Below are 190,024 nucleotides of genomic sequence, written 5' to 3'. Positions count from 1 at the left end.
AAGACGCCTACCAGTCACTCCCCCGCCCGACGCCGAACCGCGCTGCCACGAGCAACGCCTCGCCTACCACTCCCGGTTCGTCACCGTGCGCACCCTGATGACCCCGGGCCACCACCAGGAGACCACCGCGCTGTTGCAGGTGAGTCGAGCATGCCACCTCGCCGAGGCCGCCCTGCGCGGCGGAACAGGAGCGGAGGGGTGAGTACCGGCGGCATACATCCCGCTCCCACCCGGAGCCGGCGCGAAGGAACTCGGAATCAGAAAGGATGGCATCGAGACGAATTATCCTCCGTCTAAGGGTTGTCCCGTAATTGATTTTCGGGCGTAACGGAGTGCGCCGCGGGTCGGGGCGGCTGCCGCCTACGCGGCTTGGAGGAGGTTGTGCAGGCGAGCGACGCCGAGCATGGCGTGGTGGACGCCGTCGCCCTTGAGGCGGCAGTCACGCAAGATCTTCCAGTTCTTCATTCTGGCGAAGACATGCTCGACGCGGGCACGGACCTGCTTGTGGGAGCGGTTGTGCTCCTTCTTCCAGTCGCATAGCTCTCCGCCGGCGGGGCGCCGGTGCGGGATCAGCAGGCCGGTGCCCGGGTAGCCGCCGTCGGCGATCGTGGTGGTCCTGCCGACGGCGGCCTTTGCCCCGGACTCGGCCCATGCCTTGCAGTCGTTGCGGTTGCCTGGCACGGGCCGCCCGACCGCGACGACCAGGCGCGTGTCGGCGTCGACGACGACCTGGTGGTTGGTGGAGTACCGGTGGTTCTTCGACTGCTGGGCGATGCCGTGGTCGCGGGTGGGCACCAGGGTGCCATCCACGATAAGCACGGAGTCTTTGCGGAACCGCTGCCGCTGCTTGAGTGCAAGCAGCGGGCCCGCGTGGTCGATGATTCGGTCGGCGGCGGACTTCGAAACCCCGAACAACGGGGCCAGTTGCCGCAGTGTCAGGTTGGTCCGCCAGTACGCGGCAACCAACAGAACCCTGTCCTCCAGTGGTAGCGACCATGGCCGCCCCGGACGCGGCGCGTCCACCCCCTCCCGACGCAGCGTCGTGATCAGCTTGCCGAACGAACGTGCGCTCAACCCCGTGAACGGACCCATCCAGGACGGCTCCGACGCTGTGATCACATGAGGCACCGAAAGATCATCGCACCTGGGATCGGCAGCTCCGCGATGCCACTGGCCTCAGAACTCCCACCAGAGGTCGATACTCCGGTGGACCCGCTCCCGCAGACAGCTTGAGTGCGCGTAGGCCTTCTGTCTCACGCCACCGCCTCGGGCCGGGTCCACTGCACCGAGCCTGAGTTCGGTCGCTGCCGCGTCCCGATCGAGATCGACGACCTGACAGCAGAAGCAACAGGTGGGGTGCTGGTCCAACGGGGCCCTCCCTCGCGTGCGAGACGGCGATAACCGCGCCGTCTCACAGACCCTACGTCGAACGCTGCCCGGTTACGGGACAACCCTAAGGTTCTCTGATATTTCCGCCCGCATCTCTTCATTCTTTTCAATGGCAAGAACCTCGGCGAGGACCTCATGAACTCGATCAACAGGATTCAGACCAACGAACAGCATGAGAGCATTATGACGGAGGTCGAATGGCTGAGTCGTGTCACGAAAGTCTTGCTCCACGATGTCCGGCAGCATCTCCCTCATGAGCTCTACACACGCCTGCCACAGGCTGGTAAATCCCATCGCGCGAAGATATGGCGGGGCACTGCCCGGAACATCGAACCCGAAGTAGAACTGCGCCATGATCTCATACAGCCATGGTCTTGAAATCAGACTGCGATCACCGAGCCGGGGACACAGGAGCTTCACAACCTCATAGGAAGAATCGAACAACGTACCTTGCCGAATGACATGGTTGTCGATCTTCCAATAAGCGATCTGCGCCTCGGCACCATCGCGGGCAAATATCAGACTTTCAAGGGCGGCCGGAATATCATCGGCGTTTCGAGTCGCAGTTCCGAGCTGCCGCCAGTCAACCATGCCCATCTCCAGAAAGAATATCTCCATCGAATCGGCCGCGCACCGCCTGGGTCGACGTATACGCCCGGCGGAAACTGATCAATATGGCAAGTCTCCTGGCAGTGAAAACAAATGGGCATCTGGGCATGCGACTCCGGACGACGAGCTTCCGCGAAGTGCATAAATCCGGGATCTGCACCGAGGTTCCGGCAGATCACTCATCGAGACCGTGACGGGGACCGCCGCCGGGCTCGAGGACGGCGCGAGCGTGGGCGACATCGTCGTCGGGGTCAAGGTGCGGCTCGGCAAACGGATCAACAACCAGCGGTGAGGCGAGGTAGCGGACGGGAGTGTTCGTATTCGGTGGATGCGAGGTTCGCGGGGAGATCGACCCGGTGGGCGTCACCAGGCGGTGATTTGGAGGATGTAGACGCGTTCGTGGCGAGGGACGACCTGGTAGACGAACATGCCGTTCGCGACCAGGGCCGTGCCGCCCTGGGGTGACATTCCCTCGTAGGTCTCGCCGTGGAGGTGGAGCGCCTGGGCGGCGCGGACGAGTTCGGCGGCCTTGTCCTCGATCTGGACGATCAGCGCCGGTGGAGCGTCGGCGGTCACGTACGGTTCGTCGGGTTCGTACTCCCACGCCCAGGTCACGCGGTTGCCTCGCGCGCCTCGGCGAGGACGGCGAGGAGTTCCGCCCGGGCGGCCTGCCAGGCGGGGTCGTGACGTTCGAGGGTTTGCAGGGTCTGTTCGGCCGCGTGGCGGCGGGAGAGGAGGTCGGGGCGGCGTTCGACCTCGACCTCGCCCGCCCACACCGTCAGCCAGCCCTGGATCGGGCCCAGGTGCGCGGTCTGGGCGGCGAGTTGGAAGGCCTCGTTCTTCTGGCGTTCCATCTCGGGAAGGCGGTGCGGGGCGACGCGGGCGAGGGCCACGCGCAGGGCGTCGGGAGTGCGCTCGGGGCGGGGCAGGCGTGCGCCGTTCGGCAGGGGTGCGGTCGGCTCGGTCATGCCGCGTCGTCCTCTCGCTGGGTGCGGGGTACGTGGCCGGTCGCGGTCAACGTGGTGGTCAAGTGTCCGTCGACGTAGCCGCCGAGGAGCAGTTCGCACAGGACGGGCATGGACTTCACACCCGCCGCCGCGCGACGGTGGTCGGCGCGTGACCACACCCGGTGGGACAGCGGGCCCGTGCGGCACCCCGTGCGAGGGGTGCCGTCGCGGGTGGGCCCGAGGGAGCGGCCCGCGGGCGGGGTCACCGTCACCCGGCCGTCGGCGTAGGCGTCCAGGAGGGCCTCGAGCACCGGCGTCAGATCCAGCGCGTCGTCGGCCGCGCGGGCGCGGGCCCGACGCCACACACCGGTATCCATCCACACCAGACGCTCACGCGCACCGTACTGTCGAGCGTCCACGGCCTCGCGGGGCACATGGGCGTGGCGGTCGGTGGTGTCCGGCATGGCGTCCTCTCCGATCTCATGCAGGCTCTTTCACCCGAGCATAATCCTAGATGTGCTGCATCGAGCCCGGCAAACGCCCGCGCGTCGGGACCGGAGGCGGCGGTGTGGACGGCTTCGGGTCTGACCGGCACAGACATGGTTCGAACCTTTGGACGGACGGGGTACGGGCAACCCGCCCGGGTGTTCCCAACGAAACCACGACGTCTTCGGCTAGAGGACGTCGGCGAGGACCACCGAGGTCGTGTGATCGTCGGCCTCCGTCAGGAGGGTGCCGCCCGGGGCCCACAGTGCGGCGCCACCGCAGCCCGTCCACGGGCCCGAGGGGCCCACGTGGTTGGCGAGGACGACGTACATGTTCGAGTCCTTGGCGATGCCCGGGTAAATCGTCGCCCGCTCGTGGACACCGTTGCCCGTGCCGTACAGCGAACTGGCCAGGTGTACCCGGCAGCCGTCCGCGGCCCCGCGCGCGGTGAGGTCCGGAAAGTGGTTGTCGAAACAGGTGCCGAGGGCGAAGCGGAGACCGCCGAGTTCGAAGCGACCGTCCCGATCACCCGCGACGAACACGCTCTGCTCGTTCTCGTAGAGGTGCTGCTTCAGGTATGTGGTGATCAACTCGCCGTCGGCGCGATGGACGAAGGTTCCGATGGCGGGCCGCGGTCCGCCGGTCGGGACGGCACCGTTGACGACGCAGGCAATCCCGACGGCCCGCAGCGGATCGAGACGGGCGTCGTCCGCCGTCACCCACAGGTGAGGGGCGTCGACCATCATGTCGAGCTCGTACCCGGTCAATGCGAACTCCGGGAACACGATCAACTCGGCACCCTGCTCGCGCGCTTGCACGGCGAGCGCGGCGAGTTGACGGATATTCACGGGTACATCCCCGGGAACGCAGGTCAGTTGGGCCGCGGCGATCTTCATGAGATCGAGCATGGCGCGGTGTCATCGTCCGGAGGAAGTCGTCCCGGGAATCCTCGGGTTCGGTCGGGCCGGCGTCGCTCTCGAAAGCACAGCCCCGTCCGGCTCACGCGGCAACGACGGTCGCGGTGGGCCGATCGATCGATCGGTCGGTCGGTCGATCGGCCGGGGAGCGGTGCTCCTCGACATTCGATACCCGGACCCTCGTCGGTTTGTCGCGTCGTGTGGGTCAGCCGTCCTGGCCGGCGTTGTCGACGGGGCGACGTCGATTGGCGAGCCTGTGCCGTCGACAACCGGCATGGTGTGGGTGCCGGGCCGGCTCGAAGGACGCCGGCTGTCGCTCCTGAGGACGAGTGCGGTCGTGGCCGATCGGCCCGAACGGGTGGCGGCGATCCGGTGGCGGCCGCACGTTCGGCGCTCCCCGCTCGGGCACCCGCCGGTGCCCGACATCGACGCGTGGGGAGCGCCGACGACGCCGCTCAATCGTCGTCTCGGCCGCCGACGGCCGGATTCGGTTTCGGGCCGGACGCGGCGAGAAGGCGTTCGACCTCCTCGTCGTCGACTCCTTCGACGTCGACGATGCCGTCCACGATCAGGTCCAGATGCGCGAACCGGCCGACGAGTTCGGCCAGTGCGGTCGACGGATCACCGTCGATGTCCTCCCGTTCGATCGTCAGCTCGCCGATGGTGAGCGACCGCAGTCGTGGGACCACCGAGGACTCGGCGAGGGTCGCGAGCACCTCGTACGGGGAGGCGTCGAACTCCGCCTCGCTCAGGTCGAGATGTTCGAGTGCGGGGTAGTCCGCGGCCCGCAGCTCGTCGAGTTGGTCGACCGGGCAAAGACATCCGAAGACGTCGGTTCCGATCTCGACCTCCAGCGACGTGACGCCGGGGGTATCGCCCAGTTCGAACAGCGCGCCGTCGGAGACGACCGGGCCCCGTACCCGCAACCGTCGCACCCCGTCGTGGCACACGGAGCCGAAGAGGAAGGCTCCCTCGAGTTCGAGGGTGCGCAGGGTGGGCAGCGCCCGCCACACGTCGGTCCGTACCAGCCCTGTGTGGTGGTGGTCCAGGGGATCGATCCGACCGCCGGTCGACGTCTTGCCGGGCGCGTACAGCAGCTCGAAGTCGTAGCCGAAGTGGAGGCGTTCCAATCGGGGGCGTATTCGGTTCGCGAGTGCGGCCGCGGCGTGTTCGGCGGAGTGGTGCCAGTCGGTGAGGTGCAGTTCGAGGTCGCGCAGACGGTGCGCGACCGGATGCGACAGCAGAGCGTCGATCAACACCCCCTCCCACCGCTCCGGGTCGGTCGGGTCGACGGTCGCGGTGTGCGGAAGGTCGACCGTGAGCCGGTCCACCAGGTCGCGGCGTTGTGAACGGGTGTCCTCGGCGAGGCGGAAGCACGCCTCGTCGACGAAACCGCGCGACCACGTGAACCGCCACGAACCGTCCGCCCGCAGACCGTCCAGGCCCAACTGCCGTTCCACGTCCGCGTAGGCCGCGGCCGGCAGGGCGGGGTCCGTGCCCTCCGTCGCGCAGCGGTGCTCCAGCCGGATCGCCTCGCCGCGTGGATCCCCCGCGTCGGTCAGCACGTCGGCGTAGGCGAGCCACGCCGCCCAGTGCCATGTCTGGGGAACGTCCGGGGCATCGAAAAGTCGCACTTCATTTCTCCCGATCGTGGCGGCGCCGTCCGAACGGACGCGGACGCGGGCGTCGGCGTCGACGGCGCTCCAGGGGTCGTCCGACACACGGCGTCGGGCTTCTCGGTGACCGGCGCATTCGCGGGGCCTCGCGAGCGTGGCCGAGTACGAACTCCTGCGCCGCGCCTTACGATCGCACGCACGGGACACCGAGAAATCCGACGCCATGTGTCGGACAGACTCTAAACGCGGCCGCCGACACGATGCCCGACCCCCGGTGCACGAGACCAACCTCCTCTTGACCAAGACAGCTTGACACCGACCCACAGATCACGGGATCGACGAATCAGGCGACGTATCAGGCACCCATATCGGGTCCTGATCGAACGGAAGAAATGCGGTGAAGCCGCCTCCGGGCCTCTCGGACAAGGCGCCTGACCGCCGCACCACGTGGGGCCGGGCCATCACCCGGGGTGCCGCGCAACACCGGCGCCACGCGCCGGCAACCGGCGATCGATCAGCCGATCCGCGCAGCCGGTCGGCCGACTTCGTGCCGACATCCCGCGAATCCGGTACCGGAGCTCGCGTCTTGATCGGTCGGTCGGCGCGTGGGTCGTAGTCGCGCGTCGAGACCTTCTCCGGCGTCTCCTCGTTACCGCCGGCAGTCGTCGCGCCGAGCCCTCCGACGGGCGCCGCGCCCCGGTGCGGTGCGGGTCGTGTCGTGTCGTGTCGGTCCACCGACGCCGACGGTCCGTGGCGCCCCCACCGATGCCGGGACGACTGGGGGCGCCCGGGCGACCTCCGCAGCGCCATACCTTCACGGGCCGCACCCCGACCGCCGCATCGGAGGGGTGTAACCGAACCGGCGGTTCGATACGTCAAGACTCTGCGAGGTCGCCGACGGAGCGGGGAGAAGGATGGGTTGGTTCCACAGGGAGCGCATCGGATTCGCCGAGTTCGCCGAGGCGAACCAGAGCGTGCTGCGCCGCACCGCCTACCTGCTCTGCGGCGATTGGCATCTGGCCGAGGACCTCGCGCAGACCGCGCTGGAGAAGGTCTACGTCGCTTGGCCGAAGCTCGAACGGCAGGAGTATCCGGAGGCCTACGCCAAGCGCGTCCTGGTCAACGCGTTCCTGGACGGGCGCCGCCGCCGAAGCAGCGGCGAGATGACGGGCATGGATGCCGACGCGCTGGCCCGCACTCCCGCCCCCGCCCATGGCGACCCCGAACTGCGGCTCACCCTCGTCGACGCGCTGCACACCCTCGAACCACGCGACCGCGCCCTGCTGGTGCTGCGGTACTGGGAGGACCTCAGCGTCGAGGAGACCGCGCGGCGGCTGGGCATGGGCGTGTCCGCGGTAAAGACCGGCGCGATGCGCGCGCTCGCCAGGCTGCGCGAGCGCGTGCCGGAGTTGACCCGCAAGGCCGCTGCCGAGGGGCGGCCGTGAGGAAACGGCCGCACGGCGAAACGGCCGGCGGCGGACACAACGACACACATGGGGGAATCGACGTCGTGGAAGGGCACGTAGTGGAGACCGAAGACCTGTTCCGCAGCGAACTGCGCGCCGAACTGCACGAATTGGCGATGCCTCCGGGCGCGGGGCTGGCTGCCCGGGCGGCCGAGGGCGGCCGCCGCCGGGCCCGGCGACGCGCCTTGGGGCAGACCGTCGGCGCGGCCCTGGCGGTGGGGGTGATCGCGGCGGGCGTGGTGGGCGCGGCACAGCTGGGGACGAGTCCCGCGGCCAAGACGGGGCCCGCGGCGGAACCGTCGCCACACCGGGCCGACGGACGGATCGGTGAAGTGAACCCCGAACTGCCGGCGCAACCGGTGGCACCGAATCCCCTCGCCGAGCAGCTCGGTCCGATCATCACGAGCCTGCTGCCCGAAGGGACGAAGCAGGTCACGACCAACACCGCCATCGACGGCGGTCTCTACGCGAAGGTGGTCTGGGACACCGGTCAGGGCGCGGTCGAGGTGACCTTCCACATGGTGGGCAAACGGTTCTTCGGATGCACCACGACCGACGGCAGACCCAAGCCCAAGGAGAACAACTTCGGCGGCTGCCGCAACGCACCGGACGGAACACTGCTCGGCACCTTCGAGAAGCCCTTTCCGGACAAGGGCATCGCGTGGAAGGGCGTCAACTACGTCACCGGGGAGACCATGGTCGAACTGAGCTACGGAAACGGCGAACTGTCGGACAACGGCAAGCCCACCCGCAGCACCTTGCCGCTGACCGACGAGCAGGCCCTGTCCATCCTGAGGAACCCGGCGTGGGCGCCGATCCTCGCCGCCTACGTGCCGCCGCCGCCCGCCGACCCCGCCACCCTGCCCACCCCGGGCCCGACGCGGCTCCCGATCGCCTCGTCCGGCCCGGCAGGGCGGCCCTGACCCGACCCGCACGCACCGCGGGGCGCCCCGCCGGTCCCGGCCGGGGCGCCCCGTGAACCGCCGCAGGCGACCTGCGAGCTCCGCACGTGCGTGCTTTGCCGCGCGTCACCGGGCGTGGGCCCGGTTCGCGACACGCTGCCGCCCGGTGGCGGCCGAGACACGTCCGATCCGGCCGTGTATCCGCTCAGGAGTGACACGCCTGGGACGTCGACATCCTGCCGGTTCCGACGTCGCGCAGGGAGTAGTCGGGCGCGGAGACGTAGACCCGTTGGTATGAGACGTCTTCCGCGCCGACCCGGTTGAGTGCGGTGACGCGAAACGGACGGCCGGCGTCGTCGATGACGGCCTGTTTGCGGACCCGGCCCAGCATGTAGGTGACGCGCAGGCGGAAGGCGACCTGATTGCGCGTGGTGGACGCCCTTGCGATGACGACCTGTTGCTCGTGCTTGTTCAGGGTGATGGTCTTCTCGTTGAAGAACGGCCGCCCCGGTTTCCCCACATCGGGCATCAATGTCTCGATCGTCCGGGCAATCGGGCGCGGGCTGTCCAGGTCGAAGCCCATCTGCATGGTCGGGGTGCCCGCCTCGGGCGGAATGCAGAAGAAGGTTCCCGACCACGGTGCCGTGCGTTCGACGATGTCGGGTTGTAGGTCGATGATGTTGACGTCGTGGCTGCCGTCGCCGGTCAGGGTGATGCCGATCGTGACGGAGTCCAGGGTGATCGCTCCCGCCTCGTCCATCACCCGCGCGACTTCCGGGTGGCCGAGGGAGAAGGGCTTTGTGATGGTCTCCCGCTACGCGGCCGTCGGACGGAATTCGTCGCGGCTCACGGCGCTCAGACCCTTGTCGTCCTGCGGCATGAACCGCGTGGAGACCGTGAAGTCCGGATCGGCCGCCGGCGAGGCGCCACCCCCGCCGGCCTTGCCCCCCGGCGAGGACCGGTTCCCGAGCCGATCGTGAATGCCGATACCGGCCGGCACCACGGCCAGGGCCAGGGCCACCCCGGCCGCGGCGAGGATCGGGCCGCGGCGCCGGCCCGTTCCGCCCGGTCGTGCGGGCGGGTGACGTGGCCGCGGTGGAGGTGACGGGGCCGAAGTGGGCTCGGGCACCGCCGGGTTCCCCGCTTCCGGCGCTGCGCTCCGCGTGTCGCTCGGGGCCGATGCCTCGGGAGCGTCGCCGGTCCTGCGGGCCCGCGCGGCGATCCAGCGTTCGTGGCATGCGCGAAGCAGCGCGGAGTCCCCGTTCATCGCCCGCACGATCGCCATGGCGTTGTCGTACGTGGGCAGGTTCGTACCGTTCAGCGCGGCCGAGATCGTCGAACGCGGAACCCGCGTACCGGACGCGGACTTGGTCGTGGCCTGTTCGATGGCGCGTACCGAGATGCCTTTGCCGTGTTCTCGATGGACTCTGCGCAGCCATGCGGCGAATTCCTTGGTCGCCCGGTCTGCGTCGTCGTTCACGATCGCGTCCCCCAGGGTGTCCGGATGTGTCCGGAGCCTAACGGCGCAAGGTTCGCGGTTGTCCGGGGTTTGCCGAAACCGTCCGGCCGACTCGATGTGGGCGGGCCCGGACGCGCTCACTGGAGGCATCCCACCCTTCCCCGGCGTCGCGTCGTACGCCGATGCCGCCGGGTCGACGGAAGGACCTCCATGACCCGACGAGTCCGCACGGCACCACCGCCTCCGGGGTATCCGTGTTCGGCGGCCGACCTGATCCGCTTCCTCGAGGGCCGCGGCTTCCGTCTGGTGCACGTGGCCACGCACTGCAAGCTCCGCGACGGCATCGGCCGGACGGTCGTTGTCCCCAACCACGCGCATCTGGCCAAAGGCACGTACTACCGCATAGTGAGCCAGGTCTCGCAATCGTCCTGACCCGCTCGCACGCGGGATCGCGGGCGGGTGCGCCGTTCGTGGTGTCCGGAGCGGGAGGCGTCGAGCCATCGGCACATGTCGGCGATGCGAAAGGGGTCTTCTCCGCGTCGACGAGTTCGGAGCGGTCGGCCGGCGATGCCACCGAAGAGACACGCTCCGTGAGGATCGCGCGAGCGGGGCAAATATGACCGTCGGTCTAAATCTGCCGCGCCAAATTCGGCCGAAGCGCCAAAGATGCCCGGGGCATCGGCTGGTCTACTGATCGGAATACAAAACGCACATGCCGCGAGGGCGCACCTTCGAGGACGTGGACACGCCGGTCGCCGGCGTGAGGGAGGCCCAGTATGTCGTGGAGAACCGCATCAGGTTGTCGTAGGTTTCACCCCCGAGTCTCTTTCTCCCGAGTCGCCACCGCGTCTCTGGCAGCGATAGCTCTTGCAGCATTCCTTACCAGCATGTTTACCACCTCCACCGCAGTTTCCGGTCATCGGTCCGGGACCGATGCGGTTGCGTCGGGACCCGGCGGCGCGGATACGCCGGGCGCGGGCGGAAAGCTCACCGTGGGGGCGGTGGGCGAGGTCGACACGCTCAATCCCTTGACATACATCCTGGCCAACTCGTACGCCCTCATACCGTACCTGTTCGAGGCGCTGACCTCGCCCTCTCACGATTCCCTCGCCGAACAGGGACCGGGGCTCGCCGAATCGTGGGATGTCGCGGCCGACGGCCTCACCGTCACCTACCACATGCGGCCCGGCCTCAAATGGAGCGACGGGAAACCGCTCACCTCGGCCGACGCGGCATATACGCTCGGCCGCGTGCTCGAGGGTGGCCCGGGGAACAGCACCTGGGGAAATTATCTCGACAACGTGAAATCCGTGGAAGCCCCGGATGACAGCACCGTCGAGCTGAGCCTCGGCGCGCCGAGCGCGACGCTGCCCAAAATGCCGATCCCCATACTCCCGAAGCACATCTTCGAGCATTATCCCGACGACAGGCTCGACCAGTATCCGCTCGGCCCGAAAAGCTTGGTGACATCCGGGCCCTACCGACTTCTCGAGGGAGGGTCGGGCAGTTCGCTGTACCGCTTCGAAGCGTGGCCCGGCAACTGGCGTGGGCTCAGTCCGGTCACCTACGTCGACTGGCGGTTCTTCAAGGCACAGGACACGATCATGCAGGCGATTCGAAAGGGGGAGATCGACTATACATCGAGCGTGAACGCACTGCAGGTTCGAAAGCTCAAGAGTCGGCAGCACATGGTCGCCAATCAGTTCCCACTCCTCGGCAACTTCGTCGAAGTGGGTTTCAATTCGGGCTCTGCCGACCCCAAGACAGGCGATCCGCTCGGTGATCCGAACCCTGCGGTTCTCGATCCGAAGTTCCGTTTCGCGTTGTCCACCGCCTTCGATCCGGCGGAGCTTTCCCACAAGGCGTTCAAAGGAGGGCTGTCACCGCTGCGGACGATCGTCCCCGACGGCTTCCCGGACTTCCAGTGGAAGCCGCCGGCAGACGGCACGACGTACGATCCGAAACTCGCCGCCAAGAGGCTCGACGAGGCCGGCTACAAGCTGAACGCCGACGGAAGGCGCACCCTTCCGAACGGCCGCTCGGTACCGCGGCTCCGGATCGCGGTCGACGCGTCGGACCAGTCGTCCCTTCTCGCCACTCGACTCGTCCGCGAGTGGATGCAGAACCTCGGATTCGACATCAAGATCGACGCGATGACGGCCGACAAGCTGACCGACGAAATCCTGAGCGGGAATTATGACATGTTCTGGTGGGGCTGGGGATTCAGTGACGACCCCGACGCGATGCTCGTCTACCTGACCTGCGACCAACGCTCGCTTCAGAGTGACAGCTGGTACTGCTCCAAGGAATACGACGATCTGTACACCGAACAGAAAAACGAACTGGACCACGACAAACGCGTCGAGATCGTCAAGAAGATGCAGCAGGTTCTGTACCGGGACGCTCCCTACATCGTGATGGGACAGCCGATGGCGCAGCAGGCGTATCGCAGCGATCGGTGGACGGGATGGACTTCCGCGTTTCAGCCCGGTGGTGACGTCATGGCCGACGTCACCAGTCTCTACAGCCTGAGGCCCACCGATGGTGCCGCTCAGGACGTGGGTGCGGACCGAACGGCGCGAACGGCCACAGTCGTCTACCGCAGCCTCGCAACGCTGATCGTGGTCTGGCTACTCGGGCGATTCGCGGTAGCGCGATGGCGCCGAGCGACAGCGGAGGAGCGGGAATGACGTCGCAAACGATCTCCACCACCACGCCCGTCGACGGGCCGGTCGGACCAGGCATTCCTCATCGACGTGCACGGCTCGCCGGCCGCTTCAGCCGCAGGTTCGTGCTCACGCAGTTCGCCGGTTCGGCTTTCGCGCTGATGTTCGTCATCGTCGTGAACTTCTTCCTGTTCCGGGTGATCAATCCCCATCCCGAACGGACCCTGGGACGAGGAAAGGCTCGTACCGCGGAGGACCTGGAGGAGATCCGGCACCGGCTGGGACTCGACGAATCGATGTGGGTGCAGTTCGGCAAATACCTGAAACAGGTCTTCACGGGAGACTTCGGCGTTTCCTTCCAGTACTCCAAACCGGTCCCCGAGCTCATCGGGGAGCGCGTCTGGCCGACCCTCCTCCTCGTCCTGCCGGCGACGGTTTTGTCGATCTGGCTCGGCAGCCGACTGGGCAGCCGTCAGGCGTGGAAGCACGGCGGGCGGTTCGACCGCTCGACATCGGTCTTCGCGACCGTCATGTACTCCATGCCGGAGTGGTGGCTCGGTCTGTTGCTGTTCATGGTGTTCGCCGCCAACCCCGTCTTCGGCGTCTTCCCCATCGGCGGGCTCCATTCGCCCGGAGTCGCGCCGATGAGCGTCGAGGGCGTCGCGGACACCATCTGGCACCTCGTCCTGCCGACGACGACACTGACGGTCACGTATCTCGCCGAGTACTCGATGATCATGCGGTCGTCGATGCTCGACGTGATGGGCGAGGACTACCTGCTCACCGGGCGCGCCAAGGGGCTCTCCGACCGGCAGGTCCTGCGCCGGCACGCCCTCCCGAACGCCCGGTTGCCCCTGACCACGCTCATCGCACTCAACCTGGCGTTCACCGTGGGTGGTGCGATCACCATCGAGACCGTCTTCTCCATCCCGGGGCTCGGACTGCTCACGAGCGAAGCCATGAGGATTCCCGATCTGCCGCTTCTGCAGGCGCTGTTCCTCGTTTTCTCCGCCGCGGTCGTGGTCGCCAACATGGTGGCGAACTTCATCTACGCACTCCAAGATCCGAGGGTGAAAGCATGACCACAGCACCCGCTCTCCCACGACGGTCGAGCGCGACAGCGCTCCGTTGGAAGCTCCGTCGCGAAGCCTGGGGTCGTACGTGGGCGAAGTTCCGCGCGAACCGGGCGGGCATGGTCGGACTCGCCGTGCTCCTGGTCTTCGCGGTCGTCGCGGTCTTCGCGCCGCTGCTGGCCGACTCCCATGCGTTGCGCGTGAGCTCCGCGTCGGGTCCGATCCTGGCACCGCCGAGCCGGGAGTATCCGCTCGGTACCGATGACAACGGACGTTCGGTGCTCACCCTTCTCATATTCGGGGCCCGCGTTCCGCTTCTGGTCGGCCTGATGGCCACGGTCATCTCGATGGTGATCGGCACCATCGTCGGCATGGCCTCGGGGATGTCGGACGGCTGGGCGGGCACCATCCTCTTCCGGTTCACCGAATGGTTCATCGTGATTCCGTTCCTGCCCCTCGCCCTCGTCCTGGCGACCCTGCTGGGCGGCTCCTTGCTCTCGATCATCGTGGTGATCGGCATCACCGGCTGGCCCGCGACGGCGCTGGTGATCCGGGCGCAGACGTTCTCGGTGCGCGAACGGCCGTTCATGGAACGAGCACGGGTGCTCGGCGCGGGGCCCTGGCACCTCATGTCGAAACATGTGTTCCCCAACGTGCTGCCGCTCGTGTTCGCGAACACGACACTCACGGTCGCCGGGTCGGTTCTTGCCGAGACCACGCTGTCCTTCCTCGGCTTCGGCGACCCGACAGCGGTTTCCTGGGGCACGATGCTCAACGCGGCGTTCGGCACCGGCGCCGTGTCGCTGGGGGCGTGGTGGGCGCTGCTCCCGCCCGGTATCTGCGTCATCGCGGTGGTACTCGCGTTCACGATGGCCGGCCAAGCGCTCGAGGACATCGTCAATCCGCGCCTCGAGGAGGGCCGATGACCCCACTGCTGAGGATCGAGGATCTTCGGGTCACGTACCGATCCAGCCGAGGAGACATCGACGCCGTGCGCGGCGTTTCCCTCTCCCTCGACCAAGGCCGCTCGCTTGGCATCGCCGGCGAATCGGGCTCGGGAAAGTCCACGGTCGCGAGCGCCGTGCTGCGGCTCCACCCCCGCAAGGCGGGCGTGGAGGGGCGGGTCGAGGTCTGCGGCAAGGACGTCAACTCGCTCACCTGGGGCGCGCTGCGCCGCATGCGCTGGTCGGATGCCGCGATCGTCTTTCAGGGAGCGATGAACTCGCTCAACCCCGTGCGGACGGTGGGCGAGCAGATCGCCGAACCCATTCTCGTCCACCGACCCGAGACGACGCGGCGCGCGTGCGATCTCCGCGTGGCCGAACTGCTCGACATGGTGGGCCTCGCGGCGGAGCACGCCCACAGCTACCCCCATCAGCTTTCGGGCGGACAGAAGCAACGCGTCATGATCGCCATGGCGCTCGCCTGCGACCCCAAGCTGCTGATCGCCGATGAGGCGACCACCGCGCTCGACGTGAAGGTGCAGGCCCAGATCCTGCGCCTGCTTCGAAACCTGGCGGTCGAGCTCGAACTCGGCCTGATGATGATCAGCCACGACCTCGCGGTCCTGTCGAGCGTGTGCGACGAGGTGGTCGTCATGCACGGCGGCCGCATCATCGAGCAGGCTCCCGGTCCGAGGGTGTTCGAGCAGGCGAGGCATCCCTATACGCGGGCTCTCGCAGGCGCGTTCCCCACGATCGGCGACCCGGCGTCGAGGTATCGGCCCCAGGGGCTCGCGGACGATCCGGTCACCGTCGTCGACGACGCGGCAGAGCGGGAATTCGCCGCGCAGTGCGCGTCCGTCGACGGCGAATGCCTCGTCCACAAGCCGGAGTTCGCCAGGTACGCGCACGGCCGGAAAACCGGCTGCCTGCGCGCCGAGGATCTGGGCATCGCCCGTACGGAATCGACGGTGGCCCGATGAACCGCATCGTGTTGAGCGCGACCGATCTCCATGTCACGTTCCCCTCGCTCCGCGGTCGCAGCGAGGTCCGTGCCGTCGACGGCGTGGACCTCGAGGTCCGGGACGGCGAGATCCTGGCGTTGGTCGGCGCGTCGGGCTCCGGAAAAACGACGCTGAGCAGAGCGCTGCTCGGCCTCGAACGTCCCACGAGCGGAGAGGTGACCGCTCTCGGCAAGCGGCTTCCCACCGGTGGCGCCGAACTTCGCCGCTACCGCCGCCGGGTCCAACTCGTCATGCAGGACCCGGCGGGTGCGCTCAACCCGAAGCACTCGGTCTACGAGTCGGTGGCCGAGGGCATTCGGCTGCACCGGCTCGTCGCCGAGCACAACGCCCGCGGCGAGGACGTCACCGAGGTCGATCTCGTCGCACGAGCACTCTCGAATGCCGGCCTGCGCCCGCCGGAGCAGTTCTTCCTGAGCTACCCTCACGAGCTTTCCGGCGGTCAGCGTCAACGCGTCCTCATCGCCGGTGCGCTCGCCGTCGAACCCGAGACCATCATCGCCGACGAGCCCGTCGCAAGCCTCGACGCGTCCCTCCGCGGCGAGATCCTCGGCCTCTTCCTCCGGTTGCGCGAACAGATGCGCCTGAGCGTCATGGTCGTCACGCACGATCTCGGCCTGGCCTGGAACATCGCCGATCGTGTCGCGGTGATGCAGTCCGGACGGCTGGTCGAGGTCGGCACGACCGAGGAAGTACTGCTGAACCCGCAACACCCCTACACGCGTGAGCTGCTGGCCGCGCTGCCGAGCGGACAGCACCGGACGGGCCACGAGCCGGCCATGAAGGAAAGTGAAGGATGAACCCGACCATCCACCACGACGGACCTCCTCGGGCCGGTGCGGACGACGAAGCACCGTACGCCGACGCGTTGCTTCGTCACGCCTCCCGAGGGCCGGTGTCGTTCATGGTGCCCGGCCACGGTGCCACCGGCGACGGTTTCGCCGCGGGGCAGGCGGAGTTCGCCGGGGAACGGGCGCTGGCCGTCGACGTCACACAGTTGCTCGACGGCATCGACCTCGGAAGAGACTCCCCGCGCGAGCGTGCCCATCGGATGGCCGCCGAGGCATGGGGCGCCCGGCGGACCTGGTTCCTCACGAACGGGTCCTCGCAGGGCAACCGGCTCGCGGCGCTCGCGGTGAGTCAGCTGGGTGACGGGATCGTCATCCAGCGCAGCGCGCACTCGAGTGTCGTGGACGGTGTCATCCTCGCCGGGTTGCGTCCGGCCTACGCCCTGCCCGGCGTGGACATACGCAACGGCATCGCCCACGGTGTCACTCCGGCGTCCGTCGCGAAGGCGATCGCCGACCATCCCGGGCCGGTGACAGCGGTCTACATCGTGAGCCCGAGCTATTTCGGGGCGGTCGCCGACGTACCGGCCATCGCCCGGTTGGCGCACGACGCGGGCGCCGCGCTCATCGTCGACTGCGCCTGGGGAGCCCACTTCGGGTTCCACCCGGACCTGCCCCTCTCCCCCGTGCGGCAGGGCGCCGACATCGTCGTCATGAGTACGCACAAGATGACGTCGTCCCTGCACCAGAGCGCGGTGCTGCACCTCGGCGACACCGATCTCGCCGACACGCTGGAGCCCGCTCTCGAACGGGCCTATCGCATGACGGCCTCCACGAGTGAGAGTTCACTGCTGATCGGATCGATCGACGTCGCCCGTCGCGACCTTCAACGGGGCGGACCGCAGGTCGACGACGCGCTGCGTGCCCTGGCGGCGGCACGTGAGCGCGTTCGGGCGGAGCAGGGAATCTCGTTGATCGAGGACACCTTCTTCTCCCACCCGGACATCGTCGACCATGATCCTTTGCGCATGCCGATCGACGTCAGCGGGATCTGCGCGGACGCGCACGCCCTTCGGCTCACGTTGGCGCGCGACTTCGGCATCTGGGTGGAGATGGCGACGCGCACGACCCTCGTCCCGCTCGTGGGGATCGGCAAACGAACCTCGTTCGACCGACTCGTCGACGCCGTCCTCCAAACCCGAGAAGACGCGGCGCCGCATGAGATCGGCGACCCGGCGGACCTGCCGTCGCCCGGGGCGGCACGGGTCTCTCCGCGCGACGCGTTCTACGCGCCGTCCGAGGTCGTCCCGCACACCGAGGCGGTGGGCCGGACCAGCGCCGACGCCCTTTCCGCGTATCCTCCGGGCATCCCCAATATCCTGCCCGGCGAGGAAATCACCCGGCCCGCCGTCGACTTCCTGATGCAGGTCGCCCGTTCACCGGGCGGGTACGTTCGAGGCGCCGTGCTTCCCGACGTGAGCCGCTTTCGCGTGATCGGGAAGCCGTAGCGACATCGGCTCTCGGAAATCGCACCGCGGCGCCTCTTCGGTCACCCCGCGTCAGGAGGCCCGGACTCCTGAATGCGTGCGCAGCTGCAACCAGACGCCCAGGCACGAATCGGCGTCCTCCAGGTCCACTCCCGTCAGTTCGGAGAAGCGGCGAAGCCGATACCGCAGCGTGTTGGGGTGGACCTGGAGCGCCTGCGCCGCCCGGCTCACCTCGAACCGTGCCTCGAACCACGCCGCCACACTGCCGGCGATCTCCCGGTTGCGGGCCGACGCGGTGAAGATCCGGGCGATCTCCGCATCACGCAGCCAGGGAGTCCGCGTCAGTTCGGCCGCGACGTGTCGCAGAATCACGTCCACCCGGACGTCGCGCAGGGTTGCGGTGGGCCGGTCCGAGCGGACGACGAGCGCCTCCAGCACGTCGTCCGCCTCGGCGCGCAGGTCCGTGAGCGGTCGCGTCGCGTCGTGGTCGACGGCCACCGCTCCGAACAGCCGCCGCACTCGGCCTCCCGGGATGCCGGTGATCGACTCGGCCAGGGAGGACGCGACAGAGCCGACGTTCTCGTCGGCGAGGAGGACGTAGACAACCCCTCCGGACACCGTGATCGAGGCGCCGGGGCGCAGCGCGGTGATCTGGCGTGCGACATTTTGTGCGGCGCGGGCCGTCGCCGAGGATTCGGACTGGTCCGCCGCCGCGCCCCCGAAGCCGAACGCGAGCAGCGCGCGGGGCACATCGTCCCGCAAACGCAGCCGCGTACGCGCGACATCCGCGTTGCCCGTTCCGTCGATGAGCGACCGCAGAGCGTCGCCGCGGAGTTCGTGATGGAGTTCGAGGGTGCCGCGCGCACGCAGCATGTGCAATGCCGCCAGCTGAGCGCCCTGCCGCAGAGCGGCCTCGTCACGAGCGCTGACGCCGTGCTCGCCCTCGATCGCCCAGATCGTGCCGAGCGGAAGGTCGCCGGCCCTGACGGCCATCGCCGCGCGCGCGAGTTCGTCGCCGTTGCGCTCGAACCTGACCACGCCGTCGGACCGCAGGATGCGCCCGTACCGTTCCCGATCTCCCGGATCGTGCGGGGCGCTGCGGTCGAGGATGCCTTCGCTGCGTACCGCGTCGATGCGCTGGCCCGGAACGCTCGAGTAGGCGACGACGCGCTGAGAGAGATCCTCGATCGACACCGAGCCGCCGATCGTCGCCGCGACCGCGTCGGCGATCACGTACAGCTCCTCGACACCGACAGCGGGTCCTCCATCGGACGGTGCCCAGTGCGATTCGATCACCGTGTCGAGCAGAGCGGCCAGCTCACGCCAGTTCAGCTCGCTCTCGAAGGACATCAGCGCGACCCCGGCCTCGGCCGCCGTGCGCAGGAGTGTCGGCGTCGCCGACGCACCCGCTCGCAGGAACACCGCACCGAACCCACGCTCGGCGGCTTCCCGCACCGACGCCTCGATCTGCGGCACGTCGCCGTGCCCCGCCAGGAGGAGGATGCCACCCGACACATCGGGTAGCGCCTCCCCCGGCCCCGCGATGACGGTACTGCGCACGAAAAGCGCGCCCGCGTCGGTCGACTCGACGAGAACGGTGACCTGCAGCGGCAGAACGCGCTGCAGGAGCTCCTCGAGGGAGCAGCCAGCTACTGGCCGATCGGACAAACTCATACGCGAATACTAGTCACATCGGCTACAGATTCGCCCCGGATCGAGTCCCTAGCCTGATCGTAAATCAGAAGGCGGGAACTCATATGACGACGTCGACCCTCGACGCATCAGACACAAATCCGAACGACGACGCGCGCGCATTGATTGAATTGTTCCCCGAGGGAACATATGTTGATGCCGAGGACGAACTGGTCGTGGGAGGTGTTCGGCTGACGGATATCGCGCAGCGGTTCGGCACCCCTGCCTACGTGCTCGACGAGACCGCGCTGATCCGCCAGGCGACATTGTTCCGCGAGGCACTGGCCGCCAGATGGCCGAACTCGCGCGTTGTCTTCGCATCGAAAGCATTTCCGGCGACAGCCGTCTATCGGACGCTCGCGGAAGCGGGACTCGGAGCGGATGTCGCGGGCGACGGCGAGCTTGTTCTCGCACTCGGCGCGGGGGTTGAACCCGACAGCATCGTGATGCACGGCAACGCGAAGTCGGTGGACGAACTCCGGGCCGCGGTCGACGCGGGAGTGGGGCTCATCGTCATCGATAACTTCGATGACATCGCAAAGCTGGAAGAGATCGTCACCGGCCGCCAGGACGTGCTGATCCGGGTGCTCCCCGATGTCGCCGCCGAAACACATGAGGCGCTGGCGACAGGAAAGCAGGGATCGAAGTTCGGTTTGCAGCGGGCGGACGCCCAACGGGCGATCACTCGCCTCCGTTCCAGTGAGCACCTGAATCTTCGCGGTCTGCACATGCACATCGGAAGCCAGATATGCGAAGTCGAACCCTATGTCGCGGCGGTGCGAGCGCTCGCCTCCTACGGCGAGTTCGACATCTACGATCTGGGCGGCGGTCTGGGTGTCCGCTATACATATGACGACGCCCCGCCGAGCGTCGAAGCATGGCTCGACGGCCTCATCGGCGCCGCCACGAAGTATCTGCCGCTCCACGCGCAGTTGCTGATCGAGCCGGGCCGCAGCGTCGTGGCGCGAAGCGGGCTGACGCTGTACCGGGTCGTCTCGGTGAAGGAGGGACGGCCGACGTTCGTCGCGGTCGACGGGGGTATGGGCGACAACCTCGAAGTCTCCCTGTACGGGCAGAGGTTCGAGGCGACCGTCGTGAACCGCGTCGGCGGCGGAGAGGCCGTGAACCTCGTCGGCAAGCACTGCGAATCCGGTGACCGGATCAGCACGGGCGTGGCGCTGCGCGAACCCCGGGTCGGCGACGTCGTGGCCGTGCCCGTGACGGGGGCGTACTGCCACACCATGTCGAACAACTACAACGGTGCCCGTCGGCCACCGGTGATCTTCGTCGGCGAGGGGCGGTCGCGTGCGGTGGTCCGCCGCGAGACCTACGAGGATCTGCGCCGCCGCGACCTCCTCGACCCCGAGGAAGGGGTGTGACGTGCCCGAGGTGACGAACGACCTCATCATCCGCGGCGGTACCGTCGTCGACGGTACCGGAGCGCCGCGCAGGACCGCCGACATCGCCGTTTCGCACGGTCGCGTCGTTCACGTCGGGGACATCGAGCCGGACGGGCGACGCGAGCTCGACGCGACCGGGCTCGTGGTCGCTCCGGGGTTCATCAACATCCTGAGCCACGCGTACGAGTCCCTGCAGCAGGATGCACGTGGCCTGTCGGACCTGTATCAGGGCGTCACCACGGAAGTCTTCGGAGAGGGATACTCGCTCGGCCCGATCATCGACCGCGCCGTCGAAATCGTCGATCCCACGCCCCGGGAGGACGGAGTCCGCACCGCCTTCCCGCGGTTGAACGACTTCCTGGAGAGCCTCGAGGCCGACGGCGTCGGACCGAACGTCGCGAGTTTCGTCGGCGCCCACAATCTCCGTGCGATCCGCGCCGGCGCGGACGAACGGCAACTCACCGACGACGAACTCCGATCGGTCTGCGGCATCCTCGACGAGGAACTCGCCGCCGGCGCACTCGGCGTCGGCTCGTCCCTCCTGTACGCCCCCGGCGTCTACGCCTCCACCGAGGAGCTGGCCGCGTACGCGACAGTGGCGAGCGCACACGACGCTCTCTACATCTCACACATCAGGGACGAGGCCGCGCATCTGGAGAAGTCCGTCCGCGAGGTGATCGACATCGCCCGGATGTCCGCCGGCCGGGCACACGTGTGGCACCTCAAGGCCTCCGGCCGTGACAACTGGCACCGGATGGCCGAAGCGATCCGCCTGATCGCGGACGCGCGCGAGGAAGGGATGCAGATCGGCGCCGATCTCTATCCCTACGAGGCAGGCGGTACGAGCCTGGCCGCGTCCATTCCTCCGTGGTACTTCGACGGCGGAGAGGAAGCCCTGGTGAAACGTATCGCCGACCCGGTTGTCAGGGCGCGGATCATCGCGGACATCCGGATGCCGGGCGACACGTGGGAGAACATCTATCTCGACGCGGGCGGCGCCGAGGGAGTCCTGCTCCAAGGCGGACGCGGCTCGAACGCCGAGGCTGCCGGAAAGACGCTGGCGCGGTTCAGTGCCCTCCGCGGCTACGACGATCCCCTCGAAGCGCTCCTGGACCTCGTGGCCGAGGACCCGCACAGGGAGGCCCTCTACTTCTGCATGTCGGAGGAGAACATCCGCCTCGGTCTGGAACAGCCGTGGGTGGGGGTGTGCTCCGACGCCGAAGCGGCCTCGACGGAGCCGCCGTTCTCGGACTCCCCGACACACCCGCGCGCCTACGGCTCCTTCGCGCGCGTCCTCGGTCCGTACGTGCGTGACGGCCTGCTGACGCTGGAGGAGGCCGTGCGTCGCATGACGAGCCTGCCGGCGGACACGCTGAGACTCGTCGGACGGGGCAGGGTCGAGGCCGGCGAATGGGCCGACCTCGCGATCTTCGATCCGGACGCGGTCCAGGATCACGCGACGTACTCCGAACCCCACCGCTACGCCACGGGAATGCGCCACGTGCTCGTCAACGGCCGCTTCGCACTGCGTGACGGGAACCCCACGGGCGCACTCGCGGGTCGGGCACTGCGGCGCGGCGTGCGCTGACGTACCCGAGGACGCCCCCGCACCATTCATCATCACTTCACGGAGAAGAACACCATGGCGATCACCGAGATCACCCTTGCTCCCGACTTCACCAAGGCCGTTCGCGGGGTGCTGGAGGACACCTCGTGGGCGGCCGGCCTCTCCCTGGCGATCACGGACCGGAACGGGGTTCTCGCCCGGACGTCCATCGGATTCGCCGACCTCGCCGCGGGGAGCCCCGTGCGGGACGACACGCTCTTCGAGATCGGTTCGATCTCCAAGGGTTTCACGGCGGCACTGATCCTTCAGGCACGTGACAGCGGGCTGCTCGACCTGGACGCGCCGGTGACCCGCTACCTGCCCTGGTTCGCGGTGAAGTCGAGGTTCGCGCCGATCACCGTCCGGCATCTGCTGAACCACACGGCGGGCATCGTCGGCGGCGCGGAGTACACGGGCGAGTCCGCGTTCGAGGTCTGGGCGCTCCGCGACACGGAGGCGACGACCCCACCGGGCACCTGGCACTACTACTCCAACACGGGGTACAAGGCGCTCGGCCTCGTTCTGCAGGCGGTCCACGGCCGGCCCTACGAGCAAGTACTCGCCGAGCACCTGCTCGCTCCGCTCGGCATGACCGGATCGCACGCGGCGATCACGCACGACACACGCCGCCGTCTCGCCGTCGGCTACGGTCCCTTCTACGACGACCGGGCGCCTCGGCGCGCCGATGGACTGGCACCGGCGCACTGGCTCGAGACGGCCACCGCCGACGGCAGCATCGCCTCCACGCCCTCGGAGATGACCGCGTGGATACGACTCCTGCTGGGGAACGGCAGCGGCCCGGGCGACGCCTCCGTCCTGCGGACCGAAAGCCTGCACGAGATGACCACGGACTGCGTCGAGGCCGAGGAACCGCCCTACACCTACGGGCTCGGCATGTACGTGTACCGGCGTGCGGGCCGCGAGTACGTCGCGCACACCGGAGGAATGGTCGGCTACAACGCCGCTCTCGTCTGCGACCGCGAACGGGGTCTCGGCGCCGTCGTCCTCGCGAACGGCAGCGGAGCCTGGTCGGACGTCGCCCACTTCGCGATCGATTGGGTCGACGCCGCGCTGTCCGGTCGGCCGTCGCCGGCGCTCGTGCTGCCCGAGTCCGCGATCGAGGAAGCGCCGCGGGAGCCGAGCGTCATCGAGGAGCCGCCCGCGAAATGGCAGTCCGTCGTCGGCCACTACCGCGGCTACAACCCGTGGCTTTCCAACATCCGGGTGCAGTGCAGCGGAGGCCGTCTCTGGGTCTGGCAGGGCGACTTCGCGAGCGACCTCGGCGAGCCGCTGGTTCCGCTGCCCGACGGCGGCTTCCGCATCGGTGAGGACGAGCGTTCACCGGAGCGGCTGGTTTTCGACGTCGTCCTCGACGGCAAGGCGACCCGGGCGACGCTGTCGGGGTACCCGCTGTACCGGACGTTCACCCCGTGACGTCCGTTCCGCGACACCGCCGGGGCGAGCGGTTCGTCGTCGGCCCATGTCCTCGGTGCTCCGCCCTCCGCGCTCGCCAAGCACCGGGACGACGTCGGAACCAGAGAAAGGTATGTCTCGGATGATTCCGGTCATCGACGGGCACAACGACCTCGCGTGGGCGCGTCGCGAACACCACGGATACGCCTCGGCGGGACTTGACCGGCACGTGCCGGAGCTGCACACCGATCTCCCACGGCTGACGGCCGGCGGCGTCGGCGGACAGTTCTGGTCGGTATGGGTCGATCCGGAACTCGTGGGCGCGGATCAGGTGACGGCGACGCTCGAGCAGATCGACTTCGTCCACCGTCTCGTCGACTCCTACCCCACTCGGCTGCGGTTCGCCCGGACGGCGGCGGATGTACGCGCCGCCTTCGACGAGGGGCGAATCGCCTCCCTGATCGGGGTCGAGGGCGGGGCGCAACTGGGTGGCTCGCTCGCCGTGCTGCGTCAGTACGCCCGGCTCGGGGCGCGCTATCTCACCCTCACCTGGTCACGGACCACGCACTGGGCGGACTCGGCGACGGACGACGCACGGCACGGAGGCCTCACCGACTTCGGGCGGGATGTCGTCAGGGAGATGAACCGGATCGGCGTCCTGGTCGATCTCGCCCACGTCTCCCCGGCGACGATGCGTGACGCGCTCGCCGTGAGCACGCGGCCCGTGATCGTGAGCCACTCGGGCGCCCGCCGGATCTGCGACCACCCCCGCAACGTCCCCGACGATGTTCTGGCCGATATCGGGGCCGCCGAGGGCGTCGTCATGGTCGCCTTCGTCCCGTCGTTCCTCACAGCCGACTGCCACGCGTGGGAACGGGCCGGTGAGCAGGGGGAGATGCCCCCGGTGGGCGTCGCCGACGCAGCCGATCACATCGAGCACGTGCGCGAGGTCGCGGGCGTGCACGCGGTGGGCATCGGTGCCGACTACGACGGAACCGACCGGATGCCGGAAGGTCTCGAAGACGTCTCGTGCTACCAGGAGCTTCTGCACGAGCTTCGCCGCCGCGGCTGGAGCGAACCCGACCTCGAGCGCCTCGCCCACGGCAACATCCTGCGCGTGCTGGAGGCCTCGGACGCGGATCACCTCTCCTTCCTCCACGGCGCCTCCGACGGCGGCGGGACGTGGACCGCGTGAACGACATGCACAGCACGTTGGCGCGGCCGGCCGTCTCCGAAAGGGACGCGGAGACCATCGCGCGGGACTGCTACGGCATCGAGGCGGTGGCGCGCGAGCTGGGCAGCAACCAGGACCGCAATTTCCTCCTGCGCGAACCCGACGGAACGCGCAGCGTGCTGCGGATCGACAACCCGGCCTTCGGGGACGACGCCCGCGATGCCCAGCACGCCGCGCTGGACGCCTATCGCGCCGCGGGTGTCCCCGTTCCGTTCGTCCTGGCCGGTTCGAACGGGGAGCTGACCCAGCGCGGTGGCGGCGGATACGCCGTCCGGCGCAGCGAGTTCGTGGACGGCGCACCGATGCTCGACGCGGGTTACCTCGCCCCCGTGGTGCTGCGGGAGTTCGGCGCTCTCGCGGCCTCGTCGGTGAACGCGCTCGCGAATCTCGCGCATCCGGGACTCGACCGCGAGCACATGTGGGTGATGGCGGTCGCGCATCGGGAAGTCGAGAGGTGTGCGCCCGCGATCCGCGATCGCGCGCTCCGTCGTCGCGTGACCGCCGCTGCCGACGAGGCCCGATCCGTCCTCGACGAAGTCGCGAGCGACCTGCCGGTCCAAGCGATCCACGGTGATCTCACCGACGACAACGTCATGGGGATACGCGGGGAGGACGGCCGTCTGCACCCGCGCGTCGTGCTCGATCTCGGTGATCTCGCCCATGGCTGGCGGGTCGCGGAGCTCGCGGTCACGGCGTCGTCGCTGCTGCATCACGAACCGGCGCGTCCGCTGCGCGTGCTCGACGCGGTCGAGGCGTTCCATTCCCGTGCGCCGCTGTCGCACGCCGAGGCACGAGCCCTGTGGCCGCTCGTCGTCCTGCGCGGCGCCATCCTCGTCGCCGGCGGATGGCGGCAACTGGAGATCGACGGCGACAACGCGTACGCACGCGACCGAATCCGCGTCGAGCAGGCGATCTTCGACGCGGCGACGTCCCTGCCGCTCGCCGAGGCCGTCGAGCACGTCACCGGGCGTCTTCGCCCCGCCGACCCGCTCGCGGTGCCGGATCGCCTCGGCGCGGACGCCCCCGAGCCCGACGCGAAACGCGCCCGGTCCTCGCCCGTGCGCTCCCTGCTGCCGGAGATCGACGGCGACGTTGTCGTGGTGGACGCCGGGGTGGAGAGCCGGTTGCTGGATGCCGGGCGGTGGCTCGACGCCGACGCGGAGGATCGCCTCGTGGCGCGAGCCCTCGCCGGTGGCTCCGCGGTCGCGGTGCTTCCGTTCGGCGTCTACCGCCTCACCCGCACGACGATCGACTCCCCAAACGCCGCGGCGACCTGGCCCATCGGCACGGAACTGCATGTCGCCCCAGGGCCCCGGCTCGCGGTGACGACTCCCGTCGAGGCCACCGTGTCCGCCGCGGGCGAGCACGGCGTCAGGCTCCGCCTCGGCGACGGTCGGTATCTCGACATCGACGGTTTTTCCGTCGATGTCGAAGTGAACAGCGTCCTTGCGCCGGGAACGCGCGTGGGCGTGCTCCCCTCCGCGTCGGAATCCCGCCGCCTCTGCGTCACCCTCGTTCGCGCCGACGCGGTCGAAGGCGCGTCGCCGCCCGTCGACGCGGTCAAGGAACCGGACACCGGGCGTTCGGGACTGGTCACGCCGGAGCGGGTACCGGCATGGTCGGCCCTCGCCCACGACCCGGCCGGTCTGCTCGGCCTCCCTTCGCGGGCCGAGCGGGACACGTCGGCCGACGAACAGCGACGCCGCGAGCAGATCCTCGCCGGCGCCCAGGAGCGCTACTACGAGCATCCGATGCAGATCCAACGCGGTTGGCGTCACCACCTCGTCGACACCACCGGCCGCGCCTACGTCGATCTCGTCAACAACGTGGCCGGCCTCGGGCACGGGCACCCGGGTGTCGCCGACGCCGTCGACCGGCAGATTCGCATCCTCAACACGAACTCGCGCTTTCTCTACCACGAGTTGGCCGAATACAGTGAGCGGCTTCTCGCGCTGCTTCCGCCGGATTCGCCGCTCGACACCGTCATGCTCGTGAACTCCGGATCCGAGGCCGTCGATCTCGCCCTGCGGCTCGTGCAAGCGGCGACCGGCCGCAAGACCGTCGTCGCACTCCGGGAGGCCTATCACGGCTGGACGACGGCCGGTGACGCGGTCACCACCAGCGCGTACGACAACCCGTACGCTCTCGATACACGCCCCGAGTGGGTTCACGTCGCGGACGTTCCCAACCGCTTCCGCGGTACCTACCGGGGCGCGGCGGAGGACCGGTCGGTCGGCGCTCGCTACGCCGCGGATCTCGGAGCCGATCTCGACCGGCTCGCCCGCCGTGGCCGCCCGGCGGCCGGATTCATCTGCGAATCGGTGCTCGGCAACGCCGGCGGAGTCCTGCTGCCGGAGGGATACCTCGCCGATGCCTACGCGCGGGTACGCGCGGCGGGCGGCCTGTGCATCGCCGATGAGGTCCAGGTCGGCTTCGGGCGCACGGGGTCGGGCTTCTGGGGATTCGAGCGGTCCGCGGTCATCCCGGACCTCATCGCCATCGCGAAGCCGATGGGCAACGGTTTCCCCATCGGCGGAGTCATCACCTCGCGGGCCGTGGCCGATGCCCTCACCTCCCAGGGGCAGTTCTTCTCCTCGACCGGTGGAAACCCGCTCTCGTGCCGCGTCGGGCTCGCGGTGCTCGACGCCATGGAGGCCGAGGGCACGCAACGGAACGCGCGGGAGATCGGTCGTCGCCTCGCGGCCGGTTTCCGGGCGCTCGCGGAACGGCACGGGATCATCGGGCCGATCCACGGCGAAGGTCTTTATCTCGGCGTGGAACTGGTCCGCGACCGGGACACCCTCGAACCGGCGGCGCAGGAAGCCGCGGCGATCTGCGAACGGCTGAGGGAACTCGGCGTGATCGTCCTGACCACGTCGGAACGATCGAACGTTCTGAAGGTCAAACCGCCCCTGTGCATCACGGCCGAGAGCGCCGACTACGCGGTCGCCGCTCTCGATCGTGTCCTCACCGAGGGATGGTGACGACACGTGCGATACACGACCACCTCACGCGGATCGCTCACCACGCGACCACTTCGGAGAACACGATGACATGGCGCATGCCGTCCGAGACCGCCCCCCATGCGCGCACATGGATGGCCTTCCCCCGTGAAGGCCGCAACCTGGGGGAAGGCGACACGTTCAAGCAGACGGGTTACGACTCCTGGACCACCGTCGCGCACACGATCGCCGACTTCGAACCGGTGACCATGGTCGTCGATCCGACCGAGCGGGAGCGCGCGAGGCGCATGCTGGGCGGACACATCGAGATCGTCGAGGCTCCTCTCGACGAGTTCTGGATGCGGGACTTCGGCCCGACGTTCGTCGTCGACGACGAACGTCCGGGCGTGCTCGGCGCCGTCGACTGGATCTTCAACGGCTGGGGCGACCCGGAGTGGTCCGAGTGGCGCCTGTCCGCCGACATCGCCCGCCGGGTGACCGATCTGGTCGGCGCCGAAGCCGTGCGATCCCTGCTGGTGAACGAGGGCGGCGGCATCCACGTCGACGGCGAGGGCACGGTGCTGGCGACGAAGACGGTCCAGCTCGATCCCCGACGCAACCCGTTCGCACACCGGGAGCACGTCGAGGCGGAGTTCATGCGCACGCTCGGGGCGACCAAGGTCATCTGGCTGGCCCGGGGGTTGACGCGCGACTACGAGCTGTTCGGAACGAAGGGCCACGTCGACATGGTCGCGACGATCCCCTCCCCCGGTGTGCTGCTGCTGCACACGCAGACCGATCCCGAACACCCCGACTTCGCCGTGACCCGCGACCTGCGCGCTCGGCTCTCGGAAGAGACGGACGCCGCCGGCCGCCGGTTCCGGATCATCGAACTCCCGGCGCCCGCGGCCATCCGCGACGAGGACGGTTTCGTGGACTACTCCTACGTCAACCACCTCGTGGTCAACGGAGGAATCGTTGCGTGCGGATTCGGCGACGACCGAGCGGACCGCGCCGCTCGTGAAATCCTCGAATCGGCCTATCCCGGACGGCGTGCCGTCACCGTCGATTCTCGGGCGATCTTCGCCCGCGGCGGGGGTATTCACTGCATCACCCAGCAGCAGCCCGCTCTCACCCCAGAGGAGGTCGCCCGATGACATTCGAGGTCTACGAGGCATCCATCGCAGAGCTGCGCCACGCCCTCGAATCCGGTACCGCGCGGTCCGTGGACCTCGTGAACGCGTACCTCGCACGCATCGCGGCGTACGACCGGCCGGAGAGCGCAACGGCTCTCAACGCCATGGTCGTCATCAATCCCGAAGCCCTCGACGAGGCCCGTGCGTCCGACGAGCGCCGGGCGCGACGTGAAGTCCGGGGGCCGCTGGACGGAATCCCCTACACGGCGAAGGACAGCTTCCTCGTCCGCGGTCTGACCGCGGCGTGCGGCAGCCCGGCCTTCGCCGACCTCGTCGCGCAGCGTGACGCGTACACGATCGAACGGCTGCGAGCCGGCGGAGCGATCTGTCTCGGCCTGACGAACATGCCGCCGATGGCCAACGGCGGCATGCAGCGAGGCGTGTACGGCCGCGCGGAAAGTCCCTACAGCGCCGACTGGTTGACGAGCGGATTCGGCTCGGGGTCGTCCAACGGGTCGGGAACCGCCACGGCCGCCTCGTTCGCGGCGTTCGGCCTGGCCGAAGAGACATGGTCGTCGGGCCGGACTCCCGCCTCGAACAACGCGTTGTGCGCGTACACGCCCTCTCGCGGTGTGATCTCGGTACGCGGCAACTGGCCGCTCGTGCCCACGATGGATGTCGTGGTCCCGCACACGCGCACCATGGCCGACATGCTCGAAGTGCTGGATGTGGTCGTCGGCGACGACCAGGACAGTCGCGGCGACTTCTGGCGAGCCCAGCCCTGGATCTCGCTTCCCGCCGCTTCCGATGTGCGCCCGAAGGCGTATCCGTCTCTCGCGCCCGCGGACGCGGTGGCCGCGAACCGCACGCTTTCCGGACTCCGCCTCGGCGTCCCGGCGATGTACATCAACGCCGACCCCGGCGCCGGCACGAACCCCGACGGAGGAATCGGCGGTCCCACGGGGCAGCGCATCGATACCCGCGCGTCGGTGGTCGAGTTGTGGAACGCGGCTCGCCGCGATCTCGAAGCGGCCGGAGCAGACGTGGTCGAGGTCGATTTCCCGGTCGTCTCGAACTACGAAGGCGACCGGCCCGGCGCTCCCTCGGTGAAGACCCGAGGACTCGTCGATCCCGCGTTCCTCATCCGGGAGATCGTCGATCTCTCGGCGTGGGCATGGGAAGACTTCCTCCGAGCCAATGGCGATCCCGCGCTGTCGACCCTCGCGGGCGTCGACGGCGCGACGATCTTTCCCCACCCGGTCGGCGCCCTGCCGGACCGCTACACCGGCTTCGACGACGACATCGCCGAGTATCCCCGACGGGTGCGCGAGCACGCGTACGCGGCGTTCACGGACATTCCCGAACTGGAAGCGGGTCTGCGGGGGTTGGAGGAGACCAGGCTCATCGACCTCGAAGCGTGGATGGACGAGTGGGAACTCGACGGGGTCGTCTTCCCGGCTGTCGCGGATGTCGGCCGCGCGAACATGGACGTCGACCCGGCATCGGCCGATCCGGGCTGGCGGAACGGGGTATGGGTGGCCAACGGCAACCTCGTCCCACGCCACCTCGGCATCCCCACGATCACCGTGCCCATGGGGACGATGCACGACATCGGAATGCCGGTCGGGCTCACATTCGCCGGACGCGCCTACGACGACACCATGCTCCTCGCGATCGCCGCCGCGTTCGAGGCGACGGGGGAAAGGCGTACGTCGCCGCCGCGCACGCCTCCGCTCGACCGAGGCTGAGCCCGCATCCCGACCGGGCCGGGAACGGGGACCTCGATGGTCCTCGTTCCCGCCGGTCGGGGGCCGTTTCCGCTTTCCCGACCATCCGTCGGACGGTCCGCTCGGGTGACGCCGCGAAGGCTGCCGGGCGGAATCGATCACGTGAAGGTGATGAGGTGAACGACCCTGTCCGCACCCCGGGTCCCGTTCCTTACCGTGCGGGCGACCTCATCCGTGACCCGGCTCCGTGCGGTTCCGCCGGTGAAAGCCCGAGGCTAGCGGCCGCGGGCCTGGCGGAAGGCGTTCCTGAGTTCGCCGACCAGCAGTTCGGGGTTCTCCCAGCCGGGGTAGTGTCCGCCGTGCTGCGGCTCGTTCCAGCTGATGAGGTTCCGGTAGCGGCGTTCCGCCCAGCGCCGTGCGACGGGGAACGGCTCGGCCGGGAACAGTGTGCAGGCCGTGGGTACGGTCACCGGCTGCGCGTTCTCCGCCTCCGCGCCGCGCGGGGTCCACCGGATCGCCTCCCAGTACCAGCGGGCGGTGGAGGCACCGGTGCCGGTGAACCAGTACAGGGCGATGTCGTCCACCTGCTGTGCCACACTGACGCCGCCACCCGCCTCGGGCCGCGTGTCCGCGAAGGCGACCAGCGCCTCGCCCAGCCACGCGGCGAGCCCGGCGGGAGAGTCGAGCAGGGAGTAGCCCAGGGTCTGGGGGAGCACACTCTGGACGAGCACATGGGCGGGGCCGGTCCGCAGGAACCGCTCACGTTTGGCGATCATGAGCTTCTCCGCCTCGTCGGCCGTTGCCGGGTCCTCGGGCAGCGGCGACGCGATCGGCATGGTCAGATGCAGGGCGGCGACCCGCTCGGGCGCCAGCCGAGCCAGCTCGGTGCTCACGAACGCGCCCCAGTCGCCGCCGTGCGCCCCGAAGCGCTCGTATCCGAGCCTGGTCATCAGCTCCGCCCAGGCACGTGCGGTACGGCCCGGGTTCCAGCCGGACTCCCCGGGCCGCTCGCTGAAACCGAAACCGGGCAGAGCCGGTACGACCACGTCGAAGGCGTCCGCGGCGGAACCGCCGTGCGCGACGGGGTCGGTCAGCGGCCCGATGATGCTCTCGAACTCCAGCACCGAGCCGGGCCAGCCGTGTGTCAGCACCAGCGGAAAGGCGTCGGGCTCGGGAGAACGCACGTGCCAGAACGCGATGTTCAGGCCGTCCAGCCGGGTGCGGAAGTGCGGTATCGCGTTCCAGCGCTCTTCCAGGGCTCGCCAGTCGTGCTTTCGCCAGGCGTCCAGCAGGCTCCCCAGGCGTTCCAGGCCGATGCCCTGCGTACCGTCCCGAACCGTCTCCGGTTCCGGAAGCCGCGCGCGGTCGAGGCGCTCCCGCAGGTCCTCCAGTTCGTGTTCGGAGACGTGAATCGGGAAGGGTTCGATCTCAGACATGATCCCGACGCTAAACCAAGGTCCGCCACACACACAACGCGACTGCGGTGACGGGGACTTCGTCGCGAGACCACGTCGATGCGCGGGTCGATGCGCGGACGCACGGCGAGCTTGCCGAAGCGCGTGGCGATCGCCCGGAACTGCTTCGGGCAGGTGAATGCGTCACGTGGTGGTCGTGCCCATCCCCCGCTCCCGGCGCGAGCCCGGGGACGGGACCGGGACATCAGTGGGTGAGCACGATCTTCCCCCGGGCATGGCCGGTCTCGCTCAATCGGTGGGCTTCGGCGGCGTTCTCCAGGGTGAAGGCGGCCGCGATCGGCACGGTGAAGCGGCCCTGGCGGGCGAGTGTCACGGCCGTGACGAGTCCTTCCAGCGCCTGCGGGTCCGCGGCGGGGCCCGCCGAGCGGGTCAGATGCACCCCGTACTCGGCGGCGTTCATGTCGGCGATGGTCACCACCCGGTCCGGGCCGCCGGCGAGATCCACCAGGTCGGGCAGCGAACCGGACCCGACGCAGTCCAAGGCGAGGTCCACTCCCTGGGCCGTCATGGCGCGGACCCGCTCGCCCAATCCGGGACCGTAGGTCGTCGGTTCCGCTCCCAGTCCGACGAGGAACTCGTGGTTGTGGGCACTGGCGGTACCGATGACGGTCGCGCCGCGGGCCACCGCGAGTTGGACGGCGACCGTGCCGACCCCGCCGGCCGCGCCCTCGATCAACAGGGTCGTGCCGGTGTCGACCTTCAACCGATCGAGCGCACGCGTGGCCGTCTCGACGTTCGCGGCGGCGCCGCCGGCCTGCTCCCAGCTCAGCGCGTCCGGCTTCGGTGCCCAAGCGGACAACACGGCGTACTCGGCGCCGGCTCCGCCGAGTTGCCCGGGGTCGGCGAGGTCGACGATGCCGAAGACCGCGTCGCCCGGCCGGACGTCGGTGACCCCGGCACCGACCTCGTCGACCACGCCCGCGGCGTCCACACCGGGCACGTGGGGCAGCCGTATCGGCATCACGTCGCGGAATAGCCCCGCGCGCAGTGCGCAGTCGTGGGGCGCGACACCGGACGCCCGTACGGCCACCCGGATCTGCCCCGGTCCCGCATGCGGTTCCGGCACGTCGGCGACCTCGAGGACGCTCGCGGGACCGTACTCGGCGAACATCAGTGCCCTCATGGGGCCGATGCTAGCCGGGCGTTCCGCTTCCCGTTCGACATCGCGCCCTCGCGCCCCGCGTCTTCGACATCGCGTCCTCGCGCCCCGCACCCCGCGTCTCGGACGACCGGCACTGCCCGGTCGTCAGGTCCCCGTCGGTGGGGCGCTCATCGCTGCCGTCAGGAACGTGATCGCCCAGTGCCGGGCCGCCTCCCCCGCCGCCGGGGACAGGCAGGCCGGGGAGCGCTGCTGGTGGACCTCGACGCGGTCCACGGCCGTCACGGCGAGGATCCCCCGCATCCGGAACCGCAGTTCCTCCGGGGAAAGGCCGGGCAGTGCGCGCCCGAAGGCCGCCAGGTAGCGCTCACGGACGGTGTCCTCGGCCGGTCCGGTCCAACTGCGCACCTCCTCGGCCGGGTCGCTGAGGATCGTCACGATCAGTCGGGATGTCCGGGCACTGCCCTCGTCACCGGCCGGCATCCCGTCGAACAGCGGCCCCGCGAATGCCTCCACCAGTTCGATGACCGCGGGGTCCGGAGTCCTGGCGAGCAGTCGGTCGAGCCCGGCGCACTGTGCCGCGTTGATGGGCTCGACCACGCGGCGGACGACCGCGCCCAGGAGTTCCGCCTTCGAGCCGAAGTGATACCCGACGGCGGCCAGGTTCGCGCCGGCGAGGTCGGTGATCGCGCGGACCGAGGTGCCGCGGTAACCGCGCTCGGCGAAGAGGTGTTCGGCCGCGTCGAGGATCTGCGTGCGGGTGTCACGTGGCGCCATGCCTGCGTACACTACAGACGCGTGATTCAAACGAACGTATGATTGAAACGAGCGTACGAAAAAGGTTGCCATGAAACTGCTCGTGTACGGCGCCGGAGTTCTCGGCAGCCTGTTCGCCGCCCGCCTGCACGAGGCCGGGCACGACGTCGCGCTCCTCGCCCGGGGCAAGCGCCTGGCCGCCCTGCGCCGACACGGCGTTCGGCTCGCCGAGGCGGACAGCCCGGTCGTCAGGCGGGTACCGGTGCCGGTGGTCGAGCACCCGGCCGGCGGGTACGACCTGATCGCGGTCTTCGTCCGCACCCATCAGGTGGACGCGGTGCTGGAGTCACTCGCCGGTCTCGAGGGCGACGTGCTGTTCCTGCACAACTGGGCGGCCGGCCCGGAGCCGCTGGGCGCGGTGATCGGCCACGACCGGGTGCTGCTCGGCTTCGGCACGGCAGGCGGCACGATGGACGGCGACGTGGTCCGCCATCGCGCGACCGACTTCATCACCCGCCGGGCCGCGATGCCGATCGGCGAACCCGACGGCCGGACCACCCCGCGACTCGAACGGCTCGTGCGGACGTTCCGCGGCACCGGGATCAACGCCAGGACCGAACCGAGGATGGATGCCTGGCTCAAGACGCACGCCGCGTTCGCGCTGCCTCTCGGGCAGGCGGCGTACACGGCGGGCGGCCCGGTGGCGCTGGCCGACGATCCGGACGCGGTCCGCGGCATGCTCCGCCTCATGCGGCACAACCTGGCCGCCATGCCGGCACCGCCGACCCCTCGCGGGTTCGCCGCGTTGCGGACCCTGCCGGAAGGACTGCTCGTACCCGCGCTGCGACGCTTCCTCCGAAGCCCGACAGCCGTACACAGCGGACTCGGCGACACCTCCCCCGCCACCGCGGCCGAACTCACCCGACTGGCCGAACAACTCCGCACCTACACCAAAACCCGGTAGCCCCCAAACAACCACACCTCCACGGCCGAATCACACGCGAGTGCTGCTTTACGCCGAGACCGAGCCGCCCGAAGCGGCCGCGACTCCACGACGCAGAACGGATCCTCACGGTTCCCGGGCGGGGAGCTTTTCAGTGGTGAAGTGCCGGCCAACGGAAGCATCCTGTATTCGCGAGAGCTCCGCGCACCACTACGACCGTATGCACGTATCCCATATTCCGGGTCGATGAGTGGAACGCTGAACTTCGAAGCGTGGCAGCCTCTTCCCATCTCGAGGCAACGCTTCCCGAAGGAGGCGAGGCATGCGCAAGAAGATGATCGGCATCGTCGTCGGGGCAGTCGTGGTGGCGGGTGGTACCGCGAACGCGGTTCCGACGACACCGTCCTTCACCACCGTGGCCAACGCATCCGGCAGCATCGACTGCCCGGACATTCACCGTGGCAGTCGGGGGGACTGTGTTCGGGAACTTCAACGAGAGCTCAACGCAACGGGTGCCGCTCTCGCCGTGGATGGCATCGCGGGTCCGCAGACCGTTCAGGCGGTCATCGATTTCCAGAAGCGGCATGCGCTCACGCCCGACGGCATCGTGGGACCGGCCACCAGGAAGGCGCTGATCGACGCTCTCTCGGTGGCGACACCGCGACTTCGGCAAGCCCACTACCCGCAGACGTTCAAACCGACCGCCGCCGCCGAGTGGGCCAGGGCGCACTCCCAAGACTTCACGGGTCTGGCCGCACCCTGCACCGAGTTCGTCTCACGGGCGATGCTCGCTGCCGGTATGCCTCCCGACGCGAAGTGGTACCCGCCGTCCGACGGAGTGGGTAGGTACGTCAGCGGATATTCGCGCAGTTGGGATCTCGCGGTCGACCTCAGGGAGTACCTGCTGTCCAACGGCTGGGTCGACAGCGTGGCGCTCGACGCCCGCAATCCTCGGCTCAACGCAAGTGTCGGCAGGCCCGGAGACATCGTCTTCTACTGGTGGAACGGTCGAGGCAACGATCAACACGTGCATGTCGCGATGGTCGTGGGAGTGGACAACGCCGGACTGCACGTCGCCGATCAAGGAGGAACCCACCTGGGAAACTCCGATCGGCTCTGGAACATCTCCTACGTTCATCAAGGCAATCCGCTCCTCGCATCCCACCCCGGAATGCAAGCGGTCTTGCTGCACTGGAAGTAGACGTCGTGCGTACGGCGCGACAGACCGCTTGACCCGACACGTCACCATCGCCCGATACCAGATCCGGCATCGACTGTGTCCCGGCGGGCTCTCGTCAACCCGCCGGGATACGAAACCGGCAAGACGCCACGCCCCTGGTTACCCCACACGGACGTCCTTGTCGTGTGCCGACCCGCCTACACCCATCGTTCAACCGTCGTCGGAGCGGGACGACCCGGGCTGTCAGGGGCGACGGGCTGACATACCCGCTCAACCTGTACCTGTTGGGGCTTGGGGGACCATCGCAGAGTTGTCCGTGAAAAGTACTACGACGGCTGTGTTCTGTGTATCGACCCACTCGGTCGGCACGCATAGGTTCGGACCGATCGCGGGCGGTGACCTCGTCCGGTGTCGGTGTGAGTCGACGCCGTCGAACCGACGCGCCCGTGCCCGCCGCCGACGAGGAAGGTCGACGTGGACATCGACGACACGGACATCGACGAGTCGTACAGCGAAGGACCGGAGGAAGCCGCATCGCGCGGCATCACTCGGAAGAACCTGTTGAAGGCCGCGCTCGTGGCGGCGCCGCTGCCGTTTCTGATCGGCGGCGTGCCCGCGCTGGCCCGCGCGGCCCGCGACTCGGGTGCCGACCTGGCGCCGACGCCGTTCTGCCACGACGGCGACCCGCCCACCATCGAGCAGACCGAGGGGCCGTACTTCAAGCCCAACTCGCCGCTGCGCACGGTGCTCGCGACGTCGAGCACCCCGGGTATCCCCCTCACCGTGACCGGCTTCGTCTTCGGCCGGCAGTGTCAGCCGCTCGCCAACGTGCTGTTGGACTTCTGGCAGGCGGACACCAACGGGGCCTACGACAACTCCGGATTCGCCTTCCGCGGTCACCAGTTCACCAACGCGCAGGGTGCGTACACGCTCACCACGATCGTGCCCGGTCTGTACCCGGGTCGCACCCGGCACCTGCACGTGAAGGTCCAGGCGCCGAACAAGCCGGTCCTCACCACCCAGACGTACTTCCCGAACGAGCCGCGCAACAACACCGACACGATCTTCGACCCCCGGCTGCTGATGACGGTTCGTCAGGTGGGCTCGGGGCGCGAGGCGTCCTTCGACTTCGTGCTGAACATCAACGGAACACCGCCCACGACCCCGCCCACCGGTCGCCCCTGGAAGGCCGGTACGAACTACGCCGTGGGCGACCAGGTCACCTACGGCGGCGCGACCTATCGCTGCCTCGTGGCCCACCTGTCCCGACCCGGCTGGGAGCCGCCGAACTACACGTTCCTGTGGCGGCGCGTCTGATCCCCGTCGGACCCGAACCCGGCCGGCCCCGGCCCATTTTCCGGGGTCGGCCGGTTCATCGCGGTCGCGCACCCGGGTCCTCCAGGGACCCGGTCGGGGGTCGGCGAAATGTGGTGGACCGGTGGGCGGTTGTCACCGATGATCCGCTGGTGACCAACTCCGATGACGCCGCCCTGCCCGTGTCCGCCACCACCGAGCGGCGGGTCCGCTGGGTCTCGTTGGCGGGCCGACCGCTGGCTTCCCTGGTGGCCGGAGACCTGGTCGAGGCGCGTGCTCGGTCGGGCTTGGACCTGCCCGGGTTCTTCGTGTCCGAACAAGCGCGTCGCCTGTGGCGGGACCGCTTCGACCAGGTGACCGCCGACCCCGCGAGCGCCCCGTGGGTGGCCCGGGCCGCGGTCTCCGAACCGGACGGCGCGGTGGTCGGCTACGCCGGCTACCACGGCCCGCCGAACGAGGACGGCATGGTCGAGATCGGCTACACGGTGGTGCCGGAGGCACGCCGTCGCGGCTACGCCAGGGCGATGCTGCGCTCCCTCCTCGTTCGCGCGGCCGAGGAGCCCGACGTGCACGTCGTCCGGGTCACCATCTCTCCCGACAACGCCGCGTCGCTCGCGACCATCCGGGGCTTCGGCTTCGTCGAGATGGGCGAGCACGTCGACGAGGAACTCGGCCTGGGGATCATCCACGAGGTGCCGGCCGGCCGCGTTCTCGGAATCTGACCGATCCACGTTTCGGGCACCCGCGCGACGCCGGGTCCTCGGCCCGCGCGCACCCCGCGGGTAGGTGCGGGGCCGATGTGCCCGCCCCGCATCGACGTAGCGGGCGATCCGGGGCGGTCCTCGTCTCGGGTGGTGGGGAGTTCGGGCGCCGTGTCAGGCGTGTAGTGCGGCGCCGAAGCGTTCGCGGAGTGCCCGGGTGGCACGGGCTCCGAAGCGGTTGTGTCGGAGTGCGAGTCCTTCGAGTCCGCTCAGGTGCGGTGATCGGGCCAGGGCGAGGGCGCCCTCGTCGCCGATCTCGTTGTCGTCGAGTACCAGCCGGCGCAGGGTGGCCGGCATCGGAGCGTGGGCCAGGGCAACCGCTCCGCGGTCGCCGATGCCGCAGTTGCCGAGTTCGAGGCGGCGCAGTCGCCGGAACGACGCCACCAGACCGGCCGTGCCGTCGGGGCCGAGGCGACCCCGGTCCAGCCGCAGTGTTTCCAGCGATGCGACGAACACCGACTCCGCGAGGGCGGGGCCGATTTCGGGTGGCAGTCTGTCGACATGGCCTCCGGACAGGTGGAGCGTCCGCAGAGCGCCCAGTCGCCGACCGCGCACCAGTGTGAGCATGGCGGCCCCGGTACTGTCGCCGTGGATCGCCATGGCGAGGCTCCGGAGGCCCGCTGCCGCAGGGGAGTTGACCAGCGCGTCGACGCCTTCCCGGGTGAAGGCGCCGCTCGTGAGGTCGAGCGCGGTGAAGCGGTTGGGCAACTCGCTCAGGCGGGTCAGCACTTCGTCGCCGAGCAGGTGGTTGTCGAGGGTGAGGCCGGTCAGGCGCGGCAGTGCCGGTAGGACCGTCACCAGGGCGCTGTCGAGGTCGTCGAACGTGCCGTGCCCGAGGTCGAGGCGCTCCAGATGTGGCGCGAAGACGGCGTCGGCCAGCCGCAGGAAGCCGGCGGAGGTGAATTCCTGCTCGTCGTGGCGCGAGGCGGACACGTCCAGTTCACGCAGGTGCGGGTAGCCGTGGCTGGTGAGCAGGGCGGTCAGACCGTCGTCGTCCAGGTTGGAATCCGGCAGCGCGAGACTTTCCAGCTGCCGCAGATACGGCGACCGGGCCAGCCGGGCCGCGGCGTCGCCGTCCAGGTAGGTGTCATAGGTGCGTATGCCGCGGTAGCGGCCGAGGGCGGGAAGCAGCGAGATCTCGGCGAGATGGTCGCTCGCGAACTGCAGCTCGAGGCGGTCGTCTTCGGGCGCGGCGCGGAAGAGGGCGTCATGGTGACGCAGGAACGTCTCCGCTTCCATGTCGGTGACCGAGCGCACGAATCCGCGTTCCGGGCCGCCGATGAGGACGTCCCGCACCTTCTCGGGCAGCGCGGCCGGGTACGCGGCCACGGCGGCGTCCTCGCCGTCCGCGTTGCCGCCGCACTGGGCGTGGATCAGCCGGGCGTGCTCGGGGTGGGAGACGGCCACCAGTTTCGCGTAGGCCAGCCGGAGGCCGTTGTCGGCGGGGCGTTCACGGATGGCGAGCAGCAGACGGGCGGCGGCCGGGTCGACGTGGTCCCGGTCCGGGGCGACGGCGTCGGCCTCGCTGTCGCGGCCGAGGGCCCTGAGCAGGACCGCTCGTGTGCGGTGCAGATCGGCGTCGTCGTCGAGGAGCAGGGCCGCGTCGATGACGTCCAGGGCGGCGTGCGGGTGCCCGAGGTGGAAGAGGTCGTGGGCGAGCCGGGCCAGGATCGGGCCCGCGGGCTCTCCCCACCGCAGCGCATGGATCACCTCGGTGAGTGACGATCGCGGAGTCAGCGGCGAGACGGGTACGCCCTCGTGCCAGTAGGGACCGTCGACCATCACGGCGGGCCAGGGCCGCTCGTCGCCGACGACCGTCGTCAGTGCCGCGGCGCCCTCCCGCGCGGCGAGCCGGATCCGGGCCAGCTGCGCGGGGCCGCCGTCCGGATCGTCGGCGTCGGCTTCGCCGAGCACGGTGCGCAACTCCACTGTGCTGTACGGCAGTTCGGCGGCGGCCGGAGTGGCCAGCAGATCGGCGTCGCCCCACAGGCGCCCGAGCCGGACCTCCCGTACGGGTGTGCCGTCGGCGGCGCGGACGTGCCACAGGCCCACCTCGACGGCGTCCTCGACCGGGCCGGAGCGGGTGACGCCGCGGCCGTCCGCCTCATCGGCCGTGCGGTGCCAGGTTCGGCGCCGCTCGATTTCGCGTCCGGACCCGGTGTCGTGGTCGGACTCGCGGCGCAGCAGTCCGTCTACGTCGTGGTAGCGCCAAGTGCCGTGCGGGGGGCGGTTGTCCGCACGGGGCGCCCGACGGTTCTCCCGCCACAGGACGCCACTGCGGTAGTAGCGCCGGTCGGTGCCGTCGAGGGTCCATTCGCTCTGGAGGGTGCCGTCGACCCACCAGTGCCGGGTTTCGAGCGTCTCCTCGCCCTTCTCGCCACGCCGCCGCATGAACAGCCAGGCGATGTCCCCCGAGCCCGGCAGTCGGCTCGCCGTGGGCGCCACTCCTTCGGGGCGCGGCGGCACGGGTTTGCCCGAACCGGGTCGGACCTCGACGCCGGCTCCGTCGAGATGGCGGGTGCCGATCAGGTCGCCGTCGACGTACACGCATTCGTAGACCCGTACCGACTCCACCGCGTCCAGCCACGGGCCGCCCGAGCCGTATCCCGACTCCGGCGACCGCGGCCCCGGGGTGCTCGGCCGGTGGAAACGCCGTACGCCGTCGACGCGGCCGTCCGTGTGCCGGCCCTCCTGCGACAGTTCGCCGCCGGGGTGGTCGTAGCGCCGGTACATGCCGTGCGGCCGGCCGGCCACGTGCGCGCACTCGCAGACGAAGCGGCCGGCCGCGTCCCAGTAGCGGACCGGGCCGGTGAGACGTCCGTGTTCGTCCTTGTCGCCGAGGATCCACTCCTGGTCCTCCTCCGACCACCACGCCTCGGGCGGCCTGGGATCGGTGCGCCTCGCGGTCATGCCTCGCCTCCCTCGGTTGGCGGCTTCGCGCCGTACTCCCCGGCAGGTTGCCCTCGTCGTCGGGGAGCCCGGGCCACCGGATGCCGTCCGGCGCCGGGGCCTCGCCCCCGGCGGCATCGTCGGCGTGCTGGATCTCCCGCGTGGCGAGCCCGCGCATCCGCCTTTCGAGCCAGGGGCGTTGCCCCTTTGGGGGCAAGAATTATCACCGACGGCCACGACACACGCCTCCGCCTCCACGGCGACGGAATCCGGGAAACGGCGGCGGCTGGGCCCACTGGAGCGTCCTCGGCAGCACCAGCCAACACCCCCCGCCACCGTCTACGAGTCCGGTACCGGCAGCGCCGAGGTCTTCGCCATCGCCGCCGACGGCACCATGGCCCACACCTACTCCATCGGCGGCGGCCCCTGGAGCGCCTGGTCCTCGCTCGGCGCCTGGAAGTTCAAGACCGCATAGCGCGGGCCGGCATCGCACGGTGCCCGCTTCGCCGGCTCGGTCCGTGCCTGGAACGGATACCGATCCCCGTCCGGGCAGGGACCGCGGCGCGCATCCCCCGGCTGCCGAGGCGGTGGACAACGACCCGCCCGGTGCGGGCCCTCCTCCTCCGTGCTCCGGCGGGCGTAGCGGTCGGTGCGATCACCGTCGCCCCGGGCGCGCAGCGGCTCCGGCGTGCCCGTGCCCTTCCTGGGGCGCCACCGCCCGCTTCGCCACCCTCCGCGCGCCCGCCGGCTCGGGCTCGGAAGCCTCAGGGGGCTCCGTGCTCCCGGGCCGACGCGATACCCGCCCGGACCGCTTCCAGGAGGGTTTCCAGGCCCTGTGCCTGCTGCCACTCCTCGGCCGAGAGGTGCCACGTGTGCTGCGACGCCGGGGCTTCGGGTGAGCCGACGACGATCTCTATGGTCCGCCTCCCCTTCCGGTCGGGGGGCGTGACGTGCAGGGCCATGTTCCGGATGTGGAAGCGCTTCGGATGGCTGCCGAAGATTTCCAGGACGCGGCCGTCGAACGTGTGGAACTCTCTGCCTGCCCTGGCCGTGATCTCGTCGGTCATGGGGTGACGCTACAGGTGGGGACGCACGGCCGTCAGGGGCCGGACGCGTCGTTGGAGGGGCCTGCCGGCCGTGGGGCGGCTCGGGGTTGGGAACGAAGGCCGCCACTCGGTGCCCGTCGGATCGCGCGATCGCGTCCCGGACGACGAGGAGCACCCGTATCCGCTCGGTTCGCGGGGGTGGGGGTAGCCCCCCGGTGGATACGGTCACGAGCCCCATCGTCGGTTGGTGCGTTGCCCGACAAGCTTGTTGCCGACGGGGAGCGGCCCCGAGGTCTACGACGCGGAGAAAATCGGGGGCTGGGATGAGGCGTGTACATCGGGTGTTGGTGACCGCGGCGACGGCTTTGGCGGTGGTCGCGGTGCCGTCCGCGGCGCAGGCCTCGCCCGCGAAGGCGGATCGCGGCGGGCTGCAGAAGGGGCTGGACGACATCGTCGCGAACGGCGCCGTGGGTGCGGTGATGGAGGTGGGCGGCAACGGCGGCGGCGTGTGGCGGGGCACCAGTGGTGTGGCCGAGCTGGGTACGTCGCGGGAGATGCCGGCGCACGGCCGGTTCCGGGCGGGCAGCATCACGAAGACGTTCGTCGCCACCGTCGTGCTGCAGCTTGTGGACAAGGGCCCGTTGCGCCTGGACGACACGGTCGAGAAGTGGCTGCCCGGCGTCGTCCCCGGAGGTGATCGGATCACCGTGCGGCAGCTCCTCAACCACACGAGCGGGGTACCCGACTACCGTGGGACGCTGCCGATGCCTCCGACGCCGGAGTTCGAGGCCGACCGGTTCCGGACCTGGTCCGCGACCGAGCTGATCCGGCGGGCGGTGGCCCAGCCGCCGACACCCGACGCGCCGGGAACCAAGTACGCGTACTCCAACACGGGTTACCTCCTGCTCGGCGAAATCATCCGGAAGGTGACCGGCCGGTCGTATGCCGTGGAGATCGAGCGCCGAATCATCGAACCGCTGCGGCTGCACGGCACTTCGCTGCCGGGGACGTCGTCGCGTATTCGTGGGCCGCACCCGCACGGGTACATACCGGTTCGGCAGGGCGACGAGACGCGACTCGTCGACTTCACGGAGATGAATCCGTCGCTGATGGGCGCGGGTGGCGAGATGATCTCCACGACGGGGGATCTCAACCGGTTCATGGCCGAACTGGTCGGTGGGCGCCTGCTGCCGCGTCACCTGCTCGACGAGATGAAGACGCCGGGTGTCGAGGGGAAGAGGTACGGGCTCGGGCTGCGCCGGCAGGACACCCCGTGCGGGGTCCGCGTGTACGGCAACGACGGCGATGCCCTGGCGTACCAGGCGTGGTCGTTCGCCACGGAGGACCGGCGCCGCCAGGTGACGATCGCGCTCACGCCCGACTTCCGTGGCGACCCCGACGATGCCGTGGAAGCCCTTTTGGACAAGGCGATCTGCGGCTGACCGTCACGACCGCTTCGGCGTCGGCTCCGGGCCACGGTCCTCCGGAAAATCGGGTGCGGAGCAGGCGCGGGGTTGCCACGATGCCGATCGGGTCGTGTGACGGGAGGGGTTTGCGATGTCGGACGGTTCGGAGCCGAAGTCGACGGGGTGCCTGGTCGTCTCGGGCATGCCGGGGGCCGGCAAGTCGACGGTCGCGCCGTTGGTGGCCGCCCGGTATCCGCGTGCCGCGCACATCAGCGGGGACGTGCTGTCGTACATGGTCGTCCAGGGGCGGGTCGGCTTCGCCGGGGAGCCGGCCGAGGAGTCCCGGCGCCAGTTGCGCCTGTGCGTGCGCAACATGTGCGCGCTTGCCGACAACTTCGCCGCCGACGACATCCTTCCGATCGTCGAATACCCGATCGACAGCCCGGAGTTGCTGGAGTTCATGGTCGGCCTGCTCCGGACCGCGCCGGTCATGTTCGTCGTCCTGGCCCCGCCCCTGGAGGTTTGCCGAGAGCGGAACGCGGCCCGTCCGGTGCGCGAGCGGGTCGACTTCGACTACGGCCCGCAGTACCGGGCGATGCGGGAGCGGTTGGGCGGCGTGGGTTGGTGGTTGGACAACTCGGACCGGACTCCGGTGGAGACCGCCGACCTGATCGCCGCCCACGCCCGCGATCGGGCTCGGGTAACGTCTCGAGCAGATCATCGAGTTCCGCGAACGGCAGGTGGCGTTTGATGCACACACCGGAGTCGACAGAAGCCCACATCGTGGATGCGAACAACGTCCTGGTTGCGCCTTCGGTGTTGCATGACAAGGACCCGATCAGGGATTTCTTCGGGCGCACGATCACCCCGGAGGAGCTTGCCTCCGGTTCACCCGACCTGGCGCGGAAGACCGTCTATCTGTGTGGCGACATATCCGGGATCAGCGGCCGTCGACTGCGCGCGGCTGCCCGGGTATTCGTGGTCCGGGAGCTGTCACACGGTTACCACGAGGGCGTCGACGAACCATGGACGCTCGTCGACGTCGGCCGGGTTCCCATCCGTGTGCACGGCGTCGGCGTGTACTACCGCCGCTTTTTCGAACCCGCCGCCGATCACTTCGGGCGGATCAGTGCGGAGCACCAGTTCCAGTCGCTGACGGAGTCCACCAAGCCCGGAACGGCCCACCGCAGCGGCATCTATCTCACGCCGGTCACTCGAAACGGCGACGAACTACACTTCCGCCTGCTCCGGTGCTCCACGAATCTCTCGGGGCCGACGGAGAGCTTTCGCTCGACCGACACGCGCATCGTCGAGGCTCTGAACCGCGAGGCCGACACCGTTTTTCGGAACCGGGCGCCGCTGAATCACGTTCTCGCTCAGATCTACCACAACACGCTTGCCACGGCCGAGCGCAAGCAGTCCAAGGCCAAGATCTCGGCTCACGCCGACAAGACCAAGGACATGCCCGTCAATGGCATCATGGCCTTCTGCACCTTCTATGACGGGCTCGACAGGCTGCGACCCCTGACCGAAGACGCCTTCGACCATGGTGTGAAGGGTGTCAGCGGGCTGACCAGGCTTCGCTTTCACCTCAAGGAGCCGATCGAAGCACGCAACGGGGTCGCACTGCCCTCGCAGTTCACCCTGACCCTCCATCCCGGCTCCGTGTTCTTCATGCCGCTGTCGACCAACCGCCTGTATACGCACGAGATCCGGCCCTCGACGTTGGACGCCGAGCTGCTCCCGACCCGCCTGGGATACGTGGTGCGGTGTTCGAGCGCCGAAGCCGTGCACAAGGATGGCCACACGTTCCTCAAGGTGGCCGAAGATTTGGTGCAGCTGGGGCCACCCACCCCGGACGGCATGAGCGAGCTGCGCAGGCTGTACGCCGAGGAGAACAGGACCTCGTCCTTCATCGATTACGGCGACGAGTTTGTTTTCAGTATGAACACGGGAGACTACGTTGCCCCTCGGGTCTAGAATCCCGGACGGGATCCTCTCGTGCGCTGTGCCAACCGAGGAGAATCTCTTTGCGGAGCTGTCCGCGTCGACTCGTTGGGAAGACGTGGGAAAAGGCAGGCAGGGTGCCGTGCTCACCAGGATCGACGAGGCGGGTGATGTCCCTCTCGTACGTACCACCACTCGGTACGGCAACCCGGCGCAGCGTTTTCGGGTGGTGCACGAACGACTGGCGCGGCAGGTTCGAGAACGTGCGGCGCTTTCGGCTGGTTTCAACAATGCTCTCATCGAGATCTATACGAACTCCTATACGACCATGGGCAGTCATTCCGATCAGGCCCTCGATCTGGCCGACGAGTCGTTCATCGCCGTCTTCTCCTGCTATCGATATCCCGAGGCGAGCCCGCCGAGGAAGTTGATTTTCGAATCAAAGGGGTCCGGCGGGGAGAAGTTCGAGATTCCTCTCGCCCACAACGGTATCGTCGCGTTTTCCGTGGACACGAATCGGCGATTCAAGCACAAAATTGTCTTGGACACGCCCGCCCGGGCGGCGGACAACCAATGGCTGGGTGTGACCTTTCGAACGTCGAAGAGCCTCGTTCGGTTTCGCGGCGGACACGCATACCTCCCGCACGGCGCGCGCCTCGTGTCGGCCGACGATGAGCAGAGGCACGAGTTCTACCGACTGCGGCGCCGCGAGAACAACGAGACGGACTTCACCTACCCCCTGCTGACGTACACCCTCAGCGAGAGCGATCTGATGCCGCCCGTCTGACCCTGAGGGCTGTCGTGGCGTGGAACCTTGCCGAAGGCGAGTTGACCTTCGAGTTGGATGAACGTCGACAATCGGGTCCATGGACGGCAGCACGGAACTACTCGGCATCAGCGCCTTCGCACGGCGGGTCGGTCTCACTCCGAGCGCCCTGCGTTTCTACGACGACTGCCGCGTTCTGCGGCCGGCGTGGGTCGACGGGGCGACGGGATACCGCTTCTACAGTCCTGCTCAGGAGGCCCGTGCCGGTCTCCTGCGCGGTCTGCGAGAAGCGGGACTGCCGCTGGCCGAGGTCACCGTGGTGCTTGACGGGCCCGAGCACGAGGGCCGAGAAGTGCTGGAGCGGCACTTGGAGAGGGTGCGCGACCGGACGCAGGCGGCCGAGGCCGCCATCGCCGTGGTTCTGCGTTCCCTCTCGAGCACCGACAGCACGACGGAGGCGCGAATCGGCGGCTTGGAGTTGGCCGGCGCCATACGCCAGGTGGTGCCGGCCGCGGCTTCCGACGTGGAACTCCCCGCGCTGGGTTGCGTCCTCATCGAGATCGATGACGGCGAGATACGTCTGGTGGCTACCGATCGCTATCGCCTGTCGATGCGCGTACTGAGGCCGACCGCGCTCGTCGGAGGGCCATGCCGCCTGCTGGTGCACGCGGCCGACCTGATCGAGTTCGGGCATTGGGCGATGCGAGTGCACGAGGTCACCATCCAGGTCGGACCGGACGGCGCCCGCGCGCGCGGTACGTCGGACTCCCGTGTCCTGGCGACGACCGATGACCTGTTCCCCGCCTACCGCGAGATGCTCTCGGCTCTCGCCCCGCCCGAATACCGCGTAATCGTGGATCGCCTGGCCCTGCGTGAGGTGGTCGACAGCCACGCGGACGCTGCACGCATCGCTCTGAGCCTCGCCGACGACGAGTTGATCGTCTCTCGCGCCGATCACTCCGGCTCCGTCTCCCTGCCCGCGATCTGCCGTGAAGACCTGCCCCGGCGAATCGGTTTCGACCCCGCCGTCCTGGGCCCCGCGCTGGAGGCCGGTGTCGGGCCCGACGTTCTGTTGGAAATCTCCGCCGTGGATCGGCCTGTCGTGGTGCGTTCCGCGGACCAGGGCAGCTTCACCACGCTGGTCATGCCCGTCGCGCTCGACACCTCCGGCTGATTTCCCCGGTACCGCATCCTCATCACCCCAGGAGAACCGTGAACGACCCCGAGAACATCGTCGTGCAACTGTGCGCGCAGGGTATGCAGGCCGAGACCGAAGGACGCGATGTCCGAGCACGGGACCTGTTCCTTCAAGCCTGGGAAGCGGCCGAGGACGACTACGAAGCCTGCATCGCCGCGCACTACCTCGCCCGGCACCAGCCGAACCCGGAGGAGACTCTGCGTTGGAACCAGGAGTGCCTGACCCGGGCCGACAGGGTCGGCGACGACCGTGTCCGCGGCTTCTACGCCTCACTTCACGGCAACATGGCCCGGGCCCACCGGGACCTCGGCCGAATCGAGCAGGCCCGCGAGCACTTCGAGTCCGCCGCCAGGCACATCGACGACGTGCCGGCCGGCCCCCATCGACAGTGGCTCCGCCACCGCATCGCCGCAGGACTGCGTGCCACCGCCCGGCCCGCACCACAGCAGCACGAAGACCCGGTCGGCGAACTCCTCACCACGCTCTGCGCACGCATGGACCTCGAAGCCCTGAGTCTGCTGCTGCCCCCGTACATGGGCAGCCTCGGCACACCCGACGACGAGGAACGCATCACCACCGCCCTGCGCATGCTCCACGCCGAGCGTCGCCTTCCCGACGAAGAGCAGGCCGCCCTCGGTCACGCGATCAGGATCCGGACGGCCGCGTGAGCGCCCCCGATCCTCGGTGACCCGCGCGACACGCACGCAGACCAGCGGCCGCCTTCCCGGGCGCCGACGAACCTTCGACGATCACGATGGGCCGCCGACCACGATGCCTTGATCGGTGTGGTCGGGCCGGGCGGCCTGCTCGATCTTCGCGCAGTGGGCCGCGCGGGCCTCCTCGTCGATCCGCTGCTCGTATTCGGGGCGCAACCCGGTCCGGCCGTCGAGGCCCTCGCGCAGGATATCGGCGTGCCCGGCATGCCGGATGGACTCGCCGAGGACATGAACCATGATGGCGAACAGGTTCGTGTGGGCATGGGCCTCCGGCCACCACGGCACGTGGCAGGAGGTGTCGAGGGCAAGCTCGTTGATCGTCGCGTCCGAGTGTTCCCACGTGCGCCGGTAGAACCCGACGATGTAATCGCGGGTCTCGCCCTCGGTCGCCCACAGATCGCTGCCGTCGGAGTCCTGCCACCGGGGCAGCGGTTCCGGGGAAGGACGGCCGAAGACCTCGCCGAAATATCTGGCTTCGACGGTGGCCACATGTTTGATCAGGCCGAGGAGGTTGGTCCCGGTTGCCGTCAAGGGTCGGCGGGCGTCGTATTCGGACAAGCCGTCGAGTTTCCAGAGCAGCGCCCGGCGGTCCCGCCGCAGTCTCCCGTGCAGGATGTCCTTCGCGAATTCATCGATCATGCGGCCTGAGCCTGTCATGGGCCGCTCGTGTCCGGTACCGCGATGTGGAAAACCCCGAACCCACCCTCGCCGCCTCGGATCTGCACGTGGTGATGTGCTGTGCGATGTGCACCGTTACCTGTACGCGGTGCTGAGCTGCGCCGTCAATGGGGGAGTCGAACCCCCGCGTTGCTCTTCACGCGCCAGGAGTGGGCCGGAAAACCGCCGTCCCTCGGTGTGTGCACGCCTCCGAAGCAACTACCTGCTCCACATCGTCCCGGGTCGCCGACCCGGTCAGTCCAGCAGATCGACTTCCCAGTTCGTACGCTGGATCCGCACATCGACCTCACGGATCTCCCGGGCCAACGCATCGGCCCGACCCCGCAGTTCCGCGACCGGAAGCGCGGAGAGCATCATCAACTCGGACCGAAGCTGCCGGCCGTACCCCCGCTCCCCTGTGCCCGCCGCCGCGTCCGCGGCCGCGGTGAGCACGGAGTGGCGCAGGCGCAGGACGTCCCGGCGCGCGAGGGCGTCCGTAAGGGTGCCGTCCGGGTCGATCTCCACGGTGGCATTGGTTCGGTTGATCCGACGGATCAACGTTTCGAGGGCGTCCAGGACCTCGTCGGCCTCGACCAACAGCCCGGCGGCGTCCTCGGCGGGCGTCTCCCCTTCCTGGTGCCGCGCACTTCCGACCACGCGCGCTCGCAGCTGCTCCACACGACGCTGCGCGTCCGCACGTTCTGCCAGTGCCTCGGCGAGTTTCACCGCCGCCACCTCCACTCCTCGGTGAGCTCGCACGAGTATAGGTGGAGGCCCGCTCATCCACGCCCGGCATTCGGTTCGAACTGCCGACGGTGATGTACGTGATGCGGGGAGGACCTGTTCCGCCGCCACGACTCATCGGTCACCGGGGGAGCGAATCTCCTCGCGCGAGAGTCGGCCTCGGTGTAGCTCGGTTGTTGTTCTGGTGGCCCTGTCCAGTGCTGCCGGGATGGGTGTGACGCCGAGGCCGGGGGCCGTGGGGACCGTCAGGTGGCCGTCCTGCAGGGTGAAGGGCTCTGTGATGTCGGTGGCGAAGTAGCGGTTCGAGGCCGAGACGTCTCCGGGGAGGGTGAAGTTCGGTAGTGCGGCCAGTGCCGCGTTGCCGGCTCGGCCCAGGCCGGTTTCGAGCATTCCGCCGCACCACACCGGGATGCCGGCGGCGGCGCAGAGGTCGTGGATGCGGCGGGCCTCCAGGTAGCCGCCGACGCGGCCGGGTTTGATGTTGACGATGTGGCAGGCGCCCAGCGCGATGGCGTCGGCGGCGGAGCGGGCCGAGACCACGGATTCGTCGAGGCAGATCGGGGTGCGCAGACCGCGTGCGAGGGCGGCGTGTCCGAGCAGGTCCTCCTCGTCGAGCGGTTGTTCGATCAGGAGGAGGTCGAAGGCGTCGAGGCGGGCGAGGTGTCGGGTGTCGGCACGGGTGTAGGCGGCGTTCGCGTCCACCTGTAGGAGGGTGTCGTCGCCGAAGCGTTCGCGGACGGCGCGGACCGGCACGATGTCCCAGCCGGGTTCGATCTTCAGTTTGATGCGTTGGTAGCCCTGCGCCAGGTAGGCCGCCACCGCGTCGATCAGTTCCGGTACGGAGTCCATGATGCCGACCGATACCCCGCTGGGGACGCGGTCCGCGACGGCGCCCAAGCCGGCCGCGAACGACAGGCCCTGGGACCGCAGTTCGGCGTCCAGGACCGCCATTTCGAGTGCGGCCTTCGCCATGCGATGCCCTTTGACCGCCGCGAGCAGCGGCCCCACCGTGTGGGCGGTCACGGTCTCGGCCGACAGCAGTCGGGGCACCAGGTGGCGCAGGAGGACGTCTTCGGCGCCCTCGACGTACTCCGAGGAATAGTCGGGGTCGGCCCCGGCGACGCACTCCCCCCATCCCTCGGCGTCCGGTGTGGACACCTGCACCACCAGCGCCGAGCGTTCGTATTCGGTGCCCAGGGACGTACGGAAGGGACTGACCAGCGGCAGCGAGATGCGTCGCAGGCGAACGCGCTCGATCCTCATCGTCCCTCGCCTCGGGTGAGTACGTAACCGCACGCCGCGCGGTCGAAGTCGACCAGCCGGGCGCCGTCGGCCAGCAGGGTGCCCAGGGATTCCCGCAGGGCCAGGCGCCAGTCACGGGCGACGGACGGCCGCCGAGTCCGGAGCAGGTCGATGTCGGGCGGTACGGCGACCAGGACCGTCTCCTCCCCCGCCCGCCGGGTCACCGGCCGGTCGCCGTCGATGTCGAGCACCGTTCGACGGGTCGACCCGACGGAAGCGGGAGCGGGCGCCGGTCCGCTGTCCTCGTCGCAGGCCGCCACGACCCTCTCGTCGCATAGGTCCCAGCGCAACATCAGCCGATCCGACTCGTCGGCGGCGTTGAGCCCGTCCGACAGGGGTCCGTAGTAGTCGGGCAGGTACGTGTCCGCCGTGCCGCCGAGTTTGTGGAGGTTGAAGTGGGCGTTGCGGGCGACGAGCGGGTCGAAGGTCCAGGTGATGTGATCGACGCCGTGTTCCAGGGCGTGCGCCCGCTGGTCCAGTTTGAGCGCGTAGCCGACGTCGCGTCCGCGGGCGGCGGCGTGGACGCCCGCGATGTGGCTGTGCATTCCGGGTCGGCCGGGCGGGCCCCACAGGCCGACGCACGCTCCGAGCAGCCGGTCGTCGCCGTCCGCCTCGTCGAACGCGCCCGCCACGTAACTCCCCGCGTCCGCCATCGCCTTGACGACGTCGCCGGCCAGCGGCGGGTGGTCCGGGTCGGTCCGCCACACCTCGCCGAGGAATCGGGCGCAGGCGTCACTGTCCGCCGTCGAATCCAACATCCGGATCCGCACGCCGGATTTCCTGCCGGCGCGCTGTGCGCTCGCTCGTGCCGTGGTTGCCGCAACACCGATGTCCATGACTCGCCATTATGCGCAACTAGCTTGCGTAGTAGGGGAATCGTGATCATCGTTAAGATCATCGTCGGGTGGATGCCAACTTCCGGTCACACCAATGATCCCTAACGCGACCTACGTTGGGGCCATGAACCTCGGTTGGCGGGGCCATCGGCATCCCGTCCTTCTCAGGCCCGATACTTCATTGGCGGACGCCGCCGTTCGCACGCTGACGGAAGTCGCCCGACGGCTGGGACGGGAACTGGCCCTCACCGCGACCACGATCGACCCGACCGCCGTCGCCATTCACACGCACGACGCGTCCGACGATACGGCCGGGCCGACCGTGCGGGTACGGATCGACCCGGCCGGTCGGCCGGCTGTGGAACTCCGATGTCCTCCCGGCGACGTGTGGGAGCGGGCCGCGGCGGCGGTCACCGAGATGCACGCCGAACTGCTGGGTACGGTGTTGGCCGATCCGGACCCGGGCCCGGACCTGCGTGAGGTCGCCGCGCTGTCCCCGGACACCGAGTCGGCGGTGCTCGGCCCGCTCGCGGGGGTACGGGTGGACCACGGCCCCTACCGCAGTGTCCCGGAACGGATTCTGGCCATCGGTCGGTCACTTCCCGATGCCGTGGCGGTGTACGCCGCCGACGGGACGCTGACCTACCGGCAGTTCGTCGCGCGGGCCGACGCGCTGGCCGCCCGGATCCGCGCCGCCGCACCGGGAACCGACGCATTGGTGCCCATCCTCGTCGCGGACGGCCTCGCCCTGCCCGTGTCGTGGGCCGCCGCGATGACGGCCGGGATCGGCTACGTACCGATCGACCCCCGTTGGCCCGCCGTGCGCATCGCGCACACCCTCGATCTGCTCGACGCGCCCGTGGTGTTGTGCACCGACCCGACCGCTGTGCCGGCCGCCCATCGAGACCGCGCGATCCGCGTCGAACTCGCGGATACCGAACCGCAGTTCACTCCCCCAGGCACGCCCGGACCGGCACCGCACGACGTCGTCTACGGGGTCTACACCTCCGGCACGACCGGAACACCCCAGTGCGCGGTCAACCTCCACGGCGGCCTCGCGAACCGACTCGCCTTCATGGACCGCTGGTTCGGTCCCCCGCCGGACCGCGAAGTGGTGCTGCAGAACACCCGGCACACCTTCGATTCGGCTTTCTGGCAGCTGTTCTGGCCGCTGACCACCGGCGGCGCGACCGTGGTTCCCACCGCCGGCGAACATCTCGACCTGCAGCACACCATCGAGCTCATCGACACCCACGCCGTGACCGTCACCGACTTCGTGCCGGCGGTGCTGGGCGCGCTGCTGACCCTGTTGGAGCGGCGTCCGGCGACGGTCGAACGGCTGCGCTCGTTGCGACACCTCGTGGTCGGTGGCGAGCAGATCAACCCGCAGGACGTGCAGGCTCTGCGGAAGATGTTGCCGGGGCTGCGCGTCAGCAACGCGTACGGGCCCTCGGAGGCGTCCATCGGGATGATCTTCCACGAGGTGACGACCGAGGACGGCGACGACATCCCGCTGGGACGGCCGATCGACAACTGCGTCGCCGTCGTCGTCGATGTCGACGGGCGGCCCCTGCCGCCCGGAGCGACCGGGGAGATCGTCATCGGCGGTGCCTGTGTGGGCGCCGGCTACCACGGCGAGCCGCATCGCACCGCGCAACGCTTCTTCGATTCCCTGACGTTCGGCCGGATGTACCGCACCGGTGACCTCGGGCACCTCGACGCCGATGGTCGTTTCCACTTCGCCGGACGCGTCGATCACCAGATCAAGGTCGGCGGGGTACGCGTCGAACCGGGCGAGATCGAGAACGTGGCCCTGGCCTGCAAGGGAGTTCGGCAGGCCGTCGCGCTGGTCACCGGGTCCGCCGAGAGCCGAGAGCGTGAGTTGTTGCTCGTCGTCACCGGAACGGCGGGCGAGGAGGCGGTGCTTGCCCATCTTCGGGCCAGGCTGCCGCGCGCCGGGATCCCACAACGCGTCGTGACCGTGGCGGAGATGCCCCTGACCGAGGCCGGGAAGATCGACCGGCGGCGCCTGGCCGTCCGGGTCGAACGGCCCGACTCGCCGCCCTCCGCCGTCGACGCCGATCCCGTGCTGACCATTCTCCGAACGGCCCTGCGACGACCGGACTTCACGGCCGACGACGACTTCTTCGCCGCGGGCGGAAACTCGCTGCGGGCGGTCGCCGTCGTGGTCGAGCTGAGCGACCGGTTCGGCACCGACATCGGCGTCCGGGACATGGTCGAGCATCCGACGGCGAGCGGCCTGCGTCGGCTGATCGCACGACGCGGGCACGAGCGTATACCGACCTCGGCCGACCTCGTCGCCGCCGACCTCGCCGACCTCGCCGACCTCGCGACGATCCCGGCACCTCGTCCCGCGCGACGAAGCCGGGCGGCGCGCACGGTGTTGCTCACCGGCGCGACGGGGTTCGTCGGTACCCGCCTACTGCACGAACTCCTCGAACACACCGACCTGACGGTGCTCTGCCTGACCCGCGGCGAAGACGATTCCCACGCGCGGCAGCGTCTCCTGGACGCCCTGTCCGCACAGGACCTGAGCCACGCCGGATACACCGGACGGATCACCGCGGTCGCCGGAGACCTGGCCCTCCCCGGCTTCGGGCTGACGAACACCCGCCTGCGCCGGCTCGCCGACGAGTGCGACCTGATCGTGCACGGCGGCGCCCTGGTCAACCTTCTGTACGACTACCGCATGCACCGCGAGCCGAACGTGCTGGGCACGGCGGAGCTGATCCGCCTCGCCCGGGACGCCGGCGGCATCCCCCTGCACTACATCTCGACGCTCGGCGTCCTGCACGACCACGCGCTGGCCGTCGGCCACCCGGTGCCCGAGGACGTGGACATCACCGCCGTGACCCCGCCGTCGAGCGGCTACAGCCTGTCGAAATGGGTGGCCGAGCGGCTCGTACACGCCGCCGACGACCTGCCCGTGACGGTGCTGCGCCTGGGCGAGGTGATGCCCGCCGTCGACGCCGCCGCCGTACCCAACCCGACCGCGCTCACCCATCTGCTGCTCACCGCCTTCGAGCGGCTGGGCGCGGTACCCCGCGCGACGATCCGGTCGGACTACAGCCCGCTGGACACGATCGCACGGGCCATCGTCGAAACGATCCTGGATCCGGCGATGCACGGGCGTGCCGCGCACCTGTTCAGCCCGGGCAGCGTGCACTTCGACGAACTGGCCGGCGCCCGCGCGGAGCGGGTTTCCTGCGCGCTCTTCCTGTCTCGGCTGCGCACCGCCGCGGCGGCCGGGGATCCCGAACTGGGCGCGCTGCTGGCCGTCTTCGAGCACCGCGCCGCCGGCCGCGGCGACGACGAGGCGGACCTCCGCGCAGTGCTCGAAGACCTTCTGCAGGACAACCCCGCCCTGTTCACCACATCGCACACCCGCCCGAAGGAGCCAGTCGGTGCATGACGAGGAGCGACCGATGGTCGTCAACGAGCAACAGACGCCGATGCGCCGGCGCACCATGGGACGGCTCGGCTGGAGGGTCGGCGAGGTCGGCTACGGCATGTGGGGAATCGGCGGCGGTCCGGGCGGATTCACCGGCTGGGACTACGACATCGCCCCGGACGCCCTCGATCTGGCCGTGGACATGGGCTGTACCTTCTTCGACACGGCCTGGGCCTACGGACGCGGCAAGTCCGAGGAACTGCTCGGCGAACTGCGCGAGCGCCGCCCCGACTCCGGGATCCGACTGGCCACCAAGGTTCCCCCGCTCAACCGCGAATGGCCCCCGCGCCCGCAGGACACCCTCGAGGACGTCTTCCCCCTCGATCACATCCTCGACTACACGCGACGCAGCCTGGACAACCTCGGCGTCGACAGGATCGACCTTCTCCAGCTCCACGTCTGGGAGGACCGCTGGGCCGCGGATCCCGCCTGGCAGAAGGCCGTCACGCTGCTCAAGGACCAGGATCTGATCGACGGGTTCGGCATCAGCGTCAACCGCTGGGAGCCGACGAACTGCTTCGCCGCGCTCGACACCGGGCTGGTCGACGCGATCCAGGTCATCTACAACGTCTTCGACCAGGCCCCCGAGGACGAGTTGTTCTCCCGCGCGATCGAGGAGGACATCGCGATCATCGCCCGGGTGCCCTTCGACGAGGGTTCGCTGACCGGGAACCTGAGCGCCGACACCGTGTTCCCGCCCGAGGACTGGCGGGCCGTCTACTTCGGACCGGAGAACCTGCCGCCCACCGTCGAACGTGTCGACGCGCTGCGCGGCCTCGTCCCCGCCGGCGAAACCCTGCCGGAACTGGCGCTGCGCTTCGCGCTGCACCACCCCGCCGTCTCCGTGGTCATCCCGGGCATGCGCCGCCCCGAGCACGTGCGCTCGAACCTGCGCGTGTCCGGATCGGCGCCGCTGCCGGCGGAGTTGCTGGAAGCCCTGCGCGCCCACCGCTGGGACCGGCAACCGACGCACTGGTCGATGTGAGCACCGAGGAGATCCGGGTGATCCGCACCCACGACATGTCGCCCGCCGGCGTCGACGGCGACGTCTGGTCGTCCCTGGCCGCGCAGGCCGCCCGGACGCCGCACGCGCCGGCACTGGCCGACGCGCACGGCGAACTGGACTACGCGACCCTGTTCGACCTGGTCGCCGAACTGGCGGACCGCCTGGCGGACGCGGGCGTACGACCGGGCGACCTCGTCGGGATCCGGCTGCCGCGCGGCCGGGACGCCATCGTGGCGATCCTGGCGGTGCTGCGCGCCGGGGCCGGGTACGTACCCCTCGACCCGGTCTATCCGGCGGCCCGCCTGGACCTGATGATCGAGGAGACCCGGCCGCGCGCGCTGATCACCACCGACGGTGTGCTGACGCTGGACGAGAGCGTGCGCCGACGGGATCCCGCGTACGTCATCTTCACCTCCGGTTCGACGGGTCGACCCAAGGGTGTCCTGGTCGGGCGTCGGCAACTCCGGGACTTCACGGCCGTGTTCGCCGATCGGTTCGGCTTCGCGGCGGGCGACCGGATTCTGCAGTTCGCGTCGTTGAGCTTCGATACCAGTGTCGAGGAGATCTTCTGCCCGCTGCTCCGGGGCGCCACCCTGGTCCTGCGCGACGACGACATGATCAGCGGGCCGGACCTGTTCTTCGAGCGTTGTGACGCGCTCGGGATCACCGTCCTGGACCTGCCGACCGCGTACTGGCACCAATTGGTCGAGGCACTGGATCGGGGCGAAACCAAGGTCCCGGCCGCCGTGCGGTGCGTGATCATCGGTGGCGAGACCGCGCGACCCGACGCGGTACGCCACTGGCAGGCCGCGGTGGGCGGCGCCGCGCGGCTGTTCAACACGTACGGCCCCACCGAGACCACCGTGGGCGCCACGGCCGCGGACGTGAGCGAGTGGTCGGGGGACGTGGTCCCGATCGGCCTCCCGCACCCGGGCGTGAACTGCCGGATCGGCGCCGACGACGAGCTGCTGATCGGCGGCATCGGCGTGGTCGACGGCTACCTGAACCGCCCCGAGTTGACCGCCGAGCGGTTCGTCACGACGCCGGGCCACGGCCGCGAATACCGCACCGGCGATCGTGTGCGTCGCTCCGCCGACGGGCAGTTGGAGTTCCTGGGGCGGCTCGACGACCAGGTGAAGATCCGGGGACACCGGGTGGAGCCGGCGGAGGTCGAGGCGACGCTGCGCACGCTCGACGACGTCACCGACGCGGTGGTCCTGGTCGACGAGCACACCGGCCGCGCCAAGCTGATCGGGCATGTCGTCACCGAGGCCACGACCGATCTGACGGCGGTACGGGCCGCGCTCGCCGCGTTGGTACCCGCCCATCTCGTCCCCGCCGCGCTGATCGGGCATCGCCGGTTTCCGCTGAATCCGCAGGGGAAGATCGACAAGGCGGCCCTCGCGGCGACGGTGCCCTCGCCGCGACAGGACGCTCCGGACGTCGCCGGCACGGCGGCCGAGCGGAGCGCGGGCGCGCTGATGGGCGAGATTCTCGGCGTCCCCGTGACGGGTGCGGCCGATGATTTCCTTGCCCTTGGTGGAGACTCCCTGGACGCCGTGCGGCTGATCGCGGCCCTGCGGTTGCGGCATGGGGCGGAGTTGACGCTCACCCGGTGGTACGCGGATCCGACCGTCGGCGCGCTCGCGGGGCTGATCGACGGTGCGAAGGGCGCGGCAGCCGAGCCTCCCGTCGCGACACTGGCCGAGGGGGTCGCGCACCGGCTGAGTCCGATGCAGCGCGACTACTGGATCGCCGAGCAGCTGTGTGCCGATCTGCCCGTGTACACGCTGGGAATTCGCTACCGCTGGGCAGAGCCGGTGGATGTCCCGGCATTGACCACCGCGCTCGCGGAACTGGCCCGCAGGCACCCGTTGTTGCGGGCACGCTTTCCCGACGACGGCACCGAGCCGAGCCTGGTCGTCACCCCCGCGGCGGAGATCCCGTTGACGCTGGGCGAGCCGGATCGGGCGGGCATCGACTTCCGGCACGGCCCGGTCGCACACGCCTTCCTGAACGGCGACATGCTCGTGGTGATCGTGCATCACCTCGCCTTCGACGGTTGGTCGGCGGGTGTGCTGGGGCAGGAACTCGCGGCCCTGTACCGGGCCGTGCGCGAAGGTGCGGATCCGATCACCGGCGCCGGGCTGCCGCCGGCCGCGCCCGCGCCCGATCTCGCCGCACGTGCCGCCGACGCGAAGGGCGACGCGGCACTCGTCTCGTACTGGCGGCAGCGGTTCGACGGCGCCGACCTCGACGCGGAACTGCCCACCGACCGCCCGCGCCCGGCCGCGCCCTCGTACGCCGCCGCCCGCATCAGCCGTCCCCTCGATCCCGACCTGCTGGACCGGCTGCGTACCTACGCCGGCGAACAGCGGGCGAGCCTGTTCATGGTGGTTTTGGCCGGGCTCCAGGTCGTGCTGCACCGGTACACCGGGCGCACCGACGTCACCGTGCTCGCACCGGTCGCCGGGCGGTCGACCGCCGAGTCGGCCTCGTTGATCGGGCCCGCGTTGAACGTGCTGCCGCTGCGCGGCGATGTGTCCGGCGATCCGTCGTTCGCCGAACTCGTCGCACGGGTACGGGACGCGGTTTTGCGCGACCTCGACCACGGGCGGCTCGCGCTGCCGGATCTGGTGGACGCGTTGGCGCGGCCCGGCGCGGCCAAGCGACTGAGCCCGGTGCTGCTGACCGTGCACAACACGCCGCCAACGAATGACGAACTCCTGTGTTACGCAGGCGAGTTGGCTCCGGCCGCGACCATGGTCGACCTCGCGATCGGGATCGACTTTCCCGCCGACGGCGCGGTGCTGAACGCGGACTATGCCGCCGAACTCTTCGACGGCGCACGCGTCGAGGCCGTCGTGGACCACTTGCTGACGCTGCTCGACGCGGCGATCGGTGAGACCGGGGGCGGCGCGGTGGGCGACGGGGCGCGCACGCCGGTCACCCGGCTGCCGATGCTCACCGACGACGAGCAGCGCCGCATCGTGGACGACTGGAACGACATCGTCGCCCCGATACCGGATGCCACCGCCGTACACCAGCTGTTCGAACGCCACGCCGCGGCCACGCCCGACGCGCCCGCGCTCACGGTCGGCGGCGACACCCTGGGCTACGGGGACCTGAACCGTCGGGCGAATCGGCTCGCTCGGAGACTGCGTCGGGAGGGGGTTCGGCCGGGCGACCGGGTGGCGATCAACCTGGATCGCGGCGTCGAACTCTTCACCGCGATGTGGGCGGTGCTCAAGTCGGGCGGCGCCTACGTGCCGTTGGATCCGGCGTACCCGAGCGACCGGCTGGAGTACATGCTGGCCGACAGCGGGGCGACGGTCGTGGTCGATCGGGACTACCTCGCCGAAGGGCTGCCCGAGGCGCTTCTCGAGGGGCTACCCGAGGACGACGGCGATCCACCCCTGTGCAACTCGGCCGACGATCCCGCCTATGTCATCTACACCTCGGGATCCACCGGCCGGCCCAAGGGAGTCGTGGTCACCCACGGCAACCTCGTGCACGCCGCCGGCATGTGGCGGCAGGCGTACCGGCTGCGGCCGGAGTGGACCTACCTGCAGGCGGCCAGCTTCTCCTTCGACATGTTCGTGGGCGAGACGCTCCGGGCCCATCTCAGCGGCGGTCGACTGGTGGTCGCCCCGCGCGAGACCCTGCTCGACCCGGCCGATCTCCACGCGCTGATGAAGTCCGAGCACGTCGCCTGCACCGAACTCGTACCCGCGGTGCTGCGCGCGCTCCTCGACCACACCGAACGCGGCGGGACGGACCTGTCGTTCGTCCGCCTGCTGATCGGCGGTGGCGAGAAGTGGCACGTCAAGGAGTACGCGCTGGCGAGACGCCTCGTCGGGCCGGGCAACCGCGTCGTCAATTCGTACGGCGTCACCGAGGCCACCGTCGACAACGTGCTCTTCGAGGGTTCGGTCGAACACCTCGCCGACGACGCGCCGTTGCCGATCGGACGGCCCTTCCCGAACAACCGGGTCTACGTCCTCGACGCGCACCGCCGCCCGGTTCCCGCGGGCGTGGTCGGCGAGTTGTATCTGGGTGGGCTCGGCGTCGTACCCGGCTACCACGACCGGCCCGAACTGACCGCCGAGCGATTCGTGTCGGATCCGTTCGTCGCCGCGCCCGGCGCCCGGATGTACCGCACCGGCGACTCGGCCCGGTTCCACCTCGACGGCACGGTCGACTTCCTCGGCAGGCTCGACGACCAGGTCAAGATCAACGGGTACCGGATCGAGCTCGGCGAGATCGAGGCCCGGCTCGGCACGCTGGAGCAGGTGGCGGCCTGCGCCGTGGCCGTGCACGCGTCGCCCGGCGGCATCGGTCGGCTCGTCGGCTACGTGGTGACCCGCGACGGGGTGGACGCCGACGAGGCCGCCTACCGCGAGACACTCGCCGCGGGTCTGCCCGCGCACATGGTTCCCACCCGGATCGTCACGCTGCCCGCGCTTCCGTCGACGCCGAACGGGAAACTGGACCGGCGCGCACTGCCCGCCCCGACCGGCGCCGGGCCCGAGTCCGCCGTGACGCTCGCGCGGACCGATACCGAGAAGCGGATCGCGGCGATCTGGGCGGAGGTTCTCGGGATTCCCGAACCCGGTATCGACGACGGCTTCTTCGACCTCGGCGGCGATTCCTTCTCGGCCCTGCGGGTCGTCCGGCGCGTCGAACCGGCGCCCAGTCTGGTCGAGTTCTACCGCTACGCCACCATCCGCCGCCTGGCCGCGCATCTCGACGCGCGGTCGGAGGCGGACCCGGCCGAACAGCGGCTGCTGCAACGGCTCACCGCCACGGACGCCGAACCGGCGACCGGCGGGCACACCGTCGTCGCGGTGCCCTACTCCGGGGGCAGCGCCGTCGCCTATCAGCCGCTCGCCGACGCGCTTCCGGCGAACTGGGCGCTGATGGCGGTGGAGTTGCCGGGCCACGACCGGTCCAGGCCGGACGAGGAGCTGGAGCCGATCGCCGTCGTCTCCGATCGCATCGTCGACGAAATGCGGGAGATCGAGGGCCCGGTCCTGCTGTACGGACACTGCCTCGGCGTCGCACTCACGGTGGAGGTGGCACGGCGCGCCGAGGCGGCGGGCGTAGTGCTGGCCGGGGTCGCGCTCGGGGCGGGATTCCCGACCGCCCGGCTGCCGGGACGGTTCTTCGACTGGATCTACCGGCACGTGCCGGTGGATCGTTTCACGTCCGATCGTGAATACCTGGCCTACCTCCGCGCGCGCGGCGGTTTCACCGACCTCGACGACGACGAGCAGGAGGCCTTCGTACTCCGCAACGTCCGGCACGACGCGCGCGACGCCGAGGAGTACTTCACGGCCGCGTACCGGCGGACGTACCGTCCGCTGCGGGCTCCGGTGATCACGGTCGTCGGCGCCCGGGACCGGGTCACCGAGCACTATCAGGAACGCCACCGGGAATGGCGGCACTTCACCGAGGGCGACCTGGGTCTGGTGGTGCTGCCGCGTGCGGGGCACTTCTTCCTCAAGAGCCATGCGGTACCGCTCGCGGAGGCTTTGGTGGCCGGGGTCGACTCCGGCGCGCGGCGGTCGACGGACTCGCCGAACACCGAGTCGACCGTGCGGCCGTCCACATCGCCGACCGTGCGGTTCCCCGCCGAGGTATCCGGCCCGACCGCGGGGACCGCGCCCGATCTGCGGAAGTTCGCGCTGGTCGCGCTGGGCCAACTCCTGTCGATGATGGGCAGCGGGCTGAGCACACTGGTGCTGAGCATCTGGGTGCTCGACCGCACCGGCTCGCTCACCTCCTTCGCGGTGGTGAGCGCGATCGGGCTGCTCCCCGGCATCCTCGTGGGGCCGGTCGCCGGGGCCGTCGCCGACCGGTGGGATCGCCGCAAGGTGATGCTGGCGAGCGACACCACCGCCGGGCTCTCGATGGCGGCCCTGGTCGTCCTGATGCACGGCGACGGCCTGTACCTGTGGCACGTCTACCTGGTGGTGTCGGTGACGTCGGTGGCCGGGGCGTTCCAACGACCGGCCTACCTCGCGGCGGTCGCGCAGCTCGTGCCCAAGCGCTACCTCGGCCACGCCGCCGGGATCGGGCAACTCGGCGTCGGCGTCGGGCTGGTGTTCTCACCCATGCTCGGTGCCGCGCTGATCGACCCGATCGGCATCGACGGCGTGCTCCTCGTCGACACGGGCACCTTCGCGATCGGGGCGCTCACACTGCTTCTCGTGCGCTTCCCGAACCTCATGTTCCGGGTACGCGAGGAGACCTTCGGCGCGGAGATCCGCAACGGCTGGCGCTACATCACCCGTCGGCCCGGCCTGCGCGCGGCACTTCGGTTCTTCGTCGTCGACCACGTCTTCTACACCCTGGGTTTCGCCGTCATCACGCCGATGTTGCTGGCCGAGCAGTCGGATTCGGTGTTGGGTCTGGCGCTGGGCGCCGGCGGTGTCGGCGGGATCGTCGGCAGCGTCCTGATGGGCCTGTGGGGCGGTACCGCCCGGCGCAGTCACGGCATGCTCATCGCGATGGGCATCGGCAGTTTCGCGATGATCCTGGTCGGGATCTCCACCGTCCCGGCCCTGATCGTCGCCGGGATGTTCCTCGTGGGGTTCGGCGAATCCCTCGCCGAAGGCCATTGGATCGCGATCGTGCAGAGCAAGGTCGGGTTCGAACTGCAGGGCCGTGTCCTTTCCCTGTTCATCACCCTGATGATGCTGACGATGCCGCTGGGCTACCTCGTGGTCGGGCCCCTGGCCGAACGGTTCGTCCAACCACTGCTCGAATCCGAGGGCCCGGGACGGGGCCTGGCCCTGCTGATCGTCCTGAGCGGTGTCCTGCAACTGGCCTGGGCCGTGCGCGGGTGGTTCGACGACCGGCTGCGGCTGATCGAGGACGAACTGCCCGACGCCATACCGCCCGCCGAGATCGGCACGCGCGACGACCTGCAGCGCGAAGCCGACGAACTGCTCTCCGCCCGCACCCGGTGAAGGAACACCCCCTTGTTGCCTCCGATTTCCGTCGCGCCGCCCACCGATCCGTACCTGACCCCCCTGATCGTCGCCGACGGCGTGCTGCCGGGCGTCCGCGTCCTCCTCAAGGACGAGTCCCGTTACGCCTCCGGCAGTCACAAGGAACCCGCCGCCCGCGCGGTCGTGGCGCGGGCCGTCGCCGAGGGACACGACCGGATCGTCGTGGGCTCGTGCGGCAGTTACGGGCGGGCGATGGCGACGGCGTGCGCGGCGGCGGGCCTGCGGTCGACCGTGGTGCTGCCCGCGGGATGGGGCGACGGGGGCGCCGCCGTCGCCAACGCCGGGGCGGACATCCGTTTCGTCCGCGGCGGTTACGAGGACGCCGTCGACGAATCCCATCGGCTGGCCGTCGAGTCGGGGGCACTGGACGGCAACGTCGACGGCCCCTGCACGGACGCGATCCTGGCGGGGCACGGACATGTCGTCCGGGTTCTGCACCGTGAACTGGGCGGCGCTCCGGCCGCTCTGTGGATCCCGGTCGGCAACGGTACGACGATCGTCGCCGCCCACCGCCAAGCCCGCCTCCTGGCCTGGCCGGTGGCCCTCCACGCCGTCGGCTCCCCCGGCAACAACCCGATCGTGACGAGTTGGCCGGGCCCGTACCGCACGCTGTCGAGCGACGAGGTGGTCACGACGGAACACAACGAGCCGCTGGTCAACCGGCACGCCCTGCACGGTCCCGAGGCCCTGACCGCGATAGCCGCCTCGGGCGGCGCGGCCCACGCCGCGAGCGACGACGCCCTGCTCGCCGCCCGGGCCGTACTGGCCCGCCACGGGGTACACCCCACCGCGGCGGGCGCGGCCGGCCTCGCCGGCCTGCTGGCCCACGCCGAGACCACCGAGGTCGCCGGAGACCAGATCGTCCTGGTAACCGGCCGCTGAGATCGCGCTGCGACCCGGGTGTCCCGTCCCTTCCGCCCCCGCCCCCGCCCCCGTGCAGTGGGGGCGGGGGCGGAACGGACGATGAGCGGTCAGGCGGCGACCAAGCCCGTCTTGTGGGCGTCGGTGTTGGGGAACTTGAAGTAGAAGTAGGCCCCGTTCTCGAAGTCCGTGCCCAGCACGGTCCACTTGCCGGTCTTGACCGTGACCTCGCCCTTGCAGACCTCCTTGCCCGGGTCCCGGTTCTTCAGGTAGCAGAGCCGAATCACGGTGTTCTGGTCCGGCTTGACCTGGATATCCGCGCAGCGGTTGGTCGTCACGTAGTAGCCGGACCCCGTGGGGGCGTACCCCCAGCCGGACGGCTTGTCGTACTTCCACGCACCACCGATACACGAGGTGGCGGCGGCGGAGGCACCCCCCGCCGACTCGGCCGACGCGGCGGACGCCGAGGAGGCCATGACGAGGGGCGTGCCGAGAAGGGTGACGGCGGCGGCCGTGGTGAACAACTTCCTGCGAACGGACATGACGTTCTCCCTTGTCGAGTCGATGATGTGACGCGTCCTCGGGACGCGGCGGGTCGGGCATGCCGTCCGTGTGAATTCGAGGTACCGGTTCCGGTGGCCACCGGACCGACATCCCCACGGTCGGCCGTGTGACGTCACGCAACCGATCCTAGAAATCCGCCCACCCGGGCACGTCAACCCGACGTTCGAACCCGTCCTCGAACCAACGCGGCAGCCACCCTCACCCCCACCGCACACCAGAGGTCGACCCACCTCGAACCAACGCGGTAGCCCCACTCGATCCGAGTACCCGGGCACGGGGTTTCGGCGGGTGGGCCGGCGGAGGGCAATCGGTGCCCTCTACGCGGTGAACGGCGCCGGCCCCGCCGCGGTCGCCGGGTCGAAGGCGTCCGCATGGGAACCGGACGTCTCGTACGGCGGATGTGGCGGGGCCGGGCTCAGGCGGGTCCGACAGCGGATCGCGCCTGATCGAAACCATGCTCCGTTACGACAGGTTGTGAAACGGAGCCGAACTTTCTACAGGCCCTGGGCTCAGAAGCTACCGGCGGGCACGGTCCAGACCATGTTGCCCGTGCGAGCGCAGGGTTCGATGTCGAGTCGGGTGCCGTTGGTCGCGTTGCCGTTGGGAACGTTGATGCAGAGGCTGGACGCGGGGTTGTACAGGCGATCGAAGTTGAGGCGACGCCACTCCTGGTTGGCACCGCCGGTGCAGTCCCGGATGGTCAGTTCGGTCCTGACGCCCAGGTCGCCGCCGTCGAGACATTTGGCCTTGGCCACGATGGTGCCGTTGGTGATGGTCCACTGTTGGGCCGCGGAGCCGGGGCTGCAGTCGTTGAGCCGTACAGGGGTGCCGTCGGTGGCTCCGGCGACGTCCATGCACTTGCCGCTGACCCAGTGCACGATCGGACCGGTGCCGGCGAGCGAGCCGGTCCCGCCCGTCGGAGTCGATCCGACCGCGGAGGCCGTTGCGCCGGAAAGTACCAGGGCCGCGAGGGAAGTCGCGCAAACCGCTGCCGTGGTGACGAACTTGCTGGCTTTGCTCATTTCCGCCTCTTGATGGTGGTTCGGTTCTCGGTACGGGCCGTCGTGGCGACCGAGGGCACACCGTGGGCGTTGTTCGAGTACGCGATGTGGTCCTGCCCGTCCGGCGCGAACCGGGCCCGACCAAGCCGCATTTCCCTCACCCACCGGCGGATGCCGGACACACGGAGCTTGCCTCCCACGGGTTCGTCGACGGCCTCTGGCACCGTAAGCGGATCCGAATCACCGTCACCAGAAGAGTTCAGGACAATCCCCACGCCACGGGAACCTCCCATATCACCGGAACATCGACACGATTCCTGCCCGTGCCCCTGCGGTGCGTGCGGTGGGCAGGTGTACTCGGGCTTCCCCCCGGGTCCACCGCACCCATGACGATCCCGCCAGCCGTCCGCTGCCTCGGCCCCGACGACGACCCGAGATCTCCTCCCTCCCGGTCGACGTCGCCCCCGCTCAGGCTTGGGTGACCCCCGCGTCGGCGGCGACCACGAGCCGGGCGTCGTGCTCGTCGCGGCAGTTCGTCCCGCGACCGGTCGTTCGCGGTGTCACGGTCAGGCGCGAGTCGCGGGTGGCGTCGGGTGACACCGTGCTCACCCGCACGGTGGCCTCCATCGGCTCCGCCGTCAGGTCCACGTCGAGGATCCTCCCGACCCGGGCGGAGCCGTCCCGGGCGGGCGGCAGGGTCACCCGGGGCTCCTGGCAGGATCCGGCCCGACACAACCGGATCCGGATGTCGGTGACCCGATCGGCCAGTTCGGGCGCGATGTCGATGGTCACGGGCACCCGCCAGTCGGCGGTACACACGGATTCGGAGGCGGACGTGCAGCCCCCGAGGACGATCGCCATGCCGAAGGCGACCACGGCTCGTAACGACGTGGAGTGCACCATTCCTACCTCTCATGTGACCTGGGCCGCACCGCGGCATCGTCGGGCCCGTTGATCCTGGCAGCGCGCGTCCGAGGTCGTCGCGCCGGGGCGGGTCGTCGGGGACGGTGGGTCGTCGGGGACGGTGGGTCGCGGGCTTCGAAAAAAGTTCGGTGGGAGTGGGAACCCCGCGGGGCCTCGGGCGTCTGGATGGCTGTCGCCGGATGGTGGCGGCCTCGGCTCCGAGTGTTCATGGCACGGGGATCCGGGTGGTTGATGGCCCTTGAGGAGAATGGTGACTATTCGTTCGCCGCGTGTTTCGGGTTCCGTGATCGGCTCCCCGCCGGGTGGTCGTCGGGGTCGGGTTCGGGTCGGTCCGGTGTTCGGGGCCGGGTTGCTGGCGGCGGCCATCGCTGTGGTGTCGGCGCAGGGGGTGGCCGTGGCCGACCAGGGCGCGGCGCGTGGGTCGGACGGGCGGGTTCCGCCGGCCGCCGCCCCGCCCACCGTCGCGCCGCCGGTGACCAGGGCGCCCGGCGCCGTGCCGCCCGGCTCTCCGCCCGGGGACGAGCGGTCGACCGTCGCCCCGACGCCGTCGAGGGCACCCTCGGGTGGGCGCACAGGTGTGCCGAGCGCCCCGTCGGCCGCCCCGGCGACGGTGCCGCCTCGGCTCGCGGAAACCGGGGGTGACGACAAGACCGCCTGGTACATCGGCGGGGCCGGCGGCCTGCTGCTGCTCGGTGGTGGGGCCGTGGTGGCCGGCAGGCGGCGCGGGCGGACCGTGGCCTGATCGGCGCGGGAACCGGTCGGTGCGCCGGGGATGTCGTTGTCCCCGGTACACCGGCCGGGCACCCGCCGCGGTGCCGAAAACGGCGCCGGTGGTTCATCGCTTCGCGTCCGAGGAGTTCACGGCCATCCAGGAATCCCACATCAGGGTCCGATACGACCCGACCCCGCCCCCTCGGGTGCCGCCCGCCGAGGCCACGTCGCCGCGGCGGCGGGCGTTCGGGCTGTTCCGGCGCCGGGCCCGGGAGGCGGGCGAGCCGCCGCCAACCATGACGCAGCTCTATCACGCGCATCGGATCCGGTTGGTTCGCCTGGCCACGTTGTTGGTGGACGACCAGGAGACGGCGGAGGACGTCGTCCAGGAGGCGTTCACCGCCGCGTTTCGACGGTACGGCGCGCGGCTGGGCGAGTTGGACGACCCGCCCGCGTATCTGCGGCGTTGTGTGGTCAACGGCGCGCGATCGGTGTTGCGCCGGCGGCGTACGGCCCGGGCCTGGGTGCCGCCGGTGCTGCCGCCGGCGGCCTCGCCCGAGGACGACGCGCTGCGCGCGGAGCGGGATCGGCGACTGCGGCAGGCGCTGAGGCAACTCACCCGGCGCCAGCGCGAGGTGCTGGTGTTGCGCTACTGGGAGAACCTGAGCGAGAGCGAGATCGCCGGCACGCTGGGCATACCGTCCGGCACCGTGAAATCCACCGCGAGTCGCGGGCTGACCGCGCTGCATCGGCTGCTGAGGGAGGAGGACACGTGAACCGACGCCGTGACCGTGGCGAACCCCTGCGCTCGGGGACGCCGGAGCACGCGGCTCTGGAGACGGAGTTGCGGGACTGGATGGGTCGACGGGCCGACGCGGTGACACCGGCGACGCTCCGTGCGCGCGAGGTACCGCTGCCGGCCGCGCCGGTGCGTCGGCTGCGTGTTCCGCTGCGGCCGGCGGCGCTGGTGGGGGCGATCGTGGTGGCCGCGGCGGGTTGGATGGTGTTCGGGTCGACCTCGACGCCGGACGGGCCGCGCCCGGTGACCGTACCGCCGGCCGTACCCGCGCCGCCCACCGGTGCGCCGGTCGAGAGTGCGCCGAGCACCGGCGCGCCGACCCCGTCCACGGCCGGCACGGCGCCGCCGAGAGCGACCGGGTCGGACTCCCCGACGGCCCCGGAGACGATCCCCGGGCCCGACTCGGGCGGACGCCGCACCGCTCCCCCGGAGAACCAACCCCCACGCACCGCACCGCCCTCCGTCCCCGCGGGCGGTCGGCGTACCGGCTGAACCGTGCGATCGGTGAACATGACGAGGTCGCCGGCTCCCGGACGGCGACCTCGCCCGTTCCGCGCGGTGCCGCCCGGCCGGGCGGCACCGCGCCGTCCGTCAGGCGAAGGCCGTCGTCCAGTCGACCGTGACACCGTGTACGTACGCCTCGGCCAGCGCGGCCAGGAACCGGCCCATCCCGCCGTCCTCGTTGCGGAGCGTGGCCAGCAACACGGCCGGGCGGCCCAGCGCTTCGGCGGTGTCCTGGATCCCGACCGAGAGCACCGGTTGCGCGCTGCACTCGACGAAGAGCGTGTGGCCGTCGGCGACCAACGTGCGGACCGCGTCGTCGAAGCGCACCGTTTGGCGCAGGTTGCGGTACCAGTACTCGGCGGTCAACTCGTCGGTCTCCACGCGCCGTCCGGTCACCGTCGAGTAGAACGGCACGTCGCCGCGGGCCGGTTCGATCCCGGCCGCCAGAGCGAGCAGCGTCTCGCGCAGATCCTCCACGTGCGGGGAGTGTGCCGCGAAGTCCACGCCGGGAACTCGCCAGCGCATCATCCGGGCCGCGGACAGCGCGGCGCCGAACTCCTTCATCGCCGCCACGTCGCCCGAGACCGTCATGGTCGCCGGGCCGTTCACCGCGGCGACCGCCAACACGCCGTCCCAGTCGGCCAGCATCGTCCGCACACGGTCGTTGGGGGCGAGTACGGTCAACATCTCGCCGCGGCCCCGAATCGCGGTCAGGGCCCGGCTGCGCAACGCCACGATCCGCGCCGCGTCCGCCAGGGACAACGCGCCGGCGATGTGCGCGGACACGATCTCGCCCTGGGAGTGGCCGACCGTCGCGGCCGGTCGCACCCCGAAGCGGCGCCACAGGCGGGCCAGCGACACCATCATCGAGAACAGCACGGGTTGTACGACGTCCACCCGGTCCAGCGGCGGGGTGTCCGGGGCGCCGCGCAGTACGTCCTCCAGAGACCAGTCCACGTGCGGCGCCAGTGCCTCGGCGCAGGCTCGGATCCCGCGGGCGAACTCGGGGCAGGTGTCCAGGAGTTCCACCGCCATGCCGACCCACTGGGTGCCCTGGCCGGGGAAGACGAACACCGGCCGGGAATCCGCCTGGGCCTGCCGGGTCGCCTGCCCGGTGAACACGTTCGCCGCGGCCCGTTCGTCGACGAGCGCCCGTATCCCGGCGACCAGTTCGCTGCGGTCGTCGCCCAGCACGACGGCCCGGTGCTCGTGGGTCGCGCCGGCCGCCACCAGGGATCGACCGACCTCGGCGACATCGGTGACGACGTCGCGTGCCGCGTCGGATTCCAGTCTGGACAGCAGGCGGGCGGCCTGGCCGCGCAGGCCCGCCGCGCTGCGCCCGGACAACACCCACGGCACGGTGCCGGCCGCGGCACCGATACGAACGTCTTGAATGGCCGGCTTGCTCACGAGCACTCCTCGTCGGTGCCGAACGGTGGACCGTGCGTGCTTCGCAAGATATCCGCGACGCCGCGTCTTCGGCCCATCGTGCGGTAATCGGGCCGTCCCGGCGCGATTACCGACGGATTACCGAACGTGCCCGAAATCGTGGAAGGCTGCCGAGCCCCAGCCGCGCCGGCTTTCCAGTACGGAGGCTATCCGTGTCGGGCAATCCGATATCGCAGGCGACTAATCCTGCGCAGACATCCGCGTACACATCCGCGCTCTCACTCGTGCACACATCCGCACGCTCCCTCGTGCACTCACCTGCGCACTCCCTCGCGCACACACCGAAGCACACTCCGAAGCCCATCGCGAAGCGCACCGCGACGCACGCGTCGGAGCAGACACCGGTGTGCCCGCCGACCGCATCCGCCCATTCCCGGTCCGGTCCCCCGCACTTCGGGAAAACGATTGTGTATCGACCGGTCGTCCGACTTCGACCCGCGACACCGACATGGTGACCCGGGAGACCGGCTCGAACACCGCCGGCCGGACGAACGAGTTCACGGATCCCGAACCCTCCCGACTGCCGTCGTTGACGGGACTGCGTTTCGTGGCGGCCCTGCTGGTCTTCACCACGCATGTCCTCTGGTACACACCCCAGTTGGTCCCGGGCGAGACCGGGAACCACCTCCGCGAGACGTTCGCCCTGGCGGGCTCGTACGGCGTCGGCTTCTTCTTCATCCTCAGCGGCTTCGTACTGACCTGGACCGCGAGTGCGGGCGACACGACCCGGTCGTTCTGGCGCCGCCGCATGGTCAAGATCGGCCCGATGCACCTGGTCACCTTCGGGCTGGCCGCCCTGCTCGTGCTGCACACGGATCGGCCGACCCGCATGGTCGACTGGTTCGGCGCCCTGAGCATGCAGCAGGCGTGGATTCCGGACATCCGGTCCGTATCGGCGGTCAACGGGGTCACCTGGTCGCTGTGTTGCGAGTTCTTCTTCTACCTCGCCTTCCCGCTCCTGTATCCCCTCCTGCGCCGCATCCGCGAGGCGTGGTTGTGGCCGGCGCTGGCCACCGTACTCGCGCTGATCGTGGGGGCGTTCCTGGTCGCCACCTTCGTGGTGAACGACCAACCGCGCCTCGCGGCCTTCGCCGTCTCCGGTGAAGTGTCGTTCGACCAGGTGTGGTTCGTGTACTTCTTCCCGCCCGTGCGCGCGCTCGAATTCGTCCTGGGCATCCTGCTGGCCCGGATCGTGGCCGCGGGGCGGTGGCCGAATATCGGCCTCGTGCCGGCGTTCGCGATCGCCGTCGCCGGCTATGTGCTCGTCCGCTACGAACCGTACCTGGCGGGCACCGCAGGGGTCGCGACGGTGTGGACCGCGCCCCTGATCGCCTCCGCCGCGGTCGCCGACCGCCGGCGCACCGCCTCGGTGTTCCGCAGGCCGACGATGATCCTCCTGGGCGAACTCTCCTTCGCCTTCTACATGGTCCACTGGATCGTCATCGGCGCGGCCGCCGACTGGATCGGGCCCACCCGTACGTTCTCCTCGACCACCGGCGCGCTGCTGATCGTCCCCCTGTTCCTGGCGGCGCTCGCGTGTTCCTTCGTCCTCTATCGCTTCGTGGAGATGCCGCTCGTGCGGCGCTTCGGGCGGCACCGGGCGAATTCCGTCAAGGCCGCCGGATTCTCCTCCCGAGTGACAACACCCCTGAGTACGGACGGCCTCGGCGTGACGAAATAGCAAACGCCCCGCCTTCCTTTCGATCCGAACAACCGTTGTTTCCCGGGTTCCGCGCGGTGCGGGACGGGTGGCGCCGGTAAGCACCGAGCACGCGAGATGCGAGGCCTGGCGGAGGCGGTGGCCTACCGTCTCCGCCCGTTCCCGGGCGGCGAATCACACGACAGCACGCAAGTCGACCGCTTGCGCCCACCGGTCGGTAATCTTGTCCCGAGCGTGCGGTTACCGGATGATTACCCCGTGCGAGTGAAACCGTGCCAGGCTGCCGACACCCAGTCGCGTCCGCTTTCCGGTACGGAGGCAACTCGTTGTCGGGCTATTCGATATCGCAGGCCACCATTCCTGCGCCACGGCAGATAACGTCCACCTATTCCCTGCTGCACCTACTTCAACCCGTCGACGATTCCGTACTCCACTTACCGGCGACGAACCCGCAGCTGATCGAGGAGGTCGTCGCCCGCGTCGGCTCGGGGGCGACCGGTTGGGCCATCGAGAACAGCCGGCTCTTACTGGCCGAGTTGGCCGAGGAACCCTTCGCCCGCTTCGATCGCAAGTCGTGCAGCGAAACCCGGTTGGTCGAGGCGATCGCACTGTGGGTCGTCCTGCGACTCAGCGGCGTCCGGGCCATAACCGGCCTGCTTTCCGCCGAACTCACCAACGCCATCCGGGAACGGATCGCGGACAACACGACCGTCGACCTCCTGCTCCGCTACGTCCGGGCCACCCACGCGAGCTTCACCCGTGAGTTGTTCGAGTTCCGCGAGACGATGATTCCCGCCGAGGACCAGCCGGCCATGATGCGCTCCATCTCGGCCGACCTGTTCGAGGGCATGGAGACGCTGTCGGCCTCGGTGACCGAGAAGTTCGCCGCCGAACGCAACCGCTGGTTCGCCGGATCCGTGGGCGAGCGCTTCGAATCGGTGTCCGCGATCCTCAAGGGCAAGCCGACCGACACCCGAAAGGCGCTGCACCAGCTGCGCTACGACCTGACCCTGCATCACGTCGCGCTGATCCTGTGGCAGGACGAGATCACCCCGGACAGCAGACGGGACCTGGAGACCACCGCGCTGCGCCTGCTCGACCAGGTGGGCTGTTCCTCGATGTTGCTGCTTCCGGCGGGCCCGGGACGCCTGTGGGCATGGGGTGGGCGCGCCACCGACCATCCGGGTGAACTGCGGCGCTCCGCCAAGCCGATGGACCTGCCCGCGCACGTGCACGTCGCCTCGGGGCTGCCCGGGGACGGCATCGCGGGCTTCCGGCGTTCGCACCAGCAGGCGATCACCGCCGAGCGGGTCGGCCGCATCACCGAACCCGGCCCGTCGAGGTTGTGCGACTACGGCGACCTCGAACTGGTCATCCTGCTCGGCAACGACGCCGAGGCCACCGCCGACTTCGTACGCCGCGAACTCGGACCGCTCGCCGCCGACAACCGCACCATGGCCGCGTTGCGCGAGACCGTGCGGTGCCTGCTGGACAACGAGCGTGGCGTGGCGACCACGGCCAAACACCTGCACATCGCGAAGAACACCGTGGTGTATCGGGTCAAGAAGGCGGAGCAGTTGCTCGGGCGGTCGTTGCGCGAGGACCACCTGCGCCTGCACTTCGCGCTGTATCTGGCGGAACGGCTCGGCTCGTCCGTACTGGCCAAACAGGGCCCCGCGGCGGGACTGGAGCACTCGATTCGGGCGGTGTCCTCATGAGCGGTGGTGGGCGCGAGATGAACGGCGGTCCGGAGATGAACGGCGGTCGCGGCATGAGCAAGGACGAGAAGCTGCTCGACTATCTCAAGTGGGTCACCACCGACCTGCACAAGGCCCGAAACCGGGTCGAGGAGTTGGAGTCGAGCCGGGCCGAACCCATCGCCGTCGTGGGCATGGGCTGCCGCTACCCCGGGGGCGTGTCCACGCCCGAGGAGTTGTGGCGCCTGGCCGCCGACGGCGTCGACGCGATCACGGGCTTCCCCACCGACCGGGACTGGGACGTCGAGGGCGGATACGACCCCGACCCCGACGCCATGGGCAAGTTCTACGCGCGGGAGGGCGGATTCCTCGACGACGTGAAGGGATTCGACGCGGCCTTCTTCGGCATCTCGCCGCGCGAGGCACTGGCGATGGACCCGCAGCAGCGACTGCTCCTGGAGACCGCCTGGGAGGCCGTGGAACGGGCCCGGATGGACCCGCGGTCGCTGCGCGGCAGCGACACCGGGGTGTTCGTCGGCGTGATGTACACCGGCTACGCCTCGACGGTCAGCGCGTCGGCGACCGGCATCGAGGGCTACGCGATGACCGGGATGTTGACCAGCGTCGCGTCCGGCCGGCTCTCCTACGTCCTGGGCCTGGAGGGGCCGACGGTCAGCATGGACACGGCCTGCTCGTCGTCCCTGGTGTCCATCCATCACGCCGTCGCCGCGCTGCGCAACGGCGAGTGCTCGCTGGCGCTCACCGGCGGCGCGATGGTGATCCCGGTGCCGGACGGCTTCGTGGAGTTCTCCCGGCAGCGCGGGCTGGCGCCGGACGGCCGCTGCAAGGCGTTCGCGGCGGCGGCGGACGGCACCGGGTTCTCCGAGGGCGTCGGGATGCTGGTGTTGGCCCGGTTGTCCGACGCGCGGCGGCGCGGGTTGCCGGTATTGGCGGTGATCCGGGGCAGTGCGGTGAACTCCGACGGCGCGTCCAACGGCCTGACCGCGCCGAGCGGTCCCGCGCAGCAGCGGGTGATCCGTCGGGCGCTGGCGAACGCCGGCCTCTCCCCCGCCGAGGTCGACGTCATCGACGCGCACGGCACGGGGACGATGCTCGGCGATCCGATCGAGGCCCAGGCGCTGCTGGCGACGTACGGGCAGTCGCGACCGGCCGGCGAGCCGCTGCTGTTGGGCTCGTTGAAGTCGAACATCGGACACACCCAGGCCGCCGCGGGGGTGGCCGGGGTGATCAAGATGGTCATGGCCATGCGCCACGGGGTGGTGCCCAAGACGCTGCACGTGGACGAGCCGACACCCGCGGTGGACTGGTCGTCCGGGGCGATCGAGCTGGTCACGGAGCAGCGCGCGTGGCCGTCGACCGGGCGGCCGAGGCGGGCCGCGGTCTCGTCGTTCGGGGTCAGCGGGACGAACGCGCATCTTGTCGTCGAGCAGGCGCCGGTCGACGACCCGGAGCCGGCGATGCCGGCCGGATCGGTGTTGCCGGTGGTTCCGGTGGTGGTGTCGGCGCGGTCGGCCGGGGCGTTGCGGGCGCAGGCGCGGCGGTTGGTGTCCGTGGTGGACGGCGCCGGCGGTGCGTCGTTGCCGGATGTGGGCTTGTCGGCGGCGGTGACGCGGTCGATGTTCGAGCACCGCGCGGTGGTGGTGGCCGGGGACCGGGACGAACTCGTCTCGGGGTTGCGGGCGTTGGCCGCGGGCGAGTCGGCGGCGGGGGTGGTGTCCGGGGCGGCGGGCGAGGGGCGTCTGGCGTTCCTGTTCACCGGTCAGGGTGCGCAACGTGTGGGCATGGGCCGGGAGTTGTATGACGGCTTTCCGGTGTTCGCGGCGGCGTTCGACGAGGTCTGTGGCCACTTCGACGCCGTGTTGCCCGGGATGCTGAAGGATGTCGTCTTCGGCGACAGTGAAGGGCTGGATCGGACCGGGTGGACGCAGCCGGCGTTGTTCGCGGTCGAGGTGGCGATGTTCCGGCTGCTGGAATCGTGGGGTGTACGGCCGGACTTCGTGACGGGGCACTCGATCGGGGAGTTGGCCGCCGCGCATGTCGCGGGTGTGCTGACCCTGGCCGACGCGTGCCGGGTCGTCGCCGCTCGCGGGCGGTTGATGCAGGCGTTGCCGGCCGGCGGGGCGATGGTCGCGGTGCGGGCCGCCGAGGCGGAGGTGCGCGAACTCCTGCGCGGGTACGAGGACCGGGCCGGGATCGCGGCGGTCAACGGGCCGACGTCGGTGGTGGTCTCCGGCGCCGAGGACGTCGTCCTCGCGGTCGCGGACGCCCTGCGGGAGCGCGGCCACACGACGAACCGGCTCACCGTCAGCCACGCCTTCCACTCCCCGGCGATGGTCCCGGTTCTCGACGAGTTCGCCGGTGTTCTGGACACGGTCGAACTGGGCGAGCCCGGCATTCCGATGGCGGCCGACGCGGCCGATGTGCGTTCGGCGCGGTACTGGGTCGACCACGTCCGCGAGCCGGTGCGCTTCGCGGAGCATGTCGCCCGCCTGCGGGAGCGGGGCGTCACGCGGTTCCTGGAGATCGGCCCGGACGCGGTCCTCACCGCCCTGGGCCCGGAGACCGCACCGGACGGGTTGTTCGTCGCCCTCCAACACCGCGACCGCCCCCAGGCCCGTACCGCGCTCACCGCGCTCGCCCGGCTGCACACCCACGGCCACACCGTCGACTGGCAACACCTGTTCGCGGGCACGACCGCCTCGCTCGTCGATCTTCCGACCTACCCCTTCGAGCACCGGCCGTACTGGCTGGACGGCACCTCCCCCGGCGGGCGCAGGACCACCGGACTGGGGCTGATCACGCCGGAGCACCCACTGCTGACGACCGCCATCGAACTCACGGGCGGTGCCGGGCTCGTGCTCACCGGTCGGCTCTCCCCGCACACCCATCCCTGGCTCGCCGACCACCGCGTGGACGACACCGTGACGCTGCCTCCGGCGGCCCTGGTCGAGTTGGCGGTCCGGGCCGGCGACGAGGTCGGCTGCCCCGGCATCGTCGACCTGACGATGCACGCTCCCCTGGCCGTCCCGGACAGCGGCGGGGTGCAGGTCCAGGTGACCCTGGGTCCGCCCGACGAGGACGGTTGTCGACCGATCACGATCGGCTCCCGGCCGGATCGGGGCGAGCCGGGCGCGGCGTGGCTCGTGCACGCCCGGGGGCTGCTCACCGAGCCGGCGCCGGCGCCGCTGATCTCCCTGGCCGCCTGGCCGCCGCCCGACGCGGTCCCGGTCGATCTCGACGACCTCTACCCGCGGCTCGACGGGAAGGGCCGCGCGTACGGGCCGGTGTTCCGGGGGCTGCGGGCCCTGTGGCGGCAGGGTGCGGATCTGTTCGCCGAGGTGCGGCTTCCCGACGACACGGACCCGGACACGTTCGGGATCCATCCGGCGCTGCTGGACGCGGCGCTGCACGCGTTGCTCGCCGTGGGGCAGGACACCGCCGAGCTGTCGTGGCGCGGGTTCGACCTGTACGCCGCCGGTCCGCGTGCGCTCAGGGTTCGGATCAGGCCCGGGGAGCGGGACGGGTTCCGGGTGTGGCTGGCCGACGAGGAGGGGGAACCGGTCGCCGAGGTGCGCGCGTTGCGGCGTCGGCGGGCTCCCGTCATCCGCCGGCACGACCGGGTGATGGCGAACTCCCTGTTCCACACCGCCTGGTCGCCGATCACCCTCCCCGACCCGGACGACCTCGACCCCACCGGCTGGGCGGTGCTCGGGGACTCCCCGCCCGTCCGGCGCGCGAGACACGTCGGGCGGGTCGCGGAGGCCGCCGGGGGCGTCCTCGTCGCGATGATCGACGAGCCGGCCGGGGCCGATCTCGCGGACGCGGCCCACCGGGCCACGTCGCGCGCGTTGGAACTGGTCCAGGAGAGCCTGGCGTTCGGCACCTCCCGTCTCGTGGTGGTCACGCGCAACGCGGTCGCCACGCACGAGTACGCGGACGTCGAACTCGGCTCGGCCCCGGTCTGGGGGCTGGTCAGGTCGGCCCAGGTCGAGAACCCGGGGCGGATCACGCTGATCGACGTCGACGACAGCCCGGCCAGCGCCGCGCGGCTGGGCGCCGCGATCGTGTCCGGGCACGAGCAGGTGGCCATCCGGGGCGGGCACGCGAGTACTCCCCGGCTGGCCAGGGTGTGCCCGGAGGCCGTGGCCGGGCCGGAGTTGAAGCCCGACGGCACCGTCCTCGTCACCGGCGGAACGGGCGCGCTGGGTGCGCTGTTCGCCCGCCATCTGGTCACCGAGTACGGCGTACGGAACCTGGTCCTGACCAGTCGACGCGGGCAGGACGCGCCCGGTGCGCGGGAGTTGCGGGACGAACTCGCCGCGCTCGGCGCCCGGGTCACCGTCGTCGCGGCCGACGTCACCGACCGGGACGCCGTGGACCGGGTGCTCGCCGCGATCCCCTCGGAGCACGCGCTGACCGGCATCGTGCACACCGCCGGTGTCATCGACGACGGCATCGTCACGGCGCTCACCCGCGAACGTGTCGCCCGCGTACTGCGGCCCAAGGTCGACGCCGCGCTGCATCTGCACGAGGCGACCCTCGACGACGACCTGGCCATGTTCGTGCTGTTCTCCTCCGTCGCCGGTGTGGTCGGGTCGCCGGGGCAGGCGAACTACTCGGCCGCCAACCAGTTCCTGGACGCGCTCGCGCAGCACCGTCGGGCCAACGGGCTGCCGGCCCATTCGCTCGCCTGGGCGGCATGGGCGCAGGAGCACGGCATGGCGTCGAGGCTGTCCGAGGTGGACCGGAGTCGGGCGACGCAGGCCGGGTTGCGGCCGATCGAACCGGCCGAGGGCCCCGACCTGTTCGACGCGGCGCTGGTGGCCGTGCACCCGACGACGGTGCCGATGCATCTCGACATCGCCCGGATCGAGCGGCAACCCGGCCCGGTCATGCCCGTGTTGCGCGGCCTGGTGCGCAAGTCGGCGCGGCGGGTGATCACCGCGGCGGCCCGGGACACCGGGCATCTCGCGGAACGTCTGGCCCCGCTGGACGACCCCGGTCGGCACGAACTCCTGCTCGATCTGGTCCGCGTCGCCGTGGCCGCGATCCTGGGCCATCGCGGCACCGACCACATCACCCCCGGTGTCGTCTTCACCGAGCTGGGCTTCGATTCGCTGACCGCGGTCGAGTTGCGCAACCGGCTGGAGGGCGAGACGGGGCTGCGCCTGCCGCCGACCCTGCTGTTCGACCACAACACCCCGGCGGCGCTGATCGATTACCTGCTCGCCGAACTCTCCAGCCGTGCCGACTCGCCGGCGCGCTCCGCCGTGGACTTCGCGGCGGAGGTGCGGCTGGCCGAGGACGTGGTCCCGGCCGCGGAGGTCGTGGACGTGGTCGCCGATCCCGGGCGGGTGTTCCTCACCGGGGCGACCGGGTTCGTCGGCGCCTTCCTGCTCCGGGACCTGATGCGCGAGACCGGGGCCACCGTGCACTGCCTGGTCCGGGGTGCCGACGAGGCGACCGCGCTGGAGCGGCTGCGGGCGAATCTGAGCTGGTACGGCATCTGGGACGAGATCGACCCGGACCGGCTGTCGGTGGTCACCGGCGACCTCGCCGAACCGCGCTTCGGGCTGGACGCCGAGCGGTACGAGCGGCTGGCCCGCGAGGTCGACGTGGTGTACCACGCGGGCGCGACGGTGAACTGGCTGCACCCGTACACGTCGTTGAAGGCCGCCAACGTGACCGGTACGGAGGAGGCGCTGCGGCTCGCGGCGCTGTACCGCACGGTGCCGCTGCACTACGTGTCCAGCACGGGCGTCTTCGCTCGGCCGGCACCCGGCGGCGCCGGTCTGACCCCGCAGGATCCCACCGGGCCGCCGGAGGAGTTGACCAACGGGTACCGGCAGAGCAAGTACGTCGCCGAGAAGGTGATCGCACTGGCCCGGGAACGCGGCCTGCCCGTGTCGATCTACCGCGCCGACGTGGTCTCGGGTGCGCGGACCAACGGCGCCTGCCAGACCCGCGACTTCGTCTGGTTGAGCCTGAAGGGCAGCCTCCAGGCCCGGGCGGTGCCGGTGGGGGCGAACGCGCTGTTCCCGATGGTGCCGGTGGACTACGTCGCGTCGGCTGTGCTGGCCCTGTCCCGCACGACCGGCGGGCGCACGTTCCACCTGTTCAATCCGGTGGCGATCGGCTTCGCCGACATGGTGGGGCGGTTGCGGGAGGCCGGGCATGTCCTGGACGAGGTGTCCTGGGACGAGTTCGTCGCCACTGTGCGTGCCGATCGGGACAACGCGCTGTTCCCGACGATCGACATCTTCCGGAGCTACATGACGGCGGGCGAGGAGCTGTACATGCGGATGGACGTGGAGGCGACGGAGGCCGCGTTGGCCGGTACCGGCATCGTCTGCCCGGAGATCGACGCGGAACTGTTCGGCAGGTACGCGGAGTTCTTCGCCGGGGTCGGGTACTTCCCGGTGCCGGCCCGGGTCGGGTAGGGCGTTCGGGCCGCCGGTCGCGGCACACGGCGAAGGGTCCGCCGGGGCATCGAAGCCCCGGCGGACCCTTGGTCGTTCGGTGCTACCGGCCGTCGAGGAACTGGAAGAGTTCCTCGTCCGTCGCGGCGGTGACGTCCAGCTTGGCGTCGGGGCGGTCCGCGGAGTCGCGGAGCGCGCGCAGTTTCAGGAGCAGGCCCTCGATACGATCGGCGATCTCGTCGCCGTCCGGGCCGGTCGCCGAGTCCATGGTGAGCGCCGATTCGACCCGGTCCAGCTCGGCCAGTACCGACCCCGTCGGCGCCTGGCCCCGGACCGCCGGCGTGCGGACCAGCTCGCGGGCCACCGCGGCGGCCGTGGGGTGGTCGAACACCAGCGTCTGGGCCAGCCGCAGGCCGGTCTCGGCGCCGAGCCGGTTGCGGAACTCGACGGCGGACACCGAGTCGACGCCGAGGTCGGAGAAGGCCCGGTCGGGGTCGACCTTGCGGCCCGCCGCGTACTGCAACACCTCGGCCATCCGGATGCACACCAGGTCGAGCAGCACCTCGTACCGGCCGTCCTCCGACAGGCCGGCCAGGCGCTCCGACATCGGAACCGGTCCCGTGCCGGCCGGTGCCCGGCGCGGCGTTCGGGCCACGGCCTCGCGCCCGGCCAGGCGGCGCAGCAGCGGCGGTACGTCCGCCTGGGCGCGTACCCGGGTCAGGTCGAGGGCGACCGGGACCAGCGTCGGCTCGTCCAGGCCCAGCGCGGCGTCCAGCAGCGCGACGCCCTCCGCCGAGGAGGACAGGGTCACCCCGAGCCGGGCCAGCCGGGCCAGGTCGACGTCGGTCAGCCGCTCGGTCATCGTGCTGCGCTCGGCCCACATGCCCCACGCCAGGGACATCGCGGGCAGCCCCCGGGCCCGGCGGTGTTGCGCGAGGGCGTCCAGGTAGGTGTTGCCCGCCGCGTAGTTCGCCTGGCCCGCCGGGCCGATCAGGCCGGACATCGAGGAGAACAGCACGAACGCGGACAGGTCGAGGTCGCGGGTCGCCTCGTGCAGGTTCCGGGCGGCGACGACCTTGGGGTCCAGTGCCGCGTCCAGGCGCCGCGGGGTGAGTTCGGTGAGGACGCCGTCGTCCAGGACGCCGGCCGCGTGCACGACCGCGGTCAGCGGGGCCTCGGCCGGGATGTCGGCCAGGACCCGGGACAGCGCGGCGCGGTCGGTCGTGTCGCAGGCGGCCACCACGACCTCGGCGCCCGCCCCGGTCAGTTCGGCCGCGAGTTCCGCGCTGCTCGGGGAGTCCGCGCCGGCGCGGCTGACCAGCAACAACCGCCGCACCCCGTGTGTGGCGACCAGATGTCGGGCGACGATCGTGCCGAGCGTGCCGGTGCCGCCGGTGACGAGCACCGTCCCGGACCCGAACGCGGGCACGGGCGCGGGCGCGGAGCCGGAGCCGGGGCCGATCTCGACCCGGACGAGTCTGGGGACCAGTACCCGGCCGGATCGCACGGCCAGTTGCGGCTCCTGCGGGATCAGCGCGGCCAGGGTGTCCCACGGCGCCGACTCGGGGCTCGTGTGCGTGTCCGCGTCGACGTCGACCAGGCCGAATCGGCCCGGGTTCTCGGTTTGCGCGGACCGTACGAGACCCCATACGCCCGCCTGGGCGAGCCCGTCGACCGGATCCTTCGCATCGGTGCCGACCGCTCCCTCCGTCACCGGGACGAGCGTCCCGGAGGCGTACCGCTCGTCGGCCAGCCACTCCTGCATGACCGCCAGCATCGTGCCGGTGACCTCACGGGCGTCCGGTCCGACCGGGCAGCGCAGGAACACCACGCCCGGGTCGGCGGGCACCTCCGCCAGCGCGGAGACGAGCGTCCACCGGTCGGGCCGGGTCGACTGTGCCGGCCGCGCCGGCGACCAGTCCACCCGGAACATCGACTCCGCGGGCGTGCCCCGGCCGGTGGTCGGCATCCGCCGAAAGCGCAGGGCCTCGACCGACGCCACCGGCGCGCCGGTCGGGTCGGCGAGCACGATCGAGACCGTGTCCGGGCCGGCCGGCGACATCCGCAGGCGCAGCGCGGACGCGCCGACCGCCGACAGGGACACGCCGGACCAGGCGAAGGGAAGTACGGCGCCGTCCACGTCGGCCAGGAAGGACCCGTACCAGACCGCGTGCAGCGCCGCGTCGAGCAGCGCCGGATGCAATCCGAATCGCGCCGCGTCCGCCGTCGACTCCGGCGGCGGGGCGATCTCGGCGAACACCTCGTCCTCGCGCCGCCACACCGCCGCGAGTCCCCGAAATGCCGGACCGTAGTCGTAGCCGCGTGCGGCGAGGTCCGCGTACACGTCGCCGATCGCGACCTCCTCCGCTCCCTCCGGCGGCCACTCGGCGGCCTCGAACACCGCCGGTTCGGCCCGTTCGACCAGCGAACCGGCGGCGTGCCGGACCCACTCGCCGCCGTCCTCGTGCCGGGCGTACACCGACACCGCACGCCGGCCCGCCTCGTCGGCGGCCTCGACCACGACCTGGACCCGGACCCCGCCCCGCTCGGCCAGGACCAGCGGGGTGTGCAGGGTCAGTTCGTCGAGCAGGTCGCAGTCGACCTCGCGGGCGGCGCGCAGTGCCATCTCCACGAACGCCGCGCCGGGTACGATCACCCGGCCGAGGACCGCGTGGTCGGCCAGCCAGGGGTGGGTCTGCGGGGACAGTCGGCCGGTCAGCACCGCCCCGCCGGTCTCCGGGCGGGCCAACACCGCGCCGAGCAGCGGGTGTTCGCCGTCGGACAGGCCGACCGCCCGCAGGTCGCCCGACGACGCGGAGGCGTGCATCCAGTAGCGGTCGTGCCGGAAGGCGTAGGTCGGCAGGGTCACGGTGCTCGCGCCGGTTCCGGCGAACACCCGGTGCCAGTCGACCTCCACGCCGTGCACGTGTGCCGTGGCCAGCGCGGTCAGCGCGGTGTGCGGTTCCGGGCGGTCCGCGCGCAGCACCGGCACCGCGAAAGGCGGCGCCTCGCGATCGGGGGATGTGGTGAGGCAGCCCTCGGCCATCGTGGTCACCGCGGCGTCCGGGCCGATGCCGAGGAAGCGGGTGACGCCGTCGTCCTGCAACCGGCGGATCGCGGCGGCGAACCGCACCGGCTCGCGGACCTGGCGCACCCAGTACTCCGGCGCGCACACCGTCTCCGCCGCCAACGGCTCGCCGGTGACGGTCGACACGATCGGCAACAGCGGTTCGTGGTAGACGACTTCCGCGAGCACCTTGCGATAGGACGCCAGCATCGGGTCCATCAGGGGCGAGTGGAACGCGTGACTGACCCGCAGGCGCCTGGTGCGGCGGCCGAGGGAGGTGAAGTGTTCGGCGAGGCGCAGTACGGCGTCCCACTCGCCGGAGACGACCACCGACTCGGGCCCGTTCACGGCGGCGATACCGGCCGGGCCGTCGGCCGATGCCGCCGCGACCTCGTCCTCCGTGGCCTGGATCGACACCATCGCGCCGCCCTCGGGCAGCCGTTCCATCAGCAGTCCGCGAGCCGCCACGACTCGGCAGGCGTGCTCCAGCGTCCACAGACCCGCGACGAAGGCCGCGGACAGTTCGCCGACGGAGTGCCCGGCCAGGACCTCCGGACGCACACCCCACGAGCCGAGCAGCCGGGTCAGCGCGACCTCGACCGCGAACAGCGCGGGTTGTGCCCAGCCGGTCCGGTCCAGCAACTCGGCCGCGTCCGCGCGCCCTTCGACGAGGAGTTCGCGCAGCGGACGGTCCAGCAGGCCGTCGAAACCGGCACACACCTCGTCCAGGGCCGTCGCGAAGGCCGGGAAGGCCGCGTACAACTCGCGGCCCATGCCAAGCCGTTGGGTGCCCTGACCGGCGAAGACGAACGCGGTGCGGCCGGGATGGGCGACGCCCCGCAGGACGCCGGGACCGGATCCGCCGACGGCGATCTCCCGCAGGCCGGCCCGCATGTCGTCGTGGTCCTCGGCCACGAGCGCGGCCCGATACTCGAACGCGGTCCGGGTGGTGGCCAGCGAGAAGCCGGCGTCGAGCGGATCGACGGCGTCGGCCGTGGACAGCAGTCGCGCGGCCTGGCGGGCGGGCGCGTCGGGGGTGGGGCCGGAGAGGATCAGCGGTATGAGCGGCAACCCGGTGCGGGCCGGGGGCGGCGCGGCCGGCTCGGGTTCCGGGGCCTGTTCCAGGATCAGGTGCGCGTTGGTGCCGCTGATCCCGAACGAGGACACCGCGGCCCGTCTGGGCGCGCCCGTCGCCGGCCACTCCCGACGCTCCGTCAGCAGCCGTACCGCGCCCGACGACCAGTCCACGTGTGAGGACGGGGTGTCCACGTGCAGCGTCCTCGGGAGCACGCCGTGGCGCAGGGCGAGCACCATCTTGATCACCCCGCCGATCCCGGCGGCGGCCTGGGTGTGGCCGATGTTGGACTTCAACGAGCCCAGCCACAGGGGGCGTTCGCGGTCGAGGCCGTAGGTGTCCAGGACGGCCTGGGCCTCGATCGGGTCGCCGAGGCCGGTGCCGGTGCCGTGTGCCTCGACCGCGTCCACGTCGCACGGCGCCAGGTCGGCGTCGTCGAGCGCCTGGCGGATCACCCGTTGCTGGGCCGGTCCGTTCGGGGCGGTCAGTCCGTTCGAGGCGCCGTCCTGGTTGACCGCGCTGCCGCGGAGCACGGCCAACACCGGGTGTCCGAGCCGCCGGGCGTCGGAGAGGCGTTCCACCAGAAGCATCCCGACGCCCTCGGCCCAGCCGGTGCCGTCGGCCGTGTCGGCGAACGACTTGCAGCGCCCGTCGGCGGCCAGTCCGCGGTGTCGGCTGAACGCGACGAGCATGCCCGGCGTGGACATCACGGTGGCACCGCCGGCCAGGGCCAGGGTGCACTCGCCGCGGCGCAACGAGCGCATCGCCAGGTGCAGGGCGACCAGGGACGACGAGCACGCGGTGTCGACGGTGACGGCGGGGCCCTCCAGGCCCAGGGTGTAGGCGATCCGTCCGGACGCGGCGCTGTTGGCGGTGCCGGTGAGCAGGTGTGCCTCCGCGCCGCCGACGGCCTGGTGCAGCCGCGGGCCGTAGTCCGGGGCCATCGCCCCGGCGAACACCCCGACTCCGGCGCCGCGCAGCGACGCGGGGCGGATCCCGGCGCGCTCCAGCGCCTCCCAGGAGGTTTCCAGGAGCAGCCGCTGCTGTGGGTCCATGGCCGTCGCCTCGCGGGGCGAGATGCCGAAGAACTCGGGGTCGAACTCGGTCGCGCCGCGCAGGAATCCGCCGCGTCGCGTGTAGGTGCGGCCGGGGGTGTCGGGGTTCGGGTCGTAGAGCGCTTCCAGGTCCCAGCCGCGGTCGGCGGGGAATTCGCCGATCGCGTCGCCGCCCGCGTCGAGGAGCCGCCACAGGTCCTCGGGGGAGCCGACGTCGCCGGGGAATCGGCAGGCCATGCCGACGACGGCGATCGGCTCGCGGGTCGCCTGTTCGGCGTCGCGCAGCCGCTGCTTGGTCTGCTGCAACTCGGCCGTGACCCGCTTGAGGTATTCCACCAATTTCTCTTCGTTGCTCACAAGCGCTCCGTTCGGGACGGGCCGAGTTGTCGGGGACGGGCCGAGTTCTCGGAAAAGACCGGGTTCTCAGGAAAGGCCGAGTTCGCCGTCGATGAGGTCGAACAGTTCGTCGAGCTCCAGCTCGGCCAACTCGGGTTCCGACACCGTGGGTTGCCGGAGTTGCCGGGGTCGCGCGGCTGGCTTCGCCGGGGCGAGTGCCGTGCCGAGGTGGCCGGCGAGGGCCGACGGGGTCGGGTAGTCGAAGACCAGCGTGGCGCGCAGGCGAAGCCCGGTGGCCGCGCCCAGTCGGTTGCGCAGGTCCACGGCCGTCAGCGAGTCGAACCCGAGTTCCTTGAAGGTGCGGTCGGGGGTGATCGTGCCGGGGGTGCCGTGGGCCAGCACGGTGGCGGTGTGTTCGCGGACCAGGCCGAGCAGGGCCTCGGCGCGGTCCGCGTCGGGCATTGCCGCCAGGCGGTCGGCCAGGGAGGCGACTTCGGCGGTCGTGCCGCCGGCCGCCTCCGTCCGCCGGACCCGTTCGCGGATCACGCCGCGCAGCAACGCCGGTACCGGGCCCTGCGCGTGGATCGCGGCCTGGTCGATCCGGGCCGGGACGAGCAGGGGGGCGCCGGTGGAGATCGCGCCGTCGAACAGGGCCAGGCCGTCGGCCGAGGTCAGCGGGGCCACGCCGGCGCGGCGCAGCCGGCTCAGGTCGGTGTCGGCGAGGCGGCCGGTCATCCCGCCGGGTTGTGCCCACAGTCCCCAGGCGAGCGAGAGGGCGGGCAGGCCGTGGGCGGCGCGGTGTTGGGCGAGGGTGTCCAGGAAGGTGTTGGCGGCCGCGTAGTTGGCCTGACCGGGCAGTCCGAGGATGCCGGCGACCGAGGAGAACAGCACGAACATGGACAGGTCGAGTTCTCGGGTCAGTTCGTGCAGGTTCAGCGCGGCGTCGACTTTCGGTCGCAGGACGCGTGCCAGTTGCTCGGGTCGCATGGCCTCGATCACGCTGTCGTCGAGCAGGCCGGCGGCGTGGACGACGCCGGTCAGCGGGTGTTCGGCGGGGATCGACGCCAACAGCGCGGCCAGCGCGTCCCGGTCGGCGATGTCACAGCCGACCACGGTGGCCGCGGCACCCGACTCGGCCAATTCGGCGACGAGTTCGGCGGTGCCGGGGGTGTTGGGTCCGCGTCGGCCGGCCAGCAGGAGGCGGGTCACGCCGTAGTGGGCGACCAGGTGGCGGGCGAACAGGGCACCGAGGGTGCCGGTGCCGCCGGTGATCAGTACGGTGCCCGCCGCGAGGTCGGGGCGCGGCGCGGATGTCCCGGTGACCCGGGCCAGCCTGGGGATCAGCGGGCGCCCCTCGCGCAGGGCCAGTTGCGGTTCCGCGCCGGCGAGGGCCAGGGGCAGGGCCGTGGTCGAGGCTTCGTGTCCGTCCAGGTCGACGACGACGAATCGGTCCGGGTGTTCGCGCTGCGCCGAGCGGACCATGCCCCACACGCCCGCGCCCGCCATCCCCGTCGCGGCCGCCTCGGTGGACTCCACGACCATCGCGTCGCGGGTGAGCAGGACCAGCCTCGACGCGGCGCACCGTTCGTCGGCGAGCCAGTCCTGGATCAGGCGCAGTGCGCGGCCGGCCACGGCGTGGGCGCCGGCCGCGGTGGGCTCGCCGGTCAGCGGGGCGAGCACCAGGTCCGGGACGGGCCCGGCGGCGGCCAGCGTGTCCAGGTCGGGGTGGATGGGCCCGCCGAGCCCCAGGTCGTCGGTGCCGATCAGCGCCCACGGACCGGTCGCGGGGGTGGCCTCCGGCGGACGGGCCTCGATCCAGTCCACGCGAAACAGCGCGTCGGCCGGTCCGGCGATCGGCATACCGGCCGGAATCGACCGCAGCGCCAGCGATTCCACCGAGGCCACCGGCGCTCCGGTGCCGTCGGCGAGCCGCAGCGTGACCGTGTCCGCGCCGTCGGGCCTGATCCATACCCGCAGCGCGGCCGCGCCGCCCGCGCGCAGTGACACGCCCTGCCAGGAGAACGGCAGGCGGGTGTCCGGGGCGTCGCCGACCGCGGCGTGCAGCGCGGCGTCCAGCAGCGCCGGGTGCAGCCCGAACCGGCCCGCGTCCGCCGCGATTCCCGGCGGCAGCGCGACCTCGGCGAAGATCTCCGTACCGCGTCGCCACCAGGCGCGCAGGCCCTGGAACGCCGGGCCGTAGTGGTAGCCCAGCTCGGTCCACCGCCCGTAGCCGCCGTCCCAGTCGACCGCGACCGCGCCGGGCGGCGGCCAGGCGGTCAGGTCGAACTCCTCGACCGGGCCGTGGTCGAGCGACCCGCTCGCGTGCCGGGTCCAGCCGCCGGAACCGTCGGCCGGGCGGGCGTGGACGGCCAGTGCCCGGCGTCCGGACCCGTCCGGCTCGTCGACCGTCACCCGAAGGTCCACCCCGCCGTGCGCCGGCAGCACCAGCGGAACCTCGCAGGTGAGTTCGACCAGGCGGTCGCACCCGACCTCGTCGCCCGCGCGGATCGCCAGTTCGACGAACGCGGTGCCGGGCACGAGGACCGTGTCGCCGAGGCCGTGGTCGAGCAGCCAGGGTTGGGCCCGGCGGGAGAGTTGTCCCGTGAGCAGGACACCGCCGGAGTCCGGCAGTTCGATCACGGCGCCGAGCAACGGGTGCCCGGCGGCGCCCAGTCCGGCCGCCGCGACGTCGGCCGCGTCGCCGTCGGGTGTGGGTTCGAGCCAGAAGCGGCGCCGCCGGAACACCGTGGTGGGCACGTCGATCCGCCGTGCGTCGGGGAAGACGGCCCGCCAGTCGGGGGCCGCTCCGCGTACGTACGCCTCGGCCAGCGAGGTCAGGAATCGCGCGATGCCGTCCTCGTCGCGGCGCAGCGAGCCGACGGCCATGGCGTGTTCCGCCACGTCCTCGATCGCCGCAGTGAGTACCGGGTGCGGGCTGACCTCGACGAACAGCGAGTGCCCGCGCTCGGCCAGGACGTCGACGGTCTCGGCGAAACGGACCTGTTCACGGAGGTTGCGGTACCAGTAGCCGGCGTCGAGGGCGGTGGTGTCCAGCGGGCCGGCGGTCACCGTCGAGTAGAAGGGGATCGTGGCCGGCCGCGGCGCGGTATCGGCCAAAACCTTGGCCAATTCGTCGGCGATCACGGCGACTTGCGCCGAATGTGACGCATAGTCCACCGGCAGTCTTTTGACCCGCACACCGGCGGCCTCGCATTCGGCGATCAACTCCTCCAGCGCGTCCACGTCACCGGAGACGACGACCGACCCCGGGCCGTTGACCACCGCCGTCGAGAGCCGGCCGGCGTGGCGGCGCAGGCGCTCGGCCACCGCGTCCTCGGACTGCGCGACCGAGACCATGCCGCCCGCGCCGGACAGCGCCAGGATGGCCCTGCTGCGCAACGCGACGACCCTGGCCGCGTCCGCGAGGTCCAGCGCGCCGGCGACGCACGCGGCGGCGATCTCGCCCTGTGAATGGCCCACCACGGCGGCGGGTTCGACCCCGTACGAGCGCCAGAGCGCGGCCAGCGACACCATCACCGCGAACAGCACGGGCTGGACCACGTCCACCCGCTCCAACGCGGCGGGGTCGCGCAACACGTCGAACAGGTCCCAGTCCACGTGCGGCGCGAGCGCCTCCGAGCAGGCCCGCATCGACCGGGCGAACACGGGAGCGTCGTCGAGGAGTTCGGTCGCCATGCCGATCCACTGCGAGCCCTGGCCGGGGAAGACGAACACCACGCCGCCCGACGCCCGCGCGCTGCCGCGCACGAGGGTCGGGGTGCCGGCTCGCGTCGCGAGCGAAGGCCGCGGTGGCGGGGCGACGACGGGGGTCGGCGTGTCCGCGCCGGTCGCGAGTGTGCTCAGGCCCCGGCGGCGCGCGGCCGGGTCGGCGGTGATCACGGCGGCGCGGTACGGCAGGCCGGATCGGGAGGTGGCCAGGGAGAAGCCGACATCCGCCGGGTTCGCGTCGGGATGGGCGTCCACGAAGGCCAGCAGCGCGTCGGCCTGAGCCGCCAGTGCGTCCTCGCTGCTCGCGGACAACACCCACGACACCACGGGCGCGCACGAGGCACCCGGCGCACCATGCGCGAGTCCCGACGCAGCGGGCTCCGGCCCACGGCACACGGGTCCCGACGCACCGGACCCGATTTCCGACCCACCACGCTCGCGCTCCGACGCACCGCTCCGAGGTTCCGGCCCACCGCGCTCGGGTCCCGACGCAGCGCACCCAGGTTCCGGCCCACCGCGCTCGGGCACCGACGCAACGCACCCGGACTCCGGCCCACCGCGCTCGGGCACCGACGCAACGCACCCGGACTCCGGCCCACCGCGCTCGGGCACCGACGCAACGCACCCGGACTCCGGCCCACCGCGCTCGGGCACCGACGCAACGCACCCGGACTCCGGCCCACCTCGCTCGGATCCCGACGCGCCACACCCAGGTTCCGGCCCACCGCGCTCGGGTCCCGACGCAGCGCACCCGGATTCCGGCCCGCCGGGCAGGGGTTCCGGCGCGTGTGCGCTTCGCGCGGACCGCGTACGTTCCGGCTCGGGCCCCGGGTCCGTTCCCGGCGCCGGATCGGCCTGTTCGATGATCACGTGGGCGTTGGTCCCGCTGATCCCGAACGACGACACCGCGGCTCGGCGTGGCCTTCCCGTCGACGGCCACTCGCGCGTCGCGGTCACCAGTTCCAGCCCGCCGCCGGCCCAGTCCACGTGCGGGCTCGGCTCGTCCGCGTGCAGCGTCCTCGGCACCACGCCGTGCCGCAGCGCCTGCACCGTCTTGATCACGCCGGCCACCCCGGCGGCGGCCTGGGCGTGGCCGATGTTGGACTTCAGCGAACCCAGGAGCAGCGGGCGGTCCGCGGTCCGGCCGCGCCCGTACGTGGCCGCGAGCGCGTCGGCCTCGATCGGGTCGCCGAGGGTCGTCCCGGTCCCGTGTGCCTCGACCACGTCGACGTCCGTCGTGGCCAACCCCGCCCCGGCCAGCGCCCGGCGGATCACCCGCTCCTGGGCGCGCCCGTTCGGCGCGGTGAGCCCGTTCGACGCACCGTCCTGATTGATCGCGCTGCCCCGGACCACGGCCAACACCCGGTGCCCGTCGCGCCGCGCGTCCGACAGCCGCTGCAGCACCACGATCCCGGCGCCCTCGGCCCACCCCGTCCCGTCCGCGCCGGCCGAGAACGCCTTGCACCGGCCGTCCTCGGCCAACCCGCGCTGCCGGCTGAACTCCACGAACATCCCGGGACCGGACATCACCGCGACCCCGCCGGCCAGGGCCAGCGAGCACTCCCCCGCCCGCAACGCCTGCGCCGCCAGGTGCAGCGCCACCAACGACGAGGAGCACGCGGTGTCCACGGTGACCGCGGGCCCCTGGAGGCCCAGCGTGTAGGCGATCCGGCCGGACGCGACGCTGATCGTGCTGCCGGTGAGCCGGTACCCGTCGGACTCGGCGTGCGCGGCGTGCAGTCGGGGGCCGTAGTCCTGCGCCATCGCCCCGACGAAGACGCCCACGGTTGTGCCGCGCCGGCCGACCGGATCGATGCCGGCCCGCTCCAGCGCCTCCCAGGACGTCTCCAGGAGCAGGCGCTGCTGCGGATCCATCGCCAGCGCCTCCCTCGGCGAGATGCCGAAGAACTCCGGGTCGAACAGGTCCGCGTCGTGCAGGAATCCGCCGCGCCGGGTGTGGGACGTGCCCGCCCGGTCCGGGTCGGCGTCGTGGAGTCGGTCGAGGTCCCAGCCCCGGTTGTCGGGGAACTCCGTGACGGCGTCGGTCCCTTCCGTCACCAGCCGCCACAGGTCCTCCGGCGACGCGACACCGCCGGGCAGCCGGCAGGCCATCCCGACGATGGCGATCGGCTCGTCCAGCACGGGCGCGGGGCCCGCGGTCTCGGCCGAAGGCTGTTCGTCCGCCGCCGATTGCCGCAAATGGTCCGCGAGTTCCGCCGCCGTCGGATACCCGAACAACAACCCCGCCGGCAGCACGAGCCCGGTCGCCGCGCCCAACCGGTCCCGCAGTTCCACGGACGACAGCGAGTCGACCCCGAGGTCCTTGAACGTGCTGTCCGGATCCACCGAGTCGCCGCCCGAATAGCCGAGCACGACCGCGACGATCGACCGCACCAGGCCGAGCATTTCCGGTCCGGCCGGGGTCACGGCCGCGACCCCGGTCGGACCGGTCACCGCAGGCTCCGCGTCGGGTACGACGGCCCGAACCGCGGACTCGGTGAGCCAGTGGCGCTCGCGCTGGAAGGCGTAGGTGGGCAGGGCCACCGTACGCGCGTCGCGCAGCGCGAACACGCGGGGCCAGTCAACTTGGACCCCGCGTACGTGCAGTTCGGCGAGCGAGGTGAGGAATCGCGCCGGCCCGCCCTCGCCCCGGCGCAGCGAGCCGGCGACCACCCCGGAGCCCGTCCCGCCCTGCTCCATCGTGTCCCGCAGCGCCGGCAGCAGCACCGGGTGCGGGCTGCATTCGACGAACACGCCGTGTCCGTCCCGGATCAGCGCCCCGGTCGCCCGCTCCAGTTCCACGGTCCTCCGCAGGTTGCGGTACCAGTACGCGGCGTCCAGTTCGGTCGTGTCGAGCACGTCGCCGGTCACCGTGGAGTAGAACGGCACCGACGAGGGCATCGGCCGGATCCCGTCGAGCACGCTGTGCAGCCGCTCCCGGATCCGCTCCACCTGCGCCGAATGGGACGCGTAGTCGACGGCGATCCGTCGGGTCTCCACGCCCTCCTCGGTCCACCGCGCGATCAGCGCGTCCAGCGCGTCGGGTTCGCCGGAGAGCACCACCGACGACGGGCCGTTCGCCGCCGCGATCGACACTGCGCCGTCGTACTCGGCGATCCGCTCGCGCACCGCCTCGGCCGACCGCAGCACCGACACCATCGCACCGGCGCCGGAGAGCTCGCACAGGGCCCGGCTGCGCAACGTCACCACCCGCGCGGCGTCGTCGAGCGAGAGCGCGCCCGCCACACACGCGGCGGCGATCTCGCCCTGACTGTGCCCGACGACGGCGGCCGGCTCGACCCCGCACGAGCGCCACAACCGGGCCAGCGACACCATCACCGCGAACAACGCGGGCTGGACCACGTCCACCCGTTCCAGCGCGGTCGGATCGCCCAGCACCTCGCGCAGCGACCAGTCGACGTGCGGCGCGAACGCCTGCTCGCAGTCCCGCATCGACGCGGCGAACTCCGGTACCGACTCGATGAGTTCGAGTGCCATCCCGACCCATTGCGCGCCCTGCCCGGGGAAGACGAACACGACCTTCCCGGTCGCCGCGGCCTGCCCCTCGACCACACCCGCGACGGCCGCGCCGGCGGCGAACTCGGACAGGCGGCGCCGCAGTTCCGCCGAATCGGCGCCGACCACCACCGCGCGGTGCCGGAAGGAGGTCCGGGTGGTGGCGAGCGAGCGGCCGATGTCCGCGGCGCGCGACACCACCTCGTCGGCGAGGAACGCGGACAACCGGTCGGCCTGACCCCGAAGCGCCGCGGCGGTACGGCCCGCGATCGGCCACGCCACCGCGCCCGCCTCCGCCGGCCGGCCGATGGCGAAGCCGATCCGCGAGAGGGGGAGCGGCGCTTCCGTCAGCACCAGATGGCAGTTGGTGCCACCCATCCCGAACGAGCTGACCCCCGCCACCAGCGGCCGGTCCGGCCGCGGCCACGGCGTGGTCGCGGTCTGCACCCGCAGGCCGAGGTCGTCGAGGGGGATCTCCGGGGGCGGCGCGACGAAGTGCAGGCTCGGCGGCAACATCCGGTGCCGGATGCTCAATGCCACCTTGAGCAGCCCGGCGATCCCGCCCGCACCCTCCAGGTGTCCGATGTTGGTCTTGACCGAACCCACCCGCAGCGGCGCGCCGGGCCGGCGGACCCGGCCGCCGAGTGCGGCGCCGAGCGCGGCGGCCTCGATCGGGTCGCCCACCTTCGTGCCGCTGCCGTGCAGTTCCACGTACTGCACGGCGCGCCGGGTGACGCCGGCCCGCCGATAGGCCCGGCGTACGACATCCTCCTGGGCGGAGCGGCTCGGCACGGTGAGGCCGGCGTGTGCGCCCTCGCCCGCGCCGTCGTTGTTCATCGCGCCGCCGGTGATGACGCAGTAGATGTCGTCGCCGTCGGCGAGCGCGGCGTTCAGCGGTTTGAGCACCACCGCGCCGCCGCCCTCGCCTCGGACGAAGCCGTTGGCGCGGGCGTCGAAGGTGTGGCACCGGCCGTCGGGGGACAGGCCGCCGAAGCGCGCCGCGCCGAGTGTGGTCTCGGCCAGGATGTTCAGGTTCACCCCGCCGGCGACGGCCGTGGTGCACTCGCCGCGACGCAGGCTCTCGCAGGCCAGATGTACGGCCACCAGCGAGGAGGACTGCGCGGTGTCCACGGCCAGGCTCGGGCCGCGCAGGCCCAGGTGGTGGGAGACCCGGTTGGCGATGATGGAGCGGCGGGTGCCGGTCATCGTGTGCCGGTCGATCCCGGCCGTGCCGAGCCGGTCCTGCAGCGCCGCGTAGTCGTCCCACATGACGCCGACGAACACCCCGGTGTCGCCGCCGGCCAGGCTCGCGGGCACGATCCGCGCGTCCTCCAGGGCCTCCCAGGCCAGTTCCAACATCAGCCGCTGCTGCGGGTCCATCGCCGCCGCCTCGCGCGGCGAGACGCCGAAGAAGGCGGCGTCGAACCGGTCGATGTCGGCCACGAACCCGCCGATGCGGTGTGGAGGTTCGGCACCGCGCAGGCGGTCCTCGGGAGCCTCCCGTATCGCGTCCGTCCCGTCCCGCAACAACCGCCAGAAAGCGCGGCCGTCGCCGGCCCCAGGCAACCGACAAGCCAACCCGACCACGGCGATCCGTCTCATATTCCCCAGTCAACGCCGTGTGCCCGCGGGACGGCTTGTTTCTCCGACCCAAAGTGCGCCGGGGAATCTGGTGAGCGAAACCAACAATCTCCCGGTCGGGAATTTCGGGCGAACCCCATTCCGAAAACAGCGTCGGTATTGCTCGGCGGCCACCGGACCCTCCCGGCCGCCGAGCAATACCGACGCATTCGATATCCGCCTCGATGGAAGCCGAATCCCTCGGCGGATCCCTCGGTGAATCCCTCGGTGAATCCCTCAGTAGAGGAGGGTGACCGCCGGGTGGATGTCCAGCGCCGCGCGGCTGTAGTCCTCCAGGATGATCGGCGCGTTGAGCGCGGTGTGCCGGCTCATCACCGAGATGTCCCGCCACAGCCGCTGGAGCGGGTTCGACAGCGCGAACGAGCTGCCGCCGACCACGTCGAGCATGCGCTCCACGGCCGCGCGCGACTTCTCCTGGGCGGAGCGCTGGTGCATGCGCAGCCGGGCCCGCTCGGCCCACGGCATCGGCGCGGTCTCCGGGATCCCGTCGAGCGAACGGCCGATCTCGCGCAGGTGCAACTCGGCGGTCTCCACCAGGTGGACGGCCTCGCCGAACCACATCTGCACCGACGGCGCGTCCACGGCCGCCGCGTAGTTCACGTAGGTGATCGGCCGCTTCTTGTCCAGCGCGCCCCGGGTGACCTCCAACGCGCCCCGTGCCGCGCCGACGATCGCGGCGAGCGACTGCGCGCTGCCCTGGATGAGCATGCTGTCCCGCTCGTCCTCGCCGACGAGGTCGGTGAGGCTGAACGCGGCGGCGTGCCGCTCCGGGAGGAACACGTCCTCGGCCACGACCGTATGCGTACCGGAGCCGCCCAGGCCGGCCGAGTGCCAGGTGCGCTCGATCCTCAGGTCGCTCATCGGCACGACGCCGCCGACCAGGTCCGCGGTCTGCTCGTCGCCGTCGTACACGTGCACGACGGGGATGTAGGCCCAGTCGGCGATCTCACAACCCGAGCTCCACGGGAAGGTGCCGGTGATCCGCCACCCGCCGTCGGTCTTCCACGCCTTGGTGGTGCTCAGGTGGGCCGTGGAGATCACGTACGCGTCGGGGTTGCCCTCGAACACGTCCGACAGTGCGGTCTCCGGCATCCCGTTGAGCGCGAACCGGGTGGAGGCAGTGTCGATGGACAGGTTCCAACCGGCCGAGCCGCACGCCCTGCCGACCTCGGCGACGATCGTCAGCAGGTCCGGCATGCGCAGGTCGTAACCGCCGAACCGGGTCGGCGTGGTGAGCCGGAACAGCCCGGCGTCGCGCAGCGCGACGACGACCTCCTCGGCGAGCCGGCGGTCCTCCTCCGTCTTCGCCGCGTGCTCGCGGATCAGCGGGGCGAGTTCGCGGGCACGGGTCACGAGTTCGGCCGGGTCGACCGAGGGCACGGCCGTCTCCTCCGCCCGCTCACTGGTCACAGCTGTCACGAAATCCTCCTGCGATCGGGGGTCGTCGGCCGGCCCGAGCCCCGATCGGGGCGGGCTCACGCACCGCGTCTCACGGTCGAGTCAATCCCCTGCGGCCGACCGATCCCAGCGCCCCGAAACCAAAAACCGATCGCCCCGCTGGTACTGGGAACCAGTACCGCAGGACGACCGGTTCACGGTCGCGCGAGGAACGAAATCGGTGCGGAGAATCGGTGCGACGATTCAGTGCGGCAAAGCGGTGCGACCAAACGGTGCGGCGAAAGCGATCAGGCGCCGACCGCCGTGGCCGGCTCCTCGATCTCCGGGTCGGCCTGCGCCGTCACGAAGCGGTCGAACAGCAGACCACAGACGATCGCCCCGCCGAGGAAGACCATCGCGCCCCAGAAGAAGGCGGTCGTGTAACTCTCCACGGACGCCTCCGCGGCCAGTTTCGCCGTCTTCTCCTTGCCCTCGACGAACGAGTCCGCCGCGGTGATCGCCAGCGTGCTCAGCAGCGCGGTACCGATCGAACCACCCACCTGCTGCACGGTGTTCACCAGTGCCGACGCGGCGCCCGCGTCCTGGGGTTCGACCCCGACCGTGGCCACCGCGGCGCCGAGCGAGACCACCAGGCCGAAGCCGATGCCGGCGATGAAGGACGGGGCGAGCACGCCGGCTGCGTACGAGCTGTCCGTGCTCAGCCGGCTGAGCCAGAACGAACCGACGGCGGCCAGGAGCAGACCCGCCGGGATCAGGATGCGCGCGCCGAGCTTGGGTTCGAGCACCGGCGGCACGGTGGTCGCGCCGATCGCGATGCCGAAGATCATCGGCAGGAACGCCAGTCCGCTCTCGATCGCGGTGAACTTCAGGATCAATTGCAGGTAGTAGGTCAGGAACAGGAACTGCACGAACAACCCGACACCGAGCAGGAACATCGCCAGGTAGGCGCTGCCCCGGTTGCGGTGCAGCACGATCCGGATCGGCAACAGCGGGGTACGCGAGCGCAGTTCGAACACGACGAACGCGACGAGCAGGATCCCGCTCCCGACCAGGTAGCCCCACACGTCGGCGCCGCCCCACTCCCCGTCGGCGGCGTTGGACAGACCGTAGGCGAGGCAGAACAGACCGACCGAGGCGGTCACCGTGCCGGGCAGGTCGAGCCGTTCCGGGCGCTGTGCGGCCTGCCGGTTCTGCATCGTCAGCAGCGCGCCGACGAACACGACCGCGGTCAGGATCACGTTGACGTACAGGCACCAGCGCCAGTCCAGCCAGTCGGTCAACGCGCCGCCCAGGATCAGGCCGAGCGCGAGCCCACCGCTGCCCAGCGCGCCGTAGACCCCGAACGCGGTGACCCGTTCCTTCGGATCCTTGAACACGGTCAGCAGAAAGGACAGTGCCGCCGGCGCCACGAGCGCGGCGAACGCCCCCTGCAACGCGCGCGCGGTCACCAGCATCGCGAAGCCGTTGGCCGCGCCGCCCAGCACCGACATCACGCCGAAGCCGACGATGGAGATCATCAGCGAGCGTTTGGCCCCCACGAGGTCGACCAGTCGGCCGCCGAGCAGGAGCAGGCTGCCGAAGGCGAGCGCGTAGGCCGTGACGACCCACTGGCGGTCCCCGTCGCCGAAGCCCAGATCCGCCTGCGCCGACGGCAGCGCGATGTTGACGACCGTCGTGTCCAGGAAGATCGTCATCTGGGCGAGACCGATCACCGCCAGGATCAACCAGCGGTTGGTGTAGTGGAGATCCGGCGTGCCCTCCGCCGCCACTTTCGACTCGGAATCTGCTGACTCTGACATTCCGCGTACCTTCTGTTGATCGGGCCGGACCATCGGCCGATGGTCCGGCGAGCCGTATCCTGCGGTTCTCAGGTGGTGACGGTCTCGAAGCCGTGTCGCCGCGCGAGGTCGACCATGGCCTGCACCCGCTCACCGGTGAGGGCGCCGGCGCCGCTCCGTCCGCCGTCGCTCGCGGGTCCGCCGTCGCCGGACAGCGCGAGCGTGACGGCCTCGGCCGCGCCCGCGAGCAACTCACCGGCGTTCGGTGCGATGCCCAGGGCACGCGGCACTTCGGCCCCGTCGGATACGGAGAGCACGCCGGCGCGTACGTATCGCACGTCGTCGCGGCCGGCCGCCGCGGCGCTTTCGGCACCGGTGCCGAAGAAGGACACGTCGCCGAGCACGGCGCCGTCCGCGAGGTGTTTCCCGTCGAGCACGGGGACCGGGCTCGAGTGTGCCGCGAAGACCACCCGGGCCCGGCGCACCGACAGCGGGTCGTCGGTGACCACGACGTACGGGTTCACGTCGTGCGCTTCGGCGAGGTGGGCGGCGATGGCCGCCCCGCTCGGTTCGTCGGCGGCGCGCCCCTCGGCCAGCCAGCCGGTGATCAGCGGCTCCGCGGACAGCGCCGCCGCCAGGCCCGTCGCCGCGTCGCCGGCGGCGATCCGCGCCCACGCCTCCTGGTAGATCCACTGCTCCGTGGCCCGGAGCCGATCGGCCGAGCCGGACCGGCCGCTGCCCACGAGCACGATCGCGGCGGCCTCGCGTGCGCTCAGTACGGCGAGCGCCGAGCCGATCCGGCCGCCGGCGCCGACGACCGCCACCGTCGAACCGGCGAACCCGCCCGACCGCTCCGTCGCGGCGTGCCGGACGGCGGCCAGCGCCGAGCCGACCGTGAGCGCGCTGCCCGGGGTCACCGTGATCCCGGGCACCCGCAGCGCGCGACCGTGACCGGCGACCGCGCCGAGGCCGAATCCGAGGCCGACGGTGTCGCAGCCGTCCGCCTTCGCCGCGCGCACCCGGCGGTCGAGGTCCAGGCCGATCAGGAAGGTCTGCCCGGAGACCTGGTACTCCCGCAACTGCCGCAGGGACACCAGCAGCGGGTAGACGGTGAGGTCCACCGACGTGCCCTGCGGCGAGTCGAACCGGATCGGCGCGAACGCCGGGAGGTCCTTGAGCAGTTCGGAGCGCCGGCAGTAGCCGAGCAGATGTTCGTCGTCCAGGTCGGCGAGCGAGGGGTCCGCCTCCCGCAGCAGGTCGGGCGTCAGCGGGTAGCCGATCAGCGCGACGCGGCGGTCGGCCGGCTCGGTCGGTGCGGCCGGCTCGGCCCGCACGGCCGAATCGGCGCGCCGCGGCCGGAAGTCCGCGCTTTCCACGCGCGGCGGCGGGCCGCCGGCGCCGGTCAGCGGGTGTACCAGGGGCAGCGCGTCCTGGTTGCGCAGGATCAGGCAGACCTGGGTGAGGCCGGTCCGCAGCCGATCGATCTCCTCGTCGCTGATGCAGATCGAGGGCTCGATCCGCAACATGGTCGGCACGCTGGCGGTGGGGCCGGTGCGGATGCGGTGGACCGCCTGGAGGTAGCTGCCCAACTGGAAGACGAGCAGACCGGCCTGGGCCTTGCCCCGGATGATCGGGGACGACGCGTTGCTCTGGTCGGCGAACTCCAGCCCGATCAGCAGCCCGCGTCCGCGTACGTCGGCCACCACGTCGGGGAATTCGGCGGCCAGTTCGCGCAGCATGCCCAGGATGCGCCCGCCGCGCTCGGCGGCCCGCGCGTACGCGGCGCCGTCGTCGGCTTCCAGGAGGTCGAGGGTGCGCAGCGCGATCGCCGTGGAGAAGCCGTCCTTGGCGAACGTGGAGCTGTGCACCAGCTCGAACTCGGGGCGGTAGCGCGACTGTCGCACGAGGATCGCGGAGGACTTGGCGATGCCGCCGCCGAGCGACTTGCCCAAGACGTAGTAGTCGCCGAGGAGTCCGATGTGGCTGCTCGCGAAGAACCGGCCCGTGCGCCCCATCCCGGTCTGGATCTCGTCGACCACGATCGGGCACTCGACCTCGTCGCAGATCCGCCGCACGCGGGCGCCGAACTCCTCGGTCAGCTCGTGGATTCCGCCCTCGCCCTGGATCGGCTCGACGATCAGTCCGGCGATCACCGGGAAGGCCCGCTCGACGAGGGTGACCCGGCCGTGCACCACCTCCACGTCGAGCACGGTGACCCGATGCTCGGCGACGGCCTTCTCGAACGCGGCCGCGTCGTTGGCCGGCACGAAGGTCACCGTCGAGCCGAGCGCCGCGAACGCCGCCCGGAACAGCGGGTTGTAGGTGAACTGGGTACTGCCCATCAGCTTTCCGTGGAAGGCCCGCTCCAGGGCGAAGAACACCGGTCCGGCGCCCGCGCGCGAGAGGTTGTGCGCGGCCATCGCGCCGAGCACTCCGGCGAACTCCTCGACGGTGGTGGGCACCGGCACCTCGCCGGGCAGCAACGACGTGTCGTCGGGTAGCGCCGCGCTTCCCTCGCGCACCGCGCGCAGCGCCACGTCGGCGTGCCACTCGATCTCCCGGACCAGGCTCTGCATCCGCAACACGCGGTCGAACTCGCAGTGTTTGACGGCCGCTTCGACCGCCTCCGCACCGCTGTTCGCGAAGCCGATCGAGTACGGCTCGGCGCCGGGGAATTCCCGGCCCAGGATGCCGTTGAGCACCGCGCCGACCTGGTCGGCGACCGGGTGCGCGGAGTGCTGGGAGTGCACCGGCCAACCGGTGTCCAGGAGTTCCTTCGCGTACGCCACGATCTCCGGATGGTTGTGCCCGAGCATCAGCGAGCCCCAACCCCCGATCAGGTCGAGCACGGGCACCTCGGTGCCGGTGTCGTCCAGGTAGTACAGCGAGTTCTGCTCCGCCCGGACGTACTGGACGTCCAGACCGAAGGTGCCGAGCATTCCGGTCAGCAGGGCCTCGGCGTAGCGGGTGGGTGCGTTCACCGTGTCTCCTTGTGGTCAGCGTTGGGGGTTGGCGGCGGAGCGGCCCAGCTCCCGGTCGATGAAGTCGAAGATCTCGTTCTCGGTCGCGGTCTCGATCGCGGTGGCCGGGTCGATCGCGTCGGCGTCGGGGGCGTGCGAACGGGCCTCGGTCCGGGCCTTGTTCCAGCGGGCGAGGATGGTGTTCAGTCGGGCGGCGATCTCGGTGTGACCGGAGTCCTCGTCGTCCGTCGGCTCGACCGGCACGGCCATCAACACCGCCTCCAGGCGGTCCAGTTCGGCCAGTGCCGCGCGGCGGTCCACTCCGTCGGTGACGGCGAGCCGGTCGAGGAGGTGGTCCACCAGTACGTCCGGTGAGGCGTAGTCGAAGACCAGCGTGGTGGGCAGCGACAGGCCGGTGCGCTCCCCCAGTCGGTTGCGGAACTGCACGGCGGACAACGAGTCGAAGCCGGAGTCCCGGAAGGACACCTCCCACCGCAACCGGTCCGGCGCCGCGTGGCCGAGTACGCCCGCCGCCTCGGTGCGCACCAGGTCCCGCAGGTACGCCTCGGCCTCGGCCCGGCTCATCGCGGCGAACCGGTCGGCCGGCTGCTCGGTGCCGGCCGTGCGGCGCTCGTCGCGCGGCACCAGGTGCCGCAACACCGCCGGGACCTGCGCACCGTCTCGGCGCAGCGCGGGAAGGTCGAGCGGGGCGGGCACGATCACGGTGTGCCCGTCGGCGAGCGCGGCGTCGAACAGCGCGCACGCCTCGTCCTCGGCGATCACCCGCAGGCCGGATTGCGCGCTCGCCACCATCCGGCCCCACGCCAGTGACACGGCGGGCAGTCCGGCGGCCCGGCGGCGGGTCGCCAGCGCGTCCAGGTAGGCGTTGGCCGAGGCGAAGTTGGCCTGGCCCGGGCTGCCGAGCATGCCGACCACCGAGGAGAACAGCACGAACAGCGCGGGCGGGGTGTCGGCGGTCAGCTCGTGCAGGTGCCGGGCGCCGTCCACCTTGGGCCGCGACACCGCCGCCACACGCGCCGGGGTCAGCGCGGTGAACACACCGTCGTCGAGCACGTTTTCGGTGTGCACGATCCCGGTCAGCGGGTGCTCGGCCGGGATGCCCGCGAGCATCGCGCGTACCGCGTCGCGGTCGGCCGGGTCGCAGGCGACCACCGTCGCCGAGGCGCCGAGCGCGGCCAGTTCGTCCCGCAGTCGTGTGGCGGGCGAGTCGGGGACGTTCGGGTCGGCGAGCACCAGGTGTTCCACGCCGTACGCGGTGACCAGGTGCCGGGCGAACAGCGCGCCCAGCGGCCCGCCGGCACCGGTGACCAGCACGGTGCCGCCCGCCACCGGTGTCGGCGGCACCACATCCGGCACCGGCGTCGACGGCACCAGTCGCGGGGCGAGCAACCGTCCGGCGCGCACCGCGAGTTGGGGCTCCCCGGTCTGGGCCACCACGAACAGCCGGTCGGTCGAGGCCGGGTCGTCGTCCAGGTCGACCAGCACGATTCGATCCGGGTGCTCCGCCTGGGCCGAGCGCAGCAGGCCCCACACCGCGGCACCGGCCGGGTCGGGTACGTCCTCCCCGGCCTCGACGGCCATCGCGCCCCGGGTCACCACGATCAGGCGGTTGTCCGGCAGGTTCTCCCGGGCCAGCCAGGACTGCGCCACGTCGAGCGCCCGGGCCACCGCTCGATCCACCTCGGCCGGTCCGTCGGCGGCGGGATCCTCCGGCGCCGACGGCTGCACCAGCAGTACGTCCCACGGGGTGAAGGCCGTCGCGGCCTCCTCGACGTCGCCGAATCGCAGCGGCGCCACCGCGGCCAGGCCGGCGGGGTCGTCGCCGAGCAGGGCGAGCAGGCTCTCCGGCTCGTCGTCCGCCGGCGCCGCGACCGGGGTCCAGCGCAGCTCGAACAGCGAGGCGGTGCCGGCGTCGGCGTCCTCGGCGGGTTCGGGCGCGGCCGGCCAATAGCGCTCGTGCCGGAACGGGTAGGTGGGCAGGGCGATACGGCGCGCCCCGGTGCCGGCGAACACGGCCGACCAGTCGACGGGGGCGCCGGCCACGAACAGTTCGCCGACCCCGTCGAGCACGGCGCGTACCTGCGGCCGGCCGTCCGGGAGCAGCGCCACCGAATGGCGGAACACCCGGTCGGGGCCGCCCGATTCGACGAGGCGGGTCACCCGCCGCTCGGCCATCCACCGCTCGGCGACCGCGGCGCCCTCGGTTCCGCTCGACCCCGGCGCGTCGTCGGCGGCCGGCGGCCTGCCGGTGCGCAACGACAGCACCGGGATGCGCGGCTCCCCGAAGGTCACCTCGGCCCGTTGTCCGTCGGCCAGCAAGCGGCGCACGTCGGGCGCCGAGAGCGCCCCGGCGACGTACGCCGCGGCAAGCTCGCCGACGCCGGTCCCGGCGACGCAGCCGAAGCTCACACCCCAGGACTCGACCAGGCGGAACAGCGCCACCTCGGCGGCGAATCGACCCTCCCCCGCCCCTTCACCCTCGACCTCGGCGAGCACGGCGTCGAACGCCCGGGCGTACACCGGCCACGTCTCGTACAAGGCCCGGTCCGGGCCGGGCGCGGGGCGGTCGGAGAACAGGTACGCGGTGCGCCCGTCCGCGGTGGCGGGCACCTCGCGCTCGGGCTCGGGCCCGCGCTCCGCCTCGCGCTCGGGCTCGGCGATCGCCCACAGCCCGGCCCGGGCCTCCGCGGCCTCCCCGACCACGAGCACCGCCCGGTACTCGAACCCGGACCGGGCCGCCAGCGAGAACCCGACGTCGAGCAGGCTCGGCGCGGCACCGGCGACGTCCGCTTCGTCCGTGGTGTACAACAGCGATGCCATGCGCTCGGCCAGCGCCCGCAGCGCCTGCGGCGACTTGGCCGACAACACCCACGGCACCGCCGGCAGGGACACCTCCGCCTCCGCCGGGACCGGCTCCTCGGGGGCCTGCTCCAGCACGACATGCGCGTTCGTCCCGCTCATCCCGAACGCCGACACCGCGGCCCGACGCGGCCCGTCCACCTCCGGCCACGGGCGGGCCTCGGTCAACAACCGCATCGCCCCGGACGACCAGTCCACCGCCGACGTCGGCTCGTCCACGTGCAGCGTCTTGGGCATCAGGCCGTCGCGCATGGCCAGGACCGCCTTGATCAACCCACCGGCACCGGCGGCGTGTTGGGTGTGCCCGATGTTGGATTTGACCGAACCCAGCCACAGGGGGCGATCCGCCGGCCGGTCCCGGCCGTAGGTGGCCAACAGGGCCTGTGCCTCGATCGGGTCGCCGAGTCTGGTGCCCGTCCCGTGCGCCTCCAGCAGGTCCACCTCGGCCCCGACGAGGCCCGCGTTGGCCAACGCCTGCCGGATCACCCGCTGTTGCGCCGGGCCGTTGGGGGCGGTCAGGCCGTTGGACGCGCCGTCGGAGTTCACCGCGCTGCCCCGGATCAGCGCGAGCACCGGGTGCCCGTGCCGGCGGGCGTCGGACAACCGTTCCAGTACGAACATGCCCACGCCCTCGGACCATCCGGTGCCGTCGGCGGCCTCGGCGAACGCCTTGGCCCGGCCGTCGGGGGACAACGTGCGCTGCCGGGAGAACTCGATGAAGCCGATGGGCTGCGCCATCACCGTCGCGCCGCCCGCCAGGGCCAGCGCACACTCGCCGCTGCGCACCGCGTTGGCGGCGAGGTGCACGGAAACCAACACCGACGAGCACGCCGTGTCGATGGACATCGTCGGGCCCTCGAGGCCGAGGACGTAGGAGATCCGGCCGGATCCGAAGGACGTCGTCGAGCCGGTCAGCCGATACCCCTCGACGCCCTCCTCGACCGTCCCGGCGCCCGCCTCGTACTGCTGTGCGGTCAGGCCGGTGTAGACGCCGGTAGCGCTGCCGCGCAACGACCGCGGGTCGATGCCGCCGCTCTCCAGGGCCTCCCAGGAGGTCTCCAGCAACAACCGCTGCTGCGGGTCCATCGCCAGCGCCTCGCGCGGCGAGATGCCGAAGAAGCCGGCGTCGAACCCGGCGGGGTCGTCGATGAATCCGCCGGCGCGCGGATAGAACGTGCCGGGTTTGTCCGGATCCGGATCCCACAACCGCGCGATGTCCCAACCCCGGTCATCCGGTATGTCCGCCATCGCGTCCACGCCGTCCACGACCAGCCGCCACAACTCCTCGGGCGTGTCGGCCCCGCCGGGGAAGCGGCACGCCATGCCCACGATCGCGATCGGCTCGTTCGCGCCGCCGGGCCCCGACACCGACGCGGCGACGGCCGTGGCCGAGGCGGGCAGGTCTCCGCTCAGCTCGGACAGCACGTGCTCCGCGAGCGTCGCGACCGTCGGATAGTCGAACACCACCCCGGGCGACAGTCGCAGTCCCGTGGTCGCGGACAGCCGGTTGCGCAACTCGACGGCGGTCAGCGAGTCGAAGCCCAGGTCGCGGAACGGCACGCTCTCGCCGACCCGTTCGCCCGCGCCGAACCCGAGCACCGCCGCAACCTCGGCCCGGACCAGGTCGACGACCTGCTCCTGCCGCTCCCGGCGCGGCAATGCGGCCAGCCGCTCGGCCAGGGCCCGTTGGTCGGCCGCGCCCGGCCGCACCACCCGGCGCGCCGAACGCCCGACCAGGCTCCGCAACATCGACGGGATCGGCGCCGACCCGGCCCGCAACACGCGCGGATCGAGTCGCGCGGGCAGGGTCACCGCACGGTTCGCCGCCAGGGCCCGGTCGAACAGCGCGTACCCGGCCTCCGGGGTGATCGCCCGCAGGCCGCTCCGTCGCACCTGGTCGGCGCCGCCGGCCCGCATACCGCCCTCGGTGGCCCACAGCCCCCAGCCCAGCGAGATCGCGGGCAGGTCGTGGGCCCGGCGGTGGTGCGCGAGCGCGTCGAGAAAGTGGTTGGCCGCCGAGTAGTTGGCCTGTCCGGCGTTGCCCAGCGTGCCGGCCAGCGAGGAGAACATCACGAACATCGTCAGCGGGTGCTCGCGGGTGAGCTCGTGCAGGTGCCACGCGGCGTCGACCTTGGGCCGAAGCACCGCGTCGACCCGCTCGGGGGTGAGGGCGGTGAGGATGCCGTCGTCGATCACGCCGGCGGTGTGCACGACACCGGTGAGCGGGTGTTCCGCGGGGATCGTGTCGAGGATCGCCGCGAGTACGGCCCGGTCGGCCACGTCACCGGCGGCGATCCGTACGGTGGCCCCGAGTTCGGTGAGTGTGGCGACCAACTCGGCGGCCCCCGGCGCGTCCTGCCCCCGGCGGCTGGTGAGGACCAGGTGCCGGACCCCGTACTCGGTGACCAGGTGCCGGGCGAACAACGCGCCCAGCGCGCCGGTCCCACCGGTCACCAGGACGGTGCCGTCGGGCGCGGGCACCGGCCGGGCCGCGTCCGCAGGCGCGGGCCGCGGCACCAGGCGGGGTACCGTCACCGCGCCGGCGCGGACCGCGGCCTCGTCGTGGCCGGCCGCCGACACGGCGGGCAGGAGCGCGAGCGAGGCCGGGTCGTCGTCGACGTCCACCAGCACGATCCGGTCGGGGTGTTCCGCCCGCGCGGACCGCAACAGGCCCCACACCGACGCACCCACCAGGTCCGGCGCGGCATCGGTCGCCACCGCACCACGGGTGACCACGACCAGGCGGCCGGACCGGTGTCCGTCGTCGGCCGACCATTCCCGGAGGAGGTCCACCACCCGGACCGTCGTGTCGTGCACCGACGCGACGACGTCGCCGCCGTCCGAGGGCGCGGTGTACGCGACGACCACCACGTCGGCACCGGCCGCCTCCCGCAACGTCGCGTGGCGGACGACGGGCAGCGCGTCCTCGATGCGGCGGTCGGGCCCACCGACCAGGACCCAGCTCCCGGTCGGCTCGGTCGGGGTCGGCTCGACCGGAACCCATTCCACCTCGAAGAGGGATCCGGACGTCTCGTCCCGCGTGGCCGACCGGTCGGTCGACACCGGGCGGGCCTCGACCGAGCGCACCTCGGCGACCGGTTGCCCGGCCTGGTCGGCGAGTTGTACCCGACAGGACGTCCCGTCGGTCGGATCGTCGATCAGGACCCGTACCCGCAGGGCGGTCGCGCCCGTCGCGTGGAGGCTGATCCCGTTCCACACGAACGGCAGCAAAAGCGTGAAGTCCGCACCCGCGTCGGCGATCGCGGCCACGACCCGTGGATGGATCGCCGCGTCGAACAGGGCGGGATGGATCCCGAACCGGGCCGTGTCGGCGTGTTCCGGCAGGGCGACCTCGGCGAAGAACTCGGCGCCGGCACCGCCGTCACGGCGCCACAGCGTGTGCAGCCCGCGGAACAGCGGGCCGTACACGTAGCCGTGCTCCGCGAGCCGGTCGTAGAACCCGTCCATCGGCACGGGTCGAGCCCCCGCCGGCGGCCATTCGCTCAGCTCGAAGTCCGGCTCGGGGGCGGTGGAGGCCAGCAGTCCGGTGGCGTGGCACGTCCATTCCTCGCCGGACGCGTCCTCGGGGCAGGAGTGGATCGCGAACGGCCGCTCCCCGCCGTCCCGCGCCTCGTGCACCACGAGCTGCACCCGCACCCCACCCGACTCGGGGAGGATCAGGGGCGCGGTGACCACCATCTCGGCCACGCCGGCGCAGCCGACCTCGTCCCCGGCCCGGATCGCCATGTCGAGCAACGCGGTGCCGGGCACCAACGCCCGCCCGCCGAGCTCGTGTTCGGCGACCCAGGGGTGCGTCCGTACGGACAGCCGCCCGGTGAACACCACCTCGTCGGCATCGGCGACCCGCACCACGGCTTCCAACATCGCGTGACCGGCGGCCACCTGCCCGGCCGAGACGACATCGCCCGACGACGACTCCGGCAGCCAGTAGTGGCGCTGTTGGAAGGGGTAGGTCGGGAGATCGACGAGCGAGGCGGTCGTGTCCGCGAACAGGTGTTGCCAGTCGACGGTGTGGCCGTGGGTGTGCAGCCGGGCGAGCGCGGTGAGCGCGGTACGGGCCTGGGGGCGGTCGCGGTGTTGGAGGGCGACGAACAACCCGTCCGGTGCGGTCTCCGGGCCCAGGGCGGTGAGGACCGCGTCCGGGCCGATCTCCAGGAACCGCGTGACGCCCCGCTCCCGCAGGCGGGCGACATGCTCCGCGAAGCGCACCGGCTCGCGGACGTGGTCGACCCAGTACCGCGCCGAACGCACATCGGCCGCGTCGGCCGCCATCGCAATCACCGGCTCGGCCAACACCACGCCGTCCAGGACCGTGGCGAACCCGTCCAGGACGGGATCCATCAGGGGTGAGTGGAAGGCGTGGCCGACGGTGAGCCGGTTCGTCGTGTGGCCGCGCTCCCGCAGGGCGTCCGCGACCGCGAGGACGACGTCCTCGGCGCCGGAGACCACCACCGACGTCGGCCCGTTGACCGCCGCGATCCCGGCCCGGTCCTCGTACCCGCGCAGGAGTTCGCGCACCTCCGCCTCGGCGGCCCGCACCGCGACCATCGCCCCGCCGGCCGGCAACGCCTGCATCAACCGGCCCCGCGCCGCCACGACCTCACACGCGTCGGCCGTATCGAGCACCCCGGCAACGTGCGCGGCGGCCAACTCGCCGATCGAATGCCCGGTCACGAAGTCGGGCCGGACGTCCCACGATTCCAGGAGCCGGAACATCGCGACCTCGACCGCGAACAACGCCGGCTGGGTCCACTCGGTCCGGTCCAACCCCGCACTGTCCCCGAACACGACGTCTCGCAACGACCCGGGCAACAGCGTGTCGAAATGCCCGCAGATCTCGTCGAACGCCGCCGCGAACACCGGAAAGGTCTTGTACAACTCCCGGCCCATGCCGGCACGTTGCGCACCCTGGCCGGTGAACAGGAATGCCGTGAGCCCTTCGGCGGCGACCCCGGACACCACCCCCGCCGCCGACTCACCAGCGGCCAACGCCCGCAAACCGTCCGCAAGTTCATCCGCGTCGGCCGCCAGCACCACGCCGCGGTGCTCGAACGTCGACCGCGACACCGCCGCCGACAACCCCACGTCCGCCGGCGACGCGCCGCTCGCGACCACCGGCAGAAGCCGCTCCGCCTGTGCCCGCAGCGCCCCGGCCGACCGCGCCGACACCACCACCGGAACCACCGGCAACGCCGACCCGGGCGCCGGCGGCGTCGACTCCGGCTCGCTCGCCGCCACCGGCTCTTCCACCGGGGCCTGTTCGAGAATCACGTGCGCGTTGGTCCCGCTGATCCCGAACGACGACACCGCCGACCGTCTCGGCCGGCCCGTCGCCGGCCACGGCCGGGACTCCGTCACCACCTCGACCGTCCCGGCGGACCAGTCCACCGCCGGTGTCGGCTCGTCCACGTGCAGCGTCCCCGGCACCACCCCGTCGCGCATGGCCATGACCATCTTGATCACCCCGGCCACGCCCGCCGCGGCCTGGGTGTGCCCGATGTTCGACTTCACCGAGCCCAGCAGCAACGCCTGTTCGTCGGAACCCGGCGTACGTGCCCGTCCGTACGTGGCCAGCAGCGCGTCCGCCTCGATCGGGTCTCCCAGCCGTGTTCCCGTGCCATGACCCTCCACCACATCCACTTCGGCCGGGGACAGACCGGCGTTGGCCAGTGCCTGCCGGATCACCCGCTGCTGGGACGGCCCGTTCGGCGCGGTCAGGCCGTTGGACGCACCGTCGGAGTTCACCGCGCTGCCCCGGACCAACGCCAATACCGGCAACCCGCGCCGCCGCGCGTCGGACAACCGGGCCAACACCAGCATCCCGACGCCCTCGGAGAACCCGGTGCCGTCCGCCGCCGCCGCGAACGCCTTGCAGCGGCCGTCCGGCGCCAGCCCGCGCTGCCGGGAGAACTCGACGAACACGCTCGGCCCGGACATCACGGTGGCGCCGCCCGCCAGCGCGATGTCGCACTCCCCGCTGCGCAGCGACTGCTCCGCCAGGTGCATCGACACCAGCGACGACGAGCACGCGGTGTCCAGCGTCACCGCCGGTCCCAACAGGCCGAGCACGTAGGCGATCCGGCCGGACGCGACGCTGGTGGTGCCGCCGGTGAGGACGAAGCCCTCCAGGTCGTCGGGCGTCTCCCCCGCGCGCGGCATGTACTCCTGCGGGATCACCCCGACGAAGACGCCGGTGGAGCTGCCCCGCATCGACGCCGGGTCGATGCGGGCGCTCTCCAGCGCCTCCCAGGAGGTTTCCAACAGCACCCGCTGCTGCGGGTCCATCGCCGCCGCCTCGCGCGGTGAGATCCCGAAGAACTCGGCATCGAACCGCCCCGCGCCGGCCAGGAAGCCGCCCCGGGTGAGGTAGGTGGTTCCGGGTGTGTCGGGGTCGGGGTCCGACAGCCGATCGAGATCCCACCCTCGGTCGCTCGGGAAATCCGTGAGGGCTTCCCCACCGCCACGGATCAGTTCCCACAGCTCCTCGGGCGCGTTGGCGGCACCGGGGAACCGGGCCGCCATGCCGACGATCGCGATCGGCTCCCGGGCGGCGGCCTCGGCGTCGCGCAGCTCCCGCTGGGCGCGCTGGAGGTCCGTCGTGACGCGCCTCAGATATTCGCGCAGCTTCTGCTCGTTGGACATCCCGGGCAGCCCCCTTCCGTGCGGACAGGCGAAGTCATGCGATGTCGAGTTCGCCGTCGATGAAGTCGAAGAGTTCGTCGTCGGAGGCGGCGGTGAAGTCCCGGTCCTCGCCGCCCGCGTCGGTCGGTGCGGCGAGTCGGCGCAGCACCTCCTGGAGCCCCTTGGCGAGCAGGTCGCGTTCCTCGTCGTCGAGATCCGCGACGGCGAGTCGATCGAGTCCGGTGACGACGGACCGCACCCCGGTCTCCTCGGCGGGCACGAGCAGTTCGTCCAGGAAGCCGGCCAGTTCGACCGGCGTCGGGTGGTCGAACACGACCGTCGGGGGCAGTCGCAGGCCCGTGCCGTTGCCCAATCGGTTGCGCAGTTCCACCGCCGTCAGCGAGTCGAACCCGAGTTCCTTGAACGCGCTGTCCGCGTCGACCGCGGCGGCCGTTTCGTGCCCGAGCACGAGGGCCGCGGACTCCCGGACCAGTTCCAGGAGTTCCCGGCGGCGTCGGCGTTCGGGCAGTTCGAGGAACCGGTCCGCCCGCGAGGTGTCGGTCGCCCGGGCCGCGACCCGGCGCCGGGTCGGGCCCGACGGGTCCAGTGCCGACAAGATGTCGGGCCGGGGGCGGCCGCTCCCGCGCAGGGCGGCCACGTCGATCGGCACGGCCACCGCGACCGGGCGGCGCAGGGCGAGGGCGGCGTCGAACAGGGCCGCGCCCTGCTCGTCGGTGATCGCGCCCAGTCCGATCCGGGCCAGGCGGTCCCGGTCCGTGTCGCTCATGTGTCCGGTCATCGCGCTTTCCCGAGCCCACAGGCCCCACGCGATCGACAGGCCCGGAAGGCCGAGCCCGCGCCGATGTTCCGCGAGACCGTCGAGGAAGGCGTTGGCCGCGGCGTATCCGCCCTGGCCCGCGTTGCCCAGCACGCCGGCGGCCGAGGAGAACAGCACGAACAGGGACAGGTCGTGATCCCGGGTCAGCTCGTGCAGATCCCATGCCGAGCGGGCCTTGGCCCGCAATACGGCGTCGAGGTCGTCGCGGGTCAGCGCCTCCAGGACGCCGTCGGAGAGCACCCCGGCGGCGTGTACCACCCCGGTCAGGCGATGCGTCGAACCGATCAGCTCGGCGAGGGCCTCGCGGTCGGTGACGTCGCACGCCACCACATCCACGTCGGCGCCCGCCGCGCGCAGGTCGTCGAGCAACGCGCCCGCGCCCTCGGCCGCCGGGCCGCGTCGGCTCGTCAACAGCAGTCGCCGCGCGCCGTGTTCGGCGACCAGATGCCGCGCGATCACCCCGCCGAGCACACCCGTCCCGCCGGTGATCAGCACCGTGCCGTCGGGGTCGAGCGGCGCGGGTATCGTCAGCACGATCTTGCCCACGTGTCGGGCCTGGCGCAGGTATCGGAACGCCTCCGGTGCCCGCTGGATCTCGAACGTGGTCAGCGGCATCGGTCGCAGCGCGCCCTCGTCGAACAGGACGCGGATCGCCTCCAGCATCTCGCCGAGGCGCTCGAAGCCGGCGTCCATCACGTCGAACGCCCGGTAGCGCACCCCGGGATGCGTCTTCGCGATCTCCTCGGGGTCGCGGATGTCGGTCTTGCCCATCTCCACGAAACGACCACCGGGCGACAGCAGGGTCAGCGACTCCTCGACGTGCTCGTGAGCCAACGCGTTGAGCACCACGTCCACGCCGCGTCCGCCGGTGGTCCGGCCGAACCGCTCGGCGTAGCCGAGGCTGCGCGAGTCGGCGAGGTGGTCGTCGTCGAAACCCCACGCGTGCAGCACGTCGCGTTTGCCGGCGCTCGCGGTGCCGAACACCGCGGCGCCCCAGTGCCGGGCCAGTTGTTGGGCGGCGAAGCCCACTCCGCCGGTCGCGGCGTGCAGCAGCAGCGATTCGCCGGATCGGAGCCCGGCCAGGTCCGCGAGGCCGTAGTAGGCGGTCAGATACACCACCGGGACCCCGGCGGCCTGGGCGAACGACAGGTGTTCGGGCATCGGTACGACCAGCCGGCGATCCGAGACGCTTTCCGTACCCAGACCGCCGGTGAACAGCCCCATCACCCGGTCCCCCGGGGCCAGTCCGGTGACGTCCGCACCGACCTCCAGGACCACTCCCGCGCCTTCGCCCAGCGAGGACCACTCGTCCCGCGCCACCATGCCCAGTTCGAGAAGCACGGCCTTGAAGTTCAGCCCGCCCGCCCGCAGCGCGACCCGCACCTCGCCGGCCGCCAACGGGCGCGTCACCTCGGGGCACGCGGCGAGCGACAGTCCGTCCAGGTCGCCGCGATGGGTCGGGGCCAGCCGCCACGGCCGATCGTGCGGCTCGGGCAGAGCGGGCGACGCCGACGCGCGGACCAGGCGCGGCACCGCGCCGGTCCCGGCGCGGAGCACCAGTTCGGGGTGGTCGACGGCCATCGCGGCGGGCAGCGCGCGCCCGGTGTGCGGGTGGTCGTCGACGTCGATGTGCCGCAGTCGGCCCGGGTGTTCGCTCCGGGCGGTGCGCAACAGGCCGGTCACCGCGCGGTGTGCGGGCTCGTCCGCCCGGGTGAGCACGACGAGCGGGACCTCGGCCGGGTCCGCATCGGCGAGCCAGTCCCGAACCACCTCCAGCGTCCGGGCGACGACGTCCTCGAGGTCGCCGGTCGGGCAGGTCCACAGCGCGGCCTGCGCGGAGGATGGCGGGTTCGGACGGTCGTGGCCGGTGGCCGAGAGGGTGAACCACGAGTGTTCGGCGGGTGGTTCGGGGAGGTCGATCGGGACGAGGTCGAGGCCGAAGAGCGCCGAGGTGTCCACCCGGGCCCGACCGAACGCGTCCGCGTCCACCGGACGCAGCGACAACCCGCCAACCGATGCCACGACTTGCCCCGCCTCGTCGGTGACGAGCAGGGCGATCGCATCCGATCCGGCCGGGGACAGGCTTACCCGGACGGTGCGCGCGGCGGTGGCGTACACGTGTACGTCGGTCCAGCCGAACGGGAGGCGCAGTTCGCCGGTATCGGCCAGGCCGGCCGCGTGCAGCGACGCGTCCAACAGGGCGGGGTGCAGCCCGAAGCCGGAGACGTCCACCTCGTCCGGCAGCGCGACCGAGGCGTGGATCACCTCGCCGTCGCGCCATGCCGCGCGCACGCCGCGAAAGGCCGGGCCGTAGGCGTAGCCGCGCTCGGCCAGGGTCTCGTAGAACCCGTCCAGCGGTACGGCCACCGCGCCCGGCGGCGGCCAGGAGGTCGACGCGCCGGGTGCCGGCGGCTCCTCGGCGGTCAGCACGCCCTGTGCGTGCCGGGTCCACTCGTCCCGCCCGCTCGGGCTGGTGTACACCGCCACCGGCCGACCCGCGTCGACCTCCGGGCCGATCAGCACCTGGAGATCGAGGTCGGCGTCGACGACCACCGGCGCCCGCATGGTCAGTTCGGCCAGATGCGCGCGACCGACCCGGTCGCCGGCCTGGAGGGCGAGTTCGACCATCGCCGCGCCGGGCAGCAGCACCGATTCGCCGATCCCGTGGTCGGCCAGCCACGGTTGCGCGGCAGGGGACAGCCGGCCGGTGAGGACGAGTGTCTCCGCGTCGGCGGTGCGCAGCGCCGCGCCGAGCATCGGGTGGTCGGCGCGGTGCAGACCGAGGGCGGTGATGTCGCCGATCGCGGCGGGCTCTTCGAGCCAGTAGCGCCGACGTTGGAAGGGATAGGTCGGCAACTCGACGTCGCACGGCGGCAATTGCCAGCCGATTTCGATGCCGTGTACGTACGCCCCGGCCAGTCCGGCGGCGAAGCGCGTCGACCCGCCCTCGTCCCGGCGCAGCGACTCCAGGACGACCGTGTCGGGGGTTTCCGCCTCCTCGATCGTCTCGCCGATCGCGGTGGTCAGCACCGGGTGTGCGCTGACCTCGACGAACACGCGGTGTCCCCGGTCGAGCAGCGCCCGGGTGCCGGCGGCGAAGCCGACGGTGTGCCGCAGGTTGCGGAACCAGTACTCGGCGTCCAGTTCCGGGCCGACCAGGATCTCGTTGGTGACCGTGGAATGGAACGGGACGCGGGTCGGGCGGGGTCGGATGCCGGCGAGCGTGCCGAGGATGTCGTCCCGCAGGGCCTCGACGTGCGCCGAGTGGGAGGCGTAGTCCACCGGGATGAGCCGTGCCCGGATCCCGTCGGCCTCGCAGGACTCGACGAGGTCGGTCAGGGCGGCGGGCGTGCCCGAGACGACCGTGCTGCCGGGTCCGTTGACGGCGGCGATCTCGACCGCGCCGGCGTAGCGCTCGATCCGGTGCGCGGTGTCGGCCCTCGGAAGGTGCACGGAGGCCATGCCGCCGGTACCGGCCAGGCGCACGATGGCCTTGCTGCGGGCGGTGACGACCGTGGCCGAGTCGGCCAGGGAGAGGGCGCCGGCGACGTATGCGGCGGCGATCTCGCCCTGGGAGTGGCCCAGTACCGCGTCGGGAGCGAGGCCGTGGCTCTCCCACAGCGCGGCGATCGAGATCATCACCGCCCACAGCGCCGGTTGCACCACGTCGACGCGGTCGAGGGGTCCGGCGAGCGCGTCGACGAGGTTCCAGTCGACGTGCGGTTCGAGGGCGTCGGCGCAGCGGTCCAGGCAGGCACGGAACACCGGGGATTCGCGGTACAGGTCGAGGGCCATTCCGGACCATTGCGAGCCCTGGCCGGGGAAGACGAACACGGTCTTCCCACGGGGGCGGGCGGTGCCGAGGAGGACGTCCGGGGACGGCCGACCCTCGGCGAGGGCACGCAGTCCCGCCGCCGGGTCGGTGCCGAGCACGGCCGCGCGGTGTGCCAGTCGTGGCGCGCGGCCGGCCAGGGCGGCGGCCACGGGGGCGGCCGGGTCGGCCGCCGTGAACTCGTGCAGTTGGCGCGCCCGGGCGGCGAGCGCCGGGGCCGAGGCGGCGGACAGCAGCAGCGGCACCGCGGGGTGCCCGGAGTCCGGTGCCGGCCCCGGTGTCGATACCGGCTCCGACTCCGGTTCCGAGCCCTGCTCCAACCCCGGCTCCACCCCCGGTTCCGACTCCGGCTCCGGCTCCGGCTCCGGCTCCGCCGGCGCCTCCTCGATGATCACGTGCGCATTGGTTCCGCTGATCCCGAACGCCGAGACCGCGGCCCGACGGGGCCGGCCCGTCTCGGGCCAGGCGCGTGCCTCGGTCAGCAGTTCGACCGCGCCCGACGCCCAGTCCACGGCGGGGGTCGGCTCGTCCACGTGCAGCGTCCTGGGCAGCAGGCCGTGTCGCAGCGCCTGCACCATCTTGATCACGCCGCCGACGCCCGCCGCGGCCTGGGTGTGGCCGATGTTGGATTTCAGCGAGCCCAGCCACAGCGGTCGGTCGTCGGGACGCTCCCGACCGTAGGTCGCCAGCAGGGCCTGTGCCTCGATCGGGTCGCCGAGTCGGGTGCCGGTGCCGTGTGCGTCCACCACGTCCACGTCGGCGGCGGTCAGGCCCGCGTCGGCCAGTGCCCGACGGATGACCCGCTGCTGGGACGGACCGTTCGGCGCGGTCAGGCCGTTGGAGGCGCCGTCGGAGTTGACCGCGCTGCCCCGGATCACCGCGTGCACGGGGTATCCCAGCCGCCGGGCGTCGGAGAGGCGGGCCAGGACCACCATGCCCACGCCCTCGGACCACCCGGTGCCGTCCGCCGTGGCCGCGAACGCCTTGCACCGGCCGTCCTCGGCCAGACCGCGCTGCCGGGAGAAGTCGACGAAGGTGTCCAGCGTCGCCATCACCGAGGCGCCGCCGACCAGTGCCAGCGAGCATTCGCCCTTGCGCAGCGACCGGCTCGCCAGGTGCATCGACACCAGCGACGACGAGCACGCCGTGTCGACGGTCAGGGCCGGACCCTCCAGGCCGAGCAGGTAGGCGATCCGGCCGGAGGCGACGCTGGCCGCGCTGCCGGTCCCGCCGAAGCCGTCGCCGCCCCGACCGGCCTCCTCCGCGCCGAGGCCGTACCGCTGTCCGCCGTGGCCCATCAGGCCGACGAACACCCCGGTGTCGCTGCCCCGGAGCGCCTGCGGGTCGGTCCCGGTGCGTTCCAGTGCCTCCCACGCGGTCTCCAGGAGCAGCCGCTGCTGCGGGTCCATCGCCAACGCCTCGCGCGGCGAGATCCCGAAGAAGTCGGCGTCGAAGTCGGCCGCGTCGTAGAGGAATCCCCCACCGCGTGCGTAGTAGCTGCCGGGCACGCCGGGGTCGGGGTCGTAGCGGCCGTCGACGTCCCAGCCGCGGTCGGTCGGGAACGCGGCGATCGCGTCCCGGCCCTCGGCCACCAACTCCCAGAGTCCGGCGGGTGATTCGACCCCGCCGGGGAAGCGGCAGGCCATGCCGACGATCGCGATCGGCTCGGCGGCGGCCTGCTCCAGTTCCCGCAACCGTTCGCGGGTGTCCTGGAGTTCGCCGACCGCCTGCTTGAGGTAGTTCCGTAGCCTGCCCTCGTTCTCCATGGTCTCGTCACTCCTCCGGCCGAGTACTCAACGGGGCCAGTGAACCCTGCGAGGACGGTGGGCAACCCGGTTCGAGAAACCCGGACCGGGCGGCGAATCTGGCTCCCCGGACCAAAGAGCGAGGGCGGCCCCGACCCGGGACGTGGCAGAGCCTGGGCGTGTCGCGCTCCTCCGGCGCCCGGGCGGGTGCCTCGGGTGTGACCGGCTCCAGGGTCATCCGGCTCGCGTGCCGACTGCCGTCGCCCCATCCCGGGCGGCGGCGGAACAGTTCCGGACGGGCGGCGGCGACCACCAGGAGCGGGGTCGGTTCCGGTTGGTCGAGCAGGCCCTCGACGACGGTCAGGACCGTGTTGTCGGCCGCCTGCAGGTCGTCGGCGAACACCACGAGCGGGCGGTACTCGGCGAGTTCGGCCACATTGGGGGTGGTCGCCGGCCCGTGCGGGTCGAGCCGGATCGTCGCGGCGTCGCGCACCCGTCTCTCGAACGCCGCGAGCAACCGCGACTTGCCGATCCCGGGCCCGCCGACGACCAGCACCAGGTGTGGCCGGGCCCGCCGGCGGACCCGTTCGAGCAGGCTGCTCAGTACGTCCAACTCGGGTTCGCGATCCATCACCGCGAGCATGATCGGCGAGTCCGGACAGCCTCCCCGGACGGTCCGTCGTGGGTGCGGTCCACCCTGGTGGTCGTAGCGGATCGCCGCGCCGGTCAGTCGGCTGGTGTGGTCGCACACCACGATCTCGGTGTCCTCGGCGAACTGAAGCAGGGACTCACAGTCGACGAGCAACGCACCGTTGACCGGCAGCGGTTCCAGGAATCGTTCGGCGGGACGCACCGGGAGCTCGCCCGTCGACACGGCCACCCGCAGGGCGGGTCGTTCGCCGTCGGGGACCTCGAAGCAGATGCGCCGGCGCAGGGAGACGGCGGCGTGCACGGCGCGTTCGGCGACCCGGTCGGTGTCGTCGTCCCGCGTGGTGTCGGGGCGGAACACCGCCAGGGTGACCGAGCCGGTCGAGCCGGCGACGACGCCGCCGAATCGTTCGACCTCCTCGCGTACCGTCGTCGCGGTGCGTTCCAGTGCCTCGCCGACGTCGACGACCCGGGGGCCGGTGCCGAAGTCGGCGCGGATCAGTACGGCGCTGACCCGGCTCCGGGCCCCGGCGGCGGGCGGCGCCACGGCCGGGGCGGTGCGGGCGAGCGGGTATTCGGGCTGTTCCGGCTCCGGTGTGGGCGCGGCGAGCACCACGGGTCGGGCCGGTGCGGCGGGCGCGGCGAGGGACGGGTCGTGCACCAGGATCGCGTGTTGCAACATCCGCAGTTCCCGGCCGGGTTCGAGGCCGAACTGCTCGGCGAGGCGCAGCCGGGCCCGGCGGTAGACCGCCAGCGCGTCGGCCTGGCGTCCGCTGCGGTACAGCGCCAGCATCAGCTGGTGGCATGCCCGCTCGCGCAGTGGCTCGGCCTCGACCATGGTCTCCAACCCGCCGAGCACGCCCTGGTGGTGCCCGTTGGCCAACTCGGCCTCGTAGTAGTCCTCCATCACGTCGAGGCGGGCGTTGTGCAGTGCGGTCAGCTCCGCCCAGGAGTGTCCGGCCTCGACCAGGTCGGCCAGGGCCGGTCCGCGCCACAGTGCCAGCACCTCGCGCAGGGTGTCCGCGGCGGCGGCGGGGCGGCCGACCGCCAGTTCCGCGCGGCCGGCCTGGGCGAGGCGGTGGAAGCGGAACATGTCGACCTGTTCGGGGTCGACCTGCAACTGGTATCCGTGCGAGCAGGTCAGCAGCGCGGGCGGGCGGGTGTCGCCGCGCGTGTGCTCGGCGAACATCACCCGCAGTCCGCGCACCGCGTTCTGCAGGATCTTGCGTGCGGTCGGCGGCGTCTCCTCGGTGTCCCACAGACCCTCGAGGAGTTTGCTGGTCGCCACCTCGCGGTTGGCGTTGAGCAGCAGCAGGCCGAGTGTCGCCCGCCGCCGGTCGCCGCCGAGCGCGATCGGTTTCTCGTCGTCCATCAGTTTCAACGGGCCCAGAACCATGAACTGCAAGAGATCCCCCGTAGATCGTTCGTGCTCTGCGTCAACCGTCGGATCGGTGCGCGGCTACGCCCATTCCGCCTCCCGACCGGCGGCCTGCGGGTCCGGGGCGGTGACCCGCATGGTCGTCGGGGGGTCCTGGCGGACCGGTTCCAGATGCAGGACCTCGGTTCCCTCGGTGGCCGGGAAGGAGGCCAGGCACGTGCAGTCCGCGTCGGCGAATCCCGCGAACCGGTAGGCCACTTCCATCATTCGGTTGCGCTCGGTACGGCGGAAGTCGGCGACCAGGTGCACCCGGGCCCGGGCGGCGGCGTCGGTGAGCCAGCGCAGCAGTACCGCGCCCGCGCCGAAGGAGACGACCCGGCAGGAGGTCGCCAGGAGTTTGATGTGCCACGTCCGCGGGGTCTTCTCGATCAGCATCACCCCGACCGCGCCGTGTGGCCCGAAGCGGTCGCTCATCGAGACCACCAGTACGTCGTGATCCTCGTCGCGGGCCAGTGCGCGCAGCGCCGCGTCCGAGTAGTGCACGCCGGTGGCGTTCATCTGGCTGGTGCGCAGGGTCAGTTCCTCGACCCGGGTGATCTCCTCGTCCCGGGCCTCGCCGATCCGCATCACCAGGTCGAGCGAGCGCAGGAACTCCTCGTCGGCGCCGCGGTATTGCTCCCGCTCCCGGTCCCGCTCGAATCCGGCCCGGTACATCATCCGGCGGCGACGCGCGTCGACGGTGACCACCGGCGGGCTGAACTCGGGCAGGTCGAGCAGCGCGGCGGCCTGCTCGGCCGGGTAGCACCGCACGTCGGGCAGGTGGTAGGCGACCTCGGCGCGCTCGGTCGGCAGGTCGTCGATGAACGCGATCGTCCCGGTGGCGAAGTTCAGCCGCTCGGCGATCCGGCGCACCGACTCCGACTTCGGGCCCCAGCCGATCTGGGGCAGCACGAAGTATTCGGCCAGGCCCAGTTGTTCGAGCCGCGCCCAGGCCTCGTCGTGGTCGTTGCGGCTGGAGACGGCCTGCAATACTCCACGCGCGTCGAGCTCCACCACGACCTTGCGGACGGCCTCGTCCACCTCGACGTCGCCGTCCTCGATCAGCGTGCCGCGCCACAGCGTGTTGTCGAGGTCCCAGATCAGGCACTTCACGACCGGTTGTGCTTCGGACATGTCCGCTCCCGTTTCGTGCGACCGTTCAGCCCGCCGCCGACGCCGCGTGCTCGGCGAGGATCAGCTGGCAGATCTCGTTGCTGCCTTCGATGACTTCCATCAACTTCGCGTCGCGGTAGGCGCGCTCGACCACGTGTCCGCTCGCCGCCCCCGCGGAGGCGAGCACCTGGAGCGCGGAGGCCGCGCCGCGGGCGGCATGGCCGGCCGCGACGTGCTTGGCCAGGACCGACGCGGGTACCTGCTCGGGTGATCCTTCGTCGCGGCTGCCGCTCGCCCGCTCGCAGGCGAACGTCGCGGTGCGTTCCGCGGCGTACAGCTCGGCCAGGTGCCGGGCGACGAGTTGGTGTTGGAGCAGGGGTTTGCCGAACTGCTCGCGGGCCGCCGCGTGTCGGGCGACGGCCGTCAGGCACGCGCGCAGGATGCCGACGCAGCCCCAGGCCACCGACAACCGGCCGTAGGTCAGCGCGATGGTGGTGAGCATGACGATCGGCTGACCGGCCACGGCGAGCAGGTGCTCCGCGGGCAGCCGTACGTGGTCGAGTTCCACCGTGGCGTGTCCGGCCGCCCGGCAGCCCATCGGGTGGGGCACCCGGGTCACCCGCACCCCGGGCGCCGTCGTCGGCACCACGGCGACCGCGCCGCCGCCCTCGTACCGGCCGAACACCACGATCCAGTCGGCGTAGTCGGCGACCGTGATCCACGTCTTGGTGCCGTGGACGACGATGTCGCCACCGTCGCGCCGGATCCCGGTGCTCATCGCGGCCAGGTCGCTGCCGGCGGCCGGCTCGCTGAACGCGACCGCGGCCAGTTCGCCGCCGGTGAGTCGGGCCAGGTGTTCCTCGCGCTGCGCCCGGTCCCCGAAGCGCCGAATCGTCCACGCGGCCATGCCCTGGGAGGTCATCACGCTGCGCAGCGAGCTGCACAGCGCGCCGGTGTGCGCGGTGAGTTCGCCGTTCTCGACACAGGACAGGCCGAGGCCGCCGAACCTCTGCTCGGTTTCGGCGCACAACACGCCCTTGGCGCCGAGTGCGCGCAGGACGGCGATCGGGATCTCGCCCGCCACGTCCCACCCGCTCGCGGCGTCGGCGACCGTCTCGGTCACCAGCGCGCTCAGGTGGTCAGGCATCGTCGCCCCCGCCGCGCAGCCGGATCACCAGCGCGCTCATCGAGCGCAGGGTGCGGAAGTTGTCCAGGGCGAGGTCGGGGCCCTCCACCGCGATGCCGAAGGTGCTCTCCACGAACACCACCAGTTCCATCGCGAAGAGCGAGGAGACCGCGCCCGAGGCGAACAGGTCCACCTCCCGCTCCCAGGTCGCCTTGGTCTTCGCCTCCAGGAATGCGCCGATGCGGTCCTCGATGGCGGCGACCGGGAGATCCGCGGTCGGGTCCGCCGGCTCGAACGTCGTCGAGTCCGCCGTCGAGCGTGTTGTCGATTCGGTCATGGGAGAGTCCCTTTCTCATCGCACCTTGTTCTTGCGGGCGAGCGTGATCCCGTCCGCCATGACGAGCATCGACAGTTCCACCCGGGCGTCGGCGAACAGCGCCGCGTTGAGTTCGCGGATGGCCCTGGTGTCCGGGTCGTCCGCCTCCGGGTCGGCGACCCGGCCGAAGTAGAGGGTGTTGTCGAGCACGATCAGGCCACCGGGCCGCAGGTGGGTGAGCGCGTCCTCGTAGTAACGCGCGTAGCCGGTCTTGTCGGCGTCGACGAACACCAGGTCGTAGGTCTCGGGGCCGTGCTCGGCGAGCAGGGCCGCCATGGTCCGCGTGCCGTCCCCGAGCCGCAGTTCGATCCGGTCGGAGACGCCGGCACGGTCCCAGTAGCGCCGGGCGATCCGGGTCCAGCGCTCGTTGATGTCGCAGGTGACGATGCGTCCGTCGGGCGGCAGCGCCCGGGCCATGCACAGCGTGCCGTATCCGGTGAACGTGCCGATCTCCAATACCCGGTGGGCGCCGGTCAACCCGACCAGCAGCGCCAGGAGTTGGCCCTCCTCGGGCATGGTGACCATGGCGTCGAGCATGGGCATGGACGCGGTCTCGGCGACCAGGTCGCGCAGGATGTCGTCGTCGCGCAGGGACACCGAGCGCACGTACGCGAGCAGGCGCTCGTCCAACTCCACCTGGCCGGCCATCACGACGCTCCGTACCGGTAGAAACCACGCCCGGTCTTGCGGCCGTGCTCGCCCTCGGCGACCTTGCGCAGGAGCAGTTCGCCGGGGCGGCAACCCTCGTCGCCCGTGCGCTCGTGCAGCACCCACAACGAGTCGACGAGGTTGTCGATGCCGATCAGGTCGGCCGTGCGCAGCGGGCCGGTCGGGTGCCCGAGGCAGCCCTCCATCAGCGCGTCGACGTCCTCGACGCTCGCCCGGCCCTCCTCGACGAGGTTCGCCGCGTCGTTGATCATGCGGTGCAGCAGCCGACTGGTGACGAAGCCGGGGCCGTCGCCGACCACGATGCCCCTGCGGTCCAGGGTCGACAGCAGGTCCCGTACGGCCGACATCGCCCGCTCGCCGGTGCGCGGTCCGCGCACGATCTCCAGCGTGCCGATCAGGTAGGGCGGATTCATGAAGTGGATGCCGACCAGGTCCTCGGGGGAGGGGACCTGGCCGGCGAGTTCGTCGACGGGGATCGACGAAGTGTTGGTGACGCGGAGCGTGCCGGGCGCGACCACGGCGGCGATCTCCTTGTGCACGTCGGCCTTGAGCCCGGCGAGTTCGGTGACGGCCTCGATCACCCAGGTCGCGTCCGCGGCCGCCGTCGCCGCGTCGGCGAGGCGCAGGTCGCCGATCGCCCCACCCGGGGAGAGCGCTCCCATCATCTGTGCGAGCCGGAGTTCGTGGCGTAACCGCGCGCGTGCGGTATCCAGTCGCGCCCGGTCCACGTCGACGAGTGTGACCGCCACTCCCCGCGCGACGGCGAGCGTGGCGATGCCGACGCCCATCACGCCGGCGCCGAATACCGCGAGCCGCGGCGCGCGCCCGTTCCCGGTCATCGGCCGACCACTTCCGACCGTGCCGTGACGGCGCGAGGTCCGGGCGACCCCCGACCGATGTCACGAACGACAGACCCGCTCATCATCACCCCAGCTTGTGCGTTGTGCGTGCGGAAGCATTTCCGGAGGAAGGTTGTCCGAAGTCGAGAAGGAAGCGCGCAGGCAAAAGCGCACGCCGAATACGGGCATGGATCGTCAGGTCGACCGAGTCGCGTCGCCGCGACGCCGACTGCGAGGCCGTTCTCTGCGATGACTGTTACGAAATCCGATTTCGGGACGACCGCTTCGCGATCGCATTGTTCTCACGGCTTACAAGTCTGTGCCGGAGGGCCGGCGGACTCCAGCCCGCGACCCGCTCATCAAGCTGCACTTCCACTTGATGAAGCTCTCCCTCCGCCACTCGACGAAGCCCACTCGCGGTGCGAACACGCAGGTCAGAGGGCTACACGTCCTCCGCGAGGTTGGCCTCCTTCACCAGGTAGCCGAACTGGAAGCGGCTTGTCGCACCGAACATCTGCATGACCTGACCGATGTGTTTGCGACACGTGCGCACCGACACACCCAGGCGTCGGGCGATGGCCTCGTCCTTGGCACCGGAGATCAACATCCTGACGATCTCCTTCTTCATGTCGTTGCTGATCAGGTCGGTTTCCGCACGCCCGGTGTCGAACTCCTTGGCCGTCGCCCAGACATGCTCGAAACACGAGTACAGGAAGTCGATCAGCGAACGTTCCTGCACCACCAGGGCACCGCCGTCCTCGCCGCTCGCCAGGATGTACGCGGCGGTGCGGTCGAAGATGAACATCGTGCCGAAGAGCGCCCCGGCCGTGCGTACCTCCACGCCGGATTCGACCAGCCTTCCCGCGTGTTCGCGGGTCGGTGTGTCGAATCGGGCGGCGTGCTGGTACAGGACGCGCATGGGCACGCCCGTGTCGGGCCGGTGGAAGTCCCGGGCCCGTGCCTCGACCAGATTCTCGGCCGGCCACTCGCTCCGGGGTTGCATGCAGACGATTTCGTCGGAACTGTTCGCCGCCGATTCGGACAACAACAGCCCGATCGTCTCGGGTACTTTCACGATGTCGAACGAATTCGTGTACTGGCTGCCGAACTTGCTCGACCGGAACAACAACGAGAGCCGGGCGAGGTCGTTGCGCAACTGCCCTGTCGCCTGTTTCCGTTGGAGCAGTTCCAGTTCGCTCCTGGTCAGGAGATTCGCGGATGCGATGCTCGGATCCGCGGGTACGAACCAGGCGTCCCGGTCGTGGGACGGTCGAATGAGCTGGAGTCCCAGGAGCGTGGCGACGATCGCCTCACTCGCGTCGGGGTCCGTGAGGCCGAATGCGTGGGCGACGTCGTCGACCGCGAATCCGTCCCGGCTCAGGCTCCATTCGTAGACTTCGAACAATCCGGCATCCGGTTCGGGAAACAAGGGCACTCCATGTGAACTATGTATTCCGTACGGACGACGGGGTCCGACCGTTGGTACCGGCCCCCGACCGGGGCGGGGCCCCGGTTGCCGCGAGCGGTTCCACCGTCTCATGGAACGTCCCGAACCTGCCCCGATGGAACACCAACGGCGCCGGCTCGTCGCGGTTCGCCCGTAGTGCGTTCACCCTGCCGACGATGATCACGTGATCACCGGAGGCATGCTCGACGTCGATGGTGCACGCCAACCAGGCGAGCGCGTCCGCCAGTTCCGGTCCGGCCGCTGCCTCGCTCCAGCGCACGTCGGCGAAGCGATCGATGTCCTTGACCGAGAACTGCCGGCACAACCGTCCCTGGTCACTGCCGAGGACGTTGACGCAGAACGTGCCGCTGCGTCGAAGATCGATCAGTGTCGACGACTCGTTGCCCACGCAGAACATCACCAGCGGGGGCGTCAACGACACCGACATGAAGGAATTGCACGCCATGCCGACGGGCCCACCGAACGGTCCGGTGGTGGTGATCACCGTGACGCCGGTCGGCAGATGTCCGAGTGTGCGTCGGAATTCCGTCGTGTCGAACGGGACAACCATCACCGAACTCCTCGATTGGCCACTCCTCGAAGCATAATGAGCGGCCGGAACGCGGCGTTGGCCCGAGCCACCAAGACCTCCGGCCGGCTTTGGCCCCCGGCGCAGTTGCCGGCCGGCCCCCGGAGCTTTTCGTCTCGATGCGAACGCACGCGTCGGCGACTTCGAGCCCCGCCCGCGACAACGCCTCGCGTCCCGGTCCGGCCGCGCCATCGCTCATCTCGACTTCCCGACGGCCGAACCGACCGGTCGTCTTGACAGTTGTACCCGTCCCGCCCACCTTGTGACCGACCGGCCGGTCATGAAGGCGACAGTCGTTGTTTTCCCGCCTGTTTCGAGAGGACGTGGAGCACATCATGTACCTACGACGCACGTTACGCGGCAGGTTCACCACACTGGTGGGCGTGCTCGGGCTCACCGCCGCGGCGTTGTTCGCGGCCCCGGCCGCGGCCCGCGCCGACGACACCGCTCCGGTCGAACTGCCGCGCCTGGTCACGGGCGACCCGGTCGGTCACGCGGGGATGTTGCAGACCGAGGTGAACTGGTGGAACCTGGCGCGGATCGCCGAGTACGGCCTCAATGCCGACGGCGCCGACGCGTTTCCGCCGCCGGGCGGCTGGGACGACCTCGCCAGGCCGTGGGCCGGGCAGGGCACGGTGTCCCGGACCACCGGCAAGTTGCTGATGGTGTACCGCAATTCCTTCGACCCCGGCCAGTACGTACCGTCCGCGTGCTCGGCGAACGTGATCACCGCCGCCAACAGGAGCACCATCGTCACCGCGGGCCACTGCTTCAAGGTGACGGCCAACCTGCGGGGCGCGCTCGGCGACGACGTCGTGGTCAACGCGGTGTTCATCCCGGGCTTCAACGGCGCGAACGTGCCCCGCTTCACCGGCACCGACGACTCCACCGCGCCCCCGCCCGGCACCGACGTCGCCCCGTACGGCGTCTGGGGTGTCACGCGCGCCTGGATCACCCCCACCTGGGACGGTGACAGCACCTTCCGGTCCGGCGGCGACGTCGCCATGGCCACCGTCGAACGCCCCGGCGACCCCACCCCGATCCAACAGGTCACCGGCGGCCAGGACATCGCGTTCGGCGTGGCCGCGAACCCGCTGGCGCTGCATCAGTTCGGCTATCCGACCGACAACAATCGCAACTGGTACTGGTCGAGGAACAGCGACGGCAGTACCGCCGCCGACTTCGGCGTCGCCCCCTCACTGCGACGCGGATTCGACGGCCGGACCCTGATGTACGCGCGCGGCGACACCATCGGCGACTCGACCGTCGGTTTGGCCCACGACATGGCCTCGGCGATGTCGCCCGGCTCCAGCGGCGGTCCCTGGCTGATGAACTTCGACCCGGCCACCGGTACCGGCACCCAGATCGCGGTCACCTCGCGCTTCACCGACTCCACCGGCACCTCCCCCTGGTGGGACGCGGCCTGGGCGATCGTCCACTGCGGCACCCCCAACTGGGCGTACGGCCCGTACCTGATGTCCAACGGCTTCGGCGACCTGACCCGGGCGATGTACGACGTCGCGCGGAACGCGACCGTCTGACCCGCGCCCCGAACCGGGCGTGCCCCCGACCGCGGGCCGGGGGCACGTCGGGTTCGGGTACCGGACAGGGCTCGCGTCGGGGTCGGCCGGCCGGCCCGCAGCGCCCTCGGCGAGGGCCGGACGTTCACGATCCGACTGCCGCGAGAGCGCGGCTCGGTCGGATCGGCGGGCGGGGTCGGCGAATCGGCGGACCGGCCCGGCCCGTTGGGGTCGTGCGCGGGCGGGCCTCGGGGATCTGCTGTGAGCGGATCCGCTCAGGGCAGATCCGGTCGTCGCCGGCCGGCCCGAGGGCTCAGGGTGGAGACATGAGCGATGACCCGAAGAGTTCCATCCTCCTCGAACACACCCGACGCGACCTGTACACGCAGCGCGTGCTGCTGCTCGACGGACCGTTGGACGACGACAACGGCACGCTGCTCACCACGCAGTTGCTGACCCTGGCGGCAGAGGACCCGAAGGCCGACATCGCGCTGTGGATCCACTCGCCCGGCGGCTCGGTGCCGGCGATGCTCGCGATCCGCGACGTCATGCGGGTGATCCCCTGCGACGTATCCACGCTGGTACTCGGAATCGCGTACAGCGCGGGCCAGTTCCTGCTCTCGGCGGGCACGCGCGGCAAGCGCCGGGCGCTCCCGCACGCCCGGGTGCTGATGCACCAGGGCTCCGCGGGCATCGGCGGGACGGCCGTGGACATCGAGTTGCAGGCCAACGACCTGCGGCACACCCGCGACACGGTGCTCGGCCTGATCGCCGAGGACACCGGACAGCCGGCCGAGCGCATCTTCGAGGACTCGCTCCACGACCGCTGGTACACCGCGCGCGAAGCGCTCGACTACGGCTTCGTCGACGCGATCGTGGCGGACTTCGCCGAGATCGCGCCGCGCGGCCCGCGCCGCCTCACCACCAACGCCGGCTTCCAGGGGGCCCTGGCATGAGCACCTACGCCATTCCGAACGTGATCACCCGCGACTCGCGCGGCGAACGCATCATGGACGTGTACTCGCATCTGCTCGCGGAGCGTGTCGTCTACCTCGGCACCGCGATCGACGCGGGCGTGGCCAACGCGCTCGTGGCGCAGTTGTTGTTCCTGGAGGCGGACAACCACGACCGCGAGATCCAGTTCTACATCAACTGCGAGGGCGGCGACCCCAGCGCGATGTTGGCGGTGTACGACACGATGCGGTACGTGCGTTCCGAGATCGCCACCACGTGTGTCGGCCAGGCGGTCGCGGTCGGCGCGGTGCTGCTCGCCGCCGGCGCGCCGGGCAAGCGCGCCGCGCTGCCGCACGCACGGGTCGTGCTCCACCAGCCCGCCGCGCAGGGTCGCGGCGCGATCCCCGATCTGATCCTGCAGGCCGACGAAGTGGTGCGCGTGCGCGCGGACATCGAGCGGATCCTGTCCCGGCACACCGGCAACAGCACGGCCACCCTACGCGCGGACACCGACCACGATCGGGTGTTCACCGCCGAGGGCGCGAAGGAGTACGGCCTGATCGACATGGTGCTGGAGGAGCGGTGACGCGCTGACGCCGATGTGCCCGGCCCGGCGCGCCCCGCCCGCTCCGTGACGACGTGCGGTCAGGCCGCCAGGCCGAAGGCGGCGCGGCACACCGGGGCGGAACGGCCCGTCGGGCGGGCGCGCGTCAGGATGTCGGCGACGGCGATCGTCAGGTCGCCGAGGGTCACGTCCAGCGCGCCGCCGAGGGCCGCGATCATCTCGCTCGACGGCTCCTTGATGCCACGCTCCACCTCGGAGAGGTATTGCGGCGACAGACCGGCCCGGCCGGCCGTCTCGGCGAGGGTTTCGCCGCGTTCGTGGCGCAACGATCGCAGGTGTTCGCCGAGCACGTGTCTCCACAGCGGCTCGCGGTCCGGCACGGGGGCCGGGCGGCGAGGCGCGGCCGTGGGCGCGGCAGGCACGGGCGCGACGGGCGTGGGCGCCGGCGCGAGGCGCGCCTTGTCGTCGGTGCGGGGCGAAAGCGGTGGAGCGGTCTCGGCCATGGTTCATCGTAGGCCGCGACGCCGCGCCGTTTCCGCGTTGTCCGCCGCGGGCGAAATCGGCGAGCCGCGCCGGGGCGTTCGCCGGTCGGTCCCCGGCGCGCCGCTCGCGGGTGTACCGGCCGTCGATTTATCTCAACGCTCATTTAATTGACGTTCACCGAGTTTCATGGTTTTCTCTTAGCGCTAAGACAACACCAGGCGCTCAGAGGGAGCCCGTCATGACCACCACCCACACCGACCCGCACCGTGACTCGGCCACCACCCCGACGGTTTCGCTCAAGCGTTGGCTCGCCGTGATCGCCCTCGCGGTCGGCACGTTCTCCGTGGTGACCGTCGAACAACTCCCGGTCGGCCTGCTGACCTCCGTCGGCGGATCGCTCGGGGTGTCCGAGGGTCTGGCCGGCCTCATGGTCACCGTCCCGGGCCTGGTCGCCGCCGCGACCGCGCCGATACTTCCCGTCCTGATCGGCAGGCTCGACCGCCGGTTGGTCCTGCTCGCCCTGATCACCCTGATGGTCGTGGCCACCCTCGGCTCGGCGTTCGCCCCCAACTTCGCCGTCCTGCTGGTCACCCGGTTCCTGGTCGGCATCGGCATCGGCGGGTTCTGGGCCCTCGCGGCCGGCCTCGCCGTCCGCCTCGTGCCCGAGGCGCACATCCCCCGCGCCGTGGCGATCACCTTCGGCGGCGCCACCGCCGCCAACGTCCTCGGCGTGCCCGCCGGAACACTGATCGGCAACCTCGCCACCTGGCGCGTGGCCTTCCTGTCCGTCGCCGCGCTCGGCCTGCTCGTGATCACCGCGCTGGTCTTCCTGGTCCCGCCGATCCCGGCCGGCGAACCGGTCCGACTGCGCGCCCTGCCCGCCCAGTTCCGCAACCCGGCCGTGCGTACCGGCGTCCTGGCCACCTTCCTCCTGGTCAGCGGCCACTTCGCCGCCTTCACCTTCGTCGGTCCCGTCCTCGAGGACGTCTCCGGGCTGGACAAGGGCATGGTCGGCCCCCTGCTGCTCGGCTTCGGCATCGCCGGCATCGCGGGCAACTTCCTCGCCGGCACCGCCGCGGCCCGCAACCTGCGCGGCACGATCGTGGCGATCAGCGCGGTACTGGCCGGTGTCCTGGCCCTGTTCCCGCTCCTGGGCACCACCCGAATCAGCGGCGCGGCGATGCTCCTGCTGTGGGGCCTGGCCTTCGGCGGTGTGCCGGTGAGCGTACAGACCTGGATCCTGCGCTCCTCGGCCGCCGAGGACACCGAGGCCGCGACCGCCCTCAACACCTCGATGTTCAACCTGGCCATCGCCCTCGGCGCCCTGCTCGGCGGCATCGTGGTCGACGCCATCTCCCCCACCGGCATCCTGCTCTCCGGCGCCGTCCTGACCGCGCTGACCTCCCTGGCCATGTGGCGCACGAGGCGCGACTGAACGCCCGGGAGGGCGGGCGTCGCACGGGGTCGGACCAAGGCGCAAGGGCCCCGCGAAGGCGGCGGCCGGATGGATAACACGAGGGTTAATGGTGGTTGCGTGATCGGCCGTTGTTCGGGGGCGGCGCACCCGCGAATCTTGAGGTGTCGGAAGGAACGGCCCGGCGGACCACCGCGAAAGCCACCGTCCCGACACCCGACACCGCCTCGCCACAAGGGAGTTCACCATGGCCGCCATCGACCACACCCTCGCCGCCGGCTCGACCGCCACGGCCCGCACCCGCACCACCGTCGGCCGCTGGCTCACCGCCGGCGCCGTCGCCAACACCCTCATGGCCGGCACCTACGTCGCCTTCTCCACCGCCGTGATGCCCTGGCTCGGCACCAAGGACGACGCCGACTTCGTGACCACCATGCGGGACATCAACACCGGCATCGAGAACCCCCTGTTCTTCGCCGTCTTCACCGCCGCCATGGCCGCCCCCGCCGTCGCCGCCTGGAAACTCCGCCGACTCGGCGGCGGCACCGCCATGAAGTGGGCCCTCGCCGCCCTCGCCCTCTACACCACCACCGTCCTGACCACCTCCGGCATCAACGTCCCCCTCAACCAGATGCTCGCCCACGCCGGCACCACCGACCCCACCACAACCCGCACCGACTTCGAAACCACCTGGAACATCTGGAACGGCATCCGCGCCGCCCTCTCCACCGCCGCCACCCTCGCCATGATCAAGGCCGTACGCCTGCACCGCCGCTCGGCATGACGCCCGAACCGCTCCGTGGGGTGCGGGTGTGGGGAATGACCTTGGGGGTTCCGGTGATCGGGTCCCGGGCGATGTCGCAGGGAAGGGCGAAGACGTCGTGAACACGTTCGGCGGTCAGGACCGCGTCGGGCGAACCCTCGGCGACGATGCGGCCGGACTTCATCACGATCAGGTTCGAGGCGAAGCGGGCGGCCTGGTCGAGGTCGTGCAGGACGGCCGCGATCGTGCGGCCCTCGCGGTTCAACTCCGCGCACAGCTCCAGGAGTTCGTACTGATGCGCGATGTCCAGGAAGGTGGTCGGCTCGTCGAGCAGGATCACCGGGGTCTGCTGGGCGAGCACCATCGCGATCCACGCACGTTGCCGCTGCCCGCCGGACAGATCGCCCACCGGGGTCTCCGCCAGGTCGGCGAGGCCGGTGCGGTCGAGGGCGAAGGCGATCGCGCGATCGTCGTCCGGGGACCATTGCCGCAGCAGGGTGTGGTGCGGGTGCCGGCCACGCCGGACCAGGCCGCGCACCGTGATGCCCTCGGGGGCGATCGGACTCTGCGGCAACAGCGCCACCTTCCGGGCGAACTCCCGTCCCCGGTAGGCGTGTACGTCCCGACCGGCGAGGTTGATCGTGCCGCCGACGGGACGCAGCACCCGGGCGAACGACTTGAGCAGCGTGGACTTCCCGCAGCCGTTGGGGCCCACGATCACGGTGAGGCCCCCGTCGGGGAGGTCGAGGTCGACGCCCTCGACGACGGGGCTCCGACCGTACGACAGGGTCACGTCGCGGGCGCTGAGCCCGACGGGCGCGGGGGCCGGTTCGGCGGTCACAGTCGACCACTCCTCCACTCGCGGGTCAGCAGGAATCCGAGGTAGGCCCCGCCGAAGGCGAGGGTGTAGATGCCGACGGGAAGCGGTTCGACGTACGGCAGTTGTTGGGCGGCCAGGTCGGCGACGGTCAGCAGCAGCATCCCGACCAGGGTGGAGAGCACCAGGTGCGGGCCGGATCCGCGGGTCGACCGACGGGCGATCTGCGGCGCGGTGAGCGCGATGAAGGCGACCGGGCCGGCCACGGTGACCGCGCCCGCGGACAGCACGATGGCCAGGACCACCCCACAGGTTCGGGCCCGACCGGGGTTGCCGCCGAGCGAGCGGGCCACCTCGTCGCCCATCTCGCCGAGATCCAGGTGCCGGGACAGCACCACGGCCGGGACGGCCACCACCAGCAGGACCAGGCCGATGGTCGCGGCGTCGGCCCAGGATCGGGCCGCGACGCTGCCGTTGACGTACGCGCTCAGCGCACTGGCCTTGTCCCGCTCGACGACGTAGACCACGTATTGGGTGATCGCGGTACCGATCGCGGCCACCCCGATCCCGGCGACGACCAGCCGCCCCGGATCGCGAAAGCCGGTGCCGGTGGCCAGGTGCACCACGCCCATCGCGCCGGTCGCGCCGAGGAGCGCGCCGAGCCACACGGGTGCGCCGCCGGGCATGGCCAGCGCGAAGATCGCCGCACCCGCGCCCGCGCCGCTCGCGAGCCCGATCACATCCGGACTGGCCAGCGGATTGCGGGTGGCCGTCTGGAACAGCGCGCCCGACAGCCCGAACGCGGCTCCCGCACCCAGGCAGACCACGAGCCGCGGCCCGCGCAGCCGGTTCAGGACGAACTTCTCCTTGCCCTCCGCACCGCCGAGGATCGCCGGCAGCAGGTCGCCGGGCGCGATCCCGAGCCGCCCCAGGGTCAGCGTGGCGACGGCCGCCGCGACGGTCAGGACGAGCACGACGATCGCCGCGAGCACGGTGACCCCGCGCACGGGCAGCGCGACCAGGTTCCCGATCCGCAGGTAGCCGCGCGGCCGACGCACCCGCACGGACGTGCCCGCACCGCCTTCGGGTTCGACCTCGACCGTGCTCATGTCGCCACCCGCATCCGCCGTACCGCGATCAGGAGCGCCGGCGCGCCCACGAAGGCCGTGACCACGCCGACCATCAACTCCTGGGGGCGGAGCAGGACCCGTCCCACCACGTCGGCGAGGAGCAGCAGGGCCGGTCCGAGCAGGGCCGAGAAGGCGATCTGTCGCCGGAAGTCGGTGCCGACCATCGCTCGCACGATGTGCGGGACGCCCAGGCCGACGAAGGCGATCGGGCCCACGGCCGCGGTCGCCGCGGCGCTCGCGACGGTGGCCGCGGCCAGACCGCTCGCACGCAGTACGGCCGGGTTGGTGCCGAGCGCGGTGGCCGATTCGTCGCCCAGGGCAAGGGCGTTGAGCCCGGGGCCGAGCAACAGCGCGGCGGCCAGCCCGAGTCCGGCGAGCGGCGACACCGACCAGAACACGTCCCACCCGCGTCCGCCCAGCGCGCCCACGACCCAGTAGCGGTAGCTGTCGAACACCTTGGGCTTGCTGAGCGCGACCGCCTGGATGTACGCGCCGAGCACCGCGGACAACACGGCGCCGGCCAGTACGAGGCGCACGGTGCCACCGCCCGCACCGCCCCCGCCCAGGATGTGCACGAACCCGCCGGCGAGCAGCGCACCGGGCAGCGCCCACCACAGGGCCGCCCAACCGCCGGTCGCGCCGGCGAAGGCGGTGCCGGTCACGATGCCGGCCGCCGCACCCGCGTTGATGCCCAGAAGTCCCGGGTCGGCCAGTGGATTTCGGGTGACGCCCTGCATCAGGGTGCCGGCGACCGCCAGACTCGCGCCGGCGAGTACGCCGAGCGCGGTCCGGGGGTAGCGGCTCTCCACCACCGTGGTCAGGTACGGGTCACCGTGACCGGTGAGCACGTCGACCACGTCCCCGAAGGACGTCGTCCTGCTGCCGAACATCACGCTCGCGAAGAGCGCGACGAGCAGCAGGACCAGGCACCCGATCAGGAGGACGGTGGTCCGCAACACGACGCCGGTGGCCGCGACCGGGCCGGCGTCGGCCGTCGCGGTGTCGATTCCGGAGTCGCCGTCGGGGACTTCGCTGTCGGCTTTCATGCGCGTCGGTTCGGTCGGGGCTACTTGCCGGCCTTGGCGACCGCCGCGTCGATCTGCGGGAGGTAGCGCTGGATGCTCCACGGCACGGTGAGCGGGTTGATCATCGACGACGCGGTGACGAACGGATTGTCGTTGCTCGCCACGACGGCGCCGCGCTTGACCGCCGGTATCGACGCGTAGAGCGGCTGGGCCTCGATCTCCCGGCGCGTCTTGTCGTCGGTGTAGAAGGTGAAGACGACGTCGCTGGCGGCGAGTTTGTCGGCGTTCTCCAGACCGATGACCGCCGAGTCGGTGCCGTCGGTCTCCGGGAAGGTGTTCACGACCGGGTCGACCTTGAGCCCGAGCGAGGAGACCACGGAGACCCGCTGCTCTCCCGGCTTGAAGACGCCGAGCGTGCCGGGGCCGGTCGTGTAGATATAGGAGAAGGTGACGTTCTTGTAGTTCGGCCGGGTCGCCGACGCGTCCGCCAACTGCTGCCTGATCCTGGCCGTCGCCTCCTTGGCCTTGTCCGGCTGACCGAGCGCCCTGCCGACGATGTCGATCTGCTGGTCCCAGTCGGTGCTCCAGGCCTTGTCCGGATACGCGACCGTGGGGGCGATGTCCTTCAGCAGGTCGTACTGCTTCTGTGTGATGCCGGACCAGGGCGCGAGGATGACGTCCGGATCGAGCGCGGCGACGGCCTCGATGTCGAGTTCCTCGCCGCCCTTGAACTGCTTCGGCAGCTTGCCGCCGGACTTGGTGACCGCCTCGTGGATCCACGGCAGATAGCCGGACCCGTCGCTGCCCCACGCGTAGCTCTCGATGCCGACGGGGATCCGCCCCAGCGCGATCGAGGTCTCCGCCGAGCCCTGCCCCAGCGTCACGACCCGCTCGGGTTTCCTGGTGATCGTGGCCGTGCCCAGGGCACTTTTGATGCTGACCGGGAAGGCACCGGGGACGTCGGCGGCGGGCGCACCCGCGGGGCCGGCGGGACGGTCGGCCCCGGCGGACTTGTCGTCCTTGTCGTCCTTCGATCCACAGGCACCCAGCACGAGCGCCATGACAACCGCCGCGACGGGCGCCGCGAATCGGCGGCGAACCCCGCCCTCGAACCGGAGAGACATCGATGACCTCTTTCTTGCCGACCGTACAGTCGGTAACGAATCAACCACGAACCGTCACCAAAGGAGAGCGGTGTAGTACCGCCCGAAAACATCGTGCTTGTTAGGACAGCCTAAGCTAACCTCCCGGCCGCCCTTTATGCACCCTCCCCCCCGAGGCCCGCACCCCGATCGCGGCCCCCCGTGATCCGTAGGCTGGATACCGTGAAGACTCCGCTGCTGCACGAGCGTTTCCCCACGCACGACCCCGATTGGCCGTTCTTCCGTCACCTCCCGCTCGGCGAGCGGCCGACCCCGGTCGGTCGGCTCTCCGGGCTCGCGGACGGCGCGGCCGAGGTGTGGATCAAGGACGAGAGCGGGTTCGGCGATCTCTGGGGCGGCAACAAGGTCCGCAAGTTGGAGTGGGTGATCGCCGCGGCGCTGGGGCGGCGGTCGCCGACCATCCTCACCTTCGGGGCGCTCGGCACCAACCACGGGTTGGCGACGGCGCGGTTCGCCCGCGCACACGGGATCCACGTCGCCCTCGCCCTGGTGGACCAGCCGCTCGACGAGCATGTACTCCTGCGGTCGGAGCAGCTCGAGGCTTCCGGGGCGACGATCCACCGCACGCGCACCAAGGCGCGCACCCACCTCCTGGCGCCGTGGCTGATCCTGCGTCACGGGCGGTTCGTCGGCGGGCGGTTCAGGCCGGCGTACGTCCTGCCGACCGGCGGCTCGTCACCGGTCGGGATGCTCGGGTACGTCGAGTGCGGCCTGGAGATCGCCGCACAGGTCGACGCGGGCGAACTGCCCGAGCCGTCGCATGTCGTGCTCCCGGTCGGCAGCGGAGGTACGGCCGCCGGGCTCGCCCTCGGCCTGCGCCTGGCCGGCCTGCGCACCCGCGTGACGGGAATCGTGGTGAACGACCGACTGCCCCTGGATGCCCGGCGGATCGCCGAGATGGCGAACAGGACCGCGCGGCTGCTGCGCAGACGGACCGGCGACATCAGGGTCACGGACCTGCGTCCCGAGGACGTGACGACGACCCGCGACTGGCTGGGCGCGGGATACGGGCATCCGACACCGGAGGCGGAACGAATCATCCGTGACAGCCGCACGATCGGCGGCCCGGAGCTCGAACCGGTCTACACCGCGAAGGCGTTGGCGGCCCTGCGCGACATGAACGCACGCGGCGATCTCGGCGACGGGGCGGTGCTGTACCTGCACACGCACGGGCCGCGCTGATCCTCCGCCGGCGCGGTGCCGGGTCGTTCGGGGCGGCCGGGCCGGTGTCAGCCGGTGGCGGACGGTGTCGGCGCGGGTACCGTCGACGCCGCCGCGTGGCAGGCGCCGAACCCCTCGGCTCGGGTGCGGATCCGGCCGGCGCCGACGCGGATCGCCGTCTCGGTCGCGTCGCTTACCGCCGACACCCCGGCCGCCGCCGCGACCGCGCCGGATTCGTCGCACACCACCCGCAGCCGCGGCCGGGCCGAGGGCGGGAACGCCCGCCGCAGGCAGTCGCACAACTCGGCGAGGATCAACCGGGCCAGCGGGGTGGTCTCCCGCGGATCCGCGGTCACCATGACCACGGTCACCGCCGCGCCGGGCGGCGTGGCGCGTATCGACTGCTCGGCGGCGGCGAGTCGATGCAGACCCAGGATCGCCACCACGCCGTCGTCGAGCAGATCGGCCGGCGCGGCCCGAACCAGGTCGAACGCCGCCGGCGGCACCCAACGTTCGTCCATCCGATGCGCGGGCGCGACCACGGCCGGCGGCGACCACCAGTCGTCGAGCCGCAGTCCGGCCAACCGCTCGCAGGCCGTGACGATATCGAACGGCTCCACGAACCCCGGTGCCAAGGCGGCCATTTGGCTCGCGCCGTGCAGCGCCGTGAGCACCGTCTCCGCCAACCGCACGCGCCGGGCCGGCGGTGCCCCGGGCACCGTCTCGGGCGGGTCCAGGCTCTCCAGCGCGAGCGCCACCAACAGCGCTTCCAGGTTCATCAGTTGGTGATACGGCAGGCGCATGCGCTCATCGGCCAGGACCTCGGGGATCAGGTCCGAGCCGAGCCGGGCGAGGTCGTGCGGATCGGTGTCGGCGTGCGGCAGCCGGGCCACCCAGGCCCCGGCGAGCGCGCCCAACGCCTCACGCATGGTCGTGCCCGGCGGCGCCGACGCGAACTCGGCCGGGCGTTCCGCGAGTTCGGCCAGGACCGCCAGGTAGAGCGCACGTTTGCCGGGGAAGTTGGAGTAGACGGCGCCTCGGGTGAGCGCGGCGCGTTCGGCGATGGCGTCGATTCGGGCGGCCCGGAAGCCGAATTCGGCGAACTCGGCGCGAGCGGCGGCCAATACCTTGTCCCGCGTGCGCTGTTGCGTCTCCGCCCTGCTCAGCCGGGCCATCGCTCTCCCTGTCCGGACGCCCCCGCCCGAGCGCACCGCCGTTCCCCGACGGTCAAAGTACCGTACTATCCGGATGGTGAGACCATCTGTTGCGACCACTTGACGTGCGCCGGCCGGGTCCGAACACCGGCACGGCGCACATTCGGCCGCGCGCCGGAGGGGACGGGTCCGAGGTCATGGCACGCATCGGCGACGGTGAATTCTTGATGAAGTGCTCCTTCTGCGCGAAGACCCGAAAGCAGGTGCGAAAACTCGTCGCCGGACCCGCCGGCCTGTACATCTGCGACGAATGTGTGGGCCTGTGCAACGAGTTGATCGACGAGGAGCCGGTCCCGGTCCCGGACCACGACGCGCCCCGGAGCGGCGACCTGCCGGTCCCGGCCGAGATCCACCGCTTCCTCGGTCGATACGTGATCGGACAGGAGGCCGCCAAGCGCACGTTGGCGGTCGCCGTCTACAACCACTACAAGCGGGTCCGGGCCGCCGACCACCGGGCCGGCGCGGTCGAGGTGGCCAAGTCCAACGTCCTCCTGCTCGGGCCCACCGGTTGCGGCAAGACCTACCTCGCCCAGACCCTGGCGAAGTTACTCGACGTGCCGTTCGCCATCGCCGACGCGACCACCCTCACCGAGGCCGGCTACGTCGGCGAGGACGTCGAGAACATCCTGCTCAAACTGCTGCGCGCGGCCGACTACGACGTCCCGCGCGCCGAGACCGGCATCGTCTACATCGACGAGATCGACAAGATCGCCCGCAAGGGCGAGAACGCCTCGATCACCCGCGACGTCTCCGGTGAGGGTGTGCAGCAGGCATTGCTGAAGATCCTGGAGGGCACCGTCGCCGCGGTGCCGCCCCAGGGCGGGCGCAAGCACCCCAACCAGGAGTTCATCCACATCGACACGACGAACGTACTGTTCGTCGTGGCCGGCGCGTTCGCCGGACTGGAGCGCATCATCGACGAACGGGTGGGCAGACGCGGCATGGGCTTCGCCGCCGAACCGCCCACCCGACCCACCCGGTCCGCCGTCCCGGAGGGCGACGTGTTCGCCGGCGTCATGCCGGCCGACCTGATCGGGTTCGGCCTCATCCCCGAGTTCGTCGGCCGACTGCCGATCGTCGCGCGGGTGACGAGCCTGGACCGGAGCGCCCTGCTGCGCACGCTCACCGAGCCGAGCAACGCGCTGGTGAAGCAGTATCGGAAGTTGTTCCTGATGGACGACGTCGAACTGGAGTTCAGTCGCGCGGCGCTGGAGGCCATCGTCGACCGGACCATCGTGCGCGGCACCGGCGCCCGGGGACTGCGGGCGATCATGGAGCTCGTCCTGCGTCCGATCATGTACGACATCCCCGGCCGCACGGATGTGGCCAAGGTCGTGATCAACGAGCGCACGGTGACCGAGGGCGTCGAGCCGATCGTGATCCTGCGGCGACCTCCGCACGAGAAGTCCGCGTAGCGGGGGTACGTCGCACCGCACGCCGACCCGGTGGACACGCCGCCCGACGACGCCGACCCGGCCGCCGGCTCCCGACGCGAACCCGGCCGCCGTCCGAGTGCTCAGCCGTGCGTGTGCCGACGCTCGTGTTCCGCCCGCCAGGCGTCCGTGGCCACGCCGGACATCACGATCATCACGATGTCCTCGGCCAGCGTGTCGGTGATCGGGAGGTGGCCGAACAGCGCCCGGTAGTAGGTGGTGGAGGCCAGCAGGTCCAGGAGCAGGTCCAGATCCGTGTCCGGCCTGATGTCGCCGCGCGCGATCCCCCGCCGCAGCGCCTCGGTCGTGGTGGCGCGGCGCGGATCGAACAGTCGGGCGAAGAACGTCTCGGCCAGCGCCGGATCGGCGGCCAGGTCCGCGACGAGGGCCGGCCACACCCGCCGTGTGCCCGGTCCGGCGAAGGCCGTGGTGAGGGTGGCGATCCCGACGATCAGATCGCAGTGCGTGCATCCCGTGTCGGGCGTGGGAGCCTCGCCCATCGCGGTCACCAGGGCGTCGATCACCAGGTGCCGGCGGGACGGCCAGCGGCGGCGGATCGCCGGTTTGGTGGTGCCCGCCCGCACCGCGACGCCTTCGAGGGTGAAGTCGGCGTAGCCGCCCTCTTCGAGCAATCGCATGGTGGCCGCGAGGACCGCCTCGTCGATGCGGTGGTCGCGGGGACGACCGCGACCGGTCGTGATCGGTCGGACATCGGAGGTGGCCATGGTCACGAGTATAGATCGGGTCTAATATCGTTCTGTTCCGGAACGGAACATAAATAGGAATCGACCCGGGAGCCGACCTTGGCAGCCGAACGGCAACGCGAACTCGAACCGCACCCCCACCCGGACCCGGACCCGCGCCAGGACCCCGCCCCGGACCCCGCGGATCTCGACGGGAAGCGCGCCCCCGAACCCCCCGGCGAGGCCGGCCCTCCCCCGAGGCCCCCGGGTCGTGCCGGGGTCTGGGACCGGGACCACCGCGCGTTGTCCCTGGGCCTGCTGATCTCGGTGGGTCTGGTCGCCTTCGAGGCGATGGGCGTCGTCGCGATCATGCCCCGCATCGCCCGCCGCCTCGACGGTCTGGATTCGTACGGCTGGGGCCTGTCCGCGTTGATGCTGGCCGGTGTGCTCGGCGCGGTCGTCGCGGGCGGGGCGGGCGACCGGCTCGGCCCCCGGCGCCCTCTGGCGGCGGCCCTCGCGCTCCTCGCCGCAGGCTGCGTACTGGCCGGGGTCGCGCCCACCTGGTGGGTCTTCGTCGTCGGTCGATTCGTCCAGGGCCTGGGCGTCGGCGCCGTGATGGGCCTGGCGTACCTGGTGATCGGCCTGGTCTACCCGGACCACCTGCGGGCCCGCATGGTCGCGCTGACCTCCTCCGCCTGGACCCTGCCCGCGCTGGTCGGCCCCGTCGTGGCCGGTGCGCTGGCCGATCGGCTCTCGTGGCGCGCGCTGTTCCTGCTGCTGCCGATTCCGGTCGTACTCGCGGCCGTGCTCGCCCTGCCCGCGCTGCACGGGTTGGGCGGATCCGGGAGCGAACCGGCGAAGACCGCGGGCGGGGCCGGCGACGCGGCGCGGGGGCGCGGACTGCGGCGGCTGCCCGATCTCACCCTGAGCCTGGCGCTCGCGGCCGGGACCGGGGTGATGATCGCGGCGTTCGAGTTCACGGCGTTGATCCCGGTGATCGTGCTCGCGGTACCGGGCGCGGTCGTCGCCGTGCTCGCCTATCGGGCCCTGACCCCGCCGGGCACCATCCGTGCCGGGCGCGGGCTGCCGGCGGGCGTGGCCATGCGCTGGCTGCTGGCGGGGGCCTACTTCGGCGCCGACACCTTCCTGCCGCTCGGGCTGACCGAGTTGCGCGGACTGGGCACCATCGAGGCCGGCCTGGGACTGTCGGCGGGCGCGCTGACCTGGGTCGCCGGATCGGCCCTGCAAGCCCGCTGGGACGACCGGCACGGTGCCCGGCTGCGCCCGACCCACGCCGTGCTCGGCAGCATCGTGTTGTGCGGGGGCATCGCGCTGTTGGCCGGCGCCGTCCTGGTGGACACGATCCCGCCGCTGGTGGCCGTACTGGGCTGGGCGATCGGCGGGTTCGGCATGGGCGTGGCGTACAACGCTTCGTCGGCCGCCGTGCTCGCCCAGGCGCCGGCGGACCAACAGGGCCGCACCGGTGCGGCGTTGCAGCTGTCCCAGACGTTCGCCGTCGCCGTGCTCAGCGGCCTCGGCGGCGGCGCGGTCGCCCTCGCCCACGCGCACGGCGCGGGCCTGGGTACCGCCCTCGGCGTCACGTTCGGGCTCACCGCCCTGCTCGCGCTGATCGCCGTCCCGACGGCGCTGCGGATCCGGACGCCGGCGGACCGCGCCGCGCGTTGAGCGTCCGGACCGCCGGCGGGCGGCGGTTCGGCGCCGAGCGTGCCCGCTCACGCTCGGCGCCGAACCGGGCCCTCGAAGGGGTGACGGTCAGCGCGCCGGCAGGTCGAAGTTCCAGCCCTTGGCCTTGAATTCGGGGATCAGCCGGTCCACCGCGTCCACGGTCTGCTGCCGGTCGCCGCCCGCGTCGTGGAGGGTGACCACCCCGGTCGGGGTGATGCCGTCCCGCAGTCGCTGGAGCAGCACGTCGGTGCCGGGCAGTTCCCAGTCGCCGGGCATCAGGGTCCAACTCAGCGGACGCAGGCCGAGGTTCGCGGCGACGGCCGGCGACTGGCCCCAGTTGCCGTACGGCGCCCGGAAGTACGGGATCTCCACACCGGGTACGGCGGCGCGGATTTGGGCGTCGGTCTGCTTGATGTCGGCCTCGATCTCGGCCGGGGAGACCGCGGTGAGGTCGCGGTGGCGGTAGGTGTGGTTGCACAGGGTGTGGCCGTCGGCGACGATCGCGCGCACCTGCGCCTGCTGCCACTCGACCTGCTCGCCGACCAGGCAGAACACCGCCTTGACCTGGTGCTTCCTCAGCACCTGGAGCAGTTGGGGGGTGTACTGCGGGCTGGGCCCGTCGTCGAAGGTGAGCGCCACCTGGTTGCCGGGGTGGGCGGTCGTGGTGACCAGGGCCGGGCTCACCGGCCCGGCGGCGGGGGCCGCCGTGGCGGCCGGGGAGCCGATCCAGGCCGTGGCCACGCACACGAGTAACGCGGTGAGGATCGCCAGGCGGCGACGGCGTGCTCGGGGGTGACCGGTGTGAAGGCTACGCATCGCGGGTCGTTCCTTTCGGTGGAGCGTGGATCGTCGTGCAGTGACGTTTTTTCCGGCCGGGATATCACCGCGGCGGAATGGGGAAGCCGCACGGGAGCGGAATTGACGGAATGAACCGTCCGTGAACGGAATCCATCCGGAACACGCACACGGCAGAGCCTTTCGGTTCCGACACCGACGGCCCGGATCCAGCGTAGCTGTATGTGTTCGATCTCTGACTGTGCGGTATTCCACCTGCTCACGGACTTGACCAGCCGATCACACATCGCTCATAATCGTGCACGACCGAACATTCATCGACCGTATCGATCACCAAGAGAAACGTTTCCTCGATATTTCTCCAAGAAATCAAAAAGCGAAATACCCCCGAAAAGACGAAACGGCGCCCCCTCCGAAGAGAGCGCGCCGAATACGCTGACGACCGATCAGATTCCGAAGGGGCCGGCGTAGTGGACGGTCCCGCCGGGCAGCGGCTCGTCGGCGTCCAGCGTCAGCGCCATCAGGGCGTCGTCCGGGACCTCGACGGTCAGGCCGATGCCGTACGCCGACGCGCGGGTGAAACCGAACCTCGGGTAGTACTCCGGGTGCCCCAGGACGACCACGTGCCGCTCGCCCGACTCCTTCGCCGCCGCGAGCGCCGCACGCACGACCGCCGACCCGGCGCCGGTCTTGTGGTGTTCGGGCAACACCGCCACCGGCGCCAGGCACAGCGCCGGCCGGTCGTCGATGTGGCAGCGGGTGAGCAGCGCGTGCGCCACCGGCCGGTCGTCGTCGGCGACGGCGACCACGGACAGGCCCGGGATCCAGGCCGGGTCGCTCCGCAGCGCGTCCACGAGGTCGGCTTCGGCGGGTGACCCGAACGCGGCCCGCACGATGGCGCGGACCGCGGGAATGTCGGCGTCGGTCTCGACGCGTGTGCTCCAGGTGATGCTCATGACGAACAGCGAATCACACGCGCCGCGCCGAAGACCTTCCGGGACGGGCGGCCGCCCCCCACCGTCGCGGCCGCCCGTCCCCTCATCCCCTGCTGGTGATCCGGTTGCTCAGCCCGTTGTCGCTGATCTGCGGCACGCTGCCGTCCGGCTTCACGCCGTACATCACCAGGTGGTTCGTGCCGGAGACGGTGATCCTGTCGAACCAGGCCACCTCGATGCTGTCGCCATCGCCGCCCGTCACGGTCAGGCTCTTGCAGAAGCCGGTGAGCGTGAGGGCGATCGTGGTGCCCTCGATCCGCACGTCACGGCCGGTGCAGTCGGTGGTCGGCTTCGCGCCGCTGCCGGAGATCACGATCGTGTCGTTCCCCTTCGGCGTGATCGGCGCGGCCGGCGTCGAGGGGTCGGCCTTGCCGGTCTTCGGCGCCACCGGCGTGGTCGGCGTGCTCGGCGTGGTCGAGGCGCTCGGCCGCTCGCTCGCCGAGGTCGGCGCCGGCGTACCGGTGCTCTGGGCGGTGGTGGCGGGCGCGGCCTTGTCCTTCTTCTCCACGCCCGCCTCGCAGGCGGTGGCGCCGACGACGACACCGGCGGTCAGCACGATCGCGGGCAGCACAGTACGAATACGCATCCGAGTTCTCTCCCCCATGTGGAAAGGCCGGTTCCGAGGGCCGGTTCGGCCTGTGCCCACCACGTTAGGGAACGGCTGTCGCAGCGGTGTGGCAGCCGTCCACCAGGTCTGCGACACGGATGCCCGGTTCCGACACACCCTCACGACGTGGGCAGCCGAAGGCGCACCACGGTGCCCGACTCGGGCAGGCTGCGCAGTTCGGTACGACCGCCGTGGCGCAGCACGACGGCCTGTACCAGGGCCAGCCCCAGGCCGCTGCCCGGGGTGCCGCGCGCGTCGCTGCCTCGGACCAACTCCTCCCACACGGTGGGCAGTTCGTCGGCGCGAATGCCGCGTCCGGTGTCCGCGACCTCGACCACCACGTAGCCGTCCTCCTCGAACGCGCGCAGTTCGATCGCGCAGCCCGGGTCGCTGTACTTGACCGCGTTGCCGACCAGGTTCTCCAACGCCAGTTCGAGCAGGTCGGGGTCGCCGGCCAGGGTCGGCAGCGGCCACGGCACACGCGGCACCGAGACGGTGATCCGCCGGTCGGCGCCGCCGGGCAGGTCGCGGCCGGTCTCGCCGGCGGCGTCGAGCAGTACGGCCACGTCCACCGCCAGCCGCTCCAGCGGGCGGGATTCGATGTCGGCGAGCTTGCGCAGATCGCCGGTGATCCGGGCGAGCCGGGCGACCTGCTCCCCCACGCCGGCGAGCGGACCGTCGGGACCCGTGTCCCCGTCGGCGGCGAGATTCGCCAGGCCCAGGCGCATCGCGGTGAGCGGATTCTTCAGCTCGTGGTCCAACCGGCGCAGGAAGCGGTGGTGTTCGGCCGCCGCCGCGGCGCGGGCGCGCGCCGCGGCCTCGGCGACCCGCCGGCGCGCCACGACGACGGCCGCGGTGGCGCCGGCGGCGAGCAGACCGAGCACCGCCACCCCCAGGGCGGGGGCGAAGCGCACGTAGACGCGCAGGTCGTCGGCGAAGACGGCGGCGGCCGTCACGGCGGCCGGGTAGGCCACCGCCGCCGCGCCGAGCAGGACGATCCGGCGGCGGCGGCTCACTCGGCCGCCTCGACACGCGCGACGAACCGGTATCCCTCGCCGGTGACCGTCTCGATCCAGCGCGGCGCCGCGGTGTCGTCGCCGAGCACCCGTCGCAGTTCCGCCACCCGGTTGTCCACCGCCCGCGTCGTGCTGGCCGATTCCCACCCCCACAGCACCTCCATCAGCCTTTCGCGGGAGAGCAGTTCGTCGGGATGGGTGACCAGGTAGTCCAGCAGCGCGCCGGCTTTGGGGGTGAGCGTCAACTCCCGCTCGCCCAGCCAGGCCCGGCGGGCGGTCCGGTCCACCCGCAATTCGCCGGCCCGGAGCGTGCGCGCGCCGGCGAGGGGTGGCAGGCCGCGGCCGGAGCGGCGCAACAACGCCCGCATGCGGGCCACCAGTTCGTACGGATCGAACGGTTTGTTGAGGTAGTCGTCGGCCCCTTCCTCCAGGGCCATGGCACGCTCGGTGGACTCGCCGACCTGGGTCAGCAGGATGACCGGGATCCACGCGCCGGAGCGCCGGATGCGGCGCAACACCTCACGCCCGTCGAGGAGCGGCATCAGCACGTCCAGGACGATGACGTCCGGGGCCGGTGCGGCGCCGGCGGCGGTGAGCGCCGCCGCGCCGTCGTGCACGATCCGGACGTCGAATCCGGAGCGTTCCAACAGCGGCCCCAGTTGCGCGGTGATGGCGACGTCGTCGTCGGCCAGCAGCACCGCGGGCCGCTTCGTCTCGTCCACTGTCACCGTGCCCACCCCCGTGTCCGGGACGAGGATAGGGGACGCGGTGGCACGTGCGACGGGATTCCGGTGGTCGTGGGCCACGCACGCCGGGGCGGCGGCCGACGCGGTTCAGGAGCGGCGCAGCACGGTGTAGGCGAGGCCGACGAGCATGCCGCCGACGACACAGACGGCGATCCCGACCCGGGTGTCGATCAGGAAGCCGACCACGATGGCGACGGCGTAGATCATCGGGACGGCGGCACGGACGTTGCGGGTCATGGCGATCCCTCAGTGGCGCGCGGGCTCGACGGCCTCGGCGGGGGTGGCGACGGCGGTGGTCGTGCAGTCGTGGATCGGGCGTCCGCTGCCGTGCCAGACCGACAGGGCGTAGGGGCTGAACGGGTAATGGGTGCGAAACGCCGGGACGGTGACGGTGCCGCGGACCACGCCCGCTCCGAGGTCGTCGGCGCTCCCCTCGCCGGCCGCCTCGGGCACGTCGCCGTATTCGCGCAGGATCGCCCACAGCGCGGCGGGCACCGCGAACTCGTGTGTCTCGGCCACCTGGTGGATGCCGGCCCGGAAGACCGAGGCGGCGGCGAGGTCGAGTTCGATCACCGCGTCCAGGTCGGCCCGGTCGGGCAGCGCGGCGGCGCCCAGGTGTTCGTACAGCACGTCGACGGCGGCGTGCGCGTGCCGGCGGGCACGCTCGGGGGTGCGCACCATCCGGTGCAGGATCGCCTGGTAGTGCACCTCCTCGTGGATCGGCTCGGTGCCCAGTTCGGCGTACAGCGCCTCGCGCGGGAAACGGTCCGGCTCGCGCCACGAGCGGGTGTAGTCGGCGTACCAGAAGGCGGCGATGGGGTCCGGGCCGCCCGCGCGCAGGTGTTCGCCGAGCGTGGCGACCAGGTCGACGGTCCGGGCGCCGGCGGCCCGGGCCAGCACCCGCAGCGTGCAGCGGAGCAGGCATTTGTGGAACAGCGTGAGCGGGATGCGCAGTTCCATGCCGCGCAGCCAGTCGGCGAAGTCCATCCGGGAGTGGCCGGTGACCACGTCGGCGATCAGGTCGGTGTTGCCGGGATCGCACGGCATGCGGCGGGTGATCAGCGCGTGCTCGTCGCGGAAGCGCGCGTGGGTGTAGTCGGTGTTGTTCAGCAGCAGGAGCGGATACACCACCGGCGACCCGCCGGAGGCGACCGCCTCCTCGACGCCGTCCAGGTGAGTGGCCAGTGATTCGCCGGGCATGCCCCAGATCAGATCGGTGTAGGTGGGGATCCCGCGATCGCGGAACTGCCGTTGCATGCGCCGGTAGTTGTCCACCCGGATGTTGGTCCGGTTGGCGAGCCGCAACACCTCGGCGTCGAAGGACTGCGCCGACAGCGTGATCGCGCCGGTCAGGCCGGCGCGGTGCAGGATCGAGGCGATCTCGACCACGCGACCGTTGGTGTTCTTGGCCCAGTTGGTCATCACGAGCAGCCGTTTGCGCCGGCTCGCGCACAACTCGACCAGGAGCCGGGCGATCTCGGTGTCGCGCGGCAGGATGCCGAAGTTGGCGTCGGCGATGAACAGTTGGGTGCCGTTGCCGGCGTGTGCGACGATCCGTTCCAGTTCGGCCCGGATGCGATCCAGGGAGTACTGACGCACCTTGGAGTTGGTGGCGCCGCCCCAGTAGCAGAACGCGCAGGAGTACGGGCAGCCGCGGTTGGTCTCGTAGACGATCATGCGCGAGGCGGCCAGGTCCTCGTCCGACCACACCTCGGGGTCGAGCAGCGGCGACGGCAGCGCGTCCAGGTCGGTCACCCGCGGCGCTTCGGCGGTGTCGACCGGCGCGCCGTCGGGGCCGCGCAGGCTGATCCCGGGCACCTCGGCCAGCGCGGCCCGCAGCGCGGGGTCGGTGAGCGCGGCGTCGGGGTGCGCGACGAAGTGGCGCAGCAGGTCCCGGAAGCGCAACTCCCCTTCGCCGTGCACCAGTACGTCCACCCACGGCGCCTCGGCGAACAGCGCGCGCTGCTGGTGGGTGACGTCGTTGCCGCCGACCACGACCCGACAGCGCGGCCAGCGTTCCCGGACCCGGCGGGCCAGTTCCAGGGTGCGTGCCCGGTTCCAGAAGTAGACGGTGAAGGCGATCACGAGCGGGTCGTCGAGCCGGTCCAGGACCGCGTGCGCGACGCGGTCCCGATCGGCGGCGCCGCGCTGGAGGTGTACGTGCTTGTGGAAGGTCACCGCGGCGGCCAGCTCCGGGTCCGCCCGGGCCGCCGCGTGCAGTTGGCCGAGCACGGCGCTGTAGCGCACCCCCGGCATCACGGTCAGCTCGACCAGGTGGACCTCACGGCGGCGGGCCGGTGCGGCGGGCGACGACATCCGGGGTCCTCTCTGCGGCGTGGTGGACGGGGGTTCGCCGAGGCGCGCGGGGCGGGGGTTCGCGGACCGGGTCGGGGCTCAGCCGGCCGCGACCGACAGGGCGTAGTCGCCGTAGGCGATCAGCTGCACGCCGGTACCCGGTGCCGAGGCGGGTGGGATGTGGCTGAGCGAGACGATGAGGCGGGTGACCACGTACTGCGCCGCCCGGGTCCCCTCGGGGCTGCCGGCCAGCGCGGCCTCACGGCTGCCCGCGTCCAGAGGCACACCGTCCTTGCCGCCCGAGGAGGTCATCGTGTCCCGGACCTGGACGGCGGTGAAGGCGAGCACGCCGCCGTCGCGGGTGCGCAGCAGATACGTCGGGTATCGGGGTCCGTCGGGCACGATGGCGCGCTCCAGGATGCCGCCCTTGGCGCGCAGGGCCTGGACGCCGGCGGTCCACCCGCCGGTGAGTTGTCCGGTGAGCGTCTTGGTGGGCGACAGCGGCACCTTGGGGTCGCGCTTGCCCTGGGCGTAGTCCTGGTAGGCGCGGCCGAGGGCGGCGGGGTCGGCGAGCAGTCCGGCGCCGTCGGTGACCGCGGGAGCACCGCCGGCGGCGTCCTGGTCCAGGTCCGGGATCTCCGAACGGTCGGTGACGAACGGGTAGTAGGCGACCTTCCACGACGCGCCGTCGTGCTCCTGGACGAACAGCAGGTATTTGGGCGACGGGGAGACCGTGTCGGATTGCAGCAGTTGGGTGATCGCCACGAAGAACTTCGGATACCCGCTCTGGCGCGGGAAGACGAAGCGCGGATGCACGTATCCCGTCGTCGGCACCGCAACCGCCTGGGTCTTGGCCACCTGGAGGCCCGCCTTGCTGCCGGTGGAGGCGGGCGGCATCTCGATCGCGTCGACCCCGGCCGGGTCCAGGCCGGTGTTGATCCGCGTGTTGGCCGCGGAATACTCCTGGAGCAGGCGGGTGGCCTGTTCCACCCCCACCGGGGGCGCGTCGGCCCGGGGCGCCGCGGGCTTGGGGTCGGCGGTGCCCTCCCCGCATCCGGCCAGTGCGGCGCCGGCCACGAGCAGGGCGCAGGCGAGCGTGGCCGCCCGGCGGCGAACGGCCGAAGTCGCCCGGCGGCGGGGGCCGACGGGCGGGTGGGTCACGCGTGCCCCGAAGGGGTGCGGTGCGCGCGCGTCCGGCGCGGTCGGTCCGGGCATGGGTCTCCACCTCGGGTCAGTGGCCGGTCGAATTCCGGGGCGAGTTCCGGGGCGACGGCACGCCCCGGGCCGGTCCGTGGGGCGGCTCCGGTGTCGCGGGAGGACGGGGGCCTCCCGCGCACCGGGGCCGTCGGGCCGGGTCGATCAGGTGCTGGTGCAGCACGGTGAGCAGGAGCAGCTGTACGCGTCGCCACCCGCCACCGAGTCGAGATCAGCCTCGGACAGCTCGCGCGTCTCCAGCAACGGCGAGTCCAGGACCCACAGTTCGTATCGACCGGTCTTCATGCCCTCGGCCCAGGCGTGCACCTGCGCCTCGAGGTCGGGTTCCCCTCCGGCCTCACGCGTGATGCGCACCGTGGCCCCTGCGGGCAGTTCGAAGCCCATCTCCGCGAGGGCGGCTCGCGGGTCCGATTCCAACCGGGCCGCGTACTCGTCGTCCGACCACGCCGCGGTCAACACCTTGGCGTAGAAACTGACGAACGCGGCCCTTTCCCTGGGCTCCATGAGCCGTCCTCTCCCTGCGCCGTGCCGCGGCGCGCCGTCAGGTGCAGCAGCAGCACGGGGAACAGCAGCAGCAGTACGTGGTGTCGTCGCGCGTCTCGATGGTGCCGCCGGCGACCGATTCGAGGTCGGCCTCGGACAGTTCGCGCAGCTCGATCTGCGGCGAGTTGGGCACGCGCAGCTCGTACGTGCCGGACACGGTGCCGGCCTCCCACAGGGTGACCTGGCCGTCGAGGTCGGGCTCGCCCTCGACGTTGCGGATGATGCGCACCGAGGCGCCGGCGGGCAGTTCGAGGCCGTGTTCGGCGAGCGCGGCACGCGGGTCGTTCTCCAGCCGGCTCGCGAACTCGTCGTCCGACCAGGCGGCGGTGAGCACCTTCGTGTAGGACCTGACGAACGCGGCCCTGTCCCTGGGCTCCATCTGAGTCTCCCTCGTTGGTCCGACTTCGGGATCTGCAGCGAATTCCGCCCGTTCGGCCTCGGATTCACCTCGGATTCGAGGCACGTTCGGATCGGGTCCGGATCGGTTCGGCTGCAATACCGGAAGCATGCGGAGCACGCCGAGGAACCGTCAATGCCCGAATCCATAATTGCCGGATCCCATGATTTCGGCATCCCTCCCCCAAGCCCTGCGCCCCACCTCCCGTACCCCAACACCGCCTGCCGGCAGGACAATCGGGGTACCCCCCAACGTTAGGCGGGTACCTCCGATAGAACTCACGCGGGCACCCCCCTGGCTCAATACGAACACACCGGAGAAACAGCGGAATTTCGCCGGAACGACCTTGTCCCGACGCCCGGGGCGCCGCTAACAATTACCGGGCGACGGCCGCAGGGCACCGCCGCCGGAAAAGCTGCCGGAAATTCGACTACGCCGGGAGAGAATTCGTGGACCTGCCTCGACTCAAGGCACATCTCGTCCCTCGCCCCTTCGGTACGGATCGGGTCTTCCTCCTGTGCGAGGAGGGCCACTACCTCGTCCAGGGCAAGGCGGTCGCGGCCGTGTTGCCGTATCTCGACGGCACGCACACCATCGCCGAGATCACCGAGAAGCTCGCCGAGCGCTTCACGATGGGCGAAGTGGTGTTCGCGATCTCGAAGTTCCAGCGCTTCGGCCACCTCGTGGACGGCGCGGCGAGCGACGACCGGGCCGGGGCCGCGGCCTGGGAGAGCCTGGGCCTGGACGCCGTCGAGGCCGCCCATCGGCTGCGGGGGGCTCGGATCGAGGTGGCCGCGCTCGGCACCGTGGACGCCGCCGCCGTGGTGGCCGCGCTGCGCGAGATCGGCGCGGCGGTGACCCCGGTGACCTCGGCCGAGACCGGCGCGGCGCCCGCCGACGGCGGACACCGGCCGGACCTGACGGTGGTGCTCGCCGACGACTACCTCGACCCGCGACTGGCCGCGATGGACGCCCGGTTGCGGGCCGCCGGGCTGCCCTGGCTGCTCGCCAAGCCGACCGGGGCGGATGTGTGGACCGGCCCCTACCTGGTCCCCGGGCGCACCGGCTGCTGGCACTGTCTGGCCCACCGCCTGGCGGGCAACCAGCAGGTGGAGACCTTCCTGCGGCGGCGCCCGGACGGCACCGTCGACGAGGAGCCGATCCGCACCTCCCTGGCCGCCACCGCCTGGTCGGTGGGCCTGTCCGCGCACCTGGTCGCCGCCGCCGCGGCCGAACTCCTGGCGGCGGACGGGCGTTCCGGCTACGAGGGGGTGCTGGTCTCGCTGCACGTACCCAGCCGGCGGCTGGAGCAACACCGGTTGATCCGGCAGCCGCAGTGCCCCGCCTGCGGCGATCCCGCGCTGCTCCTGGACCGTGACCCCCGGGTCGAACTCGTGGACCAGGCGGTGCGGTTCGACGACGAGGGCGGCCACCGTACGATGCGCCCCGACGACACGTTCAAGCGGCTGGAGAAGCACATCAGCCGACTGCTCGGCGCGGTCAGCGCGCTGCGCCTGCTCAACGACGTGGACAACGGCGTCACCTTCAGCTACTCGGCCAGCCACAACTTCGCCGTGCCCGGGCCCAACATCGGCATGTTGCGCCGCAACCTGCGCGGCCAGAGCGGCGGCAAGGGCCGCAGCGACGTCCAGGCCCGGGTCAGCGGCGTGTGCGAGGCGATCGAGCGCTATTCGGGGGTGTGGCGCGGCGACCGCCGGACCGAGCCGGGTTCGTTCGAGGAGTTGGGCGCCGACCTGGCCGTGCACCCGTACGACCTGCTGCTCTACTCCGAGACCCAGTACGAGACGCGCGAGGAGTGGAACCGCGAGTCGGCCGGGCGCCTGCACATCGTGCCGGAACGATTCGACGAGAAGCACCGGCTGAACTGGACCCGGGCCTGGTCGCTCACCGACGACCGGCCCCGCCTGGTGCCGGCCGGCTACTCCTGGTTCGGCCACCCCGACCTGAACGAGCACTTCTACTGCTTCAGCGACGGCAACGGCAACGCCTCCGGGAACACCCTCGAAGAGGCGGTCATGCAGGGCCTGTTCGAGAGTTGCGAGCGGGACGCGGTCGGCCTGTGGTGGTACAACCGGGCGCTGCGCCCGGGCTTCGACCTGGACTCGCTGCACGAGCCGTATGTGGACAGCCTGCGCGACTTCTACGCCGGGATGCAGCGCACCCTGGAGGTCGTCGACATCACCACCGACCTGGGCGTGCCCACGTTCGCCGCGGTCTCCCGGCGCACCGACCACCCGGTGGAGGACATCCTTCTCGGCTTCGGCGCCCACCTGGACGTGCGGATCGCGGTGTTGCGCGCGCTCACCGAGGTGAACCAGTTCCTGCCCGCGGTGATCAACCGCAACCCCGACGGCACCACCGCCTACTGGGAGGACGACCCGCACACCCTGGCCTGGCTGCACACCGCCACCGCCGAGCGGGAGCCGTGGGCGCTGCCCGCGCGGCATCTGCCGCGGACCACGCTGGAGGGCTACGGCATCCTGCACAGCGGCGACATCGCGCGCGACATCCGCGACACGGTGGAGCGGTTGCGCGCGGTCGACCTCGAGGTGATCGTGCTCGACCAGACCCTGCCCGATCTGGACCTGAACGTGGCCAAGGTGATGGTGCCCGGACTGCGGCACTTCTGGCGCAGGTTGGGCCCGGGGCGGATGTACGACACACCCGTACGGCTGGGCTGGCTGGCCGAGCCGGTGCCCGAGGCCGACCTCAACCCGTACAGCGTCTTCTTCTGAGCGCGTCCCGTGCCGTGGCCCGGGTCCGATCCGACCGTCGGCGCCCTCGATGCGCCCGGTCGGCTCGGCCGGGCCGGCCCCGCTCCGCCCGGGCCGCTCCCGCCGCGCAACCGATCCGGCCCGGCTCGACCTGCCCCGGAGGTTCCATGACCAGCCTCGGTATCCCGCCGAACGCGGCCGGCGCCGCGACGACGGTGCCGGTGGAACGCATCGCCCTGCATCCGAGCGCGCGGGCGAGCACCAACGCCGCCGGCGCCACCCTGCTCTTCCTCGGGCCGCGCGGAATGTCCCTGGGCGTGTTGACCCCGGGCGTCGCGGCGGCCGTCGCGCTGCTCGCCGACCGCCCGAGCAGCGAGGACGACCTGCACCGGGCCGTGCTCGACCGCGACGGCGAGGGCGCCCTGCTGAAACTGCCCGCGCTGCTCCAGCGGTTGCGCGCCGGCGGGTGGCTGGGCACCACCCTGGAGGTGGCTGGCCGGCCCGTCCTCGCGCTGCGTCCGCTCGCCCCACCGGCCCCGCTCGCCCGCGGCGCGACCGCGCCCGATCCGGCGACCCGGCGGTTGTCCCGCTTCGCGGTGCTCCGCCGCGAGGGCGAACACATCGTCCTGGAGTCGCCGTTGGCCCCGGTCGCCGCCGACCTGCTCGATCCGACCCTGGCCGCACTGGTGGCCGCGCTGCCCCGCCACGACGCCGGCGCGCTGCCGCCCGGTGACGCGCGCGCCCTCGAACTGCTGTCCCGCTACGGCCTGTTGGTCGATCCCGAGCAGGAGGACGCCGATCCGGACCGGGCCAGGTGGTCGCCGCACGAGTTGTGGTTCCACGGGCGCACCCGGGCCGGCCGGCACGACCTGCCCTACGGCGGCACCTACTGGCGGGCCGCCGCCGAACCCGCGCTGCCGGTGGTCCGCCCGGCGTTCGACGGACCGACCGTCGACCTGCCCCGCCCCGACCCGGACACCGTACGCCGAACCGATCCGCCGCTGACCGAGGTGCTGGAGGGCCGCCGTTCGGTGCGCGCGCACGACGACACGAGGCCGCTGACCCTCGCGCAGCTCGGCGAGTTCCTGTACCGCACGGCACGCAACCGCGCCGTCCTGCACGAGGACCGCCAGGAGGTCGGCGACCGGCCCTACCCGTCGGGCGGGCGCTGTCACGAACTGGAGCTGTATCCGCTGGTGAACAACGTGGTCGGGGTGCCTCCCGGCCTGTACCACTACGACCCTCGGGACCATCGCCTCGAACACGTCGCCGACCCCGGCCCGGCGGTCGGCCGGTTGTCCGAGATCGCCCGCGCCACCGCGCTGATGAGCACGCCGCCGCAGGTCGTGCTGCTGGTGAGCGCGCGTTTCGGGCGGGTGATGTGGAAGTACCAGACGATGGGCTACGCGCTCGTCCTCAAACACGTCGGGGTGCTCTACCAGACGATGTATCTGGTCGCGACCGCGATGGGCCTGGGCGCGTGCGGGCTCGGCGGCGGCGACTCCGACCTGTTCGCCCTCGCCACCGGCAACCGATGGGAACGCGAGGGAACCGTCGGCGAGTTCCTGCTCGGCACGGTCGGCCCGGAGCCGAACACCGCCGTGCCGGGCGGGCCCGGAGGGGGACGGCCATGAACTTCCGTCGCGAGGCCCTGGAGGGACTGAAGGCCCCCGAGGAACTCGACGCGCCCATCCGCCTGGTCCGCACCCGCGCCTGGGCGCTGCTGATCGCCCTGGCCCTGCTCCTCGGCGCCACCGCCGCGTGGTCGGCGGGCGGCACCCTGCCGCGCAAGGTCGAGGTGCCGGGCATCCTCACCCATCCGCTCGGCGTCTCGCGGGTGCAGAGCCCGCAGACCGGCCTGGTGTCCAACCTGTTCGTCGACTCGGCCACGCTGGTGCCCAAGGGCACCCCGGTACTCTCCGTGGTCGACGCACAGGGCGCCACCCAGATCGTCCGGGCGCCGTTCGCCGGTCGGGTGATCGGCCTGCTCGTCTCCAGCGGCCAATACATCTCCGTCGGCACCACCTTCATGACCGTCGAGCGCACCGACGCCAACGACGACCGGCTCCTGGCCACGCTGTTCGTGTCCCCGCGCAGCGCGGGCATGTTGCGCCCGGGCACCCAGGTGGACGTCTCCGTGCAGTCCGCGCCCTCCCAGGCGTTCGGACTGCTGCGCGGCCGGATCACCGCGATCGACCAGTTCCCGTACACCGCCCAGCAGGTGGCCGACTTCCTCGGCGGCGACCAACAGGCCGCGGCCCGGCTGTTGTCCGCCGGCGGCGCGGTCCGGGTCACCGTGGACCTGGAGACCGACCCGCGCACGCTCAGCGGCTACCGCTGGACCAACAAGTCGGGCCCGCCGTTCCGGATCGACTCGCAGACCCCCGTCACCGGCTTCGCCCGCCTGCCCGGCGAGCGCCCGCTCGATTGGCTGCTTCCCGGATGACCACCACCGGTTCGCCACCGCCCGCCGAGGCACCGCCCGCCCTGCCCGAGCGCGGTCGCCGCCGCGAGTCCGTCGAGCGCCGGATGTCGGTACGCACGCCCACGGTCATCCAGTTGGAGGGGGTCGAGTGCGGCGCCGCCGCGCTGGCCATGGTGCTCGCCCACCACGGCCGATTCGTCCCGCTGGAGGAGTTGCGACACGCGTGCGGGGTCTCCCGGGACGGCGCCAAGGCGGCGAACCTGCTGCGCGCCGCGCGCTCGTACGGACTCATCGCGCGCGGCATGCAGATGGAGACCGCGGCACTGGCCCGGACCCGGCCGCCGGCCATCCTGTTCTGGAAGTTCAACCACTTCGTCGTCTACGAGGGCATGACGCGCCGGCTCGGTCGGCCGACGGTGCGGCTCAACGACCCCGCGCAGGGCCGCCGGTCGGTCACCACCGAGGAGTTCGACGTCGCGTTCACCGGCATCGTGCTCACCTTCGAGCCGGGCCCGGAGTTCCGGCGCGGCGGACACCCGCCCCGGCTGCTCGCCGACCTGCGCGCGCGCTATCGCAGCAGCGGCGGCGCGCTGCTGCTCGCCCTCCTGGCCAGCCTGCTGCTGATCCTGCCCGGCCTGGCCGCGCCCGCGTTCACGCGGGTGTTCATCGACCGGGTGCTCACCGGCCGGGACCACTCGTTCCTGCCCGCGCTGCTCGCGTCCATGGGTCTGGCGGCGGCGGTCACCATCGCGCTGACCATGCTGCAACAGACCCATCTGCTGCGGGTCGAGTCCGCGTCCTCGATCCGCAGCTCGGTCCGCGTGGTACGCCATCTGCTGCGGCTGCCCGTGGTGTTCTTCACCCAGCGCAACCCGGCCGAGATCAGCAAGCGGGTCTCCGCCAACAACACCATCGCGCAGATCCTGTCCCGCGACGTGGCCACCACGGTGGTCAGCATGCTGCTCGTGGTGGTCTACGCGGGCCTGCTGTGGACCTACGACGCGCAGTTGACCCTGGTCGGGGTCGGCGTGGCGATGCTCAACATCGTGGTGCTCAAACTGGTCTCGCGCATGCGCACCGACACCGTGGCCCGGCTGCGCGCGGACCGCTCGGGTCTGGTGTCGGCGTCGTTCAACGGCCTCCAGTTGATCGAGACGCTGAAGGCCTCCGGCGCCGAGGGCGACTACTTCAAGCGCTGGGCCGGATTCCAGGCCCGGGTGGTCTCCGGACAGCAGGCGCTGGGCGCGCCCACGTCGATCCTGGCCGTGGTGCCGCCGCTGCTCGCCGCCGTGGACAGCGGTCTGCTGTTGTGGATCGGGGGCCTGCGGGCGATCGACGGGCACATGTCGATCGGCCTGCTGGTGGCCTTCCAGACCCTGGTCAACTCGTTCAGCCGACCCGTGGCCCAACTGACCAACCTGGGGCCGAGGTTGCAGGACGTGACCGCGGACCTCAACCGGCTCAAGGACATCGAGAAGTTCCCGCCCGCGCCCGAGTTCCTCGACGACGAGCGGGAGCACCGCGCCGGGTCCGACGCCGAGGCCCCGGCCACGGTGCTCGCCGGCCGGGTCGAGTTGTCCCATGTCACCTTCGGCTACAGCCCGTTGGGCAAACCGCTCCTCGACGACTTCTCGCTGCGGGTGGGCCCCGGCCGGCGGGTCGCCCTGGTCGGCGGTTCGGGCAGCGGCAAGTCGACGGTGAGCCGGTTGATCGCCGGGCTGTACGAACCGTGGAGCGGCGAGCTGCTGTTCGACGGCCGGCCGCGCCGGGACCATCCGCGCGACGTGATGGGCACCGCGGTGGCGTTCGTGGACCAGGACATCTTCCTGTTCGAGGGCACCGTGCGGGACAACGTCACGCTGTGGGACGACTCGATCCCGGACGAGACGGTGGTCGCCGCGTTGCGCGACGCCGCCGTGTACGACGTGGTCGCGGCCCGACCGGGCACCATCCACAGCGCGGTCGCCGAGAGCGGCAAGAACTTCTCCGGCGGCCAGCGCCAGCGCCTGGAGATCGCCCGCGCCCTGGTCCGCAACCCCAGCGTGCTGGTCCTGGACGAGGCGACCAGCGCACTCGACGCGCAGACCGAGGCCACCATCGACGACAACCTGCGCCGACGCGGCTGCGCCTGCGTGATCATCGCGCACCGGTTGTCCACGGTGCGCGACAGCGACGAGATCGTGGTGCTCGAACAGGGCCGGGTCGCCCAGCGCGGCGACCACCACACCCTCGCGGGCGTCCCCGGCCCGTACGCCGAATTGATCCGCGACCTGTAGCCCCGCGCGCCGCGCGCCCGCCACCGCTGCCCCCACGGAGCCGTCCCCACGGAGAACGAGGAGGAAGGATGACCGAGCCCACGCAGGGCTTCGAGCCCGCCGAGCCGCCCGACGACGCGCCGCCGGACCTGCACGCGCTCGGTGCCGCGCTCGGCCCCGAACTCGCCGGGGCCTGCGCACTCGACGGCGCCCGCCAGGTCTGGTTCGTCACCGCCGGCATGGTGGACGTGTTCGCCACCACCCGGGAGGAGGGCGGGCGCTGGCAGTTCCTGTGCCGGGTGGGGGCCGGGACGGTGCTGTGCGGGGCGCCGGCCGGCGGTACCGCGATGTTGGGCAAACCGCTGCCCGGCGGGACGGTGCGGGCCGCGCCGCTGGCCGACGTCCTGGCCGCCGCCGCGGTCGACGCGGCCTTCGCGGGCCGCTTCGCGGCGGGCCTGGACCGGGGCCTGGGCGCGCTGGCCGACGCGGTCCGGATGGGCCTGCCACCGCGTACGTTCACCGCCCTGGAGGCGGGCGAGGGCGCCGAGTTGTCCGCCGGCGGCTCGGCCCGCTCGGTCGCGGGCACGCTGTGGGTGCGCGTGTTGTCCGGGTCGGTGGCCATCGGCGGGCCGGACGAGGCCGACGGGGACGCCCCCGCCGACGACGTCCCCGAGGCGGGCGCCACGGTCGGCTTCGGCGGCCGGCTGGCGATCGGCGCGGCCGACTGGCTGTACTCGGCCGGCGGCGCGCTCGTGCACGTCGTCCGCACCCTGGACGTCCTCACGGAGGCTCCGTTCGCCCACGACCTGGCCCACCACCAGCACACCCTGATGCGGCGCGTGGACGAACGCCTGCGCGGCCGGCGCGGCAACGCCTGCCGGGAACTGGACGCGCGCCGCGAGGTCGACGCCGACGCGCTGCGCCGTTCCTCGCGCGCCCTCGGCGCGGTCCTGGACCCCTACCGGCCGGTGCACCGGGTCGGCCTGGACGTGGCCGACCAGGACGACTATCTCGCGGTGGCCCGGGTGGTCGGACAGGCGAGCGGGGTGACGATCACCCGGGGCGGCACCTCGGAGGCCGCCGACGCCCGGCTGGACCCGCTGGAGCGGATCGCCGTCTCGTCCGGCTTCCGGGTGCGCGACGTGGCGCTCACGGGTCGCTGGTGGCGTACCGACTCCGGCCCGCTGGTCGGACACACCCGCATGGCGGACGCGGACCCGGACACCCGCCGCCCGGTGGCCCTGATGTGGCGGCGTCGGCGCTATCACGTGCTCGATCCCACCGGCACCGACTGGACACCCGTCGACCGCGCCCGAGCGGCCCGCCTGGAACACCGGGCGACCATGTTCTATCCGGCCCTGCCCGAGCGCCCCGGCGGTGCCCGCACCCTGCTGCGCTTCGGTCTGCGCGGCAGCCTGGGCGACGTACTCGTGCTGTTCGCCTGCGGTCTGGGCGCCGCGCTGCTCGGGCTGGCGGTACCGGTGTTGACCGGGAAGGTGCTCGGCGTGTTCGTCCCGCAGGGCGACCGGGTCCTGGTCACCCAGATGTGCGTGGTGCTGCTGGCTTCCGCGCTTCTGGCGGCGGTGCTGTCCGCGGTGCAGAACCTCTCGCTGCTGCGGGTCGAGGGGCGGTTCGAGGCGATCGCCCAGGCCGCCGTCTGGGACCGGCTGTTGCGCCTGTCCACCGGGTTCTTCGCGTCCGTCTCCTCCGGATCGCTGAGCAGCGCCGCGCTGGGCATCAGCGCGCTGCGCGAGATCCTCAGCGGGGTCACCGCGCTGTTCGTGCCGGCGTGTCTGATCTTCCTGGTCAACCTGGGCCTGCTGTTCTTCTACAGTGTGCCGCTGGCGCTGCTCGCCCTGCTGCTCGCCGCCCTGGGCGGCGCGGTGTGCGCGGTCGCCGGTCTGCGCCAGATGCGTCGCCAGCGCGAACTGATGGCCGAGGAACACGAGTTGTCCGGCCGGATGTTCCAACTGCTGACCGGACTGCCCAAGTTGCGGGTGGCGGCGGCCGAGGACCGGGCCTTCGCGTTCTGGGCGATGGGCTTCGCCCGCAGCCGGGTGTTGTCGGTGCGCACCCGTCGGTTGCAGAACACGGTCACGGTGTTCAACTCGGGCTATCTGCTGCTGTGCACGCTGCTCCTGTTCGCGATGGTCTCCGGCCCCGCCGACGGGGAGTTGGACGTCGGCGGGTTCCTGTCGTTCAGCGTGGCCTACGCCCTGATGCTCGGCTCGATGCTCCAGATGACCGCGAGCATCACCATGATGGCCGCCGCGGTACCGCTGTTCGAGGGGGTGCGGCCGGTGCTCGCCGAGTTGCCCGAGGTGCTGGAGTCCAAACAACCGCCGGGCGACCTGTACGGCGGCATCGAGGTCAGCCGGCTGTCGTTCCGCTACGCGCCGGACGCCCCGCCGGTGCTCGACGACGTGAACCTGCGGGCCCGGCCCGGGGAGTTCGTCGCCATCGTCGGGCCCACCGGCTGCGGCAAGTCCACCCTCCTGCGCCTGCTGATCGGCTTCGAGCAGCCGACCACCGGCTCGGTGCTCTACGACGGCCAGGACCTCGCCTCGCTGGACGTGGCGGCGGTGCGCCGGCAGTTCGGCGTGGTGTTGCAGAACGGGCAACTGTTCGCCGGCAGCGTGCTGCACAACATCTGCGGACTGCGCAACTACACCCTGGACGAGGCCTGGGAGGCGGCCGAGATGGCCGGTCTGGACCAGGACCTGGGCCGGATGCCGATGGGCATGCACACCGTGCTCTCCGACGGCGCGGTGACCCTGTCGGCCGGCCAGCGGCAACGGCTGATGATCGCCCGGGCGCTGATCGGCCGGCCGCGCATCCTGTTCTTCGACGAGGCGACCAGCGCGCTGGACAACCGCACCCAGGAGGTGGTCACCCAGAGCACCCGACGGCTGAACGCCACCCGGATCATCATCGCGCACCGGTTGTCCACCGTGATGCAGGCCGATCGCATCGTGGTGCTCGACGCCGGACGGGTCGTCCAGTCCGGGCCGCCGGACCAGTTGCTGGCCGACGAGGACGGCCTGTTCCACCAACTGGTCCAGCGTCAGATGACGTAGGGCCCCGTCGGCCGCAGCACCCACCGCCCGCGAGTTCGGCCACCACCGCACCCAGGAGGCTCCCGTGCCCGGATCGCCCGTCCACTCCGGTCCCCCCGGATCGCCCGTCCATTCCCGTCCGCCCGGCCCCGCCGACGACCTCGGCCTGGCCGACATCCGGGTCGACCCGCTCGCCTTCCTCACCACGCTCGCCGCCGAGTTCGGCGACCTGTGCAGCCATCGCACGCGCGGCGAGGTGGTGTGGTTCGTCAATCGCCCCGACCTGGTCCGGCACATCCTCAAGGACAACTACACGGCGTGGACGAAGGCCGGCACCCCGGACGACTTCATGCTCACCCCGCTGCTCGGGAAGGGCCTGCTGACCAGCGACGGCCCCGCCTGGGAGCGGCAACGCCGGTTGTGCGCGCCGGCGTTCCGGCCGCGACGGGTCGAGGAGTTCGACACGCTGATGACCGACGCGGCCGTCGACCTGGCCGCCGCGTGGGAGCGGGCCGCCGACGAGGGGCGGACCATTCGGGTCGACCACGACTTCACCGCGCTCACCCTGCGGATCGTCGCGGACGCGCTGCTCGGCGCCGATCTGGCGGCGGCGGGCCGGGGGTTCGGCCGTGCGGTCGACGACATCAACCGCTTCATCGGCCACTTCGACGGCGAGCCCGGCACGCCGACCGACGCGGACGCGGACCCGGCCCTGCTTCGCCGGCGGTACACCGCCGCGCAGACCTTCCTGGCCCGCGTCGTCGGCATGCTCGTCGCCGCCCGGCGCTACACCGGCCCGCCCACGGATCGGCCCGCCGACCTGCTCGACGCGATGCTCGGCGCCCGGGACGCGCACGGGGACGCGCTCGGCGATCGCGAACTGCACGACCAGGTGCTGACCATGGTAATGGCCGGGCACGAGACCACGGCCAAGGCGCTGAGTTGGACCGTGCACCTGCTCGACCGCCATCCCGAGACCGCGGCGGCGGTCCGCGCCGAGTTGGCCGAGGTGCTGGCCGGCCGACCGCCCCGGGCCGCGGACCTGCCCCGTCTGGACCTGACCCGGCGCTGCGTGGAGGAGGCGATCCGGCTGTATCCGCCGGTGTGGCTGATCTCCCGGCGGGCCGCGGCGGACGACGTGCTCGACGGCCGCCACGTGCCCGAGGGCACCCTCGTGTGCATCAGCCCGTGGACCCTGCACCGGCACCCGGCGATATGGGAGGAGCCCGAACGCTTCCGGCCCGAGCGCTTCACCGCGACCGCCCGGGCGGCCCGGCCCGCGCACGCCTACGTGCCGTTCGGCGGCGGGCCCCGGGTGTGCATCGGCCAGTCGTTCGCCCTGACCGAGGCGGTCCTGGTGCTGGCCACGGTGTTGCAGCGGCTGGAGTTGCGCGGTGTGCCCGGGCATCCGGTGGTGCCCGAGGCGCTGGTGACCCTGCGGCCCAGGGACGGCCTGCTGATGACCGCGCACCGGCCCGCCGCCGGGGGGCGGCCGTGATCGGCCCGACCCGCCCCGGGGGCAGCTATCGGCCGCAGGCCGAACTCGGCGGGGTGCCGGCCGAGGTGCGCCGGTTGGCGATCCAGGCCGAGCTGAGCTGGGCACACGAGTGGCGGGTGCTGCGGGACACGGCGCCCACGGTCGCCGGCGCGGTGCTGGACGCCGGTTGCGGAACCGGGGCGGTCACCCGCCGGCTGCGCGCCGAACTGGCCGATCCGCGGACCCGGTTGGTGGGTCTGGACGCGGACGAGCGGCTGCTCGCGGTGGCCCGGACCGAGGCGCCGACGGCGGGGATCGACTACGTGGCCGGCGATCTGACCGAACCACCGCTGCCGGCGGGCTCGTTCGACCTGGTGCTGGCCCGCTACGTGTTCCAGCACCTGACCGACCCGGTGGCCGCCGCCCGGGCGCTGGCCGCGCTGCTGCGGCCCGGCGGCGTGCTGGCCGTGATCGACGTGGACGCCGGGCTGTGGGGTTGCGCGGACCCGGACCTGTCGGCCCTGTCCGCCGACGCCTACCGCGCCCTCGGTACGGCCCAGGCGGCCGACGGCGGGGATCGCCTCGTGGCTCGCCGGCTGCCCCGGATCCTGCGCCGCGCGGGCCTGACCGGGATCACCGTACGCCCGTTCGCCTACACCAGCGACGAGGTCGGCGGCCCGGCCGCGCTCGCCCCGCAGTTGTCCCCCGAGCGTCTGCTTCCGCTGGTCGAGCGCGGCGCCCTGGGCCTGGGGACGTACGCACGGGCGATGGCGGCGTGGGAACGCTTCGTCGCCGCCGACGGCTTCACCCTGCTCCTCGGCTTCGCGGTGGTCGGCCGAGTACCCACGACATAGGGAGAGTTCGGCACTCCCGGACCACGGTGGCGCGCGATGTCGACGCGCGTCACCGTCACTGAGTCGACGCCAGTCTCGTGGACAGCGCGGTACGGCCCGAGATACCCAACTTCCGGTAGACGTGGGTCAGATGCACCTCCACCGTGCCGCGCGTGACGCACAACGACTCGGCGATCGCCCGGTTGGTGTGCCCGGCCGCGGCCAGTTCCGCGATCTGCCGCTCCGAGGGGGTCAGCGAGCCGGGGCCGGACAGGCTGGTCCGGCGCAGCCGGCCGCCGCAGGCGAGCAGGTCCTTGTGCGCCCGCTCGACCAGCAGATCCCAGCCGCACTCCTGGGCCAGCCCCATGCCTCGCCGCAACGCCAGGCGGGCCGCCGCCGGTTGACCGGCCAGCGCGTACACCCGGCCCGACTCGACCAGGGACTCGGCCAGTTGGAGCCGGGCGCCGGAGTGCTCCAGGATCGCCACCGACTCCTCCAGGAGCCGGATGGCGCCGCGTGGACCCTCGATCCGCGCCCGGTTGCGCAGCGCCTCGCCGATCGGGGCGGGCGCACCCCAGCGGCGGGCGATCTCCAGGCCCTCCTCGAACAGCGGCGCCGCCTCGGCCCGCCGATCCAGGTCCACCAGGGCCGCCCCGGCCCCGCCGCGCCAGTCGCTCAGCGCCGGGTTGACGATGCCCAGTTCGGTCAGTCGTCGGCCGCATTCGAGGTGGTCGGCCAGAGCCCCGCGCGGGTCCCCGGCCGCGTGCCTACATCGGGCCCGCACACCCAGCGCGGTGGCCCGTGCCCGCGGCACGCCCAGGGCCCCGCGCAACATCGTGGTCGCCGCGTCGTACTGCCCCAACACCACCCGGATGCGCGCCAGTTGCACCCTGGTCAGCTGGGTGAGCGCGGACAGTTCGGGGCCGCGCGCGAGCCGGCCGGCGATGCGCGCCTCGGCCAGCGCCTCGGCCAGGTCGCCCGCGCGCAGCGCGATGTCCGCGCACAGGCAGTGCGCGACGACGGCGGGCAGCCCGATCCGCGAGTGGGCCGGGCCGATCGGGATCGCCGCGGTCAGGCCGCCCGCCCACACCCGGGCCTCGTCCAGCCGGCCGGCCCAGGCCAGCACCACCACGCTGCGCAGCAGGAGCAGCGCCGACGCGCCGCCCCGGGGCGGTTCGCCCGCCAGCGCACGCTCGATCAGGTCCAGCGCGATGGCGCTGGGCTCGGCCCGGCACGCGCTGTCCGACGCGAACGCGGCCAGCAGTTCGCGCTCGCCCGCGGTGACGCCCGTGACCTCGGCTGCGGCGCGGTCGAGGCCGGACCGGGCCGCCCGGTCGCATCGGGCCTCGGCGCCGGCGGCCGGTCCGCCCAGGTGCGCGATGGCCCGCAGCCGCAGCCGCACGTCCGGGTCGGGGCAGTCCCGCTCGGCGAGTTCGCCGAGCCGTGCCGCCGCGTCCCGGGCGGGCCGCATCACCGCCTCCACGCTGTCCCCCTGGCGCAGCACGTGCGCGTGGCACAACTCCAGGACCGCCTCGGCCCGTTCGCCGGGATCGGTGAGCAGCCGCAGCGCCTCCTCCAGGTGCCGTGCGGCCGCCTCGGGCGCGGTGGGCACCTCGGCGCGGCCCAGCAACACGAGCAGGCGCGCCCGGTGTTCGGCGGCCGGGTCGTCGCGCAGCGCACGCCGGGCGTATTCGGCGCAGCGCAGCGTCGCGCCCGCCTCCAGCGCGGCCCGGCCCGCCTCGTAGAGCACCGCCCCCGCCCACGCGTGGTCGTCCACGTGCAACGTGTCGATCCGCAACAGGTGTTCGGCGACGCGCGTCGGCGGCGCGCCGTAGTCGCCGAGTCGGCGGGCGGCCCGCACATGCCGATCGCGCAGCAGCGTCTCGGGGATCGTGTCGTGCACGGCGTCGCGAAGTTCGGGGGTGCGGAACGACAACCGGCCGCCGGAGGGTGTGTCGCGCAGCACGCCGACCCGGACGAGTTCGGCCAGTGGCCCGTCCAGCCGGTCCGGCCCGGTGCCCAGCAGGTCGGCCACGATGTCCAGGTCGGCGCCGTCGCCGAACAGCGCGGTGGTCTGCGCCAACGCCCGGACCCGCTCGGGTTGTCGGGCCAGGCGTGCGGTCACCGCGGCCGCCTCGATCCGGGCGGCGATCCGACGGATGTGGTCGGCCCGGGTCTGTCGGGGCCGCCCGTCGAGGTGGACGCCGGAGCGGGTCGGGCCCAGTTCCGGCGGCAGTCCGGCCTGGAGTTGGGTGTCGATCAACCGGGCCAGATACGCCGGCACCCCGCCGGTGACGTGGTGGCACAGGCGTACGAACGGGTCGTCGGGGACCCGGCCGGCGTAGGCGCGTTGCACCAACTCCCGTGCGCTGTGCACGGACAGCGGGCGCAGCGTGCTCTCGTGGCAGGCGGCCTGCGCGCCGATGTCGTCGAGGGCGTCGCGTGCGGGCAGGTCGTCGTCCACGCGCACGCCGAGCACCACGAGCAGCGGCAGTCGGGTCAACCGGCGCACCAGGTGCGCGAACCACCGCAGCGAGGCGTCGTCCATCCACTGCGCGTGGTCGACGACGATCACCCGGGGGCAGCGCCGGACGGCGGTCAGCAGCACCTCGTACAACTCGTCGAACAGCGGCCGCCCGTGGTCCTCGGGCACGGCGTGCGGAAGCGCGCGGCGCAGTTCGTCGAACCGGTCGTCCCCGGCCGGCTGCGCCGCGTCGCCGAGCCCGGCGAGCAACTGGCGCAGCGCGGCGAAGGGTTCGCGGGCGTCGCGGTGCTGGCAGGAGACCAGCACGGGAGCGGCGCCCGCGCGGCGTTGGCGCTCGGTGAACTCGACGAGCAGTTCGCGGCACCACATCCCCGACGCGGTACGGATGATCACGGCGCGTCCGCCGGCTCCGGTCCGTGAGGCGCGTGCGTGCGCCAGCAGATCGGAAAGTTCGGATACCCGCTCCGGTTCCACTGAAGCGACCCCTTCCCCCCAGCGCGGCCCGCACCGCGACACCCTGCGGGGAGACCGGGCAGCCCGATTGTCGTCGGGAACGCCGCCGACGGCTCCCCGCGGGGCCGCAGCGGTAGGACACGTACGTTCTCGACCACCGTCCCGCCCGGGGCCGGCCGTGCGCTCGCGGTTCCGTTCGCACCGTGTGGGCCCCCCGGTCCAACGCGGTGCGCGGCGGCCCGAAATCGGGACGTAGGGCACGCCGATCGGCTCTGTCTCCAGCAGCGGGTTCCTTGTTACGCCATTGCGGCGGCGTGCCACAAGACCCGATCTCCAACTCTACGCAAGGATCTTGTGACCGTCCGTTGAACGGATTTCAACACGATCCGACACGGCGCGAAACCCGCCGATTCGGGCCGGAATCGCCCCTTGACGCCGGGAATCGAGGCCACTCGGTTTCGGCGATTCCCGTGACTGCGCCCGCCATCGGTTCCATGATGCGAATGCACCTGGTTTTGCATGAATGGCGGAGCCGTCCGAGGTCGCGCCGCAGGGGGCAGTGATCGGACGGAAGCGGGAGGGTGACGACGATGCGTGCCGGCAACGGGGATGCGGCGGACTCGCTCGGGTCGGTGACCTGGGTGAAGAGCAGTGCGAGTACGGCCGAGGGCAACTGTGTGGAAGTGGCGCTGCTGCCCGGCGGCGCGATCGCGGTCCGCGACTCGCAACGGGCGCGGGGACCGGCCCTGGTCTACTCCCGGGCGAGCCTGGCCGGCTTCGTCGCGGACTCCGGACTCCGGGGGTGTGCCGAGCCGATCGGCTGACCCGGACCGCATCGCGGTGGCCCAATCGACGGACACGCGGGATCCCGGCTCGGGATAATGGCGGGCGTCCGTCTGCCCCTTGGAGTTCCCATGTCCGCCGAACACCCGGCCCGCGCGCCGTCGATCGCACCCGTGGTGTCCCTCACCCAGCAGACCAGTCCGGCCGCGGCCGTCAAGGTGCTCGGCGCGACACTGCGCAAGTTGCGGCTGGACAACGGCCGGGGGCTGAAGGACGCGGCCGAGGCGATCCGGGCGTCGATGTCCAAGATCAGCCGACTGGAGCGCGGCGAGAGCCCGCCGCGCCCCCGGGACGTCTTCGACCTGGTCCGCTACTACGGGGTCCGGGACGAGGAATCCCTCTCCGAGATAGAGGAGTTGCTGAAGAAGGCGCTGGAGCGGGCCTGGTGGAGCCACTACAGCGACGTGATGCCGGGCTGGCTGACCCGGTTGATCGGGATGGAGGACTCGGCCACCAAGATCGACACCTACGAGGTGCACGTGGTGCCGGGCCTGCTCCAGGTGCCCGAGTACATCCGCGCCGTGGTGCGCTCGGGCCTGCCCCGCGCCGCGCCCGAGGAGGTCGAGCGCCGCATCGAACTTCGGGTTCAGCGGCAGGCGTTGCTCACGGACGAGCATCGCCCGGATCTGACCGCGCTGTTGGACGAGGGCATCCTGCGCCGACCCGTCGGGGGTCCGTCGGTGATGGCCGCGCAGATGCGGCACCTGTTGGCCGAGTCGGCGCGGGAGCGGATCAACATCCGCGTGGTGCGCTTCGATCGGGCCGCAGGTGTCGCCCCGCCGTCGCCGATGACCTATCTCCGCTTCGCCTCGGGCGGGCCGAGCGAGATGATCTACCTGGAGCAGGCGAACAGCGCGACCTACCTGAGCAGGCGCGCGGACATCGACGCCTATCGGGAGATCCTGCTCCGCCTGTGGGCGGTGGCCGAGAATCGGGCCTCCAGCGAACGTATGTTGCGCGACGCCGAACGCCACTTCACCGCGGCCGCCGAGGACTGACGCCGGGTCGTGCCCCGCCCGGACGCCCGGGTCAGCGCACCCGGGCCAGGCCGCCGTACTCGATCCACTCGTCGGTCTGTTGGCGCGCGGCGACCTGCGAGTCCGGGCGCCACGTGGACACCTCCACCAGCCCGGGTTCGAGCACGCTCAACCCGGTGAAGTAGTCGTCCACCTGGGCACGATCGCGTACCCGACCCCAGTTGCCGCCGGTGGCCCGGGCCATGAAGTCGCTCACCCCGTCCCGGATCGCCGGGTCCTCGCTGACCAGTTGGCAGATCACCATGAAGCTGCCCGGGGGCAGTCGGTCGGCGACCCGGCGGATCATCTCCCCGGGCCCGGCGGACTCGGGCAGGCAGTGCAGGACCGAGACGAACAGCGCCGCGACCGGTTCGTCGAGCCGGATCAGCCGCTCGACCTCGGGGCGCCCGAAGATGCCCTCGGTATCGGTCATGTCGGCCTGGACGACGGCGGTGTTCTCGTTCTCCTCCAGCAACATCCGGCCGTGGGCCAGCACGATGGGGTCGTTGTCGACGTAGACCACCCGGGACGCGGGGTCCACACGCTGCGCCACCTGATGCACGTTGTCCCGGGTGGGCAGCCCGGATCCGTGGTCCAGGAACTGCCGTACGCCGTACTCGGCGGCCAGCACCCGCACCACCCGGCGTAGGAACGCCCGGTTGTTCAGCGCCAGTTCGCGCGTGCTGGGCACGATCTCGAGCAGTTCCTCGCAGGCCTCGCGATCGGCGGGGTAGTTGTCGGTGCCGCCGAGATACCAGTCGTACATCCGTGCCGCACTCGGTGTGTCCACGTCGATCTCGGGCATCGGCCCATTCGCGTTCCCCATCGCGCCCCCTCGTGCGTCCGCGCTCGCCGGGACCCACCGCGGTCTCCCGGTCGCCGCCCGTGCGCGCACCATGCTAGATGCGTGACGTACGTCGGGGCAGGCACTCCGGCCGGGAAGTCGGTGGTCCGGGCGAGGCGCGAAACGGCACGGTGGGGCGAGAAGCGGGTCGCGCGGCACGGGTTGCGCACGACCCGCACGCCCTCATCCGCCGCCCGGGCCGTCGGGACCGCGGGGGTGGATCGGGGCGTCTCGGCCGTCCGGGCGCCGCACGGCGTCGGGACGGCGTTCGGGGGTCCTGACCACGGCGGCGGGCAGGCCGCGCTCGGCCGGGACCGATCGAGCGGCCGGCTCGGGCGGATCGGTGCCCATGAGGTCGGCCGCGGCGGTCGCGGTCATGCCGAGCCGGCGGTGCGGCGCCACCGCGCCCGCCCGCGCCCACGGCAGGGCGTCGTACGGGGTGCCCCGGGCGGGGGGTAGGGCGGTGGCGACCCGACCCGGGATGTGCCGGGCCCCGGCGGTCGGATCGGGCCCGCGCGGCACGTCGGCCCGGGTACCGACGAGGTCGGCCACGGCCGACCGCACGGCCGGCCCACCCCGCACGGGATCGACCACCCGCAACCGGGCGGACCGCGCCCACCGCGCCCGATCCGGCGGACGGAACGCGGTGAGGTCGATCGGCGCCGCGGACACCCCGCCGGAACCGACCGGCTCGCCATCGGCCCGATCCGACTCCGACTCGACGGCCGCCGGCGCCACCGGGCACCGCACGGCGGACACCGACGCCTCCGCACACGTCCCGACGGCCGTACGCGCCGTCGCACCCGGGTCAGCCGACATCGCCGTCGCCGGTGTGCGTCCCGGTCACCGGGCGCGGCCGCGACCCGGACCCCGGCAGGGCGGCGAATGGCAGTCCTCCCGCGGGGAATCCGGCGTCGCCGAAGCGGATCAGCACGCCGTAGTGCACCTGTTTCCACAACCGCCGGATCACGTCCGGATGCGCCCCCAGTCGCTCCACCAGCAGTTCGGCGCCGGCCCGGTCCGGGATCAACTCGCCGGCCAGGACCCGCTCGACGGTGCCGGGGCGCAACGGCCCGCCGCCGACCCGATCCGGCGCGGGACGCCCGGCGGCCAGCCACAGGCCGCGCACCATCGCGATGAACAACGCGGCCAGATCCGGCAGTTCCCGCCGGATGCCGTGGTCGACCCCGCGCGAGCACTCCCACAGGGCACGCAACTCCGCCGCCTCGCCGCCCAGTTTCCCGGCCAGCGTCTCCACCACCGGCCAGGACGCGAACACCTCCCCGGCCAGGATCCGGGCCAGGAACTCCTCGCTGATCCCGGCCTGCCAGGCCAGGTCGGCGACGGTGACCCCGGCGGTACGGCGCAGTTCGCGCAACGCCGCCGCCAGCCGCTCGCCGGCGTGCTGGGACGCCGACAGGTCCGCGTCCCCGCGCGCGTCCTCGCCCGGATGCGACCGGGCCCCCAGACGCGCGGCCAACTGCGCGGACCACTCCGGGCGCGGCCGCATCGTCGTGCCGGGCGGGACCTCGCCCACCACCGCGCGATATCGCTGGGTCTCGCCGCTCAGCCGGTCCGCGTAGGCCAGCCGGACACGCAGCGGCTCGCGCGTACGTTCGGCCTCCTCCAGCGCACAGGCGACCCGGCGCAGAATCGCCACGATGCCCGCTTCCAGCCCCCGGAGGTCGGCGGCCGGCGGCGCCTCCCGCTCCCGCGCCGTACGCGCCCGCCGCCGGCAACCGGGATCGCAGTAGCGCCGCTTGCGGTCGCCCGTGTCGCGTCGCGCGAAGCGTCGACCGCACGCGGCGCACGTGGTGATGCCCCTGCGGGCGTTCATCCCGTGTCTCTCCCTCCGGTCCCGGGCGTGGCCCCGGCACCGTCCCCGGTTCGCGCGCGCCTCACGGCCGAGACCGAGGTGCCCGACCGGAGCCGGCCGGCCGCCGCCCCCGCATGCCGAGTGCCTTCCCCGAACGGAAAGCGGGAAATACCGTTCTCGGGAATCGCCGGAGATCGTCCGAAAGTTCTCCGGCGGATAAGTCGACCACCATGTTCGGTTCCTTGATCGTTGTTCCCTCGCGACCCCGGGCGACGACCGTCGATCCGGATCGTTCGACGCTCCGGAAGCTACCCCCAGAGTTTCCGAAACGCCAAGGAAACCCGAGAAATGCAAATGCACGGCCGGTCGCCCCGACGCCTCGAAGTCGCCCTCGGACGCCGTCGGATCCGCCGACAACGATCCCACGGCGCACAAAGAAGCGCAGGTCACATGGCACAAACCGGCCATGGGCAGGGGCGACTCGATCGGAAGACGTCACCGCGGAGGAACGTCCCGATTTCTCCGATCGACCGCGTCGAAACCCACCCGGAGCACGAATCCACCCCTGCGAGTGACATCCATGCAATTGCATATGCAAAGGAGCCGGGCCCCGACCCCGCCCATAAATCACCCCGCACGAATCCTCCCCCGCCCCGCACCGATGCCCGCACAATCCACCATCGAGCGCGGATACCGGCCGACTTTCCACGGACACGCACGACACGTACGGCACGCACGACATGCAGGACATACACGGCGCGCAGGACGTGCACGGCACGCGCCGCATCCGCGACACGCCCGCCGACACGCCCGACACCGCACCGAACCGAGCGGTCGGTGCCTGGCACAATGGTTCGCGAACGGGTTCGAAGGCGCTCGTGCGCGCAGCCATTCGTTCGGGACACACCGGGTGAACGGCGGACAGGAAAAGGAACCACCGCCGTGAGCGAGAACCGACCGTCCGAGGGCCAGCCGATCTCGGGGCCCGACGTCGCGCACAACGCCCGGGTCTGGAATCACTGGCTGGGCGGCAAGGACAACTACCCGATCGACCGCAAGGTCGGCGACCACGTCACGAGCATGTTCCCGAGCATCGGCGAAGTCGCCCGGGCGGACCGGGAGTTCCTGGGTCGCGCGGTGCGCTTCCTGGCCGGCGAGGCCGGGATGGACCAGTTCCTCGACATCGGCACCGGGCTGCCCACCGCCGACAACACGCACGAGGTCGCCCAGCGGGTGAACCCCGCCTCGCGGATCGTCTACGTGGACAACGACCCGCTGGTCCTGGCGCACGCCCGCGCGCTGCTCACCAGCACCCCCGAGGGCGCCACCGACTACATCCACGCCGACGCGCACCACCCCGACGCCATCGTCCGGGACGCGAAGGCGACGCTGGACTTCGACCGCCCGGTCGCGGTGATGTTGCTCGGCAGCCTCAACTTCATCCTCGACACCGACATCGCCGTGGACATCGTCGGCCGACTGATGGCCGCCGTACCGTCGGGCAGCCACCTGGTGATCACCCACCCGACCACCGAACTCGGCGGCGAGGGCAACGTCGACGCCATGCGGTTCTGGAACGAGAACGCCACCCCGCCGATCACCGCCCGCAGCCTCGCCGAGTTCACCCGCTTCTTCGCCGGCCTGGACCTGCTCGACCCGGGCATCGTCTCCTGCGCCCGCTGGCGAGCCACCCCCGTCGACGGCGAACTCCCGTCGATCGTCCCGCAGTTCGGCGCGGTCGCCCGCAAGCCCTGACCCCATCGCGCACAGACGCCGAAGCCGCCCGGACCTGCGGCTTCCGAACCACCACGGCGGCGTCGGGCCCGAAGTCTCCGGGCCCGACGCCGCCGCGCGTTCGGCCGTACCGTCCGCCGCTTCGTCCGTTACTCCGTGCGCAGCCCGTCCGGGCGCATCATCCGCCACAGCGGCGGCAGACTCAGCGCCGTGACCAACAGCACCACGCCCGCGCCGATCCCGGTCATCGACGCCAGGCCGGTCCAGTCCACGCCGAACGGACGTTGCACCATGCCGAGCAGCGCCGCGCCCAACGCCACCCCGGTGCCCGCCGCGAGGAACAGGCCGAGCACCACCGGGATCGCCGTCTGATACAGGATCGACCAGCTCAACGTGCTGCGCCGGGTGCCGAACGCGACCAGAACCGACAACAACTTCCGCCGTTCGCGCAGCTGTTCCAGCATGGTCACCAGCAGACTCGCGCCGATCATCAGCAGCACCACCGTCGAGCCGATGAACAGCGCGGTACGGACGTTCGCGAACCGTCGGGATTCCCGGGTCTCGTTCAGCGTGTACACCTGCGCCAACGGATCCACCCGGGCCATGGCGTTGCGCGCCAGGTCGATCGCGTCCGGCACCGCCGGGTCGAGCGCCACGGTCATCGAGTACGGCAGCTGCCGGGTCACGGCGGCCGGCACCGCGCCGGGAGTCGCCAACACCCCGTCGGGGGCGATCCCGCTCCCGTCCGCCCGCCCCGGGACGGTGCGCGCGGCCTTGGGGATCAGCCACGGCGTGGGCGCGGCCGACGTACGCGGGCCCTGGCCCGGATCGATGACCACGTTCTTGCCGGGCGCCGGCTGCATGCCTCCGACGGAATTCGACGTGCGCGGGTCGACGATGAACGTGTCCCCGTCCGCGCACCCCTCGATCCGGGCCAGCTCGCGCAGCGTGTCGCACGTCCCGATCGTCAGCGACGCGCCCGGACCGGAATCCTCGCCCGGCTCGGCGATGCGGGTGCCGGATCGCCCGAAGACGCTGCGCACCCCCTTCGTCTCCCGGATCTGCCCGGCGATCCGCGCGATCCCCTCGGTGCCCACCTGTGCGTCGGAGCTCACCGCGAGTTGCGCACGCGTCGTATCCGCGCCGGTCTCCTTGGTGTAGTCGTTCTCGATCCCCAGGAAGAGCATCTGGAGCGCGATCGCCCCCGCCACCGCGACCGCGATGCCGTTGACCGCCCGGGCCGCCGACGTACTGCCGAGTTGGAGGCGCCGGACCGCCAGTTGCCACGGCACCCGGCCGGCGCCGAGTCGAGCCACCACCGCCTCCACGAGCCAGGGCAACATCGCGGTGACACCGAGCAGGAGCAACACCACGCCGAGCACGACCTGTCCCCGGTTGAACTGCCCGCTCTCCGATCCCTGGCGGATCAGCGGGTACAGCGCGACCATCCCCGCGACCGGCAGCAGCAGGCGCCACCACACCCGGCGCCGAGGGGGCGTGCCGGCACGGACCACGCCCAGCGGTTCGATCACCACCGCACGCAGCGCGAAGAGCGTCACCGCGACCGCCGCGAACGGCACCGCCAGCGCCACGAGCACCGCGAGCGGCACACTCGGGTCCAGATCGGCGGGGAAGATGCTCAGGTCGAACGCGGATGCCACACCGGTCAGTTGGCGCCCGATCAGAAAGAACCCGAGCCCGAACAGCAAGCCGAACAGTGATCCCGCGAGCGCCTCCCCCGCCGCGATCCATCGGGTCGTCCGCGCGTCGGCGCCGACCAGCCGCAACGCCGCGAGCCGCCGGTCCCGCCGCTCGCCGCCGAACCGCACCGCCGTGGCGATCAGCACCGCGACCGGCATCAGCAGCACCACGAACATCACCACGACCAGCAACACCAGCCGGGGATCCATCGGGTCGGCGGGAAACGGGCTGCCGAACGCGGTGATCCGCAGTACCGAACTCCATCTGTCGCCGGTGGTCACGGTGTCGTTCCCGGCGTAGAAGGCCAGTTCGTCCGGGCCGATCAGGCCCTTGTCACCGATCGTGCCGACCGTGCGGTAGGGGAGCCGTTCCCGGAGCAGCCGCCCCCGGCTCGAGTCGAGCAGGTCGGCCAGCGCGGGCGAGACGACCATCTCGCCCGGCAGGGGGATCTTGGCCAACCCCGGCGGGATCGGCGCCTTCGGGGCTTCCGCCCGCAGGAGCCGACCGCGGATCTCGTCGCCCTTGTAGGTGGTGTCGGCGTGCGCGATCAGCAGCGTGTGGTCGCCGGCCTGCGCCGCCTGCCCGCGCTGTTCGTTGCGATCGCGGCCCCGCTCGTCCCGCGCGGACAGCGCGCCCGGAATCGCGGTGGTCAGCAGCAGCAGCGCCACCCCGAGGCCCACGCCGATCGCGGTCAACAGCGTGCGGATCCAGCCTTCCCGGCCGCCGGTGACCGCGAATCCGGCACCCATCCTGAGATCACGGAGCACGTTCACGCGGCGCGCGCCATGTCCCGGGACCGGCCGTCGCGGACGACGATCTCCCGGTCGGAGTAGGCGGCGATCCGCGCCTCGTGGGTGACCAGGACGATCGCGGCGTCGGTGGATCGGGCCGCCCCGATCAGCAGTTGCATCACGCGTTCGCCGTTGAGCGAGTCCAGCGCACCGGTCGGCTCGTCCGCGAAGACCACCCGGGGACGGATCACCAGCGCGCGGGCCACCGCGATGCGCTGGCCCTGGCCGCCGGAGATCTCGCCGGGCCGCTTGCGCGCGAGGTCGGCCACCTCCAGGCGCTCCATCCACTCCAGCCCCCGGGCCTCGGCCTCCTTGCGCTTGACCGCGTTCAGCCGCAGCGGCAGCGCGACGTTCTCCAGGCAGGTCAGTTCGGGTACGAGTTGGCCGAACTGGAAGACGAAGCCGAAGTCGCTGCGGCGCAGCGCGCTGCGCCCGCCGTCCGACATGGCGGTCAGGTCGCGGCCGTCGTAGCGGATGGTGCCGGAGTCGGGGCGCACGATGCCGGCCAGGCAGTGCAGCAGGGTCGACTTGCCCGATCCGGACGGGCCCATGATGGCCACCACCTCGCCCGACCGGATGGTGAACTCCGCGCCGGCGAGGGCGGGCGTCGATCCGTAGGTCTTGTGCAGGTCGTGGCCGCTGAGCAGGGAGTCGGTCACTTGCGGATCTCCAGGGTGAGTTCGCCGAGCCGGGCGGCGGTGAGTTCGAGCCAGCGCAGGTCCGCCTCGAGGTGGAACAGCGCGTGGTCGCAGATCAGTCGGTCACCGAGATCGCCGTCGATCTTGCGCCGGGTCAACTCGCGCATCATGGTCAGGTGCTCGGCACGCTGGGTGTCGAGGATGTCCGCGGCGTCCCGGCCGGTCAGCAGCGCGAGGACGACCTTGGTGTAGAGCGTCGACTGGAGATAGGGCTCCGGCGTCTCCGGCCGGCCGAGCCACTGTTCGACGTCGGTGACACCGGCGTCGGTGATCGCGTAGCGCTTGCGCTCGGGACCACCGCCCGATTCGAGCCCGTCTATCTCGACGAGGCCGTTCTTCAACAGCCGCGACATGGTCGAGTAGACCTGGCCGTAGGCGAGAGCACGGTCGCGTCCGAAGCGCTCGTCGAAGCTGCGCTTGAGGTCGTAGCCGTGGCAGGGTCCGGACTCCAGGAGCCCGAGCAGGGTGTGGCCGATTGACATGACCAGCACTATACGCACCAGGTATACCTCGTGTGTATAGCGGGGTGCCGAGGGCCCGTCACCGCGTGCGGTGACGGGCCCGGGAGGGGAAAGGAGGCGCTAGAGGCCCAGGTCCTTGGCGACCGCGCTCGCGCGGGTGAACACCGAGCGCGGCTGGGCGCCGTCGCAGTACTTGTTGCCCGACGACACGATGCCGATCAGTTTGCCGCCGGCCACGAGCGGCCCGCCCGAGTCGCCCCGGCAGATACTGGTTCCGGGGTTGGCGGCCGGGGGCAGGCCGCACACCTTGGTGGCCGTGGTGTCCCCGGGGAAGGTGTACGGCTCGCAGGACGCCACCGGCGACAACACCAGCGTGGTCCGCTGCTGCCGCGTGGTGGGCACTCCGCCGTCGCGCTTGCCCCAGCCGTAGACGGTCGCGGACTTGCCGAGGGTGTACAGCGCGCCGTCCTCGGCGCCGGCGATCGGCAGCGTCGGGTCCGCGAGCGACCGGTCCAGCGTCAGCACGGCGGCGTCGTAGGTGAGCGTGCCCTGGGCGAACTTCGAGTGCACGCGCGCGCCGGTCACCTTCCTGGTGCGACCGCCGGGCGCGGTCAACTCGACCTTGCCGGCGACCACGGTGATGCCGGTCGGGTCGTCCACCGCCGTCGCGCAGTGCGCCGCGGTGAGCACCTTGGTCGGGGCCACCAGCGTTCCGCCGCACAGCAGTTCGCCGTCGGCGGTGTACAGCGCGACGGTGTACGGCGCGGCTCCGGCCGGCGCGTCGGTACCGTTGCGCACCGCCGAGGCGGACGGCGCGCAGAGTCCGACGGCGGCCAGGGCGACGACCGCCGCGCCGAACACCTTCGCCGCGCCGGGCCGGCGGGTGTCCGACGTGTGCCGAGTACGAGTCATGTCCCGGGTATCCCCTTCGATCGCACGCCCGCACGACGGGGGTTCCCGCCGCACGACGACGCTCCTACCCCTGGGACGCGCACCGCCGGCACCCGGATGCGTCCGCGCGGGATTCATCACCCGAACGAGTGCCGGCTCAGTCCTCGTCGACGTAGCGGGCCGGTCGGGTGTTCACCAGCTTGACGATGTGGAAGCCGTACTGGGCCGGAACCAGGTCGCTCACCTGTCCGGGGCGCAGCGCCACCAGGGCCTCGGCGAACGCGTCGGCGTAGTCGTCCTCCTGCCCCCAGCCCAGGTCGCCGCCCTTGGCCGCGGACAGCGGGTCCTTCGAGCGTTTGCGCGCGAGTTCGCCGAATCGGCCGGGATCCCGGGCCAGTTCGTCGAGGATGGCGCGCCCCTCGCTCTCCGTCTCCACCGCGATGTGCAGGACGTGGTATTCCAGTGCGTCGGACAAGGTCGCTCCCGGGTCGTCGCCACCCGGCGCGCCCGGGCCGAGCGCGGTCACCGAGTTGTCGATCAGGTGGATGATACGGCCGCCGCGCGAGCACCCCGGGGAGGCGCCGGCAGTGGCGCGCTCGGCGGCTACTCCGCCGTCGCGTCGACGAAGGCGGCCAGCGACGCCTGGTCCCAGGCCAGCCGGCCCGCCGCCAGATCGTCCGATACCGCGTCGACCCAGCGCAGTTCCGCGTCGGTCATCGCGCGCAGGTATTCGTCCTCCAGCAACACCACCCGCGGCAGCTTCATCGACGCCGTCCGCGCCGCCTCCGCGTCCAGATCGGCGAGTCCGGCGACCAGCGCCTCCCGACGTCGGGTCAACAACTCGTGTGCCGTCTTCGGGGTGACCAGTGCCAGGAAGGACAGCGCCGCCGGGAATTCGGGGAACTCGTTGCGTGGTGTGGCCACCATCTCCGCCATCCAGGCGTGGCACGCGGCGCGCCCCGCCTCGGTGATCTCGTAGACGGTCCGCTCCGGGTACTGCTGATCGCGCTCGGTCTCACGCACCACGATCAACCCGGCCTCGCGCAGCCGATTGATCGTCTTGTACAGCGACGCGCGCTGGCCCACGTTGACGACCTTGTCCTTGCCCCACTGCTTGATCCGCTGCTGAATCGCATACGGGTGCATCGGGTCCCGGTAGAGCAGGCCCAGCAGCGCCAGAGCCAGCGGTGACCTGCGGAAAGTCGTCGTCATGCAGCCAACCCTACTGGAGTCCCGGCAACTAGCCACAGCAGAACTAGTTGCCAGAATACTAGTAGCCATGCAACTATCGATTCATCGAAGCCGCCCGCCCATCCCGAGGAGCCTGCCGATGACCACCACCCCGGTCCGCATCCACGCCGACCACACCACCACCAAGCACCTGGGCCACTGGACCACCGCGACCACCTTCGAGGTCCGCGAACGGCGGGCCGCCACCGTGCTCGACCTGCGCTCACCGCGGATCGAGGAGGGCGACATCGAGATCCGGGTCGATCTGGACCACGCGACGCTCAAGCTCCTGGTCCCCGACGACGCGGTGATCGAGCAGAGCGGGCTGCGCTGGATCGGTCGCGGCCGGGTCGGGGACTGCGCCGCGCCGGCCGCCGCCGAGGGCCGGGTGATCCGCCTCGTCGGTGCGATCGACCACGGCGAGATCCGGATCCACCGCAGCGGCGTCGCGGTGTGGTCCGCGATGTTCAGCCGCGAGTTCGTCGAGGACGTGCGACGCGCCCGCCGCGACGGCACCACGCCCACCGTGGCCGACCCCGCGCACACCCCCTGACCACCACCGCCGGCCACCCGCAATCACCGACATCGGCGCGAGCCGGCCCCCGCCCCGCGCCGCCCTCACCTCGGAGCAATGACATGAACCGCGTCAGGACCGCGATGATCATCGGCGGCGGCATCGCCGGACCGGTGACGGCATGCGCGCTGCGCAGGGCCGGCATCGAGGCCACCGTGTACGAGGCGTATACCGACATCGCGACCCGCGACGCGTCGGGCGGCGCGCTGAGCATCGCGCCCAACGGGCTCGACGCACTGCGGGTGATCGACGCCGAGGAGGCGGTGTGCGCGATCGGTCAGCCGACCTCCGACATGGTCTTCGAGAACGGTCGCGGACGGCGCCTCGGCGGCGCCCCCGGCCTGCCCGGCCTGCCCCCGAGCCGCACCGTGCTGCGCGCCGACCTGCACCGGGTGTTGCGCGAGCACGCCCTCGACCACGACATCCGCACCGAACACGGCCGCCGGCTCGTCGGGATGCGAGAGGAACCCGACGGCGTCACCGCCGAGTTCGCCGACGGGAGCACCGCGACCGCCGACATCCTGATCGGCGCGGACGGCATCCGCTCCACGGTCCGCGCGCTGATCGATCCCGCCGCGCCCGGCCCGGAATACGTCGGCCTGCTCGGCTTCGGCGTCGGCGCCTACCTGCCGGGCGACGGCGACCCCCGGACCGCCCCCGACACCATGCACTTCGCCTTCGGCAAGCGCGCCTTCTTCGGTTATTGGACCCGGACCGACGGCAGCGTGGCCCTGTTCAGCAATCTGCCGCACGCGCCGATGACCACGGCCGAGGCCCGGGCGATCTCCGCCGAGCGCTGGCTCGGCCTGCTGCGCGAGGCGCACGCGGGCGACGTACCCGCCGAGGCGGTGCTGCGCGCGGCCTCCGCCGACGACCTCATGGTCGCCGGTCCGCTCGAACTGATGCCACCGCTGCCGCACTGGTACCGCGATCGACTGGTCCTGGTCGGCGACTCCGCGCACGCCCCCTCCGCCAGTTCCGGCCAGGGCGCCTCGCTCGCGATGGAGAGCGGCGTACAACTCGCCCGCTGCCTGCGCGACCTCCCCGACCCGACCGCCGCGTTCGCCGCGTACGAGGCGATGCGCCGGCCCCGGGTCGAGAAGATCGCCGCCGCTGCCGCCAAGACCAACAACAGCAAGGCCGCGGGGCCGCTCGCCAAGGCCGTCATGGCCCTGCTGATGCCGGTCATGACCCGCACCGTACTGACCCCGGAGCGGATGTTCGGCGAGGCGCAGCGCCACCACATCGACTGGTCCGCGCCGGTCGCCGCCTGACCGTCCGGCCCCGCCCACCGAAACCCGTCGATCACCCCGCCTTTGCGGGGTGATCGACGGGTTTCATGCGTTCCGACCCGTCTCGCGCACCGCCCGCCCAACAACTTGAACGTGTTCAAAAACAGGTCTAGAGTCACCGGCGTCGGCCAGTTTGAACACGTTCAAAAAGGAGCCGGTCCATGGACATGACCGTCCTGACCTATGCCATCTACCTGGTCATCAGCATCGCGCTCACCGTGTGGGTGGCGCGCACGCTGAGCCGCAACGGACAGATCTTCCTGCAGGACGTCCTGCGCGGTCGCGAAGAACTCGCGGCCGCCGTCAACCACCTCCTGGTGGTCGGCTTCTACCTCGTCAACCTCGGCTTCGTCGCGCTCTACCTCAAGGTCGGCGACACCGTCGACGACGCACGCGGCTCGGTCGAGGCGCTGTCCGTCAAGCTCGGCACCGTGTCGCTGGTCCTGGGCGGGCTGCACCTGCTCAACGTCTACGTGCTGAGCCGGATCCGGCAGCGCGGCCTGGACGAGGCGACCGACGCGCCCCAGCGGGCCCGGAAGTTGTCCGGCCGGGCCTACGGTCCGCCGATCGCGCCCCAGGGCACCACCCACCCGGCTCCCGGGGTCTGATCCCGATGACCATCTCCCAGGGGAACGCCGCGCCGGGCCGATCGGAGGGTACGGCCCGGCGCGGCACCCCCGCCCCGCCGCCCCCGGTCCGCCGGATCACCATCCTCTTCGACCCCGACTGCCCGCTGTGCACCGCGCTGTCCGGCTGGATCGCCCGGCAGCCGACCCTGATCGCGGTCGACCTGGTGCCGGCCGGCTCGCCGCGGGCCCGCAACCGCTATCCCGACCTGGACCACGCCGCCACCCTGCGCGAACTCACCGTGGTCGGCGGCTCGGGCGAGGTGTGGTTCGGCGCCGCCGCGTGGGTCACCGTGTTGTGGGCGCTGCGCGCGTACCGCGGCCTGTCCTTCCGGCTCGGCACGCCAATCGGGATGCCGATGGCCCGGGCCGCCGTCCTGGGCGCGGCCCGGATCCGCTCGGCCACCCACCGGGGCCCTCTGCCGCCCGACCCGAACGGCGACCCCTACCGGGAACCCTGGACGGTCGTCGAGTGTGACGATGCCTGCGAGCTCGCCCACTAACCTTGCCTCTCGTGGAGCACGTGGCAGGCACCGACGCAGCGAACCCGACCGACGGCGGCGACAGGCCGGACCCGGGCGGGCGCCCCGGCAAGAGCGAGCAGACGCGGTCCCTGATCCTGGAGACCGCGCTGCGGCTCTTCCGCGAACGCGGCTACGACAAGACGACCATGCGGGCCATCGCCCAGGAGTCCGGCGTCTCGGTCGGCAACGCCTACTACTACTTCGGCTCCAAAGAGCACCTGATCCACGGCTTCTACGACCGCCTCACCCACGAGCACATCACCCGCTGCCGGCAGGAGTTGCGCGGTGTCCGCGACTTCGGCGACCGGCTCCAGGTCGTGCTGTCGGTGTGGCTGGAGGTGGCCGAGCCCTATCACGCGTTCGCGGTCCAGTTCTTCCGCAACGCCGCCGACCCGGAGAGCCCGCTCAGCCCGTTCTCCGCGGAGTCCTACCCGATCCGCGAACAGGTCACCGCGTTGTTCGCCGACGTGCTGCGCGGCTCCTCGCTCCGCATCGACGACGAACTCGCGGAACTGCTGCCGGAGTTGTTGTGGCTGCACCTGATGGGCATCGTGCTCTTCTGGGTGTACGACCGATCCCCCGAGCGCGCCAAGTCCCGTGCCTTCGTGGCCCGCACCACCCCGATGGTGGAACGCGTGATCACCCTGTCCCGCTACAAGGTCTTCCGCCCCCTGGTGCGCGACGCCGAACGCCTCATCCGCGACTACATCGTCCCGGAGGGCGCCACGCCCCCCGACCCACCCGAACAGCGCGGATAGTCCACCGCATGCGATCGGGAGGCGTGGCCCGGCGCGGCCGATCACCGGCCGTGGTCGCGCTGTTGCTGGTACTGCTCGGAGGCATCGGGTTCGACGTCGACGACGGCACCCCGCCCGGCGACCATTCCGACACGATCCGGCCGGCTTCACCGCCGGGCGCGCCGCTGGAGCGGCTGTGGTCGTCGGCCGCCCGCCCGCCGCCCGCGCCGGGCGCGGACGTCGTGTACCCGGAGAGCGCGGGTTGGATCTGGGAACGAACCCTGGTGATGGGGGCGGTCGGCTCGGGGGTGACGGCGTACGACCTGCGCACCGGTGACGCGGCGCGGCTGCCGGTGCCGACGGTCGGCGCGACCATGTGCGCGATGAGTTCCGGGATCGCCGGCACGGTCGGTGTCGTGTTGTGGTCGTCCCCGGGGCCGCACGGGACCTGCGACCTGCTCACCGCGTACGACCTGCGCACCCGCGCCGAGGCATGGACCCGGCGGGTGCCCGCGCTGCCCCGATGGGCGGCCGTCGGCACACCGATCGTGCTCGCCGACGGTGTGGTGGCGATGGGGGCGGCGGCCGACGCGGACACGGGGACGGGGGCACGGCGGTCGACGGTCGCGGCGTACGACCTCGCCGACGGCTCCGCGCGCTGGTCCTACGCGGTGCCGGCGCACGACGCGGGCAGCGGGTCCGATCGGACCTGGGTCCAGTCGCTCGCCTCGGGGCCGAGCGGCCTGCTGGTCGGCTCCTCCGCGTCGTCCGGGCGGGAGGAGTCGTCCTACGCCGCACGCCTGGACCCGCGCACCGGGGCCGTGCGCTGGAGCCGTCGGGTGATGGGCGGCGGGACCGGCGACGGCGGCCTCTTCACGATCGTCTCGGCGGATCCGCCCGTGCTGATCGCGCACATGCGGACCTCGGAGGAGGGCGCGCCGCGCATCCTGGTCCTGGACGACCTCGGCCGCATCACCCGCCGGATCCCCCCGGAGGGCCCGTGGGGGTCGCTCGCGCTGCCGTACCGGGCCGGCGACGACCGCGGCCCACGATCCTCCGGCATGCGCGTGGCCGACGGCGTCCTGTACGCACCGGCCCGAGCCGGCGCGTACACCGAGCGGGACCGGCACCTGCCGGTGCGGATGGTGGCCCTGGACCTGGACACCGGCAGGGCCCGGTGGGTCGGCGACAGCCCCGGGTCGGACCGGATGTTCGACGTGATGCTGATGGCCGGGATCGACGAGGACTACGTCTACACCGTCGTCGGCGACTCCGGCCACGACGCCTCCGGAGCCGGACACCCCCGCCCGGGGCCGCACGGCTTCACCCTCGAACGACGCGACCGCCATCGAGCGGGGCGCGTGCAAACCATCGGATCCGCCCCCCGGGCCGACCCCGGGACCATCCAGCCCTCCACGCTGGTCGAGCGCCGCGGCGACGTCGTCGTGTTGATCCCCCGTGCCCACGACGCGGGCCCGCCGGCGGTCTACGGTGCGCCGCCGATCGATCCGCCGCCTCCCGGGTGATCTCTTGTCACTCCATCATGGCCATGATAGCTATGACGGGTCGTCAGTTCGCACGGAAGTGGGCAACATGCGGGGTTTCGAGGTTGTCGTGGTCGGGGCCGGGTCGGCCGGGTGTGTGATCGCCGCGCGGTTGTCGGAGCGTCACGACGTGCTCCTGCTCGAAGCCGGACCCGCCGCGCTGCCCGAGGAGTTGCGGCGGCTGTCCCGCCCGATCCGGGCGCCCTACGACTGGGGCGACACGGTCGTCTCCGGCGATCGGGACCTGCGGTACGCGCGCGGCCGGGTGGTCGGCGGCTCGTCCGCCACCAACGGCGCGGTGGCCATGCGCCCCGAACCCGAGGACTTCGACACCTGGCCCGAGGGGTGGTCCTGGACCGACATGCTGCCGTGCCTGAACCGGATCGAGCACGATCTCGACTTCGGCGACCGGCCCTACCACGGCACCGACGGGCCGATCCCGATCATCCGACACCCGCGCGCCGACTGGGCCCCGCTCCAGGCCGCGTTCGCCGCCGGTTGCGCGGCGGTCGGCATCCCGGACTGCGCCGACCACAACGCGCCCACCGGCACCGGCGTCGGCCCGATCCCGATGAACCGCCGGGACCGCACCCGGGTCTCCAACGCCGCCGCCTACCTGGCCGGCGCGGCCGACCGGGTCACCGTACGCGCCGACACGCACGTCGCGCGCGTGCTGGTCGAACACGGCCGTGCGGTCGGCGTCGAACTCGCCGACGGCGCCATCGTGCCCGCCGGGCGGGTGATCCTCGCGGCCGGCGTGGTGCAGTCCCCGCTCCTGCTCGTCCGCTCCGGGCTCGCCGCCGCGAACCCGCACGTGGGCCGGCATCTGACCGACCACCCGGTGGTCCCCTTCGCCGCCCGGGTCGACCCCGACGCGGTCCCGGCCGACGCGCCCACCCTCCAGGTGATCGCCAAGGCGACCGCCCACCACCGCCACGACCTCCAACTGACCCCCGTCGCCCGGCGCGACCCGGACGGCACATGCGAGCTGGACATCAGCGTGAGCCTGCAACTCCCCGCCGGCGCCGGCACGGTGACCCCCACCTCCTCCGATCCCGACGCGCCCGCCCGGATCGACTGGCCGTTCCCGGCCCACCCCGACAACCTGGCCCGGCTGCGCGAGGGCCGCCGGCTCGCCGCCCGCATCGCGCGCGAGAGCGGGATCCTCCTCGACAACGGCGAGGCCGACCACGCGGCCGCGCTCGGTGACGCCGAGTCCGACGAACTGATCCGGCGCACCCACTACGCCTTCTACCACGGCGTCGGCACCTGCCGGATGGCCGAGGACCCGGCCGCCGGGGTGGTCGACCCGACCGGGGCGGTATTCGGGACGCGCGGATTGCATATCGTGGACGCGTCCGTGATCCCGACCGTGCCGCGTACCAACACCCACCTGCTGGTGACCGCGCTCGCGGAACGGTGGTGCGATCTGGATACCGCGTGATCGTTCGACCTAGGAGTTCCCTTGTCCGGTGTCCCGCTGTTCCCGCCCACCGACCCGCACCTGGCCGCGCAGGTCGGCTTCGTCCTGGAGATCGACCGACTCAAGGGCGTGGTGCGGCGCAACCTGATCGCGGACGCCTCCCGACGCGAGAACACCGCCGAGCACTCGTGGCACCTGGCCATGCTGGCCGGCACGCTGGCCGAGCACGCCGCGACCGATGTCGACGTGGCCCGGGTGACCCGGATGTTGTTGATCCACGACCTGGTCGAGATCGACGCGGGCGACACCTTCTACTACGACAGCGTCGCCGAGGTCGACCAGGCCGAGCGCGAGCAGCGCGGCGCGGACCGCATATTCGGCCTGCTTCCGGCTGCACAGGGCAGCGAACTCCGGGCGCTGTGGGAGGAGTTCGAGGCCCGCGAAACGCCCGACGCGCGCTTCGCGAAGGCGATCGACCGTTTCCAGCCGTGCCTGCTCAACTTCCACACCGAGGGCGGCACCTGGCGCGAGTACGACCTCACCCGCACCGAGGTGCTGGCCAAGCAGGGCGGCACGATCGAGGACGGTTCCCCGTCGTTGTGGGCGTACACCCTGGAACTGATCGACGAGGCGGTGCGGCGCGGCTACCTCAAGCCCTGACCGACGGGCCTTGCGACGGGGTTGCGACGGGCTTGCGACGGGTCTCGACCGATGGGCCCCGACCCGCGAGCCCGACCCACGAGCCCGGCCGACCGTTCCACCGGCACCGGGATACGCTGCCGAACATGACCAGTGACGCATCCTTCACCACACACGTCACCCAACGTCTCGCCGCGCTGCCCGGTGTGGCCGCCGTGGCGCTCGGCGGATCGCGCGCCCAGGGTCGGCACCGACCCGACAGCGACTGGGACTTCGCGGTCTACTACCGCGACGGCTTCACCCCCGACGCGATCCGGGGGCTGGGCTGGCCGGGCGAGGTGTCGGAGTTCGGCGCCTGGGGCGGCGGGGTCTTCAACGGTGGCGCCCGGCTCACCGTGGAGGACCGGGCGATCGACCTCCACTATCGCGAACTCGCGGACGTGGAACGGAGGTTGGCCGAGGCACGGGAGGGTCGCTTCGAGGTCGAGCGGTTGATGTTCCACCTCGCCGGTGTGCCCACCTACCTCGTGGTCGCCGAACTCGCGGTCAACCGGGTGCTGTTCGGCGACCTGCCGCGCCCGTCCTACCCGGCGGCGCTGCGCCGCGCCGCACACGCCCGGTGGAGCGACGACGCGCGCCTGACCCTCGCCTACGCGGACCGGGCGCACGCCGCACACGGGCATGTCACCGACGTCGCGGGGGCGATCGGCCGTGCGGCCTGCGAGGCGGCACACGCGGTGTCGGCCGGTCGCGGCGAGTGGGTGACCAACGAGAAGACCCTGCTCGACCGGGCGGGCCTGCGTGACGTCGACGAGATCGCCGGCCGGCTCACCGCGTCCACCCTGTCCGGCGCGATCGCCGACACGCGCGCGCTGCTGGACGGGGCCCTGACGGCGAGCCGCCCGAACTGACGTGGCACCGTGACGATGTAGTACTGGGTCACTTATCATTCTCGGGCGGTACTTCCGCGTCGCTCGCCCCGTCGCCGGCCATCCGCCGCATCAGGTCGGCGGCGAGGCGCAACACCTGCCGCTCGGTTTCGGTGAGCGATTCCATCGCCCCGGCCAGCCACGCGTCCCGCTCCGCCGCGTCGCGCACCAGCGCCGCACGGCCGGCCGGGGTCAGCGTGAGCACCGACTGTCGCCCGTCCCGGGCGTCCCTGGCCCGGGTGAGCAGACCGTCCCGGGCCAACTCCGCGAAGACCCGGGTGAGCGACTGGGGTTGCTGATGCTCGGCGGCGGCCAGTTCGCCCGGCGTACACGGCCCGTGGCGCAGCAGCCGGCCCAACACCACCACCTTGTTGCTGCTCAGCGCGTCGGCCGACCGACTCGCCCGCATACGCCCGGCGACCGCGGTGATCCCGCGCCGGATCTCGGCCACATCGCCCGACTCGGCCCGCCCGTCGGGCCGCCCGTCGACCTGCCCGGCGGCCGTCGACGGCGGCATGCTCGTTCCCGCTCCGGTCATATTGCCAAGCTATCACTTACCATTTACTAAGCTTACGCTTACTATTTCCGTCATGGAATCGCCTCGCGCGACCACCGTCGCGATGGTTTCGGTACTCGCCGCCTACGGCTCGGCCCTCCTCCTGCAACGTGCCGCCCACCTGCACGCCGACATCGTCGTCGCGACCGTGGTGATCGCGCTGACCCTGGCCCGCGCCCAACGCGACGCCGACCCGCTCGACCGCGCGCTCGCCGGCCTCGTCCTGCCCCCGGTCGCCATGCTCGCCGCCGAGATCGGCGCCCTGATCCCGCGCCATCCCGCCGTCGGCGGCACCCTGTTCACACTCGCCATGGCGACCACCGTCGAACTGCGCCGCTTCGCCCCCCGCGTCGCCGCCGCCGGAAACGTCGCCGCGCTGCCCCTGGTGGCGAGCCTGATCCTGCCCGCCGTCGGCACCCGTCCCCCCGACCACACGCACACCCTGTGGGTCGGCCTGAGCACACTGGTCACCGCCGTCTGGGTCGGCGCGGTGCACCAGGTCGTCGCCTCTCCCCGTCCCGGACCACGCCCGACCGGAGCCCCCGCCCCCACCGGCCCACGGCGCCGCCTCGCCCCGAGCACGCGCATGGCGCTGCAGACCGGTCTCGCCCTCGGCGCCGCCTTCACCCTCGGCCACCGCTTCTGGCCCACACACTGGTCCTGGGCCGTGCTCACCACCTACCTCGTCTGCGCCGGCACCCGCGGCCGCGGCGACGCGCTGCACCGGGGCGTACTGCGCACCGCCGGCGCCGCGGCCGGCACCCTCCTCGCCACCGTGCTCGGCGGCACGTTCGCCGCACACGACGCCGGCGCCGTACCGGTCATGTTCGCCCTGCTCGCCCTCGGCTCCTGGCTGCGCACGATCGACTACGCCTACTGGGCCGCCTGCGTGACCGCCGTACTGTCCCTGCTCTACGGCTACTTCGGGCAACCCGCTCCGGACCTCCTGGTCGATCGCCTGGCCGCGATCCTGCTCGGGGCCGCGCTCGGCGTGGCCGCCGCCTGGCTGATCCTGCCGATCCGCACCGTGGACATCCTGCGCCGCCGGGTCGCCGACGCCCTGGCCGCGCTCACCCCGATCCTCGCCGGCCCACCGGGCATATCGGGCACACCGCCGCCCTCCGACCACCCGGTGCACCGTTTCGACGCCGCCGTCGCCGCGCTGCACCCGCTCGAACCGGCCCTGCGGGCCCACCACCGCCTGGTCCGCCGACGCCGTCCGGGCCCGCATCCCGTCCAGGCGATCGACGCGGTACGCGCCTGCGTGGGACCGGCCCACCGCCTCGCCGAGGCCGCCCCCGGACACACCCCGACGGCCGAGGCCAGGACCGCCGTGGCGGCCAACGTCGGCGCCGTGCGCCGCGCGATCGGCCGTCGCCCCGGCACGCCGTACCGCCCGCTGCCCACCACCCGCGGAACCCCGGGAAACCCGCTCGCCGACCTCGACGCCGCGCTCGCCTGCCTCGCCACGATCTTCCGCCCCGCCGCGCCCCGGCCGGCGAACAAGCACCCGGACGAGGCCGAACGAGCGCCGGGATAGGGTCGCCGCATGGACTCCGTGGCGGTGGACTGGGACGACGCGCACTGGCTCAACCCGCCGGCCGGCGTCGAGCGCGACGAGGACGCGCTGGTGGTCACCCCGGTGTCGGGCGCCGACTTCTGGCGGCAGACGTCCTACGGCTTCACCCGCGACACCGGCAGTGCGCTGCTCACCGACCTGCCGCCGGGCACGGCGGTGGAGGTCACGTTCGAGGCGGACTTCGACACGCTCTACGACCAGGCCGGGGTGTTCGTCCGGGTGGACGAGCAAACCTGGGTCAAGGCGGGCGTCGAGGTCACCGACGGCGCGCTGCACGTCGGAGCCGTGGTCACCCGCGGTGTCTCCGACTGGTCGATCGCCCCGGTGCCCGAGTGGGCGGGCGGGCCGATCACCGTCCGGGTCAGCCGGGCCGGCGACGCGCTCACCATCCGGGCGCGACACGCCGACGAGCCCTGGCGGACCATCCGACTCGCCCCGCTGTCCCCGGACGCCTCGGCCGGTGCCGGGCCGTTCTGCTGCTCACCGGAGCGCGCGGGCCTGCGGGTGCGTTTCACCCGGTTCGTCCTCGGCCCCGCCGACGCGGGCCTGCACGAAAGCCCCTGAGACAAGCGCTCCCGAAACAGGCATGCCCGCGACAGGCACCCCGAAGCCGGCAAGGCGACCGCTCAGGCGCCGCCCGCCGGTGGAATGCTCACGCCGTATTCCCGCGCCTCGTGCAGCGCGTCCTCCAACTCGTCGAGCGCCGGCGGCAGGGCGTTCGTGTCGTGCGCGTCACTCGCCTCCGCCAGCACGGACCGGGCCCGGATCACCCGCTCGCGTACCGCCCGGACGACCTCGGCCTGGTCGATGGCCGACTTCTCGTCGTATCCAGCCGTCATCACTTCCTCATTTCCCGCAGCCCCTCGCGAGTACCCGTACACCCATTGGTGTTCCGACCTGAAGCGGGTTTCAACCGGCATGGGGGCGTACAGGCGTGAGAAGTCCGTCAGGAAGTGTTTGGGGAGGCGTCCACCTCGACGAACGTGCGCCCGGTCTCGCGGGCGCCCGCCCGGCCGCCGGTCAGGTCGGTCAGCCGCGCCACGAAGCGGTCCCGGTCCGGCTCCGGGACGCAGACGTCGATCGCCACCTCGGCGCCGTAGCGGATGTCGCGCACCTCGTGGCCGAGCCCGCGCAGGTCGTTCTCCAGCCGCCCGGCGTGCGCGTGGTCGACGTCCACCGTCAGCACCAGCATCGGGCGCAACTCGACCACACCGACCGCGTCCACCGCCTCGGTCACCGCCGATCCGTAGGCGCGGATCAGGCCGCCGGCGCCGAGCATGATGCCGCCGAAGTACCGGGTCACCACCGCGACGGTCTCGGTCAGCTCGCGGCGCCGCAACACCTGGAGCATCGGCGCGCCGGCCGTTCCCGACGGTTCGCCGTCGTCGTACGCCTTCTCCTGCCCGCCCGCGATCCAGGCCGAGCAGTTGTGCCGCGCGGACGCGTGCAGCGCCCGGCGGCGGGCCAGGAAGTCCTGCGCCTGCGTGTCGTCGGACACCCGGGCAAGGGCGCACACGAAACGGGAACGCCGGACCTCGATCTCGACCTCACCTTCGGACTTGATCGTGAGCAGCGGCATGACCGGGGCCTTCGGTACGGGATCGGCGGACGCCCCCAAGGTAGGGCCCGACGGCGCCCGGCCCGGGCCGGGGCTCACCGTGCGCGGCTACGCCGGTACGATCTGCCGCCTCGAGGCGGCCACGAACGCGCGCAGCAGGGTGGTCTCCTCCCCGCGCCGCCAGGTGAGCGTCACCGCCGACTCGGTCAGCCCGGTCACCGGCAGGAAGGCCACGTCGGGGCGGCCGTTGTACCCGGCGAACTGGGCGCAGAACAGCAGCACGCCGTGGTCGCCCGCGATCAGCGACAGCACCTCCTGGAGGGTGCCGGCGCCCGGTCCGCGCGGGATCGGCCGCCCACCCGGGGTCACCGTCGGCGACTGGAGCTCACGCCAGGGCGCGGGCGCGGGTCCGGCGATCTCCACGAACACGCAGTCGGCCAACTCCTCCGCGTCCACGTGCGCGCGCCGCGCGAACGCGTGCCGCGTCGAGACGCCGAGCACCAGCGGGTCGGCGGCGATCACCGGGCCGGTGCGCAGTGTGGGATCGCCCACCGGCAAGGTGACGAACGCGGCGTCGATCTCGCCGCGCAGCACCGGGCCGAACGGATCCGACAGCGGCATCTCGACCAGGTCGGCGCGTGCCTGCGGATGCCGGGCACGGAAGTCGCCGACCAGGTCGAGGAGGGTGCCGTACGGGGTGCCGACGAAGCCGATCCGCAGCACGCCCTCGATGCCCCGGGCGCGGGCCTTGGCCCGGTCGACCGCGCCGGTGAGGGTCGTGAAGGCGGGTCGTACCTCGGCCAGGAACAGCTCCCCCTGGGGGGTGAGTCGGACCCGGCGACTGCTGCGCTCGAACAGTCGTGCGCCGATCCGGTCCTCCAGTTGCCGCAGCAGTTGGCTGACCCG

133 protein-coding genes and 3 pseudogenes (1 of these 136 cut by a window edge) are annotated in these 190,024 nt (G+C 71.6%); 67 read left to right on the top strand and 69 right to left on the bottom strand.

The features are described from left to right. Window positions 1-202, top strand: a pseudogene (locus EMA17_RS52035) (TniB family NTP-binding protein); the annotation flags it as partial. 158 nt (window positions 203-360) lie between these two features. On the opposite strand, the gene EMA17_RS31240 reads toward EMA17_RS52035, so the two are convergent. The 7 genes from EMA17_RS31240 to EMA17_RS31205 all read right to left on the bottom strand — a co-directional run bounded on the left by EMA17_RS31240 (window position 361) and on the right by EMA17_RS31205 (window position 5,982). Further along, a complete protein-coding gene (locus tag EMA17_RS31240; protein WP_126640501.1) occupies window positions 361-1,128 on the bottom strand; it encodes a transposase in 768 nt (255 codons plus the stop codon). A gap of 312 nt (window positions 1,129-1,440) precedes the next feature. Then, entirely contained in the window at window positions 1,441-1,986 is a 546-nt protein-coding gene (locus EMA17_RS31230) for a hypothetical protein (protein WP_126640499.1), read from the bottom strand. 375 nt (window positions 1,987-2,361) lie between these two features. After that, window positions 2,362-2,613 (bottom strand): hypothetical protein, encoded by a 252-nt coding sequence (locus EMA17_RS31225; protein ID WP_126640498.1) that lies wholly within the window; start codon window positions 2,611-2,613, stop codon window positions 2,362-2,364. Next, a complete protein-coding gene (locus EMA17_RS31220) occupies window positions 2,610-2,966 on the bottom strand; it encodes a hypothetical protein (RefSeq protein WP_126640497.1) in 357 nt (118 codons plus the stop codon). The genes EMA17_RS31225 and EMA17_RS31220 overlap by 4 nt, the downstream gene beginning before the upstream one ends. Further along, window positions 2,963-3,409 carry a hypothetical protein gene (locus EMA17_RS31215; protein WP_126640496.1) on the bottom strand — a complete coding sequence of 149 codons (447 nt, stop codon included), beginning with the start codon at window positions 3,407-3,409 and terminating at the stop codon, window positions 2,963-2,965. The genes EMA17_RS31220 and EMA17_RS31215 overlap by 4 nt, the downstream gene beginning before the upstream one ends. A gap of 210 nt (window positions 3,410-3,619) precedes the next feature. Then, window positions 3,620-4,327, bottom strand: a complete 708-nt coding sequence (locus EMA17_RS31210; RefSeq protein WP_126640495.1) for a carbon-nitrogen hydrolase family protein — start codon at window positions 4,325-4,327, stop codon at window positions 3,620-3,622. Window positions 4,328-4,803: 476 nt separating this feature from the next. Continuing rightward, window positions 4,804-5,982 carry a hypothetical protein gene (locus EMA17_RS31205; RefSeq protein ID WP_174861457.1) on the bottom strand — a complete coding sequence of 393 codons (1,179 nt, stop codon included), beginning with the start codon at window positions 5,980-5,982 and terminating at the stop codon, window positions 4,804-4,806. A gap of 896 nt (window positions 5,983-6,878) precedes the next feature. On the opposite strand from EMA17_RS31205, the gene EMA17_RS31200 reads away from it, so the two are divergent. Further along, window positions 6,879-7,409: a SigE family RNA polymerase sigma factor gene (locus EMA17_RS31200; protein WP_126640494.1), complete on the top strand. Its 531-nt coding sequence runs from the start codon at window positions 6,879-6,881 to the stop codon at window positions 7,407-7,409. A gap of 65 nt (window positions 7,410-7,474) precedes the next feature. Further along, the gene (locus EMA17_RS31195) at window positions 7,475-8,353 is read left to right on the top strand and encodes a hypothetical protein (RefSeq protein WP_126640493.1); all 879 of its coding nucleotides are present in this window, start codon (window positions 7,475-7,477) and stop codon (window positions 8,351-8,353) included. 184 nt (window positions 8,354-8,537) lie between these two features. Here EMA17_RS31195 and EMA17_RS31190 read toward each other — a convergent pair whose 3' ends face one another. Both EMA17_RS31190 and EMA17_RS31185 read right to left on the bottom strand, forming a co-directional pair. After that, entirely contained in the window at window positions 8,538-9,095 is a 558-nt protein-coding gene (locus tag EMA17_RS31190; protein WP_126640492.1) for a hypothetical protein, read from the bottom strand. 51 nt (window positions 9,096-9,146) lie between these two features. Next, window positions 9,147-9,812, bottom strand: a complete 666-nt coding sequence (locus EMA17_RS31185; protein WP_126640491.1) for a hypothetical protein — start codon at window positions 9,810-9,812, stop codon at window positions 9,147-9,149. Window positions 9,813-10,001: 189 nt separating this feature from the next. Between EMA17_RS31185 and EMA17_RS31180 the strand changes: the two genes are divergently transcribed. The 7 genes and pseudogenes from EMA17_RS31180 (at window position 10,002) to EMA17_RS31150 (ending at window position 17,789) form a co-directional block, all read left to right on the top strand. Beyond that, window positions 10,002-10,223 carry a type II toxin-antitoxin system HicA family toxin gene (locus tag EMA17_RS31180; protein ID WP_126640490.1) on the top strand — a complete coding sequence of 74 codons (222 nt, stop codon included), beginning with the start codon at window positions 10,002-10,004 and terminating at the stop codon, window positions 10,221-10,223. Between the two features lie 455 nt (window positions 10,224-10,678). Then, window positions 10,679-12,481: an ABC transporter substrate-binding protein gene (locus EMA17_RS31175; RefSeq protein WP_160161628.1), complete on the top strand. Its 1,803-nt coding sequence runs from the start codon at window positions 10,679-10,681 to the stop codon at window positions 12,479-12,481. Continuing rightward, window positions 12,448-13,539 carry an ABC transporter permease gene (locus tag EMA17_RS31170; protein WP_246127013.1) on the top strand — a complete coding sequence of 364 codons (1,092 nt, stop codon included), beginning with the start codon at window positions 12,448-12,450 and terminating at the stop codon, window positions 13,537-13,539. Before EMA17_RS31175 ends, EMA17_RS31170 begins: the two co-directional genes overlap by 34 nt. Next, entirely contained in the window at window positions 13,536-14,456 is a 921-nt protein-coding gene (locus tag EMA17_RS31165) for an ABC transporter permease (RefSeq protein WP_126640488.1), read from the top strand. Before EMA17_RS31170 ends, EMA17_RS31165 begins: the two co-directional genes overlap by 4 nt. Next, entirely contained in the window at window positions 14,453-15,454 is a 1,002-nt protein-coding gene (locus EMA17_RS31160) for an ABC transporter ATP-binding protein (RefSeq protein ID WP_126640487.1), read from the top strand. Before EMA17_RS31165 ends, EMA17_RS31160 begins: the two co-directional genes overlap by 4 nt. After that, window positions 15,439-16,414 (top strand): annotated as a pseudogene (locus tag EMA17_RS31155) (ABC transporter ATP-binding protein); the annotation flags it as partial. The gene EMA17_RS31160 and the pseudogene EMA17_RS31155, both read left to right, overlap by 16 nt. Next, on the top strand, window positions 16,302-17,789 hold the full coding sequence (locus EMA17_RS31150; RefSeq protein ID WP_371863063.1) for an aminotransferase class I/II-fold pyridoxal phosphate-dependent enzyme: 1,488 nt from the start codon (window positions 16,302-16,304) through the stop codon (window positions 17,787-17,789). The pseudogene EMA17_RS31155 and the gene EMA17_RS31150, both read left to right, overlap by 113 nt. Window positions 17,790-17,840: 51 nt before the next feature. On the opposite strand, the gene EMA17_RS31145 is transcribed toward EMA17_RS31150, so the two are convergent. After that, the gene (locus EMA17_RS31145; protein ID WP_126640484.1) at window positions 17,841-19,442 is read right to left on the bottom strand and encodes a PucR family transcriptional regulator; all 1,602 of its coding nucleotides are present in this window, start codon (window positions 19,440-19,442) and stop codon (window positions 17,841-17,843) included. Window positions 19,443-19,525: 83 nt separating this feature from the next. Here EMA17_RS31145 and lysA point away from each other — a divergent pair, with 83 nt between their 5' ends. The 7 genes from lysA (at window position 19,526) to EMA17_RS31110 (ending at window position 30,939) form a co-directional block, all read left to right on the top strand. Continuing rightward, complete coding sequence (gene lysA, locus EMA17_RS31140) at window positions 19,526-20,839, top strand: diaminopimelate decarboxylase (RefSeq protein ID WP_126640483.1); 1,314 nt, start codon at window positions 19,526-19,528, stop codon at window positions 20,837-20,839. Between the two features lies 1 nt (window position 20,840). Further along, the gene (locus EMA17_RS31135) at window positions 20,841-22,448 is read left to right on the top strand and encodes an N-acyl-D-amino-acid deacylase family protein (protein ID WP_126640482.1); all 1,608 of its coding nucleotides are present in this window, start codon (window positions 20,841-20,843) and stop codon (window positions 22,446-22,448) included. A 54-nt stretch (window positions 22,449-22,502) separates the two neighbouring features. Continuing rightward, a complete protein-coding gene (locus EMA17_RS31130; RefSeq protein WP_126640481.1) occupies window positions 22,503-23,900 on the top strand; it encodes a serine hydrolase domain-containing protein in 1,398 nt (465 codons plus the stop codon). A 121-nt stretch (window positions 23,901-24,021) separates the two neighbouring features. Beyond that, the gene (locus tag EMA17_RS31125) at window positions 24,022-25,074 is read left to right on the top strand and encodes a dipeptidase (protein WP_126640480.1); all 1,053 of its coding nucleotides are present in this window, start codon (window positions 24,022-24,024) and stop codon (window positions 25,072-25,074) included. A gap of 5 nt (window positions 25,075-25,079) precedes the next feature. Further along, window positions 25,080-28,097, top strand: coding sequence for an aminotransferase (locus tag EMA17_RS31120; protein ID WP_126640525.1), 3,018 nt, complete (start codon window positions 25,080-25,082; stop codon window positions 28,095-28,097). Between the two features lie 77 nt (window positions 28,098-28,174). Continuing rightward, complete coding sequence (locus EMA17_RS31115; RefSeq protein ID WP_246127012.1) at window positions 28,175-29,212, top strand: agmatine deiminase family protein; 1,038 nt, start codon at window positions 28,175-28,177, stop codon at window positions 29,210-29,212. Further along, entirely contained in the window at window positions 29,209-30,939 is a 1,731-nt protein-coding gene (locus EMA17_RS31110; protein ID WP_126640478.1) for an amidase, read from the top strand. Before EMA17_RS31115 ends, EMA17_RS31110 begins: the two co-directional genes overlap by 4 nt. Before the next feature lie 254 nt (window positions 30,940-31,193). Here EMA17_RS31110 and EMA17_RS31105 read toward each other — a convergent pair whose 3' ends face one another. The 3 genes from EMA17_RS31105 to EMA17_RS31095 form a co-directional block, all read right to left on the bottom strand. Further along, window positions 31,194-32,354, bottom strand: a complete 1,161-nt coding sequence (locus EMA17_RS31105) for an epoxide hydrolase family protein (RefSeq protein ID WP_126640477.1) — start codon at window positions 32,352-32,354, stop codon at window positions 31,194-31,196. Window positions 32,355-32,577: 223 nt separating this feature from the next. Next, a complete protein-coding gene (locus EMA17_RS31100; protein ID WP_126640476.1) occupies window positions 32,578-33,516 on the bottom strand; it encodes an NADP-dependent oxidoreductase in 939 nt (312 codons plus the stop codon). Between the two features lie 123 nt (window positions 33,517-33,639). Then, window positions 33,640-34,269, bottom strand: a complete 630-nt coding sequence (locus EMA17_RS31095; RefSeq protein WP_126640475.1) for a TetR/AcrR family transcriptional regulator — start codon at window positions 34,267-34,269, stop codon at window positions 33,640-33,642. A gap of 70 nt (window positions 34,270-34,339) precedes the next feature. Between EMA17_RS31095 and EMA17_RS31090 the strand changes: the two genes are divergently transcribed. From EMA17_RS31090 to EMA17_RS31075, 4 genes are all read left to right on the top strand, one after another. Then, window positions 34,340-35,212 carry a ketopantoate reductase family protein gene (locus EMA17_RS31090; protein WP_126640474.1) on the top strand — a complete coding sequence of 291 codons (873 nt, stop codon included), beginning with the start codon at window positions 34,340-34,342 and terminating at the stop codon, window positions 35,210-35,212. A gap of 301 nt (window positions 35,213-35,513) precedes the next feature. Continuing rightward, entirely contained in the window at window positions 35,514-36,392 is an 879-nt protein-coding gene (locus tag EMA17_RS31085) for a peptidoglycan-binding protein (RefSeq protein ID WP_126640473.1), read from the top strand. A gap of 453 nt (window positions 36,393-36,845) precedes the next feature. Then, on the top strand, window positions 36,846-37,688 hold the full coding sequence (locus tag EMA17_RS31080) for a dioxygenase family protein (RefSeq protein WP_371863059.1): 843 nt from the start codon (window positions 36,846-36,848) through the stop codon (window positions 37,686-37,688). 149 nt (window positions 37,689-37,837) lie between these two features. After that, complete coding sequence (locus EMA17_RS31075) at window positions 37,838-38,407, top strand: GNAT family N-acetyltransferase (RefSeq protein ID WP_246127011.1); 570 nt, start codon at window positions 37,838-37,840, stop codon at window positions 38,405-38,407. 153 nt (window positions 38,408-38,560) lie between these two features. Here EMA17_RS31075 and EMA17_RS31070 read toward each other — a convergent pair whose 3' ends face one another. Next, window positions 38,561-41,356 carry a leucine-rich repeat domain-containing protein gene (locus tag EMA17_RS31070; protein WP_126640472.1) on the bottom strand — a complete coding sequence of 932 codons (2,796 nt, stop codon included), beginning with the start codon at window positions 41,354-41,356 and terminating at the stop codon, window positions 38,561-38,563. Between the two features lie 178 nt (window positions 41,357-41,534). Between EMA17_RS31070 and EMA17_RS31065 the strand changes: the two genes are divergently transcribed. Beyond that, window positions 41,535-41,810 (top strand): hypothetical protein, encoded by a 276-nt coding sequence (locus EMA17_RS31065; RefSeq protein WP_126640471.1) that lies wholly within the window; start codon window positions 41,535-41,537, stop codon window positions 41,808-41,810. Between the two features lie 289 nt (window positions 41,811-42,099). Here the strand turns inward: EMA17_RS31065 and EMA17_RS31060 are convergent, their stop codons facing one another. Next, window positions 42,100-42,402: a hypothetical protein gene (locus EMA17_RS31060; RefSeq protein WP_126640470.1), complete on the bottom strand. Its 303-nt coding sequence runs from the start codon at window positions 42,400-42,402 to the stop codon at window positions 42,100-42,102. 302 nt (window positions 42,403-42,704) lie between these two features. Here EMA17_RS31060 and EMA17_RS31055 point away from each other — a divergent pair, with 302 nt between their 5' ends. The 6 genes from EMA17_RS31055 (at window position 42,705) to EMA17_RS31030 (ending at window position 48,366) form a co-directional block, all read left to right on the top strand. Further along, on the top strand, window positions 42,705-43,823 hold the full coding sequence (locus EMA17_RS31055) for a serine hydrolase domain-containing protein (protein WP_174861456.1): 1,119 nt from the start codon (window positions 42,705-42,707) through the stop codon (window positions 43,821-43,823). A 115-nt stretch (window positions 43,824-43,938) separates the two neighbouring features. After that, a complete protein-coding gene (locus tag EMA17_RS31050) occupies window positions 43,939-44,538 on the top strand; it encodes an AAA family ATPase (RefSeq protein WP_126640469.1) in 600 nt (199 codons plus the stop codon). Further along, on the top strand, window positions 44,538-45,767 hold the full coding sequence (locus tag EMA17_RS31045; RefSeq protein WP_174861455.1) for a hypothetical protein: 1,230 nt from the start codon (window positions 44,538-44,540) through the stop codon (window positions 45,765-45,767). Before EMA17_RS31050 ends, EMA17_RS31045 begins: the two co-directional genes overlap by 1 nt. After that, window positions 45,751-46,521 carry an alpha-ketoglutarate-dependent dioxygenase AlkB family protein gene (locus tag EMA17_RS31040; RefSeq protein ID WP_126640467.1) on the top strand — a complete coding sequence of 257 codons (771 nt, stop codon included), beginning with the start codon at window positions 45,751-45,753 and terminating at the stop codon, window positions 46,519-46,521. The genes EMA17_RS31045 and EMA17_RS31040 overlap by 17 nt, the downstream gene beginning before the upstream one ends. Before the next feature lie 79 nt (window positions 46,522-46,600). After that, window positions 46,601-47,674, top strand: coding sequence for a DNA polymerase III subunit beta family protein (locus EMA17_RS31035; protein WP_126640466.1), 1,074 nt, complete (start codon window positions 46,601-46,603; stop codon window positions 47,672-47,674). Between the two features lie 38 nt (window positions 47,675-47,712). Continuing rightward, window positions 47,713-48,366 carry a hypothetical protein gene (locus tag EMA17_RS31030; RefSeq protein ID WP_246127010.1) on the top strand — a complete coding sequence of 218 codons (654 nt, stop codon included), beginning with the start codon at window positions 47,713-47,715 and terminating at the stop codon, window positions 48,364-48,366. Between the two features lie 81 nt (window positions 48,367-48,447). Here EMA17_RS31030 and EMA17_RS31025 read toward each other — a convergent pair whose 3' ends face one another. From EMA17_RS31025 to EMA17_RS31010, 4 genes are all read right to left on the bottom strand, one after another. Beyond that, entirely contained in the window at window positions 48,448-49,053 is a 606-nt protein-coding gene (locus tag EMA17_RS31025) for a DinB family protein (RefSeq protein ID WP_126640465.1), read from the bottom strand. Between the two features lie 273 nt (window positions 49,054-49,326). After that, window positions 49,327-49,797: a DIP1984 family protein gene (locus tag EMA17_RS31020; protein ID WP_126640520.1), complete on the bottom strand. Its 471-nt coding sequence runs from the start codon at window positions 49,795-49,797 to the stop codon at window positions 49,327-49,329. Window positions 49,798-49,929: 132 nt separating this feature from the next. Further along, a complete protein-coding gene (menC, locus tag EMA17_RS31015; RefSeq protein ID WP_218043110.1) occupies window positions 49,930-51,078 on the bottom strand; it encodes an o-succinylbenzoate synthase in 1,149 nt (382 codons plus the stop codon). Further along, window positions 51,075-51,953 (bottom strand): hypothetical protein, encoded by an 879-nt coding sequence (locus EMA17_RS31010; protein WP_246127009.1) that lies wholly within the window; start codon window positions 51,951-51,953, stop codon window positions 51,075-51,077. The genes menC and EMA17_RS31010 overlap by 4 nt, the downstream gene beginning before the upstream one ends. Window positions 51,954-52,077: 124 nt before the next feature. On the opposite strand from EMA17_RS31010, the gene EMA17_RS31005 reads away from it, so the two are divergent. The 4 genes from EMA17_RS31005 to EMA17_RS30990 are packed head-to-tail and all read left to right on the top strand — an operon-like array spanning window position 52,078 to window position 64,329. Next, a complete protein-coding gene (locus EMA17_RS31005) occupies window positions 52,078-55,386 on the top strand; it encodes a non-ribosomal peptide synthetase (RefSeq protein ID WP_126640464.1) in 3,309 nt (1,102 codons plus the stop codon). Continuing rightward, complete coding sequence (locus tag EMA17_RS31000) at window positions 55,379-56,410, top strand: aldo/keto reductase (RefSeq protein WP_246127008.1); 1,032 nt, start codon at window positions 55,379-55,381, stop codon at window positions 56,408-56,410. Before EMA17_RS31005 ends, EMA17_RS31000 begins: the two co-directional genes overlap by 8 nt. Further along, window positions 56,407-63,405: a non-ribosomal peptide synthetase/MFS transporter gene (locus EMA17_RS30995; RefSeq protein ID WP_126640463.1), complete on the top strand. Its 6,999-nt coding sequence runs from the start codon at window positions 56,407-56,409 to the stop codon at window positions 63,403-63,405. The genes EMA17_RS31000 and EMA17_RS30995 overlap by 4 nt, the downstream gene beginning before the upstream one ends. Window positions 63,406-63,417: 12 nt before the next feature. After that, window positions 63,418-64,329 (top strand): pyridoxal-phosphate dependent enzyme, encoded by a 912-nt coding sequence (locus EMA17_RS30990; RefSeq protein WP_246127007.1) that lies wholly within the window; start codon window positions 63,418-63,420, stop codon window positions 64,327-64,329. Window positions 64,330-64,418: 89 nt separating this feature from the next. Here EMA17_RS30990 and EMA17_RS30985 read toward each other — a convergent pair whose 3' ends face one another. The 3 genes from EMA17_RS30985 to EMA17_RS30975 form a co-directional block, all read right to left on the bottom strand. Next, on the bottom strand, window positions 64,419-64,850 hold the full coding sequence (locus EMA17_RS30985; RefSeq protein ID WP_126640462.1) for a hypothetical protein: 432 nt from the start codon (window positions 64,848-64,850) through the stop codon (window positions 64,419-64,421). A gap of 531 nt (window positions 64,851-65,381) precedes the next feature. Next, entirely contained in the window at window positions 65,382-65,894 is a 513-nt protein-coding gene (locus EMA17_RS30980) for an RICIN domain-containing protein (RefSeq protein ID WP_126640461.1), read from the bottom strand. 447 nt (window positions 65,895-66,341) lie between these two features. Beyond that, entirely contained in the window at window positions 66,342-66,776 is a 435-nt protein-coding gene (locus EMA17_RS30975) for a hypothetical protein (protein WP_126640460.1), read from the bottom strand. Window positions 66,777-67,131: 355 nt separating this feature from the next. Here EMA17_RS30975 and EMA17_RS30970 point away from each other — a divergent pair, with 355 nt between their 5' ends. From EMA17_RS30970 to EMA17_RS30960, 3 genes are all read left to right on the top strand, one after another. Continuing rightward, complete coding sequence (locus EMA17_RS30970) at window positions 67,132-67,539, top strand: LAETG motif-containing sortase-dependent surface protein (protein ID WP_160161627.1); 408 nt, start codon at window positions 67,132-67,134, stop codon at window positions 67,537-67,539. Between the two features lie 88 nt (window positions 67,540-67,627). After that, window positions 67,628-68,284 (top strand): SigE family RNA polymerase sigma factor, encoded by a 657-nt coding sequence (locus EMA17_RS30965; protein WP_307721572.1) that lies wholly within the window; start codon window positions 67,628-67,630, stop codon window positions 68,282-68,284. Next, complete coding sequence (locus EMA17_RS30960; protein ID WP_126640458.1) at window positions 68,281-68,799, top strand: hypothetical protein; 519 nt, start codon at window positions 68,281-68,283, stop codon at window positions 68,797-68,799. The genes EMA17_RS30965 and EMA17_RS30960 overlap by 4 nt, the downstream gene beginning before the upstream one ends. 99 nt (window positions 68,800-68,898) lie before the next feature. Here the strand turns inward: EMA17_RS30960 and EMA17_RS30955 are convergent, their stop codons facing one another. Further along, on the bottom strand, window positions 68,899-70,221 hold the full coding sequence (locus EMA17_RS30955; RefSeq protein ID WP_126640457.1) for an acyltransferase domain-containing protein: 1,323 nt from the start codon (window positions 70,219-70,221) through the stop codon (window positions 68,899-68,901). A 487-nt stretch (window positions 70,222-70,708) separates the two neighbouring features. Here EMA17_RS30955 and EMA17_RS30950 point away from each other — a divergent pair, with 487 nt between their 5' ends. From EMA17_RS30950 to EMA17_RS30940, 3 genes are all read left to right on the top strand, one after another. Then, window positions 70,709-71,941 (top strand): acyltransferase family protein, encoded by a 1,233-nt coding sequence (locus EMA17_RS30950; protein WP_126640456.1) that lies wholly within the window; start codon window positions 70,709-70,711, stop codon window positions 71,939-71,941. 305 nt (window positions 71,942-72,246) lie between these two features. Continuing rightward, window positions 72,247-73,638, top strand: coding sequence for a PucR family transcriptional regulator (locus tag EMA17_RS30945; RefSeq protein ID WP_126640455.1), 1,392 nt, complete (start codon window positions 72,247-72,249; stop codon window positions 73,636-73,638). Next, on the top strand, window positions 73,635-80,078 hold the full coding sequence (locus EMA17_RS30940; RefSeq protein ID WP_246127006.1) for a type I polyketide synthase: 6,444 nt from the start codon (window positions 73,635-73,637) through the stop codon (window positions 80,076-80,078). Before EMA17_RS30945 ends, EMA17_RS30940 begins: the two co-directional genes overlap by 4 nt. 82 nt (window positions 80,079-80,160) lie before the next feature. On the opposite strand, the pseudogene EMA17_RS30935 reads toward EMA17_RS30940, so the two are convergent. The 15 genes and pseudogenes from EMA17_RS30935 to EMA17_RS30860 form a co-directional block, all read right to left on the bottom strand. After that, window positions 80,161-85,584 (bottom strand): annotated as a pseudogene (locus EMA17_RS30935) (type I polyketide synthase); the annotation flags it as partial. Window positions 85,585-85,677: 93 nt separating this feature from the next. Continuing rightward, the gene (locus EMA17_RS54430; protein ID WP_246127005.1) at window positions 85,678-94,437 is read right to left on the bottom strand and encodes a type I polyketide synthase; all 8,760 of its coding nucleotides are present in this window, start codon (window positions 94,435-94,437) and stop codon (window positions 85,678-85,680) included. A 255-nt stretch (window positions 94,438-94,692) separates the two neighbouring features. Continuing rightward, window positions 94,693-95,895, bottom strand: coding sequence for an acyl-CoA dehydrogenase family protein (locus EMA17_RS30920; RefSeq protein WP_160161626.1), 1,203 nt, complete (start codon window positions 95,893-95,895; stop codon window positions 94,693-94,695). 266 nt (window positions 95,896-96,161) lie between these two features. Then, entirely contained in the window at window positions 96,162-97,673 is a 1,512-nt protein-coding gene (locus EMA17_RS30915) for a DHA2 family efflux MFS transporter permease subunit (protein ID WP_170222272.1), read from the bottom strand. A 68-nt stretch (window positions 97,674-97,741) separates the two neighbouring features. After that, window positions 97,742-100,633 (bottom strand): aminotransferase class III-fold pyridoxal phosphate-dependent enzyme, encoded by a 2,892-nt coding sequence (locus tag EMA17_RS30910; protein WP_246127004.1) that lies wholly within the window; start codon window positions 100,631-100,633, stop codon window positions 97,742-97,744. Window positions 100,634-100,648: 15 nt separating this feature from the next. After that, the gene (locus EMA17_RS53405) at window positions 100,649-110,155 is read right to left on the bottom strand and encodes a type I polyketide synthase (protein WP_126640452.1); all 9,507 of its coding nucleotides are present in this window, start codon (window positions 110,153-110,155) and stop codon (window positions 100,649-100,651) included. A 34-nt stretch (window positions 110,156-110,189) separates the two neighbouring features. Then, entirely contained in the window at window positions 110,190-116,570 is a 6,381-nt protein-coding gene (locus tag EMA17_RS30900) for a type I polyketide synthase (protein WP_126640451.1), read from the bottom strand. Window positions 116,571-116,577: 7 nt separating this feature from the next. Beyond that, on the bottom strand, window positions 116,578-118,569 hold the full coding sequence (locus EMA17_RS30895; protein WP_160161625.1) for an ATP-binding protein: 1,992 nt from the start codon (window positions 118,567-118,569) through the stop codon (window positions 116,578-116,580). Window positions 118,570-118,656: 87 nt separating this feature from the next. Beyond that, complete coding sequence (locus EMA17_RS30890) at window positions 118,657-119,748, bottom strand: HAD-IIIC family phosphatase (protein ID WP_126640449.1); 1,092 nt, start codon at window positions 119,746-119,748, stop codon at window positions 118,657-118,659. A gap of 25 nt (window positions 119,749-119,773) precedes the next feature. Next, window positions 119,774-120,874 (bottom strand): acyl-CoA dehydrogenase family protein, encoded by a 1,101-nt coding sequence (locus tag EMA17_RS30885; protein ID WP_126640448.1) that lies wholly within the window; start codon window positions 120,872-120,874, stop codon window positions 119,774-119,776. Beyond that, window positions 120,867-121,190 carry an acyl carrier protein gene (locus EMA17_RS30880; protein WP_126640447.1) on the bottom strand — a complete coding sequence of 108 codons (324 nt, stop codon included), beginning with the start codon at window positions 121,188-121,190 and terminating at the stop codon, window positions 120,867-120,869. The genes EMA17_RS30885 and EMA17_RS30880 overlap by 8 nt, the downstream gene beginning before the upstream one ends. A 15-nt stretch (window positions 121,191-121,205) precedes the next feature. Further along, the gene (locus EMA17_RS30875; protein ID WP_126640446.1) at window positions 121,206-121,877 is read right to left on the bottom strand and encodes an O-methyltransferase; all 672 of its coding nucleotides are present in this window, start codon (window positions 121,875-121,877) and stop codon (window positions 121,206-121,208) included. Next, window positions 121,877-122,737: a 3-hydroxyacyl-CoA dehydrogenase family protein gene (locus EMA17_RS30870; protein ID WP_126640445.1), complete on the bottom strand. Its 861-nt coding sequence runs from the start codon at window positions 122,735-122,737 to the stop codon at window positions 121,877-121,879. The genes EMA17_RS30875 and EMA17_RS30870 overlap by 1 nt, the downstream gene beginning before the upstream one ends. A 442-nt stretch (window positions 122,738-123,179) precedes the next feature. Further along, entirely contained in the window at window positions 123,180-124,166 is a 987-nt protein-coding gene (locus EMA17_RS30865) for a helix-turn-helix domain-containing protein (protein WP_160161624.1), read from the bottom strand. Window positions 124,167-124,182: 16 nt separating this feature from the next. After that, window positions 124,183-124,755 carry a flavin reductase family protein gene (locus tag EMA17_RS30860; RefSeq protein WP_126640443.1) on the bottom strand — a complete coding sequence of 191 codons (573 nt, stop codon included), beginning with the start codon at window positions 124,753-124,755 and terminating at the stop codon, window positions 124,183-124,185. 353 nt (window positions 124,756-125,108) lie between these two features. Here EMA17_RS30860 and EMA17_RS30855 point away from each other — a divergent pair, with 353 nt between their 5' ends. The 3 genes from EMA17_RS30855 (at window position 125,109) to EMA17_RS30845 (ending at window position 127,833) form a co-directional block, all read left to right on the top strand. Next, window positions 125,109-126,314 carry a trypsin-like serine peptidase gene (locus EMA17_RS30855; protein ID WP_126640442.1) on the top strand — a complete coding sequence of 402 codons (1,206 nt, stop codon included), beginning with the start codon at window positions 125,109-125,111 and terminating at the stop codon, window positions 126,312-126,314. Between the two features lie 305 nt (window positions 126,315-126,619). Then, window positions 126,620-127,249 (top strand): ClpP family protease, encoded by a 630-nt coding sequence (locus EMA17_RS30850; protein WP_126640441.1) that lies wholly within the window; start codon window positions 126,620-126,622, stop codon window positions 127,247-127,249. Then, window positions 127,246-127,833, top strand: coding sequence for a ClpP family protease (locus EMA17_RS30845; protein ID WP_126640440.1), 588 nt, complete (start codon window positions 127,246-127,248; stop codon window positions 127,831-127,833). Before EMA17_RS30850 ends, EMA17_RS30845 begins: the two co-directional genes overlap by 4 nt. A 59-nt stretch (window positions 127,834-127,892) precedes the next feature. Here EMA17_RS30845 and EMA17_RS30840 read toward each other — a convergent pair whose 3' ends face one another. Then, window positions 127,893-128,315, bottom strand: a complete 423-nt coding sequence (locus EMA17_RS30840) for a helix-turn-helix domain-containing protein (RefSeq protein WP_126640439.1) — start codon at window positions 128,313-128,315, stop codon at window positions 127,893-127,895. A 218-nt stretch (window positions 128,316-128,533) separates the two neighbouring features. Between EMA17_RS30840 and EMA17_RS30835 the strand changes: the two genes are divergently transcribed. After that, window positions 128,534-129,730: an MFS transporter gene (locus EMA17_RS30835; RefSeq protein WP_126640438.1), complete on the top strand. Its 1,197-nt coding sequence runs from the start codon at window positions 128,534-128,536 to the stop codon at window positions 129,728-129,730. A gap of 226 nt (window positions 129,731-129,956) precedes the next feature. Continuing rightward, window positions 129,957-130,493, top strand: a complete 537-nt coding sequence (locus tag EMA17_RS30830) for an anthrone oxygenase family protein (protein WP_126640437.1) — start codon at window positions 129,957-129,959, stop codon at window positions 130,491-130,493. Here EMA17_RS30830 and EMA17_RS30825 read toward each other — a convergent pair. From EMA17_RS30825 to EMA17_RS30810, 4 genes are read right to left on the bottom strand one after another with little or no spacing between them, the layout of a single operon-like run. Next, window positions 130,459-131,313, bottom strand: a complete 855-nt coding sequence (locus tag EMA17_RS30825; RefSeq protein WP_170222271.1) for an ABC transporter ATP-binding protein — start codon at window positions 131,311-131,313, stop codon at window positions 130,459-130,461. The two genes, EMA17_RS30830 and EMA17_RS30825, sit on opposite strands and share 35 nt — an antisense overlap. Then, on the bottom strand, window positions 131,310-132,398 hold the full coding sequence (locus EMA17_RS30820; protein ID WP_126640436.1) for a FecCD family ABC transporter permease: 1,089 nt from the start codon (window positions 132,396-132,398) through the stop codon (window positions 131,310-131,312). The genes EMA17_RS30825 and EMA17_RS30820 overlap by 4 nt, the downstream gene beginning before the upstream one ends. Continuing rightward, a complete protein-coding gene (locus tag EMA17_RS30815; protein ID WP_126640435.1) occupies window positions 132,395-133,465 on the bottom strand; it encodes a FecCD family ABC transporter permease in 1,071 nt (356 codons plus the stop codon). Before EMA17_RS30815 ends, EMA17_RS30820 begins: the two co-directional genes overlap by 4 nt. A gap of 20 nt (window positions 133,466-133,485) precedes the next feature. Beyond that, window positions 133,486-134,568 (bottom strand): iron-siderophore ABC transporter substrate-binding protein, encoded by a 1,083-nt coding sequence (locus tag EMA17_RS30810; protein ID WP_126640434.1) that lies wholly within the window; start codon window positions 134,566-134,568, stop codon window positions 133,486-133,488. A gap of 201 nt (window positions 134,569-134,769) precedes the next feature. Here EMA17_RS30810 and EMA17_RS30805 point away from each other — a divergent pair, with 201 nt between their 5' ends. Continuing rightward, the gene (locus tag EMA17_RS30805; protein ID WP_246127003.1) at window positions 134,770-135,789 is read left to right on the top strand and encodes a 1-aminocyclopropane-1-carboxylate deaminase/D-cysteine desulfhydrase; all 1,020 of its coding nucleotides are present in this window, start codon (window positions 134,770-134,772) and stop codon (window positions 135,787-135,789) included. A 47-nt stretch (window positions 135,790-135,836) separates the two neighbouring features. On the opposite strand, the gene EMA17_RS30800 is transcribed toward EMA17_RS30805, so the two are convergent. Further along, window positions 135,837-136,943 (bottom strand): TetR/AcrR family transcriptional regulator, encoded by a 1,107-nt coding sequence (locus EMA17_RS30800; RefSeq protein WP_126640433.1) that lies wholly within the window; start codon window positions 136,941-136,943, stop codon window positions 135,837-135,839. Window positions 136,944-137,119: 176 nt separating this feature from the next. Here EMA17_RS30800 and clpX point away from each other — a divergent pair, with 176 nt between their 5' ends. After that, window positions 137,120-138,397, top strand: coding sequence for an ATP-dependent Clp protease ATP-binding subunit ClpX (gene clpX, locus EMA17_RS30795; RefSeq protein WP_126640432.1), 1,278 nt, complete (start codon window positions 137,120-137,122; stop codon window positions 138,395-138,397). A gap of 101 nt (window positions 138,398-138,498) precedes the next feature. Here clpX and EMA17_RS30790 read toward each other — a convergent pair whose 3' ends face one another. Next, window positions 138,499-139,140 carry a TetR/AcrR family transcriptional regulator gene (locus EMA17_RS30790; RefSeq protein WP_126640431.1) on the bottom strand — a complete coding sequence of 214 codons (642 nt, stop codon included), beginning with the start codon at window positions 139,138-139,140 and terminating at the stop codon, window positions 138,499-138,501. 78 nt (window positions 139,141-139,218) lie between these two features. Here EMA17_RS30790 and EMA17_RS30785 point away from each other — a divergent pair, with 78 nt between their 5' ends. Continuing rightward, complete coding sequence (locus EMA17_RS30785; protein WP_246127002.1) at window positions 139,219-140,784, top strand: MFS transporter; 1,566 nt, start codon at window positions 139,219-139,221, stop codon at window positions 140,782-140,784. Between the two features lie 87 nt (window positions 140,785-140,871). On the opposite strand, the gene EMA17_RS30780 is transcribed toward EMA17_RS30785, so the two are convergent. The 10 genes from EMA17_RS30780 to EMA17_RS30740 form a co-directional block, all read right to left on the bottom strand. Continuing rightward, complete coding sequence (locus tag EMA17_RS30780) at window positions 140,872-141,600, bottom strand: polysaccharide deacetylase family protein (protein ID WP_126640430.1); 729 nt, start codon at window positions 141,598-141,600, stop codon at window positions 140,872-140,874. A 425-nt stretch (window positions 141,601-142,025) separates the two neighbouring features. Beyond that, window positions 142,026-142,535 (bottom strand): GNAT family N-acetyltransferase, encoded by a 510-nt coding sequence (locus EMA17_RS30775; RefSeq protein WP_126640429.1) that lies wholly within the window; start codon window positions 142,533-142,535, stop codon window positions 142,026-142,028. A gap of 82 nt (window positions 142,536-142,617) precedes the next feature. Beyond that, window positions 142,618-143,160 (bottom strand): DUF3060 domain-containing protein, encoded by a 543-nt coding sequence (locus tag EMA17_RS30770; RefSeq protein WP_160161623.1) that lies wholly within the window; start codon window positions 143,158-143,160, stop codon window positions 142,618-142,620. A gap of 140 nt (window positions 143,161-143,300) precedes the next feature. Beyond that, window positions 143,301-144,197, bottom strand: coding sequence for a sensor histidine kinase (locus EMA17_RS30765; RefSeq protein ID WP_126640427.1), 897 nt, complete (start codon window positions 144,195-144,197; stop codon window positions 143,301-143,303). Next, window positions 144,194-144,925 (bottom strand): response regulator transcription factor, encoded by a 732-nt coding sequence (locus EMA17_RS30760; RefSeq protein WP_246127001.1) that lies wholly within the window; start codon window positions 144,923-144,925, stop codon window positions 144,194-144,196. The genes EMA17_RS30765 and EMA17_RS30760 overlap by 4 nt, the downstream gene beginning before the upstream one ends. Window positions 144,926-145,030: 105 nt before the next feature. Beyond that, the gene (locus EMA17_RS52030; RefSeq protein ID WP_160161622.1) at window positions 145,031-145,180 is read right to left on the bottom strand and encodes a hypothetical protein; all 150 of its coding nucleotides are present in this window, start codon (window positions 145,178-145,180) and stop codon (window positions 145,031-145,033) included. A 9-nt stretch (window positions 145,181-145,189) separates the two neighbouring features. Further along, window positions 145,190-147,259: a B12-binding domain-containing radical SAM protein gene (locus tag EMA17_RS30755; protein ID WP_126640426.1), complete on the bottom strand. Its 2,070-nt coding sequence runs from the start codon at window positions 147,257-147,259 to the stop codon at window positions 145,190-145,192. A 78-nt stretch (window positions 147,260-147,337) separates the two neighbouring features. Continuing rightward, window positions 147,338-148,453 carry a DUF8094 domain-containing protein gene (locus EMA17_RS30750; RefSeq protein ID WP_126640425.1) on the bottom strand — a complete coding sequence of 372 codons (1,116 nt, stop codon included), beginning with the start codon at window positions 148,451-148,453 and terminating at the stop codon, window positions 147,338-147,340. Between the two features lie 144 nt (window positions 148,454-148,597). Next, on the bottom strand, window positions 148,598-148,957 hold the full coding sequence (locus EMA17_RS30745; RefSeq protein WP_126640424.1) for a hypothetical protein: 360 nt from the start codon (window positions 148,955-148,957) through the stop codon (window positions 148,598-148,600). Window positions 148,958-148,994: 37 nt separating this feature from the next. Continuing rightward, window positions 148,995-149,375 carry a hypothetical protein gene (locus EMA17_RS30740; protein WP_126640423.1) on the bottom strand — a complete coding sequence of 127 codons (381 nt, stop codon included), beginning with the start codon at window positions 149,373-149,375 and terminating at the stop codon, window positions 148,995-148,997. 467 nt (window positions 149,376-149,842) lie between these two features. On the opposite strand from EMA17_RS30740, the gene EMA17_RS30735 reads away from it, so the two are divergent. The 7 genes from EMA17_RS30735 (at window position 149,843) to EMA17_RS30705 (ending at window position 162,195) form a co-directional block, all read left to right on the top strand. After that, window positions 149,843-152,149, top strand: a complete 2,307-nt coding sequence (locus EMA17_RS30735; RefSeq protein ID WP_126640422.1) for a TOMM precursor leader peptide-binding protein — start codon at window positions 149,843-149,845, stop codon at window positions 152,147-152,149. A gap of 146 nt (window positions 152,150-152,295) precedes the next feature. After that, a complete protein-coding gene (locus EMA17_RS30730) occupies window positions 152,296-153,762 on the top strand; it encodes a SagB family peptide dehydrogenase (RefSeq protein WP_126640421.1) in 1,467 nt (488 codons plus the stop codon). Further along, window positions 153,759-154,574 carry an HlyD family efflux transporter periplasmic adaptor subunit gene (locus EMA17_RS30725; RefSeq protein ID WP_126640420.1) on the top strand — a complete coding sequence of 272 codons (816 nt, stop codon included), beginning with the start codon at window positions 153,759-153,761 and terminating at the stop codon, window positions 154,572-154,574. The genes EMA17_RS30730 and EMA17_RS30725 overlap by 4 nt, the downstream gene beginning before the upstream one ends. Further along, complete coding sequence (locus tag EMA17_RS30720; protein ID WP_126640419.1) at window positions 154,571-156,829, top strand: NHLP family bacteriocin export ABC transporter peptidase/permease/ATPase subunit; 2,259 nt, start codon at window positions 154,571-154,573, stop codon at window positions 156,827-156,829. The genes EMA17_RS30725 and EMA17_RS30720 overlap by 4 nt, the downstream gene beginning before the upstream one ends. Window positions 156,830-156,897: 68 nt before the next feature. Continuing rightward, window positions 156,898-159,885, top strand: coding sequence for an NHLP bacteriocin export ABC transporter permease/ATPase subunit (locus EMA17_RS30715; RefSeq protein ID WP_126640418.1), 2,988 nt, complete (start codon window positions 156,898-156,900; stop codon window positions 159,883-159,885). A gap of 64 nt (window positions 159,886-159,949) precedes the next feature. Then, window positions 159,950-161,362, top strand: coding sequence for a cytochrome P450 (locus EMA17_RS30710; protein ID WP_126640417.1), 1,413 nt, complete (start codon window positions 159,950-159,952; stop codon window positions 161,360-161,362). Beyond that, window positions 161,359-162,195, top strand: coding sequence for a class I SAM-dependent methyltransferase (locus EMA17_RS30705; protein WP_160161621.1), 837 nt, complete (start codon window positions 161,359-161,361; stop codon window positions 162,193-162,195). The genes EMA17_RS30710 and EMA17_RS30705 overlap by 4 nt, the downstream gene beginning before the upstream one ends. A 55-nt stretch (window positions 162,196-162,250) precedes the next feature. Here EMA17_RS30705 and EMA17_RS30700 read toward each other — a convergent pair whose 3' ends face one another. Continuing rightward, window positions 162,251-165,133 (bottom strand): helix-turn-helix transcriptional regulator, encoded by a 2,883-nt coding sequence (locus EMA17_RS30700; protein WP_160161620.1) that lies wholly within the window; start codon window positions 165,131-165,133, stop codon window positions 162,251-162,253. Window positions 165,134-165,702: 569 nt separating this feature from the next. On the opposite strand from EMA17_RS30700, the gene EMA17_RS30695 reads away from it, so the two are divergent. Both EMA17_RS30695 and EMA17_RS30690 read left to right on the top strand, forming a co-directional pair. Continuing rightward, the gene (locus EMA17_RS30695) at window positions 165,703-165,936 is read left to right on the top strand and encodes a DUF397 domain-containing protein (protein ID WP_126640507.1); all 234 of its coding nucleotides are present in this window, start codon (window positions 165,703-165,705) and stop codon (window positions 165,934-165,936) included. A gap of 90 nt (window positions 165,937-166,026) precedes the next feature. Continuing rightward, on the top strand, window positions 166,027-166,953 hold the full coding sequence (locus EMA17_RS30690; protein ID WP_126640414.1) for a helix-turn-helix domain-containing protein: 927 nt from the start codon (window positions 166,027-166,029) through the stop codon (window positions 166,951-166,953). A gap of 31 nt (window positions 166,954-166,984) precedes the next feature. On the opposite strand, the gene EMA17_RS30685 is transcribed toward EMA17_RS30690, so the two are convergent. The 3 genes from EMA17_RS30685 to EMA17_RS30675 all read right to left on the bottom strand — a co-directional run bounded on the left by EMA17_RS30685 (window position 166,985) and on the right by EMA17_RS30675 (window position 169,652). Further along, window positions 166,985-167,797 (bottom strand): SAM-dependent methyltransferase, encoded by an 813-nt coding sequence (locus tag EMA17_RS30685; RefSeq protein ID WP_126640413.1) that lies wholly within the window; start codon window positions 167,795-167,797, stop codon window positions 166,985-166,987. 201 nt (window positions 167,798-167,998) lie between these two features. Further along, window positions 167,999-168,574 carry a hypothetical protein gene (locus EMA17_RS30680; RefSeq protein WP_126640412.1) on the bottom strand — a complete coding sequence of 192 codons (576 nt, stop codon included), beginning with the start codon at window positions 168,572-168,574 and terminating at the stop codon, window positions 167,999-168,001. Window positions 168,575-168,623: 49 nt separating this feature from the next. Continuing rightward, the gene (locus EMA17_RS30675; protein ID WP_160161619.1) at window positions 168,624-169,652 is read right to left on the bottom strand and encodes a helix-turn-helix domain-containing protein; all 1,029 of its coding nucleotides are present in this window, start codon (window positions 169,650-169,652) and stop codon (window positions 168,624-168,626) included. Between the two features lie 921 nt (window positions 169,653-170,573). Between EMA17_RS30675 and EMA17_RS30670 the strand changes: the two genes are divergently transcribed. After that, window positions 170,574-171,386: an SAM-dependent methyltransferase gene (locus EMA17_RS30670; RefSeq protein ID WP_246127000.1), complete on the top strand. Its 813-nt coding sequence runs from the start codon at window positions 170,574-170,576 to the stop codon at window positions 171,384-171,386. Window positions 171,387-171,514: 128 nt separating this feature from the next. Here EMA17_RS30670 and EMA17_RS30665 read toward each other — a convergent pair whose 3' ends face one another. The 6 genes from EMA17_RS30665 to EMA17_RS30640 form a co-directional block, all read right to left on the bottom strand. Continuing rightward, window positions 171,515-173,815, bottom strand: a complete 2,301-nt coding sequence (locus EMA17_RS30665) for an FtsX-like permease family protein (RefSeq protein ID WP_126640409.1) — start codon at window positions 173,813-173,815, stop codon at window positions 171,515-171,517. A 20-nt stretch (window positions 173,816-173,835) separates the two neighbouring features. After that, entirely contained in the window at window positions 173,836-174,516 is a 681-nt protein-coding gene (locus tag EMA17_RS30660; protein ID WP_126640408.1) for an ABC transporter ATP-binding protein, read from the bottom strand. Further along, window positions 174,513-175,037 carry a PadR family transcriptional regulator gene (locus EMA17_RS30655; RefSeq protein ID WP_126640407.1) on the bottom strand — a complete coding sequence of 175 codons (525 nt, stop codon included), beginning with the start codon at window positions 175,035-175,037 and terminating at the stop codon, window positions 174,513-174,515. The genes EMA17_RS30660 and EMA17_RS30655 overlap by 4 nt, the downstream gene beginning before the upstream one ends. A gap of 99 nt (window positions 175,038-175,136) precedes the next feature. Next, a complete protein-coding gene (locus EMA17_RS30650; protein WP_160161618.1) occupies window positions 175,137-175,928 on the bottom strand; it encodes a S1 family peptidase in 792 nt (263 codons plus the stop codon). A gap of 136 nt (window positions 175,929-176,064) precedes the next feature. After that, the gene (locus tag EMA17_RS52025; protein WP_160161617.1) at window positions 176,065-176,382 is read right to left on the bottom strand and encodes a peptidylprolyl isomerase; all 318 of its coding nucleotides are present in this window, start codon (window positions 176,380-176,382) and stop codon (window positions 176,065-176,067) included. A gap of 128 nt (window positions 176,383-176,510) precedes the next feature. Beyond that, window positions 176,511-177,119 (bottom strand): PadR family transcriptional regulator, encoded by a 609-nt coding sequence (locus EMA17_RS30640; RefSeq protein WP_170222270.1) that lies wholly within the window; start codon window positions 177,117-177,119, stop codon window positions 176,511-176,513. 118 nt (window positions 177,120-177,237) lie between these two features. On the opposite strand from EMA17_RS30640, the gene EMA17_RS30635 reads away from it, so the two are divergent. The 9 genes from EMA17_RS30635 to EMA17_RS30595 all read left to right on the top strand — a co-directional run bounded on the left by EMA17_RS30635 (window position 177,238) and on the right by EMA17_RS30595 (window position 185,407). Next, window positions 177,238-177,690, top strand: coding sequence for a hypothetical protein (locus tag EMA17_RS30635; protein WP_126640404.1), 453 nt, complete (start codon window positions 177,238-177,240; stop codon window positions 177,688-177,690). Between the two features lie 83 nt (window positions 177,691-177,773). Then, the gene (locus EMA17_RS30630; RefSeq protein WP_126640403.1) at window positions 177,774-178,985 is read left to right on the top strand and encodes an FAD-dependent oxidoreductase; all 1,212 of its coding nucleotides are present in this window, start codon (window positions 177,774-177,776) and stop codon (window positions 178,983-178,985) included. Window positions 178,986-179,164: 179 nt separating this feature from the next. Beyond that, window positions 179,165-179,611 carry a hypothetical protein gene (locus EMA17_RS30625; RefSeq protein WP_246126999.1) on the top strand — a complete coding sequence of 149 codons (447 nt, stop codon included), beginning with the start codon at window positions 179,165-179,167 and terminating at the stop codon, window positions 179,609-179,611. A gap of 5 nt (window positions 179,612-179,616) precedes the next feature. After that, entirely contained in the window at window positions 179,617-180,132 is a 516-nt protein-coding gene (locus EMA17_RS30620; RefSeq protein WP_126640402.1) for a thiol-disulfide oxidoreductase DCC family protein, read from the top strand. An 11-nt stretch (window positions 180,133-180,143) separates the two neighbouring features. After that, a complete protein-coding gene (locus EMA17_RS30615; RefSeq protein WP_126640401.1) occupies window positions 180,144-180,911 on the top strand; it encodes a TetR/AcrR family transcriptional regulator in 768 nt (255 codons plus the stop codon). 8 nt (window positions 180,912-180,919) lie between these two features. Next, entirely contained in the window at window positions 180,920-182,416 is a 1,497-nt protein-coding gene (locus tag EMA17_RS30610; RefSeq protein ID WP_126640400.1) for a PQQ-binding-like beta-propeller repeat protein, read from the top strand. Between the two features lie 67 nt (window positions 182,417-182,483). Next, window positions 182,484-183,878, top strand: coding sequence for a GMC family oxidoreductase (locus EMA17_RS30605; RefSeq protein WP_126640399.1), 1,395 nt, complete (start codon window positions 182,484-182,486; stop codon window positions 183,876-183,878). Window positions 183,879-183,899: 21 nt separating this feature from the next. Next, window positions 183,900-184,517, top strand: a complete 618-nt coding sequence (locus EMA17_RS30600) for an HD domain-containing protein (RefSeq protein ID WP_126640398.1) — start codon at window positions 183,900-183,902, stop codon at window positions 184,515-184,517. 125 nt (window positions 184,518-184,642) lie between these two features. Further along, complete coding sequence (locus EMA17_RS30595; protein WP_126640397.1) at window positions 184,643-185,407, top strand: nucleotidyltransferase domain-containing protein; 765 nt, start codon at window positions 184,643-184,645, stop codon at window positions 185,405-185,407. A gap of 28 nt (window positions 185,408-185,435) precedes the next feature. Here the strand turns inward: EMA17_RS30595 and EMA17_RS30590 are convergent, their stop codons facing one another. Continuing rightward, complete coding sequence (locus tag EMA17_RS30590; RefSeq protein WP_246126998.1) at window positions 185,436-185,963, bottom strand: MarR family winged helix-turn-helix transcriptional regulator; 528 nt, start codon at window positions 185,961-185,963, stop codon at window positions 185,436-185,438. Window positions 185,964-186,015: 52 nt separating this feature from the next. Here EMA17_RS30590 and EMA17_RS30585 point away from each other — a divergent pair, with 52 nt between their 5' ends. Together EMA17_RS30585 and EMA17_RS30580 are read left to right on the top strand one after the other, a co-directional pair. Beyond that, the gene (locus tag EMA17_RS30585; RefSeq protein WP_126640396.1) at window positions 186,016-187,521 is read left to right on the top strand and encodes an FUSC family protein; all 1,506 of its coding nucleotides are present in this window, start codon (window positions 186,016-186,018) and stop codon (window positions 187,519-187,521) included. Between the two features lie 9 nt (window positions 187,522-187,530). After that, window positions 187,531-188,124 (top strand): DUF1349 domain-containing protein, encoded by a 594-nt coding sequence (locus EMA17_RS30580; RefSeq protein WP_126640395.1) that lies wholly within the window; start codon window positions 187,531-187,533, stop codon window positions 188,122-188,124. 62 nt (window positions 188,125-188,186) lie between these two features. Here EMA17_RS30580 and EMA17_RS52020 read toward each other — a convergent pair whose 3' ends face one another. From EMA17_RS52020 to EMA17_RS30565, 3 genes are all read right to left on the bottom strand, one after another. Then, window positions 188,187-188,399: a hypothetical protein gene (locus tag EMA17_RS52020; RefSeq protein ID WP_160161616.1), complete on the bottom strand. Its 213-nt coding sequence runs from the start codon at window positions 188,397-188,399 to the stop codon at window positions 188,187-188,189. A 107-nt stretch (window positions 188,400-188,506) separates the two neighbouring features. After that, window positions 188,507-189,139: a YigZ family protein gene (locus tag EMA17_RS30570; protein WP_126640393.1), complete on the bottom strand. Its 633-nt coding sequence runs from the start codon at window positions 189,137-189,139 to the stop codon at window positions 188,507-188,509. An 87-nt stretch (window positions 189,140-189,226) separates the two neighbouring features. Further along, window positions 189,227-190,024, bottom strand: partial view of a LysR family transcriptional regulator gene (locus EMA17_RS30565; protein WP_126640392.1) — the 3' portion only. Its footprint extends 96 nt past the window's final position; the window shows 798 of its 894 coding nt (coding positions 97-894); its start codon lies beyond the right edge, outside the window; the stop codon is at window positions 189,227-189,229.

This window comes from Embleya hyalina, assembly GCF_003967355.1.
GTDB classification, from domain to species: domain Bacteria; phylum Actinomycetota; class Actinomycetes; order Streptomycetales; family Streptomycetaceae; genus Embleya; species Embleya hyalina.
This window is presented reverse-complemented; position numbering and strand designations above follow the sequence as displayed.

Bases quoted from the DNA above. Each gene is read 5' to 3' on its own strand.
- EMA17_RS31230 (WP_126640499.1), bottom strand. From the start codon at position 1,986: ATGGGCATGGTTGACTGGCGGCAGCTCGGAACTGCGACTCGAAACGCC.
- EMA17_RS31220 (WP_126640497.1), bottom strand. From the start codon at position 2,966: ATGACCGAGCCGACCGCACCCCTGCCGAACGGCGCACGCCTGCCCCGC.
- EMA17_RS31215 (WP_126640496.1), bottom strand. From the start codon at position 3,409: ATGCCGGACACCACCGACCGCCACGCCCATGTGCCCCGCGAGGCCGTG.
- EMA17_RS31210 (WP_126640495.1), bottom strand. From the start codon at position 4,327: ATGAAGATCGCCGCGGCCCAACTGACCTGCGTTCCCGGGGATGTACCC.
- EMA17_RS31200 (WP_126640494.1), top strand. From the start codon at position 6,879: ATGGGTTGGTTCCACAGGGAGCGCATCGGATTCGCCGAGTTCGCCGAG.
- EMA17_RS31180 (WP_126640490.1), top strand. From the start codon at position 10,002: ATGACCCGACGAGTCCGCACGGCACCACCGCCTCCGGGGTATCCGTGT.
- EMA17_RS31175 (WP_160161628.1), top strand. From the start codon at position 10,679: ATGTTTACCACCTCCACCGCAGTTTCCGGTCATCGGTCCGGGACCGAT.
- EMA17_RS31170 (WP_246127013.1), top strand. From the start codon at position 12,448: ATGGCGCCGAGCGACAGCGGAGGAGCGGGAATGACGTCGCAAACGATC.
- EMA17_RS31165 (WP_126640488.1), top strand. From the start codon at position 13,536: ATGACCACAGCACCCGCTCTCCCACGACGGTCGAGCGCGACAGCGCTC.
- EMA17_RS31160 (WP_126640487.1), top strand. From the start codon at position 14,453: ATGACCCCACTGCTGAGGATCGAGGATCTTCGGGTCACGTACCGATCC.
- EMA17_RS31145 (WP_126640484.1), bottom strand. From the start codon at position 19,442: ATGAGTTTGTCCGATCGGCCAGTAGCTGGCTGCTCCCTCGAGGAGCTC.
- lysA (WP_126640483.1), top strand. From the start codon at position 19,526: ATGACGACGTCGACCCTCGACGCATCAGACACAAATCCGAACGACGAC.
- EMA17_RS31130 (WP_126640481.1), top strand. From the start codon at position 22,503: ATGGCGATCACCGAGATCACCCTTGCTCCCGACTTCACCAAGGCCGTT.
- EMA17_RS31125 (WP_126640480.1), top strand. From the start codon at position 24,022: ATGATTCCGGTCATCGACGGGCACAACGACCTCGCGTGGGCGCGTCGC.
- EMA17_RS31120 (WP_126640525.1), top strand. From the start codon at position 25,080: ATGCACAGCACGTTGGCGCGGCCGGCCGTCTCCGAAAGGGACGCGGAG.
- EMA17_RS31115 (WP_246127012.1), top strand. From the start codon at position 28,175: ATGCCGTCCGAGACCGCCCCCCATGCGCGCACATGGATGGCCTTCCCC.
- EMA17_RS31110 (WP_126640478.1), top strand. From the start codon at position 29,209: ATGACATTCGAGGTCTACGAGGCATCCATCGCAGAGCTGCGCCACGCC.
- EMA17_RS31105 (WP_126640477.1), bottom strand. From the start codon at position 32,354: ATGTCTGAGATCGAACCCTTCCCGATTCACGTCTCCGAACACGAACTG.
- EMA17_RS31100 (WP_126640476.1), bottom strand. From the start codon at position 33,516: ATGAGGGCACTGATGTTCGCCGAGTACGGTCCCGCGAGCGTCCTCGAG.
- EMA17_RS31095 (WP_126640475.1), bottom strand. From the start codon at position 34,269: ATGGCGCCACGTGACACCCGCACGCAGATCCTCGACGCGGCCGAACAC.
- EMA17_RS31090 (WP_126640474.1), top strand. From the start codon at position 34,340: ATGAAACTGCTCGTGTACGGCGCCGGAGTTCTCGGCAGCCTGTTCGCC.
- EMA17_RS31085 (WP_126640473.1), top strand. From the start codon at position 35,514: ATGCGCAAGAAGATGATCGGCATCGTCGTCGGGGCAGTCGTGGTGGCG.
- EMA17_RS31070 (WP_126640472.1), bottom strand. From the start codon at position 41,356: ATGACCGCGAGGCGCACCGATCCCAGGCCGCCCGAGGCGTGGTGGTCG.
- EMA17_RS31060 (WP_126640470.1), bottom strand. From the start codon at position 42,402: ATGACCGACGAGATCACGGCCAGGGCAGGCAGAGAGTTCCACACGTTC.
- EMA17_RS31055 (WP_174861456.1), top strand. From the start codon at position 42,705: ATGAGGCGTGTACATCGGGTGTTGGTGACCGCGGCGACGGCTTTGGCG.
- EMA17_RS31050 (WP_126640469.1), top strand. From the start codon at position 43,939: ATGTCGGACGGTTCGGAGCCGAAGTCGACGGGGTGCCTGGTCGTCTCG.
- EMA17_RS31045 (WP_174861455.1), top strand. From the start codon at position 44,538: ATGCACACACCGGAGTCGACAGAAGCCCACATCGTGGATGCGAACAAC.
- EMA17_RS31035 (WP_126640466.1), top strand. From the start codon at position 46,601: ATGGACGGCAGCACGGAACTACTCGGCATCAGCGCCTTCGCACGGCGG.
- EMA17_RS31025 (WP_126640465.1), bottom strand. From the start codon at position 49,053: ATGATCGATGAATTCGCGAAGGACATCCTGCACGGGAGACTGCGGCGG.
- menC (WP_218043110.1), bottom strand. From the start codon at position 51,078: ATGAGGATCGAGCGCGTTCGCCTGCGACGCATCTCGCTGCCGCTGGTC.
- EMA17_RS31010 (WP_246127009.1), bottom strand. From the start codon at position 51,953: ATGGACATCGGTGTTGCGGCAACCACGGCACGAGCGAGCGCACAGCGC.
- EMA17_RS31005 (WP_126640464.1), top strand. From the start codon at position 52,078: ATGAACCTCGGTTGGCGGGGCCATCGGCATCCCGTCCTTCTCAGGCCC.
- EMA17_RS30985 (WP_126640462.1), bottom strand. From the start codon at position 64,850: ATGTCCGTTCGCAGGAAGTTGTTCACCACGGCCGCCGCCGTCACCCTT.
- EMA17_RS30980 (WP_126640461.1), bottom strand. From the start codon at position 65,894: ATGAGCAAAGCCAGCAAGTTCGTCACCACGGCAGCGGTTTGCGCGACT.
- EMA17_RS30975 (WP_126640460.1), bottom strand. From the start codon at position 66,776: ATGGTGCACTCCACGTCGTTACGAGCCGTGGTCGCCTTCGGCATGGCG.
- EMA17_RS30950 (WP_126640456.1), top strand. From the start codon at position 70,709: ATGGTGACCCGGGAGACCGGCTCGAACACCGCCGGCCGGACGAACGAG.
- EMA17_RS30940 (WP_246127006.1), top strand. From the start codon at position 73,635: ATGAGCGGTGGTGGGCGCGAGATGAACGGCGGTCCGGAGATGAACGGC.
- EMA17_RS54430 (WP_246127005.1), bottom strand. From the start codon at position 94,437: ATGAGACGGATCGCCGTGGTCGGGTTGGCTTGTCGGTTGCCTGGGGCC.
- EMA17_RS30915 (WP_170222272.1), bottom strand. From the start codon at position 97,673: ATGTCAGAGTCAGCAGATTCCGAGTCGAAAGTGGCGGCGGAGGGCACG.
- EMA17_RS53405 (WP_126640452.1), bottom strand. From the start codon at position 110,155: ATGTCCAACGAGCAGAAGCTGCGCGAATATCTGAGGCGCGTCACGACG.
- EMA17_RS30900 (WP_126640451.1), bottom strand. From the start codon at position 116,570: ATGGAGAACGAGGGCAGGCTACGGAACTACCTCAAGCAGGCGGTCGGC.
- EMA17_RS30895 (WP_160161625.1), bottom strand. From the start codon at position 118,569: ATGGACGACGAGAAACCGATCGCGCTCGGCGGCGACCGGCGGCGGGCG.
- EMA17_RS30890 (WP_126640449.1), bottom strand. From the start codon at position 119,748: ATGTCCGAAGCACAACCGGTCGTGAAGTGCCTGATCTGGGACCTCGAC.
- EMA17_RS30885 (WP_126640448.1), bottom strand. From the start codon at position 120,874: ATGCCTGACCACCTGAGCGCGCTGGTGACCGAGACGGTCGCCGACGCC.
- EMA17_RS30880 (WP_126640447.1), bottom strand. From the start codon at position 121,190: ATGACCGAATCGACAACACGCTCGACGGCGGACTCGACGACGTTCGAG.
- EMA17_RS30875 (WP_126640446.1), bottom strand. From the start codon at position 121,877: ATGGCCGGCCAGGTGGAGTTGGACGAGCGCCTGCTCGCGTACGTGCGC.
- EMA17_RS30870 (WP_126640445.1), bottom strand. From the start codon at position 122,737: ATGACCGGGAACGGGCGCGCGCCGCGGCTCGCGGTATTCGGCGCCGGC.
- EMA17_RS30860 (WP_126640443.1), bottom strand. From the start codon at position 124,755: ATGGTTGTCCCGTTCGACACGACGGAATTCCGACGCACACTCGGACAT.
- EMA17_RS30855 (WP_126640442.1), top strand. From the start codon at position 125,109: ATGTACCTACGACGCACGTTACGCGGCAGGTTCACCACACTGGTGGGC.
- EMA17_RS30850 (WP_126640441.1), top strand. From the start codon at position 126,620: ATGAGCGATGACCCGAAGAGTTCCATCCTCCTCGAACACACCCGACGC.
- EMA17_RS30845 (WP_126640440.1), top strand. From the start codon at position 127,246: ATGAGCACCTACGCCATTCCGAACGTGATCACCCGCGACTCGCGCGGC.
- EMA17_RS30840 (WP_126640439.1), bottom strand. From the start codon at position 128,315: ATGGCCGAGACCGCTCCACCGCTTTCGCCCCGCACCGACGACAAGGCG.
- EMA17_RS30835 (WP_126640438.1), top strand. From the start codon at position 128,534: ATGACCACCACCCACACCGACCCGCACCGTGACTCGGCCACCACCCCG.
- EMA17_RS30830 (WP_126640437.1), top strand. From the start codon at position 129,957: ATGGCCGCCATCGACCACACCCTCGCCGCCGGCTCGACCGCCACGGCC.
- EMA17_RS30820 (WP_126640436.1), bottom strand. From the start codon at position 132,398: ATGAGCACGGTCGAGGTCGAACCCGAAGGCGGTGCGGGCACGTCCGTG.
- EMA17_RS30815 (WP_126640435.1), bottom strand. From the start codon at position 133,465: ATGAAAGCCGACAGCGAAGTCCCCGACGGCGACTCCGGAATCGACACC.
- EMA17_RS30810 (WP_126640434.1), bottom strand. From the start codon at position 134,568: ATGTCTCTCCGGTTCGAGGGCGGGGTTCGCCGCCGATTCGCGGCGCCC.
- EMA17_RS30800 (WP_126640433.1), bottom strand. From the start codon at position 136,943: ATGGCCCGGCTGAGCAGGGCGGAGACGCAACAGCGCACGCGGGACAAG.
- clpX (WP_126640432.1), top strand. From the start codon at position 137,120: ATGGCACGCATCGGCGACGGTGAATTCTTGATGAAGTGCTCCTTCTGC.
- EMA17_RS30790 (WP_126640431.1), bottom strand. From the start codon at position 139,140: ATGGCCACCTCCGATGTCCGACCGATCACGACCGGTCGCGGTCGTCCC.
- EMA17_RS30780 (WP_126640430.1), bottom strand. From the start codon at position 141,600: ATGCGTAGCCTTCACACCGGTCACCCCCGAGCACGCCGTCGCCGCCTG.
- EMA17_RS30775 (WP_126640429.1), bottom strand. From the start codon at position 142,535: ATGAGCATCACCTGGAGCACACGCGTCGAGACCGACGCCGACATTCCC.
- EMA17_RS30770 (WP_160161623.1), bottom strand. From the start codon at position 143,160: ATGCGTATTCGTACTGTGCTGCCCGCGATCGTGCTGACCGCCGGTGTC.
- EMA17_RS52030 (WP_160161622.1), bottom strand. From the start codon at position 145,180: ATGACCCGCAACGTCCGTGCCGCCGTCCCGATGATCTACGCCGTCGCC.
- EMA17_RS30755 (WP_126640426.1), bottom strand. From the start codon at position 147,259: ATGTCGTCGCCCGCCGCACCGGCCCGCCGCCGTGAGGTCCACCTGGTC.
- EMA17_RS30750 (WP_126640425.1), bottom strand. From the start codon at position 148,453: ATGCCCGGACCGACCGCGCCGGACGCGCGCGCACCGCACCCCTTCGGG.
- EMA17_RS30745 (WP_126640424.1), bottom strand. From the start codon at position 148,957: ATGGAGCCCAGGGAAAGGGCCGCGTTCGTCAGTTTCTACGCCAAGGTG.
- EMA17_RS30740 (WP_126640423.1), bottom strand. From the start codon at position 149,375: ATGGAGCCCAGGGACAGGGCCGCGTTCGTCAGGTCCTACACGAAGGTG.
- EMA17_RS30730 (WP_126640421.1), top strand. From the start codon at position 152,296: ATGACCAGCCTCGGTATCCCGCCGAACGCGGCCGGCGCCGCGACGACG.
- EMA17_RS30725 (WP_126640420.1), top strand. From the start codon at position 153,759: ATGAACTTCCGTCGCGAGGCCCTGGAGGGACTGAAGGCCCCCGAGGAA.
- EMA17_RS30720 (WP_126640419.1), top strand. From the start codon at position 154,571: ATGACCACCACCGGTTCGCCACCGCCCGCCGAGGCACCGCCCGCCCTG.
- EMA17_RS30715 (WP_126640418.1), top strand. From the start codon at position 156,898: ATGACCGAGCCCACGCAGGGCTTCGAGCCCGCCGAGCCGCCCGACGAC.
- EMA17_RS30695 (WP_126640507.1), top strand. From the start codon at position 165,703: ATGCGTGCCGGCAACGGGGATGCGGCGGACTCGCTCGGGTCGGTGACC.
- EMA17_RS30690 (WP_126640414.1), top strand. From the start codon at position 166,027: ATGTCCGCCGAACACCCGGCCCGCGCGCCGTCGATCGCACCCGTGGTG.
- EMA17_RS30685 (WP_126640413.1), bottom strand. From the start codon at position 167,797: ATGGGGAACGCGAATGGGCCGATGCCCGAGATCGACGTGGACACACCG.
- EMA17_RS30675 (WP_160161619.1), bottom strand. From the start codon at position 169,652: ATGAACGCCCGCAGGGGCATCACCACGTGCGCCGCGTGCGGTCGACGC.
- EMA17_RS30665 (WP_126640409.1), bottom strand. From the start codon at position 173,815: ATGGGTGCCGGATTCGCGGTCACCGGCGGCCGGGAAGGCTGGATCCGC.
- EMA17_RS30655 (WP_126640407.1), bottom strand. From the start codon at position 175,037: ATGTCAATCGGCCACACCCTGCTCGGGCTCCTGGAGTCCGGACCCTGC.
- EMA17_RS30650 (WP_160161618.1), bottom strand. From the start codon at position 175,928: ATGACTCGTACTCGGCACACGTCGGACACCCGCCGGCCCGGCGCGGCG.
- EMA17_RS30640 (WP_170222270.1), bottom strand. From the start codon at position 177,119: ATGACGACGACTTTCCGCAGGTCACCGCTGGCTCTGGCGCTGCTGGGC.
- EMA17_RS30635 (WP_126640404.1), top strand. From the start codon at position 177,238: ATGACCACCACCCCGGTCCGCATCCACGCCGACCACACCACCACCAAG.
- EMA17_RS30630 (WP_126640403.1), top strand. From the start codon at position 177,774: ATGAACCGCGTCAGGACCGCGATGATCATCGGCGGCGGCATCGCCGGA.
- EMA17_RS30625 (WP_246126999.1), top strand. From the start codon at position 179,165: ATGGACATGACCGTCCTGACCTATGCCATCTACCTGGTCATCAGCATC.
- EMA17_RS30620 (WP_126640402.1), top strand. From the start codon at position 179,617: ATGACCATCTCCCAGGGGAACGCCGCGCCGGGCCGATCGGAGGGTACG.
- EMA17_RS30610 (WP_126640400.1), top strand. From the start codon at position 180,920: ATGCGATCGGGAGGCGTGGCCCGGCGCGGCCGATCACCGGCCGTGGTC.
- EMA17_RS30605 (WP_126640399.1), top strand. From the start codon at position 182,484: ATGCGGGGTTTCGAGGTTGTCGTGGTCGGGGCCGGGTCGGCCGGGTGT.
- EMA17_RS30595 (WP_126640397.1), top strand. From the start codon at position 184,643: ATGACCAGTGACGCATCCTTCACCACACACGTCACCCAACGTCTCGCC.
- EMA17_RS30590 (WP_246126998.1), bottom strand. From the start codon at position 185,963: ATGACCGGAGCGGGAACGAGCATGCCGCCGTCGACGGCCGCCGGGCAG.
- EMA17_RS30585 (WP_126640396.1), top strand. From the start codon at position 186,016: ATGGAATCGCCTCGCGCGACCACCGTCGCGATGGTTTCGGTACTCGCC.
- EMA17_RS30580 (WP_126640395.1), top strand. From the start codon at position 187,531: ATGGACTCCGTGGCGGTGGACTGGGACGACGCGCACTGGCTCAACCCG.
- EMA17_RS52020 (WP_160161616.1), bottom strand. From the start codon at position 188,399: ATGACGGCTGGATACGACGAGAAGTCGGCCATCGACCAGGCCGAGGTC.
- EMA17_RS30570 (WP_126640393.1), bottom strand. From the start codon at position 189,139: ATGCCGCTGCTCACGATCAAGTCCGAAGGTGAGGTCGAGATCGAGGTC.